The organism is Rhodococcus sp. 06-1460-1B (genome assembly GCF_002258475.1).
Classification (GTDB): Bacteria; Actinomycetota; Actinomycetes; order Mycobacteriales; family Mycobacteriaceae; genus Rhodococcoides; species Rhodococcoides fascians.
Map to the genome: position 1 here is coordinate 115,344 of NZ_NOYS01000043.1, position 230,686 is coordinate 346,029.

At 65.3% G+C, this 230,686-nt stretch carries 190 protein-coding genes and 1 riboswitch (2 of these 191 only partly in view); of the genes, 118 read left to right on the top strand and 72 right to left on the bottom strand.

From position 1 onward, the window contains the following. The 3 genes from CH268_RS25825 to CH268_RS25835 all read left to right on the top strand — a co-directional run. Positions 1-14,564, top strand: the 3' portion of a protein-coding gene (locus CH268_RS25825) for a non-ribosomal peptide synthase/polyketide synthase (RefSeq protein ID WP_255182507.1). The gene continues 6,304 nt to the left of window position 1, outside the view; only the last 14,564 of its 20,868 coding nucleotides appear in the window; its start codon lies off the left edge, out of view; it ends in the stop codon at positions 14,562-14,564. Positions 14,565-14,617: 53 nt separating this feature from the next. Beyond that, positions 14,618-36,373 (top strand): non-ribosomal peptide synthetase, encoded by a 21,756-nt coding sequence (locus CH268_RS25830; RefSeq protein WP_094666267.1) that lies wholly within the window; start codon positions 14,618-14,620, stop codon positions 36,371-36,373. A 111-nt stretch (positions 36,374-36,484) separates the two neighbouring features. Further along, on the top strand, positions 36,485-42,343 hold the full coding sequence (locus CH268_RS25835; protein WP_094666268.1) for an amino acid adenylation domain-containing protein: 5,859 nt from the start codon (positions 36,485-36,487) through the stop codon (positions 42,341-42,343). Between the two features lie 70 nt (positions 42,344-42,413). On the opposite strand, the gene CH268_RS25840 is transcribed toward CH268_RS25835, so the two are convergent. From CH268_RS25840 to CH268_RS25875, 8 genes are all read right to left on the bottom strand, one after another. Continuing rightward, positions 42,414-43,349 carry an esterase/lipase family protein gene (locus tag CH268_RS25840; protein ID WP_094666353.1) on the bottom strand — a complete coding sequence of 312 codons (936 nt, stop codon included), beginning with the start codon at positions 43,347-43,349 and terminating at the stop codon, positions 42,414-42,416. 148 nt (positions 43,350-43,497) lie between these two features. After that, positions 43,498-44,352: a glycosyltransferase gene (locus CH268_RS25845; RefSeq protein WP_176458062.1), complete on the bottom strand. Its 855-nt coding sequence runs from the start codon at positions 44,350-44,352 to the stop codon at positions 43,498-43,500. A gap of 81 nt (positions 44,353-44,433) precedes the next feature. Next, entirely contained in the window at positions 44,434-45,288 is an 855-nt protein-coding gene (locus CH268_RS25850; RefSeq protein WP_094666269.1) for an ABC transporter permease, read from the bottom strand. 10 nt (positions 45,289-45,298) lie between these two features. Next, entirely contained in the window at positions 45,299-46,156 is an 858-nt protein-coding gene (locus CH268_RS25855; protein WP_094666270.1) for an ABC transporter permease, read from the bottom strand. Further along, a complete protein-coding gene (locus CH268_RS25860; protein WP_094666271.1) occupies positions 46,153-47,124 on the bottom strand; it encodes an ATP-binding cassette domain-containing protein in 972 nt (323 codons plus the stop codon). The genes CH268_RS25855 and CH268_RS25860 overlap by 4 nt, the downstream gene beginning before the upstream one ends. 128 nt (positions 47,125-47,252) lie before the next feature. Continuing rightward, entirely contained in the window at positions 47,253-48,206 is a 954-nt protein-coding gene (locus tag CH268_RS25865) for an AurF N-oxygenase family protein (protein ID WP_094666354.1), read from the bottom strand. Between the two features lie 32 nt (positions 48,207-48,238). Then, complete coding sequence (locus CH268_RS25870) at positions 48,239-49,153, bottom strand: prephenate dehydrogenase dimerization domain-containing protein (RefSeq protein ID WP_094666272.1); 915 nt, start codon at positions 49,151-49,153, stop codon at positions 48,239-48,241. A gap of 12 nt (positions 49,154-49,165) precedes the next feature. Continuing rightward, complete coding sequence (locus CH268_RS25875; RefSeq protein WP_094666273.1) at positions 49,166-49,660, bottom strand: hotdog fold domain-containing protein; 495 nt, start codon at positions 49,658-49,660, stop codon at positions 49,166-49,168. Between the two features lie 488 nt (positions 49,661-50,148). Here CH268_RS25875 and rpsJ point away from each other — a divergent pair, with 488 nt between their 5' ends. The 11 genes from rpsJ to rpsQ are packed head-to-tail and all read left to right on the top strand — an operon-like array spanning position 50,149 to position 55,449. Beyond that, positions 50,149-50,454 carry a 30S ribosomal protein S10 gene (gene rpsJ, locus CH268_RS25880; RefSeq protein ID WP_003938093.1) on the top strand — a complete coding sequence of 102 codons (306 nt, stop codon included), beginning with the start codon at positions 50,149-50,151 and terminating at the stop codon, positions 50,452-50,454. 14 nt (positions 50,455-50,468) lie between these two features. Continuing rightward, positions 50,469-51,134 (top strand): 50S ribosomal protein L3, encoded by a 666-nt coding sequence (gene rplC / locus CH268_RS25885; RefSeq protein ID WP_027496309.1) that lies wholly within the window; start codon positions 50,469-50,471, stop codon positions 51,132-51,134. Continuing rightward, positions 51,131-51,808 (top strand): 50S ribosomal protein L4, encoded by a 678-nt coding sequence (gene rplD, locus CH268_RS25890; RefSeq protein WP_008718317.1) that lies wholly within the window; start codon positions 51,131-51,133, stop codon positions 51,806-51,808. Before rplC ends, rplD begins: the two co-directional genes overlap by 4 nt. Continuing rightward, on the top strand, positions 51,805-52,110 hold the full coding sequence (rplW, locus tag CH268_RS25895) for a 50S ribosomal protein L23 (RefSeq protein WP_027496310.1): 306 nt from the start codon (positions 51,805-51,807) through the stop codon (positions 52,108-52,110). The genes rplD and rplW overlap by 4 nt, the downstream gene beginning before the upstream one ends. 39 nt (positions 52,111-52,149) lie before the next feature. Continuing rightward, on the top strand, positions 52,150-52,986 hold the full coding sequence (gene rplB / locus CH268_RS25900) for a 50S ribosomal protein L2 (protein WP_008718311.1): 837 nt from the start codon (positions 52,150-52,152) through the stop codon (positions 52,984-52,986). 13 nt (positions 52,987-52,999) lie between these two features. Beyond that, positions 53,000-53,281: a 30S ribosomal protein S19 gene (gene rpsS, locus CH268_RS25905; protein WP_008718309.1), complete on the top strand. Its 282-nt coding sequence runs from the start codon at positions 53,000-53,002 to the stop codon at positions 53,279-53,281. Next, on the top strand, positions 53,278-53,700 hold the full coding sequence (gene rplV / locus CH268_RS25910; protein WP_027496311.1) for a 50S ribosomal protein L22: 423 nt from the start codon (positions 53,278-53,280) through the stop codon (positions 53,698-53,700). The genes rpsS and rplV overlap by 4 nt, the downstream gene beginning before the upstream one ends. After that, positions 53,700-54,509: a 30S ribosomal protein S3 gene (gene rpsC, locus CH268_RS25915; protein ID WP_027496312.1), complete on the top strand. Its 810-nt coding sequence runs from the start codon at positions 53,700-53,702 to the stop codon at positions 54,507-54,509. Before rplV ends, rpsC begins: the two co-directional genes overlap by 1 nt. Positions 54,510-54,512: 3 nt before the next feature. After that, complete coding sequence (gene rplP / locus CH268_RS25920; RefSeq protein WP_027496313.1) at positions 54,513-54,929, top strand: 50S ribosomal protein L16; 417 nt, start codon at positions 54,513-54,515, stop codon at positions 54,927-54,929. Further along, positions 54,929-55,174: a 50S ribosomal protein L29 gene (gene rpmC, locus CH268_RS25925; RefSeq protein WP_027496314.1), complete on the top strand. Its 246-nt coding sequence runs from the start codon at positions 54,929-54,931 to the stop codon at positions 55,172-55,174. The genes rplP and rpmC overlap by 1 nt, the downstream gene beginning before the upstream one ends. Next, positions 55,171-55,449: a 30S ribosomal protein S17 gene (gene rpsQ, locus CH268_RS25930; protein ID WP_027496315.1), complete on the top strand. Its 279-nt coding sequence runs from the start codon at positions 55,171-55,173 to the stop codon at positions 55,447-55,449. Before rpmC ends, rpsQ begins: the two co-directional genes overlap by 4 nt. A 67-nt stretch (positions 55,450-55,516) precedes the next feature. Here the strand turns inward: rpsQ and CH268_RS25935 are convergent, their stop codons facing one another. Genes CH268_RS25935 through CH268_RS25950 form a run of 4 tightly spaced genes read right to left on the bottom strand, consistent with a single transcriptional unit; the run spans position 55,517 to position 61,699 of the window. Then, positions 55,517-56,842 carry an AIM24 family protein gene (locus CH268_RS25935; protein WP_094666274.1) on the bottom strand — a complete coding sequence of 442 codons (1,326 nt, stop codon included), beginning with the start codon at positions 56,840-56,842 and terminating at the stop codon, positions 55,517-55,519. Between the two features lie 32 nt (positions 56,843-56,874). Next, entirely contained in the window at positions 56,875-59,994 is a 3,120-nt protein-coding gene (locus CH268_RS25940; protein WP_094666355.1) for a helicase HerA domain-containing protein, read from the bottom strand. A gap of 17 nt (positions 59,995-60,011) precedes the next feature. Next, entirely contained in the window at positions 60,012-60,665 is a 654-nt protein-coding gene (locus tag CH268_RS25945) for a hypothetical protein (RefSeq protein WP_094666275.1), read from the bottom strand. After that, on the bottom strand, positions 60,662-61,699 hold the full coding sequence (locus tag CH268_RS25950) for an endonuclease domain-containing protein (RefSeq protein WP_094666276.1): 1,038 nt from the start codon (positions 61,697-61,699) through the stop codon (positions 60,662-60,664). The genes CH268_RS25945 and CH268_RS25950 overlap by 4 nt, the downstream gene beginning before the upstream one ends. Before the next feature lie 235 nt (positions 61,700-61,934). On the opposite strand from CH268_RS25950, the gene rplN reads away from it, so the two are divergent. From rplN to CH268_RS25970, 4 genes are read left to right on the top strand one after another with little or no spacing between them, the layout of a single operon-like run. After that, positions 61,935-62,303: a 50S ribosomal protein L14 gene (gene rplN / locus CH268_RS25955; protein ID WP_027496320.1), complete on the top strand. Its 369-nt coding sequence runs from the start codon at positions 61,935-61,937 to the stop codon at positions 62,301-62,303. Next, positions 62,304-62,621, top strand: coding sequence for a 50S ribosomal protein L24 (gene rplX, locus CH268_RS25960; protein WP_008718278.1), 318 nt, complete (start codon positions 62,304-62,306; stop codon positions 62,619-62,621). It abuts the gene before it with no gap. A 1-nt stretch (position 62,622) separates the two neighbouring features. Then, the gene (gene rplE / locus CH268_RS25965; RefSeq protein WP_008718275.1) at positions 62,623-63,195 is read left to right on the top strand and encodes a 50S ribosomal protein L5; all 573 of its coding nucleotides are present in this window, start codon (positions 62,623-62,625) and stop codon (positions 63,193-63,195) included. Positions 63,196-63,199: 4 nt separating this feature from the next. Further along, positions 63,200-63,385 carry a type Z 30S ribosomal protein S14 gene (locus CH268_RS25970; RefSeq protein WP_008718273.1) on the top strand — a complete coding sequence of 62 codons (186 nt, stop codon included), beginning with the start codon at positions 63,200-63,202 and terminating at the stop codon, positions 63,383-63,385. 91 nt (positions 63,386-63,476) lie between these two features. Here the strand turns inward: CH268_RS25970 and CH268_RS25975 are convergent, their stop codons facing one another. Together CH268_RS25975 and CH268_RS25980 are read right to left on the bottom strand one after the other, a co-directional pair. After that, positions 63,477-64,175, bottom strand: coding sequence for a DUF6885 family protein (locus CH268_RS25975; RefSeq protein ID WP_094666277.1), 699 nt, complete (start codon positions 64,173-64,175; stop codon positions 63,477-63,479). A 1-nt stretch (position 64,176) separates the two neighbouring features. Then, the gene (locus tag CH268_RS25980; RefSeq protein WP_094666278.1) at positions 64,177-65,544 is read right to left on the bottom strand and encodes a glutamine synthetase family protein; all 1,368 of its coding nucleotides are present in this window, start codon (positions 65,542-65,544) and stop codon (positions 64,177-64,179) included. Between the two features lie 397 nt (positions 65,545-65,941). Here CH268_RS25980 and rpsH point away from each other — a divergent pair, with 397 nt between their 5' ends. The 9 genes from rpsH to map all read left to right on the top strand — a co-directional run bounded on the left by rpsH (position 65,942) and on the right by map (position 71,630). Beyond that, positions 65,942-66,340 carry a 30S ribosomal protein S8 gene (rpsH, locus tag CH268_RS25985; RefSeq protein WP_008718266.1) on the top strand — a complete coding sequence of 133 codons (399 nt, stop codon included), beginning with the start codon at positions 65,942-65,944 and terminating at the stop codon, positions 66,338-66,340. A gap of 13 nt (positions 66,341-66,353) precedes the next feature. Next, on the top strand, positions 66,354-66,893 hold the full coding sequence (gene rplF, locus CH268_RS25990) for a 50S ribosomal protein L6 (protein WP_027496323.1): 540 nt from the start codon (positions 66,354-66,356) through the stop codon (positions 66,891-66,893). A gap of 1 nt (position 66,894) precedes the next feature. Continuing rightward, a complete protein-coding gene (gene rplR / locus CH268_RS25995) occupies positions 66,895-67,311 on the top strand; it encodes a 50S ribosomal protein L18 (RefSeq protein ID WP_032365631.1) in 417 nt (138 codons plus the stop codon). Between the two features lie 34 nt (positions 67,312-67,345). Continuing rightward, on the top strand, positions 67,346-68,020 hold the full coding sequence (gene rpsE / locus CH268_RS26000) for a 30S ribosomal protein S5 (protein ID WP_032365630.1): 675 nt from the start codon (positions 67,346-67,348) through the stop codon (positions 68,018-68,020). Further along, positions 68,020-68,199: a 50S ribosomal protein L30 gene (rpmD, locus tag CH268_RS26005; protein ID WP_008718256.1), complete on the top strand. Its 180-nt coding sequence runs from the start codon at positions 68,020-68,022 to the stop codon at positions 68,197-68,199. The genes rpsE and rpmD overlap by 1 nt, the downstream gene beginning before the upstream one ends. A gap of 2 nt (positions 68,200-68,201) precedes the next feature. After that, the gene (rplO, locus tag CH268_RS26010) at positions 68,202-68,645 is read left to right on the top strand and encodes a 50S ribosomal protein L15 (protein WP_027496326.1); all 444 of its coding nucleotides are present in this window, start codon (positions 68,202-68,204) and stop codon (positions 68,643-68,645) included. Positions 68,646-68,959: 314 nt separating this feature from the next. Further along, positions 68,960-70,282 (top strand): preprotein translocase subunit SecY, encoded by a 1,323-nt coding sequence (gene secY, locus CH268_RS26015; protein WP_027496327.1) that lies wholly within the window; start codon positions 68,960-68,962, stop codon positions 70,280-70,282. Continuing rightward, positions 70,279-70,833: an adenylate kinase gene (locus CH268_RS26020; protein WP_027496328.1), complete on the top strand. Its 555-nt coding sequence runs from the start codon at positions 70,279-70,281 to the stop codon at positions 70,831-70,833. Before secY ends, CH268_RS26020 begins: the two co-directional genes overlap by 4 nt. After that, positions 70,833-71,630, top strand: coding sequence for a type I methionyl aminopeptidase (map, locus tag CH268_RS26025; RefSeq protein ID WP_027496329.1), 798 nt, complete (start codon positions 70,833-70,835; stop codon positions 71,628-71,630). Before CH268_RS26020 ends, map begins: the two co-directional genes overlap by 1 nt. 17 nt (positions 71,631-71,647) lie before the next feature. On the opposite strand, the gene CH268_RS26030 is transcribed toward map, so the two are convergent. Continuing rightward, entirely contained in the window at positions 71,648-72,535 is an 888-nt protein-coding gene (locus CH268_RS26030) for a glycosyltransferase (protein WP_176458063.1), read from the bottom strand. A 298-nt stretch (positions 72,536-72,833) separates the two neighbouring features. Here CH268_RS26030 and infA point away from each other — a divergent pair, with 298 nt between their 5' ends. The 9 genes from infA (at position 72,834) to CH268_RS26075 (ending at position 78,154) form a co-directional block, all read left to right on the top strand. Continuing rightward, the gene (gene infA, locus CH268_RS26035) at positions 72,834-73,055 is read left to right on the top strand and encodes a translation initiation factor IF-1 (protein ID WP_005140011.1); all 222 of its coding nucleotides are present in this window, start codon (positions 72,834-72,836) and stop codon (positions 73,053-73,055) included. Positions 73,056-73,143: 88 nt separating this feature from the next. Beyond that, on the top strand, positions 73,144-73,257 hold the full coding sequence (gene rpmJ / locus CH268_RS26040; RefSeq protein ID WP_025347279.1) for a 50S ribosomal protein L36: 114 nt from the start codon (positions 73,144-73,146) through the stop codon (positions 73,255-73,257). Between the two features lie 204 nt (positions 73,258-73,461). Further along, a complete protein-coding gene (gene rpsM / locus CH268_RS26045; protein WP_027496330.1) occupies positions 73,462-73,836 on the top strand; it encodes a 30S ribosomal protein S13 in 375 nt (124 codons plus the stop codon). After that, complete coding sequence (gene rpsK, locus CH268_RS26050; protein WP_027496331.1) at positions 73,836-74,249, top strand: 30S ribosomal protein S11; 414 nt, start codon at positions 73,836-73,838, stop codon at positions 74,247-74,249. The genes rpsM and rpsK overlap by 1 nt, the downstream gene beginning before the upstream one ends. Before the next feature lie 21 nt (positions 74,250-74,270). Next, a complete protein-coding gene (gene rpsD / locus CH268_RS26055; protein ID WP_008718223.1) occupies positions 74,271-74,876 on the top strand; it encodes a 30S ribosomal protein S4 in 606 nt (201 codons plus the stop codon). Between the two features lie 99 nt (positions 74,877-74,975). Then, positions 74,976-76,040 carry a DNA-directed RNA polymerase subunit alpha gene (locus CH268_RS26060; protein WP_027496332.1) on the top strand — a complete coding sequence of 355 codons (1,065 nt, stop codon included), beginning with the start codon at positions 74,976-74,978 and terminating at the stop codon, positions 76,038-76,040. 34 nt (positions 76,041-76,074) lie between these two features. Then, on the top strand, positions 76,075-76,662 hold the full coding sequence (gene rplQ, locus CH268_RS26065) for a 50S ribosomal protein L17 (RefSeq protein ID WP_027496333.1): 588 nt from the start codon (positions 76,075-76,077) through the stop codon (positions 76,660-76,662). 5 nt (positions 76,663-76,667) lie between these two features. Continuing rightward, the gene (gene truA / locus CH268_RS26070; protein WP_094666280.1) at positions 76,668-77,564 is read left to right on the top strand and encodes a tRNA pseudouridine(38-40) synthase TruA; all 897 of its coding nucleotides are present in this window, start codon (positions 76,668-76,670) and stop codon (positions 77,562-77,564) included. Continuing rightward, a complete protein-coding gene (locus CH268_RS26075; protein ID WP_255182509.1) occupies positions 77,561-78,154 on the top strand; it encodes an NADPH-dependent FMN reductase in 594 nt (197 codons plus the stop codon). Before truA ends, CH268_RS26075 begins: the two co-directional genes overlap by 4 nt. A gap of 5 nt (positions 78,155-78,159) precedes the next feature. On the opposite strand, the gene eccE is transcribed toward CH268_RS26075, so the two are convergent. After that, entirely contained in the window at positions 78,160-79,851 is a 1,692-nt protein-coding gene (eccE, locus tag CH268_RS26080) for a type VII secretion protein EccE (protein WP_176458064.1), read from the bottom strand. A gap of 131 nt (positions 79,852-79,982) precedes the next feature. Here eccE and eccB point away from each other — a divergent pair, with 131 nt between their 5' ends. After that, a complete protein-coding gene (eccB, locus tag CH268_RS26085; RefSeq protein ID WP_094666282.1) occupies positions 79,983-81,437 on the top strand; it encodes a type VII secretion protein EccB in 1,455 nt (484 codons plus the stop codon). A 22-nt stretch (positions 81,438-81,459) separates the two neighbouring features. On the opposite strand, the gene mycP is transcribed toward eccB, so the two are convergent. The 3 genes from mycP to CH268_RS26100 all read right to left on the bottom strand — a co-directional run bounded on the left by mycP (position 81,460) and on the right by CH268_RS26100 (position 85,512). Continuing rightward, positions 81,460-82,878, bottom strand: a complete 1,419-nt coding sequence (gene mycP, locus CH268_RS26090; protein WP_094666283.1) for a type VII secretion-associated serine protease mycosin — start codon at positions 82,876-82,878, stop codon at positions 81,460-81,462. Further along, entirely contained in the window at positions 82,839-84,395 is a 1,557-nt protein-coding gene (gene eccD, locus CH268_RS26095; RefSeq protein WP_094666284.1) for a type VII secretion integral membrane protein EccD, read from the bottom strand. Before eccD ends, mycP begins: the two co-directional genes overlap by 40 nt. A 127-nt stretch (positions 84,396-84,522) precedes the next feature. Then, positions 84,523-85,512: an LLM class flavin-dependent oxidoreductase gene (locus CH268_RS26100; protein ID WP_032388205.1), complete on the bottom strand. Its 990-nt coding sequence runs from the start codon at positions 85,510-85,512 to the stop codon at positions 84,523-84,525. Between the two features lie 210 nt (positions 85,513-85,722). On the opposite strand from CH268_RS26100, the gene eccCa reads away from it, so the two are divergent. The 8 genes from eccCa (at position 85,723) to glmM (ending at position 95,129) form a co-directional block, all read left to right on the top strand. Then, positions 85,723-89,709, top strand: a complete 3,987-nt coding sequence (gene eccCa / locus CH268_RS26105) for a type VII secretion protein EccCa (RefSeq protein ID WP_094666285.1) — start codon at positions 85,723-85,725, stop codon at positions 89,707-89,709. Then, positions 89,706-91,202 (top strand): type VII secretion-associated protein, encoded by a 1,497-nt coding sequence (locus CH268_RS26110; RefSeq protein ID WP_094666286.1) that lies wholly within the window; start codon positions 89,706-89,708, stop codon positions 91,200-91,202. The genes eccCa and CH268_RS26110 overlap by 4 nt, the downstream gene beginning before the upstream one ends. 186 nt (positions 91,203-91,388) lie before the next feature. After that, positions 91,389-91,727, top strand: coding sequence for a WXG100 family type VII secretion target (locus CH268_RS26115; RefSeq protein ID WP_032365623.1), 339 nt, complete (start codon positions 91,389-91,391; stop codon positions 91,725-91,727). A 64-nt stretch (positions 91,728-91,791) separates the two neighbouring features. After that, positions 91,792-92,073 (top strand): WXG100 family type VII secretion target, encoded by a 282-nt coding sequence (locus tag CH268_RS26120; protein ID WP_032365622.1) that lies wholly within the window; start codon positions 91,792-91,794, stop codon positions 92,071-92,073. A gap of 112 nt (positions 92,074-92,185) precedes the next feature. Continuing rightward, complete coding sequence (locus CH268_RS26125) at positions 92,186-92,527, top strand: TraR/DksA family transcriptional regulator (RefSeq protein ID WP_027496343.1); 342 nt, start codon at positions 92,186-92,188, stop codon at positions 92,525-92,527. A gap of 184 nt (positions 92,528-92,711) precedes the next feature. Further along, positions 92,712-93,155, top strand: a complete 444-nt coding sequence (rplM, locus tag CH268_RS26130; RefSeq protein ID WP_027496344.1) for a 50S ribosomal protein L13 — start codon at positions 92,712-92,714, stop codon at positions 93,153-93,155. After that, the gene (rpsI, locus tag CH268_RS26135; RefSeq protein ID WP_027496345.1) at positions 93,152-93,676 is read left to right on the top strand and encodes a 30S ribosomal protein S9; all 525 of its coding nucleotides are present in this window, start codon (positions 93,152-93,154) and stop codon (positions 93,674-93,676) included. Before rplM ends, rpsI begins: the two co-directional genes overlap by 4 nt. 106 nt (positions 93,677-93,782) lie before the next feature. Further along, on the top strand, positions 93,783-95,129 hold the full coding sequence (gene glmM / locus CH268_RS26140; RefSeq protein WP_094666287.1) for a phosphoglucosamine mutase: 1,347 nt from the start codon (positions 93,783-93,785) through the stop codon (positions 95,127-95,129). Positions 95,130-95,150: 21 nt separating this feature from the next. Here the strand turns inward: glmM and CH268_RS26145 are convergent, their stop codons facing one another. Continuing rightward, complete coding sequence (locus tag CH268_RS26145; RefSeq protein ID WP_027496347.1) at positions 95,151-96,191, bottom strand: LLM class F420-dependent oxidoreductase; 1,041 nt, start codon at positions 96,189-96,191, stop codon at positions 95,151-95,153. Positions 96,192-96,341: 150 nt separating this feature from the next. Between CH268_RS26145 and CH268_RS26150 the strand changes: the two genes are divergently transcribed. Together CH268_RS26150 and CH268_RS28045 are read left to right on the top strand one after the other, a co-directional pair. Continuing rightward, the gene (locus CH268_RS26150) at positions 96,342-96,647 is read left to right on the top strand and encodes a type VII secretion target (RefSeq protein WP_094666288.1); all 306 of its coding nucleotides are present in this window, start codon (positions 96,342-96,344) and stop codon (positions 96,645-96,647) included. After that, positions 96,644-98,542 (top strand): hypothetical protein, encoded by a 1,899-nt coding sequence (locus CH268_RS28045; RefSeq protein WP_094666289.1) that lies wholly within the window; start codon positions 96,644-96,646, stop codon positions 98,540-98,542. Before CH268_RS26150 ends, CH268_RS28045 begins: the two co-directional genes overlap by 4 nt. Before the next feature lie 283 nt (positions 98,543-98,825). Here CH268_RS28045 and CH268_RS26160 read toward each other — a convergent pair whose 3' ends face one another. After that, positions 98,826-99,686 (bottom strand): dienelactone hydrolase family protein, encoded by an 861-nt coding sequence (locus CH268_RS26160; RefSeq protein WP_032388212.1) that lies wholly within the window; start codon positions 99,684-99,686, stop codon positions 98,826-98,828. A gap of 99 nt (positions 99,687-99,785) precedes the next feature. On the opposite strand from CH268_RS26160, the gene glmS reads away from it, so the two are divergent. The 8 genes from glmS (at position 99,786) to tsaD (ending at position 108,267) form a co-directional block, all read left to right on the top strand. Beyond that, a complete protein-coding gene (gene glmS, locus CH268_RS26165; protein ID WP_094666290.1) occupies positions 99,786-101,648 on the top strand; it encodes a glutamine--fructose-6-phosphate transaminase (isomerizing) in 1,863 nt (620 codons plus the stop codon). Positions 101,649-101,699: 51 nt separating this feature from the next. Beyond that, positions 101,700-103,133 carry an NAD(P)H-hydrate dehydratase gene (locus CH268_RS26170; RefSeq protein ID WP_094666291.1) on the top strand — a complete coding sequence of 478 codons (1,434 nt, stop codon included), beginning with the start codon at positions 101,700-101,702 and terminating at the stop codon, positions 103,131-103,133. Positions 103,134-103,209: 76 nt separating this feature from the next. Further along, positions 103,210-104,412: an alanine racemase gene (gene alr, locus CH268_RS26175; RefSeq protein ID WP_094666292.1), complete on the top strand. Its 1,203-nt coding sequence runs from the start codon at positions 103,210-103,212 to the stop codon at positions 104,410-104,412. A gap of 3 nt (positions 104,413-104,415) precedes the next feature. Beyond that, positions 104,416-105,429 (top strand): alpha/beta fold hydrolase, encoded by a 1,014-nt coding sequence (locus CH268_RS26180; protein WP_027496355.1) that lies wholly within the window; start codon positions 104,416-104,418, stop codon positions 105,427-105,429. Continuing rightward, entirely contained in the window at positions 105,422-105,949 is a 528-nt protein-coding gene (gene tsaE / locus CH268_RS26185) for a tRNA (adenosine(37)-N6)-threonylcarbamoyltransferase complex ATPase subunit type 1 TsaE (protein ID WP_441346998.1), read from the top strand. Before CH268_RS26180 ends, tsaE begins: the two co-directional genes overlap by 8 nt. Positions 105,950-106,073: 124 nt before the next feature. Continuing rightward, positions 106,074-106,748, top strand: coding sequence for a tRNA (adenosine(37)-N6)-threonylcarbamoyltransferase complex dimerization subunit type 1 TsaB (gene tsaB, locus CH268_RS26190; protein ID WP_094666358.1), 675 nt, complete (start codon positions 106,074-106,076; stop codon positions 106,746-106,748). Beyond that, positions 106,745-107,233 (top strand): ribosomal protein S18-alanine N-acetyltransferase, encoded by a 489-nt coding sequence (gene rimI, locus CH268_RS26195; protein WP_094666293.1) that lies wholly within the window; start codon positions 106,745-106,747, stop codon positions 107,231-107,233. Before tsaB ends, rimI begins: the two co-directional genes overlap by 4 nt. After that, on the top strand, positions 107,230-108,267 hold the full coding sequence (tsaD, locus tag CH268_RS26200; protein WP_032388218.1) for a tRNA (adenosine(37)-N6)-threonylcarbamoyltransferase complex transferase subunit TsaD: 1,038 nt from the start codon (positions 107,230-107,232) through the stop codon (positions 108,265-108,267). The genes rimI and tsaD overlap by 4 nt, the downstream gene beginning before the upstream one ends. On the opposite strand, the gene CH268_RS26205 is transcribed toward tsaD, so the two are convergent. Continuing rightward, positions 108,252-109,928, bottom strand: coding sequence for an Hsp70 family protein (locus CH268_RS26205; RefSeq protein WP_094666294.1), 1,677 nt, complete (start codon positions 109,926-109,928; stop codon positions 108,252-108,254). The two genes, tsaD and CH268_RS26205, sit on opposite strands and share 16 nt — an antisense overlap. A 521-nt stretch (positions 109,929-110,449) precedes the next feature. Here CH268_RS26205 and groES point away from each other — a divergent pair. Together groES and groL are read left to right on the top strand one after the other, a co-directional pair. After that, positions 110,450-110,749, top strand: a complete 300-nt coding sequence (groES, locus tag CH268_RS26210; protein ID WP_008718149.1) for a co-chaperone GroES — start codon at positions 110,450-110,452, stop codon at positions 110,747-110,749. A gap of 98 nt (positions 110,750-110,847) precedes the next feature. Beyond that, complete coding sequence (groL, locus tag CH268_RS26215; RefSeq protein ID WP_094666295.1) at positions 110,848-112,461, top strand: chaperonin GroEL; 1,614 nt, start codon at positions 110,848-110,850, stop codon at positions 112,459-112,461. Between the two features lie 79 nt (positions 112,462-112,540). On the opposite strand, the gene CH268_RS26220 is transcribed toward groL, so the two are convergent. Continuing rightward, entirely contained in the window at positions 112,541-112,834 is a 294-nt protein-coding gene (locus tag CH268_RS26220) for a WhiB family transcriptional regulator (RefSeq protein ID WP_027496361.1), read from the bottom strand. A gap of 207 nt (positions 112,835-113,041) precedes the next feature. Further along, positions 113,042-113,275: a hypothetical protein gene (locus tag CH268_RS27640; RefSeq protein ID WP_141215193.1), complete on the bottom strand. Its 234-nt coding sequence runs from the start codon at positions 113,273-113,275 to the stop codon at positions 113,042-113,044. A 246-nt stretch (positions 113,276-113,521) separates the two neighbouring features. Between CH268_RS27640 and CH268_RS26230 the strand changes: the two genes are divergently transcribed. The 3 genes from CH268_RS26230 to CH268_RS26240 all read left to right on the top strand — a co-directional run bounded on the left by CH268_RS26230 (position 113,522) and on the right by CH268_RS26240 (position 116,087). Further along, the gene (locus tag CH268_RS26230; RefSeq protein WP_141215194.1) at positions 113,522-114,364 is read left to right on the top strand and encodes a hypothetical protein; all 843 of its coding nucleotides are present in this window, start codon (positions 113,522-113,524) and stop codon (positions 114,362-114,364) included. Between the two features lie 135 nt (positions 114,365-114,499). Then, positions 114,500-115,078: a sigma-70 family RNA polymerase sigma factor gene (locus tag CH268_RS26235; RefSeq protein ID WP_027496363.1), complete on the top strand. Its 579-nt coding sequence runs from the start codon at positions 114,500-114,502 to the stop codon at positions 115,076-115,078. Beyond that, positions 115,071-116,087 carry an anti-sigma-D factor RsdA gene (locus CH268_RS26240; RefSeq protein ID WP_094666298.1) on the top strand — a complete coding sequence of 339 codons (1,017 nt, stop codon included), beginning with the start codon at positions 115,071-115,073 and terminating at the stop codon, positions 116,085-116,087. Before CH268_RS26235 ends, CH268_RS26240 begins: the two co-directional genes overlap by 8 nt. An 89-nt stretch (positions 116,088-116,176) precedes the next feature. Here CH268_RS26240 and CH268_RS26245 read toward each other — a convergent pair whose 3' ends face one another. Further along, positions 116,177-116,581, bottom strand: coding sequence for a DUF5319 domain-containing protein (locus CH268_RS26245; protein WP_027496364.1), 405 nt, complete (start codon positions 116,579-116,581; stop codon positions 116,177-116,179). Positions 116,582-116,881: 300 nt separating this feature from the next. Between CH268_RS26245 and guaB the strand changes: the two genes are divergently transcribed. From guaB to guaA, 4 genes are all read left to right on the top strand, one after another. Continuing rightward, positions 116,882-118,405 carry an IMP dehydrogenase gene (gene guaB, locus CH268_RS26250; RefSeq protein WP_032365609.1) on the top strand — a complete coding sequence of 508 codons (1,524 nt, stop codon included), beginning with the start codon at positions 116,882-116,884 and terminating at the stop codon, positions 118,403-118,405. Positions 118,406-118,460: 55 nt separating this feature from the next. Continuing rightward, positions 118,461-119,600 (top strand): GuaB3 family IMP dehydrogenase-related protein, encoded by a 1,140-nt coding sequence (locus CH268_RS26255; RefSeq protein ID WP_027496367.1) that lies wholly within the window; start codon positions 118,461-118,463, stop codon positions 119,598-119,600. A 188-nt stretch (positions 119,601-119,788) separates the two neighbouring features. Next, the gene (locus CH268_RS26260) at positions 119,789-121,543 is read left to right on the top strand and encodes an FAD-dependent oxidoreductase (protein WP_094666299.1); all 1,755 of its coding nucleotides are present in this window, start codon (positions 119,789-119,791) and stop codon (positions 121,541-121,543) included. Positions 121,544-121,593: 50 nt separating this feature from the next. Continuing rightward, positions 121,594-123,183: a glutamine-hydrolyzing GMP synthase gene (guaA, locus tag CH268_RS26265; protein WP_032365606.1), complete on the top strand. Its 1,590-nt coding sequence runs from the start codon at positions 121,594-121,596 to the stop codon at positions 123,181-123,183. 5 nt (positions 123,184-123,188) lie between these two features. Here guaA and CH268_RS26270 read toward each other — a convergent pair whose 3' ends face one another. Together CH268_RS26270 and CH268_RS26275 are read right to left on the bottom strand one after the other, a co-directional pair. Then, on the bottom strand, positions 123,189-123,446 hold the full coding sequence (locus CH268_RS26270; RefSeq protein WP_027496370.1) for a hypothetical protein: 258 nt from the start codon (positions 123,444-123,446) through the stop codon (positions 123,189-123,191). Continuing rightward, positions 123,443-124,834, bottom strand: coding sequence for a PspC domain-containing protein (locus CH268_RS26275; protein ID WP_094666359.1), 1,392 nt, complete (start codon positions 124,832-124,834; stop codon positions 123,443-123,445). Before CH268_RS26275 ends, CH268_RS26270 begins: the two co-directional genes overlap by 4 nt. A 278-nt stretch (positions 124,835-125,112) precedes the next feature. Between CH268_RS26275 and CH268_RS26280 the strand changes: the two genes are divergently transcribed. Genes CH268_RS26280 through CH268_RS26290 form a run of 3 tightly spaced genes read left to right on the top strand, consistent with a single transcriptional unit; the run spans position 125,113 to position 128,065 of the window. After that, positions 125,113-126,360 carry a sensor histidine kinase gene (locus CH268_RS26280; protein ID WP_051365358.1) on the top strand — a complete coding sequence of 416 codons (1,248 nt, stop codon included), beginning with the start codon at positions 125,113-125,115 and terminating at the stop codon, positions 126,358-126,360. Then, entirely contained in the window at positions 126,357-127,004 is a 648-nt protein-coding gene (locus CH268_RS26285) for a response regulator (protein WP_027496373.1), read from the top strand. The genes CH268_RS26280 and CH268_RS26285 overlap by 4 nt, the downstream gene beginning before the upstream one ends. Positions 127,005-127,057: 53 nt before the next feature. Continuing rightward, positions 127,058-128,065, top strand: coding sequence for a MerR family transcriptional regulator (locus CH268_RS26290; RefSeq protein ID WP_094666300.1), 1,008 nt, complete (start codon positions 127,058-127,060; stop codon positions 128,063-128,065). A 23-nt stretch (positions 128,066-128,088) separates the two neighbouring features. Here the strand turns inward: CH268_RS26290 and CH268_RS26295 are convergent, their stop codons facing one another. After that, complete coding sequence (locus tag CH268_RS26295; protein ID WP_174557273.1) at positions 128,089-129,309, bottom strand: serine/threonine-protein kinase; 1,221 nt, start codon at positions 129,307-129,309, stop codon at positions 128,089-128,091. Positions 129,310-129,514: 205 nt separating this feature from the next. Between CH268_RS26295 and CH268_RS26305 the strand changes: the two genes are divergently transcribed. From CH268_RS26305 to CH268_RS26320, 4 genes are read left to right on the top strand one after another with little or no spacing between them, the layout of a single operon-like run. Continuing rightward, entirely contained in the window at positions 129,515-130,378 is an 864-nt protein-coding gene (locus tag CH268_RS26305; protein ID WP_094666302.1) for a hypothetical protein, read from the top strand. Beyond that, entirely contained in the window at positions 130,375-131,949 is a 1,575-nt protein-coding gene (locus tag CH268_RS26310; protein ID WP_027496378.1) for a DNA polymerase Y family protein, read from the top strand. The genes CH268_RS26305 and CH268_RS26310 overlap by 4 nt, the downstream gene beginning before the upstream one ends. Before the next feature lie 20 nt (positions 131,950-131,969). Continuing rightward, positions 131,970-132,728 carry an alpha/beta fold hydrolase gene (locus tag CH268_RS26315; protein WP_441346999.1) on the top strand — a complete coding sequence of 253 codons (759 nt, stop codon included), beginning with the start codon at positions 131,970-131,972 and terminating at the stop codon, positions 132,726-132,728. 9 nt (positions 132,729-132,737) lie between these two features. Next, positions 132,738-133,247 (top strand): hypothetical protein, encoded by a 510-nt coding sequence (locus CH268_RS26320; RefSeq protein WP_094666303.1) that lies wholly within the window; start codon positions 132,738-132,740, stop codon positions 133,245-133,247. A 12-nt stretch (positions 133,248-133,259) separates the two neighbouring features. On the opposite strand, the gene CH268_RS26325 is transcribed toward CH268_RS26320, so the two are convergent. The 3 genes from CH268_RS26325 to CH268_RS26335 form a co-directional block, all read right to left on the bottom strand. After that, positions 133,260-133,859, bottom strand: coding sequence for a methyltransferase family protein (locus CH268_RS26325; RefSeq protein ID WP_255182512.1), 600 nt, complete (start codon positions 133,857-133,859; stop codon positions 133,260-133,262). Between the two features lie 114 nt (positions 133,860-133,973). Next, positions 133,974-135,974, bottom strand: a complete 2,001-nt coding sequence (locus CH268_RS26330) for an SDR family oxidoreductase (protein WP_094666304.1) — start codon at positions 135,972-135,974, stop codon at positions 133,974-133,976. A 34-nt stretch (positions 135,975-136,008) separates the two neighbouring features. Further along, entirely contained in the window at positions 136,009-138,138 is a 2,130-nt protein-coding gene (locus tag CH268_RS26335) for an MMPL family transporter (RefSeq protein WP_094666305.1), read from the bottom strand. A gap of 127 nt (positions 138,139-138,265) precedes the next feature. On the opposite strand from CH268_RS26335, the gene CH268_RS26340 reads away from it, so the two are divergent. Then, a complete protein-coding gene (locus tag CH268_RS26340; protein WP_094666362.1) occupies positions 138,266-141,541 on the top strand; it encodes an error-prone DNA polymerase in 3,276 nt (1,091 codons plus the stop codon). Between the two features lie 56 nt (positions 141,542-141,597). Then, positions 141,598-142,098 (top strand): metallophosphoesterase family protein, encoded by a 501-nt coding sequence (locus CH268_RS26345; RefSeq protein ID WP_027496386.1) that lies wholly within the window; start codon positions 141,598-141,600, stop codon positions 142,096-142,098. 19 nt (positions 142,099-142,117) lie between these two features. Here the strand turns inward: CH268_RS26345 and CH268_RS26350 are convergent, their stop codons facing one another. Further along, on the bottom strand, positions 142,118-142,843 hold the full coding sequence (locus CH268_RS26350) for an SDR family NAD(P)-dependent oxidoreductase (protein ID WP_094666306.1): 726 nt from the start codon (positions 142,841-142,843) through the stop codon (positions 142,118-142,120). Between the two features lie 65 nt (positions 142,844-142,908). On the opposite strand from CH268_RS26350, the gene CH268_RS26355 reads away from it, so the two are divergent. Then, positions 142,909-143,748, top strand: coding sequence for a helix-turn-helix transcriptional regulator (locus CH268_RS26355; protein WP_032384021.1), 840 nt, complete (start codon positions 142,909-142,911; stop codon positions 143,746-143,748). A gap of 111 nt (positions 143,749-143,859) precedes the next feature. After that, positions 143,860-144,789, top strand: a complete 930-nt coding sequence (locus tag CH268_RS26360) for an SDR family oxidoreductase (RefSeq protein WP_094666307.1) — start codon at positions 143,860-143,862, stop codon at positions 144,787-144,789. Positions 144,790-144,824: 35 nt separating this feature from the next. Here CH268_RS26360 and CH268_RS26365 read toward each other — a convergent pair whose 3' ends face one another. Both CH268_RS26365 and CH268_RS26370 read right to left on the bottom strand, forming a co-directional pair. Then, entirely contained in the window at positions 144,825-145,778 is a 954-nt protein-coding gene (locus tag CH268_RS26365; RefSeq protein WP_094666363.1) for a HAMP domain-containing protein, read from the bottom strand. A 76-nt stretch (positions 145,779-145,854) separates the two neighbouring features. Next, complete coding sequence (locus CH268_RS26370) at positions 145,855-147,876, bottom strand: DUF222 domain-containing protein (RefSeq protein WP_141215195.1); 2,022 nt, start codon at positions 147,874-147,876, stop codon at positions 145,855-145,857. A 156-nt stretch (positions 147,877-148,032) separates the two neighbouring features. On the opposite strand from CH268_RS26370, the gene CH268_RS26375 reads away from it, so the two are divergent. Beyond that, the gene (locus CH268_RS26375; RefSeq protein WP_094666309.1) at positions 148,033-148,569 is read left to right on the top strand and encodes an SDR family oxidoreductase; all 537 of its coding nucleotides are present in this window, start codon (positions 148,033-148,035) and stop codon (positions 148,567-148,569) included. A gap of 26 nt (positions 148,570-148,595) precedes the next feature. Here the strand turns inward: CH268_RS26375 and CH268_RS26380 are convergent, their stop codons facing one another. The 4 genes from CH268_RS26380 to CH268_RS26395 all read right to left on the bottom strand — a co-directional run bounded on the left by CH268_RS26380 (position 148,596) and on the right by CH268_RS26395 (position 151,516). Beyond that, on the bottom strand, positions 148,596-149,150 hold the full coding sequence (locus tag CH268_RS26380; RefSeq protein WP_176457096.1) for a DUF6764 family protein: 555 nt from the start codon (positions 149,148-149,150) through the stop codon (positions 148,596-148,598). 489 nt (positions 149,151-149,639) lie between these two features. After that, on the bottom strand, positions 149,640-150,107 hold the full coding sequence (locus tag CH268_RS26385; protein ID WP_094666310.1) for a MerR family transcriptional regulator: 468 nt from the start codon (positions 150,105-150,107) through the stop codon (positions 149,640-149,642). A 28-nt stretch (positions 150,108-150,135) separates the two neighbouring features. Then, positions 150,136-151,008: an SDR family NAD(P)-dependent oxidoreductase gene (locus tag CH268_RS26390; protein ID WP_094666311.1), complete on the bottom strand. Its 873-nt coding sequence runs from the start codon at positions 151,006-151,008 to the stop codon at positions 150,136-150,138. Positions 151,009-151,051: 43 nt separating this feature from the next. Further along, complete coding sequence (locus CH268_RS26395; protein ID WP_179273747.1) at positions 151,052-151,516, bottom strand: tRNA (cytidine(34)-2'-O)-methyltransferase; 465 nt, start codon at positions 151,514-151,516, stop codon at positions 151,052-151,054. Positions 151,517-151,549: 33 nt separating this feature from the next. Between CH268_RS26395 and CH268_RS26400 the strand changes: the two genes are divergently transcribed. From CH268_RS26400 to CH268_RS26410, 3 genes are all read left to right on the top strand, one after another. Then, entirely contained in the window at positions 151,550-152,158 is a 609-nt protein-coding gene (locus tag CH268_RS26400) for a pentapeptide repeat-containing protein (RefSeq protein WP_032366683.1), read from the top strand. 56 nt (positions 152,159-152,214) lie between these two features. Beyond that, positions 152,215-153,072, top strand: a complete 858-nt coding sequence (locus CH268_RS26405) for a bifunctional methylenetetrahydrofolate dehydrogenase/methenyltetrahydrofolate cyclohydrolase (protein WP_032371024.1) — start codon at positions 152,215-152,217, stop codon at positions 153,070-153,072. Between the two features lie 82 nt (positions 153,073-153,154). Then, the gene (locus tag CH268_RS26410; RefSeq protein WP_045842095.1) at positions 153,155-153,400 is read left to right on the top strand and encodes a DUF3017 domain-containing protein; all 246 of its coding nucleotides are present in this window, start codon (positions 153,155-153,157) and stop codon (positions 153,398-153,400) included. 20 nt (positions 153,401-153,420) lie between these two features. Here CH268_RS26410 and metX read toward each other — a convergent pair whose 3' ends face one another. Both metX and CH268_RS26420 read right to left on the bottom strand, forming a co-directional pair. After that, positions 153,421-154,554: a homoserine O-acetyltransferase MetX gene (metX, locus tag CH268_RS26415; RefSeq protein ID WP_094666312.1), complete on the bottom strand. Its 1,134-nt coding sequence runs from the start codon at positions 154,552-154,554 to the stop codon at positions 153,421-153,423. 8 nt (positions 154,555-154,562) lie between these two features. Then, positions 154,563-155,912: a bifunctional o-acetylhomoserine/o-acetylserine sulfhydrylase gene (locus tag CH268_RS26420; protein WP_080730083.1), complete on the bottom strand. Its 1,350-nt coding sequence runs from the start codon at positions 155,910-155,912 to the stop codon at positions 154,563-154,565. 154 nt (positions 155,913-156,066) lie between these two features. Beyond that, positions 156,067-156,189: riboswitch (SAM riboswitch) on the bottom strand. Positions 156,190-156,560: 371 nt separating this feature from the next. On the opposite strand from CH268_RS26420, the gene CH268_RS26425 reads away from it, so the two are divergent. Then, positions 156,561-157,700, top strand: a complete 1,140-nt coding sequence (locus tag CH268_RS26425) for an MFS transporter (protein ID WP_032367243.1) — start codon at positions 156,561-156,563, stop codon at positions 157,698-157,700. 1 nt (position 157,701) lies between these two features. On the opposite strand, the gene CH268_RS26430 is transcribed toward CH268_RS26425, so the two are convergent. Then, on the bottom strand, positions 157,702-158,751 hold the full coding sequence (locus CH268_RS26430) for an ABC transporter substrate-binding protein (RefSeq protein ID WP_048319756.1): 1,050 nt from the start codon (positions 158,749-158,751) through the stop codon (positions 157,702-157,704). A gap of 135 nt (positions 158,752-158,886) precedes the next feature. Here CH268_RS26430 and CH268_RS26435 point away from each other — a divergent pair, with 135 nt between their 5' ends. From CH268_RS26435 to yhjD, 9 genes are all read left to right on the top strand, one after another. Further along, positions 158,887-159,561, top strand: coding sequence for a response regulator transcription factor (locus CH268_RS26435; protein ID WP_027496404.1), 675 nt, complete (start codon positions 158,887-158,889; stop codon positions 159,559-159,561). Further along, on the top strand, positions 159,558-160,532 hold the full coding sequence (locus CH268_RS26440) for a HAMP domain-containing sensor histidine kinase (RefSeq protein ID WP_032371021.1): 975 nt from the start codon (positions 159,558-159,560) through the stop codon (positions 160,530-160,532). Before CH268_RS26435 ends, CH268_RS26440 begins: the two co-directional genes overlap by 4 nt. Before the next feature lie 98 nt (positions 160,533-160,630). Then, positions 160,631-162,061 (top strand): DUF4153 domain-containing protein, encoded by a 1,431-nt coding sequence (locus CH268_RS26445; protein WP_094666313.1) that lies wholly within the window; start codon positions 160,631-160,633, stop codon positions 162,059-162,061. Positions 162,062-162,103: 42 nt separating this feature from the next. Beyond that, a complete protein-coding gene (locus tag CH268_RS26450; RefSeq protein WP_094666314.1) occupies positions 162,104-162,388 on the top strand; it encodes a DUF6412 domain-containing protein in 285 nt (94 codons plus the stop codon). A 61-nt stretch (positions 162,389-162,449) separates the two neighbouring features. Further along, on the top strand, positions 162,450-162,839 hold the full coding sequence (locus CH268_RS26455) for a DUF6412 domain-containing protein (RefSeq protein ID WP_052061440.1): 390 nt from the start codon (positions 162,450-162,452) through the stop codon (positions 162,837-162,839). 63 nt (positions 162,840-162,902) lie between these two features. Next, on the top strand, positions 162,903-163,805 hold the full coding sequence (yidC, locus tag CH268_RS26460; protein ID WP_094666315.1) for a membrane protein insertase YidC: 903 nt from the start codon (positions 162,903-162,905) through the stop codon (positions 163,803-163,805). Between the two features lie 52 nt (positions 163,806-163,857). Then, positions 163,858-164,664 carry an exodeoxyribonuclease III gene (locus CH268_RS26465; protein WP_027496409.1) on the top strand — a complete coding sequence of 269 codons (807 nt, stop codon included), beginning with the start codon at positions 163,858-163,860 and terminating at the stop codon, positions 164,662-164,664. A gap of 74 nt (positions 164,665-164,738) precedes the next feature. Further along, positions 164,739-165,779: a tryptophan--tRNA ligase gene (trpS, locus tag CH268_RS26470; protein WP_048319753.1), complete on the top strand. Its 1,041-nt coding sequence runs from the start codon at positions 164,739-164,741 to the stop codon at positions 165,777-165,779. Between the two features lie 86 nt (positions 165,780-165,865). Then, positions 165,866-166,885, top strand: a complete 1,020-nt coding sequence (gene yhjD, locus CH268_RS26475; RefSeq protein WP_176458066.1) for an inner membrane protein YhjD — start codon at positions 165,866-165,868, stop codon at positions 166,883-166,885. A 43-nt stretch (positions 166,886-166,928) separates the two neighbouring features. Here the strand turns inward: yhjD and CH268_RS26480 are convergent, their stop codons facing one another. After that, positions 166,929-168,245, bottom strand: a complete 1,317-nt coding sequence (locus CH268_RS26480; RefSeq protein ID WP_094666317.1) for a D-alanyl-D-alanine carboxypeptidase family protein — start codon at positions 168,243-168,245, stop codon at positions 166,929-166,931. Between the two features lie 260 nt (positions 168,246-168,505). Here CH268_RS26480 and CH268_RS26485 point away from each other — a divergent pair, with 260 nt between their 5' ends. The 4 genes from CH268_RS26485 (at position 168,506) to CH268_RS26500 (ending at position 172,638) form a co-directional block, all read left to right on the top strand. After that, positions 168,506-169,456 (top strand): substrate-binding domain-containing protein, encoded by a 951-nt coding sequence (locus tag CH268_RS26485; protein ID WP_255182515.1) that lies wholly within the window; start codon positions 168,506-168,508, stop codon positions 169,454-169,456. Between the two features lie 27 nt (positions 169,457-169,483). After that, positions 169,484-170,542 carry an ABC transporter permease gene (locus CH268_RS26490; protein ID WP_032366677.1) on the top strand — a complete coding sequence of 353 codons (1,059 nt, stop codon included), beginning with the start codon at positions 169,484-169,486 and terminating at the stop codon, positions 170,540-170,542. A gap of 2 nt (positions 170,543-170,544) precedes the next feature. Then, complete coding sequence (locus tag CH268_RS26495; protein ID WP_032366676.1) at positions 170,545-171,348, top strand: ATP-binding cassette domain-containing protein; 804 nt, start codon at positions 170,545-170,547, stop codon at positions 171,346-171,348. 84 nt (positions 171,349-171,432) lie between these two features. Further along, positions 171,433-172,638, top strand: coding sequence for an acyl-CoA dehydrogenase family protein (locus tag CH268_RS26500; protein ID WP_094666319.1), 1,206 nt, complete (start codon positions 171,433-171,435; stop codon positions 172,636-172,638). 61 nt (positions 172,639-172,699) lie between these two features. Here the strand turns inward: CH268_RS26500 and CH268_RS26505 are convergent, their stop codons facing one another. Genes CH268_RS26505 through sdhC form a run of 4 tightly spaced genes read right to left on the bottom strand, consistent with a single transcriptional unit; the run spans position 172,700 to position 176,045 of the window. Further along, positions 172,700-173,482 carry a succinate dehydrogenase iron-sulfur subunit gene (locus tag CH268_RS26505; protein ID WP_027496417.1) on the bottom strand — a complete coding sequence of 261 codons (783 nt, stop codon included), beginning with the start codon at positions 173,480-173,482 and terminating at the stop codon, positions 172,700-172,702. 1 nt (position 173,483) lies between these two features. Continuing rightward, complete coding sequence (gene sdhA, locus CH268_RS26510; RefSeq protein WP_027496418.1) at positions 173,484-175,235, bottom strand: succinate dehydrogenase flavoprotein subunit; 1,752 nt, start codon at positions 175,233-175,235, stop codon at positions 173,484-173,486. A gap of 16 nt (positions 175,236-175,251) precedes the next feature. Continuing rightward, a complete protein-coding gene (locus CH268_RS26515; protein ID WP_027496419.1) occupies positions 175,252-175,704 on the bottom strand; it encodes a succinate dehydrogenase hydrophobic membrane anchor subunit in 453 nt (150 codons plus the stop codon). Continuing rightward, positions 175,704-176,045, bottom strand: a complete 342-nt coding sequence (gene sdhC, locus CH268_RS26520) for a succinate dehydrogenase, cytochrome b556 subunit (RefSeq protein WP_027496420.1) — start codon at positions 176,043-176,045, stop codon at positions 175,704-175,706. Before sdhC ends, CH268_RS26515 begins: the two co-directional genes overlap by 1 nt. Before the next feature lie 334 nt (positions 176,046-176,379). On the opposite strand from sdhC, the gene CH268_RS26525 reads away from it, so the two are divergent. Together CH268_RS26525 and CH268_RS26530 are read left to right on the top strand one after the other, a co-directional pair. Continuing rightward, positions 176,380-176,793 carry a cytidine deaminase gene (locus tag CH268_RS26525; protein ID WP_027496421.1) on the top strand — a complete coding sequence of 138 codons (414 nt, stop codon included), beginning with the start codon at positions 176,380-176,382 and terminating at the stop codon, positions 176,791-176,793. Continuing rightward, positions 176,786-178,069, top strand: coding sequence for a thymidine phosphorylase (locus CH268_RS26530; protein WP_094666320.1), 1,284 nt, complete (start codon positions 176,786-176,788; stop codon positions 178,067-178,069). Before CH268_RS26525 ends, CH268_RS26530 begins: the two co-directional genes overlap by 8 nt. A gap of 9 nt (positions 178,070-178,078) precedes the next feature. Here the strand turns inward: CH268_RS26530 and CH268_RS26535 are convergent, their stop codons facing one another. Both CH268_RS26535 and CH268_RS26540 read right to left on the bottom strand, forming a co-directional pair. Further along, positions 178,079-179,446 (bottom strand): aspartate aminotransferase family protein, encoded by a 1,368-nt coding sequence (locus CH268_RS26535; protein WP_094666321.1) that lies wholly within the window; start codon positions 179,444-179,446, stop codon positions 178,079-178,081. Further along, positions 179,443-179,907 carry an Lrp/AsnC family transcriptional regulator gene (locus CH268_RS26540; RefSeq protein WP_027496424.1) on the bottom strand — a complete coding sequence of 155 codons (465 nt, stop codon included), beginning with the start codon at positions 179,905-179,907 and terminating at the stop codon, positions 179,443-179,445. Before CH268_RS26540 ends, CH268_RS26535 begins: the two co-directional genes overlap by 4 nt. 142 nt (positions 179,908-180,049) lie before the next feature. Between CH268_RS26540 and CH268_RS26545 the strand changes: the two genes are divergently transcribed. Then, positions 180,050-181,552, top strand: a complete 1,503-nt coding sequence (locus tag CH268_RS26545) for a gamma-aminobutyraldehyde dehydrogenase (RefSeq protein WP_094666322.1) — start codon at positions 180,050-180,052, stop codon at positions 181,550-181,552. After that, entirely contained in the window at positions 181,549-182,970 is a 1,422-nt protein-coding gene (locus tag CH268_RS26550) for an NAD(P)/FAD-dependent oxidoreductase (protein WP_094666323.1), read from the top strand. The genes CH268_RS26545 and CH268_RS26550 overlap by 4 nt, the downstream gene beginning before the upstream one ends. Positions 182,971-183,042: 72 nt before the next feature. Here the strand turns inward: CH268_RS26550 and CH268_RS26555 are convergent, their stop codons facing one another. Continuing rightward, a complete protein-coding gene (locus CH268_RS26555; RefSeq protein ID WP_032383961.1) occupies positions 183,043-183,897 on the bottom strand; it encodes a universal stress protein in 855 nt (284 codons plus the stop codon). 19 nt (positions 183,898-183,916) lie between these two features. Then, positions 183,917-185,419 (bottom strand): APC family permease, encoded by a 1,503-nt coding sequence (locus tag CH268_RS26560; protein WP_032371009.1) that lies wholly within the window; start codon positions 185,417-185,419, stop codon positions 183,917-183,919. Positions 185,420-185,663: 244 nt separating this feature from the next. Here CH268_RS26560 and CH268_RS26565 point away from each other — a divergent pair, with 244 nt between their 5' ends. Then, positions 185,664-186,788 (top strand): adenosine deaminase, encoded by a 1,125-nt coding sequence (locus CH268_RS26565; RefSeq protein ID WP_045841980.1) that lies wholly within the window; start codon positions 185,664-185,666, stop codon positions 186,786-186,788. A 30-nt stretch (positions 186,789-186,818) separates the two neighbouring features. Here the strand turns inward: CH268_RS26565 and CH268_RS26570 are convergent, their stop codons facing one another. The 5 genes from CH268_RS26570 to CH268_RS26590 are packed head-to-tail and all read right to left on the bottom strand — an operon-like array spanning position 186,819 to position 190,267. Continuing rightward, positions 186,819-188,099, bottom strand: a complete 1,281-nt coding sequence (locus CH268_RS26570) for a primosomal protein (RefSeq protein ID WP_094666324.1) — start codon at positions 188,097-188,099, stop codon at positions 186,819-186,821. Positions 188,100-188,114: 15 nt separating this feature from the next. Next, positions 188,115-188,429, bottom strand: a complete 315-nt coding sequence (locus tag CH268_RS26575) for a YbaB/EbfC family nucleoid-associated protein (RefSeq protein ID WP_094666325.1) — start codon at positions 188,427-188,429, stop codon at positions 188,115-188,117. Next, positions 188,426-188,764, bottom strand: a complete 339-nt coding sequence (locus tag CH268_RS26580) for a hypothetical protein (RefSeq protein ID WP_094666326.1) — start codon at positions 188,762-188,764, stop codon at positions 188,426-188,428. Before CH268_RS26580 ends, CH268_RS26575 begins: the two co-directional genes overlap by 4 nt. A gap of 42 nt (positions 188,765-188,806) precedes the next feature. Beyond that, entirely contained in the window at positions 188,807-189,928 is a 1,122-nt protein-coding gene (locus tag CH268_RS26585) for a C40 family peptidase (RefSeq protein WP_094666327.1), read from the bottom strand. Between the two features lie 6 nt (positions 189,929-189,934). Beyond that, positions 189,935-190,267, bottom strand: a complete 333-nt coding sequence (locus CH268_RS26590) for a type VII secretion target (RefSeq protein ID WP_080733168.1) — start codon at positions 190,265-190,267, stop codon at positions 189,935-189,937. A gap of 177 nt (positions 190,268-190,444) precedes the next feature. Between CH268_RS26590 and upp the strand changes: the two genes are divergently transcribed. Beyond that, a complete protein-coding gene (upp, locus tag CH268_RS26595; protein ID WP_027496434.1) occupies positions 190,445-191,068 on the top strand; it encodes a uracil phosphoribosyltransferase in 624 nt (207 codons plus the stop codon). A gap of 32 nt (positions 191,069-191,100) precedes the next feature. Further along, complete coding sequence (locus CH268_RS26600; protein ID WP_230593563.1) at positions 191,101-191,991, top strand: DUF2797 domain-containing protein; 891 nt, start codon at positions 191,101-191,103, stop codon at positions 191,989-191,991. Between the two features lies 1 nt (position 191,992). Here CH268_RS26600 and CH268_RS26605 read toward each other — a convergent pair whose 3' ends face one another. Continuing rightward, complete coding sequence (locus CH268_RS26605; protein WP_094666328.1) at positions 191,993-193,594, bottom strand: phospho-sugar mutase; 1,602 nt, start codon at positions 193,592-193,594, stop codon at positions 191,993-191,995. Beyond that, positions 193,591-194,418, bottom strand: a complete 828-nt coding sequence (locus CH268_RS26610) for a purine-nucleoside phosphorylase (RefSeq protein WP_048319886.1) — start codon at positions 194,416-194,418, stop codon at positions 193,591-193,593. The genes CH268_RS26605 and CH268_RS26610 overlap by 4 nt, the downstream gene beginning before the upstream one ends. Before the next feature lie 85 nt (positions 194,419-194,503). Here CH268_RS26610 and CH268_RS26615 point away from each other — a divergent pair, with 85 nt between their 5' ends. The 4 genes from CH268_RS26615 to CH268_RS26630 all read left to right on the top strand — a co-directional run bounded on the left by CH268_RS26615 (position 194,504) and on the right by CH268_RS26630 (position 198,127). Beyond that, a complete protein-coding gene (locus CH268_RS26615) occupies positions 194,504-195,208 on the top strand; it encodes an enoyl-CoA hydratase-related protein (protein WP_032366665.1) in 705 nt (234 codons plus the stop codon). A 105-nt stretch (positions 195,209-195,313) separates the two neighbouring features. After that, the gene (locus tag CH268_RS26620; RefSeq protein ID WP_094666365.1) at positions 195,314-196,489 is read left to right on the top strand and encodes a M20 family metallopeptidase; all 1,176 of its coding nucleotides are present in this window, start codon (positions 195,314-195,316) and stop codon (positions 196,487-196,489) included. Continuing rightward, complete coding sequence (locus CH268_RS26625; RefSeq protein WP_027496439.1) at positions 196,486-197,649, top strand: M20 family metallopeptidase; 1,164 nt, start codon at positions 196,486-196,488, stop codon at positions 197,647-197,649. The genes CH268_RS26620 and CH268_RS26625 overlap by 4 nt, the downstream gene beginning before the upstream one ends. A gap of 13 nt (positions 197,650-197,662) precedes the next feature. After that, positions 197,663-198,127 carry a TrmO family methyltransferase domain-containing protein gene (locus CH268_RS26630; protein WP_094650058.1) on the top strand — a complete coding sequence of 155 codons (465 nt, stop codon included), beginning with the start codon at positions 197,663-197,665 and terminating at the stop codon, positions 198,125-198,127. 13 nt (positions 198,128-198,140) lie between these two features. Here the strand turns inward: CH268_RS26630 and CH268_RS26635 are convergent, their stop codons facing one another. Continuing rightward, positions 198,141-198,605 carry a gamma-glutamylcyclotransferase gene (locus CH268_RS26635; protein WP_032387045.1) on the bottom strand — a complete coding sequence of 155 codons (465 nt, stop codon included), beginning with the start codon at positions 198,603-198,605 and terminating at the stop codon, positions 198,141-198,143. Positions 198,606-198,786: 181 nt separating this feature from the next. On the opposite strand from CH268_RS26635, the gene CH268_RS26640 reads away from it, so the two are divergent. From CH268_RS26640 to CH268_RS26650, 3 genes are all read left to right on the top strand, one after another. Then, entirely contained in the window at positions 198,787-200,190 is a 1,404-nt protein-coding gene (locus tag CH268_RS26640; protein WP_027496441.1) for an NAD(P)H-quinone dehydrogenase, read from the top strand. Positions 200,191-200,330: 140 nt separating this feature from the next. After that, entirely contained in the window at positions 200,331-201,563 is a 1,233-nt protein-coding gene (locus CH268_RS26645) for an aminotransferase-like domain-containing protein (RefSeq protein ID WP_094666329.1), read from the top strand. Between the two features lie 99 nt (positions 201,564-201,662). Beyond that, positions 201,663-203,393, top strand: coding sequence for a glycerol-3-phosphate dehydrogenase/oxidase (locus tag CH268_RS26650; RefSeq protein ID WP_094666330.1), 1,731 nt, complete (start codon positions 201,663-201,665; stop codon positions 203,391-203,393). A gap of 153 nt (positions 203,394-203,546) precedes the next feature. Here CH268_RS26650 and CH268_RS26655 read toward each other — a convergent pair whose 3' ends face one another. The 4 genes from CH268_RS26655 to CH268_RS26670 form a co-directional block, all read right to left on the bottom strand. After that, the gene (locus CH268_RS26655) at positions 203,547-204,803 is read right to left on the bottom strand and encodes an RNA polymerase sigma factor (protein ID WP_094666331.1); all 1,257 of its coding nucleotides are present in this window, start codon (positions 204,801-204,803) and stop codon (positions 203,547-203,549) included. Continuing rightward, a complete protein-coding gene (locus CH268_RS26660; protein WP_048319883.1) occupies positions 204,800-205,150 on the bottom strand; it encodes a YciI family protein in 351 nt (116 codons plus the stop codon). The genes CH268_RS26655 and CH268_RS26660 overlap by 4 nt, the downstream gene beginning before the upstream one ends. A gap of 95 nt (positions 205,151-205,245) precedes the next feature. Continuing rightward, positions 205,246-206,034 (bottom strand): DNA-formamidopyrimidine glycosylase family protein, encoded by a 789-nt coding sequence (locus CH268_RS26665; protein ID WP_094666332.1) that lies wholly within the window; start codon positions 206,032-206,034, stop codon positions 205,246-205,248. A gap of 51 nt (positions 206,035-206,085) precedes the next feature. Continuing rightward, positions 206,086-210,627, bottom strand: coding sequence for an ATP-dependent helicase (locus CH268_RS26670; RefSeq protein WP_094666333.1), 4,542 nt, complete (start codon positions 210,625-210,627; stop codon positions 206,086-206,088). A gap of 95 nt (positions 210,628-210,722) precedes the next feature. Between CH268_RS26670 and CH268_RS26675 the strand changes: the two genes are divergently transcribed. Beyond that, positions 210,723-210,974, top strand: coding sequence for a hypothetical protein (locus CH268_RS26675; protein WP_027496446.1), 252 nt, complete (start codon positions 210,723-210,725; stop codon positions 210,972-210,974). Positions 210,975-211,075: 101 nt separating this feature from the next. Beyond that, positions 211,076-211,603, top strand: coding sequence for a J-domain-containing protein (locus tag CH268_RS26680; RefSeq protein WP_094642961.1), 528 nt, complete (start codon positions 211,076-211,078; stop codon positions 211,601-211,603). On the opposite strand, the gene CH268_RS26685 is transcribed toward CH268_RS26680, so the two are convergent. Both CH268_RS26685 and CH268_RS26690 read right to left on the bottom strand, forming a co-directional pair. Continuing rightward, positions 211,587-213,152: an NAD-dependent epimerase/dehydratase family protein gene (locus tag CH268_RS26685; protein ID WP_094666334.1), complete on the bottom strand. Its 1,566-nt coding sequence runs from the start codon at positions 213,150-213,152 to the stop codon at positions 211,587-211,589. The genes CH268_RS26680 and CH268_RS26685 overlap by 17 nt on opposite strands. After that, positions 213,149-214,378: an aminotransferase class I/II-fold pyridoxal phosphate-dependent enzyme gene (locus CH268_RS26690; RefSeq protein ID WP_027496449.1), complete on the bottom strand. Its 1,230-nt coding sequence runs from the start codon at positions 214,376-214,378 to the stop codon at positions 213,149-213,151. Before CH268_RS26690 ends, CH268_RS26685 begins: the two co-directional genes overlap by 4 nt. Positions 214,379-214,755: 377 nt before the next feature. Here CH268_RS26690 and CH268_RS26695 point away from each other — a divergent pair, with 377 nt between their 5' ends. After that, positions 214,756-215,874, top strand: coding sequence for an acyl-CoA dehydrogenase family protein (locus CH268_RS26695; RefSeq protein ID WP_027496450.1), 1,119 nt, complete (start codon positions 214,756-214,758; stop codon positions 215,872-215,874). Between the two features lie 3 nt (positions 215,875-215,877). Here CH268_RS26695 and CH268_RS26700 read toward each other — a convergent pair whose 3' ends face one another. After that, positions 215,878-216,483: a hypothetical protein gene (locus CH268_RS26700; protein ID WP_032383951.1), complete on the bottom strand. Its 606-nt coding sequence runs from the start codon at positions 216,481-216,483 to the stop codon at positions 215,878-215,880. 54 nt (positions 216,484-216,537) lie between these two features. On the opposite strand from CH268_RS26700, the gene CH268_RS26705 reads away from it, so the two are divergent. The 3 genes from CH268_RS26705 to CH268_RS26715 all read left to right on the top strand — a co-directional run bounded on the left by CH268_RS26705 (position 216,538) and on the right by CH268_RS26715 (position 218,933). Next, positions 216,538-217,722 carry an NAD(P)H-binding protein gene (locus tag CH268_RS26705; protein ID WP_027496452.1) on the top strand — a complete coding sequence of 395 codons (1,185 nt, stop codon included), beginning with the start codon at positions 216,538-216,540 and terminating at the stop codon, positions 217,720-217,722. Then, on the top strand, positions 217,722-218,432 hold the full coding sequence (locus tag CH268_RS26710; RefSeq protein WP_032383950.1) for a CPBP family intramembrane glutamic endopeptidase: 711 nt from the start codon (positions 217,722-217,724) through the stop codon (positions 218,430-218,432). The genes CH268_RS26705 and CH268_RS26710 overlap by 1 nt, the downstream gene beginning before the upstream one ends. 63 nt (positions 218,433-218,495) lie before the next feature. Then, on the top strand, positions 218,496-218,933 hold the full coding sequence (locus CH268_RS26715; protein ID WP_027496454.1) for an Lrp/AsnC family transcriptional regulator: 438 nt from the start codon (positions 218,496-218,498) through the stop codon (positions 218,931-218,933). Here CH268_RS26715 and CH268_RS26720 read toward each other — a convergent pair. Together CH268_RS26720 and CH268_RS26725 are read right to left on the bottom strand one after the other, a co-directional pair. Then, positions 218,905-221,619, bottom strand: coding sequence for a molybdopterin-dependent oxidoreductase (locus CH268_RS26720; protein ID WP_094666335.1), 2,715 nt, complete (start codon positions 221,617-221,619; stop codon positions 218,905-218,907). The two genes, CH268_RS26715 and CH268_RS26720, sit on opposite strands and share 29 nt — an antisense overlap. Further along, on the bottom strand, positions 221,616-222,428 hold the full coding sequence (locus CH268_RS26725; protein WP_032401223.1) for an FAD binding domain-containing protein: 813 nt from the start codon (positions 222,426-222,428) through the stop codon (positions 221,616-221,618). The genes CH268_RS26720 and CH268_RS26725 overlap by 4 nt, the downstream gene beginning before the upstream one ends. A 179-nt stretch (positions 222,429-222,607) precedes the next feature. On the opposite strand from CH268_RS26725, the gene CH268_RS26730 reads away from it, so the two are divergent. Further along, the gene (locus CH268_RS26730; RefSeq protein WP_094666336.1) at positions 222,608-224,176 is read left to right on the top strand and encodes a PucR family transcriptional regulator; all 1,569 of its coding nucleotides are present in this window, start codon (positions 222,608-222,610) and stop codon (positions 224,174-224,176) included. Between the two features lie 7 nt (positions 224,177-224,183). Further along, positions 224,184-224,819 carry a DUF2461 domain-containing protein gene (locus CH268_RS26735; RefSeq protein ID WP_094666337.1) on the top strand — a complete coding sequence of 212 codons (636 nt, stop codon included), beginning with the start codon at positions 224,184-224,186 and terminating at the stop codon, positions 224,817-224,819. 10 nt (positions 224,820-224,829) lie between these two features. Here CH268_RS26735 and pucL read toward each other — a convergent pair whose 3' ends face one another. From pucL to uraD (CH268_RS26755), 4 genes are read right to left on the bottom strand one after another with little or no spacing between them, the layout of a single operon-like run. After that, positions 224,830-225,750, bottom strand: a complete 921-nt coding sequence (gene pucL / locus CH268_RS26740; RefSeq protein WP_027496459.1) for a factor-independent urate hydroxylase — start codon at positions 225,748-225,750, stop codon at positions 224,830-224,832. A 1-nt stretch (position 225,751) separates the two neighbouring features. Further along, the gene (gene uraH / locus CH268_RS26745; RefSeq protein WP_032372721.1) at positions 225,752-226,078 is read right to left on the bottom strand and encodes a hydroxyisourate hydrolase; all 327 of its coding nucleotides are present in this window, start codon (positions 226,076-226,078) and stop codon (positions 225,752-225,754) included. After that, positions 226,075-226,578, bottom strand: a complete 504-nt coding sequence (uraD, locus tag CH268_RS26750; protein WP_032387057.1) for a 2-oxo-4-hydroxy-4-carboxy-5-ureidoimidazoline decarboxylase — start codon at positions 226,576-226,578, stop codon at positions 226,075-226,077. The genes uraH and uraD (CH268_RS26750) overlap by 4 nt, the downstream gene beginning before the upstream one ends. Positions 226,579-226,588: 10 nt before the next feature. Continuing rightward, the gene (gene uraD, locus CH268_RS26755) at positions 226,589-228,493 is read right to left on the bottom strand and encodes a 2-oxo-4-hydroxy-4-carboxy-5-ureidoimidazoline decarboxylase (protein ID WP_094666338.1); all 1,905 of its coding nucleotides are present in this window, start codon (positions 228,491-228,493) and stop codon (positions 226,589-226,591) included. A 177-nt stretch (positions 228,494-228,670) separates the two neighbouring features. On the opposite strand from uraD (CH268_RS26755), the gene CH268_RS26760 reads away from it, so the two are divergent. After that, positions 228,671-229,204 (top strand): nucleotidyltransferase family protein, encoded by a 534-nt coding sequence (locus CH268_RS26760; RefSeq protein ID WP_094666339.1) that lies wholly within the window; start codon positions 228,671-228,673, stop codon positions 229,202-229,204. On the opposite strand, the gene CH268_RS26765 is transcribed toward CH268_RS26760, so the two are convergent. Continuing rightward, positions 229,205-229,708 (bottom strand): alpha/beta fold hydrolase, encoded by a 504-nt coding sequence (locus tag CH268_RS26765; protein ID WP_094650032.1) that lies wholly within the window; start codon positions 229,706-229,708, stop codon positions 229,205-229,207. Positions 229,709-229,933: 225 nt separating this feature from the next. Here CH268_RS26765 and CH268_RS26770 point away from each other — a divergent pair, with 225 nt between their 5' ends. Together CH268_RS26770 and CH268_RS26775 are read left to right on the top strand one after the other, a co-directional pair. Beyond that, positions 229,934-230,575: a class I SAM-dependent DNA methyltransferase gene (locus tag CH268_RS26770; protein ID WP_255182513.1), complete on the top strand. Its 642-nt coding sequence runs from the start codon at positions 229,934-229,936 to the stop codon at positions 230,573-230,575. 27 nt (positions 230,576-230,602) lie between these two features. After that, positions 230,603-230,686: the 5' end (the start) of a hypothetical protein gene (locus CH268_RS26775; RefSeq protein ID WP_094666340.1), read on the top strand. Its footprint extends 744 nt past the window's final position; 84 of the gene's 828 nt are visible here — the first part of the coding sequence; its start codon is at positions 230,603-230,605; the stop codon falls past the right edge of the window.

Genomic DNA, 230,686 nt, shown 5'->3' on the forward strand with positions numbered 1-230,686 from the left:
TCGGAGTGGCACTCGACGCCACCGTGCCGGTGCGCATGCTGTTCGAGGCGTCGACGGTCGCGCTGCTCGCGGTGCGCGTCGAACAGGCGGCGGGGGAGGGCGGCCGGACTGCACTGGTCGCGACCGTCCGTCCGGAGCGCATCCCGTTGTCGCTTGCGCAGCAACGCATGTGGTTCCTCAACAGGTTCGACGTCGACTCCGCCGCATACAACATTCCGTTCGCGCTGAAGCTGACCGGCGACCTGGATGTCGCGGCACTGCAGGTCGCCATCATGGATGTGATCGACCGGCACGAGTCGCTGCGCACCGTCTATCCCGACACCGCGCACGGACCGCAGCAGACCATTCTCGACGCCGCTCAGACGGTGCCGAACCTGATGCCGATTCCGACCTCGGCAGCCGACATTCAGCGACAGGTCTTCGCGCTCGCGTCGACGACGTTCGACGTGACCGTCAACGTTCCGATCCAGGCGCGACTGTTCGAGATCGGCCCACGCGAACACGTGATCGCCATGGTGGTGCACCACATCTCGGCCGACGGCTGGTCGATGGGACCGCTGGCCCGAGACATCATGATCGCCTACGCCTCGCGCACCGCGTGGGAGAACCCGGCCTGGATGCCGTTGGAAGTGCAGTACGCCGACTACAGCCTCTGGCAGCGTTCGGTTCTGGGCTCCGAAGACGATCCGCAGTCCCTGATCTCCGGTCAGGTGAACTATTGGGCCGACATCCTCGCCGGCCTACCCGACCAGCTCGATCTGCCGACCGACCGGCCGCGCCCCAGCCGCCAGTCCTACCAAGGCGCCTCCATCGGATTCGACGTGCCCGCTGATGTGCACCAGGGACTGTCCGCCCTGGCACACACCCACAACGCATCGCTGTTCATGGTCGTCCACGCCGCACTGGCCGTGCTTCTGGCCCGTCTGTCCGGGACCGAGGACATCGCCATCGGTACCCCGGTCGCCGGCCGCGGTGACGCAGCGCTCGACGACGTGGTCGGCATGTTCGTCAACACGCTCGTCCTTCGCACCGACATCGACTCCGGGCGCACGTTCTCCGAGCAGATCGGCCGCGCGCGCGAGGTAGCGCTCGGAGCCTTCGGGCACGCCGATCTACCGTTCGAGCGTCTGGTCGAGGTCCTCAACCCGTCTCGGTCGCAGGCTCGACACCCGCTGTTCCAGGTGATGCTCTCGTTCGAGAACCTCACCCGTACACACGTAGATCTGCCGGGGCTGTCGGTGGACAGCGTCGCCCTCGACGCCGAGGTCGCCAAGTTCGACCTGCAGCTCACCGTGACCGAGTCCATCGGACTGGACGGCCGCGGACAGGGCATGGCCGCCGAACTGACCTACGCGACAGACCTTTTCGATGCCGAGACCGTACGCGGTTTCGCCGACCGATTCGTGCGGATGCTCACGGCCGTGGTGTCCGATTCGTCGGTGGCCGTCGGCGACATCGATCTGCTCGACGACGGCGAGCACGATCGCGTGGTGGCCGAATGGAACGACACCGAACACGAGGTCCCCGCCGACATCACTCTGGTGGACCTGTTCGACCGACAGGTCGCCCTGACCCCGGACGCAACTGCGCTGGTCTTCGAAGATGAGCGGCTGACGTACGCCGAGTTCGATGCACGGGTCAACCGTCTTGCGCGCCATCTGGTCTCGCTGGGCGTCGGGCCCGACACGTTGGTCGGCCTCGCGATCGCCCGCAGCCTCGACCTGTTCGTCGGCATGTACGCGATCGTCAAGGCCGGGGCCGGATACGTGCCGATCGACCCGACCCAACCGGCGGATCGCAACGATTACATCGTGGCCACCGCGGCACCGATCCGGGTGTTGTCCACCGTGCGCGATCACGTCGAATTCCCCGACGTCGACACGATCGACATCGACACGCTCGATACTTCCAGCCTGTCGTCGGAACCGTTGCGCGACAACGACCGACGCGCCCCACTGCGTTCACGGAACCTCGCCTACGTCATCTTCACGTCGGGTTCGACGGGCCGTCCCAAGGGCGTCGGGGTGTCGCACGACGCGATCGTCAACCGACTGCTGTGGATGCAGGGCGAATACGCCCTGACTCCGCGCGACGTGGTGCTGCAGAAGACGCCGTCCACGTTCGACGTGTCGGTATGGGAGTTCTTCTGGGCGCTCCAGGTGGGTGCCTCGGTGGTGATCGCCGTTCCGGACGGTCACCGAGATCCCATTTACTTGCTCGATGTCATTGCACGCGAACGTGTTTCGGTAGTGCACTTCGTGCCGTCGATGATGTCGGTGTTCGTACCCGAAGTCGAGCGGCGTCGCAGCGCGGGAGCCTCGCTCCGGCTGATGTTCGCCTCCGGTGAGGCGCTACCGCCCACCACCGCTCGCGCACTGCGGCGTGCCGTCGCCTCGGTGGAACTGCACAACTTGTACGGACCGACCGAGGCGGCCGTGGACGTGACGTACCACGCGGTCACGGATTCGGACTCCGACGTCATGCCGATCGGTGCTCCGGTGTGGAACACCGCTGTCTACGTGCTGGATTCGCGACTGCATCCCACCCCGGTCGGTGTTGCAGGTGAGCTCTATCTCGCCGGCACCCAGCTCGCGCGCGGCTATGTGGGACGCCCCGACCTGACCGCGGACAGGTTCGTCGCTCACCCGTTCGCCGATGGCGGCGCGCGGCTGTACCGCACCGGCGACGTCGTGCGCTGGAATCGCGACGGCGAGCTCGAATACGTCGGACGTTCCGACTTCCAGGTCAAGTTGCGCGGCCTGCGCATCGAACTGGGTGAGATCGAAACGGCGCTGCTCGCGCAGCGGTCGGTCTCTCAAGCCGTAGTCGTGGTCCGCCGCGACCAACTCGTCGGATACGTGGTTCCTTCGGGAGTGTCGGTCGACACCGGAGCCGTTCTGTCGGCGCTACGCGGCCGTCTGGCGGAGTACATGGTGCCGTCGACGCTGATCGTGCTGCCCGAGTTCCCGCTCGGTGCCAGCGGAAAGCTCGACCGAAAGGCGTTGCCCGACCCCGCATTCGAGGTCACCGAGTACCGCGAACCGACCAACGACATCGAACGCACCGTCGCCGAGGTGTACGCCCAGGTGCTGGGCGTCGAGCGCGTGGGTCTCGACGACGACTTCTTCGAGCTGGGCGGAAACTCGCTCATCGCAACGCAACTCGTGTCCCGACTCGGCGTCGCGCTGGACACCCGGATCGCCGTTCGCGAACTGTTCGACGCGTCCTCGGTGGCCGACCTCGCAGCCAGACTGGGCACCCTGGTCGCCACCGGCAGCAGGCCGCCGCTGGTACCGCAGCAGCGTCCGCAGCACATTCCGCTGTCGTTGGCGCAACAGCGGATGTGGTTCCTCAACAAGTTCGACGTCGAATCGGCGGCCAACAACATCCCGATCGCCGTCCGGTTGTCCGGTCTGCTCGACCGCCGGGCCATGCAGATCGCGGTCGCGGACGTCGTCGCCAGGCACGAGTCTCTGCGGACGGTGTTCCCGGAGACCGACGGCACGGCTCATCAGGTGATCGTCGACGCGCAGACGGCCACACCGGAATTGACGCCGATCGAAATTTCCGCGCATCAGGTGGCCGATGCCATGCGCGAGCTGGCGACAACAGGATTCGACCTGTCGAAGGACCTCCCGTTCCGTACTCGGTTGTTCGAGGTGAGCCCCACCGAGCACCTGCTGGTGTTCGTGGTGCACCACATCGCCGCCGATGGTTTCTCGCTCGGCCCGCTCACTCGCGATGTCATGAATGCCTATGCGGCGCGGTCGATGAACCAGGAGCCGTACTGGACTCCGCTTCCGGTCGACTACGCCGACTACAGCCTGTGGCAGCGCGAGGTGCTGGGCTCCGAGGACGACCCCACGTCCGTGGTCTCGCAGCAGATCGACTACTGGACAACGACGTTGGCCGGTCTGCCCGATCAGCTCGATGTGCCCTCCGACCGTCCCCGGCCGGCAGTGGCGTCGAACAGCGGTGCGCTGGTGCGTTTCTCGATCGACGGAGAACTACATCGCGCTCTGATCGAGGCGTCCCGACGTGAGAACGCGTCGCTGTTCATGCTGGTGCACACCAGCCTCGCGGTACTGCTCTCGCGGCTGTCCGGCGAGACCGACATCGCGATCGGCACACCGGTCGCGGGCCGCGGTGAGGCGGCGCTCGACGACCTGATCGGCATGTTCGTCAACACCCTCGTGCTCCGAACGGAGATCGACACCGCGCGCAGGTTCGACCAGGTACTCGCCGATGCTCGCGAGACCGACCTGTCGGCGCTGGCACACGTGGACGTTCCGTTCGAGCGTCTGGTGGAGATCCTCAACCCGGTACGTTCCACGGCACGTCATCCCCTCGTGCAGGTGGTGCTCGCGTTCCAGAACCTGGGGCAGAAGGATCTCGAACTACCGGGACTGTCGGTCTCGGGCGTCGACTTCGAGACCCTGGTTGCACTGTTCGACCTGCAGTTCACGTTCGTCGAATCGTTCGGACCCAGTGGCGCGGCGCAGGGTATGACGTTCGATGTCACCTACGCCACCGACCTGTTCGACGAATCCTCTGTGGTCACCCTGGGTGAGCGTCTGATCAAGGTCCTCGAATCCGTCGCCGACAACCTCTCGACCGTCGTGGGTGACATCGAACTGCTCGACGACGTCGAGTACAAGCGCGTGCTCGACGACTGGAACGACACCGACCACGACGTCGACCGGTCGCAGACGCTGGCCTCCCTCGGGCGGTCGGTCGAATCCGACGGAACCGCACTGGTATTCGGTGACGAGTCGGTGTCCTACGGTGAGTTCGACGCACGGGTGGCTCGTCTTGCGCGGTACCTCGTCGATCGTGGTGTCGGGCCCGAGACCACCGTGGCGATCGCTGCCCGTCGTTCGGTGGAGCTGCTCGTCGGAATTCACGCGATCGTCGCGGCGGGCGGTGCCTACGTACCGATCGACCCGGATCAGCCTGCCGAGCGAATCGCGCACATTCTGCGCACCGCGGCACCGGTGTGCGTACTGAGTACGTCACGAGACTCGGTGGATGCCGACGGGCTCGACGTGATCGACATCGACGTTCTCGACCTGTCCGGCGTCTCCGATGCACCGATCACCGACGCGGACCGAATCGGTGCACTGGCCCCGACGAACACCGCATACGTCATCTTCACGTCCGGGTCGACCGGGCAGCCGAAAGGCGTGGCCGTCACACACGAGGCAATCGTCAACCGTCTGCTGTGGATGCAGTCGGAATACGAGCTCGCCGCCGACGATGTCGTGTTGCAGAAGACCCCCGTCACGTTCGACGTGTCGGTGTGGGAACTGTTCTGGCCGTTGCAGATCGGGGCGACGCTGGTCATCGCGAAGCCGGACGGGCACCGAGACCCGCAGTACCTGCTCGAGACCATCGAGGCGCAGTCGGTCACGACGGCACACTTCGTGCCGTCGTTGCTCGAGGTCTTCGTCTCCGTCGTCGCAGCCGAGTCGTCGTCCGCAGCCGCGTCGCTGCGGACTGTCTTCGCCTCCGGTGAGGCGCTGCCCGCCGAGGTCGGCGAACGCGTCCGACGCGTCCTGCCGGGCGTGGCGCTGCACAACCTCTACGGACCCACCGAAGCGGCTGTCGACGTCACCTATCACGAGGTGTCCGAAGCGGACGTCGACCTGGTTCCGATCGGTGTTCCGGTGTGGAACACCAGAACGTACGTCCTCGACTCCCGGCTGTCCCCGGTTGCTCCCGGGGTCGCAGGTGAACTCTATCTCGCCGGAGTCCAACTGGCCCGCGGCTACCTCGGTCGAGTGGATCTGACGGCAGATCGATTCCTGCCGGATCCGTTCGGCGAACCGGGTTCTCGTATGTACCGCACCGGCGATCTGGTGCGCTGGCGGGAGTCCTCGTCTCACAACGGGCGTCTGGAGTACTTGGGCCGCACCGACTTCCAGGTCAAGTTGCGTGGTTTGCGCATCGAACTCGGGGAGATCGAGACCGTGCTGCGCCGGCACCCGTCGGTGGAGTCGGCCGTGGTGCTGGTTCGGCAGACGGCCGTCGCCGGAGATCAACTGGTCGCCTATGTGGTCCCGGCCTCCGGTGCGACCGTCGACGTGGCCGACCTGACGGCGTTCGCCGCCCGCTCGCTCGCCGGGTACATGGTTCCGGCTGCGACCGTCGTGCTCGACGCACTTCCGCTGACCGCCAACGGCAAGCTCGACCGGCGCGCGCTCCCGGCACCGGATATCGAGCAGCGTGCCTTCCGCGCTCCGACGACCACGTCGGAAATCGTGGTGTCGCAGGTGTTCCGCGACGTGCTCGGCGTCGATGTCGTCGGAGCCGACGACGAGTTCTTCGCTCTCGGCGGTAACTCGCTCGTGGCGACCAGGGTGGCGTCGCGCATCGGTGCCGCGACGGACACCACGGTCAGTGTTCGGACCATCTTCGAGGCGTCGACGGTGGCGGCTCTCGCGGCGAAGCTGGACGAACTCTCGGGATCGGGACGAAAGATTCCTCTCGTGCGCACCGAGTTGCCGGACTTCGTTCCGCTGTCGCTCGCCCAGCGCCGGATGTGGTTCCTCAACCGTTTCGACGTCGATTCGGCAACGGAGAATCTGCCCGTCGCCATCGAACTGATCGGTGACCTCGACGTCGTCGCGCTGCGCTCTGCCGTGGCCGACGTGATCGAACGGCACGAATCGCTGCGCACCGTCTATCCCGAGGTGGACGGGGTGGCGTCTCAGGTGATCGTCCCCGCAGCGCAGGTGGCTCCGGAGCTGGCACCGACGAAGGTCACCGCCGCCGACGTCACCGCCGCCCTCGCCGAGTTCTTCGTGCAGGGCTTCGACGTCACGGCCGCACCCCCACTGCGCGCCATCCTGCTCGAGCTCGACTCGAACCGGCATGTGCTGGCGTTGGCCACACATCACATTGCCGCAGACGGTTTCTCGATCGGACCGATGACTCGCGACCTCATGGTTGCGTACGCGGCCCGGAGTGCAGGCAGCGAACCGGGTTGGGCGCCGCTCGCGGTTCGCTACGCCGACTACACCCTGTGGCAGCAGACCGTGCTCGGTTCCGAGAGCGATCCCGATTCACCGGTGTCCGGCCAGATTCGACACTGGACGCGAACGCTGTCGGGACTGCCGGACGAGAGCACGTTCCCCGGCGACCGAGTGCGTCCCGATCGGTCGTCCTACCGCGGCGGCAACATTCGGCTGACGCTCGATGCGCAGACGCATGCGCGCCTCGGCGCGGTAGCCCGCGCCAATCAGAGCTCACTGTTCATGGTGTTGCACTCTGCTCTCGCGGTGTTGCTCTCCCGGTTGTCGGGCGAAACCGACATCGCCATCGGTACTCCGGTCGCCGGTCGCGGTGAGGCGGCACTCGACGACGTCATCGGTATGTTCGTCAACACCCTCGTGCTGCGCACCGAGATCGATCCCGGCGCTGCCTTCACCGAACTGCTCGCCCGTACGCGCAACACCGATCTGTCGGCGTTCGCGCACGCGGAGGTGCCGTTCGAGCGACTCGTCGAGGTACTCGACCCACCGAGGTCGGCCGCGCGGCATCCGCTGATCCAGGTGATGCTCACCGTGCAGAACATGGAGCAGACCGAACTCGAGCTCCCGGGCCTGACCGTGCGCGGAGTCGATCTCGACGTCGAGACGGCGAAGTTCGACATCCAGTTCACGTTCACCGAGAACCAGGCGGACGGAACCTCGGCCATCGACGTGACGTTCGCCCGTGATCTCTACGACGAGGACACAGCGCGCGCCTTCGGTGAGCGCCTGATCCGCGTGCTGGAGTCGGTCGGTACCGATGCCGAGCAGCCCGTCGGGGACATCCCGGTGATGGATACGGCCGAGCGCGATCACGTTCTCGCCCTTGCCCAGGACGCACCGGCGGTCGCGGATTCTGCCGACTCCATCGTCTCCCTGTTCGCGGCCAGGGTCGCGGAGAACCCGGACGCTGCCGCCGTCGTCTTCGACGGTCGGTCGCGCACGTACGGAGACATCGACACCGAGTCCACGGCACTGGCGAGAGTTCTTGTCGCACAGGGTGTCGGCCGCGAATCCGCGGTCGCGGTCGTACTGCCTCGCACGGCCGATCTCGTGGTGGCGCTGCTCGCGGTGCTCAAGGCCGGAGGTGCATACGTACCGATCGATCCGTCGTACCCGGCCGATCGCATCGAGTTCGTGCTCGCCGACTCGCGTCCCGCCGCGGTACTGACCTGGACCGGTGTCGAGGTCGCGCTACCGCCGGAACTGCCCAGGGTCGACATGGACACCCCAGCGGACGAGTCCCGGTTCGCGACGGACGTTCTGCCGACGGTGACGGCCGCAGAAGCTGCGTACGTCATCTACACCTCGGGTTCGACCGGCACCCCCAAGGGCGTCGTCGTCCCGCACCGCAACGTCGTCCGCCTGCTGGCGAACACCCAGCGGCACTTCGATTTCGGTCCCGCCGACGTCTGGACTCTGTTCCACTCGTACGCGTTCGACTTCTCCGTGTGGGAACTGTGGGGCCCGCTCACCACGGGTGGCACCGTCGTCGTGGTCGACTACTTCACGTCGAGGTCGCCGGAAGCGCTGCGCGAGTTGTTGATTCGCGAACGCGTGACCGTGCTCAACCAGACCCCGTCTGCGTTCTACCAGTTCGACCAGGCCGACCGCACGGCATCGGGTGCTGCCGAGTACGCACTGCGCTACGTCGTCTTCGGCGGAGAAGCGTTGGAGCTGCGTCGATTGAGCGGTTGGTTCGATCGGCACGGCGATCGTTCCCCACAGTTGATCAACATGTACGGCATCACCGAAACCACCGTCCACGTCTCGCATCGGGCGCTCGATGCGCAGGCGGCCGCTGAGGCATCGGGGTCACTGGTGGGTCGGGCGATCTCCGGGTTGTCGGTCTACGTGTTGGACGCGCGACTCGGCCTCGTGCCGGCGGGTGTCCCGGGAGAGATGTACGTCTCGGGCGGTCAGGTGGCGCGGGGATACCTGGGTCGGCCGGACCTGACGGCGACACGATTCGTGGCAGATCCCTTCGCAGGCGACGGATCCGTGCTCTATCGCACCGGTGACGTCGCCCGGTGGTCGCCCACCGGTGAGCTCGAATTCGTCGGTCGCGCAGACGATCAGGTCAAGATCCGCGGCTTCCGCATCGAACTGGGCGAAGTCGAATCGTCGGTTCTGTCGGCTCCGGCCGTCGGACAGGCCGCGGTGATCGTGCGCGAGGACGCTCCCGGTGCCGCGCGCCTGGTCGCTTACCTGGTGCCCGCAACCGGTTCCACGATCGACGTCGACGCCGTCCGTGCGTCGGTGGCCGAGCAGCTCCCCGAGTACATGGTCCCGTCGGCGTTCGTGGTGCTCGACGCAATCCCGTTGACCACCAACGGAAAGCTGGACCGGCGAGCCTTGCCCGAACCGGCCGCACGGACTCGCGAGTTCCGGCAACCGACGACTCCGATCGAGTCGATGGTCGCCGAGGTGTTCGCCGACGTCCTCGGTCTCGACCGGGTCGGTCTCGACGACGACTTCTTCGAACTCGGCGGCAACTCGCTGGTGGCCACCCAGGTCGTGTCCCGGCTCGGTGCCTCCGCCGACACGACGGTCCCGGTCCGGGCACTGTTCGAGGCCCCGACGGTCGCGGCACTCGCGGCGAGGGTCGAGCAGGGCTCGGGCGCGCGGCCGGCGCTGGTGCCGGGACCTCGCCCCGATCGAGTTCCACTCTCGCTCGCGCAGCAGCGGATGTGGTTCCTCAACCGGTTCGACTCGGACTCGACGGCGTACAACATCCCGTTCGCTCTGCGGCTGAGCGGTGATCTGAACGTCGGCGCGTTGCAGAGCGCGGTCTCGGACGTCATCGAGCGGCACGAGACACTGCGATCGGTGTACCCGGATTCGCCCGAGGGACCGCATCAGGTGGTCGTGCCGATGTCCCAGGTGCCGACGACTCTCGACGTCATCGACACCGACGCGGAATCGGTGACCGCTCGGGTGCTGGAGCTGCTGGCGTCGACGTTCGACGTGACCGCAGAGGTTCCGTTGAAGACCTCGCTGTTCCGAGTCTCCGACACCGAGTTCGTGCTGGCGATGGTGGTCCATCACATCAGCGCCGACGGTCTGTCGATGATGCCGTTGTCGACCGACGTCATGACGGCCTATGCCGCCCGTACCCGGAAGTCCGATCCCGCATGGGCACCGCTGCCGGTGCAGTACGCCGACTACGCGCTCTGGCAACGCGACGTTCTCGGCTCCGAGGACGACGCCGAATCGATTGCAGCGCAACAGATTCGATACTGGTCTGCCGCGCTGTCGGAGTTGCCCGAGCAGATCGAGCTACCTCTCGATCGCCCGCGTCCGGCGAGCCAGACGTTCCGCGGCAATCGCATCGATTTCCGAATCGACGTCGACGCGCACGCGCGTCTCGCGGAACTGGCCCGCGCGCACAACGCGACCGTCTTCATGGCCGTGCATGCGGCCTTCGCAGTGCTGCTCTCGCGGATCTCGGGGTCCTCGGACATCGTCGTGGGTACACCCATCGCAGGTCGCGGCGAGGCCGAGATCGAGAATCTCGTCGGCATGTTCGTCAACACCCTGGTGTTGCGACTCGATGTTCCGGGCGAGGCGACCTTCGGTGATCTCCTCGACGCCGCACGTGAAACCGATCTGCAGGCGTTCGCCAACTCGGACATCCCGTTCGAGCGGCTCGTCGACGTGGTCAACCCCACGCGCTCGACGGCTCGGCACCCGCTGTTCCAGGTCGGCTTCTCGTTCCAGAACTTCGCTCGCCGCGAGTTCGAGCTCGACGGGTTGGAAATCTCGGCGCTCGACACCGAGACCGGCAACTCACAGTTCGATCTGCATCTGATCGTGTCCGATGCCCAGCAGGGCGACGGCGCGGCAGATGGCTTCGATGCCCTGCTGACCTACGCGACGGATCTGTTCGACGAGAGCACGGCCCGTTCACTCGTGGCCCGCTTCGAGGCCGTGCTGGCCGCCGTCGTGGCGTCGCCGTCGACACCCGTCGGCGATCTCGACGTGCTGCTGGACGGCGAGCGATCTGCGATCGTCGAGGACTGGAACGACACGGTTCACGATTTCGGTACCGTGGAACACACGACCCTGCCCGATCTGTTCGGTGCAGCCGCCGAACGCGACCGCGCTGCAGTCGCACTCGTCCACGACGACGGCGTGGTGACGTACGGAGAGTTCGCCGAGCGGGTCTCGCAGCTCGCGCGTCACCTGATCGGCATGGGTGTCGGGCCGGAAGTGCCTGTCGGCCTTGCCATTCGGCGCTCGGTCGATCTTCTCGTCGGCATGTACGCCATCTCGACGGCAGGCGGGGCGTACGTTCCGATCGATCCCGACCAGCCGGCCGAGCGCAACGCGTTGGTCCTCGAGACAGCCGCTCCCGCGTGCATTCTGATCTCCGGCGATGTGGGTGCCGAGATCACCGATGCTGCCCCGATCGTGGATCTGGCCCGGTTCGACGTCGATGCCTACTCGGGTGCTCCGGTTGACGCGTCCGAACGCACCGGGGTGCTCACTGCAGCCAACACCGCGTACGTCATCTTCACGTCCGGATCGACCGGTCGTCCGAAGGGCGTTGCGGTCTCGCACGGTGCCGTCGTCAACCAGCTGAACTGGCTGCGTGCGGAGTACGCACTCGACGAGACCGACGCAGCGCTGCTCAAGACCGCAGCGACGTTCGACCTGTCGGTGTGGGAGTTCTGGTCGCAGCTGACCTCCGGCGGACGGCTCGTCGTGGCCGACGCCGACGGTCATCGTGACCCCGACTACCTGCTGGAGCTGGTTCGCACGCAGTCGGTGACGACACTGCACCTGGTGCCGTCGATGCTGTCGATGCTCGGCACCGTCGCCGCGGGCGAGGTATCGCCGAGCCTGCGGCGGGTGCTGGCGATCGGTGAGGCACTGCCCGCTGCCGTTGCACAGGAGTTCCGCAAGCGGAACGGATCGACCGACCTGCACAACCTGTACGGGCCGACCGAGGCAGCGGTGTCGGTGACCGCGCACGCGGTGACGGACGCCGATACGACCGCGGTGCCGATCGGTGTTCCCGAGGCGAACACGACGGTGTTCGTGTTGGACTCGCGGTTGCATCCGGTGCCTGCGGGTGTCAGCGGCGAGCTCTACCTGGCCGGCGCGCAGCTGGCGCGCGGCTACTTCGGGCGCGCGGACCTGACGTCGGAGCGATTCGTCGCCAATCCGTTCGATGCGAACGGTTCTCGGATGTACCGCACCGGCGACCTGGTGCGCTGGCGGGTGCCCGTCGTCGACGGAACGCCGGCCCCGGCGCACCTCGAGTACATCGATCGGGCCGACTTCCAGGTGAAGATTCGCGGATTCCGCATCGAGCTCGGTGAGATCGAAGCGGCCCTGCGGTCGCAGCCGGCAGTGGCAGATTCGGCCGTCGTGGTGCACAGCGGCGAGTCCATGGGTGACCAGTTGGTGGCCTACGTGGTCGGCCGAGCCGGGGAGGTCGTCGATGTCGCGCACGTCGAATCCGAACTCTCGCATCTCGTTCCGTCGTACATGGTGCCTGCGGCATTCGTGGTGCTCGAAGCGCTACCGCTCAATGCCAACGGAAAGCTGGACCGAAAGGCGCTGCCCGCGCCGCACTTCGAGGCCACCGAGTTCCGCGCACCGGTCACCCCGATCGAGGAGATCGTCGCGACGACCGTTGCCGAACTGCTCGGGCTGGACCGCGCGGGGCTGGACGACGACTTCTTCGCCCTCGGCGGAAACTCGTTGATCGCAACCCAACTGGTCTCGCGCCTCGGCCAGGCTCTCGACGCGCAGATTCCCGTGCGATCTGTGTTCGCGGCGTCCACGGTGGCGGGCCTCGCTGCACACATCGCGCCGCTCGTCGGCGGCGGTGCCCGTCGGGAACTGACGGTGCGCGAGCGTCCCGATCGACTACCCCTGTCGATCGCCCAGGAACGGATGTGGACGATCAACCGCATCGACCCGGGCTCGTCCGCGTACAACATCCCCGTCGCGGTGCGGTTGACCGGTGCCCTCGACATCGCCTCGCTCCGCGGCGCGTTCGACGATGTGCTCGGTCGCCACGAGATTCTGCGGACGGCCTACCCCGATTCGGTCGACGGCCCGGTGCAGCAGATCGGTGGCGTCGCCGACGTCGGGGTGGAGCTCGAACCCGAACAGGTGGCACCGGACGCCGTGGTGTCCCGCCTGACGGACGTCCTCGGTGCGGGATTCGACGTGACGAAGACCGTCCCGGTCCGGGCTGCGCTGCTGCAGGTCGGCGACGACGAACACGTCCTCGCCGTGGTGGCTCACCACATCGCCGCCGACGGGTTCTCGATGGGGCCGTTGATCCGCGATGTCATGGTCGCCTACACCGCTCGGGTGGCGGGGGAGATGCCGTCGTGGGCACCGCTGCCGGTGCAGTACGCCGATTTCGCGCTGTGGCAGCGTGACGTACTCGGCCGCGAGGACGACCCGGACAGTCCGCTGGCGAAGCAGCTGGCCTACTGGACCGCCGAGCTGGCGGGAGCGCCGGAACAACTGGCACTGCCGCTCGATCGCCCACGGCCACCTCGACCGACCATGGAAGGCGCGTCGTACGGCTTCACGTTCGGTTCCGACGTGGCGTCGGCCATAGAGAAGATCGCCCGCGAGCATGCGGCGACGACGTTCATGGTGGTGCACAGCGCGTTCGCGGTTCTGCTGGGCCGGTTGAGCAACTCGTCGGACATCAGCATCGGCACCCCGACCGCAGGACGCGGCGAGGAGCAACTGGACGACCTGGTGGGCATGTTCGTCAACACGTTGGTGCTGCGCACGCAGATCGATCCGAACGGCACGTTCCTGGACCTGGTACGTCAGGCGAAGGACAAGGACCTCGCGGCGTTCGGCCACGCGGACGTTCCGTTCGAGCGGCTGGTCGATGCGCTCGGCCGCGCTCGGTCGAGCGCCTACACACCGCTGTTCCAGGCGATGTTGACGTTCCAGAACCATGCGACGGGCACGTTCGAGTTGCCGGGCCTGCAGGTGCAGGCGCTGCCGGCAGGCGACGATCAGGCGAAGTTCGACCTTCAGCTGACCGCTGTCGAGAACTTCGACGAGACCGGAGCGCTGCAGGACATCGAGGCGACGTTCACCTACGCGACGTCGATCTTCGACGAATCGACGATAGCGACGTTCGCCGAGCGGCTGTCGAAGATTCTGCGGACGGTCGTCTCCGATCCCGAGGTGGTGCTGCGATCCATCGACATCCTCACGGACGAGGAGAAGGCCGAGTTCGCGCCGCGCGCCAAGCCGAAGACGGTCGACGACCTACCGCAGTTGATTGCCGACGCAGCGGCGACCGCGCCCGATGCGGTGGCGCTCGAGCACGAATCGACGAGTGTCGATTTTGCGGCCCTGAACGCCAAATTGACGCAGATGTCGGCGACGATGGGTGCGGCGATGAAGCCTCAGGCTCTGGTGACGGTCACGCTGTCCGCACTGATTCCGGGCATCTTGCCCGCCCTCGGTGCAGAGGGGTTGTCGACCGCTCTGGCATCGTTGATCCAACGGGCGGAGTCGGTGATCGCGTCGTCGTGACGAAAGCCGAGCTCGCCGGTTGTGCACGTGGATCGATCAGGAGGAAAAGTTAGATGGCGGTTGGACGTCGACGCGAGGCAGCATTGACGGTCGAGGACCTTCCGCGCTTGGTTCGGAGCGTCGCTGCGGTCGAACCGGACCGCGTGGCGCTCGCGCACCTCGGCACGGAGTTGACCTACGCCCGGTTGGACGAGGAGATCACCACCCTCGACACGGCCATGGGTGGGGTTCTCGGCCCGGACGCGCTGGTCCCGGTCGTGCTGTCCAACACCGTTCCCGGCCTCATCGAGGCCACCGACGGTGGTCTCGACGCCGTGGTCTCGTCGGTGGTCTCCGATGCCGCGACGGTTCTCGGTGACGACGACTCGGCGTCGAGCCCGGCCGAACCCGAGGCAACCACCCTCTACACCCTGTTCGCCGATCAGGCCGAGCGGACACCGGACGCGCCCGCGCTCGTGTTCGGCGGCGAGAGTCGGTCCTATTCCGAGTTCGCAGAGTCGGTCGAACGCCTCGCCCGGGTTCTGATCGAGCGGGGAGTCGGCCCGGATTCGACGGTGGGGCTGTCGATCCGCCGCTCGTTCGATCTGCTGGTGGGTATGTACGCCATCTCGGCAGCCGGTGGTGCCTACGTTCCGTTGGACCCCGAGCACCCGATGGATCGACTCGCCTACGTCCTCGATACCGCGCGACCGGTTCTGGTGCTCACGACATCGGAGGACCTGCCGCAGTTGCCGGACGGCACGCAGACTCTGCTCGTCGATGCCGTCGACGTCTCCGGCGTGACTGCAGGGCGCATCACCGATGCGGACCGGCTCGGCACCCTCGGCGAAGACGACCTCGCGTACGTCATCTTCACGTCCGGTTCGACCGGGCGGCCGAAGGGCGTGGCGGTGGGCCACCGCGCGATCGTCGCCAATATTTCCTGGCGGCAGCGGGAATACACGATGACCCCGGCCGACGTCGTCTTGCAGAAGACGCCGTTCACGTTCGACGTGTCGGTCTGGGAGTTCTTCTGGCCGTTGCAGATCGGCGCGACACTGGTGATCGCCGAGCCCGACGGGCACCGCGACCCCGCCTATCTCGCCCGCGTCATCGCTGAACACGGCGTGACGGTGACCCACTTCGTACCGTCGATGCTGTCGGTCTACGTTGCCGAACCCACCGCAGCACAGGCCGATTCGCTTCGCATGGTGTTCGCCTCCGGTGAGGCGCTGCCGGCGCGAACCGTCAACGCGTTCCACGCGATCTCCGGTGCCGAGTTGCACAACCTGTACGGTCCCACCGAAGCAGCCGTCGACGTCACGTACTACCGAACCCAGCAGGTTGAGGACGGCTCGGTACCGATCGGCGCTGCCGTCGACGACACCGACCTCTACGTGCTCGACGAGGGTCTGCGGCGCTCACCCCGGGGAGTCGAGGGAGAGCTCTATCTCGCGGGCGTGCAGCTCGCTCGCGGATACCTCGGACGCACGGACCTGACGTCCGATCGATTCGTCGCCGACCCGTTCGGTGAGCCGGGGGACCGGATGTACCGCACCGGCGACCTGGTGCGCCGACGCGCCGACGGCCAGATCGAGTACATCGGCCGCACCGACTTCCAGGTCAAACTGCGTGGCCTCCGTATCGAACTCGGCGAGATCGAGCAGGCGCTGCTCGCCGAGCCGCAGGTGACCCAGGCTGCAGTACTCGTTCACGCCGACCACTCGCAGGCGCAGTTGGGCGAGCAGCTCGTCGGCTATGTCGTGAGCACCGAGCCCGATATCGATCACGACGGCCTGGCCGATGCGGTGCGCCGGCGCATGCCCGAGTACATGGTGCCGTCGGTGTTCGTCGTGCTGGACGAATTCCCGCTGAACGCCAGCGGCAAGCTGGACCGAAAGGCCCTGCCTGCACCCGATTTCGCCTCGCTCGTACGCGAGTATCGCGCCCCGGGCACCGACACCGAAACTGCTCTGGCGGCAATTTTCGAGACCGTTCTCGGTATCGACCGTATCGGCGTGGACGACGACTTCTTCGTTCTCGGCGGAAACTCGCTCAACGCCACCCGCGTGATCGCGCGAGTCAACGCGGAACTGGGCACAGCAGTGGATGTGCGGTCGTTCTTCGACGCACCGACCGTCGCCGAACTCGCCGCGGCCGTCGATGCCGCAGGCTCGACGCACGCGCGACCTCCGTTGGTGGCGCAGCAGCGGCCCGAACGTGTGCCGCTGTCGCTGGCCCAGCAACGGATGTGGTTCCTCAACCGATTCGAGCCGGACTCGGCTGTCAACAACATCCCGGTCGCCATCGCGTTGAGCGGCGAACTCGATTTCACCGCCCTGCAGGCGGCCTTGATCGACGTGTTGGACCGGCACGAGTCGCTGCGGACGGTCTACCCCGATCACGACGGCATCGGCTTCCAACAAGTACTCGAATCCGGTGCGGTGGCAGTGGAATTGGAGCGCGCGACGGCAACCGATGCCGACGTTCCCGCCGTGCTGCTCGAGTTCGCGCTCAGGCCCTTCGATCTGGCGGTACAACTGCCCTTCCGGGCGGTGCTTCTCGAGACGGCCGAGACCGAGCACGTGCTCGCGTTCGTGGTGCACCACATCGCGGCCGACGGATTCTCGATGGGCCCGCTGACCCGAGACGTGGTGGCCGCATACGTGGCGCGCACCAACGGGCAGCAACCACAGTGGACTCCGCTGGAGGTGCAGTACGCCGACTTCACGCTGTGGCAGAGGGCCGTCCTCGGCAGCGAGGACGATCCGGAATCTCTGATCTCGGCGCAGGAGAACTACTGGCGGCACCGACTCGGCGGCGCACCCGACCAGTTGGAGCTACCCACCGACCGTCCCCGCCCGGCGGTCGCCACGACCAACGGCGGCACGCACACGTTCGAGATCGACGCCGAACTGGTCCGCGCGCTGGAGAAGCTCGGAAGAGACCACAACGCAACGACATTCATGGTCGTGCACGCCGCGCTGGCCGTGTTGTTGGCCAAGCTCGCGGCCGCCGACGACATCAGTATCGGTACGCCGGTCGCCGGCCGTGGAGACGCGGCCCTCGACGACGTCGTCGGCATGTTCGTCAACACACTGGTGCTGCGCACCGAAGTCGATCCACGGACGTCGTTCGACGATCTGGTGCGCGAGATCCGGGAGGTGGACCTCGCTGCGTTCTCGCACGCCGACGTGCCCTTCGAGCGTCTGGTGGATGTATTGGCCCCGGCTCGCTCGCAGGCACGCCACCCGCTGTTCCAGGTGATGTTGACGTTCCAGAACCTGGATCGAACCGCGGTCGAGCTCCCCGGCCTGACCATCGCAGCGGTCGACTACGAGGCAGACCTGGCCAAGTTCGATCTGCAGGTGACGCTGTGGGATTCGGCACCGGCCGGCGCCGAGCCCGCGGGCCTGACCGTCGCCCTGACCTATGCCGCGGACCTGTTCGACAAATCGACGATGGCTCGATTCGGAGAGCGGTTCGTTCGGGTTCTTCGTGCGATCACCGCAGCGCCCGCTGCAGCCGTCGGAGAGATCGACCTGCTCGACTCGGTCGAGCGGGAGTCGGTGCTGACGTTCGGTTCGGGGCCTGCGCACGAGATCACCAGCGGAACAACGTTGGTGGGGCAGTTCGATGGTCGCGTCGAGCAGACCCCCGACGCGCAGGCCCTGGTGTTCGAGGACGTTCGACTGACGTACGCCGAGCTCGATGCGCGCGCGAACCGCCTGGCGCGGTACCTGTTGTCGGTGGGTGTCGGGACCGATTCGACGGTCGGCCTCGCAGTCGGCCGCAGTATCGAGTTGTTCGTCGGTATGTACGCGATCGTCAAGGCCGGTGCTGCGTACGTACCCATCGATCCGGCTCAGCCGTCGGAGCGCAACGAGTACATCGTGAGCACGGCCTCGCCGGTACGGGTGCTCTCGAGCACCCGAGATCACGTCGAGTTCCCCGGCGTGGAGACGGTCGACATCGACACCGTGGACGTGTCGGAATTCTCGTCGGCGCCGGTGACCGACGCGCAGCGGACGGCACCGCTGCGGGCAGAGAACCTCGCATACGTCATCTTCACCTCGGGGTCGACGGGTCGGCCGAAGGGCGTCGGCGTATCGCACGCGGCGATCGTCAACCGGTTGTCGTGGATGCAGCACGAGTACCCCCTCGGTCCGCAGGACGTGGTGTTGCAGAAGACACCGGCTACGTTCGACGTGTCGGTGTGGGAGTTCTTCTGGGCCTTCCAGGTCGGCGCATCGGTGGTCGTCGCGGTTCCCGAGGGTCATCGGGATCCGTCGTACCTGCTCGATGTCATTGCACGCGAACATGTCTCGGTAGTGCACTTCGTGCCGTCGATGATGTCGGTGTTCACGCCGGAGGCGCTGCGTAGGCCCGACGCGGGAGCGTCGCTGCGTACGGTGTTCGCCTCGGGGGAGGCGCTTGCGCCTGCTACTGCACATTCGCTGCGCCGCGCGCTCCCACAGGTGTCGGTGCACAACCTGTACGGCCCGACCGAAGCTGCTGTCGACGTGACCTATCACGCGGTCTCCGACGCGGACACAGTCGTGGTGCCGATCGGTTCATCGGTGTGGAACACCGATGTGCGCGTTCTGGATTCGTCGTTGCGGCCGGTTCCGGTCGGGGTGTCGGGAGAGCTCTATCTCTCGGGTGTCCAGCTCGCCAGGGGATACGTGAGCCGACCCGATCTGACCGCGGATCGCTTCGTTGCCGATCCGTTCGCGGTCGACGGTGCGCGGATGTACCGAACCGGCGACGTGGTGCGGTGGCTGCCCGCCGGTGAGTTGGAGTACGTGGGGCGGTCCGACTTCCAGGTGAAGTTGCGTGGTCTCCGTATCGAACTCGGCGAAATCGAATCGGCTCTGTTGGATCTTCCCGAGATCGCTCAGGCCGTGGTGCTCGTGCGACGGGAACAACTGGTTGCCTACGTGGTCCCCACCGAAGACCCGGTCGACGTGGACCGGGTACGCACCGCGCTACGTGGACGTCTGGCCGAGTACATGGTGCCGACCATCGTCGTGGAATTGGCCGAATTCCCGCTCGGCGGAAGTGGCAAGCTCGATCGAAAAGCGCTGCCCGATCCCGAATTCGAGGCAACGCCCTACCGAGCACCGTCCGATCCGGTCGAAGAGATCGTCGCGAACGTGTTCGGCGCGGTCCTCGGACTCGACCGAGTCGGTGTGGACGACGACTTCTTCGCGCTCGGCGGCAATTCGCTCGTCGCCACTCAGGTCGCCGCACGACTCGGTGCCGAGCTGGGCACGACGGTGCCCGTCCGAACGATGTTCGAGGCAGGCACGGTGGCAGCCTTGGCTGCTGCGTTGGAAAGCCACGTCGGCCACGGAGTCTCCGCGCCTCTGGTGCCGCAGGAACGCCCCGAACGAATTCCGCTCTCTCTCGCCCAGCAGCGGATGTGGTTCCTCAACCGATTCGAGCCCGAATCGGCGGTCAACAACATCCCCGTGGCGATCCGGCTCACCGGAGCACTCGACACTGCGGCCCTGAACGCAGCGGTCGTCGACGTTCTCGACCGGCACGAGGCACTCCGCACCGTCTACCCGAGTGTGGACGGATCGGGGCATCAGGTGATCCTGCCTGCCCAATCGGTGGCACCGGACTTGACGCCCACCACACCGTCCGCCGACGGCGCGGTGGCCGACCTGATCGCTTTCGCCTCCGAAGGATTCGACGTCACCCAGTCGATTCCCCTGCGCGCGAAACTGTTCCAGGTCACCGACGACGAGTACGTGCTGGTCGTGGTGGTTCATCACATCAGCGCAGACGGGTGGTCCATGGGACCGCTGACCCGCGACGTGATGACGGCTTACCTCGCTCGTGTGGCCGGCGACGCTCCGCAGTGGACGCCGCTGGCGGTTCAGTACGCCGACTTCGCGCTGTGGCAGCGCGCCGTGCTCGGCGACGACGCGGATCCGAGCAGCCTGATGGCAGCACAGGCGGACTACTGGCGTTCGGCCCTGGCGGACCTGCCCAGTGAGCTGACCCTGCCGTACGACCGGCCGCGTCCCGCGGTGCAGTCGTACTCGGGCGGGCGGTTCCAGTTCGACATCGATGCGGATCTGCGTGCCTCGCTCGACGATCTGGCCCGGTCGACCGGAACCACCCTGTTCATGGTGCTCCACGGTGCACTCGCGTTGTTCCTGGCTCGCATGTCCACCTCGGACGACGTTGCGGTGGGTACCGCCGTCGCAGGGCGCGGCGAGGCCGTCCTGGACGACGTGATCGGCATGTTCGTCAACACCCTGGTGCTCCGCACCTCGGTCGATCGAAGCAAGGGATTCACCGACCTCCTCGGCCACGTCCGGGACGTCGACCTCGATGCGTTCGCACACGCGGACATCCCCTTCGAGCGGCTCGTCGATCTGCTCGAACCCGAGCGCACGACGGCCAGGCACCCGCTGTTCCAGGTGGCGATCGCGTTCGAGAACCTGCCGCCGAGCGAATTCCACCTTCCCGATCTGACGGTCTCGGCGGTCGACGTCGAGGTCGACACCGCCAAGTTCGACCTGTCGCTGACGCTGCACGAGAAGGCCGACGGCACCGGTCTGTCCGCCGGTTTCCTCTACGCGCGAGACCTGTTCGACGAGAACACGATCGAGGTGTTCTCGCGACGTTTCCGCTGGCTGCTCGAAGCGATCGTGGCGACACCGAACACCCCGGTGGGCGATCTGTCCATCCTCTACGACGACGAATACGACCGGCTCACCCACGTCCACGGTGACGACGTGTTGGCCGGCGGCACTCTGGCCGAGATCTTCGCTGCCGGAGCCGCACTCGACCCGTCGGCGACCGCGATTCGCTACGAGGGCCGCTCGATCTCGTACGCCGAACTCGATGCGACGTCCTCGCAGCTCGCCCGGGTGCTCATCGAGCGCGGGGCCGGCCCCGAATCCGTTGTGGCTCTGGGATTCCAGCGCTCCTACTTCATGGTGCTCGCGGTCTGGGCAGTGGCGAAATCGGGGGCCGCGCACCTCCCCGTCGACCCGACGTATCCGCAGGATCGCGTCGCCCACATGGTCTCGGACTCCGAGGCCCTACTGGGCCTGACCACCCGGGCACACTCGGATCGGCTCGCCGGTGGACAGCAGGACCTGACCTGGCTGAGCGTCGACGACGACGAGTTCGTGGCCGAGGTCCGCACCCGCTCTGCCGAGCCGGTCACCGACGCCGACCGCCTGCGACCCGTCACGTTCCAGAACCCCGCCTACGTCATCTACACCTCGGGCTCGACGGGCAAGCCGAAGGGCGTCGTCGTCACGCACGCCGGACTCGGCGGCGTCCTCGACGCAGCAACCGATCTCTACCACCTGAAACCGGCCTCGAGGTTCCTCCACGTCTGCTCGCCCAATTTCGATCCGTCGGTTCTGGAGTGGATGGCGGCGTTCTCCGTCGGCGCGACGTTGGTAGTCGTACCGGCATCGATTCTCGGCGGCACCGAACTGGCCGAATTGTTGAAGGCGGAGAGGGTCACTCACACCATCATCACGCCCGCGGTGCTCGGCACGATGGATCCCCACGGGATCGATTCGCTCGAGGTGCTCTCGGTGGGCGGCGACGTGACCACTCCCGAACTGCTCGCCCGGTGGGCGGGGGACCGGAAGTACTTCAACGGGTACGGACCGACCGAGACCACGATCATCTCCAGCTTCGCCGAGTTGACGCCCGGCGAGCCGATCACCATCGGTCGACCGATTCACGGCATGTCCGTGCTCATCCTCGATTCCAGGCTCGAACCGGTTCCGACCGGTGTCGCGGGTGACCTGTATCTGTCGGGCGGTGCGCTCGCTCGCGGCTATCTCGGTAGGCCGAGTCTGTCCTCCGAGCGCTTCGTGGCCAATCCGTACGGCATCGACGGCGCACGGATGTACCGCACCGGCGACGTCGTGCGATGGACGGACGACCTGCAGCTGCAGTTCGTCGGCCGCACCGACTTCCAGGTCAAGGTGCGCGGGTTCCGTATCGAGCTCGGCGAGATCGACTCCGCGCTCACCGCTGTTCCCGAGGTCGACTTCGCCGTCACACTCGGACACGAACTGCCCTCGGGTGTCACCACCCTCGTGTCCTACGTGCTGCCGACGCGTGGTTCGGTCGTCGACGTCGACGAGCTGACCGCCTTCGTCGGAAAATCATTGCCCGCCTACATGATCCCGTCGTCGATCATCGTTCTCGACACCGTTCCACTGACCCCGGTGGGCAAGTTGGATCGCGCCGCGCTTCCCGCACCCGTGTTCGAGGCCCGGGAATTCCGCGCACCCACCACCGCGGTCGAAGAGATCGTCGCCGGAGTGTTCGCCGACGTCCTGCACCTCGAGCGAGTGGGACTGGACGACGACTTCTTCGCCCTGGGCGGTAACTCGTTGATCGCCACCCAGGTGGTCTCGCGGCTCGGCGCGGCCCTGGACACGGTGGTCCCGGTGCGGGCGCTGTTCGAGAGCTCGACCGTGGCCGCACTGGTGGCGCACGTGGAGAGCGCTGTCGGTTCGGGGGGACGAGCTGCACTCGTGGCGGGTCCACGTCCCGAGCACCCGCCGCTCTCGCCTGCGCAGCAGCGGTACTGGTTCCTCAACCAGTTCGACACGACGTCGTCGGTGGACAACATTCCGTTCGCCGTGCGGTTGTCGGGTGAGCTCGACGTCGCTGCGCTGCAGTCGGCGGTGCGCGATGTCGTCGAGCGCCACGAGTCTCTTCGTACCCGGTACCCGGACTCGGCACAGGGCCCGTTCCAGCAGGTGTTGTCGGCGTCCGAGGTACCGATGGACCTCGCCGTCCGAGACGTGGCCGGTGCGAACGTCGTCACCGCCGTGACCGAATTCTTCACGCGTGGCTTCGACGTCACCGTCGAGGTACCGGTCGACGCGCGCGTGTTCCGCGTCGACGAGAACGAGCACGTCCTGGCCTTCGTCGTCCACCACGTGTCGGCCGACGGCGCGTCGATGGGCCCGCTGGCCGTCGACGTCATGACTGCATACACCGCGAGATCTGCAGGGACGGCTCCGGACTGGGAGCCACTCGAGGTGCAGTACGTCGACTTCGCGCTGTGGCAGCGAACCGTACTCGGCACCGAATCGGATCCCGATTCGGTTGCAGCGCAGCAGGTGTCGTTCTGGAAGGATACGCTCGCCGAGCTGCCGGATCAGCTGGTGCTGCCCACCGATCGCCCGCGCCCGCCGGCGCAGAGTTTTCGTGGCGATGCCGTGCGGTTCACCGTCGACGCCGGCACGCACGCTGCTCTCGCCGAACTCGGACGTACCGAGCAGGCAACGTTGTTCATGGTGGTGCACTCGGCATTCGCCGTGTTGCTCGCACGCCTGTCCGGTTCCGAGGACATCGCGGTCGGAACGCCCATCGCCGGCCGCGGTGAGCGGGCTCTGGACTCGATGATCGGTATGTTCGTCAATACCCTGGTCTTCCGGTCGTCGGTCGAATCGTCGATGACCTTCCGCCAGTTGCTCGCTCAGGCCCGAGAGCGGGACCTGGCCGCGTTCGCGCACTCCGACGTTCCGTTCGAGCGTCTTGTGGAGGTGCTGAACCCGGTGCGGTCGACGGCTCGCAACCCGTTGTTCCAGGTAGGCCTGTCCTTCCAGAACCTTGCCGAGTCGACGTTCGAGCTGCCGGGTCTGACGGTGAGTGCCGTCGAGGCGGATGCGGTGACCGCGAAAACCGATCTGCAACTGTCGATCTCGGATCGCTACGCCCCGGACGGCTCGCCCGCGGAACTGTCGGCCGAATTCAGTTATGCCACCGATCTTTTCGATCGCGCGACGGTCGAAGGTTTTGCCGACCGGTTCGTTCGCCTCCTCGCTGCCGTGGCCGCGGACCCGTCGGCCGTCGTCGGCGATCTCGAGCTGCTCTCGCCCGAGGAACGCACCCGGATCGTCCGCACGTGGAACGACACCGATCACGATGTCGATGCGTCGCAGACGCTGGTATCGCTGTTCGATCGACAGGTGCAGGCGCAGCCCGACGCGGTCGCGGTGGTCCATGCCGGGCAGTCACTGTCGTACGGCGAGTTCGATCGTCGAATCAACCGGTTGGCCCGCGTCCTCATCGGTGCCGGTGTCGGCCCGCAGGTGACGGTTGCTCTGGCGATCAGGCGCTCGCTGGATCTGCTCGTCGCGATGTATGCCGTCGCCAAGGCGGGCGGGGCGTACGTACCCATCGATCCGGATCAGCCGGCGGACCGCAATGCCTACATCCTGGAGGTAGCTGCTCCCGCTCTGGTCCTGAGTACTGCGCGGGACGGTGTCGATGTCGACTCGGTTCCGGTGCTGTTGGTCGACACCGATCCGCGAGTGCTCGACGCAGAGGTCTCGGACGCGCCCGTCACCGACAGTGAGCGCACCTCGCCGCTGCGGCCTGCGAACACCGCGTACGTCATCTTCACGTCCGGATCCACCGGCCGCCCCAAGGGTGTCGCGGTGAGTCATGCCGCCATCGTCAATCAGCTGCTGTGGCAGAGCGCCCATTACGGACTGGGCAGCACCGACCGAGTACTGCTCAAGACCGCGGCCACCTTCGACCTGTCCGTGTGGGAGTTCTGGGTCGCCACCGTCTCCGGTGGTGCGATCGTCGTGGCCGACGCCGAGGGCCACCGCGATCCCGCCTACCTCGTCGATCTGATGAACCGGGAATCGGTGACGACACTGCACACCGTGCCGTCCGTGCTCGACGCGCTGGTCACGGCGTCGGCGGGCACCCTGCCCGAACCCCTGACGCGGATCCTGGCGATCGGCGAAGCACTGCCGGTCGCCACGGCCGAGCGCGCGCTGCGCAGTTCGGCTGCGCGACTGGACAACTTGTACGGACCGACCGAGGCCGCGGTTTCGGTGACTTCGCATCGGGTGACGACCGTCGACGGCACCACGGTTCCGATCGGTGGCCCGGAGTGGAACACCCGTGTCTACGTGCTGGATTCGCGTCTGGCTCCCGTTCCGGTCGGCGTCGCAGGTGAGCTCTACCTCGCGGGTGCGCAGCTGGCCGACGGGTACTTCGCGCGGCCGGATCTGAGCGCCGAGCGATTCGTCGCGGACCCGTTCACCCCCGGCGGCCGCCTGTACCGCACCGGTGACCTCGTATCCTGGCGCGCCGACGGCGAATTGGAGTACGTCGGGCGCACCGACTTCCAGGTGAAGATTCGCGGTTTCCGTATCGAGCTCGGCGACATCGATGCCGCTCTCGGATCGCTCGACGAGATTCGCGACGTCGCCGTGATCGCTCTCGCGGACACGGGATCAGGCGCGCGGCTCGTGGCCTACCTCGTGCCCGCCGATGGGGTGACGCTGGATCAGGACGGCATCCGTCGTGCACTCGCCGAACGTCTGCCGTCGTACATGATCCCGGCGGCCTTCGTCGTGCTCGAGGCTCTTCCTCGAGGCGTCAACGGAAAGCTGGATCGACAGGCGCTCCCCGAACCGCAGTTCGAGACAGCCGAATTCCGCGCGCCGACCAATCCGGTGGAAGAGGCCGTCGCGGCAGTCTTCGCCGAGGTGCTCGCTGTCGAGCGCGTGGGTCTGGACGACGACTTCTTCGCGCTCGGCGGTAACTCGCTCATCGCCACCCAGGTGGTCTCCCGGCTGGGGGCGGCGCTCGATACTCAGGTGCCGGTCCGCTCGATCTTCGAGTCTCCGACGGTGCAGTCGCTCGCACGTGCGATCGAGTCCGAGGTGGGTACCGGTGCGCGCCGGGCACTGACGGCTCGAACACGACCGGACTCGGTGCCGCTGTCGATGGCCCAGCAGCGCATGTGGTTCCTGAGCCAATTCGATCCGACCTCCGCCGTGAACAACATCCCGGTCGCAATTCGGTTGTCCGGCAGCATCGATGTCGATGCACTCACCAACGCCGTGCACGACGTGCTGGCGAGGCACGAAATTCTGCGCACCGTGTACCCGGAGGTCGACGGACGAGGCCATCAGGTGGTACTCGGTACCGCGGAGGCCGGCGTGACGGTTGTCGTCGACGACGTCGACGAGAGTTCGATCGAGCAGGCCCTGCGCGACTTCGTGTCCGCGGGATTCGACGTGACCCGAGCTGTTCCGGTCCGAATCCGGATCCTGCGGGTCAGCGAGACCGAGCACGTACTGGCCTTCGTCGCCCACCACATCGCCGCGGACGGGTTCTCGATGGGACCCCTGACGCGCGACGTCATGGTGGCCTACACCGCCCGTGCCGCGGGGGAGAACCCGCAGTGGGCACCACTCCCGGTGCAGTACGCGGACTACGCGTTGTGGCAACGCGAGGTACTCGGTTCCGAGGACGACCCCGATTCGCCGTTGGCGAAGCAGCTCGCCTACTGGACGACGGCTCTGGCCGGTGCCCCGGCACAGCTCGATCTCGCGACCGACCGGCCGCGTCCGGCGGTGGCGTCGTATCGCGGTGCGGCATACAACTTCTCGATCGACGAGGCTCTGCAGTCGAACATCGCTCGCGCGGCCCGCGCCGACAACGCCACGAACTTCATGGTGGTCCACACCGCGCTGGCGGTGCTCCTCGGCGCGATGGCGGGTACCGACGACGTGACGATCGGGACCCCGGTCGCCGGCCGCGGTGACGCCGATCTGGACGAGCTCGTCGGCATGTTCGTCAACACGCTCGCCCTGCGTACCGCGGTGCACCCCGCGGCAACGTTGCGCGAGCAACTCGCCGCAGTTCGCGAGGTCGACCTGGGAGCCTTCGGGCACGCCGACGTGCCGTTCGAGCGGCTCGTCGACGAGCTGGCCCCGGACCGCTCACAGGCTCGCCACCCGATCTTCCAGGTCATGCTGACGTTCCAGAACCTGAACCGCCAGACGTTGGCCCTGCCGGGGTTGAGTGTCGAGGGCATCGATCTGGGTAGCGCGTTCGCGAAATTCGACCTGCAGGTGACGCTCTGGGAGAACACGGACGACCGCGGTGCTCCCGCCGGAATCGACGTGCAGTTCGACTACGCCACAGATCTATTCGAAGAATCCAGCATGGCCTCCCTCGGGCGACGGCTCGTCCGGGTACTGCACGCGCTGACCGACACACCGGACGGGGTCGTCGGCGACATCGACATCCTCGAGGATGGCGAACGTACCCGCGTCCTCGAGGATTGGAACGCCACCGCGCACGAGGTGGATCCCGGCGCAACTCTGGTGTCGCTGTTCGAGACCCGAGTTGTCGAGTCCCCGGACAACACCGCCACGAGCTTCCTCGACGATCGGGTGACGTACCGCGAATTCTCCGAACGGGTCAACGCGCTCGCGCGTCTGCTCATCGCCGAGGGAGTCGGCCCGGAAACCGTGGTGGCGACGGCCATGCGCCGCTCCATCGACATGCTGACGGGTATCTACGCAGTGCTCGCCGCCGGTGGTGCCTACGTTCCGGTCGACCCGGATCTACCGGCCGAACGAATCGGCTACATCCTGGACACGGCGGCACCGGTGGTGCTGCTCACGACCGAGCGCGACGGTACAGATCTCGTGACCGACGCCGCCAGAATCCTGGTCGACACCGTCGACACGACAGGTCTGTCCACGGCACCGGTGACCGATGCCGAGCGAACCGCACCGCTGCGACCGGCGGACACCGCGTACGTCATCTTCACCTCCGGCTCCACCGGTCGCCCCAAAGGCGTTGCGGTCAGCCACGAGGCCATCGTCAACCGTCTGCTGTGGATGCAGGCCGAATACCGTCTGACCGAGCAGGACAAGGTGTTGCAGAAGACGCCGGTCACGTTCGACGTGTCGGTGTGGGAGCTGTTCTGGCCGTTGCAGATCGGTGCCGAACTCGTCATCGCGGTGCCCGACGGCCATCGAGATCCGGCATATCTGGTGAGCACCGTTGCCGAACGCGGCGTCACGGTCGCGCACTTCGTGCCGTCGTTGCTGGCCGTGTTCGCCGCCGCGGACGGCGTGTCGAACTGCACCGGCCTGCGTGCGGTGTTCGCCTCCGGTGAGGCATTGCCTGCATCGGTTGCCTCGGCCCTGCGCACTGCACTGCCCGCCACCGAGCTGCACAACCTCTACGGCCCGACCGAGGCCGCTGTCGACGTCACGTATCACCATGTTCTGCCGTCGGACACCGTGTCGGTTCCCATCGGCGCACCGGTGTGGAACACGAGGGTGACCGTGCTCGATGCGCGACTGCACCCCGTGCCCGTCGGGGTGCCCGGGGAGCTGTATCTCGCCGGGCGTCAACTGGCCCGCGGATACCTCGGCCGCCCGGACCTGACTGCCGACCGATTCGTCGCCGATCCGCACAGCGCAGCCGGCTCGCGGATGTATCGCACCGGAGACCTGGTGCGCTGGAGGCGCGACGGTGAACTCGAGTACCTCGGCCGCACCGACTTCCAGGTCAAACTCCGAGGCCTGCGGATCGAGCTCGGCGAAATCGAAGCCGCGTTGACTGCAGATCCGTCGGTCGACCAAGCCGTCGTTCTCGTGCGCCGGACGCCGTCGGCAGGTGAACTACTGGTCGGCTACGTCGTTCCTGTCGCCGGGGAGACGATCGACACCACAGCGGTCACCGCCTCGGTTGCGACCCTGGTTCCGGAATACATGGTTCCGGCCGGGCTCATCGTGCTCGATGCCCTGCCACTCGGGCCGAACGGCAAGCTGGACCGCAGAGCACTACCCGAACCGGAATTCGGCAGCGATGCCGAATTCCGCACCGCGACAACCGACACCGAACGCATCATTGCCGAGGTCTTCGCAGACGTCCTCGGCCTCGACGCCGTCGGGGTCGACGATTCGTTCTTCGCGCTCGGCGGCGACAGCATCGTCTCGATTCAGCTCGTCTCTCGCGCCAAGGCCAGGGGAATTCAGTTCGGGCCGCGAGATGTGTTCGAGCGCAAGACCGTTGCCGGTCTCGCCGAGGTCGCCGTGATCGTCGGTGAGGGCAGCGACGCGGTCGTGCTCGAGGAACTCGACGGCGGCGGTGTCGGTTGGATGCCGCTGCCCCCGTTCGGTGTAGCGATGATCGAGCGCGGCGGCGGGTGGTCACGCTTCCATCAGGCCGTCACACTGGAGCTGCCGATCGGTATCGACCGCGCGGGGATTCTCGCCACGGTGACTGCAGTGGTCGACCGACACGACGTGCTGCGGTCCACCCTGGTGCACGACGACCGCGGCTGGGGCCTCGAGGTTGCGGGCACCGGAGCCGTCGATGTGGATACACTGCTCACCCGGGCCGATACCGATTCGGCTGCAACAGTATTCGACGATGCGGTGGGAACGCTCGACCCCACGGCCGGTCGCATGCTCGCCCTCGTCTGGGTCGACCGAGGACCCGAGGTGCCGGGCACGCTGACCGTGGCGGCGCACCACCTCGTGATCGACGGAGTGTCGTGGCGAATCCTGGTCCCCGACTTCGTCGCCGCCTGGGCTCAGGTGTCCGGGGGAGTGACCCCGAGCCTCCCCGAGGTCGGGACCTCGATGCGGCGTTGGACCCATGCACTGGTCGACGCGGCAGCGAGCGAGGCGCGGCTGGCCGAATTGCCGCTGTGGCGTTCGATCGCCGACACCGAGGACCCCGTGCTGGGCAACCGCCCCTTCGATCCCGCGGTCGATGTCGTGGCGACGCTCGAACGGGTGAACATCGAACTGACACCCGACGTCACGCGCACCTTGCTGACCACCGTTCCGGAGATCTTCCGCGGCGGAGTGGGCGACGGGTTGCTGGCCGGGCTCGCCTTGGCCGTCACGAGACTGCGGTCCGAGCGCGGCATCACTGCACCGGCAACACTCGTGCAGCTCGAAGGCCACGGCCGCGAGGAAGCGGTGGTTCCCGGAGCTGATCTGGGACGTACCGTCGGCTGGCTGACCAGCCTGTTCCCCGTTCGCCTCGACCTGACCGGAATCGACGTCGATGCTGCGTTCGCGGGAGGGTCGCAGCTCGGAGATGCAGTCAAGGCAGTCAAGGAGCAGATGCTGGCGCTGCCCGATCGAGGCATGGGCTGGGGACTGCTCCGCTACCTGAACTCGGAGACCGCTGCGGAACTGGCCGAACTCGGCACCGGACAGATCAGCTTCAACTACCTGGGCCGGGTCGACGCCGGCGAGGTCCCGGACGAGATGAAGTCGCTCGGCTGGTTGCCCGCCGCCGACGGTGAGCTCTCCGCGCCCGGTGACGCCGACATGGCCGCGAACAAGACCGTCGACATCAACGCCATCGTGCTCGATACCGACGAGGGCGGGGTCCTGAGCGCCAGCTTCGCGTTCCCGACCGGAGCCGTGTCCGCGGACACGGTCGAGCGTCTCGCCGGGCTGTGGTCCGAGGCGTTGTCGGCGCTGGCCACGTACGCCGAGGTACCCGGCTCGGGTGGCCTGACCCCGTCGGACGTGCCTCTGGTGGCGCTGTCGCAGGCCGACATCGCGTCGTTCGAGGCGCGTTACCCACAGCTGACCGACATCTGGTCGCTGTCACCGTTGCAGCAAGGACTGCTGTTCCATGCGTTGTTCGCCGATGCGTCGATCGACGTCTACACCATGCAGGTCGTACTCGACCTGGCCGGCGAGGTGGACGCCGAACGGTTGCATCACGCTGCCCAGACGCTGTTGGATCGGTACGACAATCTGCGTACCTCGTTCACCGCGACCGCAGACGGCGAGACGGTGCAGATCGTCCATCAGGACGTCGTGTTGCCCTGGACCACGATGGACCTGTCGCACCTCGACGAGCCGGAACGTGGCGCAGCAGTCGCCGATGCCCTGGCGGCCGAGCAACGACGACATTTCGACGTCTCCACTGCACCGCTGCTGCGTTTCGTCCTCGTGCGAATCACCCCGACCACCTACAAGCTCGCGATGACCAACCATCACGTGCTCCTCGACGGGTGGTCTCTGCCGCTGGTGATGAAGGAACTGTTGTACTTGTACGCCGCTCGGGGTTCCACCTCGTCGATGCCGAGGGTTCGCTCGTATCGCTCCTACCTGGCCTGGCTGAACCGACAGGACCCGGCCGTGTCTCTCGGTGCGTGGACCACCGCGCTGGCCGGAGTCGAGGAGCCGACGTTCGTCGCACCGCCGAGTGTCGGACGAGAGATCTCCGCACGCTCGGCAGAGACGGAGCGATTCGTCGATCCCGAGACCACCGCGTCGCTCGTTACGCTCGGTGGCAGGCTCGGCGTCACCGTCAACACGCTGGTGCAAGCGGCCTACGGCCTGCTGATCGCACACATCACCGGCCGCACCGATGTCGTGTTCGGTGCCACGGTCTCCGGCCGTCCCGCTGCTCTTCCAGGCGTCGAGTCGATGATCGGCCTGTTCATCAACACCATCCCGGTGCGCGTTCGATTCGATCCGGCCGACACTGTCGAGAACTACCTGGTCCGGATTCAGGGAGAACAAGCAGACCTGCTCGACCACCATCACATGGGACTCGTCGACATCCAACGGGCGATCGGAATGGGGAATCTGTTCGACACCCTCACCATCTTCGAGTCCTACCCGGTGGACGAAGCCGAGCTGACGCAGCAGGCGGCAGCGATCGACGGAATGACCGTCGAGTCGGTGAGCTCGAACGACAACACTCACTACCCACTGACGTTGTTGGTCGTGGCCGAGGATCGAATCTCGTTCACGCTCAAGTACATCAGCGATCTGTTCGACGCTGCGTACGTGGAATCGATCCTGTCCCGTCTCGTCGGTGTTCTCGAAACCTTCGTCTCCGACACCACGACGGCGGTCGGCGATATCGATCTGCTCGGCTCGGAAGAACGAACCCGTGTGATCGACACCTGGAACGACACCGCACACGAGGTCGACGCCGGCATCATGCTGACCGCGCCGTTCCGGGCTCGGGTTGCGGCGAACCCGGACGCCACGGCCGTGCTGTACGAGGGCACCGCAGTGACCTACGCCGAGTTCTCGGAGCGGGTCAACCGTCTTGCCCGACACCTGATTTCGCTCGGCGTCGGCCCGCAGTCGCTCGTCGCTCTCGGCATGAGGCGAGGCATCGACCTGATGGTCGGCATGTACGCCGTCCTCGAAGCCGGCGGCGCATACGTACCCATCGATCCGGACCACCCGGCCGAGCGCATCGAGTACATCCTCGACACCGCGGTGCCGGTCGCCGTTCTCTCGACCAGCCACGATCGGACGGGACTGCCGGAACGGTTCCCGATTCTCGAACTGGACACCCTCGATCTAGCGTCCTACCCGGCAGACGCCGTGGCCGACGCCGACCGACTGGCACCGGTACGTCCGGAGAACACCGCCTACGTCATCTTCACGTCCGGGTCGACCGGGCGACCCAAGGGCGTCGCGGTGCCGCACCGCGCGATCGTCAACGAGATGGCGTGGATGATCGACCAGTATTCGCTCGACGAGAACGACGTCTACCTGCAGAAGACGGCGACGACGTTCGACGTGTCACTGTGGGGCTTCTTCCTCCCACTCCAGGTCGGTGCGAGCGTCGTTCTCGCGACCCCCGACGGCCACCGCGACCCGGCGTACGTCGCGGAGCGCATCGCCCGGCACGGCGTCACCGTCACGGACTTCGTGCCGTCGATGCTCACGGTGTTCGCCGCGTACGCCACCGGGGAGCAGTGCCGGTCCTTGCGACACGTCTACGTGGTGGGTGAGGCACTGCCCCCGGAGACGGTGACGGACTTTCGCGCGATCACCTCTGCCAGGATCCACAACCTGTACGGCCCCACCGAAGCCGCAGTGAGTGTGACGTACTGGGAGACGTCTGCCGACGAGGGCGCGACCGTCCCGATCGGGGCGCCGGAATGGAACACCCAGGCCTACGTTCTCGACGGCAGGCTGCATCCGGTTGCCGCAGGGACCGCGGGTGAGCTGTATCTCGCGGGGACGCAGCTCGCCGACGGATACCTCGGGCGCGTCGACCTGACGATGGACCGCTTCGTCGCGAACCCGTTCTCGGCTGCCGGCGAGCGCATGTATCGCACCGGAGACCTCGTCCGATGGCGATCGGGGCCGGGCGCTGCAGGCGTCCTGGAGTACATCGGGCGCACCGATTTCCAGGTCAAGTTCCGTGGCCAGCGGATCGAGCTCGGTGAGATCGAGACCGCACTGTTGGCCCATCCCGACGTCAACCAGGCCACGGCCGTGGTGGCGACCACCGGTGCCGGCGACCAGCTCGTCGGATACGTGGTGCCTGCGCCGGGTAGAACGCTGGACCCGGCCGAGGTTCGCACCTTCGTCGGCGGCGCGCTGCCGAAGTACATGGTGCCGGCGACGGTGATGGTGCTCGCGGAATTCCCGCTGAACACCAGCGGCAAGCTGGATCGAAAAGCACTGCCGGAGCCGGTGTTCGAGGTTCGCGAGTTCCGAGCTCCCGCAACGCCGGTCGAGGAGATCGTGGCGGAGATCTACGCGGAGCTGCTCGGCGTGCAGCGGGTCGGATCGGACGACGACTTCTTCGATCTCGGTGGTAACTCGCTGATCGCCACGCGAGTGGCGGCACGGGTGTCGGCTGCGCTCGGGAAGAAGGTCGGTGTCCGAGACCTGTTCGAGGCCTCGACGGTCTCGGCACTCGCAGCGCGCGCCGAATCACGCATCGACGACGCGAACGATATTCCGCTGCGTCGCCGACCGGCCGGACAGACCGTTCCGTTGTCGCTCGCGCAACAGCGCATGTGGGTACTGAACCGACTCGACCCCGAGTCCGGGGCCTACAACATGCCGCTCGCGCTCCGTCTGCGAGGCGAGCTGGATGTCGCGGCACTGCAGGCAGCCGTGTCCAGCACCGTGGAACGCCACGAGGCATTGCGCACGCGCTACCCGGAAGATGCGAACGGTTCGCCGTACCAGGAGTTCGTCGACGCCGGATCGGTCGTACCCGATCTGACTCCGATCGACGCGACCGACGACTCCGACACCGCCGAACGGATTCGCGCACTCGTCTACGAGGGCTTCGACGTCACCGTCGCACCCCCGGTCCGGGGAGCACTGTTCCGCTTCGGCCCGGACGAGTACATCTTCGTCATCGTGATGCACCACATCAGCGGAGACGGCGCATCGATGGCACCACTGGCCCGTGACGTCATGACTGCGTACCTCGCTGCCGCGTCGGGAACCGACTACACGCCCGAACCGCTGACGGTGCAGTACGCGGACTTTGCGGTATGGCAGCGGCAGGTGCTGGGCTCGGACAGCGACCCCACGTCGATTCTGTCGCAGCAGTTGGCCTTCTGGGCGGACGAGCTCAGCGGGATCACCCCGGTCGTGTCGTTGCCGTGGGATCGGCCGCGAGCGGCTACCGCCAACCTGCGCGGAGCCAGTGTGAGTGTCGAGCTGGACGAGTCGGTTCACACCGGGCTCGCCGCGATCGCGCGCGAGAACAACGCGACTCTGTTCATGGTGTTGCACGCGGTCCTCGGGGTGCTGTTGTCGCGGATGAGCGGCTCCCGCAGCTTTGCCGTCGGCACGCCCATCGCCGGGCGCGGGCACGAGGCGCTCGACGGACTGGTGGGCATGTTCGTCAACACGTTGGCGCTGCGCACGGACGTGGACCCGGATGCGACGTTCGCAGAGCTGCTGACCGCTCTACGCGAGACCGACCTGCGGGCCTTCGCGAATTCGGACGTCCCGTTCGAGCGGGTCGTCGACACGATCGCACCGGACCGGAACGCCGGGTACACCCCGCTGTTCCAGACGGTTCTGTCGGTGGAGCCCCACGGCGAGGCGCGCTTCGAGCTGCCGAACCTGGTGGTCGAACCCGTCAGTGGCTTCGAACCGACGGCGAAATTCGACCTGCAGGTGACGGTGGAAACCCAGAACGCCGACGGCAACAGCGGTACCGGAACCCTGAACGTCGAATGGGTGTACGCCGCCGACCTGTTCGACGAGTCCACTGTGGCCTCACTTGCGGAACGATTCGCGCGCATCGCCGGTGCGGTGGCGGCGACACCTACGGTCGTCGTCGGGGACATCGAAGTGCTCGACGCCGCCGAGCGGACGGCACTGACCGAGACCCCGCAGACCGCGGACGCCATCGCGGCACCGGCACGGTCGGACCTGACATTGCCTCAGGTACTCACCTCGACGGTGGACGCAGATCCCGACGCGCCCGCGTTGTCGTCGGACGGAGTCGAGACCACCTACCGTCAGCTCGACGAGCAGTCCTCGAGGATGGCTCGGGTACTGATCGAGCGCGGCGTCCGAACCGGAGTCGTCGTCGGAGTCACCGTCACCGACGCTGTTGCGGCAGTCGTGACGCAGTGGGCGGTGGCCAAGGCAGGCGGAGCCGTCGCTCCGATCGCCCCGTCGAACTCCTCCGACGTCATCGACCGGGCAGGCGCATCCGTCCTTGTCCTCGACGGTGACGACGTGCCGAGCTGGGCCGCGTCCGTCACGACCATCCACCTCGGGCATCCGGACGTCGTCGACGCCATTGCCGCGAGTTCCGGCCGGCCGGTGACGTATTCGGACAGAACGGACGTGCTGGGACCCGACAGTCCAGCGCTGGTCGTGGGCGACGACAGCACCGTGATCGATCACGGAACACTCGCGGCACTGGCGGCGAGCGCAGTGACGGACTGGTCGGTGGCCTACGATTCACGGCTTGCCGTTCCCACCCGGTTCGACACCGGTGCAGCAGTTCTGGCCGGTATGGTCGCCGTGACGGCAGGTGCAGCCCTGGTGACCGATCGGGCGGAGTCCGCCGAGGACGCCGCCGACATCGTGTCCGCAGAATGGGTCACCCATGCGTTCCTCTCCGCAGCAGATGCCGCCGCGGTCGATCGCCTGCAACCCGAGGACATCGAAGACCTCGTTGCGATCGTGTCGGTCGACGGCGACGGTATCGAGATGAGCGGTGTCGACATTCCGGTGCATCGTCTGCCCGGATCGATGGGAACCGCCGACCGATAGGGTGAAGCGAACTGCAACGCTCGCCGCGTCGTGGACGATGAACGGTCGGATCGGCCTACACGTCGTCCACGACCACGCGCGGGGCAACACTGGTGAGGAGTCATAGTTCAGATGAGTTCGGATGGATCGACCGGCACACCGTCCGAGTCGGGCGGCCGAGTGGGTGGGCGGTCGAGCCGCCCCAGGCCTACCCGTGTACGACCCACCCGACAGCGTCCGGCTCGCACGGTTGCGCTGCCGACTCTGCTGGCCGCGGCGGTGGAAAAGAACCCGGATGGTACCGCGGTGGAATTCGGCACCCGGTCGGTCACCTATCGGGAAATCGACTCCCGGTCGTCCAGGCTCGCGCGGCTGCTCATCGAACGCGGGGTCGGCCCCGAGGATTTCGTGGCTCTGGCACTGACCCGTTCGATCGAATCGGTCACGGCCGTGTGGGCCGTGGCGAAAACCGGTGCTGCGTTCGTGCCCATCGACCCGAATTACCCGGCTGCCCGCATCACGCACATGGTGAACGACTCCGGCGTTCGCATGGGTCTCACTGCAACACAATTCGAGGAATCGATGCCGACGTCGGTGTCGTGGATCAGCCTCGACTCGTCCGACACCGAAGACGCGCTCGAGGGGTTGTCCAACGAACCCGTCGTGGCAGACGACCGACGGTCACCGATTCGCCCGTCCACACTCGCGTACGTCATCTATACCTCCGGCTCGACCGGTCTGCCGAAAGGCGTGGCCGTCTCCCACTCCGGACTGGCTCCGCTCAGCTCCACTCAGGTCGAGACTTTCGGGCTGGACTCCGATTCGCGCACACTGCATTTCGCATCACCCAGCTTCGACGCGTCGGTGCTGGAGCTACTGATGGCCGTGGGCGCAGGCTCGACGATGGTCATCGTCCCGCCCGGCGTCTACGGTGGTTCCGATCTGGGCGACATGCTCCGTAGCCACCGCGTCAGCCATGCGTTCATCACCCCGGCAGCGCTGGCGTCACTCGATCCGGCAGAGGTTCCCGACATGCGAGTGCTCGCGATCGGCGGCGAAGCCTTCACCTCGGAGCTGATGTCGAAGTGGGCACCGGGCAGACGTTTTCACAATGTCTACGGCCCCACCGAAGCATCGATGGTGTGCAACATCTCGCCGCCGCTGAACGCCGGCGAAGCCGTGCTGCTCGGGCCGTCCACGAAGGACATGGGCTACCACGTTCTCGACGACCGGTTGCGGCAGGTACCCGCCGGGGTGCCGGGGGAGCTGTATCTGACCGGTGCCGGCCTCGCGCGGGGATATCATCGACGATTCTCGCTGACCGCGGCGCGATTCGTTGCCAATCCTTATGCAGCCGAGGGTAACTCGGATCAGACTCGACTGTACCGCACCGGCGACCTGGTGCGCTGGCGGGAAGTGGCGTCCGGACGCACTCTCGAATACTTGGGCCGCAACGACTTTCAGGTCCAGATCCGAGGCTTCAGGATCGAACTCGGAGAAATCGATGCCGTTCTCACGGCGCAGGACGGAGTCGATTTCGCAGTGACCCTCGGCCACCGCAGCCCCACCGGCGCAACCGTTCTCGCAGCCTACGTACTGCCGTCGGCAGGGGTGGACGTCGACCTGGACCGTGTGCTCGACGAGGCCGGCCGCAGTCTGCCTGCACACATGGTGCCCTCGGTGATCACGCGGATCGATTCGATCCCGCTGACTCCCACCGGCAAGCTGGACCGAGACGCACTGCCGGAACCGGTGTTCGAGGCCGCGGAGTTCCGGGCCCCCTCGACCCCCACCGAACACGTCGTGGCCGATATCTTCGTCGAGCTGCTCGGGACCGAACGGGTCGGCCTGGACGACGACTTCTTCGCGCTCGGCGGCAACTCCCTGATCGCCACACAGCTCGCCGCTCGATTGGGTTCGGCTCTGGGCGTCCATGTTCCGGCGCGCTCGGTGTTCGAGTCCTCCACCGTGGAGGCCCTGGCGCAGGCCGCCGATTCGGCCGATGGTCCGGTTCGCGCCGCGCTCGACACGTCGAGGCAGCGGCCCGAGCGTATTCCGCTGTCGTCCGCACAGCAGCGAATGTGGTTCCTCAACCGCCTCGACACCGATTCCGCTCTGAACAACGTGCCGGTCGCTCTGCTGCTGCGTGGAGAACTGGATGTCGACGCGCTGCAGGCCGCCGTAGGAGACGTCGTCGGGCGACACGAAACGTTGCGCACCGTGTACCCGGAGATCGACGGTGTCGGCTACCAACACGTGCAGGACGAGGCCGAGGCGCACGTCGGGATGGACGTGGTCCGCATCGCTCGCGACGACGCGCTTGCTGCGGTCACACAGTTCTTCACCCGGGGATTCGACGTCACCGTCGAGATCCCGTTTCGTGTCCGGCTGTTCCACATCACGGACCCCGCCGGTGCAGCACCGGAGTATGTGCTGGCCTTCGTTGCCCACCACATCTCGGCGGACGGGCTCTCGATGGCTCCGCTGTCCCGAGACGTCATGACGGCGTACCTCGCGCGGCGCGGCGGATCGGCACCGCAGTGGCCACCGGTGCCGGTCCAGTACGTCGATTACACACTCTGGCAACTCGACATGCTCGGCTCCGAATCGGATCCGAAGTCGTTGGCCCGCAAGCAGATCGACTATTGGCTCCGCACGCTCGACGGCCTCCCCGAGCAGTTGGATCTACCCTCCGACCGGCCGCGCCCGCGGGTCGCATCGGGACAGGGGGCGGTGACGGCGTTCGAGATCGACGCTGACCTGCACGCCCGCGTGCTCGAGTGTGCACGCGAGCACGACGCCACCGCGTTCATGGTGGTGCACGCAGCGCTGGCGGTGCTGCTGGCCACGTTGTCCGGGACGGCTGACATCGCCGTTGGAGCACCCGTGGGTGGGCGCGGCGACGCACGGTTGGACGACCTGGTGGGCATGTTCGTAAACACGGTGGTCCTGCGAACACAGATTGCCCAGGATGCCCCGTTCGGCTCTGTACTCGATGCCGTACGTACCTCCGACCTGGAGGCTTTCGACAATGTGGACGTGCCCTTCGAGCGTCTTGTCGAGGTACTCGATCCGGTGCGTTCACAAGGACGGCACCCGCTGGTCCAGGTGGCGTTGTTCTTCCAGAACTTCTCCCAGGGGTCGTTCGAGCTCCCCGATCTCGGCGTCGAGGCATTCGGTTCAGGGGCGGCGTCGGCGAAGTTCGATCTTCAGGTGACGCTCACCGAACTCGGGGACGGCGCAGGTCTGGCCGGCGAGCTGATGTACGCGACGGATCTGTTCGACGAGTCGACGGCGGCGTCGTTCGGGCGACGGTTGGTGGCTGTACTCGAGGCGGTGACCGCTCGTCCGGATGTCGTGGTCGGTGATATCGACGTTCTCGATTCGGCCGAGCGTGAACGAATCATGGTGCGCGGCAACGGCGACGAAGTGGCCATCGAATCCGCCGAGGTGTTGTTGGACGGCTTCGATCGCGTGGTGGCCGACACGCCCGACGCGGTTGCGGTGGTGTTCGGTGAACGGTCGCTGACGTATCGGGAGTTCTCGGCTCGGGTGGACGCGACCGCGCAGCTGTTGCAGGAGCACGGTGCCGGGCCAGGGGTTCTGGTGGGGCTCGCGATGCGGCGGTCCGTCGAGTTGGTCGTCGGCATGTATGCGGTGCTGCGGTCGGGCGCGGCGTACGTTCCGGTGGACCCGGATCAGCCGACCGAACGTAACGACTACATTCTCGACACGGCCTCTCCGGCGGTCGTGTTGTCCACTGCACGAGACGAATTCGTCACTGCCACCACAGTTCCGGTGGTCGACATCACCGACCCGCCGGAGCCGTCAGAGTCGGTGGTGTTTCCGCGTGCCTCCGGGGACGACCTGGCGTACGTGTTGTTCACTTCCGGGTCGACCGGTCGTCCGAAGGGCGTGGCGATCGAACACCGGGCCATCGTCAACCAGATGGCCTGGATGGCGCAGGAATACGGACTCGATGCGTCGGATGTGTACCTGCAGAAGACGGCGACGACGTTCGATGTCTCGCTGTGGGGTTTCTTCCTGCCGCTGCGAACCGGCGGTCGGTTGATCGTTGCTGCCCCGGGCGCGCAGCGTGACGTCGAGGCGGTCGCCGCCGATATCGCGCGGCATGGAGTGACCGTGACGGACTTCGTGCCGTCGATGCTGACGGTGTTCGTCGAAGCAGTGTCGGCGCAGTCGATCGCGTCGCTGCGACATGTTTTCGTCATCGGTGAGGCGCTGCCCGCGGGTACCGTCGATGCCTGGCGGGCCGTGTCGGATGCGCGGGTGCACAACCTTTACGGGCCTACCGAGGCGGCGGTCAGCGTCACTTATCGCGATGTCTCCGAGGACGGGGCGGGGTCCGGATCGGTGTCCATCGGTGTGCCCGAGTGGAACACCTCGGTGCACGTGCTGGATTCGCGTCTGCATCCGGTACCGGCGGGCGTTCCGGGGGAGTTGTACTTGGCGGGTGTGCAGTTGGCGCGGGGTTACGTTGCGCGGCCGGACCTGTCGGCGGAGCGGTTCGTGGCGAACCCGTTCGACGGCGTGGGGACGCGGATGTACCGGACCGGTGATCTGGTGCGGTGGTCGATGGATGCCGATCGGCTCGAGTACATCGGTCGCACCGATTTTCAGGTCAAGTTCCGTGGGCAGCGAATCGAGTTGGGAGAGATCGAGACTGCGCTGACGGCGCGGTCGTCGGTGAGTCAGGCTGTCGTCGTGGTGTCGCACTCGGCGGTCGGTGAGTCGTTGGTGGCGTACCTGGTTCCTACACCCGGTACCGACATCGATGTCGAGCTCGTTCGGGCGGAGGCAATTTCTGCGCTGCCGTCCTACATGGTTCCGTCGGCCTTCGTGGTGCTCGACGCTCTACCGCTCAACGCTGCGGGAAAGCTGGATCGTCGTGCGCTGCCGAGTCCGGAGTTCGAGACCCGCGAGTTCAGGGCGCCGCAGACACCGGTGGAGGAAGCTGTTGCCGGTGTGTTCGCGGACGTTCTGGGAGTCGAACGCGTGGGACTCGACGACGACTTCTTCTCGCTCGGCGGCAACTCTCTGCTGGCCGTCAAGTTGGTCTCCGCGCTGAAGGGGGCCCTCGGTGGTCGGCCTGTTCCTCTGAACTGGTTGTTCGTGGACGCGTCCGTTGCCTCCCTTGCGGCACGGATCACTGCTGCCACGGCATCGGGAGTCGACGGAGCGGAAGCAAGCGGGCTCGAGGTCCTGATACCTCTACGGGTAGGTGGTTCTTCGGCCCCGCTGTTCTGTATCCACCCCATCGTGGGCCTCTCCTGGGCCTTCGGTGCCCTGGCGTCACACATCGGCGACGACCGTCCGATCTACGGATTGCAGTCGCCCGCGCTGTCCGGTGCAGAACCTGTGCCGCAGTCGATAGAACAGTGGGCTGCGGTATTCGTGGACAAGATTCGCGCCGTGCAACCGTCGGGCCCGTATCACTTGCTGGGGTGGTCCATGGGCGGACTGATCGCGCATGCGATGGCCGTGCAACTGCAACGTGAGGGCCACGAGGTCTCGACGTTGGCCATGATGGACTCGTTCGTTGCGGGTGGGTCGGACCACCTCGTCGACAGGCCGGTATCGGCGGACGAGATTCTCGGCGGGCTGGGTGTCGGTGCGGACAATTACCTCGAGATCGGTGAACTCACGGTCGACTCCGTGGCCGAACTGTTGAAGTCGATGCCGGCACCTTTCGACTCGATTTCCCGCGAACGGGTCGCCGGGATACTCGACGGGATCGCACAATCGGCAGAGCTCATCGAAACCTATGTGCCACAGACCTTCACAGGACGGGCGCTGCTGTTCGCATCGGTCACCGACGATCCCACGGGCAACGTGGCGGCGGCGACATGGCGCGGTGCGCTGAGCGAGGGCATGACGGTCGTCCCGGTCCATTCGACCCACTGGCAGATGGCGTCGTCGCCGGCATCGACCGAGATCGGGCCCGTGCTGGACGCGGAATTGCACCGGTAGTCCGTTCGGCAACGACGAAGGCCTCACGACACCGTGTCGTGAGGCCTTCGTCGTTGCGTGTGGAGAATGTTCAGCAGGGTGCGGGCGTGGTGGTTGCGTAATCGGGATCGAGTGCGGTCTTCACCATGTACAGGGGAGCGGGATCGGCGACGAGACCGACGTGGGACGTCGTCGCCGTGGGGCACACGTCCTGAACCCAGACGTTGTGCACCATCGCAGGGTCGCCGGACTTGAGGAAGGTGTTCGCGGGCGGTGTCGAGACGGTGTCGTTGCGCGTGGCGATGACGGTGTACTCGACCCCTGGTTCGACGTCTCCGCCTTCGTTCAAGCTCGTCAGCGTCGTCGAACCGACGAGTTGCTGGGCACCCGCCATGTTGTATGTCAGGGGGGTGAGTGCGTCGCCGGGCAGGCCGAGAGAGGTGAGCAGTTCGGAGAGCTGCTGCAAACCACCGAAGGTCGTGCCGTGGTTGGTGGCACCCAGTGTGACCAGTGTGTGCACCTTGTTGCGGGCGGGGTCCTGCGCATCGGTGCCGCCATCGAACTTCATGTACTGCCGAGTGGCGGTGCCACCCTGCGAATGGCCGACCATGTCGACTTGCTCGGCACCGGTCGCCGCGAGTACTTCGTCGACGAAACGGCCGATCTGACGGCCCGACTCCGCGATGTCGCCGGAGCCCCAGATGGTCGTGCCCGGGTCGAGCAGCAGCGATACTCCGCCGTAGTTGGGTGCGAAGACGCAGTAACCCTCGCTCTTCAGCTGCGGTGCCAGGATCTTCCACGTGGACGCATCCATCTTGGTTCCGTGGACGAGCACGACCGGACGGGGATGGGCCGCGCTGGGAACACAGCCGAAGTCGTTGGCACCCTCGAGCGTAGGCGTGGCGGAAACCGAGGTGCCGGTGGGCGAGGGCGCAGCGACCGCTGTGCCCGTCCCGGTGAAGGACAGGGCACCGGCCACCGCGACAGCAATCGCCGTGGGCAATACTCTCGTGAAATTCTTCGGCATGGCCTCTATCTCGTCCGGGGCGTGGGAATCCGCCGCTGTCACCTGCATCTGCGTCACCGACCGTAACAGCCGGACACACAGGCGTAACAGGCGTCCAGGTCAAGGGTGCCGGTCGGGCAGGCCGGTCGGCGAGCCCGTGTGGTGGACATCACCAACCGATGGCTCCGTATCTGATTCCTGCGCGAAGCTCGCCGACCCGGATGACGAACGCACGCAGCCAATGGCCGCGTGACATCCCGGTCAGCGACGTCGGCAGCAGGGGATTGCGCAGCAGCAGCGCCATCCACCAGGACGCGACTCGGCGCACTTTCAGTGCCGGGCACCCTTGGGGCCGGTAGATTCCGCGAAGCTTGGCGAAGCCGAACCCGAGGCGGAAAGACTGGCGCAGGAGAGGGCGTAGCTCGTCACGCAGTCGATACGCCACTACTGCCTCGGTACTGAACCCCAAGGTGTAACCCGCCAGTTGCGCCCGCCAACTGAACTCGACATCCTGGCTTGCTCGGTAGCGGTTGTCCATGCCGCCGAGATCGCTGTAGACCGATGCCCAGCAGGCCATACTCGCGCCGATCGCGAACGGCAGGAAGTCGGTGCGGCCCTGGTTCTCCGGCGCTGTCGTGGGCGTCCACGACAGCGCCCGGACGCTGTTCAGCGTGTCGGTTTCGACCGCAGTACCGACAACATCGAACGACGACGCCTCCTGTACGAGCGTGGTGAGCCACGACGAGTGCACGACATCGTCCGAGTCGCAGAACGCCAACAGATCGCCGGACGCCTCTCGGGCACCGCAGTTGCGTGCGTAACCCGCTCCGGTCTCGCGGGAAGCATCGACCGACCTGAGCCGCAGCCGCTCTCGCAAAGGATGAGTGAGTACGTATTCGCCGAGGTCCCCGCCTCGCGTGTTGTCCGCAACGAGCACCTCGAACGGAAACCCGACATCCTGATCGGCCAGAGCCTGCAACTGTGCGTCCAAGTGCGGATCGAGGCCACCGACAGGAATGATCACCGATACCGACGGATGCTCAGGTCGTGCCCGGTCGACCACAACGAATCCCCCAACGTAGAAATGTCGGCCCGGGCGACGCGATCAGCCCGACGCAGATGCCTTCTTGTACCCCCGAATCGCAGGGTAGAGGAAGATCACGACCATTCCCAGAGACCACGCGAGAGTTTGGAGAATCGGAGTCATGACGGGCCCTCCGAGTGCCAGCGCGCGCATCGCGGAGACCGCAACCGACATCGGCTGCGCTGCAACCACCGGCTGCAGCCAGAGCGGATACGCGAGGACGGGGACGAACCCCGCATTGAAGAACATCAACAACGTGCAGAAGATCGACACCACTTCGACCAGTGGTGCGTCGCCGGCCACCGTGGCGAGGAACGTGACCATGACTGCGAACCCGATACCGAACACGACAGGAATCAGCAGCAACAAGATGCCGGCCTGAATTCCCTGGGTGAACCTGAACCCCAGCGCTACACCGGCACAGATGATGACCACGGTGGTCACGAGCACCCGAACTGCTTCGGCGATCATCCTGCCCAGTAGGCCGGCCGCACGGTGAGTGGGCGTTGTCCAGAACCGAGCCAACAGACCCGACTTTCGTTCGCCCTTGAGGCCGACAGCGCTGACGATGGAACCGAACATGGCTCCGACCAGAGCGATCATCGGCACCTGGCCGTAGATCGCCGGCGATCCGGTGGCCGCGGAGATCGAGTTCCCGAGCACGACACGGAACATGACCAGCATCAACGCGGGGTACAGCAACGCCTGAATCATCGTCGACGGATCGCGCATCCACCGCATCAAAAGTCGTTTGGCCTGGATCAGGCTGTGTGTCCCGAGCGCACGAATCGACCCTTCTCGCAGGGCCATGTTGGGTTCGGGAAAGGACAGGTTGGATACGCGTGCAGCGTTCACCGACGCTTCTGTCATCGTCATCTCGGACTCGTCATTCTGGTCTCGAGCTCGCCCAGATGGCGAGCGGGACGAAGAACAGGAGCAGGCCGGCCACCCAGGCGAGGGATGGCCACAACACCTGGAAGCTGACTCCGCCCTCGGCCATGTCGCGCATAGCGAACGAGAACTGCGAAATCGGTTGATTGCGAACGAACGGTCGGATGAGTTCCGGGAAGCCGCTTTCGGGAACGAATCCGCACGAGGCCATGCCGAGGATGAGCTGGGGCAGGGTCAACACCTGGCTGGTCGCTTCGGGGCTCTTCGACAGCGTTCCGATTGCGTCGGCACCGATCGACAACGTGGTGCTGATCAGCATGGCGAGCGCGCAGAACAACAGGGCCTGACCGAATCCTGCAGAGAAGCGAAAGCCGATGACGTAGCCGAAACCGAGTGCGGATACGAGCGATACCAGTGAACGGACGACACCGCTCGAGATTCGCGACACCAGCGGGACGCCGCGTACGACGGGCATCGTCTTCAACCGAGAGTTGAGTCCACTCATCGCCTCCGTCGATGCCCTCTGCGCGGCGGAGATGGCGGTGAACGCCATTGCCTGCAGCACGATGATCGGCATCAGAAACTGTGCGTAGTCGATGCCCTGCAGGCCCATCACGAACTTGAGCGGAAGGTAGAAGCCGATAGTGAAGATCAGCGGAGCGATCACCGCGATCAGCAGCTCACCCTGGGTGAGCATCGTCCACAGTGCACGCCCGGTCAGTGCCTGCCACTGCACGAAGCCGGACGGCCGCGTTCGTGACCGGCGTTTGGGCTGCTGCGTCGTCGACCCGGTGTTTGTCCGAGGAGCGGTGACCGCACGCGTATTCGAGACGCCTCGCGTCGTGGCCGTCACGGCGTGGGGCTCGCTTGCGAATGGCCGGTGAGGGTGAGGAAGACGTCGTCGAGCGAGGGGCGGCGCAACGCGATGTCGGCCAGCGCGATGCCACGGGCGTCGATACGGCGGAGGATCTCGGACAAGGTTGCGGCACCGTCGGGGGCAGGCACGGACAGGCGGTCGGATGCGGCAGTGATCTCGGCGTGCACCGCCGGAGGCACCATCTCACCCAGCGCCTCGGCCGCTGCTCGTAGCTGACCTGGATCGAGAGGCACCACTTCGCAGTAGCTACCGCCGGTCATGGCCTTGAGCTGATCGGACGTACCTTCGGCGATGACCGTGCCCTTGTCGATGACGATGATGTTGTCGCTCAGTACGTCTGCCTCTTCGAGATATTGCGTTGTCAGCAACACGGTGATGCCCTGGGCCTTCAGTGCCTCGACCAACGACCACACACCCTGTCGGCTCCGAGGGTCGAGTCCGGTGGTCGGCTCGTCCAGGAACACGACTTCGGGACGCACGACCAGGCCACATGCGATGTCGATACGACGGCGCATGCCGCCGGAGTAGCCGCGGACCGGACGCTTGCCGGTATCGGACAGGTCGAATTCGTCGAGCAGGGCCTTGGCGCGAGCCTTGGCAGCCTTCTTGTCCAGACCCATGAGGCGGCCGAACAATTCGATGTTCTCGCGCCCCGAAAGAGTGTCGTCGAGGGCGGCGTACTGACCCGTCATCATGATCGACCGCCGCACCGCGGGAGCGTCGGCAGCAACATCGTGGCCGGCGACGAAGGCTCGGCCGCTGTCGGGCGCGATCAGCGTCGACAGCACTTTCACAGTCGTGGTCTTGCCCGCACCGTTGGGGCCGAGGATGCCGAGTACGGTTCCCCGCTCGGCCGAGAAGCTGATGCCGCGCAGCGCATGCACATCGCCGAAGGACTTGTGTACGTCCTCCACGTGTACGGCTGCGTGCTGAGCTGACGACATCGGATCTCCGAGCTGTGGGGTGAATGGGGCCGGGGCAGTGCCGGGGCCCGTGGAGGGGAGGGCCACTACTTGATAGGGGAACTGCCGGGAAATGTTACCTGTGGATTGCAGTCGCAGATGTTCTGCCGTCAGCCCCAATCGATATCGATACTGTCCTCGACGTCCAGCTTTCGGCACAGAGATCGCAGTCCGCTGTAGTCCTGAACCAGCGCTCGACGGCTCCTGTCGGCCTCGACGTCGGCGATCATGGCCTCGGCTCCGCGGACACCTTCGAGTTCGAGAATGCGCGCCCACGTCGAGAAGTCGCTGCTCGAGAACGCATCCATGCCGTCGACGAGGCCGTCGAGAAACTTCTGTCGATCGTTGGATCCGAGCCTGTCGAAGACGATCGCCGCCATGTCGTCGGCAATCGATGCGTGGCAGTACTCGTCGCGATTGTGGAGCTTGACCGTCGCCCGATTGATCGGCTGAATGACGTCGTCGTCCTCGATCAGATCGAGGTAGGACGTGATGGAGATCTCTGCGACCGTCATGAAGGCGAGCGAGCTGATCGCCGCAGACCACGGGTCGTCGCTGGTCGCCTGAGCGCTCCGCTGGCGACGGACGGTGGAACTGAACGGCAGGGATCGTTCGGACAACGCCCAACCGCGACCGCGACGGGTCGCCGCGCTGGCGTTGAGGTGCATCAGCGTGTGGTACTGCTCGTCCACCATGGCCTGAGTCACCGCGACCGCAAGGGTGTCGCCCATCCCGGTCTCGAACACATCCTGGGCGAGCAGCGAAAATCCCGGGTGAACGACGTGCTGCTCGACATCCATCACGTTCTTGTTGAACGCGATCCAGCCCCAGGCCCGTAGCCGATCCTGCTGTTCCGGTTCGGCACCGAGGAACGTGTCGTGTTCTCCGAACGGGATCAAGGCGTCGGGGAAATCTCGCTTGGTCGTGTCGAACAAATCGTCCAACTGGGGTTCGGGCTTCTTGACGGTGGCACGCTGCGACCAGTTCTTCGCCAACCGCGCTACGACCGCGCTCTCGACGACATCGTGGGGGTCGTGCTCCGGCAAGGTCGGCTGTTCCAACATCGTGTGCCCCGCCTCCGCGTCCGGACCGGCGATCACGAATTGTCGCCGGAACCTCGAACGATACCGAACAACTCGGCACAGACGGATCGATAGCGATCGGCGGAGCTGCCGAGGGCGCTGCCTGCTCGGTTCATCAGTTCGGCGAACTCGGACTCCGAGCCGGATTCGACGGTCTCGCCGAGCAGTTGCGTCGCGCGGCGCAGCGCCGCCCTCGCGTCGGCGGCGTGTGGGTTACCTGCCTGAACGTCCCAGTACACCTCGGGCTCCCCACCGGTGATGCGTGCGAGGACGGCGAGCATCGTCGTGTGTGGGGGAGGAGCGACGGCGTCGATGTCGGCGAACGGCAGATCGAGCTCGGCCAGGGCGAGCCCGAACGCGAGAACACTGGCGTGGGTGAGCGCTTGGGTCGCCGCAGCGAGTCGGTCGTGACGCTCGGCGTCGAGGAGAACGGTCCGGCCACCCCAGTGCTGCAGTCTGTCGACGAACGCGTCGGCCGAGGTGCCGGGTCGGTGCACGACGACGGCAACGGGGCGTCCGTTCATGCCCAGGGACGGTGCGAACATCGGGTTGATGCCAAGCGTCGGGCCGAGGTGTCCGCCGCGGCCGGCGTACTGCGAGTAGCCGGACTTGACCGACAACGTCTCCACCAGCAGTGCGTCGGGGCGTACCGCGCTCAGATCGGCCGACAGTGCCACGGACTCGGGCACAGCGAGCACGATCGTCGACGCAGTCGACAATGCAGCTGTGACGCGGTGGTCGGGTGCGGTGATGTCGCCGACGAGCGTCGCGGTCGCGGCGTCGACCGATGTCGAAGCGGCTCGAGCGTCGACGACGGTCACCTGCACGCCGTCGCCGCGCAGGAGATCGACCAGTAGCCGGCCGACGGCACCGGAGCCCCCGACCACCACTACCGAGTTCTGCTGCTCCGACCGCGTCACCGTGTCCATCGGTCGAGTATGTCAACGAGAGGCTGCAGATACCCAGATCGTGATGTCGGCGTGCACCACCTCGACGCCCGCAGTGTCACGGATGGCAACCGGCACGACGATCTCGCATCCGTCGGTGATGGTCGCGAAATCGGGAATGGTCTCCAGTTCTGCCACCGCGCGCAGTGACGTGGTCGCCTTCGTCAGGTACTGGACGGTCATCGACTTGGGGATCCAGCGGTGCGACGTCGGAACGGTGGCCTCGGCGAGCATCCCCATCGCAACCTCGGCGAGGTTGCACGCGGCGATCGCGTGGAACGTGCCGAGGTGGTTGCGGATCCCCAGCCATTTCGGGGCCGTGACCTCGCAGCGCCCCGGTTCCAGCGCAACCACCCGCGGCAGCACGGACGCGAAGTAGGGCACCCGAAGACACATGCCGACGGAGAACACGGTGGATCCGATAGTGTTGTTCGGCAGCTTCGACCAGGCTCGATACGTGGCCCCGGTGGTGGTTGCGACTGTGTTCATGGGCTTACCTTACTGCTGAGTAAGGTCGTGCGGAGCATATGGATCGACCCCGAGTTGATCTGTCGCGCATACTGCGGCATACTGGTCGGGTTGCCTGGACACGGGACGCGCTTGCGTGCGGCCTGAACCAGGTGAGTCGATCGAGAGATCGGCTGAGCAGAACATGAGACCAGCGCTCCACGTGAGCGCGTCCGGACCACCAGCTCGATCGGTGTGGGTTTCCTCCCTCGGATGGTTGAAGCGAAAGTTTCAGCGCAGAAGAATGAGCGGAATCGCGACACGCCCGACCGCGTGGACCGGAGAACCATGACAGATGAAGAGCGGCAACGGATACAGGTCACGCCTGGTCGTCAACGTTTTTCACTGTCGTGTGTGCACGAAGGCAGTTCGAGTCGGAGGGATTCCCCCGGCTCGGGGACTGTGCAGACGAGGTGGAGCAGGCCGAACGGCCCGTTCTACGACCAAGCGGCAAGAAAAGGACACTAAGCGTGGCGGGACAAAAGATCCGCATCAGGCTCAAGGCCTACGACCATGAGGCGATCGACGCGTCAGCGCGCAAGATCGTCGAAACGGTCACCCGTACGGGTGCCCGCGTCGTCGGACCGGTGCCGTTGCCGACAGAAAAGAACGTGTACTGCGTCATCCGTTCGCCGCACAAGTACAAGGACTCGCGCGAACACTTCGAGATGCGTACTCACAAGCGGCTCATTGACATCCTCGACCCGACACCGAAGACGGTGGACGCGCTCATGCGCATCGACCTCCCGGCCAGTGTCGACGTCAACATCCAGTGAGCGCGGAGACAACGATGACTGATAACAAGAACCGGCCTGCGACAGGAATTCTGGGCACCAAGCTCGGAATGACCCAGGTCTTCGACGAGAACAACCGCGTCGTTCCGGTGACCGTGATCAAGGCAGGCCCCAACGTGGTCACCCAGATCCGCACCCAGGAACGTGACGGCTACAGCGCCGTCCAGGTCGCATTCGGTGCGATCGACCCGCGCAAGGTGAACAAGCCCACCACCGGCCAGTTCGAGAAGGCAGGTGTCACGCCGCGTCGCCACATCGTGGAGATTCGCGTTGCCGACGCCTCGCAGTTCGAGGTCGGCCAGGAGCTCACGGCTGCAGTGTTCGAGGACGGCGCATACGTCGACGTCACCGGCACCAGCAAGGGCAAGGGCTTCGCCGGAACCATGAAGCGTCACGGCTTCAAGGGACAGGGCGCGAGCCACGGTGCACAGGCTGTGCACCGTCGTCCCGGATCCATCGGTGGCTGTGCAACGCCGGGTCGCGTGTTCAAGGGAATGCGCATGTCCGGACGTATGGGTGGCGACCGCGTCACGACGCAGAACCTCTCGGTCCACAAGGTGGACAGCGAGAACGGTCTGCTGCTGATCAAGGGAGCGATCCCGGGCCGTCGCGGCAACGTCGTGATCGTCAAGTCTGCATTGAAGGGTGGTGCACGGGCATGACCAGCCTCGAGAAGAACACCGAGACCAAGCTGACGCTCGATGTCAAGGAAGCCGGCGGCAAGACCAACGGCACCGTCGATCTCCCCGCGGAGATCTTCGACGCACCGGCGAACATCGCGCTGCTGCACCAGGTCGTCATCGCACAGCTGGCAGCTGCTCGTCAGGGAACCCACTCCACGAAGACTCGTGGCGAGGTTCGCGGCGGCGGCAAGAAGCCGTACCGGCAGAAGGGCACCGGCCGCGCCCGTCAGGGCTCGACCCGCGCTCCTCAGTTCGTCGGCGGTGGCACGGTCCACGGACCGCAGCCGCGCGACTACAGCCAGCGGACCCCCAAGAAGATGAAGGCCGCCGCACTGCGCGGAGCCCTCTCCGATCGGGCCCGCAGCGAGCGCCTGCACGTCATCACCGAATTGGTTGCCGGACAGGTTCCGTCCACCAAGGGTGCGAAGACGTTCCTCGCCGAGATCTCGGACCGCAAGAAGGTCCTGCTCGTCGTCGGCCGCGAGGACATTGCAGCCTGGAAGAGCGTTCAGAACCTGGACGGCGTGCACCCCATCGCACCCGACCAGCTCAACACGTACGACGTGCTCAACGCCGATGATGTCGTTTTCAGCGTGGAAGCGCTGAACACCTTCATCGCTGGGCCTGCAAAGAACGAGGAGGCAAGCAAGTGACCACGATCGCCGATCCCCGCGACATCTTGCTGGCACCGGTCATCTCCGAGAAGTCCTACGGACTGATCGAAGAAGGCACGTACACGTTCCTGGTGCACCCGGACTCGAACAAGACGCAGATCAAGATTGCCGTCGAGAAGATCTTCGACGTCACCGTGACCAGCGTCAACACGATGAACCGTCAGGGCAAGCGTAAGCGGACCCGGTTCGGTTACGGCAAGCGCAAGGACACCAAGCGCGCGCTCGTAACGCTCTCCGCCGACAGCAAGCCCATCGAGATCTTCGGAGGTCCGGTCGCGTAAGCGACTGGGACTCTTCGGATATAGAGGACGAGAAGACTCATGGCAATCCGTAAATACAAGCCGACAACCCCGGGCCGTCGTGGCTCCAGCGTGTCCGACTTCGCTGAGATCACGCGTTCGACCCCCGAGAAGTCGCTGATCCGCCCGCTGCACGGTCGCGGTGGACGTAACGCACACGGTCGTATCACCACCCGGCACAAGGGTGGCGGTCACAAGCGTGCGTACCGTCTCATCGATTTCCGTCGCAACGACAAGGACGGCGTGCCGGCCAAGGTCGCTCACATCGAGTACGACCCCAACCGCACCGCGAACATCGCACTGCTGCACTTCGCAGACGGCGAGAAGCGCTACATCGTCGCACCCAAGGGCATCGCCCAGGGCTCGCCGATCGAGCAGGGTGCCAATGCCGACATCAAGCCCGGCAACAACCTGCCCCTGCGCAACATCCCGACGGGTACGACCATTCACGCGGTCGAGCTCCGTCCGGGTGGTGGCGCGAAGATGGCCCGCTCCGCCGGAGCGAGCATCCAGCTCCTCGGTAAGGAAGGCCCCTACGCCACGCTGCGTATGCCGTCCGGTGAAATCCGTCGCGTCGACGTGCGCTGCCGCGCAACCGTCGGCGAGGTCGGCAACGCCGAGCAGTCGAACATCAACTGGGGCAAGGCCGGTCGCATGCGCTGGAAGGGCAAGCGCCCGACCGTTCGTGGTGTCGTGATGAACCCGGTCGACCACCCGCACGGTGGCGGCGAGGGCAAGACCTCCGGTGGACGCCACCCGGTCAGCCCTTGGGGACAGCCTGAAGGCCGTACCCGCAAGAACAAGGCGAGCGACAAGCTCATCGTCCGTCGTCGTCGTACCGGCAAGAACAAGCGCTAGGAGGGAGTTCAGAATGCCACGCAGCCTGAAGAAAGGCCCGTTCGTAGACGATCACCTCCTCGCGAAGGTTGACGTCCAGAACGACAAGGGAACCAAGCAGGTCATCAAGACCTGGTCCCGTCGATCGACAATCCTCCCCGACTTCATCGGTCACACTTTCGCCGTCCACGACGGTCGCAAGCACGTACCGGTGTTCGTGTCCGACTCGATGGTCGGCCACAAGCTCGGAGAGTTCGCACCGACCCGCACGTTCAAGGGTCACATCAAGGACGACCGGAAGGCGAAGAGGCGATGACCAACTTCACCCCCACCGCCAATCCGACTGCCAAGGCCGTAGCGAAGCACGTTCGCGTCACGCCGATGAAGGCACGTCGCGTCGTGGATCTGGTTCGTGGGCGCTCCGTCGAGGACGCGCTCAACATCCTCAAGTTCGCGCCGCAGGCAGCGAGCGAGCCGGTCGCCAAGGTGATCGCGTCCGCAGCCGCCAACGCCGAGAACAACCTGGATCTCGATCCCAGCACGCTGATCGTCGCCACTGCATTCGTCGACGAGGGCACCACCCTCAAGCGATTCCAGCCGCGTGCTCAGGGCCGGGCATTCCGGATCCGCAAGCGCACCAGCCACATCACGGTGATCGTCGAAAGCCTGCCCAAGACCGGCGGAACGTCTCGTAACCGTCGTAAGGGCCAGGCGTCCAAGGAAGGGGCTCAGTAGTGGGTCAGAAAATCAACCCGCACGGCTTCCGCTTGGGTATCACCACTGACTGGAAGTCGCGTTGGTACGCAGACAAGCAGTACTCGGAGTACGTCAAGGAAGACGTCGAGATCCGCAAGCTCCTCGCCACCGGCATGGAGCGCGCGGGTATCGCCAAGGTCGAGATCGAGCGCACTCGTGACCGTGTTCGCGTGGACATCCACACGGCACGTCCGGGCATCGTCATCGGTCGCCGTGGCGCCGAGGCCGACCGCATCCGCGGAGCTCTCGAGAAGCTGACCGGCAAGCAGGTTCAGCTCAACATCCTCGAGGTCAAGAACGCCGAGTCCGAGGCTCAGCTCGTGGCCCAGGGTGTTGCCGAGCAGCTCAGCAACCGCGTCGCATTCCGTCGCGCAATGCGTAAGGCCATCCAGTCGGCCATGCGTCAGCCGAACGTCAAGGGCATTCGTGTTCAGTGCTCCGGCCGTCTCGGTGGCGCTGAAATGTCTCGCTCGGAGTTCTACCGCGAGGGACGCGTTCCCCTGCACACGCTCCGTGCCGACATCGACTACGGGCTGTACGAGGCCAAGACCACCTTCGGCCGCATCGGCGTCAAGGTCTGGATCTACAAGGGCGACATCGTCGGCGGACGGCGTGAACTCGCTGCCGCTGCGGCTCCGGCCGCCGGTGCAGACCGTCCCCGTCGTGAGCGTCCCACTCGTCCGCGTCGCAGCGGTGCCTCGGGCACCACGGCGACCAGCACCGAGGCCGGCCGCGCGGCATCCGCAACCGAGGCTCCGGCCTCGACCGAGCCCACTCAGGAGGGCTGACGCATGTTGATCCCCCGCCGGGTCAAGCACCGCAAGCAGCACCACCCGAAGCGTTCGGGTGCCGCCAAGGGCGGAACTCAGGTGACATTCGGTGACTACGGCATTCAGGCTCTCGAGCCCGCCTACATCACCAACCGTCAGATCGAGTCCGCTCGTATCGCGATCACTCGCCACATCAAGCGTGGCGGCAAGGTCTGGATCAACATCTTCCCGGACCGCCCGCTCACCAAGAAGCCTGCCGAGACCCGCATGGGTTCCGGTAAGGGTTCGCCCGAGTGGTGGATCGCGAACGTCAAGCCGGGTCGCGTGCTCTTCGAGCTGTCGTACCCCGACGAGACCATTGCGCGTGAGGCACTGACTCGCGCCATCCACAAGCTGCCCATCAAGGCACGCATCATCACCAGGGAGGAGCAGTTCTGATGGCTACCGGAACCCCAGCCGCAGAGCTCCGCGAGCTCACCGGTGAAGAGCTGGTCACCAAGCTGCGTGAGTCGAAGGAAGAGCTGTTCAACCTTCGTTTCCAGATGGCTACCGGCCAGTTGGACAACAACCGTCGACTGCGCACCGTCCGTCACGAGATCGCGCGCATCTACACCGTCCTGCGCGAGCGTGAGCTCGGCTTGGCATCTGGTCCTTCCGAGGACACTGCAGGTGACGCGGCATGAGCGAGGAAAAGACTGTGACTGAAGAGCGCAACAACCGCAAGACTCGGATCGGCTACGTCGTATCCGACAAGATGGAGAAGACGATCGTCGTCGAGCTCGAGGACAGGGTCAAGCACCCCCTCTACAGCAAGATCATTCGTCGCACCACCAAGGTCAAGGCACATGACGAGAAGGGCGACGCCGGCGTAGGCGATCGCGTTCAGCTCATGGAGACCCGTCCGCTGTCCGCCACGAAGCACTGGCGACTGGTCGAGGTTCTCGAAAAGGCCAAGTAGTACCTGCACAAAAATGCCCGCTCCCTTCCCGGGGGCGGGCATTTGTGCTTTCCGAAGCATGCGCGGCTTACCTGCCCAGCAAGCCGCCCAGTGCTCCGCCGACGCCTGCTTGCTCACCGCCACCGGTACCGCCGACCAGTCCACCCGGCGGCTGTTCCGACGGCTGCACCACCACGAACCCCTGGCCGGCGAATTCCAGCGTGAACCTCTCTCCGGTCGAGCGGCCGATCAACGTTCCGAGCCCGAACGAGTCGTTCTTCTTCACCCTCGTCTGCAGAGACGACGACCACGCAACTGCTGCCTGCGGGTCGGCGAACGTCGGCTGGTCGACGTTCAGGACGACCGGCACTCCGTCGGTGGTGATGGCGATACGGCCCCGACCGGTGAACACACAGTTGAAGAACCCCGCGTTTCCACCCGAAGCGGCACCCTGGACACGCTTGATGTCGTAACTCAGCGAGGAGTCGAACGCGAGAACGTTGGCCCCGTTGATGGTGAGCCCGTCCGTACCGTCGAGATCGATCAGATGGACGTCCTGTGCGGCGTTGGCGAGGAACAGGTCGCCCTGGCCCGTGACCTTCATCAGAGGGACGCCTTCGCCGGACAGGGCTTGTTTGAGGGCTCGACCTATACCCCCGGAGCCCTTGGCCTCGAACTGCAGTGTGCCCTGGTACGCGACCATCGAGCCGGCCCGAGCCATGATCTCGCCGTTCATGCCGACCCGGCACATCTTGCTGCCCTGTTTCTGAATCCCCGATCCGGGAACTTCGGCGTGGGCGGGCGCGAACAGTTCACTTCTCATGGCCAGGACTCCTTGTGGGACAGGTGAATTCACGATCGCTTCGCTTCGGTGCGAGGGCGGTGCCGTCGGTGCCTCGGGTGTGGGCGGATCGTCGTCCTCGACGCTGATACCGAACGCGGTGGCCAGGCCCGCCAACCCATCGGCGTACCCCTGGCCCACCGCCCGAATTTTCCATTGCTGGTTGCGGCGATAGAACTCCAGGATGACGAGAGCACTCTCGTCGCCGAGTGCGTCGGCGGTGAATCCGACGATCGCACCGCCCGACGTGTCGGAGACGGTCACCGATGTCGGGCCGGCGGCAGCGAACGTTGCCGGACCGGTACCGTCCAGCGATGCCGCGATGGCAACGGTCTCGATATCGGCTGGAATCGCGGAGGGATCGAACAGGACGAGATGGCCGGACGGTCCGCGCTGGTACTCGAGGCCTGCGCCCTCGGGTTGGTTGTAGAACACCAGATCCGCGTCCGAACGCACCCGTCCGTCCGGCCCCAACAGCAGCGCAGACACGTCGACCGACGTCGAGGCGGTAAGTGTCACCGTCAGCCGGCCGGTCGGAGCGGGGCAGTTCTCCCCGCGAGCGAGGTTTTTCATCGGATCCAGTGTGCCAGTGTCGACGCGTGCTGTCAGGAACGCGCGAGTTCGATGACTTCTTCCTCGGTCGGCGGGCTCTTCGGGTGGTAGGACAGGCACAGGGGAGTGGCGGTTCGCCGGAACTCTGCGCCCTCGACGGCAGCGTAGAACTGCCCCGCGAGCAAACGGCCGACATCGGGTACCGAGCCGCCTTTGACGCGGGCCATCTCCTTGGCCGCCTCGACCTGGGACGGGCTGTTGAGCAGTCCGTAGAACTGCGTCGACGCGTTTCCGGCGATGCGGTTGTGCAACCCCTTCGGTGCCTGCGTGGCAAACACGAGACCGAGACCGTACTTACGCGCCTGCGACGCCAGCGCAAGTGTGCTGTGTGTCGCTGCGGTCGTGCGATCGGAGGGGGCGAAGTTCTGCGCCTCGTCCATCACGAACAGTCCGCCGAGCGGCCGGTCACCCGCCGGGTTCTTCTTGATCCAGGAGAACAGGCCCATCTGCAGCTGATTGACGAAGCTCTGCTTCTGCTCGTCGGTGGTCAGGCCCGCCAGATTGATCACCGATACTCGGGCCTTCTTTCCGTCGGCCGGAGTCAGCAGCACTGCCGGGTCGACCGGGGTGCCCGCCCCTGCGAACATGGGGTCGTTGGCCACGGCAGCCTTCAGATTTTCGGCCAGTCCCTGCGCGATCCGTACGGCATCGCGCAGGTCGCTGGTGTCCTCGGGCAATTCTTCGAGCAGGTCGATGAAGTCCGCCAGCGTGCCGCCCTGTGGGCGTCGACCGAAGAGATCGAGCGCCGACTTCAGCACTGCGCGGCCGTGTTTCGCCTTCTGGGAAGTACCCAGGACGCCGGCGGCGGGCTCGAGCGACGCCAATGCGGATTCGACGGAGGAATCGAACTCGTCGGCATCACCGAGAACGCTGACGAAATCGGGCAGTGGCTGAAAGCTCAGCGGTCGGCCCGCCGACTTGCGGGGCGTCCACACCACGACGTCGGTGTCGCGTAGATACGCCGCCGCCTTGGCCTCGTCGCCCGGCGGCCACGTCCGTTCGTCCTCGGGCCACGCGGTGCCGAGGCGAGCCAGGTCGTTGTTGACGTCCAACACGATCGCCGAAACACCTTGCAGCGCACATTCTTCCACCAGTCGGCGAATCAGTACCGTCTTCCCTGATCCGGAACCCGCGAAGATCGCTGTGTGCTTACGGAGCGCCTCGAGTTGGATTGCGACGTCCGCACCGGTGCTCACTTCCGACCCGGCGACGATCGACGGCCGGCGGCTCGCAATCGGTTCGGCCGCGACGGTGTTCTCGGGTTCGATCAATGCGGTGTCGTCGTCGACGACGCTGACTGCAGGCAATACGGAGGAGAACAGTTCGACCTCGTGTGCGGGCTTGCGCGCGAGCAACCACGACGTGAGAGCGGGGGAGTTCTCGGCCAGCAGGACCGACAGAGCCGCCAAGGCCCTGCGGTCCTCGTCGCCGAACGGCACGACGATGCCGCCTGCACGTCGCAGAGCGGCGATGGTCTGCTCGGTCTTCGCGCCATTGGGCCACGGGTCGTTTCTGATGAGGATCAGTCGCCGTTTCGGCATGTCTGCCCTGAGGCCGGCCGTGGTCACTGCACGCTCCACACGGGCCAACGCGGCCCTGGCGTTGCCGGAGGTGACCGCGCGGAAGCACCAGTGCTCCTCGTCGTCCGTATCGGTGTCGACGGTATGTCGCAGCCTGGCATGCAGGGCAGGCTTGCCGCTCGGAGGTGGGTCCTGGGCAAGGCTGTCGTCCGAGGACTGATGCTCGTGGATCCACGCGGTCAGGCCCGCAGACAGGAGTGCGGGGACGATCGAGTCCTCACTGTCGGGCTTCAGCGGAATGGAGACGTCGACCTGTTTGCGCAGTTCTGCGTAGCGATCGTCGAGTATGTCGAGTTCGTCGACCCGTGCTTTGGGGAGGTCCTGCGCATCCGCGGGCCCGGACTTGTCCGTGAAACTCTCCAACTCCGACGCGACGCCGGTGTCGAGGCAGTGCCTGATGTGACGGTCGACCGCGATCAGCAGCTGCCGCGGAGTGAAGTCCGGGGCCTGCTCGAATGCGTCGGGTGCCACCGGCCACGTCGGATGCGGCGGGGTGAAGCCTGCCTCGAGAAAGCACGCCGCCAGACGTCGTCCCAGTAACAGGCGTCCGATGTCGGACGACGGAATCGGCTTGAGAGGCTGCGTCACTCGGAAGCGGTCGCGCATCGGTGCCACGCCGCGGGCAGCGATCAACTCCCACGCGCTCGACAGAGCCGAGAGAACCGACGCGGTGCGAGGAAGCGTTTCGCGCAGCGACATCAGACCGTGCGCCAGTTGCTCGACGACCTTGTCTTCCTGTGCGTCGGCGAACTCCTGATCCGATCCCGTTCGGGATTGGGCGACCAACGTGTCGATCTGGTCTATCGCAAGAATTGTCGGACCGGTGATGGCCAGCAGCCGTGAGATGTTCTCGGCAATGCCTTGGTGACCGAGCTCGGCCCGGCGGATACCCCAGGGCGAGAATTCTTCGGCATCGACGTCGTCGATCGACTGCAGGTATGCGTCACCGAGATCCTGGACGGCCGAATCGGGGGCGATGGACAGCACCAAGGCGCGCAGCGTGTGCTGCGAGGTACGCCGATGTCGGGGGTGGACCTTGTATACGGCGGTGACGAAGTCGTTCAGCGTCTCGGCGTCGATCATGTTCTCGCCCATGATCTTTGCGCGTTGTTCGTCGGGAATGTCGCCGATCGTGCACAAGCGACGCAGCAGAAGTGCGAGTTGGCTGTCGGATCCTTGGCCGGAGGGCCGCATCAGGTCGTCGAGCATCCCCATGAGAGTCGACCGCCAGAAGCCCGCGGCGTCGAGCAGCCTGATCAGGAAGAAGTACCCGCCCTTCTGCTGCACCTCTTCGCGCACCTGCCCCAGCAGATGCGTCTTGCCGGATCCGGCCGGCCCGCGTACGACGACTCCGAGCGGACTGGCGTCATCCGACGTCTCTGCGTCGTCGTAGGCGTTCATCACCTCGAGGAACACCCGCTCGTGCATGCCGGGAACGTGCACGTTGGACTGCGAACGCCACACGTCGTCGGGGGTCGGGGCCCAGCTCAGCCGTACCGATTCCAGAGCCCGGATCTGCTCGTTGTCCGTCATCGTGGAGTTCACGCCCATCATGATTCGATCGAGAGAAGGTGGTTCTGCTGATTACCGACGACGACGGCCGCAGCGCGTTCCTCGTCGGTCAGCGTCTTCTGGTTTTCCTCGGGTATCAGCGAGACGTCCGCGGCGCGGCGCAGCCGTGCGAGTGCATCGTCGAGATCGGCACGAGGTATGTCTCGCAACTCGTTTCGCAAGCGAGACAGCCGAACGGTGCTACCGGGTTCACGTGCGAGCGACGCGTACGCGGTGCGAATCGAGGCCTCGATGTCGACGGTCTTGTCGGCATTCTCGGAGCTGTCGAGGGGGGCGGTCTCGTCCCCGCGGGGCGAGAACACATCGGCCGGACGGCTGTCGGTGCGATCCAGCCAGCGACGTAGCCCTGCCAACACGGTGAACATGGCCTTGCCTGCGCCTGTCGACCGAGCCGGTGGTTCACCGCCGATGAGCTCACCGCAGGTGCGCCACCCTTTGTCGGTCAGCTCCAGAGTCATCGGGCGCACCGAAGAATCGACCTCGATCAATCCCGAGTTCTTCAGTTTGTCGCGGGAAGCCTTCGGTAGTTCGGGGCCGAGTGCCTTGAGGGCGCTGTTCTTCACCGGACTCGCTTCGGCCATCAGAACGAGCAGTACTGCTGCTTCGGTGCCGTTCAGGTCTTCGGTACTCATCGAGGATCCCCCTTCGATCGTCTTCTCGATACTGCCTCGCGGATGGTAGCCACAGCGCGGTGCGGGTCGTCCATCACCTGAGCGTTGGTGAACCGCAACACCATGTACCCGTGTGTCTGCAGCTGGTTGTCGCGCACGCGGTCCTCGGCGAAGCGCTGGGCGGCACGGTGCTCGTCGCCGTCGATTTCCACGATGACTCTCTCGGTGCGCCACAGTACGTCGACTGTGAACGGACGGCTGAGTTCGCCGAGCCGAATCGAGCGATTGTGCTCTCGACCGGTGGCCCATTCGTGCTGGTCCAGCGCTCTGTACAGGCGCTTCTCCGGATCGCTCGCCGGGTGTGGGTGCCCGGCGATCGGCGGATAGCTCAACGGCCGGAAGCGATCGAGGACAGTGCTGACGCCGGCAGGCACTTCGGGTGCGCGCACCGATACGGACGGGAATCTGTCCATCCTCGACGAGCCACCGCCGGTGAGCCACACGCCCGCCCGTGCGTGAGCACACAGCCATTCCGCTGCGGTCGACACGAAGTCGGCGTCCACGGCGTCGGGTACGACCAGCACGAGAGCGACAACGTCGCGGCCGTGAGCTGCCGCGAGAGCTCGCGCCGAACCTGCCGCGCGGGTCTCGACGGTGAACACCGGCCGGCGTATCGGCCGTCCCGAGGAGGCCGACTCGGCCAGAGCCGCTATGTAGGGACCGAAGTGTGCCGAGTCGGCAGCCAGGCGAGCGGCGGACGTGCGAGCGGCACGCCGCTCCAACGTGGAGGTCCCTGCGTTGTGCTCGAACTCGGGGAGCCACAGCGCGGTCGAGTCGACCGCTGCGGTCTCCAGCGACGTGACCACCATCTCGACCAGGTCTGCCGAACGATGAGATGCCGACTCGTCGACAGTGAAGAAGACGATCGCAGGTGCGTCGGCGGGGAGCGGGTTCGCGGATTCGGCGAGCTCGCGTTCGGATGCCCCGCGCAGTCGAGTCACTCGATCTGCGGGAAGACTCGACCACCAGCCTGCGGTCTCACCGTTCCCGGTCACAGCTGCTCCCCGCCCACCCCTGTTGCCCCATCTCCGAACCGTACCGACAAGGTCCGACACGTAGGGGGCGAGCACGTCTCAGTGACGGCGATTTGGCTCTGGCATCGGCGTTCCCCTACACTTGACCGGTTGCCTGTGGCAGCGGTGTGTCTTCGTGCGCCCGCTCTCGGCAGCCGACCGCGCGTGTCGGGACGGAAATCCGGCACGTACGTACATCCAGGTCAAGGAGAAGTTAGTGATTCAGCAGGAGTCGCGAGTACGCGTCGCTGATAACACGGGCGCGAAGGAAATCCTTTGCATCCGCGTTCTCGGTGGTTCGTCACGTCGCTACGCCGGAATCGGCGACATCATCGTAGCTACGGTGAAAGACGCCATTCCCGGTGGAAACATCAAGAAGGGTGAGGTCGTCAAGGCCGTCATCGTCCGCACCGTCAAGGAGCGTCGCCGTCCGGATGGCTCGTACATCCGTTTCGACGAGAACGCTGCGGTGCTGATCAAGCCGGACCACGACCCCCGTGGAACCCGCATCTTCGGCCCGGTCGGCCGCGAGCTGCGTGAGAAGAAGTTCATGAAGATCGTCTCGCTCGCCCCGGAGGTGCTGTAAATGAAGGTGCACAAGGGCGACACCGTTCTCGTGATCGCAGGCAAGGACAAGGGTGCCAAGGGCAAGGTCATTCAGGCCTACCCCGCTGACTCCAAGGTTCTGGTCGAAGGCGTGAACCGCATCAAGAAGCACACCGCGGTCTCTGCCAACCAGCGCGGCGCATCCTCGGGTGGCATCGTCACTCAGGAAGCCCCGATCCACGTTTCGAACGTCGCAGTTGTCGACTCGGACGGAAACCCCACTCGCGTGGGCTACCGGACCGACGAAGAATCCGGCAAGCGCGTTCGTGTTTCCCGCAAGAACGGGAAGGACATCTGAGATGACTACCACCGAGAACATCGCGGGCGAACAGCCCCGCCTCAAGGCGCGCTACCGCGCTGAGATCAAAGACGCCCTGAACACCGAGTTTGCATACGAGAACGTCATGCAGATCCCCGGCATCGTCAAGGTCGTCGTCAACATGGGTGTCGGCGACGCCGCCCGTGACGCCAAGCTGATCAACGGCGCAGTTGCAGACCTCGCTGCCATCACCGGCCAGAAGCCGGAGATCCGCAAGGCTCGCAAGTCCATCGCACAGTTCAAGCTGCGCGAAGGAATGCCCATCGGCGCACGCGTCACCCTCCGTGGCGACCGCATGTGGGAGTTCCTCGACCGTCTGGTTTCCATTGCCCTTCCCCGAATCAGGGACTTCCGCGGCCTCTCGGGCACGCAGTTCGACGGCAACGGAAACTACACGTTCGGCCTCAACGAGCAGTCGATGTTCCACGAGATCGACGTGGACAAGATCGACCGTCCGCGCGGCATGGACATCACCGTAGTAACCACCGCAACCAACAACGAAGAAGGCCGCGCGCTGCTCAAGCACCTCGGCTTCCCGTTCAAGGAGAACTGAGTCCATGGCGAAGAAGGCATTGGTCAACAAGGCCAACAAGAAGCCGAAGTTCGCGGTGCGTGCATACACTCGCTGCAACCGCTGCGGCCGTCCCCATTCCGTGTTCCGCAAGTTCGGCCTCTGCCGTATCTGCGTGCGCGAGATGGCACACGCCGGAGAGCTTCCCGGAGTTCGCAAGAGCTCCTGGTGATCTGAGGCCTCCGGGCTTCACCACACCACGCTGATGGGCGTGGGTTCCGAAAGGAACCCACGCCCATTTTGCGTTGCTCAGGTCCTGACTTTCACACCGACCACACGTCGTGTCGTAGACCCAGAGAGCGGACCAGATCCAGCGCCGCATGATGATCCTGGCTGTCGACGAGCAGCAGCAGGCCACGCTCGGACATCGCCGACGCGAGGGCATCGGTGGAGACGGTTCTACATCCAGGCGGCATGTCCGGGTCTCCGAGTTCCCGGTAGGTGTCGGCAATCGCCACTACGTCCTCGACTGGATCGAATCCCCAGACGGTCACGAAATGTCCTAAGTTCCAGTCGAATTCGGTCAACTCTGCAGTATGTACATTCGCCAACGATCCGAAGCGGAAAGGCCCGTCGGCAAGATGGTCGAGCAGCAGACGCAATCTCTCGACGGAGGGCCCCACGATGGGAACCACGGCGACGCGGTGGTCGGTCGCGGTCTCGATGCCCTCCGTGAGACCTGCTGCCGTGGTCCCGGCTGCGTCGATCGATGCGGCTCTCGGCAGTAGATCCCACCCGTCGGTGATTCGGGGGGTTCCGGGAGGACGGGCCGAGTCGATTGCACCCGGCCAGATCGCGGACCTCGACGCGACCGCGAGGGCCGTCACGCCCGGTGCGTCGTCGCCCATGACGGCCGTCAGCGCAACCGATGCCGAGAACGGTCCGCAGAGTTGATCCGGTTGTGGCAGAGCATGATCGAGGGCCGAGACGACTGTGGTTGCCCCGACAAACCGTCGCAACACGTCAGTAGATCCAGCGCAGCGATTCGAGCAGTTCGTCCTCGGTATGGCTCTCCGCCCACGTGGCATCGGCGTCCCGGCAGGCGACGAACGCGCCCAGAAGTTCCATGCCCAACACGTCTCGGACCAGTGCGGACGACAGGAGGTCTTCGCGCTGTTGCGCGTGGGTCGTCGCGAGTGGGGAGATCCCCGCGGCATCCCGACGAGCATCGTCCCAACCTCCTACGTCCTCCTGGACCGGAGACGGCAACTGCGCCGAATCCGCCACTCCCGCCAGACCGGCCGCGATCGTGACGGCCAGCGCTAGATACGGATTGGCGGACGCGTCGCACGCCTTCAATTCGACGTTGGTGTGTTCCGGGCCGAGAAGGGGCGTGGCCGGTACGAGTCGCACTGCAGCCTCGCGGTTCTCGACGCCCCAGAATCCGAAGGCACCTGCCCAGTACCCCGGTCGACGACGCAGCAGTGACCCCGAACTCGGTGCCGTGATGGCAGTGAGTCCCGGGAGTTCTCGAACGAGGCCCGCGATGTACGCCTGCCCGGTGTCGGACAGTCCGTACTCTCCGTCGCCGGTCAGAGCGTTGTGACCGTCGCGAACCAGTGATGTGTGTAGGTGCCATCCGTTACCCGCACTGCTCGACGAGGGCAGGGGAGCGAAGCCTGCCCTCAGGCCCTGGGCTTTGGCCGCTGAGTGGATCGTCTGCCGCGCGAGTACCTGCGCGTCGGCCGCAGCAAAGGGATCGAGTGGACTCAATGCGATCTCCAGCTGGGAGCCGCCGTACTCGGCATGAATCTGCCCGATGTCGAGGCCATTCGCAGACAGCGCCTCGAGCAGCAGTACTACGAATTGATCGACATCGCGGAGTGCGTTCGCCGAGTAGGCAGGTCCGCGATGAGCGGACAGTCCGTCCGACTCGCGAGTCAGGGCGAACTCGATCTCGAATCCGGCCCGTACCTCGAAACCGGCATCGGACGCCTTCTGCACCTGCCGCTCGAGAACTGAGCGCTGATCGTAGGGCCACGGTGTGCCGTCCGCCGAGACCTGTCGTCCGTGCGCCCAGGCCAGCCCCGGCTGTCCGGACAGGGCGACCACGCTCGACGCGCTCTCGATCACCGGAATCAACCGCACATCGCCGGACGGCGTCGACAGTCCTTCGTGGGCGAATGTGATCCCGTCATGCGAATCGAATACCGCGAACACCGCGGTGACTCCCACTCCACGCCGTGCGACTGCAGTCAATTCTGCGGTGGGCACGGTGCGGGATCGGACGATGCCGTTGTTGTCGACCCAGCCGATGGTCACGCCGACGATGTTGCGGTCGCGCAGAGTGTGGGTGAGGTGGTCGATGTCGACTGCCTTCGAGTCCGTCATGGTCCGACGTTAGCGAAGAAGTACTCGTCGGGGTGTCCGACTGGACCCGAGCTGTCGCGCAATGGTAAGGCGATTTGGTCTTCGGGTGCGCGATGCCTACACTAGAGCGGTTGCCCGGGCTTCGTCGTGCCTGCACGCGAGTCCTTGCAATACAGAACGCAACCTCGAGTTCTCCGTACGTCAGCATTGAACATGCGGAAGCTCGTAACACCTGGCAGTGCAGCGATGCATTGCTTGGAGCGCAACCCCTGACCGGCAACAGTCGGTCAGGACATGTTCACTTCGCTGTAGGCCCACGATGTGACGAGCCAGGCCCGATGGGTTCTCCGGAACCCCAAGGCACCAGCCCGCGCGTGCTGCATGGGAACCGCTGCGAGAAAGGTGCACAGGTCACACCATGACGATGACCGATCCAATTGCAGACTTCTTGACCCGTCTGCGCAACGCCAACTCGGCGTACCACGACGAGGTGAAGCTTCCCCACTCGAAGCTCAAGGCGAACATCGCCGAGATCCTCAAGCGCGAGGGCTACATCTCCGATTACCGCACGGAAGACGCCGAGGTGGGCAAAACCCTCATCGTCGATCTGAAGTACGGCCCGAGCCGTGAGCGCAGCCTCGCCGGCGTGCGACGCGTCTCCAAGCCCGGTCTCCGGGTGTACGCAAAATCCACCAATCTGCCCAAGGTTCTCGGCGGCCTGGGCGTGGCGATTATCTCCACGTCCACCGGTCTGCTCACGGAGCGTCAGGCTGCCAAGCAGGGTGTGGGCGGAGAAGTCCTCGCCTACGTCTGGTAGGGGAGGCCACACCATGTCACGTATTGGAAAATTGCCGGTCGCAGTCCCCGCTGGCGTCGATATCACCATCGACGGCCAGGACGTTGCGGTCAAGGGCCCCAAGGGTGCCCTGAGCCTGACAGTCGCCGAGCCCATCAAGATCGCCCGCGCCGACGACGGCACCATCGCCGTCACTCGGCCCGACGACGAGCGTAAGAGCCGCTCGCTGCATGGTCTCTCGCGCACTCTCGTCGCGAACCTCATCACCGGTGTCACCAACGGTTACACCACCAAGATGGAGATTCACGGCGTCGGTTACCGCGTCGTACTCAAGGGCAAGGACCTCGAGTTCGCACTCGGTTACAGCCATCCCGTGCTGATCGAAGCACCCGAGGGCATCACGTTCACGGTCGAGTCGCCCACGCGATTCACCGTTGTCGGCATCGACAAGCAGAAGGTCGGTCAGATCTCTGCCAACATTCGTCGTCTGCGGCGTCCGGACCCGTACAAGGGCAAGGGCATCCGCTACGAGGGTGAAGTGATCCGCCGCAAGGTCGGAAAGACGGGTAAGTGATATGAGCCAGCAAACAGCAGACAAGGCGAACGTCGTCAAGCGCACACCGCGCGGCACCGACGTCTCGACGAAGCGTCGCCTGTCGAAGGCACGTCGTCACTTCCGCCTTCGCAAGAAGATCTCCGGAACGCCCGAGCGTCCGCGCTTGGTCGTCAACCGGTCCTCGCGTCACATCCACGTGCAGTTGATCGACGACCTGGCGGGCCACACGCTGGCCAGCGCGTCGAGCATCGAAGCCGATGTGCGCGCACTCGAGGGCGACAAGAAGGCCGTCAGCGCGAAGGTCGGCGAGCTCATCGCCAGCCGTGCGAAGGCAGCCGGCGTCGAGGCAGTCGTGTTCGACCGCGGCGGCAACAACTACAGCGGCCGCATCGCGGCACTCGCAGACGCTGCCCGCGAAGGCGGGTTGACGTTCTGATGATGACAATGACTGACAACGGAAGGACAGCCTGATGCCGGGACGTCAACGGCGTGACGGCGGAAGCGGCCCCGCCGGACAGAACAGTGGCCCCAACGCAGGTGGCGACAACAACCAGCGCGGCGACAACCGCGGTGGTGGCGGTCGCGATCGTCGTGACAACGGCCGTGGCGGCAACGCTGCGGACAAGTCGAACTTCATCGAGAAGGTCGTCACGATCAACCGCGTCTCCAAGGTGGTCAAGGGTGGTCGACGCTTCAGCTTCACCGCCCTCGTCATCGTCGGTGACGGCAACGGACTGGTCGGCGTCGGCTACGGCAAGGCCAAGGAAGTTCCCGCGGCCATCCAGAAGGGTGTCGAGGAGGCTCGCAAGAGCTTCTTCCGCGTCCCGATGATCGCAGGCACCATCACCCACCCCATCCAGGGCGAAGCCGCTGCCGGCGTCGTCATGTTGCGTCCGGCCAGCGCCGGTACCGGCGTCATCGCCGGTGGTGCTGTTCGCGCAGTGCTGGAGTGCGCCGGTGTCCACGACGTGCTGTCGAAGTCGCTCGGTAGCGACAACGCCATCAACGTCGTGCACGCGACCGTCGCAGCCCTCAAGGGTCTGCAGCGTCCCGAGGAAGTTGCGGCTCGCCGCGGCCTGACCCTCGAAGAGGTTGCACCCGCCGGAATGCTGCGCGCACGCGCACAGGCAGGAGCGGTGAAGTAATGGCTCAGCTGAAGGTCACTCAGATCAAGAGCACCATCGGCCAGAAGGCGAACCAGCGTGACAGCCTGCGTACTCTCGGGCTCAAGGGCATCCGCCAGACGGTCGTCCGCGAGGACAACCCGCAGAACCGCGGACTGGTCAACACGGTGCGCCACCTCGTAACTGTTGAGGAGGTCTAACCATGACCATCAAACTGCACCACCTGCGCCCCGCAGCCGGATCCAAGTCGACGAAGATTCGCGTCGGCCGTGGTGAAGGTGGCAAGCGCGGCAAGACCGCAGGTCGCGGTACCAAGGGAACCGGCGCACGCAAGAACGTGCCGGCACGCTTCGAGGGTGGCCAGATGCCCCTCCACATGCGGCTCCCAAAGCTCAAGGGCTTCACCAACCGCAACCGTGTCGTGTTCCAGGTCGTGAACCTGCGCGACATCGAGCGCCTGTTCCCCGAGGGTGGTCAGATCGGTATCCCCGAGCTGATCGCCAAGGGAGCTGTTCGCAAGAACGAGCTCGTCAAGGTTCTCGGAGACGGAAACCTCACCGTGAAGGTCGATATCTCGGCCAACAAGTTCACGGGCTCCGCCAAGGAAAAGATCGCCGCTGCCGGCGGTTCTGCAACCGAGGTATGAGCATTGCTTCGATGTGCTGAGTAGCAGCGCGTCGAGCAGCAGTTCGTGACGATGGCCGCAGCCACAGCTCTCGTAGCTGAGCTGCGGCCATCGTTGCCTACACGGAATCTCGTGTGTGTCGACCGATCGGCTAGGGTCCAACACTGACCGTCGGTCCGGTCGATGCGCACTGTTAGAGTTCTAGAGTTCAGAGAAGTTCGTATCGATGCGGTCGATGTATGTCGTCCGCAGTCCATGCTCGTGAGGCTCACGGGAGCATCAGTTGCTCCCGACGAAGCACTCGCGGCGTCAACGCAGTCGTGCCAGGAGGATCTTTGCTTTCCGCCTTCGTGTCGGCCCTCAGGACTCCTGACCTGAGACGGAAGATCCTCTTCACGCTCGGTCTGGTGGCCCTGTATCGCTTCGGTGCAACACTGCCGTCGCCGGGTGTCGACTACGCCAATGTCCGAGCATGCATCGACCAGGTCTCCGGTGGAGATTCGGCGGGCATCTACTCGTTGATCAACTTGTTCTCCGGTGGAGCGCTCCTCCAGCTCTCGGTGTTCGCGATCGGCATCATGCCGTACATCACCGCCAGCATCATCGTGCAGCTGCTCACCGTCGTCATCCCCAAGTTCGAGGAACTCCGCAAGGAGGGACAGTCGGGCCAGGCCAAGATGACGCAGTACACGCGTTACCTGTCGATCGCATTGGCCATCCTGCAGGCGACCGGCCTGGTGGCCCTCGCTTCGCGCGGCCAGTTGCTCCAGGGATGTCAGCAGGACATCATCGCCGACCAGTCCATCTTCGGGCTCGTCATCATCGTGCTGGTCATGACTGCAGGCGCAGCCGTCGTGATGTGGTTCGGCGAGGTCATCACCGAGCGCGGTGTCGGCAACGGAATGTCGCTGCTGATCTTCGCCGGAATTGCCTCGCGCATCCCGTCCGAGGGCAACTCGATTCTGGAGAGCCGCGGCGGGTTGGTCTTCGGGTTCGTCTGCTTCGCAGCGTTCCTCATCATCACCGGTGTGGTCTTCGTCGAGCAGGGTCAGCGCCGAATCCCGGTCCAGTACGCCAAGCGCATGGTCGGCCGGAAGATGTACGGCGGCTCGTCCACGTATCTGCCGCTCAAGGTCAACCAGGCCGGCGTCATCCCGGTGATCTTCGCGTCCTCGCTCCTCTACCTACCCAATCTCATCGCCCAGCTCACGTCCGCCAGCACCGCAACCGATCCGAGCTGGTGGCAGCGGATCATCAACGAGTATCTGGTGAACCCGGCGAACCCGGTGTACATCGCTATCTTCTTCGGGCTGATCGTCTTCTTCACGTACTTCTACGTGGCGATCACGTTCAACCCCGAAGAGCGGGCCGACGAGATGAAGAAGTTCGGTGGATTCATCCCGGGCATCCGACCGGGTAAGCCGACAGCCGATTACCTCAACTACGTTCTCAGTCGCATCACGCTGCCCGGTGCGGTGTACCTGGGCACCATTGCGGTGCTTCCCAACCTGTTCCTCGACATCGGCAGTTCGGGCGGAGCTCAAAACCTTCCGTTCGGTGGTACCGCCGTGTTGATCATGGTCAGCGTGGGCCTCGACACCGTGAAGCAGATCGAAAGCCAGCTGATGCAGCGTAACTACGAAGGGTTCCTCAAGTGAGACTTGTTCTGCTCGGTCCCCCCGGTGCCGGCAAAGGCACTCAGGCCGTCCTCCTCTCCGAGAAGCTGGGCGTGCCACACATTTCGACAGGCGATCTCTTTCGCGCCAATATCGGCGAGAAGACCCCGCTCGGATTGGAAGCGAAGAAGTACCTCGACGCGGGCGACCTCGTGCCGAGCGAACTCACCGTGGACATGGTGCGCAGTCGACTCGCCGAGCCCGACGCCGTCAACGGATTCCTGCTCGACGGTTTCCCGCGTTCGGTCGGCCAGGCCGAAGCTCTGGTCGACATCCTCTCCGACCTGAACGCGCATCTCGATGCAGTGCTGTCCTTCGTCGTCGACGAGGACGTCGTCGTGGACCGCATGCTGGCGCGCGGGCGTGAGGACGACAAAGAGGACGTCATCCGTAATCGTCTCAAGGTGTACCGCGACGAGACGGCACCGCTGTTGGACTACTACTCCGACAAGCTGGTCACCGTCGATGCGATCGGTGAGGTGGACGAAGTCAACGCCCGCGCGCTGAAGTCCATCGAGGACCACGGCAAGTAATGGCGTTCGGCCGTAAACGAAAAGTCGTCCCGTTCAAGAGCGCTGGTGAGCTCGACGCGATGGCGGCAGCCGGTGCCGTGGTAGGTGCCGCTCTCGTCGCCGTACGGGATGCAGCCAAGCCCGGAGTCTCGACGCTCGAACTCGACCGAGTTGCCGAGGCGGTCATCCGTGATGCCGGCGCGGTGCCCTCTTTCCTGGGGTACCACGGTTTCACCGGCAGCATCTGCTCCTCGGTGAACGACCGCGTGGTGCACGGCATTCCGTCGGCGGACGAGTTGTTGGTCGCCGGGGATCTCGTGTCCATCGACTGCGGTGCCGTTCTGGACGGCTGGCACGGAGATTCGGCGTGGACGTTCGGCGTCGGCGACATCATCGAGGCCGATGCGTTGCTGAGCGACGCGACGAGGCTCTCCATGGAGGCCGGGATCGCAGCGATGATCCCCGGCAATCGTCTGACCGACATCTCCCACGCCATCGAGTCCGGTACGCACGCGGCCGAGGATGCTCACGGTCGTAAATACGGAATCGTCGACGGGTACGGAGGCCACGGAATCGGCCGCGAAATGCACATGGACCCGTTCCTGGCGAACGAGGGCGCGCCGGGCAAAGGCCCGGAGCTCGTGGTGGGCTCCACGCTGGCCATCGAACCGATGTTGACGCTCGGTACCTACGAGACCGACATTCTCGACGACGGGTGGACCGTGGTGACCACCGATGGTTCTCGTGCGGCGCACTGGGAACACACGGTCGCGGTGACCGAGGACGGCCCGCGAATCCTGACGGTTCGGCCTCGCTAGAACTACCAGGTCAACGCTTACCAGGTGAGTGACGAGTACCGGCGGCCCCCTCGGATGAGTCCGAGGTGGGCTGCCGTCAGACGTAGCCATAGGCGAGTGGGCATCCGAGTCACTGCGGTCGGCAGCAATGGGTTTCGTACCGCGAGCGCGAGGAGCGCTACGGAAATTGTGCGGATTCGGAACGGCGGGCATCCGGCAGCCCGATACATTCCGCGGACGTGGGCCGACCCGTATCCCAGCGCCCCCGCCTGTTTCCAATTGTCCCGGTAGCCGGTACGCAGACGGTATTCGACCAGCGGCTCGGCTATGAAGTGCAGGCGGGCACCCGATTGCTGTGCGCGCCAGGAGAATTCCATGTCCTCGCTGGCATGAACGAATTCGAGCATCCCTCCGAGATCTCGGTAGGTCGACGCGCGGCACGCCATACTCGCCCCGATGACGAACGGGCGAAAGGGCGACTTGCCCTGATTCGAAGGTGGGGCGAACGGAACTGCGGCGCGCGTCGCTTCGGAGTTCAGCGCCTCGGTGCTCAGGCCGGTTCCCACGAGGTCGTAGCTGTCCAGTTCGGCGGTGATGCGCCGCAGCCATGTCGGGTGTACGACGTCGTCGGCATCACAGAAGGCCAGCAGCGGGCCCTCGGCTGCTTCCGCTCCACGATTGCGCGCATGCGACGCGCCTGGGGTGCCGGACGAATCGACGTACTTCAGATTCAAGTGGGCCCGTAGTGCGTGGTCCTCCACGAACTCGCACACTCCGTCGGTCGAGCCGTTGTCGCTGACGACGACCTCGAACGGGCCGTCGTAGTCCTGGTGGGCGAGGGCGCGTAGTTGCTCGTCGAGCACATCTCTGGCGTTGTGTACGGGAATGATCACGGAGACGGCCGGGCCGGACGGGTTGGAACTCAAGAGGGCACCTTGCGGGCTCGGTGGCTGAACGATGGCGGGCGGACGAAAGGTTAGCTCAGTTAATCTAACGTCGCCATCCGACGCGTTTCGTGCCCGCTTCGCGCGCATTTGGCCAGATGTGTCTTTGCCGGTAACATAGATCGACGGTGCGCCCTGCGTACCGGATGTTCGCATGCCTCGAGGGCTGTGCGGCCCTCCGGCGATACTCCGACTCGGTTCCGAGGAGTCGGTCAGTGGGCATCACGGTAACGGAAACAGATGCAATCAACCAGGTGTGAGAGCCAGGATCGCGGAGGATATGGCCAAGAAAGACGGTGCTATCGAGGTAGAGGGCCGAGTTGTCGAACCGCTGCCCAATGCGATGTTTCGCATTGAGCTCGAAAACGGCCACAAGGTACTCGCCCACATCAGCGGAAAGATGCGTCAGCACTACATCCGCATCCTTCCCGAGGATCGCGTCGTGGTAGAGCTTTCGCCCTACGACCTCACGCGTGGACGCATCGTTTACCGCTACAAGTAAGAGCTTCCTCGGCCATGTCCGGTCGGGGAGAACCATGCTCGGTCCGCTGCTCGCAGCGCGTCCGAGCTACACACAGGAGATCAACGACGTGAAGGTTCAGCCGAGCGTCAAGAAGATCTGCGAGAAGTGCAAGGTGATTCGTCGTAACGGACGCGTCATGGTGATCTGCGACAACCTGCGTCACAAGCAGCGTCAGGGATAACCACCGAGCATCACGCACGTCGGCTTGGCAACAGCTAGAAGATGACCTCCCAGCACCAACCGCAACACACGCGTTGTGGCAGACCCCCGGCACGGAGGCCGGGGCCCCACTGAGTTTGTTGAAAGACGCTTCCCACCCCAGCGGTGAGAAGGACACAGGGGACGGACTGGGAGCAGACCTCCGGACAAGAAAAGGAAATGCCACATGGCACGTCTCGCAGGTGTGGATCTGCCGCGCGAAAAGCGCATGGAGATCGCACTGACTTACATCTACGGCGTCGGCCGTACCCGCTCCAAGGAAATTCTCGCAGCAACGGGCGTCAGCCCCGACCTGCGCAGCAAGGATCTCGGCGACGACGATCTGCGCAAGCTCAGCGATTACATCAACGAGTCCCTCAAGGTCGAGGGCGATCTGCGCCGCGAGGTGCAGGCCGACATCCGACGCAAGATCGAAATCGGCTGCTACCAGGGTCTTCGCCACCGTCGTGGTCTGCCCGTCCGTGGACAGCGCACCAAGACCAATGCGCGTACCCGTAAGGGACCCAAGCGCACCATTGCCGGCAAGAAGAAGGCGAAGTAATGCCCCCCAAAGCACGCGGTACCGGTCCGAAGAAGGCGCAGAAGACGCGTCGCAGGGACAAGAAGAACGTCCCGCACGGATCTGCGCACATCAAGAGCACGTTCAACAACACGATCGTGTCGATCACCGACCCCGCCGGAAACGTCATCTCGTGGGCGTCCTCGGGACACGTGGGCTTCAAGGGCTCGCGCAAGTCGACTCCGTTCGCCGCACAGCTCGCAGCCGAGAACGCTGCGCGCAAGGCTCAGGAGCACGGCGTCAAGAAGGTCGACGTGTTCGTCAAGGGCCCCGGCTCCGGCCGTGAGACCGCGATCCGCTCACTTCAGGCCGCAGGCCTCGAGGTCGGCACCATCTCCGATGTCACCCCTCAGCCGCACAACGGCTGCCGTCCGCCCAAGCGGCGTCGGGTCTAGCGGGAAGGAAAGGTTTAGAAAATGGCACGTTATACCGGTCCTATCACCCGCAAGTCGCGTCGTCTGCGCGTCGACCTCGTCGGAGGCGACCAGGCGTTCGAGCGTCGTCCCTACCCGCCCGGCCAGCACGGCCGCGCGCGGATCAAGGAGAGCGAGTACCTGCTCCAGCTGCAGGAGAAGCAGAAGGCTCGCTTCACCTACGGCGTCATGGAGAAGCAGTTCCGTCTGTACTACAAGGAAGCCAACAGGGCCGCCGGCAAGACCGGTGAGAACCTGCTGACCATCCTCGAGACTCGCCTCGACAACGTCGTCTACCGTGCGGGTCTCGCACGTACGCGTCGTCAGGCACGCCAGCTGGTCACCCATGGCCACTTCCTCGTGAACAACAAGCGAGTGGACATCCCCAGCTACCGCGTCTCGCAGTACGACATCATCGATGTCCGCGAGAAGTCCGCGCAGACCCTGCCGATCCAGATCGCTCGTGAGAGCTACGGCGATCGTCCGGTGGCTCCGTGGCTGCAGGTCGTCCCCAACCGTCTTCGCATCCTGGTTCACCGGGTGCCGGAGCGCGCACAGATCGATGTGCCGCTCCAGGAGCAGCTCATCGTCGAGTACTACTCGAAGTAAGGCGCAGCACGCATGTGAGTCTCCCCGCGAGGCTCACATGCGTCTTCGCCTCCACACGTGGGCGTCAAATAGCGGACGCCCGTACAGGAGGAACACAGAATGCTCATTTCACAGCGCCCGACGCTGACCGAAGAGGTCATCGCCGACAACCGCTCGAAATTCGTCATCGAGCCGCTCGAGCCCGGCTTCGGTTACACACTCGGCAACTCGCTCCGCCGCACCCTGCTGTCGTCGATCCCCGGCGCTGCTGTCACCAGCATCCGTATCGACGGCGTCCTCCACGAATTCACCACCGTTCCCGGAGTCAAGGAAGATGTCACCGACATCATCCTGAACCTCAAGGGACTCGTTGTGAGCTCCGAAGAAGACGAGCCGGTCACCATGTACGTCCGCAAGCAGGGCCCCGGCGCTGTCACCGCAGGCGACATCGTGCCTCCGGCCGGCGTCACGGTGAACAATCCGGATCTGCACATCGCGACCCTGAACGACAAGGGCAAGTTGGAGATCGAGCTCGTCGTCGAGCGCGGTCGCGGCTACGTCCCCGCCGTTCAGAACAAGGCATCGGGTGCCGAGATCGGCCGTATTCCGGTCGACTCGATCTACTCGCCCGTGCTCAAGGTCACCTACAAGGTGGAGGCCACCCGCGTCGAACAGCGCACCGACTTCGATCGGCTCGTTCTCGACGTGGAGACCAAGAATTCCATCACCGCGCGGGACGCGCTCGCTTCGGCGGGCAAGACCCTGGTTGAGCTCTTCGGCCTCGCCCGTGAGCTGAACGTCGAAGCAGAAGGCATCGAGATCGGACCCTCGCCCGCCGAGGCCGATCACATCGCATCCTTCGGACTCCCCATCGAGGATCTGGACCTGACGGTTCGTTCCTACAACTGCCTCAAGCGCGAAGGTGTTCACACCGTCGGTGAGTTGGTTGGTCGTACCGAGTCCGATCTGCTCGACATCCGTAACTTCGGGCAGAAGTCCATCGACGAGGTGAAGGTCAAGCTGCACTCGCTCGGCCTTTCCCTCAAGGACAGCCCCGCGTCGTTCGATCCGAGCACCGTGCCTGGCTACGACGCCACCACCGGCACGTGGAGTGACACCGACGCAGGCTCCTTCGGCGATACCGAAGGCGCCGAGCAGGACTACGCCGAGACAGAACAGCTGTAATCAGCTCGCTGGAGCTCTTACTAGGAGATTCATCATGCCCAAGCCCACCAAGGGCCGCCGTCTCGGCGGGTCGGCGTCACACCAGAAGGCCATCCTGGCCAACCTGGCGACGTCACTCTTCGAGCACGGCCGCATCACCACCACCGAGTCGAAGGCCAAGCGCCTTCGTCCCCACGCCGAGAAGCTCGTCACCCATGCCAAGAAGGGTGATCTGGCCCATCGTCGTGAGGTTCTCAAGACGATCAACAACAAAGATGTCGTGCACAAGCTCTTCGCCGAGATCGGGCCTTTCTTCGCCGATCGCGACGGTGGCTACACGCGCATCATCAAGACCGTCCCCCGTAAGGGTGACAACTCGCCGATGGCCATCATCGAGCTCGTCAACGAGCAGACGGTGTCCAACGAAGCCGACCGCGCACGCCGCGTGAAGGCATCGAAGGCTGCTCCCGCCGCAACCGAGGCTCCGGCCGAGGACACGGCAGACGACAACGTCGTCGAGGCTGTCGAAGCCGACGCGACCGACGCCGAGGTGGCCAACGCCGACGCAGTCATCGAAGGCATCGAGGACAACGACGCTCACGCGTCGGACGCCCCCGAGGCCGAGGATGCGAAGAAGGACTAGTCCTTGTGAGCTCCGAGCACGACCGAAGCGGGCCCGCCATTTCCTCAGGAGATGGCGGGCCCGCTTTGTCGGTCCCCACCAGATATCGGCTCGACATCTCGTACGACGGCACGCACTTCTCCGGCTGGGCTCGGCAACCCGGTATCCGAACCGTGTGTGGCGTGCTCGAGGAGGCTTTCTCCACTGTGCTCCGTCAACCGGTCGAGCTGACCGTGGCCGGTCGAACCGACGCCGGAGTGCACGCGACCGGTCAGGTTGCACATTTCGACGCCGTGGGTGTGCCGGACGAGCACGACCGGTTGATTCGAAGAATGGCGCGCTTTCTTCCCTCCGACGTCCGGGTTCGTGCGGTCACGAAGGTCTCGCCTGACTTCGACGCTCGGTTCTCGGCATATCGCCGTCACTACGAGTACCGATTCGGCACAGCGCTCTACGGCGTAGATCCTCTGGATGTCGCCGGTGTCGTGTCCTGGCCTCGGCCGATCGATCTGGACGCGGTACGCGAGGCGTCGCAGGCACTGATCGGACTGCACGATTTCGCAGCGTTCTGCAAGAGGCGAGACGGTGCCACGACGGTGCGAGAACTGCAGCGCTTCGACTGGGAACGCGAGGGGGATCGATTGACCGCGTACGTCAGCGCCGATGCGTTCTGCTGGTCGATGGTGCGCAGTCTGGTCGGGGCGATGCAGGCCGTCGGTGAAGGACGACGAACCCCCGACTGGGCACGTTCCCTGCTCGGTCGTCGAGAACGCGCGAGCGAGGTGGCAGTGGCCCCGGCCCACGGACTTGCCCTGGTGCGGGTCGACTATCCACCAGCCGACATGTTGGCCGCGCGCAATGCTGCCACCCGGGAGACTCGACCGGCAATCGTCGGCGACGAATGTTGTGGAGGAGAAGGATGAGCGACGATCGCGCCGGGTCCGGTGCCGACACGATGCAGCCGATACGTCTCGCGGTGGTCACCGGCAGCGTTCGGGAGGGGCGGGTGGGCCCCACCGTCGCAGCCTGGGTGCGCAGCGTGGCGTCGGCGCGCGACTCCCTCACGGTTGTGGATGTCGATCTCGCGGACTTCGATCTCCCGAACAGCTTGACGTCGAGCGAGGACTCCGAACGTTTCACCCGCATCGTGGGCGAGGCCCACGCGTTCGTCCTCGTCACTCCCGAATACAACCACGCTGTGCCCGGCTCGCTGAAGACCGCGCTCGACACGGTGAAGTACGAATGGCGGTCCAAGCCAGTGGGATTCGTATCCTATGGCGGTCTGGCGGGTGGTGTGCGAGCGACCGAGCAACTGCGCCTCATCGCCGCAGAGCTACACATGGTGTCGGTGCGGGATTCGGTATCACTCCATCGCGTGCGTCGGCGTTTCGACGAGGCCGGTGGCGTCGACGATCCCGCTGCTGTCGACTCCTTGGGGCGATTGCTCGACCAACTCGAGTGGTGGGCCGGCGCAGTGTCGAGCGCGCGGGCGCGCGTCCGGTACCCCGGCTGACACTGTCAGACTCGGACGGCGGGTCGAAGACTTCTCGGTCGACCGATGAACGCCGTTTCCTGCGGAATGGTGACCAGCGTCAGTTCGATGTCGATCGGACCCGAACGCACCCGAATACGGTCACCCGACGCACGCGGCTGAACGATCGACAGTGTCGCGGCGAATCTCTGTCGGGTCGGCCCGGGTGCCGCCGGATCATGCGGCGGTTCGTGTTCGGTCAGCGAGATCACAGTGACGCCGGGGACAGATTGGTGATCGAGCGAGATGGAGCCGTCTGCGAAGTCGACCACGACGACGTCGTACGAGGGCCGCACCCGTGTGTGGTCGCTGTCGACCAGAAACCGCTCGGGCTCCCCGATGGCGTCGCGGAGGGCTCCCCAGGCGTGCGGTCTGTCCGTTCTGACGACAACTCGCGCTCCGGTCGCCACGGCTCGGAACAGAAGCTGTTGGGCGAGGTAGAGCTCGCCCACGATGCTGACCCGCGGCAGGTTCGCCCCGAAGATCCGCACTGCCACACCGTTTCCGTTCGTATCCGATCCCAGTAGTTGGCCGCAACCACTCACCGGGAACGCCCAGGCCTGCAGTGCGGAGGTCGAGAGGGTTCCGACCGGCATCACTGCCGAGTGTGTTGCCACAGCCAGTGGCAATTGAGCGAGAATGCCGTCTCGTTGACGTCCGGCCATCGAGGTCAGTGAAGCAACATCGGGCCTCGAGATTGCCTCTCGCGCAGCGAATCTGCACGACGCACGAACGCGGACGCGGCTCGGCTCGTCGGTGGGGCGCAGGTGAACGGACATGGTCGTACCCAGCGACGGTGTCGCCCACAAGGCCGAAAGATCCTCGACAGTGATTGTGCTGCAATCGATTCCGTAACCCGTACTCGCCACGCCGGGCAATGGAGCGTAGGACCACACCTGAGTCAGGTCGTCGGTGTCGACGCCCCGGCTCAGGTGCAATGCCGCGGCTCGGAGTTCTGTGGCCGTCGACAGCCGTGTGGACAGTCCATGAGATTCCAAGGCGCGTGCAGTGCGGAGGGCTGCAACGACCGCGGTTCGGGCCGCCCCGGTCCGGCCCGTGCCCCTCGCTGCCATCGCTCGGGCGTTGGCTCGTACGTCCAGAGTGACGGACACCCACACCGTCCGTTGCGCGACGGCGGGCAACGGGCCGATGAGGCCCTCGTACACGTCGGTGGCCACCGAACCGTCGGCGGTTCGAAACCCGAGCGCGACGATGTCGATTGCGGCAACCTCGACGTCGTGCTGCCGAAAGCACGACGTCAACGCCTCGATGGGCAGCGTGTGTCGTGTGTCGGCTCGCGTTCGCGCCAGCACCGTCGTGTCGTGTTCCGGTGCAATGATCTCCACGGTGCACGTGACGGTATCGCGCTGCCAGTGCACACCGACGGGCCGGCCGTCGGGGTCGACATGTTCTGTTGTCACCCCGACGGCAGGGACTCGGCCGGATCCGAAGCGTAGAGCGACGACCAGCCAGCCGGCGATCGACGTTCGCCGAAAGGCGACGAACGGTACGAGCGACACCGTCGCTGCGGCGGTGAGCGTCCACTCGACGGGCACGTCGGCCGCGAGTAGTGCGAGAGTTGTTGTTAAAGTAGCTATTTCGGCCGCGAGCAACCCTCGAACAGTTGGCACGGCGAACGACACGACCGACGTGCGCCGTCGTCTCCTCGAACGCGTCATGACATACCCTCCCCCCGAAGGTTGCAGCCCGATCGATCGTCGCCGACGCGGTCGCCGATGGGTGCGGAGGAACTGTACTGTGTCGCGTGACCCGATGGGGGATCGGGTCGGCACAATCCTGGGGAGGAATCGTGGCATCTACTCCGACGACGAAATGGCAGGTCGGCGGATACCGCTTTCTCGTCCGACGAATGGAACATGCCCTCATCAGGCGCGACGCGCGGATGCTGCACGACCCGATGAAGTCGCAGTCGCGCGCGCTCATGGTGGGTGTCGTCGTCGCATGCGTGGGTCTGGCGGGCTGCGCTGCACTGGCGCTGTTTCGGCCTCAGGACAAGATCGGCGACGCGTCGATCGTGGTCGGTAAGGAGTCGGCCGCCATGTTCGTCGGCGTCGACGGCGTGTTCCATCCGGTGCTGAACCTTGCTTCGGCGCGGTTGATCGTGGGAAGGCCCGACAACCCTGTGACGGTGAAGGAGTCGGAACTGGCGTCGCGACCTCGCGGTGCGCTGGTCGGAATTCCCGGTGCCCCGTCGGCGCTGCCGCACGACCCGGACGGCGAGGCCGAGTCGTGGACCGTGTGCGACACCGTCGATCCGATCGCCGGCGTCACGTCCACGACAGTGATCGTGGGGGAGCCCCGCTACGGCGAGAACGCGGCTGCGCTCGGCCCATCCGAGGCATTCCTGTGGACTTCGGGCGGTGCGGCGTATCTCGTCCACGACGGCACCAAGTCGCCGGTCGATCTGGCGGACAGAGCTGTCGTTCGCGCGCTGGGCCTCGAGGATGCGACGCCGACGCCGGTCAGTGCCGGTCTGCTCAACGCGGTACCGCAGTCGCCTGCGGTGACGGCTCCGTTCATAGCGCGAGCGGGTGAGATCCCCGCCTACCCGTTCGACAACCGGCCTATCGGCTCCGTGGTCAAGGTTGCCGGCCGCGACGTTCGGTACTACGTCGTGCTCGAGGACGGCATCCAAGCCATCAGCGAAACCGCAGCCCTACTCGTCAAGTTCGCCGACTCGCAGGGCAGCCCCGACATCGCGGCCGTCAATCCCGACATCCTGGCCGACGCTCCCAAGACGATGTCCGGGCTCGACGTATCGACCTTTCCACCGACGACTCCCGACATCGTCGACTCGGGTCAGAGGCCCGTCGGGTGTCTGACATGGTCACCACTCGATGTCGCCGACGGTGGTCCGACTGCGCAGCTGGTCGAATCCGCAGGACGGTCGTTGCCACTCGATACTACCGCTTCACCGGTGGAACTGGCTCAGGCGGACGGCGGCGGTGATTCGGTCGACCAGGTCCATCTGTCGCCGGGTAGCGGCGGATTCGTTCGAAGCACCGGTATCTCGACGGCAAGTACCCGTCAGGACAGCGTCTTCTTCGTCGCCGACACGGGAGTTCGCTACGGAGTCGAGGGTGCGGATGCAGCGTCGGCATTGGGCTTCGGACTCCCGGCGCCTGCACCGTGGCAGATTCTGCAGTTGCTGGGCAGCGGGCCGACTCTGGGGCGTGGTCAGGCGCTGACCATGCACGACGGGGTCGCGGCGGACCCGCAGGCAGCCGCGCTTCCGTCCAAGTAGTCCCGGCGAGTGGGCGGGCCGATCACAGCCGTCGGCGCAGGGGAATGGAGACTGCCGTTCCGAGACCCAGAATCACCGCGACCACCACCGACCCGGTCACCGCCGCATCGCGTGGCCGATGATCGGCTGCGGGCGGTGGGAGCGGCGCACCGATCGCGACCGCATCTGCGGGGACGGTTCGCTGCGTCGGTGTTACGACGTCGGTCACCGCAGCGAGTGGATCGACGACGCCGTGGCCGACCGACGGATTCCATCCGTCGGCCGGCGCATGAGCTGTTCGCTCGATGCGGTCGATCACTTGGAGAGCGGACAGATCGGGCCTGTACGCCCGCACCAGTGCCGCTGTCGCAGCGACGAGCGGTGCGGCGAAACTGGTTCCGGTCATCGGTACTACGCCGTCGGTGCCCCGAATGCCGTTGGCCAGGCCGTTGCCCGCCGGCGACAGCGACGTCATGTTGGAGCCCGGAGCAGCCACGTCCACCCATGGTCCGGCCAGGCTGAACGACGACGGCGAACCGTCCAACTCGACCGAACCGACGGTCAACACGTCGTCGAACCAGGCAGGTGTCGCTATGGTCGCAAACCCTTCCCACGGGTCCGCCTCGGGCCGGACCGGGTCGGGCATGGGGTTCTGTGTCCTGCACGCGTCGCTTCCGAAGTTGCCCGCCGCGGCCACGACGACGACGTTTCTCTCGCGAACGGCGTACTGCACTGCTGCACCGAGTGGGCCGTCGGCGACGCCTGCGCCGGCCGGTACGCACGCCACTTCGGAGATGTTGATGACCGATGCGCCTGCGTCGGCCGCCGTCCGGATTGCCATGGCCATCGTCCGTACGTTTCCGTACCCGGCAGCGTTCTCGGGTTCGGTCGACTTCTCCTGGTCGGTCCTGTTGTCCACGACTTGAAACACGTTGCTGGACTGACGGATCGACAGGATGCGGGCGTCCGGAGCGCCGCCGGCGAAACCGCTGCCCGAGGCCGTCTGCGCGGCGATGAGACCGGCCACCATCGTGCCGTGCGCGTCACAGTCGAGCAATCCGTCGCCGGTGCCGACGTAGTCGCCCCCCGGAATCAGACCCGGCAGACGTGGGTGAGGCGTGACGCCCGTATCGATGACGGCAATCAGTTGACCGGCTCCGCGAGTGATCGGCCATACGGACGCGAAGTCGAGTGCTTGCTGCGCCGTCGGAATTTCCTGGGCGTCGATCGTTTCGGAGGGGACGGCGCACGCGTTCTTCTGCTCGGTCGGTTCCAAAGGGGCGGGAGGGCTGGGCGGTGGCAGTTGCACCGGATCGATGAGCGGGCGTTCGGCGTGTGCGAAGGACGGTCCGATCAGTGCTTCGTAGGTGAGGGTCAGGACGGTGAGCGCGGCAACGACGCAGGCTCGACGCCGGCGCGCGGTCACAGTCCGCGGACGACGCTGTACAGACCGCACACCCATACTGCGATCGGAATGACGAGGGCGATCGCGGCGTATTCCACCAGTTCGGCCGATCGCCGCATCACCGGCGAATAGTTGCGGGTCGGAACCAGGGCTCCGAACACGGATGCGACGACGGCGGCGGCCAACGCCGCGCCGAACAACTCGAGTGCACGGTCCGGAAATGTGATCACTGCCCCGACCGAGAGCGAGAACAGGACGACCGCACCACCACCGACGAGTGGGACGGCATGTGTCACAACGGCATACGTGCGTCCGCGCAGAAGTAGCACCAGCGCGCACAGTGCGGCGAGGGCGATGCCGGGCCACCCGGAACCGGTCGCGGTGTCGCTCGCCGCCGCAGCGAGTACTCCCATCACCACCACGATCGTGAACGCCGTGAGCAATCCCGTCAGGTAGCTCCGTGCGCGCGTGGCTGCCACCTGCAGATCTGCGAACGACATCGAATCGAGCTCTGCCTCCTGGGCGGTGTCCAGTGGGGCACCGGCGGTGGGGACCGGAGGCAACGGAAGCCGCGCCTGCATCATCGACAGTCGGGCCGACACGGCGATTCCGGTCAGACCTACGAGTGCTGCGACGGTACCGATGGCCGCCGGCGTCATCACGGTGAACAACGCGCAGGCCGCCGCGGCGAACGCCGACACTGCCAGCACGATCGACCCGGTGAACACGGCGAGCCCGGCACCGCCGATTCGCAGAGACAACAGCGCGATCGAGCCTGCCATGGCCGAACCCAACATCACGTGAGCTGCCCCGAACTGGCCGGGTACGAACAGCGTTCCACCGGTGAACATCAGCGCCGAGGCGCATCCCCCGAAAAGCACCGCGACGGCCACCTGCTCGTACAGCCGGCCGAGAATCATCCCCGCAACGGCGAACAGGACCGCGGCCGTGACCACGGCGACTGCCTCGACCGGGCTGCTCGTGTTCTCGGCACCGGCTCGCACCGGGTCACTCAGAACGATTCCGCAGGCGAGCAGGACCGTCGAGCCCGTGATGATCGAACCGACCGTGCGTGCAGTACGCGCGGTCCACTGAGCGACGTCGTCGTTGCCGGACCGGGCCACGGCGTCCATGAGATCGTCGAACAACGGAGTCGGTGCCGGACGGTCGGCGACACCCAACACGAGCAGGTCGCCGTCACGTACGCCCAGTTCCGACAGTGTGGACGTCGACGGTAGCGGCGGACGTCCGATACGGGACAGCGTCCAGGCCCCCGACAACCCGTCGGATCCGGAGTCCGCGGTCCGGCTCCCGACCGGACCCGGTCCTTCCGCAGGTTCCGCTCGTGACGCGATCATGTCGACGATCCCCGGAATCAACAGCGACACCGGAACGTCGACGGGCAGTGCCATATCCACTTGGGTCGACCTCGCCGACACCGTCACCCGGCACACGTCCTGGGCGAAGACGGCACGCAGCCCCTGGGCACGTCGGGCCGGGTCCGATGCGATGGTCGGTTCGGCTGCGTCGGACGGTGTGTTCGTCGTTGCGGGACGGCTGTCGGCGCGTGTCATGGATATCCCCCCGGATGCGTGCAGTGCACTGTCGATGCCCGCCCCCCGGGCATCGTGCGTCCACACCCTACGACATCACGCCGACACTCGACCGCTCGTCGCCTCCGACGAGACCTGCTCTCAGCAGTCAGGCAGGAACCAGCTCGCTCACCTGGGCCAGCAGCTCGAACGACCTGAGCCAGGATCGACGATCGGAGACGCCCGAGGCGACGATCAACTCGTCTGCTCCCGTGCGTTCGGCGAATCGGTCGAGGTACTCCCTGACCATGTCGGGTGTCCCGACGGCCGAGTACTTCGTCATCTTCGAGATCTGTTGCCCCGCGGGTGCTTCCAGCACCATGTCGGCTTCCTCGTCGGTGAAGGTGCGACCCCGTCCGAGCAGCAGGCTCACGCGGCTTCTCTTGGTTCGGAGGAACTGGGCCTGAGCCTCGGCGACGGTGTCCGCAGCGATCACGTTGACGCCCACGATGAGGTGAGGTTCGGACAGCTGCGCCGACGGACGGAAGTCGCGGCGATAGATCTCCACGGCCTGTTCGAGTGCGTCGGGTGCGAAATGCGACGCGAATGCATACGGCAGGCCGAGGGCTGCCGCGAGCTGTGCGCCGAAGAGAGACGATCCGAGGATGTACAGCGGCACCTCGGTGCCGGCACCCGGCGTGGCACTGACCCCGGGGACGAGGGACTGGTGAGACAGGTACCCCTGCAGCTCCTGGACGTCCTGGGGGAATCGGTCCGAGGACGCGGGGTCGCGGCGCATGGCGCGCATGGTCACCTGGTCGCTGCCGGGGGCGCGGCCCAGTCCGAGATCGATCCTGTCCGGGAACAACGTGGCCAACGTGCCGAATTGCTCGGCGATGGTGAGCGGCGCGTGGTTTGGAAGCATGATCCCGCCGGAGCCGAGTCGAATTCGCTTCGTGTGTGCGGCCACGTGCCCGATCAACACCGACGTCGCCGACGATGCGATCGTCTTCATGTTGTGATGTTCGGCGTACCAGATGCGCTGGTAACCCCAGTTCTCGGCATGCTGGGCGAGCGTCACGCTGGCGTCGAAACTGTCTCGGATTGTTTCGCCCTCGCCCACGTGTGCGAGATCGAGGATGGACAGGGGTACGGACACGGAAGCCGACCTTTCGTTCGTCGAACATGTGCGGCCTCGGAGCCGCATTCTTCGTTCAACCGAATGCGGTGCCGTTCTATTTCTGTATCCCGATGCTTCGACGCAACTGTGGACCCTCCGGTTGTGCATGCGTTAGCCTGTCGTCCACGCGGCCTCGGGGGGAGGTCGCCGCGAATGCAGTTGTGGGGGCGCGGCCGTGGGGGCTGATCGATGAGTACCGTGCGCTTCGTTCGCAGCGCGCGCCGGGAAGTACCTCGGTCACCGGGCGGCGAGGTCGTACTTCAACCGCCGCCTCCCGTGCCGCGCGCGGTACCCGGCAATCTCCTGATGAAGCTGATGCCGCTGGTGATGGTCGCCGCCATGGTCGGAATGGTTGCGCTCATGTTCACTTCCGGTGCGGCAGCGAACCCGATGATGTTGATGTTCCCAGCCATGATGCTGATGTCGATGGTGGGCATGTTGGCCGGCGGGGGCAAGTCCGGGGGAGCACGTACCGCCGAGGCGAACGAGGACCGTAAGGACTATCTGCGGTATCTCGACCAGCTTCGACGAGACGTCGCCGACACCGAGCGAGATCAGCGCAGGGCACTCGAGTGGAGCCATCCGGATCCGGGCACTCTGTGGTCGACGGCCGGAACGCAGCGTATGTGGGAACGTCGGCCTCAGGACGCCGACTTCGCGCACGTGCGGGTCGGGCTCGGCGATCAGCGTTTGGCGACCCGACTCGTGCCTCCCGAGACCGGACCTGTGGAAGAGCTGGAACCGGTGTCCGCGGTGTCGCTGCGCCGATTCGTGCGAGCACACTCGGTGGTGTCCGAGTTGCCGATTGCCGTGTCGCTGAGGGGATTCGCCGCTCTGTCGATAGCCGGGGATCGCGATGCCGCTCGTGCGATGGTGCGCTCGATGGTCGCCTATCTCTGTACCTTTCACGGACCGGACCACCTCGCGGTTGCCGTCGTCTGCGGCCCCGACACCGTGGAGCAGTGGGAATGGACCAAGTGGCTGCCGCACACACAACACGACGTGTTGCGAGACGGTGCCGGTTCTGCGCGAATGATCTTCGGCAGTGTCCTCGAGCTCGAGAGCGCGCTGGGGGACGTCCTGTCGATGCGGAATCGCTTCGCACGTGGGTCGGTGAACAGTGGGGTCACGCAGTTGGTGATCGTGGTGGACGGCGGACTGGTTGCCAACCGTTCGACCGACCTCACCGACACCGGCCTCGATTCCGTCACCATCGTCGACCTGTCCGGGTTGTGTACGCGACTGGCGGCAAGTCGCGGGCTCCAGCTGGTGGTCGAGAACGGCTCGATCGGTGCGGTCAGCGGCACGGCAGTCGAGGTCTTCGCTGTGGCGGACGCGATGAGTACCACCGAGGCACACGCCGTTGCTCGACGCCTTTCTCCGTATCGCGCGCCGTCGTCGCCCTCCGCTGTCGATACCGTCACCGACGACGGGGCCGCAGTGTCAGGATGGAACAGCCTCGTCGGAATCGCCGACGTCGGTGCGCTCGATACGGATCGAGCGTGGACAGTGCGTCGCGGTCGAGACCGGTTGCGGGTACCCATCGGCGTCGCACCCGACGGCAGCGCGGTCGAGATCGATTTGAAGGAGTCTGCCGAGAACGGCATGGGTCCACACGGATTGTGCATCGGCGCAACGGGTTCGGGTAAGTCGGAGTTTCTGCGTACGCTCGTTCTCGGATTGGTGTCCACCCACGCCCCGCAGCAGTTGAACCTGGTACTGGTCGACTTCAAGGGCGGGGCGACCTTCGCGGGGCTCGAGGCCGCGCCGCACGTGGCGGCCGTGATCACCAACCTGTCCGAGGACCTGGCTCTGGTCGACCGGATGCGTGATGCCCTCGCCGGCGAGATGAACCGTCGGCAGGAGTTGCTGCGCTCGGCCGGAAACTTCGCCAATGTGTCCGACTACGAGAAGGCGCGCGCAGCGGGAGCTGCTCTGGTGCCGTTGCCCGCTCTGTTCGTGGTGGTCGACGAGTTCTCGGAATTGCTCAGTCAGCAACCGGAATTCGCGGAATTGTTCGTGGCGATCGGGCGGCTCGGACGTTCGTTGCACATGCATCTGTTGTTGGCCAGTCAGCGTCTGGAAGAAGGGAAGCTGCGCGGACTCGACAGTCATCTGTCCTATCGAATCGGTCTGAAAACGTTCTCGGCCAACGAGTCACGTTCCGTTCTCGGTGTTCCCGACGCGTACCACCTGCCTGCTCAGCCCGGTGCCGGCTATCTCAAGTGCGATTCGGCCGAGATCGTCCGCTTCGCTGCGGCCTACGTGTCCGGACCGTACGTTCCGCCACGTTCGAGTGCGGGGGCACCCGCCGCGCAGGGCGTCGACATCCGTCCGAGGCCGTTCACCGCATATCCGGTCGTGGTCGATCCCGTCGAGAACGACGTCCGTGTCGAGCCGGCGGTCGAACCGGATCCGGTCGAGAACGACGACACCGGCGCGACCGTTCTCGACGTCGTCGTCGGCCGAATCGCAGGCCGCGGTATGCCGGCCCACGAGGTATGGCTACCGCCGTTGGACAAGGCACCGACACTGACCCGCTTACTGCCTCGGTCGGTACTGAGCGGCGGCGTCGATTCGCTGAGCACACTTCGTGCTCCGATCGGCATCATCGACAGGCCGTTCGATCAGCGGCGGGATCTGCTGACCGTCGACCTGTCCGGTGCAGCCGGGCACGTGGCGATCGTGGGGGCTCCGCAGTCGGGGAAGTCGACGGCCCTTCGGTCGCTGATCATGGCTCTGGCGATGACGCACACACCCGCTCAGGTTCAGTTCTACTGCTTGGACTTCGGGGGTGGAACGCTGGCCGGGTTGGCCGAACTACCGCACGTCGGATCGGTGGCCAACAGATTGGACGTCGACCGAGTGCGCCGGACCGTGGCCGAGGTCGCGGCTGTCGTTCGTCAGCGGGAGAAGACTTTTCGAGATCGCGGCATCGATTCCATGGTCGAGTTCCGGCGGCTGCGGGCGATGCAACCGGTCGATGCGAACGACCGGTTCGGCGACGTCTTCCTGGTGATCGACGGATGGCAATCCATCAGATCGGACTTCGAGAGTCTCGAACAACAGATCGCGACGCTGACGACCCAGGGACTGGCATTCGGTCTGCACCTCGTTCTGACGGCCTCTCGCTGGGCAGAAGTGAGGCCCGCAACGAAGGATCTGATCGGGACCCGGCTCGAGCTGCGACTCGGAGATCCGTCGGACTCGGACATCGGCCGAACGAAAGCCGCCAGTGTGCCGCAGGGCCGACCGGGCCGGGGTATGACCAAGGACGGTCTCCACCTGCAGATCGCACTGCCTCGGGTCGACGACCGTCGATCGGTGGCCGACCTGTCCCGAGCTGTGGCAGAGTCCGTCACCGCGATCGCCGCAGCGTCCACGGGGCCGCCTGCCCCGCCGGTCCGCATGTTGCCGGAGATGCTCGAACGGTCGGAGGTGCTCGATCGACTCGGTGGCACCTGGCCTCGCGACCGCGGCACCGTTGCAGAACTGAGAGTTCCGATCGGCATCGACGAGGCCGAGCTGGCTCCGGTGACGGTCGACTTCGCCGAGAACCCACACTTCGTCGTCTTCGGCGACAGCGAATGCGGGAAGACGTCCCTGCTGCGGGGGATCTGTCGATCTCTGGTCGATGCGAACCCACCCGATCGGGTGAAACTGATCGTGGCGGACTACCGTCGAACTCTCTTGGGCACAGTCGATTCCGAGCATCTGGCCGGCTATGCGGCCGCGCAGGCGACGTTGACGGCGATGATCGTCGATCTCGCAGGCAGAATGAGCAGGCGCATGCCGGGATCGGACGTGACCCAGCAGCAGCTCCGAGAGCGGTCGTGGTGGGACGGGCCCGAGGTGTTCGTCGTCGTCGACGATTACGACCTGGTGGCCACCGCGTCCGGGAACCCGTTGTCGCCCTTGGTCGAGCATCTGCCACACGCCCGGGACATCGGACTGCACCTCATCGTGGCGCGTCGCTCGGGCGGGGCGGGGCGGGCACTGTTCGACCCGGTGATCGGGCGGCTACGCGACCTGGTGACTCCGGGATTGGTCATGAGCGGGAGCCGAGATGAGGGGAGCTTGATCGGCACCGTGCGTCCGAGCCCGATGCCGCCCGGACGTGGAGTGTTCGTCGATCGGTCCGGCCCCGCGCTCGTGCAGCTCGGACACTCGAGTTGACGAGGCCGCAGTGGCGTTACGCGGCTGTGCATTTGAGTCATTCGGAGATTTCTGTCGTCGCGTCCGGTGCGACGCTGCAGGGTCCACGCGAACACGTCGGATCCGCATACGCGGTATCGGAGGGTGGTCGACTCGTCTTCGGGCGGGCGGGCGCGGACACCGAGGTCCCTCCGCTGCTGTGTCTCGACGATCGATCGATCCTCGTGGGCGACGCAGTGTGGGATCGCGACGACGTCGTGCACGGGATCGTGTGGTCGGCGCTGCGGGGAGCCGGGATACACGACCGACTCGATCTGCTCGAGATCGCGCATCCCTCGACGTGGTGCGACGAGCGTCGAGAGCTCCTCCGAGCCGTGTTCGCCGCGTCGGCGAGCGAGGTCGTCGTCGTGGAGACGGCGATCGCCGCGGTCGCGTCGGCGGGAGAACGCGCACCGGCTGCTGCGGTGGTGATCGAAGTGGGCACCCTCGACACGACGGTCGTTCTGGTGGACGAAGCAGGAACTCACGGCGGCGACATCGGTGCAGTACTTGCTGTCGGAGAACGAGACGACAGCTGGCGACGACGAGCCGACGACTACCTTCGATCGTCGGTGTCGCAATGTCCCGAGGACATCTTCATCGTGACGGAGTCGGGTTCGAGCTCGAGCCCCGCTGCGGAAGATCCGGCACGATGGCTGACCGGACTCGACGTCGCCAGGTCTCTGTATCGACGTGCGGGAGCGGAGGTGGAGACCGCCCCGCCAGGGCGAGCCGCGGCAGGGCGCTCGGCGGCATGGCTCGACGAAGTGACCGTCGCGGTGCCACCTCCGCGAAGAAGTGGATGGCCGGTTCGAGTGTTCGGTGCGGTGGCCGCATCGATCATCGTTGCCGGTGGTGTCGTTGCACTGACGTTCGTCCTTCGGTCTCCGGAAGAGGTGGCCGTCGCGACCTCGCCGCCGTTCGCGGTGCCTGCCACCCCGGCGGTGTCGACGACCGAATCCACCTCCTCGACCGAAGCCGCCCCCACGACCGAAACGACCTCGGCGACAGCAGTATCGGCGTCGAGCGAGTCACCGTCGGTGATCCCGTCGGCGACGTTCGTCTCGGGCCGGGCGTCGCTGCGACTACCGGCGACCTGGACCAGGATGGAGGACCCGTCCCGGATGGTGTTGATTCCGCCGACAGCACCCGAGCGTCGCATCGTCGTCACAGTGCAGGAACTGGTGCCCGGCTCGACGCTCGAACAGGTTGCGTCCGAGCTCGGTGCGGCAGTCGACGCGCGTGGACCCGACTCCCCGATCGGATCGCTGGAGCCTGCCCGGGATTTCGGAGGTCGGGTGGGGATCTCGTACGTCGAGCGGCCGGCCGATGCGTCCACAGTGTTGTGGCGTGTGCTCGTCGAATCGGATGTGCAGGTGAGCATCGGCTGTCAGTTCGAGGGACCGGACTCGTCCGCGATCGACACCGAATGTGATCTGGCCACCCAGACGCTGGAGATCGTGCCGATGCGTTGAGGCCGCCGCGCAGATTTTCGCCGTATGCCGGAACCGAACCGAGGGGTGGCTGCGTCCAAGGAGATGTAGGGGAGTGAGCGGGCCGCACGCGGTCCCTCGTCGAGCGTCATGTGCGCCGCGGGCGTACGTGGATACGAAAATCGAAGCAGAGGAGTCGAAGTGGGATATCCAGGGGGACCGGAATCTATGGGTTCGTCGAACGGCGTCACCGTCACACCGCAGGAGCTCGTTGCCGCCGGGGCGACAATCGAGGGCCTGAGCGTGTCGATCGATGCGTCCAACTCGGCCGTGCGTTCCATCGTCGAGCAGACCGCCGAGGCATGGGTGGGCAAGGCCGGCAAATCGTTTCAGGATGTCATGTCGCAGTGGGACACCAGTGCCCAGAAGATGCGCAGCGCGCTCGAGCAGATCTCGGCGGACATCAAGACCAACGGCCACGGCTACTCCGATGCGGACGACGACAACGTGGCGGCTGTGAATCAGGTGGCGGGATCGCTCGGTTCGGGACTGACCACGTTCAACTGACGGCACGACCGGCCACCGAACGGCCGACCACACGACCGAGCTCTATTTAGGAGACTGATTCGACATGAAGTACGACTTCGCTCAGATCGCGGCGTTGACCGAGGCGATGAACAAGCAGGCGAACGTGACCAAAGACCTTCTCGCCGACGTGGACGGCACTGCGAAGAGACTCTACGAATCGTGGGAGGGCGACGCGATGACGTCCTACTACGAACTCCAGCGTCAGTGGAACTCCGCATCCGACGAGCTCAATCTCATTCTGTCGAGCCTCGTCGCGGCCGCCCGCACCGGCGGCGAGGCCATGCACGGGGTGGAGATGGCGAACAAGGCGCGCATGGCGCGCTGACCGTAGACCACGAGCGTCGTATGCCCCGATCGGCACTTGTCGGTCGGGGCATACGACTGTCGAGGGGGCGCGACACCTGGCGTGGGTTGCGGTGGCGGTGTGTACTGGACGGATGACGGATTTCGGGACGGCGATCGATGCCGAGCGTTCTCGCGCCGAACACCGCCTGCACTCCCTTCGCGACGAGCTCGCGTCGGTCATCGAAGGCAGCCGGTGGACCACCGACGACGACGAACACGACCCGGAGGGTTCCACCATCGCCTTCGAGCGTGCCAAGATCGCAGCCCTGATCTCCGACACCGAGTCCGAGATGCGCGAGCTCGACGCCGCGTCCACGCGGTGGGATCTCGGGACGTACGGCACGTGCGAGCGGTGCGGAGAGTCGATACCGGCGATCAGGCTCGAGGCATTGCCTGCGGCCCGCCGCTGTGTGCGGTGCGTTCGCCTGTCCTGAGCCGGTCTTCCGCGTCGGAGGCGTTTTGACCTGGGTGCCGGCTCCCGGTATCGTTCCCCGTTGGCGTGTATGGGCTCGCCGCATTTCTTCGATGCACAGAGCTCTTGTCCTCGGGTCTCAACTGGCCGCCGAGGGCATCCACACGTCTTGGCCAGCAGCGACATCATGAAGACAGGAATTTTCTGTGTCTACTTACGCCCCGAAGGCCGGGGATACCACCCGGACGTGGCATGTGATCGACGCCACGGACGTCGTGCTCGGACGCCTCGCCGTCCAGGCCGCGACACTGCTCCGCGGTAAGCACAAGCCCACCTACGCACCCAACGTCGACGGTGGCGACTTCGTCGTCATCATCAACGCCGAGAAAGTTGCCATCAGTGGCAACAAGCTCGATGGCAAGTTCCACCACCACCACTCCGGCCATCCGGGCGGTCTGAAGTCGCGCTCGACGCGTCAGGTGCTCGAGAACAACCCCGACCGTCTCGTGGAGAAGGCCGTTGTCGGCATGATCCCGAAGAACAAGCTCGGAAATGCCATCGCGAGCAAGCTGAAGGTCTACGCGGGACCGAACCACCCGCATGCCGCTCAGCAGCCCGTTCCGTTCGAGATCAAGCAGGTGTCCCAGTGACGGCGCCGGAGGGAAATGACGTGACGTCGCAGGAGAACATCGAAGAGATCGCCGCCGACGAGTTCGTGGCAGTGGAAGATCCCGAGGTGGCCACGGAAATCGAAGCTGCTGCAGCTCCGGCCCCCATCGTGTTCGATCGCCCGATCCAGACCGTCGGCCGCCGCAAGGAAGCCGTCGCTCGTGTTCGGTTGTCCTCGGGCACCGGTGGATTCAAGCTCAACGGCCGCACCCTCGAGGATTACTTCCCGAACAAGGTGCACCAGCAGCTGATCAAGGCTCCTCTGGTGCTGGTCGACCGCGCGGAGTCCTTCGACATCGTGGCACTGCTGCACGGTGGCGGACCGTCGGGACAGGCAGGCGCGCTGCGTCTGGCCATCTCGCGTGCGCTGATCGAGCTCACCCCGGACGATCGCCCGGCTCTCAAGGCCGCCGGCTACCTCACGCGTGACGCGCGTGCGGTCGAGCGCAAGAAGTACGGCCTGAAGAAGGCCCGTAAGGCGTCGCAGTACTCCAAGCGCTGACGCGTCTTACCCGTTCCATCCTCGAGGGCAGGCTCCAGCAAGATCGGATGCCTGCCCTCGAGGCATTTTCCGACGATGTTCTCTCTGTTCGAAGGGGTCTTCATTCATGGCGCGATTGTTCGGCACCGACGGAGTGAGGGGACTCGCAGGCGGGGTCCTGACGGCAGAGCTCGCCATGACCATCGCCCGGGCTGCCGCCGCCGTGCTGGCACCGGATGTCGACGGTGGTCGACGGACAGCGGTCGTCGGCCGTGACCCCAGAATCAGCGGTTCGATGCTCGGTGCCGCAGTGTCGGCCGGGCTCACTGCCTCGGGTGTCGACGTGATCGACGTGGGCGTGCTGCCGACCCCCGCGGTCGCCTACCTCACCGGCGAATACGGCGCGGCGCTGGGCGTGATGATCTCCGCCTCGCACAATGCGATGCCCGACAACGGAATCAAGATTTTCGCCGCAGGCGGGCACAAGCTCGACGACGACATGGAAGATCGCATCGAGGCGTTGCTCGGGGTGGACGGCCGCACCGAGAAGTCGGTCGATGTGACCGGCGCTGCCATCGGTCGCATCGACGTCGCTCCCGACGCTGCCGAGCTCTATGCCGAGCACCTCGTCGCACCGCTCTCGCACCGACTCGACGGTGTCACGGTCGTGGTGGACTGCTCGCACGGTGCAGCCTCGACGGTCGGACCGGAGATCTACCGCCGGGCCGGTGCGACGGTCGTGGCGATCAACGCCGAGCCCGACGGGCTGAACATCAACGACGGGTGTGGTTCGACGCACCTGGAAGGGCTGCAGAAGGCTGTCGTCGAGCACGGGGCCGACCTCGGGATCGCGCACGACGGCGACGCCGACCGCTGCCTCGCGGTCGATGCCTCCGGTGCGGTGGTGGACGGGGACGCGATCATGGCTGTGCTGGCCATCGCGATGAGTGAGAACGGCACGCTGACCGACAACACGTTGGTGGCCACCGTCATGAGCAACCTGGGGCTCCACATCGCGATGCGCGAAGCGGGAATCACGTTGCGTACCACCGCAGTCGGTGATCGATACGTCCTCGAGGAGTTGCGCCGCGGAGGGTACGCACTCGGTGGTGAGCAGAGCGGACACGTCGTACTCCCTGCGATCGGGACGACCGGCGACGGGATCGCGACCGCGCTGCGTGTGATGGAGCGGATGGCCCGGACCGGACGCACCCTGGCGGATCTGGCGTCGCCGATGCGCACGCTGCCCCAGGTGTTGATCAACGTACGTGTCTCGGACAAAGCTGCGGTCGCGTCGGCACCGTCGGTGTCGGACGCCGTGGCCGTCGCCGAGCTCGAGCTCGGCCAATCGGGGCGAGTTCTGTTGCGTCCCAGCGGGACCGAACAGCTCGTGCGAGTGATGGTGGAAGCGTCGGAACTCGACGTCGCGACCCGGCTCGCCGAGGAGTTGGCGGGCCGGGTCGCGGCGGTCTGATCGTCAGGCGGTGTCCGATCGTCAGGCGGTGAGTTCTCGCAAGGCGGTGAGCTGCGCGACGCGTCCTGCGGTGTCCTCGGCCAACGGTGCGACGTTGAGTGTCGTCACGCCGGCTTCGGCGAAGGCTGCCACGCGCTCCTTGACGTAGCTCTCCGGTCCGATGAGATTCACCGAACGTGCGAGCTCGTCCGGAACCGCCGCTGCTGCTTCCTCTTTCTTGCCGGCGAGGTACAGATCCTGAATCTTCTCGGCCTCGGCTTCGTAGCCGTAGCGCTGAGCAAGGGAGTTGTAGAAGTTCTTTCCCTTGGCTCCCATGCCGCCGATGTAGAGCGCCAGGTGCGGCTTGACCCAGGGGAGGTACTTGTCGGCGTCCTCGCCGATGGCCAGTGTGGGACTGGCGAACACCTCGAGTTCGCCGAGTGACGGATCGCGTTTGGCCTTGCCTGCGGCCAGCGATTCGCCCCACACGTCGGCTGCCTTCTCCGGGAAGTAGAAGATGGGCTGCCAGCCCTCTGCGATCTCCGCGGTGAGCTCGACGTTCTTCGGTCCGAGAGCGGCGATTACGACCGGAATGCGTTCGCGCACAGGGTGATTGATCAGCTTCAGTGGCTTGCCCAAGCCGGTTCCCTTGTCCGCCGGCAACGGGATCTGGTAGTGCTTGCCCTGATACTGCACTTTTTCTCGACGCCACACCTGGCGGCAGATCTCGATGACCTCACGGGTTCTGGCGATGGGTGCGTCGTACTTGACGCCGTGGAAGCCCTCGACGACCTGTGGCCCGGATGCGCCGAGTCCGAGAACGAAGCGCCCGTCGGAAACGTAGTCGAGGCCGGCGGCCGTCATGGCCGTCAGCGACGGTGTTCTCGTGTAGATCTGGAAGATGCCCGACGCGATCTTGATCGTGCTCGTCTTGGCCGCAAGGAACCCGAGTTGACTGACGGCGTCGAAAGAATAGGCCTCGGGCACGAAGATGATGTCGAGGCCGGCCTTCTCGAGTTCGGCTACCTCGGCAACGGTCTCGGTGAAACCACCGCTGTAGTTCAGCATCGTTCCGATGTGCATGGGACTCCTCGTTCTCGAGTAGCTGGTGGAGCTGCTCGGTTGTCTGTTACCGACGTTTCGTATCGGGACGTTACCGCTCGCCGGGGAACCGATGGGAGTCGGCGCACGTCATAGTGGGAAAGGGGCACTTCGAGCGGGAACGGGCGGGCGATGAGCGACGGATTCTGGGTGGACGCGGTCCGCGTGCGCGAGGTGGCGGACTCGATGACGGCGTCGGCGGAGGCCCTGGGTGCGGCAGCCGATTCGATCGCATCATCGGCATTCGGTACCGCCGCCGCGGGACGGAACTACGGAGACCTGGGCGCGGCCTATCTCGACGCCCATTCGGGGCTCGGACGAGCCGTCGGGATGTGGCGATCGTCGGTCGACGACATCGCGGATGCCCTCGTCGCTGCGATGAATGCGTACGAACTACAGGACGACGTCGACGCGCACGCGATCGACTCGTTGCGGTGACCGTGTCTTCCACTTCGCCCGCCGAGGCGGCATCGGTCGACGAGATTCTCGACGCCAATGCCGTCGGGCTGCTGTATTTCGAGCGTTTCCTGCCGTTGGCCGAGCGCGTGTCCGGCAGCGAAGTCCCGCGCTACGACGAGGTGTGTGCACGGTACGACGAGCAGCGCGGCCTGAATCTGGAGGCTCTGACGTCCGACGCAGATGCGGTCGGGGCTATGGCTGGGGCGCTGGGCGAACAATTGGACGAGCAGGCGCAGCTTCTGATCGTTCTCCGACTGCGGTGGCACGGTGACGCCGGTGAGACGGCGCAGCGATATGTGGCGACCGAGCAGGAGAGAGCAGGGGTGCTTCTCGACTCGGTCGAGGATGCGCTGCAGACGATGTACGCGGCTGTGGACGTACTGCGTGAGGCTGTGACCGACAAGGCCGAGCTCGTCGGAAGCCTCGATACCGACGCCGTGGAAGGACACGATCCCGACCGAATCGATGCGCTTCTGCTGGCCTCGGGCATCGAGTGCGTCCCGGTCGACCGGGCAACCGTGTTCGCCCGCCTGGCACCGGCGTTTCCGGAATGGGCCGAGCAATTCGCGCGAGCAGACGTATCGGACGAGTTCGCGGCCGAGGTCGCCGACCGGTCTCGAGAATGGATCGAGGGCGAGTTCGTGCCACATGTGCAACGCGCGTGTGCAGCGGTTTCGTCTGTCTGCACGGCCACGGACACGGCCGTTCGAGAGTGCTTGGCCCTGGTGGTGAAGGTCATCGAGGAAGTCGTCCACCCCGTGTTCGACGAGCTCGACGAGCGCAGCTGGGTGCCGCTGCTTGTTTCCGAGCACTCGAGCGAGCGGTCGTCGCCCGAGAACTCCCCAGCGGCGGTCACGGGCGGAGCCGGGGGAGAGGCAGCCGTCACCCGACCCGCATCGACAGCCCAACCTCCGTCCGAGGTGCCGGCCTCGGCTCCGCCGGCGCAACCGGCATCTGCTCCGGATGCACGTGCCACCGGTCCCAAAGCGTGGGGCGAAACCGAGAACGACAATGGTCGTGAAGACAGTCGGGTCGATGCAGTCGCCGGACTCGTCGACGGCATAGTGGACGACATCGTGGACCGGGTTGTCGAGGCGCTCGGTGACACGACCGGCGACGGGAGTGTCAGTGACGAGACCGATGCCGACCCCACCGCAGAATCCGGCCCCACCGCAGAACCCAACCCCGCCTCAGAACCCAACCCCACCGCAGAACCCAATCCGACTGCAACGCTCGATGATCCGCCCGCTTCGATCCCGTCGCCGGAATTCGGTGATGCATCGAAGGTCGTCGGCGAGCGCGGCCATCTCGAGGCCGAACTCGACGGCCATCGTGCCCGTATCGCGCTCGAACACGATGGGGCCGTATCGCTTCGACTCGAGACACCGGGCCTCGGGGTGCGCACGTTCGAGTTGCGCGTCGGTCCCTTCGGGTTGCCGGAGATCGTCGAAGTTCCCGGGACCGTCGATCCGAGCGGTGTCGGGGTGTCGAACCGGTCTTCGGCGACCGTGGAACCGCCGGAGCCCGCCGCGGGGGATCGGACCGCTCCCGATGCAGAACCCGAGATCGAACCGGCACCTCCTTCTGCCGAGTCCGGCGCTCCCGAGCCGAACACAGCGACCTCACCGCCGGTGGATGTCGCACCGGCCGACGAGCCGCAGGTAGGTAGTGCACCGACCGACCTTCCGCCTGCAACGACCGCGGATACACCGGAGGTATGCGTTCCTGAAACTTCGGACGAGGAGCACTCCGTCCGGCAGGGCCCGAACGAGACTCATGAGGTACCTGCAGCTCCCGTGGCCCCTCCAGTCACCGAACCTCAGCCCAGCTCGGCGGGATCCGGCGCGGGCTTGAGCGAGGCGGGTGCACTGTGAATTCGGACCCCGCGTGGCGTCGTGAACTGCACCGTATTCGCGACGCGCATCGGTCGGCGATGGCGGATGCCGCCGAACGGCTACGAAATCCAAGAGAACCGGCGAGAACCGATGTGGGGCAGGGGGTTTCGGACCCGTTGAGCGGAAGCGACACTCGGTCGGCAGCGGGCTCGGTTTTGCGCCCGGCTCACCTGGATCGGCGGCACGGCGCACCACACGTCGAACCGGACCCCGACGAGCAACCCCGATCGTGGCTGGTGTGACGACGCCGAACCCGGAAGGGTCAGCCGCGTCCCAGTAGAGCCTTGATCGAGGCGGTCGCCTTTGGCTTGGGCTGCTCGGTCAGCGGCGCGTGAGGATCGACAGCACGGGTGCCGGCGATGTCGCCGTTCGTTCCGGCCAATTCCTCGTAGTCGGAGTCGCCGGTCAGGTGGTAGAGCAGAAATGCGGTCAGTGCAGCGCGGGTGCGTTGCTGGGTCTTGCGGTCGGAGCTGTTGACTCCCAGTGCGCGGAGCATTCGCCGGCCTTCGACGAATCCGTCTGCCGTCGAACCGTCGATCCGTCGGAGGACGGATGGTCCGTGCCAGGCCTGGGCGAGAGCCAGTGAATTGTCGTTGAGCGAATCTGCGTTCGAGCTGTCGCCGACGACCAGTCCGGGCACGTCGAGGCCTGCGGCGGCGTCCTCGGACGACGGTGCCGTCGGTGCCGGAAACAGGGCGGCGACCGCTTTGACATCCGGTCGTCGGGAGGCAGCGAGTACGGCGGTCCCGGCGCCCATCGCGTGACCGACTGTGGCCAGATTCTCGGGATGCACGCTGATGTTGCCCGAACCCAGGCGAACGCCGGTCATGATGTCGAGCACAGTGCCCAGGTCGGTGGCGAGTCCGCGGTGCGAGGGCACGAGGCCACGCTCGGTGTCGGGTGCTGCCACGACGAACCCCCACGACGCCAGGTGCTTCAGAGTGTCGGTGTAACTGCCGGGGCGCAGCATCCAACCGTGCGCGAACGCCACACCGGGCAGGCCGAAGCCTTCGGCCGGGGTGTAGACGACGCCAGGTTGCCCGGCCAGGGCCAGGTTCCCTCTCAGTACCTTGTGCGGGCCACGCTTGGAGAGAGCAGATGCCAGCTTCTTCGGTTTCGCCACGAGAGATGACGCTACCGAATGTGCTCGGGTATGGGGACGCCGGACACGGCGACCTGAGCGAATGGGTCGTGCGCGTCGTGCCGAGTACCCTGATGCACCATGTGCGGAATCGTTGGATATGTCGGCCACCGCCCAGCTTTGGGTGTGGTGGTCGAGGCGCTTCGGCGTATGGAATATCGGGGCTACGACTCCGCAGGAATCGCGATACTGGACGGCGCGGGCTCTACCGCGGTGGAGCGCAAGGCCGGGCGGCTGGCAAACCTCGAGGCCGAATTGGACGACATCGGCACCGATACGTTCGTCGGGACCACCGGCATGGGACACACGCGGTGGGCGACGCACGGGCGTCCGACCGACCGCAACGCTCACCCACATCGCGACGCGTCCGGAACGGTGGCGGTGGTGCACAACGGCATCATCGAGAACTTCGGTCCGCTGCGTGCCGAACTCGAAACGGCGGGTGTGGAGTTCCTGTCCGACACCGATACCGAGGTCGCTGTCCACCTCGTCGCTCGGGCATACGCGGACGGGCCTACCGCGGGCGATTTCGTCGCCAGTGCGAAGGCGGTGCTGCGTCGCCTCGAAGGTGCGTTCACGCTGGTCTTCACTCATTCCGATCACGCGGACACGATCGTCGCGGCTCGTCGTTCCACGCCTCTGGTGCTCGGAGTCGGCGACGGCGAGATGTTCCTCGGGTCCGATGTCGCTGCATTCATCGAGCACACGCGCGACGCCGTCGAACTCGGGCAGGACCAGGTCGTCGTCATCACGGCCGATGGCTACGACATCAGCGATTTCGAGGGCAACGAGGCGCAGGGGCGTCCGTTCCGGATCGATTGGGACCTCGCGGCCGCCGAGAAGGGCGGCCACGACTACTTCATGCTCAAGGAAATCCAGGAGCAGCCCGCCGCCGTGGCCGACACGTTGCTCGGCCACTTCGACAATGGCCGGATCGTGCTCGACGAGCAGCGTCTCTCCGATCAGGAACTGCGTGACGTCGACAAGGTGTTCGTCGTCGCCTGTGGCAGCGCCTACCACTCGGGTCTGCTCGCCAAGTACGCCATCGAGCACTGGACCCGGCTGCCGGTGGAAGTGGAACTGGCCAGCGAATTCCGCTATCGCGACCCGGTACTGGATCGGTCGACCCTGGTCGTGGCCATCTCGCAGTCCGGCGAGACCGCCGACACCCTCGAAGCAGTGCGGCACGCCAAGGACCAGAAGGCGCGCGTTCTTGCGGTGTGCAACACCAACGGCTCGCAGATTCCCCGCGAGGCCGACGCAGTTCTGTACACGCGTGCAGGTCCGGAGATCGGCGTCGCGTCGACCAAGGCGTTTCTCGCCCAGGTGACCGCGAACTACCTCGTCGGCTTGGCTCTGGCGCAGGCGCGCGGCACCAAGTACCCGGACGAGGTGGCGCGCGAGTTCGCCGAACTCGAAGCGATGCCGGAGTTGGTGCAGCGGGTGCTCGAGACGGTCGAGCCGGTGCGTGCGCTCGCGCGCGAGCTGTCGACGTCGTCGACCATCCTGTTCCTCGGTCGACATGTCGGTTACCCCGTCGCACTCGAAGGCGCGCTCAAGCTCAAGGAGCTCGCCTACATGCACGCGGAGGGATTCGCCGCCGGTGAGCTCAAGCACGGTCCGATCGCGTTGATCGAGGACGGCGTTCCGGTCATCATCGTCATGCCGTCGCCCAAGGGCCGTGCGGTGCTGCACTCGAAGATGCTCAGCAACATCCGCGAGATCCAGGCCCGCGGCGCTCGGACGGTCGTCATCGCGGAGGAGGGCGACGAAGCGGTCCGGCCTTTCGCGGACAGCCTCATCGAGATCCCGGCGGCGTCGACACTGCTGCAGCCGTTGCTCTCGACGATTCCGCTGCAGGTCTTCGCAGCCGAGGTCGCTCAGGCGCGCGGCTACGACGTGGACAAGCCGCGAAATCTGGCCAAGTCCGTCACGGTCGAGTAGAAGGACCGGCGGGCTCGACACACTTGACGGCACGAGCGGGAGGACCTCGGCATGCGCGGCTACTACACACCCGAGCAGATCAGGAACGCCGAGGCTCCGCTGCTGCAATCGTTGCCCGACGGCACGTTGATGCGCCGCGCTGCGTACGGTTTGGCCTCGGTGGTGGCGCGCGAGCTCTTCTCGCGAACCGGCGGCGTCGCGGGGCGACGGGTACTGATACTGGTCGGATCGGGAGACAACGGCGGAGACGGCCTGTGGGCAGGTGCGTTCCTGCGCAGGCGCGGCGTCGCAGTGTCCGCGCTGCTGCTCGATCCGGACCGTGCGCACACCGAAGGTCTTGCGGCCCTGCGAGCCTCGGGGGGACGGGTCGTCACGGAGCCGGACGATCCGGACCTCGTCATCGACGCCATCGTCGGGATATCCGGGAAGGGTCCGCTGCGTCCCCACGCTGCCGGGATGGTCGATCGGATCACCGCGCCCGTTGTCTCCGTGGACATTCCCAGTGGCGTCGATGCAGAAACCGGTGAGGTGTCGGGACCGGCGGTGACCGCCGATGTCACCGTCACGTTCGGCGCTCGCAAACCGGTGCACGTGTTGGCCGTACCTCGTTGTGGCCGAATCGACGTGGTCGACATCGGGCTGACCCTGCCGACGCCCGAGATCGAGTCCTTCGAGCCGGCCGACGTTGGCCGAATCTGGCCGATTCCCACCGCGTCGGACGACAAGTACTCGCAGGGAGTCGTCGGCGTGTTGGCCGGCAGCGCCACGTATCCCGGGGCCGCGTTGCTGTGTGTCGGCGCAGCCGTCGCCGCCACGTCCGGGATGGTTCGGTACGTGGGAAGTGCCGGCGCAGAAGTGGTCTCGCATCACCCGGAGGTCGTCGTCGCACCGGATCTGGATGCAGCGGGGAGGGTGCAGTCGTGGGTCGTCGGCCCCGGCTTCGGCACGGACGACTCCTCGGCGGACATCGTGCGTCGAGTTCTCGAATCGAATCTGCCGGTGGTCGTCGACGCCGATGCATTGACGATCCTCGCGGACAACGAGCAGTGGGTCGTCGATCGCACTGCACCGACGCTGTTGACCCCGCACGCCGGGGAGTTCGCCCGCCTGACCGGATCGGAACCCGGTCCCGACCGCGTCGCGGCCGTACGAGGCCTCGCCGCTCGGTGGGGCGTCACCGTGCTGCTCAAGGGCCGCGCGACGGTCGTCGCCGACTCGGACGGCACCGCGTTCGTCAGTGACGCGGGCGGATCCGCCGCGTCCACCGCCGGATCCGGGGACGTGCTGTCCGGCGTCCTCGGTGCCCTGCTCGCAACCGGAATGGCACCGTCGACCGCGGCCGCGTGCGGGGCCAAGGTGCACGCACTGGCCGCAGCCCATGCCGCGCACGGAGCCGATGGCGAATTCGCCGCCCCGATCTCGGCGACACCGTTGTCGAACAGCCTGCGAGAAGCCATCCGGACGGTCCGCTCGGTCGCTGTCTGAGCTGCACTGGGCTCGCCGGCCGACCTAACGGTGTGTCATGAGTTGTGCCACCTGATCCGTGGTGTGTGCGGCAGGGATGGCACTATCGAATGTTGTGACTATCGGTAACGGCGACGTGGAGACCGATCCGCGGACGGATTCGGGTGCTCTGGCAACCGTCGATCTCGATGCCGTGGCCCACAATGTCCGGGTTCTGCAGGAAGTCGCAGGCGACGCCGCCGTGATGGCCGTCCTGAAATCCGACGCCTACAACCATGGGGCAGGCCCCGTGGCACACGCTGCCGTCGCGGCCGGCGTGCACGAATTCGGGGTCACGACCATCGGCGAGGCCCTCGAACTGCGCGCAGCCGGAATCACCGTGCCGGTGCTGGCGTGGCTGCACCGGGCCGATTCGGACTTCGGTGCTGCGATCGCCGAGAACATCGGAGTCGGGGTCTCCACGGCCGGCCAGCTGAACTCGGTGATCGCCGCAGCCAGGCGGACCGGTCTCACTGCCGACCTCTCGCTCAAGATCGATACCGGCCTCAATCGCAACGGCGTTGCGCGGGCGGACCTCGACGTCGTCCTGGATGCCACCGCGTCGGCCGTCGCCGAGGGGTCCGTGCGATTGACGGGGATGTTCTCGCATCTTGCCTGTGCCGACGAACCGAATCACCCGGCCAACGACGCCCAGGCAGAGCGGCTCCGCGACGCTGTTGCGCGCGCCGGCCGGCGCGGTATCTCGCCGACCGTCGTGCATCTGTCCAACTCGGCGGCAACGCTGACCAGGCCGGACCTCGGTTTCGACATGGTGCGCCCGGGTATTGCGCTGTACGGCCTGTCGCCGGTGCCCGATATGGGAGATTTCGGCTTGCGTCCGGTCATGACATTGTCCGCGCAGGTGGCCCACATCAAGAAGGTGAACCGAGGTGAATCGGTGTCGTACGGATACACCTGGACAGCTCCGACCGACACCGTGGTCGCACTGGTGGCGCTAGGTTATGCCGACGGGGTCGTGCGCCGACTCAGCGGTCGTTTCGAGGTGACCATCGACGGTCGTCGTTACCCGTCGGTGGGGCGCGTGTGCATGGACCAATTCGTCGTCGATCTCGGCGGCGACAGCTCGGGTGTCGCCATCGGCGACGAGGCGATACTGTTCGGGCCGGGGGACAGCGGAGAGCCGCACGCTCAGGATTGGGCGGATGCGCTCGACACCATTGGCTACGAGGTCGTCACCGGCGTTCGTGGACGTGTTCGACGTCGTTTCGTCGGCACGGGCTCAGGGGAGGCGACGAAGTAGGCCATGCTGGGATTGCTGGAGAGTCTTGCGATAGTGGTGCGGGAGACGGCGTTTCGATCCAACAAGGATCCGCTGGCAACCGAGAATCTCGACCTGATGGACGCCGATCGAGGCAGTATCGTCACGGCGGACGACGGTGTTCCGCTGGCGGTCCGCGAGGTGGGGCCGGCGGATGCACAACTGACCGTCGTGTTCGTGCATGGATACTGCCTGCGCATGTCGTCGTGGCATTTCCAACGACGTGCGCTCGAACAGCAGTGGGGTTCGAGCGTGCGCATGGTGTTCTACGACCAGCGCGGTCATGGCCGCTCCGGGGTGCCCAGTGCAAGCAGTTGCACCATCGGTCAGCTCGGCCTCGACCTCGACGCGGTCATCCGTTCGGTCGTGCCCAAGGGACGCATCGTCCTGGTCGGGCACTCGATGGGCGGCATGTCGATTCTTTCCATGGCGCGCCAGCGGTCGTCCGTCGTCCGGCAGCGAGTGATCGGTGCCGTGCTGATCTCCACTACGGCTGCCGGCCTCGCACAGACGGGAGTCGGCCGCAGCCTGCAGAATCCGGCGGTCGATGCTTTTCGACTGGCTGTACGCACGTCACCCGGCCTGGTGCAATTCGGGCGAGGAGCGGTGCGCGCCATCATTTCACCGGTGCTGCGCGCGGCCTCGTACGGAACGCGGGTGTCTCCTCGGCTGGTGGCATTCTCGCAGTCGATGATCGACGACACCTCCGTTGTCACCATCGTGAATTTTCTCGAGACCCTCGAACTGCACGACGAGTCGGCGGCTCTGGCGGAATTCGAGAACATTCCGGTGTCGGTGGTGTGCGGCGACGAGGATTGGATCATTCCCTTCGCGAGTTCGGAAGCACTTACCGACGCCCTGCCGAAATCGGAGATGGTGCGGGTGCGTCAAGGTGGGCACCTGGTGCAGTTGGAGTTCCCCGAACAGGTCAACGGTGCGATCCTTCGCCTGGTGGCGCGAGCATCGGAGCCCAAGAAGAAGCGGTGGGGCGTTGTCTGATTCCGAGAGTCCACCGAACTCGCGGCTCGACCTGCCCGTCGAGGCCGAACTGGCGACGGCGACGGACACTGCCGAGTTCGGTGCTCGGCTCGCGGACATTCTGGTCGCCGGCGATCTCGTCGTACTCGACGGTCCGCTCGGTGCGGGGAAGACCGCGATGACCAAGGGGATCGCGGCGGGTCTCGGAGTGCACGGTCGCGTCACCTCACCGACGTTCGTCATCGCCCGCGAGCATCGACCAGGCGTGCGCCCCAACGGTTTACCGCCTGTCGCCCTCGTGCACGTCGACGCCTACCGTCTGGGTATGACGGGACAGTCCGCGCTCGACGAGCTGGACGCGTTGGACCTCGATACCGATCTCGAGCACGCCGTCGTCGTCGTCGAGTGGGGCGAGGGCGTGGTGGAGACCCTGACGGATCAGCATGTCTCCGTGCGCTTGTCACGCGATCCGGAATCGGACGTCCGAAGGGTGAGTGCTCGACGGGTGAATGGCGATGCGCTCGGCCGCCTACCCGAGTGAGCACCGAAACCCGGCGCGCCCGTAACGGCACTCGACGAAGCGTGCGATGCGGGTATCCCGGGTTCGTGGTGCCGCGGCTACGGGAGTGCTGGGTGCGGCCACCGGGCGGGTAGCCTTGATCCTCGTGCTCGTACTTGCCGTGGACACCTCGACCCCTGCCGTCACCGCAGGTGTGGTGCGGTTGTCCGACTCCGCTGCCGACGGGGCCGATGTCACCACCGTCGCCACCCGCATCAAGGTCGACGCGCGATCGCACGCCGAGGTTCTGACTCCTCACATCCTCGAGTGCCTGGCCGAGGCCGGAATCGTGGCTGCCGATCTCGCGGCCGTCGTCGTGGGGGTGGGCCCCGGTCCGTACACCGGCCTGCGGGTGGGGATGGCGACCGCGGCTGCATTCGGTGATGCGCTCGGACTGCCGGTCCACGGTGTCTGCAGTCTCGACGCGATCGCGGCAGACGTCGACGAATCCGGATCGCTGTTGGTGGTCACGGACGCACGTCGTCGCGAAATCTATTGGGCACGTTACGAAGCCGGGGTTCGGGTAGCAGGCCCCGACGTGATCGCTCCGGCCGAACTGGAGCACGGAGGTGTCGACGCCGTTGCCGGTTCCGCGCCGCATGCCGCACTGTTCGGGTTGCCGGTGCGTGACGTGCAGGCCCCGTCCCCGGCAGGTCTGGTCCGGGTGGCTGCCACCGACATCGGCAGCGGGACTGTACCGGGACCGCTCGTTCCGCTCTATCTGCGGCGCCCGGACGCGAAGACACTCGCCGAACGGGCTGCGGAGAAGGCCGCGCCATGACGGTGACGATCGAACCGATGACGGTGCACGACTGCGCACGATGCGCGTATCTCGAGACGGTTCTCTTCGAGGGTGACGACCCGTGGTCGGCAGACGCATTCGTGGCGGAACTGGCTGCGCCGCACAATCATTACGTCACGGCGAGGGAGGCCGGCGAGATCGTCGGTTACGCGGGAATCTCTCTGCTGGGGCAACCGAGCCGCGGCGCATTCGTCGTCGGTGAGGCCGAGGTGCACACCATCGGTGTCGATCCCGTGCACCATCGCCGGGGGATCGGCGGACGACTGTTGAGCGAATTGTTGCGCGTCGCCGACGATCACGGTGGGCCGGTGTTTCTCGAGGTGCGCACCGACAACGACCCGGCCATCGAGTTGTACCGACGTGAGGGCTTCGAGATCGTGGGTACCAGGGCGAAGTACTACCAGCCCAGCGGAGCCGATGCGTTCACCATGCGTCGGCCGGAGAAGACGGAGGCTGCCCGATGATCGTCATGGGTATCGAAAGCTCTTGCGACGAAACAGGAGTCGGCATCGTTCGCTGGCGCGACTCGGGTGTGTGCGAGTTGCTGGCCGACGAGGTGGCATCCAGTGTCGACGAGCACGCCCGGTACGGCGGAGTGGTGCCCGAGGTGGCGTCGAGGGCCCACCTCGAGGCCATGGTTCCGACGATGCGCCGCGCTCTCGCCGCCGCCGACATCGATCGTCCCGACGCGGTCGCAGTGACCATCGGACCAGGACTTGCCGGTGCCTTGCTGGTCGGAGTTGCCGCTGCCAAGGCCTACGCAGCGGCATGGGATGTTCCTTTCTACGCCGTCAATCATCTGGGCGGCCACGTCGCGGTCGACACCCTCGAGCACGGTCCGATGCCGTCGTGCGTGGCACTTCTGGTCTCCGGTGGCCATACTCATCTGTTGCACGTCGACGATCTCTCCAGGCCCATCGCGGAACTGGGTACCACTGTCGACGACGCGGCCGGTGAGGCGTTCGACAAGGTGGCCCGCCTGCTCGGTCTGGGCTACCCGGGCGGTCCGGCGCTCGACGATGCGGCGCGCGAAGGCGATCCGACTGCAATTGCTTTTCCCCGCGGAATGACCGGCCCACGGGACGCTCGCTACGACTTCTCGTTCTCGGGGGTCAAGACGGCCGTCGCCCGCTTCGTCGAGGCCCGTCAGCGGGCCGGAGATCCGATTCCGGTCGCCGACATCGCGGCGTCGTTCCAGGAGTCCGTTGCGGATGTGTTGACGATGAAGGCGGTTCGCGCCGCGACCGACGTGAACGTCGATACCGTCGTTCTCGGTGGAGGTGCAACGGCCAACTCGCGGATTCGCTCGTTGATCGAATCACGGTGCGCGCAACAGGGTTTGACGCTGCGAATTCCGAAGCCGCGGCTGTGTACCGACAACGGTGTCATGATTGCCGCCCTCGGTGCCCACCTGGTTGCCGGGGGCGCGGCACCGTCGGCTCTGACAGCGGTGACGGACCCCGGCCTGTCGGTCGCGACCAGTCAGGTACCCGGCTGAGCGGGCTCGGCGGTCCGTGGCGCAGCCGTATCAGGTGACGTTCGGGGCTCGACGATCTGACCGGACACCGGAGGCGGTGGTGACCATACCGTCGGCGGAGCGGTCAATTCCGGAGTGGGATCCGAGCCACGGACGACAGTCGTGGGAACGGTGATCGATCCGGTCGGTATCTCCGAGCTTTCCGGAACCGACCCTGCCGAGGGCTGAGGTGTCGGTTCTGGGCTGAGTTCGATCGGGCCGGACGGCGTCGTGGGACCCGGAGTCTCACCCGGGGCCGGGGTCGGCTCGACGGGCGAGCTGGTGGTCGGCGCGGGCGTCGTCGTGGGCTCGGGCGAGACCGGCGTCGACGGCTCGGCGGTGACGCTGGTGCCCGCGTCGGGCGACGACGACTCCGGTGCCGGATCCATGGGCCAGTCGATACGCGGGAGGTCGGGAGCGGGTCGCAGCGTCGGCGTGCTGGTCGGTGCGGTGGACGCGGTGAGTCCGGACGTCGGACGCGTGGAATCGACCGTGGTCGCCGCGGGGCCGACCGGGTCTGCCGAGTCATGGGTGGAGGTGGGCGTATCGCCGGGCGAGTAACCCTCCGCTGCGGGTTGTCCTGCGTCCCCGGCTGCGACGGGTTCGGTGGCGCTACCGGCAGGAGACACGCTGGGGTCGTCTGCCGGGGTCATTGTCTGCAGCCCGTAGGCGAGGACCAGCCCGCCTGCGACGACGGCCGCCGCGATCGCACCCGAGTAGCGACCCATCCGGCCCGCAGTCCGGCGTGCGGCCGAGACCAGGGGGTAATCGTTGTCGGTCACCGATGCGGCGACGACGGCCGCGCCCACGGCGAGCACGGCATCCGGCTCGGGGAGGCGAACGATGCGTGCATGGAACGTGTCGGCCAGAGACTTGGCCAGCAGCGGGATGTGGGCACCGCCGCCGATCAGCACGATGGCCTCGGGTTCGTGTGTGCTTTCGTCGAACACGCTGCGCACGAACTGCGCTGCCTCGTCGAAGAGGGGCGATGCAGCGGTCTCGAATGCAGCGCGGCTCACGGTGAGCGGTACACCGCTGTAGCGCTCGATGCGTGCTTCGTTCTCGTGTGAGAGCAGTTCTTTGATCGCCCGGTACCGCGCCGATCCGATTCCGCGGTCGTCGCGAATGTCGTCTCGCAGATTGTCGAGCGTCATGTTCTGAACGAGGTCCTTGACCAGTGCGTCGAGAACGACGCCGCCGATGGCCTCGGATCGGCCGTAGGACAGAACGACACCGTCGGTCCGGCGGGCCACGGTCACCGACAGTCCACTGGCTCCCAGGTCCACCAGGGCGATGGTGTCGTACCCGTCGACCAGACCGGTGGTGGCCAGATGTGCCGACGCGGCGGCGGCTTCCGGAACGAGCCGAACGTCTCGCGTGGTGTGTGCGAGTGCAGCGCGGATGCGCGCCGCATGTTCTTCGGTTCGGAAGGTGACTGCGATGGAATCGGGCTGTCGGTCGCCGGGAACGAGGGACGCCATCAGCTCGACCGCGGACGTCACGAGATCACCGACATCGATCTTCGCCTGGCGATCCGCCGAAACGGTGCGGTACTCGACTGCATGGCTGCCGTCGGATTCGACGGTGACCAGGGCTGCGCACACGCCCTCGGATCCGGTCGATACACCGACTCCTACCCGCATGGTGTACCTCCGCCCCGTTGTCCGTGTGTCAGAACCGTTCGGTTCCGCCGATGTCGTGCAGTGCCTCTTGTCTGTCGAGTCGTGGCACGGCTGTCGATCGTTATCGTTCGGACAGCTCCGTTATCGTAACGTTACCGATCCCGTTGCGCGACCGTAATAATCTGCTCGGTCGGTTACTTCGTAGGCTCGGGTGCGGCCTCACCTGCGCCTTCGGCAGTGTCGTGGCGTCGAGAAAAAAGTGTGGAAATCCCCGTGTCGCGTGCCGAGGCGACCGGTGCGGGTCGGGTGGAAGTGCGATCCGGCCGAGTCGGTCGCCCGAACGCAAGCCTGGCGAACCCAGCCCTTGAGTGCTGGCACTCTCGTGTATAGAGTGCTAGTTGGCACCGAGCGAAGTCCCGGCACCCGCGACGACGGGACCGAGTTTCGTGCCGAGTTTGTCAGGACCGCACGAGAAGTACTTACACACAGCTGTCCGGGGATCCGACCCCGGACGCGTACCCCATAACTTTGGAGGGCTCAACGTGGCGAGCGTGAAAATCAAGCCGCTCGAGGACAAGATCCTCGTCCAGGCCAACGAGGCCGAGACGACGACCGCCTCCGGTCTGGTCATCCCCGACACAGCCAAGGAGAAGCCCCAGGAGGGCACCGTCGTCGCCGTTGGCGAAGGCCGTGTCACCGAGAAGGGCAACCGAATCCCGGTCGACGTCAAAGAAGGTGACACCGTCATCTACAGCAAGTACGGCGGCACCGAGATCAAGTACGCCGGCGAGGAGTACCTGATTCTGTCGGCACGCGACGTGCTGGCAGTCATCGCCAAGTAGGCCACAACGCATCCCGCCCCGGAATCCGATTTCAGTGTCGGTCCCGGGGCGGAGTGCGTTCGATCGAGTTTCTTTACTCGAAGGAGTAACACCGAAACATGGCAAAGCAAATCCAATTCAACGAGGAAGCACGCCGCTCTCTCGAGCGCGGCGTCGACAAGCTCGCCGACGCAGTCAAGGTCACTCTCGGACCGCGTGGTCGCCACGTCGTCCTCTCCAAGGCCTTCGGTGGCCCCACGGTCACCAACGACGGTGTGTCGATCGCTCGTGAAATCGACCTGGAAGATCCGTTCGAGAATCTCGGCGCCCAGTTGGTCAAGAGCGTCGCCACCAAGACGAACGACGTCGCAGGCGACGGCACCACCACGGCGACCGTTCTCGCACAAGCTCTCGTCCGCGGCGGACTGAAGAACATCGCCGCCGGAGCCAACCCCATCGCGCTGGGCACCGGTATCTCCAAGGCAGCGGACAAGGTTGCCGAGGCACTGCTCGCCGCCGCCACCCCGGTCGAGGGCAAGCAGGCCATCGCTCAGGTTGCGACCGTGTCCTCGCGGGACCCCGAGATCGGCGAACTCGTCGGTGAGGCGCTCACTCGCGTCGGTGCAGACGGCGTCGTCACCGTCGAGGAGTCCTCGACGCTGCTCACCGAGCTGTCGGTCACCGAGGGCGTCCAGTTCGACAAGGGCTACCTCTCGCCGTACTTCGTCACCGACGTCGACACGCAGGAAGCTGTGCTCGAGGACGCCTACGTCCTGCTCTACCGCGAGAAGATCACCTCGCTTCCCGACTTCCTCCCGCTGTTGGAGAAGGTTGCCGAGAGCGGCAAGCCGTTGCTGATCATCGCCGAGGACACCGAGGGTGAGGTTCTGTCGACTCTGGTCGTGAACTCCATCCGCAAGACGATCAAGGCCGTTGCCGTCAAGGCTCCGTTCTTCGGCGACCGTCGCAAGGCGTTCCTCGACGACCTCGCAGTCGTCACCGCAGGCCAGGTCATCACTGCAGATGTCGGCCTGAGCCTGAAGGAAGCCGGCCTCGAGCTGCTCGGCCGGGCGCGTCGCGTCGTCGTCACCAAGGACGAGACGACCATCGTCGACGGTTCCGGCTCGCAGGACGACATCGATGCCCGCGTCGGCCAGCTTCGTCGCGAGATCGAGAACACCGACTCCGAGTGGGATCGTGAAAAGCTCGAAGAGCGGCTCGCGAAGCTCTCCGGCGGCATTGCCGTCATCAAGGTCGGTGCCGCAACCGAGACCGAGCTCAAGGAACGCAAGTTCCGCGTCGACGATGCAGTTGCAGCGGCCAAGGCTGCAGTGGAAGAAGGCATCGTTCCCGGCGGTGGCTCCGCTCTGACTCAGGCCGCGTTGTCGCTGGCCGACGATCTCGGCCTTACCGGTGACGAAGCCACCGGCGTCGCAGTGGTGCGCACTGCACTGAACGCACCGCTGTTCTGGATTGCCACCAACGCCGGCATCGACGGTTCCGTCGTCGTCAGCAAGGTGGCCGAGTTGCCGAAGGGCCACGGTTTCAACGCCGCGACCCTGACGTACGGCGACCTGCTGGCCGACGGTGTGGTGGATCCGGTGAAGGTGACCCGATCTGCCGTGGTCAACGCCGCATCCGTCGCGCGCATGATCCTGACGACGGAAAGCTCCATCGTCGAGAAGCCCGAAGAAGAATCCGAGGCCGCAACCGGCCACGGACACGCTCACTGATTTTCGGGTAGTACGACGAAGCCCCCAACCCGAACGGGTTGGGGGCTTCGTCGTGTGTGCAGCTGTGAATGTCGTGTGCTCAGACCGCGATGCGGCGGCGGTTGTGCCGGGCGTGCAATTCGCGCTCCGTCTCGGACATCCCTCCCCAGATGCCGTACGGCTCGCTGACGTTGAGTGCGTGGGTGCGGCACTGAGCGAGTACCGGACAGCTGCGGCACATCTCTTTGGCGCGCATCTCTCGCTGTGCTCGCGCCCGACCCCGCTCGCCGTCGGGGTGGAAGAACATGGACGAGTCGACGCCACGGCACAGGCCGTGCATCTGCCAATCCCAAATATCGGCGTTCGGCCCAGGGAGGTGGTTCGGCTGCGGCATGGAAACTCCTAGGGTGGTGTGGCTTCGACGGATTCGTGATCCGAACAGCGACAACGTTATGTGGGTCGACGAAATCGAGTCAATAGAGCTCGATCGTGGGCAAATGCATAGCGGGAGGGCGAAGAATTAACACGCTCGATATTTACTTCGAACCGCTCGCATGTGTGCGCTTCCGGTTGAGAAATCGGCCGAGTCGGGAGACGATGCTCATGGCACGACGCGGCGCAGGATCGACGGTGACGTGTCGGCGCGAGCCGGTGCCGCTCCGAATTCCACCGCGCGTTTCTCGAAGACCCGCAGCTCGAAGGTGTTGTCGCAGAGCGTCGAGCGGTGGCGGGCCGGGTTCGGCCTCGATGCACGAGCGGCCGAGCGGATCGAGCGAGGAGTCAGTCGTTGTTGCCGAACGATTCCGATCGGCGGTGTCGAATGTGCCCGACGCATTCTTGTCCGGCTCCGTTAAACGACCCGCCGTTTAACCCATTCGCCACACAGCGTTCAGATAACTGTTTCCGAAACAACACCTATTCACATTGTTAATTCTGTGAAAACTGCAGCGGCGTCCTGAAAGGTCGTCGTGAATGCGACAGCCCGTCCGGCGCGACATTCGCATTCGTGCGTTGCGTGTCCGTCGTTCTCGGTCGGCCCACTCGCGTGTCTGCAGTCCGTCCGTGGCCATACCCTGACGTCGTGCACAGTGTTTCGAAGTCCTCGCCCGTCACCGGAGAGTCCGACTGCATCGGACTCGAGCTGAAAAAGGCGGCGTTCGGAGTAGACCCCGGTCGAACCGACCTACCGGCGGCCACCGATGCGCGGCAGAGTTGGTACCGCGGTGTCGCGTTGGCCGGCCAGGGTCGGTACAACGCTGCCCGGGTCGAGCTTCGGCGGTTCCGGCCGACGTCGCCGGCGCTCGAGTCCCTGTACGAGTCGACCAGGGCGTCATGGCTACGCCAGATCGGTCGGCACCGGCTCGCCCGTGGGTTCGACGGGAGGGCGGTGTTCCTGATCGGGCTCACCGGCGAGGCGCGCACGACGGACGCGGTGGAGGCGCGCAGTGATGCCCTGGTCGGATTGGCGGCGGATGCACTGGGGACCGGCCGATTCGGGTTCGCGGATGCGTTCCTGGCGCGCAACGCAGAGCTGCTCTCGGTGCCCGGCGTGTCGGATCTGTGGCGTCCGGCGCTGCGCGCGCAGTGGGTGGCAGCCGAGCTGGCGATGATGCGTGGAGACGGCACTGGAGCGCTCCGACACGCCGAGTTCGCTCGTGCACTTGCCGCCGACACCGATTCGATACGGCACCGCATCAAAACCGATCTGGTGATGGCGGCGGCCCTGAGCTGCGCCGGTGCGACCGAGCGTGCATGCGCAGGGGCCGTCGACGTGGCCTGTGCTGCGGCGATGCACGGTTTACTGCCCTTGCGTTGGGCCGCGACGATGCTGTGCGAAGGAACCGGGGGAGCGGATTCGGACATGGTGTCGGCACGCGAGCTGGGAGCCGCGCTCCAACGACTGGGCGGATCCGCGGTCGGTTGACCTGGACCGCAGCCGCGCACGGACCGAGCGGTTCGATTGCAGGCCGTCGGTGTCGCTATCCTTGGTTCGTTCCACCACCACGTGGAAGCGCTCCCAGGCGGGTGCGTACCTGTAACGCGGGGAAATTTGTCGACGATGAACAGTGCGGGTGAGGAGTTGGACTCTTTCGTCGTTGCCGCAGCGCAAGGCGATCGACTGGCTCTGTCCCGGGTCTTGGAATTCATCCGACCACTCGTCGTCCGGTATTGCCGGGCTCGAGTCGGTTCGGCTGAGCGTGGTCAGCTTTCGGCCGACGACGTGGCGCAGGAGGTCTGTTTGGCAGTCATGACCGCCTTGCCGCGTTACCAGGATCAAGGTCGTCCGTTCATGGCATTCGTGTACGGCATCGCGGCGCACAAGGTCGCAGATGCTCATCGCAGTGCCTCGCGTAACAAATCGGACCCGGCCGCCGAAGTACCAGATGTCGTGTCGACAGAACATGGTCCGGAGCAGCGAGCTCTGGAATCCGAGTCGAGTCGTCAGATGACTGCACTACTGGACACCTTGCCCGCCAAGCACCGCGAGATTCTGGTGCTCCGACTCATCGTCGGATTGTCGGCCGAGGAGACGGCAGCTGCGGTCGGCAGCACTGCAGGCGCTATCCGCGTGGCTCAGCACCGAGCTATCGCAAAACTGAAGAACGAAGTTGTGAGAGCAGGTGAAATGTATGGCTAGGGACAATGGTCACGGTGGCCCCGGTGAGACCCCGCGTCGCGGAATCTCGCGTATCGGAGAGCACGTGACACCCACTGGACCGAAGCAGAACGATCCCTATGCCGACATCGGCGCAGACGGTGGTCCCGTGGACCTCGTCGCCGTTCGTCGTGACGATGCCTTCATCGACGCGATCAGTGGTGACGGACCGATCGCAACCGATGATGCGGACGATTACCAACTCGCGCTCCTGCTCGCCAATTGGCGAGCGGACGTGATCACACCGTCCATGCCGGCCGGTCCTTCTCTCGACACCGTTGTTGCGGCCGTCGAGCGCGAGAAGGTGGCAGCCGACATGGCTCGATCCAGCGCGGCGAACCGCGGGGGCCGGATGCGTCTGTTGCGTCCGCTCGCCGGTGCCGCCGCCGCGATCGCAGTCGTGTTGGGCGGTCTGGTGGTCATCTCGTACAACTCGACGCCCGAGGATCCGCTGTGGAGCGTCAAGTCGGTCGTGTTCTCCGAGCAGGCCGATTCGACTGTCGCGCAGATAGATACGACATCGAAGCTGCAGGAGGCGGAGAACCTTCTGTCGTCCGGCGATGCCGACGCTGCCCGCGCTCTTCTCGACGGCGCATCGAACCGCAGTTCCGCGGTCATCGACGATGCTCAGCGAGCCGAACTCGACCAGTGGCTGGCCCGTTTGCTGCAGGAGTTGCAGGCCATGACGGTGCCGCCCGTGGTACCTCCGATGGGTGTGGCCCCGGCAGCCCCGTTGTCGGTGCCCAGCCAAGCAACTCTGGTTCCGACGGCTCCGGTGGAGACGGTTGCACCGGAATCCACCGCGGTTCCGAGCACGCCGAATCCGGAAACGACGACACCGGTCAGCCCGCCCGTCACCACGAGTCCGAGTCCGACGACCACCGACGTCACACCGACGGTGCTCGACAACCCGAATCAGCCGACGGCCACTGCCAGTGGCAGTTCGCCCGAGAACGGCGACCGCATGTCGGTTCCGTCCGGCGGAAGCTGAGCGACAGGCCCTGTTCGACGACGCAGACCGTGAACAACGAAGAAGCCCGACACGATGATCGTGTCGGGCTTCTTCGTTTGTCTGGGGTCTCAGCTCTCGAAACCGTCTCCGTGCAGAGCGTCGTTCATGGATGCGTCGGCGAAACCACGGCAGTAATCCCACGTGACGTACGCGTCGGGCACCGGGTCGTAGGCCGGCTCGTGCGGGCGCACGGTGCCGTCGACGAGCAGCTGCAGCAGATTCGCACGCAGCATGTCCCAGTCGTGGTAGTGGTCCTGCTGGCAGTCTTCGCAGCACACGACGAGTCCACGGATACCGCGGTGGCCGAGGAGTGCCTCGTAGACAGCGAGGTCCGCCAAGTCTTCTTCTACGGCCAGCCGTTCTTGGGGATCGAGAGGCTGGCCGGGCTCGATTGCATCGAGGGCGGCCGACGGGTCGGCGGGGTCTCCGGCGAACGGATCCGGGGGTAGACCGGGAGGCAGTTGATCGCGCACGCCTCCACGGTACGCAGAACTGGTGGGTCTGCGCCAGCCGTTCGAGCGCGACATGCCGGACGATCCGTACCGCCGGACCCCGTCGGGTCTTCGATTCGGTGCCTCCGAGCGTCCGCAGCGGGAGGCGTGCGCACTGATTGTGCCGCAGGCCGATACCATGGTTCCCGGCGCTGAACAGATGAGTGCAAGTGCCGAAACTCCATCCGTTCTCCAACACCGCACCGCGGTGCGCCTGCGAGCTCTCACCGGCCGCATGCCGCGCCCACGATGCAACCAGGCTCTAGGGAGGGCCAGATTCGTATGAGTAGTCCCGGAGCCCACGTCCGCACAGGCGGCGACGATCCCAACAAGGTCGCGATGCTCGGCCTCACGTTCGACGACGTCCTGCTGCTGCCGGCCGCTTCGGATCTGATCCCCAGCGCCGTGGACACGTCCAGTCAGATCACCCGCGAGATCAGGCTGCGAGTCCCGCTGGTCAGTTCTGCGATGGATACCGTCACCGAGGCGCGGATGGCCATTGCGATGGCACGTGCAGGCGGCATGGGTGTGCTGCACCGCAATCTCTCGCTGCACGATCAGGCGTCTCAGGTCGAGACCGTCAAGCGCTCGGAGGCCGGGATGGTCACCGACCCGGTCACCTGCAAGCCCACCGACTCGCTGGCCGAGGTCGACGCGATGTGTGCGCGCTTCCGTATCTCGGGGCTCCCGGTCACCGACGAGACCGGTGCGCTGGTCGGCATCATCACCAACCGCGACATGCGGTTCGAGGTGGATCAGAACCGTCGCGTCGCCGACGTCATGACGAAGGCACCGTTGATCACCGCGCAGGAGGGGGTCACCGCCGAAGCGGCCCTCGGCCTGCTGCGTCGCCACAAGATCGAGAAGCTACCGATCGTCGACGGCAAAGGCGCACTCACCGGCCTGATCACGGTGAAGGACTTCGTCAAGACCGAGCAGCACCCCGACGCCACCAAGGACCGTGACGGTCGTCTGCTGGTCGGAGCAGCAGTGGGCGTCGGGCAGGATGCCTGGGCCAGGTCGATGGCACTGACCGATGCCGGCGTCGACGTCATCATCGTCGACACCGCGCACGGCCACAATTCTCAGGTGCTCGAGATGGTCAGCAAGCTCAAGGCAGAGGTGGGCGAGCGCGTTCAGGTCGTCGGCGGAAACGTCGCCACCCGCGCGGGCGCACTAGCCCTCGTCGAGGCCGGTGCCGATGCGGTGAAGGTGGGCGTCGGACCCGGATCGATCTGCACCACCCGCGTGGTCGCCGGCGTCGGCGCTCCGCAGATCACCGCCATCCTCGAAGCCGTGGCCGCGTGCAAGCCGCACGGCGTACCGGTCATCGCCGACGGCGGTATGCAGTTCTCCGGTGACATCGCCAAGGCACTCGCTGCAGGCGCGTCGACCGCAATGCTCGGATCGTTGTTGGCCGGCACCGCCGAGTCTCCGGGTGAGCTGATCCTGGTCGGCGGCAAGCAGTTCAAGAGCTACCGCGGCATGGGCTCACTCGGTGCGATGCAGGGACGCGGGGGAGCGAAGTCGTTCTCGAAGGACCGCTACTTCCAGGACGACGTGCTGGCCGAGGACAAGCTGGTTCCCGAGGGGATCGAGGGACGCGTCCCGTACCGGGGTCCGTTGAACCAGGTCATCCACCAGCTCACCGGTGGGTTGCGCGCTGCCATGGGGTACACCGGGTCGACGTCCATCGAGCACCTGCAGCAGGCTCAGTTCGTGCAGATCACCGCGGCCGGTCTCAAGGAGAGCCACCCGCACGACATCACGATGACCGCTGAGGCTCCGAACTACACCACCCGATAGTCGCGTCGGCCCCTGGTGGCCGAACGATTCGCTCTCGAAGTAGAAAGGTGCGCGCGTGCGCGACCTCGTTGAAATCGGCATGGGCAGAGAAGCCCGCCGCACCTACCAGCTGGACGACGTCGATATCGTGCCGTCTCGGCGCACCCGGTCGTCCAAGGAGGTGTCGACTGCCTGGCAGCTCGATGCCTACCGGTTCGACATCCCGGTGCTCGCCCATCCGACCGATGCGTTGGTCTCGCCTGCGTTCGCCATCGAGCTCGGTAAGCAAGGCGGGCTCGGGGTGATCAACGGCGAAGGGCTGTGGGCGCGGCACGCCGACGTGCAGGCCAAGCTCGACCAGTTGATCCACATCGCCGAGACCGATCTCGATCCCGACGCGCCGATCGCATTCCTGCAGGAACTGCACGCTGCGCCGTTGCAGCCCGATCTGTTGGCCGCCGCAGTGGGCCAGGTGCGTGATGCAGGCGTCACCGTCGCTGTACGAGTGAGCCCGCAGAACGCCCGTGCTCTGACGCCTGCGCTGATCGCATCGGGTCTGGATCTGCTGGTCATCCAGGGCACGATCATCTCCGCCGAGCACGTTGCGCACGGCGACGACGAGCCGCTCAACCTCAAGACGTTCATCGCAGAGCTCGACGTCCCCGTCATCGCCGGCGGCGTCAGCGATCACCGGACCGCGTTGCACCTGATGCGCACGGGTGCGGCCGGCGTCATCGTGGGCTACGGCTCCGTCGAAGGCGGCACCACCACCGGTGAAGTTCTCGGCATCGGTGTTCCGATGGCCACTGCGATCGCCGACGCGGCGGCCGCACGTCGGGACTACCTGGACGAGACCGGTGGACGCTACGTGCACGTCATCGCCGACGGTGACATCACCACGTCCGGCGCACTGGCGAAAGCCATCGCCTGCGGCGCGGATGCTGCGGTGCTCGGTGCGCCGTTGGCCGTGGCCGCCGAGGCTCCCGGTGGCGGCTGGTACTGGCCGTCCGCCGCGGCACATCCGTCGATGCCGCGTGGCGCGTTGCTGCCGATGTCCGCGGGGGAGCGTCCGAGCCTCGATCAGGTGCTGCACGGACCGTCGCGTGAGTCGTACGGCTCGATCAACCTCGTCGGCGGATTGCGTCGCTCGATGGCGAAGTCGGGCTACTCCGATCTGAAGGAATTTCAGAAGGTCGGCCTGAACGTTCGGGCCTGACAGAACCCCCATACGACAGGGCGCGCACTCGATCTCCGGGTGCGCGCCTTGTGTCGTTCGTCGGGCATGTCCCGGTAAGCCGACCCTCGGTTGGTGATACCTTCCGTAACAGCTAGAATCGCTTGTGGCGGTAGTCACACAGCGATGTGCATACTGTTCGACAGGTAACGGACGTAGCGGAGGTCACCATGGGTTCAGCTGGACGCGCAACGGATTACGACGTTCTCATCGTCGGTTCGGGCTTCGGTGGAAGCGTCACCGCGCTTCGGCTGGTGGAGAAGGGATACCGCGTCGGAATCCTCGAGGCCGGGCAGCGATTCGAGGACAAGGACTTCGCCAAGAACAGCTGGGATCTCAAGCGCTTCCTGTGGGCACCCAAGCTGGGTCTCTACGGCATCCAGCGGGTGCATCTGCTGCGCGACTGCCTGATCCTCGCCGGTGCAGGGGTCGGCGGCGGATCGCTGAACTACGCGAACACGCTGTACAAGCCGCAGGCACCGTTCTTCGAGGACAAGCAGTGGGCGCACATCACCGACTGGAGCAGTGAGCTCTCCCCGTTCTACGACCAGGCCACCCGCATGTTGGGTGTCGTGCGCAACCCGCACATGACCCCCGCCGACGAGGTGATGAAGTCGGTGGCCGAGGATATGGGCGTTGCCGACACGTTCATTCAGACACCGGTGGGCGTGTTCTTCGGTGACGAACCAGGTAAGACCGTCCCGGACCCGTACTTCGGTGGTGCCGGCCCCGAGCGCACCGGATGTATCGAATGCGGCGAGTGCATGACCGGGTGCCGCCACGGAGCCAAGAACACCCTGCTGAAGAACTACCTCGGCCTGGCCGAGCGCGCAGGAGCCGAGATCGTGCCGATGACGACCGTCACCGGTCTCGTTCCCCGATCCGACGGCACCTGGGACGTCGACACCGAGCGCACCGGAGCGCGTCTGCGCAAGGGTCGCAAGACGTACAGCGCTGCTAATGTCGTGCTGGCAGCCGGCACGTGGGGCACGCAGAACCTCCTGCACAAGATGAAGGACACGGGCACGTTGCCGCGGTTGTCGGACACTCTCGGTGAGCTGACCCGCACAAACTCGGAGTCGATCGTCGGAGCCGCGAAGTTGGCGGTCGATCCGAACATGGATCTCACCCGCGGCGTCGCCATCACGTCCTCGTTCCATCCCAGCCCCAACACCCACATCGAACCGTGCCGCTACGGCAAGGGCTCCAACGCGATGGGCATGCTGCAGACCCTGATGACCGACGGCGGAGGAAAGATTCCGCGTTGGCTCAAGTTCGTCTTCGCGCTGATCGCGCATCCGATCCAGTTCGTCCGCGTCGTCAACGTCCGGCACTGGAGCGAGCGGACCATCATCGCGTTGGTGATGCAGAACCTCGACAACTCGATCACCACGTTCACCAAGCGGGGCCCCTTCGGCCGCAAGATCTCGAGCCGTCAGGGGCACGGTCAGCCCAACCCGACGTGGATTCCCGAGGGCAACGACGCCACTCGGCGCATCGCGAAAAAGATCGGCGGCGTCGCAGGTGGGACGTGGGGCGAGCTGTTCAACATCCCGCTCACCGCACACTTCCTCGGTGGGTGCGCTATCGCCGAGGACGCCCAGCACGGCGTCATCGACCCGTACCACCGCGTCCACGGCTACCCGACTCTCAGCGTGGTCGACGGTGCGGCAGTCTCGGCCAACCTCGGAGTCAACCCGTCGCTGACCATCAGCGCGCAGGCCGAGCGGTCGGCGGCTCTGTGGCCGAACAAGGGCGAGTCGGACCTGCGTCCGGCGCAGGGCCAGCCCTACCAGCGCCTCGATCCGATCGCTCCGAACTCGCCCGTCGTGCCCGTCGACGCACCCGGCGGCCTGCGGCTGCCGATCGTGCAGATCAGGTCCGGTTCGGCGGCCATGCCCGTCGAACATTCGGGTGTCGCGTGAGCGATTCGGGTGCTGCGAGTACACCGAAGCCGTCCCACTAGACTGACCAGGTGACCGACTCCTCTGCACACGATCCCGCACACGCACGGCCGGTTCTGGTCGTCGATTTCGGAGCCCAGTACGCACAGCTGATCGCCCGCCGGGTGCGCGAGGCCAGCGTGTACTCCGAGGTCATCTCGCACACCGCGACCGCCGAGGAGATCGCCGCCAAGGATCCCGTTGCTCTGGTGCTGTCCGGTGGGCCGTCCAGCGTCTACGCCGAGGGTGCACCCGAACTCGACTCCGCCCTGCTCGAACTGGGCGTCCCGGTCTTCGGTATCTGCTACGGCTTCCAGGCCATGGCGCAGGCGCTCGGCGGAACCGTCGAGCACACCGGAACACGTGAGTACGGGCGTACTCAGCTCAGCGTCGACGGCGGCCGCCTGCACGACGGTCTGCCGTCCACCCAGCCGGTCTGGATGAGTCACGGTGACGCGGTCACCGCTGCTCCCGACGGCTTCACCGTCACCGCGACCAGTGCCGGGGCTCCGGTTGCTGCGTTCGAGAACGAAGAGAAGCGGATGGCGGGTGTGCAGTACCACCCCGAGGTACTCCACTCACCACACGGACAGCAGGTCCTGAGCCGATTCCTCCACGAGACCGCCGGAATCAAGCCGGACTGGACCGCCGCGAACATCGCCGACGCGCTGGTCGACGCCGTCCAGGAACAGGTCGGTCCGACGGGCAAGGCGATCTGCGGCCTGTCCGGTGGTGTCGATTCTGCGGTGGCCGCGGCTCTGGTGCAGCGTGCGATCGGTGATCGGCTCACCTGTGTCTTCGTCGACCACGGCTTGCTACGCGCAGGCGAACGCGAGCAGGTGCAGCAGGACTTCGTAGCCGCGACCGGTGCCAAGCTCGTCACCGTCGACGCGGTGGACACCTTCCTCGGCGCGCTCGAAGGGGTGTCGGACCCGGAGGAGAAACGCAAGATCATCGGCCGCGAGTTCATTCGCAGCTTCGAGGGTGCCGTCGCCGAGGTGCTGGGCGAGAACGCCGAGCACGGTGATTCCGTCGAGTTCCTGGTGCAGGGCACCCTGTACCCGGACGTCGTGGAGTCCGGTGGCGGTTCGGGTACCGCGAACATCAAGAGCCATCACAACGTCGGCGGTCTGCCCGACGACCTGCAGTTCGCGTTGGTGGAGCCGTTGCGTGCGCTGTTCAAGGACGAGGTGCGCGCCGTCGGACGCGAGCTGGGCCTGCCCGAGGACATCGTCGGCAGACAACCGTTCCCGGGACCCGGACTGGCCATTCGCATCGTCGGAGAGATCACCGCGGACCGACTGGCCACGTTGCGTCACGCGGATTCGATTGTCCGAGAAGAGCTTACGGTCGCAGGCCTGGATCAGCAGATCTGGCAGTGCCCGGTGGTGCTGTTGGCCGACGTGCGCAGCGTCGGCGTGCAGGGAGACGGTCGTACCTACGGTCACCCCATCGTGTTGCGTCCGGTGTCGAGCGAGGATGCGATGACCGCGGACTGGACCCGGTTGCCGTACGACGTGCTGGAAACGATTTCGACTCGGGTGACCAACGAGGTTCCGGAGGTCAACCGAGTCGTACTCGACGTCACGAGCAAGCCGCCGGGCACCATCGAGTGGGAGTAGCGGGTTCAGTGCTTTCTGCTGGGACCCAGCAGTAAGGCCGCACCCACCACGACCGCAGCGATGACGAACACCCAGCGGAACTGAACCTCGGCCAGGGCGGTGACGGCGTCCTGGCCGATCAGCGCGGCGATCGCCACGATCAGCGCGGCGAGTCCGGCGAGGAACAACGGAGCCGACGGGCCCTGCCTGCTCGAACTCTGTGCCGCGGTGTCCGAAGAACTGTCTCCGTGGCCGTATTCGGTGTGAATCCCGTTGTCGCTCATTGCTGCACCACTTTCAGTTCTCCGAATGTCGCATCGCCCTCGATCGTCAAGACCGGCGCGTCGGGTCGTGCGTCCTTTCCGGCGCGGACGCCGGGATCACTGCACTCGGCCGAACCGAATTCGGCGTTGCATTTCGTCTCGATGCTCATCGTGCTCGGTACGGTCACCACGGCACTGCCGAACGTCACATCGATCGCCACAGTCTTGCTCTCGGTGAGCGTCAGGCCGGTGAGGTCGAGGTCCAGTTCACCGAAGCCGACGTCGTAGGCGGGGGCAAGTGCGGCGGCGGTGAGCGGGGCAACCCGTTGCGCGCCCGACACACTGTCGTCCAGATTCACCGGCCCGACCACCGATGCGAGAACGACGAACCCGGCCAGCGGCGCGCCGACGACCAACAGGCCGTAGCCCTTTCGGAGAAATGCACCCAGGATCAGACCCACTGCGATGATCGACAACGCGACGGCACCGACGCGGCCCGGAGTGATCCAGTCGGAACCTGTCAGTGCTCCGAGTCCGGTGGTGACGGCAGCGCCGAGCAATGCTAGGCCGAGAAAGCTTGCCGTCCAACGCGATCGACGCTTACGTTCGATCGGTGCCGGTGGGAAGGTGCCGGCCGGTTCGGGGAGGTCCCACGCAAACGGTGCCACTCCCAATGGGTCCCACGACGGAGGTGTCACGGCCTGAGGTGCCGGCGGAACGGCAGTGGCAGAAATACTTTCGGCACGTGTGCTCTTGGTGAGGTCGACGGTCGGTGCAGTACCGGATTCCGATACCGGCTGTGTTGTCTGCGGTGTCGGCTCGTAGCTCTTGGGCAGCGTCGTGTACGGGGTGTACTGCTCGTACTGGAACTGCGGCGGCCGGTATTGCGCGGCAGACCACTGCTCCGCGGAGGTGGTGGACGAGCCGAACGGGGTCGGTGCGTACTGCTGCCGGGTGAATTCCGCTGTTCGCAGGTACGGCGGCGGCTCGGGGCAGCGCTGGTGAAGCAACCACAGTCCGCCGAGCATCGCCGCGAGAGAGATCACGCCGGATCCGCCGAGTCCCACACCGGCCGGACCGAGTGTCGACAGTGCGATCACCAACGCGACCGCCACGACGACGGTCTTCGTCGTCGAATCGGAGCTGTGCCCGCGGCCCACCATGGATTCGACCCCCGAGGCGGAGTCGCCGGCGCGGCTGAGGACCAGCCACGCCGCCAGGTACAGCACGATTCCGGTGCCGCCGAAGAGGGTGGACACGACGAATGCGACCCGGATCAGTACGGGGTCGACGTCGTATCGGTAGCCGATACCGGCTGCTACACCCGCCACGTGTCCGCGTTGCGGCAAGCGGTGCGGACGGGTGCGCCACATCTGCTGTAGCTGATCCGAGACGGTCACGTTGTTCATGATGACCATCGTGTCGGCTCGAACCTCGGAACACATCAGGGATTCCCCTGATCTCGTACCCCGGACTTGCACCCGGGTCTGTTGCAAGGGCGAAAGATCAGGGCGAACCCTGATGCGGTACCGCCCTCGGCCGTGCCAGGATCGTGGGCGTGCACCCTGTCGACAATCCAGCCGTTGACGCCGCCGTCGGCGCGTCCGCCGCGCCCGGTGCTGCGCCGTCGACCCGTCCCCTCCCGCCGCACCCTGTCGTTGCGTCGGGTTCGGCTTCTCGTGCAGCGTTGGAACGGTCGGCCCCCGCACCGTATCGACGCCGCGGCGGCGGTCGTATCGTCGGCGGCGTCGCGGGCGGACTCGCCGATCATCTGGGTGTCGACGTGTTCAAGATACGGGTGGCGTTCGCGTTGCTCGCGGCGTCCGCCGGTGCAGGGATCGTTGCGTACGGCCTGATCTGGATGTTCACCCCGGTCGGTGACGACACGGCACGTCCGAGCGCTACCGAGCGGCAACGAGCATTGGGACTGGCCGCCATCGGCCTCGGACTCGCCGTCGGGCTGGCCTGGTTGCTCAGTGGTACTGCGGCATCGGTTGTCGTGCCGGTCGTCGTGGTCGTCGTCGGTGCTGCCCTGGTGTGGCGAGAATTCGATGCCGAGGGGCCGCGGACGGCGCTGGGGTTGCCCAAGCAACCGACTGTGCTCAGCTGGGCTCGTGTCGTCGGCGGCGCGACGTTGATCGTCCTGGGCCTGGCCGTGGTGGTGTTGGCCCGCGTCGATCTCGCGTCGCTTCGGTCGTCCCTGTTGGCCGTGGTGGTCACCCTCGTCGGTGTCGGTCTGTTGACGGTGCCGATCTGGTTGCGGACCTGGCGTGCGCTCGGGGCGGAGCGATCGGCGCGTATCCGAAACGACGAACGTGAAGAGATTGCGTCGCATCTGCACGATTCGGTGCTGCAGACGTTGGCGCTCATTCAGAAGCAGGCGGATCGGCCGCAGGAGGTCATGCGGTTGGCGCGTGGGCAGGAGCGAGAACTGCGCAAGTGGTTGTTCGACGGCGGCGACACAGACAACTCGAGCTTGGCCGATGCGCTCAAGACCATCTCCGGCGAGGTCGAGGATCAACACGGCGTGACGGTCCGTCCCATCACGGTCGGGGACGTGCATCTGTTGCCGGACGACGTCGAATCGGGGCTGTCGCGAGAGAGCTTCACTGCGCTGCTGGGGGCCACTCGTGAAGCTCTGGTCAACGCGGCCAAACATTCCGGTGAGACCAACATCGATCTGTTCGCCGAAACCGAACCCGAGCAGGTCAGTGTGTTCGTCCGCGATCGCGGTACGGGCTTCGACGAGTCCGCGGTGCCCGAGGACCGACAGGGACTGGCCAAGTCCATCCGTGGACGAATCGAACGCCGCGGCGGTTCCGTACAGGTGCGGTCCACAGTCGGTAGGGGAACCGAAGTACGAATCTTCATGCCTCGCAACGGCGGGGCAGTGACCACCGAATCCGAATCCAACCATCAGGAGCAGCCGACGTGACCGACCCTTTCCGCGTTTTTCTGGTCGACGACCACGCGGTGTTTCGCTCGGGAGTACGCGCCGAACTGGGCCGTGAGGCGGATATCGACGTCGTCGGGGAAGCAGGCGGAGTCGCCGAGGCGGTGTCGGGGATCGATTCCACCAAGCCCGACGTGGTGCTCCTGGACGTGCACATGCCCGACGGTGGTGGAGTGGCCGTGCTCAACCGAATCGCCGAGGGCCCAGTGTGCTTGGCGCTCAGCGTGTCCGACGCAGCGGAGGACGTCATCGCCGTCATCCGGGCCGGCGCGAGGGGGTATGTCACCAAGACCATCTCCGGCTCGGAACTGGCCGATTCCGTCCGACGCGTAGCCGGGGGAGACGCGGTGTTCAGCCCGCGTCTTGCCGGCTTCGTCCTCGACTCGTTCACCGGCCGCAGCGCAGCGCCCGAGCCGCCGTTGGATCCGGAATTGGATTCGTTGACGCCCCGTGAACTCGAAGTGCTGAGGTTGCTGGCGCGCGGCTACACGTATCGCGAGATCGCCGAGGATCTGTTCATCTCGGTCAAAACCGTCGAAACGCACGCGTCCAATGTTCTTCGGAAGACCCAACAATCGAACAGGAATGCACTGACGCGGTGGGCGCACAAGCGTCGAATCGATTAGGCCGTCTGCGTTGGGCTTGACCTTCGACCGATGCGAAGCTTCAGGATTTCGGCATGACTGATTCGGACGAAGAATTCCTGACCATCGGTGTGTTCGCGCGCGAGAGCGGGCTGACCCCCAGCGCCCTGCGGTTCTACGACGATTGCGGCTTGCTGGCCCCGGCGTCCATCGATGCACAATCGGGTTATCGCTACTACACCCGCGCACAATCGCAGCGGGCGAACATCATTCGCCAGCTGCGCGAGATCGGGCTGCCACTCGACAAGGTTGCCGCTGCCCTCGACGGCGATGGAACTGCCGCCATCGAGATCGTGGATCGACACGTCGAAGCTCTGGCCGCACAGGCACGGGCGGCAGCCGAGGCAGCAGTGTCGATTCGCCGGTTGTTCGACGAAAAATACTGCACGGCAACGGTATCTTCCGAGGACTTGGCCTCGGCGATGGCGCAGGTCTCGTCGGCGGCCGGGACGAGCGAAGAATTTCCGGTACTGCAGGGCGTACTGATCGAGGTGGACGGAAGCAGTGTCACCCTCACCGCGACGGATCGGTATCGATTGTCCACGCGCAGTTTCATCGCGCAGTGCTCGCCCGGATTACCGTGGTCGCGAATCGTGGCCGTCGGATCCCTCAAGGCCGTCCCCGCCTCGGGCACCCTCGTGCTGACGCGAACCGACGAGTCGATGGTGGTCGACTCCGACGGTTCTCGGGTGGCGGTGAACACGGTCGACGGTGAATTCCCCGACTGGCGCACGATGATGGACGGTCTGGCTCCGACTGTGACGAGGGTTGTGCTGCAACGGGATTTCGTTCCCGTCGACGGCAGTACCCTGCGTATCGAGGCCGGGCCCGACGGTTTCTCGGTCGATGGTGTTCCGGTTCCTGCACGGGTGACCGGTTCACAGAGCGTTGTGTTCTTCGATGCGGCCGTTCTGCAGGCCGCCGTTGCATCGGCCGTCGGACCGGATCTGATGCTCGATATCGCTGCACCGGATCAACCGATGCTGGTGCGTTCCGCGGTCGACGGCGCTCTGACGACGTTGGTGATGCCGGTTCTCGGCTGAACGGACGGAGTGTGCGGGAGTTGTTACAGCAACAGGACGACGGCCAGGATCAGAAGAATCACGACCACGACGAGTCCGCCGAGGACGGCCGTTGCCGGGATGGACGTCCGGTCGCCGATGACGTCCTCGATGCGCATGAGTGCGTCCTGGACCGGGTTCTTTCTCTTCTTCGGCAGGTCGAACGGCGGCGGTGAGTACGAGGAGGGAGTCGGATCCGTTCGGCTTTCTCCCGGTTGCACGGCGGGCAGACCGGCGATGGTGCGTCCGAATTCTCGGGACGGTCGACGAGATTCCGAGACGGGAGTCGACCGTCTCGCCCAGGCGGGGACGACGCCGTCCGCTGAGGTCAGAGGTACTCCGCGCAACTGAGAGATAGTGCCGCGCTTGCTTATTGCGGCAAGAATGATCTCGTCACGGGCCTGCGCCATGGTGGGGCGTCGAGCTGGATCGGGCTCGAGCATGTGCAGTAGTGGGCCGGTGAGGTCTCCGCTGCGAGTGGGAGAGATGATCTGCCCCTTGGCAACTCGGTGCAGGAGCGCAATCGAATCGTGATCGATGCCGAAGGGCGGCGCACCTTCCATTGCGGTGTACAACGTGGCACCGAGGGAGAACACATCGCTGGCCGCAGTGGGGTCCTGGCCGCGGGCGACCTCGGGGGCGAAGTATGCGGGGGTGCCGGTGATGACGCTGTCGTCGGCTTCCTCCACGTCACCCTTGGCTCGAGAGATGCCGAAATCGCTGATCTTGACGATGCCCAGATCCTTGCCGCGGTCGGCGATCAGAATGTTGCCCGGCTTGATGTCGCGATGCACGATTCCGGCGTCGTGTGCTTCGGTCAGGGCGTCGGCGATCTGCGCACCGATCTGAGCGACTTCGAACGGTGGTAGTGAGTCGGTGACGCCGAGCGCCTGCGCGAGGCTGCGTGAGGACAGGTATTCCATGATTAACCACGGCTCGCCGTCGACGAGAGCGACGTCGTGCATCGCAATGGCGTGTGGGCTCGACAGGCGGGCCGCGATCCGTCCTTCGCGCATGGCCCGGTTGCGCACGTCCACTGCCTGTTCCGGGGTCAATCGGGTGGTGGAGGTGACCTGTTTGACGGCCACCTGCCGGTGCAGAAGGGTGTCGGTGGCGAGCCAGACCGCGCCCATGCCGCCACCGCCGAGCTTGCCGGCGAGACGGTATCTGCCGGCGAGGAGGTAGTCGGGCCCGACTCCCCGTCGAACACGCTGCTGATCGGTCACGTCCACAGGTTAGTGGACGATGCCGCGGTGTGCCCGCAGCAGCAGTACTACCGCCTCTACCAGGAGCTACGGCATCGCCTTGACGAGTTGCCGTCCGAACGGCTTTACTGGGTGCAGATCGAAATTGTGTTCGAATACGTCACTTCCCGCGTCCGTCGAACACCGGTGTTTCGGCTCGATTTTTCATGCAGTGAAGGGGAGTGACATGTCTGTTTCCGAGGCTGCAGCACAGGCTTCCGTACCGCCGGATGCGCTCGACGGGTTGTCGCTTCCCGAGCGGGTGGCGCTGCTACGCAGTCGGATGGCTGCCGTACCGTCTCGCGGTGAAACGGCCTCGGTGCGCATCGAGAATTCTGCTCCCGTTCGTCCCCGCCCTACCGACCCCGATTCCGACCCCGAATCCGACGTCGTCGACAGCTCGGAGCAGGTGTCGGTACCGACCCGTAGGCGGCCTGTTCTTCCGGTGCCGTCGGCGCTGATGGAGGTTCTTCCGCACGGTGGTCTGGTGCGCGGAACGGTGGCCTCGGTGTCCGGTGCCGGTTCGTTGTTGATCGGGTTGGTAGCCGCGGTGACCGGTGCCGGCGGGCATGTCGCCGTCATAGGTCAGCCCCGCTTCGGACTTTTGGCTGCGGTGGAGATGGGCGCGCAGCTGAGCAAGCTGGCTCTGATTCCCGATCCCGGCCCCGACCCGGTGGAAGTGGCGGCGATCCTGCTCGACGGTGTCGATCTCGTCGTCCTCGGTCTCGGTGGCCTGTCGGTACCACCGACTCGGGCCAGGGTAGTAGTGGCGCGCGCCCGCAGCAAAGGGGCGACGTTGGTGGTGACCGACGGGCACTGGGACGGAGCCGAGCTACGACTCGACGCGTCGGTGCACGGTTACGACGGCCTCGGCACAGGCCGTGAGCTGGGGCGTGGCCGGCTGCGTGGGGTTCGATTGTCGGTGTGCGCGCGGGGCAAAGCGATGCGTCCTCGTACGGTTCGATTCGACTTGCGTGCGGAGAACGGCCGTATCGAATGGCATGCCGAACAGCAGGAGTCGAATCCGTTGTCGATCGCGGTCTCGACATGAGTACCGGCCAGTCCAACCGTGTTCTGGCGCTGTGGTGTCCCGACTGGCCTGCCGTCGCCGCAGCAGCTCAGGCCGATCTACCGGCGACGCATCCGGTGGTCGTCACGTCGGCCAACCGGGTCGTCGCCTGCTCGGCCACGGCACGGGCGTCGGGCATCAAGCGCGGCCTACGTCGCCGGGAGGCGCAGGCGCGGTGCCCCGACGTGCATGTGGCCGTTGCCGATACCGATCGTGATGCACGCCTGTTCGAGCCCGTGGTCTCGGCTGTCGCGGCCATCGCCCCCGGCGTCGAAGTGCTGCGGCCGGGCCTGTTGGTTCTTGCAGCGCGTGGTGTCGGACGGTACTTCGGTACCGAGCATCGCGCCGCGGAGCGGTTGATCGACGAAGCGTCGGCTGCCGGTGTCGAATGTCAGATCGGGATTGCCGACGAGTTGTCCACCGCAGTCGTCGCCGCACGGTACGCACAGGTGGTGCCGCGCGGTGGTGGTGCCGGGTTTCTTTCGCCGTTACCGATCGCCGAACTCTCGGCGGAGCCCAGTATGGCCGCGGCCGATCGTGGTGAACTGGTGGATCTGTTGCACCGCTTGGGTTTACGCAGAATCGGGGACTTCGCTGCCCTGTCTCCGTCGGATGTGGCATCGCGATTCGGTACCGATGCCGTGCTGGCGCATCGCAGTGCCCGCGGTGAGCCCGAAAGGCCGCCGTCTGCCCGTGCTCTGCCTCCCGACCTGGATGTGGAGTATCTGTGCGATCCGCCGATCGATCGGGTGGATGCAGCCGCGTTCGCCGGGCGCGCATTGGCCGAGCAGCTGCACACCAAGCTCGCCGCGGCTGCTGTTGCGTGCACTCGGTTGCTGGTGCACGCCAGTACCGGCAACGGTGAGAATCTGTCGCGAATCTGGCGGTGCGCCGAGCCGTTGACGCCGGAGGGCACGGCCGATCGCGTGCGGTGGCAACTCGACGGCTGGATCACCGGACGCAGCGAGAACAAGCCGACGTCGGCGATCACCGTCCTGCGCCTCGAGCCGATCGAAGTGGTGGCAGCGGGGGAGTTGCAGCTGGGTTTGTGGGGCAGTGTCGGTGACGAGGACGACAGGGCGCGTCGGGCGTTGGTACGCGTTCAGGGTCTGCTCGGCGGCGAATCGGTGCTCGGGGGTGTTCTCAGCGGTGGACGCGGGCCGGCCGAGCGGATCACGTTGCGTCCACTGGGGGACGAGCTGGTGCCGCTGTCCGATCCATCGGCCCCGTGGCCTGGCCGACTACCCGAGCCGGCACCGGCGGCGGTGATCGAGACACGCCCGGCAGTGACGCTGATGAATCGGGCGGGTTCGGGAATCGGCGTCACCGACCGCGGTGTGTTCGATGCGCCACCCAAGAGATTGCGGTGGGGGACCAAGGAATGGGAGTTGACGGGCCTGGCCGGGCCGTGGCCCGTCGACGAACGGTGGTGGGACAGCGGGCAAGGATCGACGGGGCCGACGGCGCGGGCACAGGTGGTGCTCGACGACGAGAGGGCGTTGCTGCTGGTGTTCGACGACGGTCTGTGGCGGGTGGAAGGAATCTACGAGTAGGAACCGCTACCGTCGGGGAAATGCAGATGATGTCCGAGACGGTCGACCTCGATGGCGTCGACATCGCGTATCGCTCGTTCGCGCCGCTGGAACACACGAGTGCGGCACCGGTGATGCTGGTGCACGGCATGGGCGGAGACAGCGGAACCTGGGATCGCTTCGCTCGGGCTCTGACCGCGCACGGTCGCCGGGTGATCACCGTCGACCTCCGAGGGCACGGCAAGAGTGCCCACACGCCCACGTACGAGTTCGACATGTTCGGCGGTGATCTCCTCGCCCTGATCGATCACCTCGGGCTCACCGAAGTCGATCTCGTCGGGCATTCACTCGGTGGATACGCGGTCTCGCTCGTGGCGCAGCGTCGCCCGTCTCTCGTCCGACGCCTGGTTCTCGAAGAACTTCCGATACCGATCAGGCCGGGGGACGCCCCGCCGACCCTGACCGGCCGGATGCCGTCGGTCACCGAACTCTGGCATGCGGCGACCAGCGTTGTTCTGCATCCCCGTGCGGTACTCGCGTTCGATCGATCGATGACCGCCACTGCTCTCGAGCAGTTTCGTCGGCCGAACCCGCGGTGGTGGGAGTCGTTGGCCGACATCACTGCTCCGACGTTGGTACTTCGTGGAGGTCCGGGCGGCATGGTCGATCCGGTTCGGCTCGACGCGATGGCAGCGAGCATTCCGAACTGTCGAGTGGAGGCATTCAGGACCGGACACAGCATCCACCGCGATGGCTACTCAGCCTTCGAAGCGGTAGTTCGTCCATTTCTGACGCAGTAATCTGCTCTCATGTCGCTGACTGTGCTGGATCGGAAGCTACTGGGATGGTCGGCGTTGTTCGTCGTCTCCCAGGCCAATATCGCCCGGTTGCTCGGGCCCGCGGCACCGAAAGTGCTTGCCGTGCAGACGGCCTGGTCCGAACAGCGGTACCGGCAGATTCTGGCGAGCATGGACGAGACGGAGATCGCCTGCTTTCGCAGTCATTATCTGCCCGACTTCGTCCACCCGGCCATCTATGCCATCGCACTGCGTGCGGGTGCGAGGAGCTTGGCGGCGAAGACTCCGCTGAGCCCTGCAGTAACGACGGCATTGGCTCTCGCTCCCGTGGCCTCCGCTGCCGGTGACTACATCGAAAACATCGTCGGGCTGATACTGGTGGACAACCGAGAACAGATCTCCGACACCGTCGTACGGGCCACCACCGTGGTCAGCACCGTCAAATGGATACTGGCCATCGGCTCATTGACATACCTGAGTCAGGGATTTCTGCGAGTGTGGGCAAGAGCTCTGTTGCGCTGAGGAAAAACCAGGCTAGAAGACGAAGGGCACCAATCGTTTCGAGCGTGCCATGTATTCGGCGTACGCGTCTCCCAATCCCTCGAGCATGGCCTTCTCCTCCGATGGGATTCTGCGTACGTATCCTCCGGCCAGAAATGCCACCATGGCGGGAGAAAGCCAGTTCCCGTACGCAATACAGAAACCGAGCGCACAGATCAGTGCGCCGGTATACGACGGGTGGCGAATGAACCGATACGGGCCCGTCCGAACCACGAGTTGCTCAGGGTGTGTGTGGACCACGAAGGTGAAGGACTCTCCGAGTGTGCGAGCTGCCGAGACCCGAAGTGTCTGCCCGAGGGTTGCGGTGGCCAACCCTGTCAGGAACACCGCCCGTCGGTGGCGGGTGCATACAGTGGCAGGCGAGATCACGCTCAGGAGAAGGCCTCCGCCATACGAGAGCACAAGGCCGCGGCCGACGGCGCGACCGGAACCATTGTCTCGATTCGAAGAGCCGGCCCGCGGCTTCCGCATTCCCATCTTGTATTCCGACCACACGAAGCCGGTGAATGCTGCCACCAGAACAGCAGCGGCCGCACGATCGGTCACGAACAACGGCAGCTTCTCGGCGATCACGCGTGACAGCTTCGCAGACGCGGACCCGTAACGGAACATCACCCAGACCGCCCACTCCACGATCGAACGCGATCGCTGGACCCTGTGGACTGCCGTGGCCCCCTGACGTGCACGTCACCAACTGGTGCCGGGTACCAACCTGCCGATGCGGCGGACGACCTTGCCTATACGCGCGCTGGGGGTCGACGGGTCGTACGGCCGAACCCGATAGGGCACTTTCCCGTCTTCGCCGGGTGCCGGCGTTTCGCCCTTGGCGGCGGCCGACTCGGCGAATTTTCGGTAGTGCTGATGCATCGTGCGATCTTTGCCCTTGGGGCTGAAGATGGCCCCGAACTGTCCGAGTGTTCCCAGTGGGGTGTCGATTCGCTTCGGCTTGTCGCTCAGCGCGCGGATGACGATCGCGGCTGCCTTCTCCGGTGAGAAGACAGTGCCGACGTTCTTGTCGCCCGTCGGGGTGATCATCGGGGTGTCCACCAGCGGCATGTGAATGGTCGTGTAGGTGATTCCGTCCGAGAGCGTCTCTGCTGCAGCAACATCGGTGAAACCGTCGAGTGCTGCCTTGCTCGCCACGTACGCCGAGAATCGAGGAGGGTGCCCCAGCACTGCAGCGCTGGAAATGTTGACCACATGTCCGAAGCTGCGTTCGCGCATGTGCGGCAGTAGCGCCAACACCACACGAATCGCTCCGAAGTAGTTGACGGCCATGGTGCGTTCGTAGTCGTGCAATCGGTCGGTGGAACGGTAGAGCGCGCGGCGAATGGATCGGCCCGCGCTGTTGACGAGCATGTCCACGTGCCCGTGGTCGTGCAGTATCGCTTTCACTGTTCGTTCGACCGATTCGCTGTCGGTGACATCGCACGAATACCCATGAGCGACATGGCCGTCGGCGCGAATCTGCTGGACGACCTCGTCCAACTGATCTTGGCCGCGCGCGAGCACGATGACCACCGCTCCTTTTCGTGCAGCGGCCTCGGCGCTGGCCCTGCCGATACCGGAGGACCCGCCGGTGATGACGATGTGACGTCCGAACAGCGGACCGCGTGGGTCGTCTCGGCGGTTGCGCTTGGGGTCGAGATTCTCGATCCAGTATTGCCACAGGCGGTCGGCGTACGTCCGCAGCGGCGGCGGTGCGATGGAGCTGCCCTGCAATGCTTTCTGTGTCGTTGCGGACTCGAAGACGGTCGGCAGAGTCAGATGATCGAGCATCACCGGCGGCACGCCCAGATCGCGAAGCGCAGCGTTGCGTTGTTTCCGAACCGCTGCGGATGTGGGTGACACCACGGGGGCAACCAGCTTCCCTGGGATGTCGACGATTCTGGCGCGTGATCCGGCAGCCGAAGAGAATGCGGAGTACACCTCGGCCATCGACTGAGGCTCCGGATTCACCAGGTGAAAAACGCTGCCGGACGGGGTGTCTCGGTGAACCAGTTCCACAATGGCGTCCGCGACGTAGTCGACCGGAACCAGGTTGGTGTGTCCGATCTTGGGTACCGTGATCGGCAGGACCGCAGGCAGTTTCGCCAGCTCGGCGAACAGTGGAAAGAAGTAGTACGGGCCATCGATCTTGTCTGTCGCGCCGGTCTCGGAGTGCCCGACCACGGCAGCGGGGCGGTACACCCGCCAGTCCGCGGAGCTGCCGCGAACCAGTTTCTCGGACTCGAACTTGGTGCGGTGATACGCCGTCGGAAAGTTCTGCCCCTTGTCGAAATCGTTCTCGGAGAACGTCCCTCGGTAGTCACCTGCCACTGCGATCGACGAGATTTGGTGCAGACGAGCGCCGGTCCTGTTCGCCAGTTCGATCACCGACGCTGTTCCGGCGACATTGGTCGGGGTTTGCTCGTCTCCCGCCGTGAGGTCGTAGACGGCACCGAGATGCAGAATGTGATCGACGTCGGCCGGAACGTCTTTCAGGCCGAGCCCGGGTTCGACGAGATCGCCGATCAGTGGGCGGATTCTGTCGCCGCCGTCCAGATCGTCGGCCAGCTTCTCGAGTCGAGCGACCGATTGCGGTCGAACGAGTACATGGACGAGGGCGTCCGCATCACGTCCGAGAAGTCGGGGCAGCAAGTTCTTACCCAGAAACCCGGTACCGCCGGTCACGATGTAGCTCGCCATGCGAGGCGACCTTACTCCTCGGTAAGTTTGACGGCTAGTGCCCCATACCGGCCTTCTCGTGCACCTTCTTCATCCACGCCGGGGCCCACCAGTTGGCTTCGCCCATGAGCTTGACCAAGGAGGGCACCAGCAGCATGCGGATGATGGTGGCGTCGATGATCAGCGCCAGAATCACGCCGAAGCCGAGGAACTTCATGATCGACAGGCCCGAGATCGTGAATGCCCCAGTGACGACGATCAGGATCAGGGCCGCGGCAGTGACGATGCGTCCGGTGCGTTGGGCTCCGAAAATGACGGCCTCCTCGGTGGAAGCACCTGCCGAGCGCGCTTCGACCATCCGAGACATCAAGAACACTTCGTAGTCGGTCGACAGGCCGAAGATGACTGCGAGGATGAGTACGACGAAGGTCGACTCGAGCGGGCCGGGTGTCACTCCCAGCAGGCTTGCGCCGTGACCTTCCTGGAACACCCAGGTCAGTGCCCCGAAGGTCGCTGCCAGGCTCAGCCCGGCCATGAGAACTGCTTTGATCGGCAGCACTATCGAGCCGAAGGCCAGGAACAGCAGGACCAACGTCGAGATCACCATGATCGCGATCATCACCGGCAGCCATTTCGCTATCGCGGCATTACCGTCGTCGACGTTCGCGCGTCCGCCGCCGACGAGGATTTCGGTGCCGTCCGGTGGAGTGATCGCGCGGAGGGCAGTCACCGCATTCGATTGGGACCGAGCCTCGGTCGTTCCGTCGCTGGGTTCGCTGTAGGACGCCTGGAATGCCACCAGATCGTCCTTGGATCCGAGGAATTCGGCTCGGGCCACGCCGGGGGTGGCGTTCATCGCTGCGGTCAGTTCCGCAACGGGCGGGCCCTGAGGCTTGACGCCGTCGAGACCCCGCAGCACCACGGTGGCACCGTCGCCGGTGGACTCGAAGTCGGAGGCGAGGGTTTCGAAGGCTGCCCGTGCCGGGTCGTTCTTCGGTAGTGCGGTGTAGTCGACCTCCCCCAAGGAGACTTTCAGAATCGGCGTGGCGACGATCAACAAGCCGGCGACGATGACGGCGGCGACGATGCCTGGATTCTTCATCACTCGGGTGACGACGCCACCCCAGAACTTGTGTGCGCGTGCGTCACTGCGGTCCGAGGCGGTACGCGACCAGGTCCAGGAGTTGATGCGAGTGCCGAGAAGGGCGAGCAGGGCGGGCACCGCGGTCAGGGACAGCAGGGCGGCGCTGGCCACCGCGGCCATGGCACCGAAACCGAGGGATCGAATCACCGCCTGCGGGAAGACCAGCATGCCCGCGAACGCACAGATCAGGAGCAGTCCGGAGAAGACGACGGTGCGCCCCGCAGTGGACACGGTACGTACGGTCGCCTCCATCGACGACGACCCGGTGCGGAGTTCCTCGCGGAATCGACTGACGATGAACAGTCCGTAGTCAATGGCCAAGCCGAGGCCGAGCAATGACGCGACGTTGATCGAGAACGAGCTCACCTCGGTGAATTCGGTGAGCACCCGCAGGATTGCCAGCGAGCTGAGCACACTGAGAATCCCGACGAATACCGGTACCGCTGCGGCGATCACGCCACCGAAGATGAAGACGAGAAGTAGAAGTGTGATGGGGACGGCGATGATCTCCGAGCGCACGAGGTCTCGCTCGAGGGTTTGGCTGAGCGAGACTCCCACGACCGATGCGCCGGCGAATTGCGACTCGATGCCGGGGACGACGAGTTGTGGAGGTAGCTCACCGAACGTGTTGAACGTAACTCCCGATTTCGCACCCAGGGATATCGTCACCAGTGCCTTGGTTCGGTCCTTCGAGACCAGGAATTCTTTGGTCACCGGGTCCGCGGTCCAGTAGGAGTTCACGTTTCCGAGGGTGTAGCGGCTGCGGAATTCGTCGAGTGTCGACTGCACCTGTGGTCCGATGTCGTCGATCGTGCGTCCGTCGGGTGCGGTGTAGATCGCGACGATGTCGGGGGTCGGTTGGCCGATGCCCTGGACCAGCCGCGCGACCTGTGACGATTCGCTGCCTGCGTCGGCGTATCCGCCCTCGCTCAGTTTCGAGAAGACGCCCAGTCCCAGCACGCCGCCGACGGCTACGACCGCGACGACGACGGCGAGCACCCATCGCTTGTGCGATACGACGAACGATGCCCAACGCGTCACAACTGTGCTCCGGCTCTGTGGAAGGGGTGAGTAGCGATTCGACTGTAGTTGATCGTGTCGGACCCTCGTGTTCTTATTAGAACAAGTGTTCGACGATGTGTGTGACGGTGTGAAGGAGGTGGTCTCGATGGGATGGAACGACGGGCCGCCCACCTGGTCGGAAATGGAGCGAGTCCTCTCCGGGCGCCCCAAGCCGGTCGTCGAAGGCGATGGGGGCGACAGCCCGGCGTGGTCGCGCAAACGCGACGCCTACCAGGGTCGCCGGCCCGATTCGGTCGGGCCGTCCACACCGTACGCAGAACTGCATGCGCATTCTGCGTTCAGCTTTCTCGACGGAGCATCGCAGCCGGAGGAAATGGTCGAGGAAGCGGTGCGTCTGGGACTCGAATCCATTGCGATCACCGACCACGACGGCTTCTACGGCGTCGTACGTTTCGCCGAGGCAGCACGAGCCCTCGGCATCGGAACGGTGTTCGGTGCCGAGCTGTCGCTCGACACCCACCGGTCCAGGGCCGGAGCGACCGATCCCGACGGTACGCATCTTCTGGTGCTCGCTCGTGGACAGGAAGGGTATCGGCGGCTGTCGCGTCGGATCGCGGCCGCGCATCTGGCCGGCGGAGTCAAGGGGGAGCCGCGGTACGACGTGGACGAACTCACCGAATCGGCGGGAGGGCACTGGCAGATCCTGACCGGTTGTCGCAAAGGGCATGTTCGCCAAGCACTCTCGCGGGGTGGGCCGGAGGCGGCCGATCTCGCGCTGCGTGATCTGGTCGATCGGTTCGGGGCCGAGCGCATCACCGTCGAGCTCACCAGGCACGGCACTGCCGACGACGATGAGCGCAACGACGCTCTCGCGGCGCTGGCTCGCCGGTACGGTCTGCCGATGATCGCCACCACGGCGGCGCACTACGCCAGTCCACGTAGTCGAAGGTTGGCCATGGCGATGGCTGCGGTACGTGCCCGGAGCAGTCTGGACGAGGCGGCAGGGTGGCTGGCACCGACGGGTGGTGCACATCTGCGGTCGGGGGCGGAGATGGCGGAGCTGTTCGAGCACTATCCCGGTGCAGTGCGCGGTGCCGTCGAGCTGGGTCGGGAATGCACGTTCGATCTGAAACTGATCGCGCCTCGTCTCCCACCGTTCGAGGTGCCCGACGGTTACACCGAGATCAGTTACCTGCGGCGGCTCACGTTCGAGGGTGCTGCCCGGCGGTACGGCCCGCAGTCGGCGAACCCGGCTGCATATTCGCAGTTGGAGTACGAGCTCGACATCATCGAGCGGCTCGAATTTCCGGGTTACTTCCTGGTGGTGCACGACATCGTTCATTTCTGCAAGACCCACGACATTCTGTGCCAGGGGCGAGGTTCGGCGGCGAACTCGGCAGTCTGCTACGCCATCGGAATCACGAATGTCGATCCGGTCGCCAACAAGTTGCTCTTCGAGCGGTTTCTCGCACCCGAACGCGACGGCCCTCCGGACATCGACATCGACATCGAGTCGGATCGGCGAGAAGAGGCCATTCAGCACGTGTACGCCAAGTACGGCCGTACCCATGCCGCTCAGGTCGCCAACGTCATCACCTATCGCGGGAAGTCCTCGGTACGAGACATGGCTCGCGCTCTCGGGTTCTCCCAGGGGCAACAGGACGCGTGGAGCAAGCAGATCACCCGGTGGTCCGGAATCGGCGATCAGGACGGCGACGGGATCCCCGATTCCGTTCTCGACCTCGCCCGTCAGATCGAGGGCTTTCCGCGTCACCTCGGCATCCATTCGGGAGGAATGGTGATCTGCGACCGACCGATCGCCGACGTGTGCCCGGTGGAATGGGCGACGATGGAGAATCGCAGTGTGCTGCAATGGGACAAAGACGATTGTGCCGCAGTGGGTTTGGTCAAGTTCGACATGCTCGGGCTCGGGATGCTCTCGGCTCTGCATTACATGATCGACCTGGTCGCCGAACACAAGGGCATCGAGATCGACCTCGCCTCGATCGACCTGTCCGAACATGCGGTGTACGAGATGCTGCAACGGGCCGATTCGGTCGGTGTGTTCCAGGTCGAGTCGCGGGCCCAGATGGCCACTCTTCCGCGGCTCAAGCCGCGTAATTTCTACGATCTCGTCGTCGAGGTCGCCTTGATTCGTCCCGGTCCCATCCAAGGTGGCTCGGTGCACCCGTACGTCAAGCGGCGCAACGGACTCGAACCGGTCACCTTCGATCATCCGTCGCTGAAGAAAGCTCTCGATCGAACTCTCGGGGTACCGCTGTTCCAGGAACAGCTGATGCAGATGGCCATCGACGTCGCGGGCTTCAGCGCCGCCGATGCCGATCAGCTGCGTCGAGCCATGGGATCGAAACGGTCTCCGGAGAAGATGGAATTGCTTCGTGGACGGTTCTACGACGGAATGCGTGATCTGCACGGCATCACCGGTGCAGCCGCGGATCGAATCTACGAAAAGCTCTCGGCGTTCGCCAACTTCGGCTTTCCCGAAAGCCATTCGCAGAGCTTTGCCTCGTTGGTCTTCTACTCGTCGTGGTTCAAGCTGCACCATCCGGCGGCGTTCTGTGCCGGTCTCCTTCGTGCTCAGCCGATGGGCTTCTACTCACCTCAGTCTCTGGTGGCCGATGCCCGACGGCACGGCGTGGTCGTGCACGGTGCCGACGTCAACGCCAGTCTCGGTCATGCAAATCTCGAGGCAGACGGTCTCGAGATCCGCATGGGTTTGGCGGACGTGAAGTTCATCGGGACGACACTTGCCCAGAAGATCGTCGACGCGCGAGACGCACACGGGCCGTACACCTCGTTTCTGGATCTGACGGGACGCGTCGAACTGTCGGTGGCGCAAGCGGAAGCACTGGCCACGGCCGGCGCGCTGGGGTGTTTCGGCATCACTCGTCGAGAGGCGTTGTGGGCTGCCGGAGCGGCCGCGGGGGAGCGGCCCGGTCTGCTCCCCGGCGTCGGCGCATCGACGAAAGCGCCTGCGCTGCCGGGTATGACGGACCTCGATCTGGCGTCGGCCGATGTCTGGGCAACGGGAGTGTCACCCAATTCCTACCCCACTCAGTTCTTCCGGGATCGGCTGGATTCCCTCGGCGTGGTGCCCGCCAATCGGCTGCTGCAGATCCCCGATGGCGACCGGGTTCTCGTCGGCGGTGCAGTGACGCATCGTCAACGTCCTGCAACCGCGGGAGGCGTCACGTTCATCAACCTCGAAGACGAAACCGGCATGGTCAACGTCGTGTGCTCGGTGGGGTTGTGGGCGAAGTACCGCAAACTCGCAATCACCGCTCCGGCGTTGCTCATTCGAGGCAAAGTGCAGAATGCCGAGGGGGCGGTGACCGTGGTGGCAGACCATCTGCAATTGATGGATCTGCGAGTTGCGTCCCGATCCAGAGACTTTCGCTGATTAACTTCCGGCCTGCCCGCGCGTCATCGAGCAGGACGCCGGTGCAGAATCGAAACGTGAAGCTACTGATCATCGCGGACACTCACCTGCCCACCCGAGCGAAAGTGCTGCCCGATCAGGTGTGGGCCGCCGTCGACGACGCCGATGTGGTGATCCATGCCGGCGATTGGGTGAATCTCGCGACGTTCGAGGCACTCTCGCAGCGATCTCGTTCGCTGGTCGCCTGCTGGGGAAACAACGACGGCGACGAGCTGCGTGCGGTCATGCCCGAACGTGCCGACGTGGTACTCGGCGGCGTGCGCTTCACCGTCGTCCACGAGACCGGAGCCGCGACAGGACGCGAGCGCCGGATGGCGACCGAATACCCCGATACCGACGTCCTCGTGTTCGGACACAGTCACATTCCGTGGGATACGACGGCCGACAACGGTCTACGGCTGCTCAACCCCGGATCGCCGACGGATCGGCGCCGGCAGCCGTTCTGTACCTACCTCACCGCCGTTGCCGATGGCGGCGAGCTGACAGACGTCGAGCTGCATCGACTTCCGCCTCGCTGATCGGCATGCCGAGTGTCCGTCACATTCCGCCTGCGACTCTGACGACCGTTCCGGTGGCGTAGCGCGAATCCTCGGACAACAGCCACGACACCGCGCCGGCGATCTCGTCGGGTACTCCAGGGCGGCCGAGGGGGATGCTCGACGCCATTTTCCGTGGTCGCTCACGGTCTTTGTGAAACTCGGTCTCGATGACCCCCGGCGCGACGGCGTTGACACGAATGTTCTGCGCGGCAAGCTCTTTGGACAGACCGACCGTCAAGGTGTCGACGGCTGCCTTGGCCGCGGCGTAGTGCACGTACTTACCGGGACTTCCGATGGTGGCTGCCGCGGAGGAGATGTTGACGATGGCACCGCCGTGGTCGGCCATCGCGTGTATGGCGTACTTGCAGCAGGTCAGGACGCCGACCAGGTTGACGTCCAAGTCTGCCCTGATCGTCTCGATGTCGTTGTTCGCCAGGGTCCCTACTGCGCGCGCCGATCCGGCGTTGTTCACCAATCCGGTGACAGTGCCGATCTCGGCAGCAGCAGCGAACAGATCGATCACCGACCGCTCGTCGGTGGTGTCGGCACGTATCGCGACGACCGTTCGGTCGGCGCTCGACAGTTCGTTCACCACTGCGTCGGCGGTCGCAGAATCCGAGCGGTAGGCGATCACGACGTCGTGCCCATCGGCCACGAGACGCCGAGATACTGCGGCTCCGATTCCGCGGCTGCCGCCGGTCACGATCGTCAAAGGGGCATTCATCGTTCGACAATAGCGAGTACCGAAGGAGCACAATGGCGGGCAACGCACGACAGAGGAGGGTTCTGTTGATCGACAGACCGGAATTGGCCGCTTTTCTCAAGCAGCGCCGAGAGGCGCTACAGCCCGAGGATGTCGGACTTCCGCGTGGACAACGGCGTCGAACGCGGGGTCTGCGCCGGGAAGAAGTAGCCGGCCTGTGCCACATGTCGACCGATTACTACGCGCGCCTCGAGCGCGGAACAGGCCCCGCTCCATCGGAGCAGATGATCGCGTCGATAGCGCAGGGTCTGCACCTGTCGTTGGACGAGCGCGACCACGTCTTCCGCTTGGCCGGCCAGAGTCCACCGGTACGCGGTGCGGCAAGCGAGCACGTCAGCCCTGGCCTGTTGCGCATCATGGATCGCCTGCACGACACGCCGGCCGAGATCATCTCCGAGATCGGAGAGACCCTTCGACAGACGCCTCTGGCAGCAGCCTTGACCGGAGACGCAACGCACCGGACCGGGCCGGATAGGAGTCTCGGATATCGCTGGTTCACCGATCCTGCTGTCCAGCAGTCGTATCCGCTCGAAGATCGCGCCTTGCTGTCGAGGGCATACGCCTCGGGTTTACGGGAAGTCGCGACCCTGCGCGGCCCGGACTCGCAGGCGGCTCGACTGGCCGCTCGACTCCAAGCGTCCAGCGAGGAATTCCGAGTGTTGTGGGAGCGGCGCGAAGTGGGTGTTCGTCCCCCCGAGTTCAAGACCTTCATCCATCCGGCGGTCGGCCAGATCGAGCTGCATTGTCAGACGCTGCTCGACCCCGAGCAATCGCATCGACTGCTGGTGTACACAGCCGTGCCGGGCAGCGAGAGCTATGCAAGATTGGAACTGCTCTCGGTTGTCGGTACTGACGTACTGACCTGACGAGGTCTGCTCATCAGTGGATCGGCAAGTCCTGGATCAGAGCGGCGTGTGGCACGACCATGGATGTCAGCGCATCCAAATCGCTCGATCACTACAGCCGAGGAGCTCACAATGGCCCGCATCGCAGATACATCGATCAGGAATCTCACTGGAAAGCGTGTCGTCGTCACCGGAGCGAGTGACGGTCTCGGCGCGGTGATTGCGACTTCTCTCGCTCGTTCGGGAGCCGAGGTCGTCATGCCCGTGCGCTCAGCCGCCAAGGGAGAGCGGGTAGTCGAATCGATTCGGTCATCCGTGCCGAACGCGAAGGTCAGCACTCGGCTCCTCGATCTGTCGTCACTGACCTCCGTTGGCGCATCGGTCGACGAGTTCTTGTCGGAAGGCCGACCGATCGACGTTCTCGTCAACAACGCCGGTGTCATGCAACCGCCGCAGCGGCAGGTCACCCAGGACGGGTTCGAGCTGCAATTCGGTACGAACCACCTCGGTCACTTCGCCTTCACCCTCGGCCTGCTCCCACTGCTCCGAGAAGGCGCAGGACGGGTCACTCACCAGACCAGCATCGCGGCACGCGTGGGGGCCATCAACTGGGACGACTTGAATTGGGAGCAGTCCTACGACGTCATGAAGGCCTACAGCCAATCCAAGATCGCTGTGGGGCTGTTCGCCCGTGAGCTCGAGGCGCGCAGTAGGGCCGGCGGGTGGGGAATCACCAGCAACATGGCGCATCCCGGAATCTCCCCGACGAATCTGCTTGCGGCTCAACCGGGCCTGGGACGACCCAAGGATTCGGCCGGCCGCGGGCTGATCAGCGTTCTGGCTCGCGTCGGGATTGCGGGGAGCGTGGACAGCGCCGCGCAGCCGGCTGTGGTGGCAGCAGCGGGAACACTGTCGCGAGGCGACCAGTTCGTAGGACCCAGACGCCTGATCGGTGGTCCCCCGGCCGAGGTCTCCATATGGAAGCCGTTGCGCAGCATGGACGATGCGCGACGTCTGTGGGACGCATCCGAGGTTCTCACCGGTGTACGACTCGGATCCTGAGTCGCGGGCCCTGCTCGGTGCCCACTGCTGGGTTCTCAATGCTGGGTCGGTGCGGGCTCTCTGGCATGGTCGACCAAGTCGTGCACCAGTCCGATGATGACGTCCATCTGTTCGATGACCTCCACGCGCAGTCGGTCCTGCTGCTCATCGGGCATGACCGGGGCATTCGGGCCGTCGAGGGACATCAACAGATCGATGTTGGTGCGCAGCGCGGTCAACGGTTCCATCAGTTCGGCACCGGCGTCGACTATCAACTGTCCCTGTCGTGCCCGCGAAAGCGAGAGCGCAGCCAGCATCTCGTTGAAACTGTTGGCGAGAGACGCCAGTTCGTCGTCTCCGTTGACGTCGATGGGCTCGAAGGCACCCGTCCTGGCCACTCGTTCCGTTCCGGCGCGCAACCGTCTGACCGGACGAAGTCCGGTGCGAGCGACGGCTGCGCCGGCCACACCAGCGAGGGCCACGAGAAACGCCCCGACGAGGATCAGGGCAAGCGTGAGTTTTCCGAGCAGTGGAGACGTACCGCTCAGGGCTTCGGCCACCATGATCGTCTCACCGGAATCGGTGCGCTCGGCGGAGATGTAGTAGCCGCGAACCTCCCGCAGTGACCGATCGGCGCGGCCCTCGGTGACAGCCTTCTCCGGATCGTCGAGCCCACCATCGGAGTTGGTGAAAGGGTAGGTGCCGTTGGACGAGGACACCAAGGTGCCATCGGTGGTCATCAACGCAACTTTGACCGCGGTTCCTTCCGTGTCCTCGATCCCGAACCCGAACAGATCGGCCGGCACTCCCGACGCTGCGCTGGCGATCAGCGCATCGCTGTTTCGGCCGACACGGTCGATGATCTGCGAACGAAGCGACTGCTCTGCGACGAGGTAGATCGCCAGAGCGCTGACCGCAACGGCGAGCGCGGCCAGGCTCATCGTCAACACTCGAATCCGTCCGTGCAACGACAGCGCCCTCGGGCGGGTGTGCGCACGTGAATACGTCATGGATCGAGTATGCCGGTCGGCAGCGACCAGAATTCGCGAGGCTGCCATGAGGAGGCACCGCAGAGCGCACCGATACTCAGAAGGGCGGCTCCTCGTCTTCTTCGTTGGTCGGTTCTGGCTCGGGGGTCGGGTTGTCGGGTGGGTCGGGGTAGGCGATGATGCCTGATCTTCTGGGTTGGGTGGGGATGTGTGGCCGGAGGTCGTTGCCGATGATGGGTACTGTGGTTCCGTTGGCTGGCAGGGTGATTCGGGTGGTCTTCGAGGTGGAGGTCCATAGGATGGCGCCGCCGGGGAGCATGACGGCGGTCCAGTAGCCTGCGGTTTTGACGCTGTGGTGGTATTCGCAGAGGCATTGGAGGTTGTTGACGGTGGTCCAGCCGCCGCCGAGTGGGTTGGCGTGGTCGAACGGGATCACGTGGTCGAGTTGGCAGCGTGCGGCGGGTCGGTGGCAGCCGGGGAAGCGGCAGTGGCGGTCGCGGAGTCGGACGGCGGCGATGGTGAGGGCGTCGGGTCTGTAGATCAGGGCTCGGTCGGTGAGTGGGTCGCGCCCGACGGATGTTCCGAGAGTGGGGTCGGCGGCGATGGCGGCTTCGAGTGCTGCGGCGAGGGACGCATTGCCGAGGTAGATGCCTGCCGGTGTGTGCATGATGCGGCGGTTCGACCGGATCATCGAGGGTAGGTCGAGGGCAGAGCTGTGCCGTGCGCCCCGGCCGATTGGGGTGTGAGTACAGAACAGTGCCGCTGCGGAGGCAAGGGCATTCCGACGTCGTTGCCGGGTGTCCTCATCAACGGTCGGCTCGGGTGGTGTCGGAACAGTCGTCGAATCGGTCTGTGCAGCAGCCGAACCCGGACCCGGCCCTGCATCGTCCACGCGTTCTGCACTGTCGGTTGCATTCTTGGTCGCGCCTTCGGTGTGAGTTGTCGGTGCTGCCGTGTCCGCTGGCGCTGACTTCTCCGTTGCGTTGTCCGTCGGCGCTGCTGCGCGCGTTGCGGTGCTGGTGCCTGTGTCTGTGCGTGTATCCGCATGCGCTGGAGGTTTATTCGATTCCGTCGCGTTCCATTCGGCTACGTTCGATGCTGCCGACTTCGGCTGTGCCGGCTCGGGTTCTGTCGTGTTCGGCTGGGCTGTGGTGTCTGTGGTGTCTGTCGATTCAGCCGATCGTCGTTCCCACTCCCCGGTCTCCGGGTTCTGCACCGCCAGTCCGAGTGCCTCTGCAAGGGTCACTGCTTCGGTGAGCAGGATCTGCCACTGACTGTTGCGCGCCAACTCTCGTGCCAGATCAGGGTCGATGGAACCGTGCCCGGCCAGGTACGCAGGGTTCGCGAGCAGTCCGATGAGGGTGGCGATGTCGACGGTGATCATCGTCAACGGCACCCGACGATCCGGCAATACGGTCTCGGTCTCGGTCTTCGGGCAGTCCGCGCGTTGGCACAGGCATGTCAGCCTGGGTTCACCGTGCATCCGCGCCATGAACGCATCACACAGTCGTTCCTGCTTACCGCGCGGATCCTTCACGCACACCGTGTCGGCCATCTCCTCCGGGAGCTGCCATGCGGCTGCGGCTTCGGGTGCAGTCAATTCTGCTCGTATGCGGGCCAATTCCCCGGCCGGGCTGTAGGTGACGTTACGAAACCTCTTGGCGAACTCGCGTAGTGCTGCTGCTTCCTCCGGTGCGACCCGCAGCAGAATGTCCCAGATCTCCTTCTCCAACGGCCCCGGTGACGACCGTCGGGCCGCCTCGACGATGTCGCCCTCGACGGACCTCACGATGTCGTCGGAGAGGTTGTCGAGGATCCGGCACACCGTACGTACGCGGGGGAGGTCGATGTCGCCGGCTTCGAATGTGGTTTTCACCAGAGGAAGCCGGGTGTGCAGTGCCACGCCGACGGACACGTACGCTTCGGCGACGGTGGCGGAGCAGCTCAACGCGAGTGCCATTTCGGTGCGTCCGTACCGGCTGTACTGCCGATGCTTCGCATCCTGGGCGATGCAGGTGAGGTGGAAGTCGTAGCAGGCAGCGATCTTTCGGGCCGCATGCCGATTCTCTTCCCGCGCGGCAGTGATCAACGCCTCCAACGACACCACTGGTGCAGCCATTTTTTTCACCCCCCGGTGACCCCCAGTTCAGAACATGCGTTCGAACTGGGGAAAGCGTATCTCCACCCACCGACAAGAATGGAAAGGTGCCTCGTGGGCACGTGCTGACACTGCCTGAATACGTCGGGCTGATGCTGTGGTGCGGCAATCGACGCCATGTTGCACGTTGTCGTTGCCGAGTTCGGCGCAATCGACGTTCTGGTTCTCAATGCCTCGGGTGGCCTGGAGTTCGGTGCAGAACCCGACTACGCGATGAGTATCAATCGCGACGCGCAGTTGGCGCTGGCTCGCGCAAGTATCGCCCGTATGGAGCCGGGCTCGCGGATCGTCTTCCTCACCAGCCACCAGGCGCATTTTCACGGCAAGAAACCGGTCCCCGTCGAATACGAACCCGTTGCTGCGAGCAAACGGGCGGGGGAGGATGCACTGCGTGGGATGATTCCTGAATTGGATTCTCGGGGAATCGAATTGGTCGTGGTGTCCGGGGACATGATCGAGGGGATGATCGTGGTCACCCTGCTCGAACGCCGTAATCCGGACTCAGTCGCTGCGCGAACCGCGCAGGGTGCGCTCCCGACCATTGCGGAGTTCGCGTCGGCTGTGACGGAGGCTGCAATCGGACCCATCGAGAAGTCCGGCCGGACTGTCTACGTAGGTGGAGCCGACTACCTCGACGGGTCCGTGTCGGGGTAGTCGGCTCCGCTCGATCGGATGAAGAATCAGCTACCGAGAACGCAGAACTGACCGCTCGTGAGGTTCAGTGCCAACGACAGCGGCCCGACGCAGTCGACGCCGCGTGCCTCGGATGTGGCACCGGATCCCCATCCTGCGACCGCGAGGGTCGTCTGGCCGGCATCTGCCCACGAGTGCGCGATTCCGCCGCCGAGTGCGAGCGCGTATGCCGTGCCCGCGTTCTTGCTCGCTCCGAGCGCGACACCGTAACCGTTGGCGTAGGTGTTGGTTGCGCCCGGCCCGTCGTTGACACTGACGGCAGTTCCGCTGTCGGCGGCACCGGCGGTGGCGCTTCCGGGTCCGCTCGAGGTGGCTCCGCAGCTCGCTGTGTCACTCACCTGGATGTCGTTGGCCGAGGGCGGCGACACGCACGTGACCGGTGCCGCCGACGCGGTGGCGGTGCCGGCGAAGGCGGCCGCCGTCAGGCCCGATCCGATGGCGAAAATAGCTGCGGTGCGGGCGATTCGACTACCGAACCGACTGAACGTTCGCGCGGAGGAGGAGTTGGAAGAAACCGTACGGGGCAGGGAAACAGAGAACAACAGAAAGCTCCTTCACGAGCGAAACGGGTCGGTGCGGCACACGGTACCCCGCTCCGGGGGTCCGTGACAGCAAGCAGACACAGATTGTGTAACGGTGCCGATGGCATCGGGAGATGAATCGTCGTAGAAGTCCGATTTCTCGGACCCCTGCGGTATCGGTCGAGCCGGTTCGTACCGCCTTTGTACTGTCCAGGTTCTACGTGCGAAGTCCGGCCAATTCCGTTCCGTCAGTGCATGATTGAGGCTTGCCTGTCGGCTCGGTGCCGGTCTCCGAAGCGGGTGGCGATGCTCCGAGTCGGCATGCCCGGGCGACCGCCGAACGAAAGGAAATTGTTATCGGACGGCTGGCGAGCCGTCGGAGGCGGCTCGCTAGTTGGGTCTCACAGCGCAGGTGCCGTTCCGGCCAGATCGATTTGTCGACGCTCACAATCGATTTGACGTGCGAGGACGCAGGCATGCCCACCGGGCCGAACGGTTGTTTCACCCGGATCACGGACCCGTGGCGCCGCCGTATGTTGCGATCTTGTACTCGGTTGCCACGAGAGACAGTTGCAGTTCTCGGATGCGCTTGTGAACAGCGTCGCGATGCGCGATGAGCATCTCGAGTCGTTCCGGGACAGTCTGGTCGCCGCTGTCGACCAGCGCGACGTATCTCCGGAGGTCGCGCATGGGCATACCCGAGAGCCGCATCCTTGTCAGGAACACCAATCGACGGACGGCCGCGGAATCGTATTGTCTGTGCTCGAGTCCGTCGCGATCGACGTCGATGAGGCCGCATCGCTCGTAGTACCGCAGCGTGTGTGTGGAGATGCCGAGTAGTTCGGCTACCTCGGCGATACCGAGCGGTTCGGGCAGTTCCGACGGCTCGATCAGGTCGTGCAGCAGCTCCACCGTCAGGGGCGCAGCCGAGCCCACGGCCGCCGACAGCGCCCTGTTCATCAATTCGTTCGTCGACATGAGAGGGAAGATAGTCCTACCTGGGCAGTCATACCGGACGGACGGATTCGGGCACACCGGGGAAATCCGCGCTTGCGGACAATTCGGCATGGGTGTTCAAGGAGTCGAGTTCCCGACGGTACGACTCGCGTAGCCGTCGAACCGCTTCTCGCCCCAGTGGGATGCGCAGGGGAGCGGATTCGGCGTCGACCAGTCGGCGGATGATGTGCGCGGCGCGGGCCGGATCGCCTTCTTGTCGTCCGTCGACGTCGAGCATGTCGACTCTGAGCGCGCCCAACAGGGCGGTGTAGGCATCGATGGGGTCTGCGATCTCGAGTACATCGGCATTGTTGAACCCGGTCCTGAACCGACTCGGTTCGACGATGAGAACTCGAATGCCGAACCGAGCGACCTCGCCGGCAAGGGCTTCAGACCAGCCTTCGAGCGCGAATTTACCTGCAGAATACGAGCCGGCACCCGGGAACGAGACGCGGCCGCCTTGGCTGCTGACCTGCACGATGGTTCCCGCGCTCCGCTCTCGCATGTGAGGCAGGACTGCGCGGGTCAGAGCAGCAGGCCCGACCACGTGTTGTTCGAGCATGTCGCGCAATCGCGAGTCGTCTATCTCCTCCGCCGCACCGATCTGCCCGACGCCTCCGTTGTTCACCAGTACGTCGACGCGTCCGAACCGGCCGATCGCGGCCTCGACGACGGTCGGCGCGAATTCGGTGTTTCTGACGTCGAAGGCGATGGTCAGTAGGGATTCCGGGTTCTCGGCAACCAGGTCGTCGAGACGTTCGGGTCGCCGCATCGCTGCGACGACGGTGTCGCCTGCCTCCAGGGCGGCGACGGTGAGCGCCCGACCCAGGCCGGAGGATGCTCCGGTGATGAGCCAATGCCGTTGTCCGAGCGGTTGTGTCATGAACGGAAAGCTATGGCTTCGAGCGCACTCGAACGCAAATCGCTCAGACGCTGCCCTGATAGTCGTGTTGGCGCCAGGCCTCGTACATCGTCACTGCTGCGGCGTTCGCCAGGTTGAGTGATCGGCGTCCGGGGATCATCGGGATTCGCAGCTGATCGGTCACATGGGGGTCGGTCAGGACGTCGTCGGGGAGTCCGGTGGGTTCCGGTCCGAACAGTAGGACGTCACCGGGTTGGTAGGCGACGTCGGCGTAGGAGCGTGTTGCGTGCGCGGTGAAGGCGAAGACCCGTTCCGGGGCCAGTGCGGACCACGCCGACGGCAGGTCCTGGTGCACGGTGACCGACGCGAGGTCGTGGTAGTCCAATCCCGCGCGTTTGAGCTTGGGTTCGGACATGTCGAACCCGAGGGGGCCAACGAGATGCAGTTCGCATCCGGTGCCGGCGACGAGGCGAATCGCATTGCCGGTGTTCTGCGGAATCCGGGGCTCGAAGAACATGAGTCGAAACACCCGGATCACTCTGCCACCACGAGCCCGGGGAGGATGGGGCAGGTGGACGACGAACAGACCATCGGCGAAGATTTCTCGGATTCTCGACTCGACGGGCGGGAGTGGTCGGGCAGGCAGTTCGTCCGGTGCACCTTCCGTGACGCAGACATGAGCAATGTGCGAACCGACTCGGTCGTCTTCACCGAATGCGACTTCACCGGTACCGACCTCACGGATTCGGTGCACACCAACTCGGCCTTTCGATCGTGCACGTTCACTCGAACCAACCTGCAGCACAGCGTCTTCCGTCACTCGACGTTGATGGGATCGGTGTTCGTGGACACTCGCATGCGTCCGGCCACCTACGACGAAGTCGATTTCACGTTGGCCTCGCTGGGTAATGCCGACCTGCGCGGCGTCGATCTGACCGGATGTCGGATGCGGGAAGCGAACCTGACCTCGACCGATCTTCGCAAAGCGGTGCTGCGGTCCGTCGATCTCGCGGGCGCACGAACCGTCGGTGCCAAAATGGAGGAGTCGGACCTGCGCGGAGCCGTCGTCGATGCGTCGCTGTGGGTCGGCGCAGGGGTGCGCGGGGCCAAGATCGAACTGATGCAAGCAGTGGCCTTCGCGGCTGCGCAGGGCTTGATCGTCGAGAGCTGACCGCGGTGATCGGCCCGGCGCGCCGCCGGACCGGCAGAACCTGAAACAATGGCCCGGTGACTGCAACGATCCTCGATGGCAAAGCGACTCGTGACGAGATTTTCGTCGACCTCACCGCCCGTGTGGCACGTCTGCGGGAGCAGGGCATCACTCCCGGCCTGGCGACGGTGCTCGTCGGAGATGATCCGGGTTCTGCCGCATACGTGCGGGGCAAGCACAACGACTGCGCGAAGGTGGGCATCACTTCCATCCGACGCGATCTTCCCGCGGATATCACTCAGTCCGATCTCGAAGCGGTCATCGACGAGCTCAACGCCAACCCCGACTGCACGGGGTACATCGTGCAGCTTCCGTTGCCCAAGCATCTGGACGAGAACGCCGCGCTCGAGCGCATCGATCCCGACAAAGATGCCGACGGTCTGCACCCGATCAACCTCGGCCGCTTGGTGCTGGGCAAGGACGCCGCATTGCCGTGCACCCCGCGGGGCATCGTCCACCTGCTGCGTCGCTACGACGTCGCACTCGACGGGGCGCGCGCTGTGGTCATCGGCCGCGGTGTGACGGTGGGCCGGCCGATCGGACTGCTGCTGACCCGCCGTTCGGAGAACGCGACGGTCACGTTGTGCCACACCGGAACTCGTGATCTTGCCGCAGAGGTCTCCCGCGCCGACATCGTCATCGCGGCCGCCGGGGTTCCCGGTTTGATCACCGCAGACATGGTCAAGCCCGGGGCGGCTGTGCTCGACGTCGGGGTCACCCGCACCGAGGACGGATTGCGCGGAGACGTCGCGGACGACGTCGCCGAGGTGGCCGGTTTCCTGTCGCCCAACCCCGGTGGAGTCGGGCCGTTGACGCGCGCGTTTCTGCTGTCCAATGTCGTGGAGCGAGCCGAACGCACTGCGGCCCAGAGTTGAGCGAGCCGAGGTGAACGACGTACAGGATGCGCGAGGCGATCACGTGCCGGGTCTCCGAGCGGCGCTCGCTCGGAATCTACCGATGGTCGTGGTGTCGATCATCGTGCTCGCCGCGCTGGTCCTGGTTCTCGCCGACCGCTGGCGGCGCGGGTCGTTCATCTTCGGGTGCGCAGCGGTGGTGGCAGCGTTGCTGCGACTGTGCCTACCCGAGTCACGCGTCGGCACCCTGAAGGTGCGCAGCAGGGGATTCGACGTGTTGGCGCTGGGAGGCGTCGGCGGTGCCATCGTCTTTCTGTCGCTGTCGATCGATCCCCTGGGGACGGACTGACGTAGACCGATCGACTCGGGTCAGCGCCGTCCGAGGCGGGCGAGCTCCATCGTCTCGGCCAGCAACTTCGCCACCGAATCGGCCTCGGTGAGAAATCCGTCGTGGCCGTCTCGCGACTGGATCACTTCGAGCCCCCGGCACTGTGGGAGTTCACGCGCAATTTCTTTCTGCAGTCGAAGCGGGTAGAGGCGATCGGAATCGACGCCCCCGACGATGGTCGGAACCGGCACGGACGCAAGGGCTTCGGCGACTCCGCCGCGTCCTCGGCCCACGTCGTGGCGGTTCATCGCTTCGCTCAGAAGAACGTACGTCGCCGCGTCGAATCGATTGACCAGTTTGGCGGCCTGATGCTCGAGGTAGCTCTGCGCGGAGTACCTGCCGCCGGCCCACGGATCCTCGTCGTTCTGCGGAGAGTTTCCGAACCGAATGTCGAGTTCGCTCTCGGTTCGGTACGTCAGATGCGCGATGCGACGAGCGATTCCGAGTCCGGCGGTCGGGGCGGTGCCGGTGTCGTGGTAATTGCCGCCGAGCCAACCCGGATCGGCCTTGATCGCGGCGATCTGGGTGGTTTGTGTCCCGATCTGGTCTGCTGTCGCGCGGGCACCGACGGCGAGCACCAGCGCGGCACCCACCCGATCCGGATGTCCCACAATCCATTCGAGGGTGCGCATGCCGCCCATCGACCCGCCCACGACGGCGGCGAACCGATCGATGCCCAGAACATCGGCAACCGCGACCTCTGCCGCCACCTGATCGCGAATCGAAATTTCCGGGAAGCGAGAACCGTACGGGGTGCCGTCGGGGGAGATGCTGCTCGGCCCGGTGGTGCCTCCGCATCCGCCGAGCACGTTGGTGGCCACGACACACCATTCGTCGGTGTCGATGGGGCTGCCCGGGCCGACCATCCCGTTCCACCAACCGGGCAGTACGTGGTCGGCATCCGGCGGTCCCGAAACGTGGGAATCACCGGTCAACGCATGTTCGACGAGCACGACGTTGCTGCGATCGGCCGCCATCTCGCCCCAACGCTGCACCGCCACGGTCACGTGCGGAATATGAGAACCGTTCTCGAGATCGAGACCACCGATGTCGACGGTTCCCAACCGCCCGTCCGGAGACGGAAGGACCGCCTCCGGACGAACGCCTGTGTTCAAACTGTGGCTCAAGACGCCGCCGCGCGGAAGCCGACCTCGAGATCGGCGATGATGTCGTCGATTCCTTCTATACCGACGGCCAGACGCACGAGGCCGGGAGTGACGCCGGAGGCCAACTGCTCTTCCGGGGTCAACTGCGAATGCGTGGTGGACGCGGGATGGATGACGAGAGAACGCACGTCTCCGATGTTAGCCACATGACTGTGCAGAGTGAGAGCGTTGACGAACTTCTTGCCCGCGTCCACTCCTCCTTTCAGCTCGAACGCGATGATCGCGCCCTGCCCCTTCGGGAGCAGCTGCTGCCCGCGCTCGTACCAGGGCGAGGACTCGAGTCCGGCGTAGTTGATCGAGACGACGTCGTCGCGACCGGCCAAGAAGGCGGCCACCTTCTGCGCGTTCGCCACGTGCCGCTCGATTCGAAGACTCAACGTCTCGAGGCCCTGGCTGATCAGGAACGCATTGAAGGGTGACACAGCAGCCCCGATGTCACGCAACAACTGCACCCGCGCCTTCAGGGCGAAGGCCGGAGCGCCGAGATCGGCGAAGACGACACCGTGGTAACTCGGATCCGGGGTGGTGAAGTTGGGGTGACGGCCCTGCGTCCAGTCGAACGTTCCGCCGTCGACGATGACGCCCGCGATCGCCGTGCCGTGACCGCCGAGGTACTTCGTCGCCGAGTGCACCACGATGTCGGCACCGTGCTTCAGCGGCTGCAGCAGGTACGGCGTCGCGACGGTGTTGTCGACGATCAGCGGAATGCCGTTCTCGTGGGCGATCGCCGAAATGCCGGGGATATCGAGAACGTCGTTCTTCGGGTTGGAGATCGTCTCACCGTAGAACGCTTTGGTCGACGGTGTGATGGCCGCGCGCCACTGCTCGAGATCGTCCGGATCGTCGACGAACGAGACGGTGATCCCCAGCTTCGGAAGCGTGTAATGGAACAGGTTGTACGTGCCGCCGTAGAGCCGCGGGCTCGAGACGATGTGATCGCCCGCCTCGGCGAGATTGAGAATGGCGAACGTTTCTGCTGCCTGGCCCGACGCGAGCAGAAGCGCTGCGACGCCCCCTTCGAGAGCGGCGATGCGCTGCTCGACGACATCCTGCGTGGGGTTGATGATGCGGGTGTAGATGTTGCCCGGTTCCGCCAGGCCGAACAGTGCGGCCGCGTGATCGGTGTTGTCGAACGTGTACGAGGTGGTCTGGTAGATGGGCAACGCACGAGCCCTGGTGGTGCCGTCCGGTGTCTGACCCGAATGGATCTGCTTGGTCTCGAAGCTCCAGTCGGCTGCGGGATCGGTGAACGGATCCTCGGTGGGTGCTCCGGTGGCGTCGACGACGTCGGGGGTCGAATCGGTCATGGCTGGTGATACTCCGTTTTCTCAGACGTGTTTTCTGTCGAATGAAGCTCGAGAACTCGAGCGTTACGGGGCGTATCGGTACAGCAACACATGAGAACCTCCTGACATGCCTCGGCCCGTGGGGACCGAAGATCAGTGGGTCCGCTTCGGAGCGGACCCGCGCTTGTCGATACGACACGGATGTGTTGCATCGGCCTGGTCGTTCACCCGGGGCACCCCACCGCGGTTGGAGGGTTGCCGGCCAGCAAGCCGGGGCTCGATGCTGGCACTCATGACCTGGCAGGAATCTTAGCGGGTACGGGTGTCTCGGGGGAACGAGGGCGCTCACGACCCTCGAGCAGATGCTCTGGTGAGGACAATCACCGCCCGACGACTCGAAAACGAGTCGCCTCGGGGAAGACAATGAACACGACGAACGTTGTGCCGTCCGGTCGGGCTGTACTGAATCGATCCACCAGGTCGTCGATTTACCAGGTCGTCGATCCACCAGCCCCTGGCCCGCTCTGTAATCCGATTGCTTACGAAGGTTGTTCTGCTGTGACTGTCACCGATTCCGCTCTCGCCAGAAACGTCAGCGCCGTGCGCGGCAAGGTGTCGAGTGGGTTGAGCGTCGGCCATCGACCGCACTCGACCCGCCGCAGGCTCGCCATGCTGGCCCTGTCCATCGGCGGCTTCGGCATCGGCACCACCGAATTCGCGTCGATGGGCCTGCTCCCGGACATCGCGACGACGATGGGAATATCGGAGCCGTCGGCCGGCCACATGATCTCCGCCTACGCGCTCGGCGTCGTCGTCGGTGCGCCGACAATCGCCGCTCTTGCGGCGCGTGTTCCTCGGCGCATGTTGTTGCTGGCGCTGATGGTGGCGTTCACTCTCGGCAATCTCGGGACGGTCTTCGCGCCGAGTTTCAACGAGTTGGTGGCCTCCCGGTTCGTGGCCGGTCTGCCGCACGGCGCGTATTTCGGCGTTGCCGCACTGGTGGCGGCGCACCTCGCTGAGCCGGGCAAACGAGCCAAGGCCGTCGCGATGGTGATGATGGGTCTATCGGTGGCGAACGTCGTCGGTGTACCGGTGGCGACCTGGATCGGCCAGGCCCTCGGGTGGCGAAGCGCATTCGCCCTCGTCGCCGTGATCGGGTTGCTCACCGTCAGTGCACTCGTCCTGTGGATGCCGCGACTCGACGCCATGCCGACCACCAGCCCGATCACCGAGCTCGGTGCCCTCCGCCGTGGCCAGGTGTGGATGACCCTGTTCGTCGGCATCGTCGGATTCGGCGGCATGTTCGCGGTGTACACCTACATCGCGTCGACCCTGACCGACGTCGCAGGCCTTGCCCGTGCACTGGTTCCGGTGGCCTTGATGATCTACGGCCTCGGCATGGTTGCCGGCAACTACGCGGGCGGTTGGTTGGCCGACAAGTACAAGCTCAAAGGCACCTTCATCGGGCTGGCCGCGACCGCGGTGTCCCTGGCCGTCTTCGTCGTCGCGGCTCACAACCCGGTGACCGCGCTGCTTCTCGTGTTCTTGATCGGCGCGTCCGGCTCGTCCGTCGTCCCCGGACTTCAGACCCGTCTGATGGACGTGGCGGAGGACGCGCAGACTCTCGCCGCGTCACTCAACCACGCGGCGTTCAACCTGGCCAATGCCATCGGAGCCGCGGTGGGCGGCGCGGTGATCGCCGCAGGTCTCGGCTACACGGCACCGGCCGCCGTCGGCTCGGGTCTCGCTGTTGCCGGCCTCGGCGTTCTGTCCGTCGCCATGTGGATGGAGAAGCGCTCCGCGGCATGAGTCAGGACGTGATGGTGGTGGCGGTGCCGCCGAGCGCCTCGGAGAGTGCCGGAGCCACCTTGTCGATCACGTACGGCAGGCTCAGCACACTCGTGAAGTAGATCGCCCCCGCCGTCACCCCATCGGTGAAGACGAGGTTGCCGTCCTTCACCGGCTGCAGAGCGTTGTACACCGGTTCCTTCTCCAACTGGCCGCGATCGCCCGGGTTCTCCGTTCCCCAGATCAGCACGTCTGCAGTGTCGAGGACCGACAGGTTCTCCAGCGGTATGCTCGCCTGCGCACTGCCGTCGGCCGGCACGAACGCGTCGATGTCGTCGGGGATCACAAGACCGAGCTTCGTCAGGAAGTCGGTGCTCAAACCGTCCTGGTACGCGATGGCCTTGCCCTCGTAGAACGCGTTCTGCAAGAAAATCGCCTTCTTGCCCGCGAACTCGGGGTGAGCCGCCGCGGCATCGGCGAACTTCTGATTCACACCGTCGATGAGTCCGTCCACTTCGGCTTTCTTGCCCAACGCCCGGCCGATCTTCTCCGCCTGTACGTCCCAGGGCTCGAAGTAGGCGGTCGACGCGTCGGACTGGGCGAGCGTGGGTGCGATGTTGCTCAGAGTCCGGTAGCTGTCCGCGGTGAGACCGGCGTTGGTGGCGATGATCAGATCGGGCTCGAGGGCGGCGATCTTCTCGGTTTCGAAACCGTCGCCGTTGTTGGTGAGCACCTCGGGCTGGGCATTTCCCAGCGCGGCCCGAGCCCAGGGCCAGGTCGCGTACGGCTGGTCGCCGTACCACTCCGTCACTCCGACGGGGATCACGCCGAGGGCCAACACCGTGTCCTGTTCGGTGTATCCCGCCACCACGACGCGCGTGGGTTCCTCGGGAACGACGGTCTCGCCGAACGCATGCTTTACCGAGACGGGAAAGACGCCCGAGCTGGCGGTCGTGGGGGAGTCGGGGCCGTCGGACGTGCCGTCGGAGTTCGAGCAGGCGCTCAGTAGTCCCGCCGTGGTCAGCGCGATCGCGCACACCGCCAAAGTTCTCCGAAGTGGTCGGGTACGCATCGAGTGGGCCTTTCGTCAGGTCGGGTATCGAAAGGAAGGGTAGCCCACCCTTAGTTCGACTTTCAGGTCAACCTTCACCGAACCTCCACATTTCCCGACGAAGTCCTCCATGTGCGACCTCTAGGGTCAATTCTCATGAGCCGCACAGTTCTCGTAGTCGACGACGAACCCACGATCTCCGACGCTGTTGCCGCTCGACTGCGAGGCGAAGGGTACGAGGTGGTCACTGCCGCCGACGGCCCCTCCGCGGTGGAGGTGTGCGGCCGGATCGACCCCGACGTGGTGGTGCTGGATCTGATGCTTCCCGGTTTCGACGGACTCGAAGTGTGCCGACGCATCCAGGCGTCCCGGCCGGTACCGGTGCTGATGTTGACGGCCAAGTCCGACGAGACCGACATGCTCGTCGGGCTGGGCGTCGGTGCGGACGACTACTTGGGCAAGCCGTTCAGCATGCGTGAACTGGTCGCGCGTGTGCACGCTCTCATCAGGCGCGCCGAGCGCGTCGTCACTCCCGAGCAGTACACCACTCGAATCGGCGACGTGCACATCGATCACCGGGAGCGACGCGTCTCCACCGACGCGGGCGACATCCACGTCACCAGAACCGAATTCGACATCCTGGCGTATCTGGCCGCTCGACCTCGCACGGCGGTGTCCAGGGAGACCCTGCTGTCGGAACTGTGGGGTTGGGACGATTCGGCCAGCAGTCGTACTGTCGACAGTCACGTGAAAGCCCTGCGGCGCAAGCTCGGTGGCGACCTGATTCGTACCGTCCACGGCGTCGGATACGCCGTGGAGGCACCGCGATGAGGCCGATGCTGCCGCGTCCACTCGATCCTTTGCGGTCGTTCAAACTCAAGGTCTCGCTCGTGGTGGGCATCGTGCTGGTGCTGGCGAGCGTCGTCTTCTGGATCGGGGCCGGCTGGCAGTTTCGCTACACACTTCTCGCGGCATTGATCGTGTCCTTGGCCGCAACACAATTCGTCGCGCACGGCATGACGTCGCCGCTGCGGGAGATGACCTCGGCGGCCAAAGCGATGGCGCGAGGAGACTATTCGACCCGGGTGCGTGCCACGTCCCGCGACGAGGTGGGCGAGCTCGCCACCGCGTTCAACACTATGGCGAGCGACTTGGAAGCCGCCGAGAAGTACCGCCGCGAGCTGATCGGAAACGTCTCCCACGAATTGAAAACTCCGATCGCTGCCTTGCGTGCAGTGCTCGAGAACATGGTCGACGGGGTGACCGAACCCGACCCGGCCACGTTGTCGGTGGCTCTCGGCCAGACCGAGAGACTGGGAAACCTGGTGACCGAACTGCTCGATCTGTCGAGGGTCGAGGGCGGAGTGCTGAGCATCGCCCCGACGGAATTCCCGGTGCGCCCCTTCCTCGAGGAGGCGACCGGCGTTCACCGAGAACGAGTATCGATCGTCGTCTCACCCGGTGCCGGGACGGTCGTCGCCGATCGCGCTCGAATGACGCAGGTGATCACCAATCTCGTCGACAACGCCGTACGGCATTCGCCGCAGTCGGGCACGGTGAGTATCCGGGCGCATCGAACCGGGGACCGGTTCGCGTTCGATGTTCGCGACGAGGGTCCCGGCATCGCACCGGCCGACCGTCACGCGGTGTTCGACCGGTTCACACGCGGCGGATCCACCGACGGCGGAACAGGTCTCGGACTCGGAATCGCGCGGTGGGCCACCGAACTGCACGGCGGGACCATCGACGTTCTCGACAGTGAATCGGGCTGCCACATCCGAGTGGCCATCCCCGGGCGCTGACGACCCACCTTCTCTCACACACCCACTCACCTCGACTGCTCGTCCCTGGACCGCAGCCGCGGTTCGGCATGCCTCGAACACAGAAATGGATGACAGCCATGACCACGATCGGAATACCCATGCACCCCAGAACGCGGCCTCGTCGATCGCTGTGGAGCCCTCGAACCTGGCCGGTGCTGCGACACTCTAAGGCACCCCGCGCGGCACTTGTCGGAGCGCTCGCTGCCGGCCTCGTCAGTGCAGTGGTATTGGGCTACAACAACTTCGGCGTACCCATCACTGCCGCAAGCATCATGGCTGTCGTCGTAGCGGTACGACGCGCGTCGTTGTCGCCGTGGGAGTGGGTGGGTGTGGCGGGGGTCCTCGCGTTGTCCAGCGTCGCGGCGCTACGAGAGGCGGAGTGGATCGTCGCTCTGTCCGTTGCCCTTGCTGTCGTCGTCGGGTCGGTGGTTCTCTCGCGGGCCTGGACTTGGACGGGCATCGCTCTCGGCGCCGTGCTGCCGCTGCTGCTGCCCTTGCGGGTCGTGCGGTGGACGCGACGAGGGGCGGGAACCATCGATCTCGACGGGCCCAAGCCGATCCGAATCGGCGTGGTCGCCGCCGTCACCGTCGCGCTCTGTGTGGTGTTCGCCGCGCTGTTCGGGGCGGCGGATCGACGTTTCGCGGATGCTCTGGGCTCGGTCACTCCGCAGTTCGATCTCGGATCGATTTTCGGGCGAGTGGTCGTATTCGTACTGACGGCCGCAGGTGCGCTCGCCGCCGCATACGTGGCCGTGCATCCGCCGCGCTTCGACCGCCTGGCGGCAACACCGCGTCGCACACTTCGGTTGTGGGAGTGGGCAATACCGCTCGGCGCTGTCGTCGGCCTGTTCGGCGTGTTCGTCGCCTTTCAGATTCCGAGCTTGTTCGGCGGCCAGGGACACGTTCTGAGCACCGAAGGTCTGACCAACGCCGAGTACGCACGGCAGGGCTTCTGGCAGTTGCTGACGGTGACGGTATTGACCTTGCTCGTCATCGCGGTCACCGTGACCAAGGCCGAACGAACGGACCTACGCGACCGACTCGCATTGCGGGTTCTGCTCGGCGCGCTGTGCGCACTGTCGGTGGTGATCGTGGCGTCGGCGTTGCATCGAATGTCGTTGTACGAGGAGCAGTACGGCTACACCACCCTGCGGCTGTTCGTCACCGCCGTCGAATGGTGGTTGGGTTCGGTGTTCGTATTGCTGCTCGTCACGGGCGTACGGATGTCGGGTCGCTGGCTTCCGCGAGCAGTCGGTGTGGGAGCAGTGCTGACCGTTCTCGCCCTCGCGGCCGTGAACCCGGACGCGTACATCGCGCGGCAGAACGTCGAACGGTTCGAGGAGACGGGGCGGATCGACGTGTTCTACCTCGGCGGGTTGTCGGCGGACGCAGATTCCGAACTCGATCGCCTGCCCGAACGTGTTCGTGAGTGTGTTCAGGCCCGGGGCCCGGTCTCCTGGGGAGACAGCTGGTACCGGTGCACAGACCCGACGGTATCTGTATCCTGAGCAACGACTCGACGATCGGTGACGTAAGGACGGAGGTGCACGATGGGCTACCAGAACCTCGTCGTCACGTCGGTGCTGTTCTTCACGCTGCTACTGACGACTCCGGCCGGACCGGCGGATCTCGCACTGATCATCGTCGCTGCTCTGGCGGCGGCAGTGTTCTACGCGCATCGTGCCGGGGCGCTGAGCCTTCTGTACCGTCCGTCGAACGACGGACCGAATGCGGAGGAGCGCCACCTTCGTGGCTCGTTCCGACGTCAACATCGCCCCGACGCACCCGGTCGCCCGCAGCCGCGAGCACCCGGTCTCCTGGTGGGAGCGCTGTAGTTCGACAGCTCTCCCACACCTCACGTGCCCCTGGTCCACGAGGTTCATCGGGAGAATCACTATGTTGTCCATCGACAACGCCACCCGCCGTGTCGGTTCGACGGCTGCATTCGACGTAATTTCCAGGCGTGCGGTGTCGCCGTGGCGAGCCGCAGTGGTCACCCTTGTCGGGGTGGCGGCAGTCCTGCTGGTCGTCTTCGCCGTCGTCGATGCCCAGCCCGCGGCCCAGATAGCGATGTTCGGTGCGTTGGTGGCTGCGGCACTGCTGGTGACGGGTGCATCGGCCGACGTCCTCGTCGTGGTGCCGCCCGCGTCCACAACCGCCGGATCCGACGGCGGCAGACTCCGCGGGGCCTACCGCAGACAAGAGCAACCCGACACGCCAGGCCGCCCTATGCCGAGAGCACCCGGATCGGTTCACGGACCGGATCGGTGGCTCCAGTTCCGCTGAGTCACTGCGAGATCCGGTCGAGACGTCATCCGACCGATTTCTCTCTCAGTGAGGCACTCCATCATGCTCGATTTCGTCTATTACCCCGTCTCCGCGGTGCTGTGGTTCTGGCACCGGGTATTCGGTTTCGTGCTCGGCCCCGACAACGGCGTCGCCTGGGCCTTGGCCGTCGTATTTTTGGTCTTCACGCTACGAACGCTGTTGATCAAGCCGTTCGTCGGTCAGATTCGTTCACAGCTCGCCATGAAGAAACTCCAACCCAGGCTCGAGGAGGTACGGAAGAAGTACTCCGGTGACCGGGCTCGACAGGCCACGGAAATCCGCACAGTGCAAAAGGAACACGGGGTGAACCCACTGATGGGTTGCCTCCCGCTGCTCGCGCAAGCACCGGTGTTCATCGGTCTGCTGCACGTGTTGCGCTCGTTCAACCGGACGGGAACCGGGTTCGGGCATCTCGGTATGTCGGCGCAGGAGAATGCGAGTACAGCCAACTACGTGTTCGGTGCGGGCGATGTGCAGTCGTTTCTCGACGCGCGGCTGTTCGGCGCACCGATCTCCGCTGCCGTCAGTAGCTCTCGAGATGTTCTCGAAGCGTTCGGTCCGTTCGGTGGGGTGCCGTCGGTGTGGAGCATCGCGGTCGTCGCGGTGCCGTTGATGATCGTTGCCGCGGTGGCTACCCACCTGAACTCCCGGGCATCGATCGCGCGTCAGGATGCGGCCGCCGCGGCGAACCCGCAGACCGCGATCATGAACAAGCTCGCGCTGTGGGTCTTCCCGGCCGGGGTGCTGATCGGTGGCCCGGTGCTGCCCGTTGCGGTGCTGCTCTATTGGGTGAGCAACAACATCTGGACCTACGCCCAGCAGCACATCGTCTACCGACGGATCGACCGGGAGCCGGTCGCGGTGCCGTCGACGACTTCGGCGGTGACGGCTCCGAAGCCAGGAGCCAAACCGAAGAGAAGGTGAGCCTGCGGAGGCCACCTGCCGGTTGTCGGTGGCCTCCGCTACGGTCGTCGGCGTGCCGATCACTATTTCCACTGTCAACGTCAACGGGATCCGCGCCGCTGTTCGCAAGGGCATGCTTCCGTGGCTCGAGGCCACCGATGCCGACGTCATCTGTCTTCAGGAGACGCGGGCCAACGACGGCGAGCTGACCACAGCACTGGCCCCGGCCCTCGATGCGGGATGGCATCTGGCGTCGGCGGAACCGTCGGCGAAGGGACGCAACGGTGTGGCCCTGTTGTCGAGGGCCGCGCCGGAGGCGATCAGAACCGGCATCGGAGTCGCTGAATTCGCCGACGCGGGTCGCTACATCGAAGGAGACTACGGTGACGTCACCGTGGCGAGCCTGTACCTGCCGTCGGGCGAGGTGGGGACCGACCGACAGGACGAGAAGGAACGCTTCATGGCGGCGTTCGCGAAGTATCTCGCCAAGACCGCCAAGGCAACGACGTCCGCCGAGCGCGACGTCGTGGTCTGCGGCGACTGGAACATCGCCCACACCGAAGCGGATCTGAAGTCGTGGAAGACCAACCGCAAGAAGTCGGGTTTCCTCCCCGAAGAACGTGAGTGGGTATCGCGATTGCTCGCCGAGAAGTCACCGTGGACCGACGTCGTGCGTGAGCTGCACCCCGGCGTCGAGGGGCCGTACAGCTGGTGGTCCTACCGCGGCAAGGCGTTCGACAACGACGCCGGGTGGCGCATCGACTACCAACTCGCCACAAGTGATCTGGCCGAGCGTGCGAAAGAAGCTGTCACCGAAAGAGCGGAGGCGTACGACCAGCGGTGGTCCGATCACGCGCCGGTGACGGTGCGCTACCGCTAGGAGCGGAGCCTGCGGAGCGGCTGGTGTGGCAAGGCAATCGGTACGGGTCGGGGGCGGCGTGAAAAGATTGCCGCATGTCTTCTCCTGACTCGATCGACACGTCGCAGGGTCCGCGTCGTCGGGTGCTTTCGGGCATCCAACCAACGGCGGATTCGTTCCATCTCGGTAACTACCTGGGTGCGGTGCGGAACTGGGTGGAGTTGCAGGAGGAGTTCGATGCGTTCTACTTCGTTCCCGATCTCCATGCGATCACGGTTCCGCAGGACCCGAAGGAATTGCGTCGGCGCACCCGGATAGCGGCCGCACAACTGTTGGCGGTGGGTATCGATCCCGAGAAGTCGACGTTGTTCGTGCAGAGCCAGGTTCCCGAGCATGCGCAGTTGGCGTGGGTTCTCAACTGCATCACCGGGTTCGGCGAAGCCGGCCGGATGACGCAGTTCAAGGACAAGTCCGCCAAGCAGGGTCGCGATCACACCAGCGTCGGGTTGTTCACCTATCCCATTCTGCAGGCCGCGGACATCCTGCTGTACCGGCCGAATCTCGTTCCGGTGGGCGAGGATCAGCGTCAGCATCTGGAGTTGACTCGCGATCTGGCGCAGAGGTTCAACTCGCGGTTCAAGAAGACCTTCGTGGTTCCCGATGCACACATCATCAAGGGCACGGCCAAGATCTTCGACCTGCAGGATCCGACGGCGAAGATGAGCAAGTCGTCGTCGAATCCGGCGGGCATCGTCAACATCCTGGACGATCCGAAGGTGTCCGCGAAGAAGATTCGTTCGGCAGTGACGGACAACGAACGCGATATCGTCTTCGATCCGGAGAACAAGGCAGGCGTCAGCAATCTTCTGGTCATTCAGTCCGCTCTGTCCGGGAAGAGCATCGATAATCTGGTCGCCGGTTACGCAGGCAAGGGCTACGGCGATCTCAAGTCCGACACTGCCGACGTGCTGACCGAGTTCGTGGTTCCGCTGCGCGAACGAATGGACGGATTCATGTCCGACGTAGCCGAACTGGATCGCCTCCTCGCTGTCGGTGCGGATCGAGCCAGGGAGGTCGCGAGCAGAACGCTGGCTCAGGTGTACGACAGGGTGGGGTTCCTTCCTCCCGGCGCATAGCCCTGTCAGTACACGATATTCGCGCTACACGACATTTCGAGGACACGGCCCGAACAGCCGCCGACGACAGCGAAAAGGTGAGTGCCATGCCCGATTTCAAGGCCATGCTCGACAATCGGCGTGCTCGGTGGCCGTGGCTGGATCACACTGTTGTTGCCGCGCAGCGGTATCAGGGGCAGAAGGGCGATTACTACGCCGCGGGAATGACGTATTTCAGTGTGCTGGCGTTGTTTCCGCTGCTGATGGTTGCATTCGCCGTTGCCGGGTTCGTACTGGTGAATCAGCCCGAATGGCTTGCCGAGATTCAGTCGCAGATCGCGGAGAATGTCCCGGGCAGCTTCGGTGAGACGATCAGCTCGCTGATCGATACCGCGATCGAGTCCCGTACCGGTGTCGGTGTCATCGGTCTGCTCGGCGCGCTGTACGCGGGGCTCGGTTGGGTGGCCAATCTGCGTGAAGCCCTGACCGCGATGTGGGAAAGCCAGCACGAGTCGGGCGGATTCCTTGCGACCAAGGCCAAGGACCTCGCGGCTCTGCTCGGCCTGGGAGCAGCACTGGTGCTATCTCTCGGGCTGTCCGCGTTGGCCGGGGGCGGCGTCATGCGTGGCATTCTCGAATGGTTGAACCTCGATTCCGTTCCCGGCGTCGGAGTGGCGCTGCGGGTCTTCTCGATACTGCTCGCGCTTGCCGGAACCTGGGCGCTGTTCACCTGGGTGATCTCACGTCTGCCCCGCGAACCGGTGTCGTGGCGCAGTGCGGCCAAAGGTGCGCTGTTGGCCGCAGTCGGTTTCGAGATCTTCAAGCAACTCGGCGCGATCTACCTCGCGTCCGTCACGAGCGGGCCCGCCGGAGTCGTGTTCGGTCCCATCATCGGTCTGTTGGTGTTCGTGTTCACGACGTCGCGGTTGGTGCTGTTCTCGACTGCGTTCGCAGCCACCACTCGGGAGAGCCTTGCTGACGCCCATGTGCCGGCGCCGGACCCCGCGGTGATCAACACCCGGGTCGAGGTGAGCGACGGCCCGGGTGTCAAGGGTGGTCTGGCCTTGGTGGGCGCGGGCGCTCTGGCCGCTCTGGGTATCGCTGGACTTCGCAATCGGCGACGCTGATCCGAGGCAACCTACTTGCGAATGTGAGAGGCGGCGGGGGAGTTCAGGGGCGGCGAGACAGTGTGCGTGCGCCCCACAGCAAACCGGCCACGACCAGTGCACCGATGACCCCGATTGCGATGCGCACGACCGTGTCGCCCTGCGCCTGCAGATCGGATTGTCGGGTACCCGATTCGGCACTCGACGCCGACGCAGGGGGTTGAGCAAGGGTCGGCACCGCGCTGGTGGCACGTGTACTCGTTACCGGCGACGTGGAATCCGGTTCGACCAGATCGCCGACGCTGCTGCTCGTATCCAGGGCGAACCCGTAGTCGAGCAGCCGAGCCGCCTGTTCCCACGGCCGGATCGGTAGTACGTCACCCTTCATGAGCGTCACGACCAGACGGCGACCGTTGCGTTCGGCACCCGCCACGAAGGTCTGCCGGGCATCGTCGGTGTAGCCGGTCTTGCCGCCGAGAGCGCCCGGATAGTTGTAGAGCAGCTGGTTGTCGTTGGACAGCGTGAAACCGGGGCGGTCTTGGTCGTCGGGGATCGTGGGATCCTTCGGATAGCCGGGAAACTGCACGTTCTCGGTCGAAATCAGTTGCGCGAAGGTCGAATTGCGCATGGCCTCCCGGTAGAACAGTGCCAGGTCGTAGGCCGAGCTCGCCATGCCGGGCCCGTCCAGGCCGGAGGGGGTCGCGGTCCGTGTGTCGAGCGCGCCCAACTCTGCTGCCTTGGCATTCATCTTCTCGACGGTCGCGGCGTCACCTCCCAGCTGAGCCGACAAGGCATGCGCGGCATCGTTTCCCGACGCCATGACCAGGCCCTGCAACAGTTGCAGATTGGTGTAGACACCGTTCTTCCCGATGCCGACGGCGCTGCCTTCTGCGTCGGCGTCCTCGGCCGTCGCGGTGATCTGTTTGCCGAGGTCCAGCTCGTCCAGAGCGACGAGGGCGAGCAGTATTTTGATCGTGCTCGCCGGTCGGTGCCGACCGTGTGGATCCTTGGCGGCTACCACCGATCCGGAATCGAGGTCTGCCACCACGAACCCGGTTGCCGAGATGTCCGCGGGCAGTGGGGGCGCGCCGTCCGGCACGATCGCGCCGCACTCGGCCAGTCGGGATCCGCCCACCGGGTCCGCCGGGATCGGAACCGGTTGTGGCGCAGTGCTACCCGGAGCCGGAACTTCCGAGGAATCGATCGCCGGGGGCGGCGAGGCCGCGAACGGGCACGCGTCGGTGTTCGGCGTCGTGAACGGTGGCGTCGTCGATACGACGGGTGGCTCGACTGCCGGCTGCGCCGATGCCGGGCCGCCGCCGACGCCGGCGAGAGCGAGAGCTGTCGCCCACACGGCTACGAACTTTCGAGTCCTTTTCATCGCGAATTACCATAGGCGCTGCAGAGGTCACCGAGGCCGCGACCCACCGGGGAGCGGGCCGGTTCGAAGGCCCTGCCAAACTACGTCCATCGTCTGTGATCGGCATTACGTTGTACAGACAGTGATCCGCCGAGCTGTACTACCGACAGCTCGGTCGCCCGAGAGGAACCCGGATGACATTTCGACAGGCGACCCGTACCGGCTCGCTCCGCTCGGTTCGACGCCGCGCCGGTGGGGCGGGTGTCGCACTCGGGTTGGTGATGGTGCTGACGCTGACGGCCTGTTCGAGCACCGGTGGGGCTCCACGATCTACCGACAACGGCAGCAATGCGGGAGTGGCGAACACGCCTGCGGCGACGGTAGCGATGATCACGCACGAGGTACCGGGCGACACGTTCTGGGATCTCATCCGAAAGGGAGCCGAGGCCGCAGCCGCCAAGGACAACATCGAGCTCCGCTACTCGGCCGATCCGGAGGCACCCAATCAAGCCAATCTCGTTCAGAGCGCGATCGACTCGAAGGTGGACGGCATCGCTCTGACACTGGCCAAGCCCGAGGCCATGGCTCCGGCTGTCGAGGCGGCAACCGCAGCGGGCATCCCGGTCGTCGCCTTCAATTCCGGCTACGACGCATGGAGCGCAATGGGGGTGCAGCAGTACTTCGGTCAGGACGAAACCATCGCGGGTAGGGCTGCCGGGGCGCGGCTCACCGAAGACGGTGCGCGAAAGACCTTGTGCATCATCCAGGAGCAGGGTGCAGTAGCGCTCGAAGCGCGCTGCGCAGGAGTTCGACAGGGCTTCACCGGGGGCAGCACCGAAATTCTGAACGTCAACAGCAAGGACATGCCGTCGGTCGAGGCGACGATCACCGCGAAGCTCCAGCAGGACCCGAGCATCGATCACGTGGTAGCGCTCGCAGCCCCGATCGCACTGACCTCGGTGCAATCGAAGACCAATGCCGGTAGCGACGCCACCGTCGTCACGTTCGACACCAACGCGGCCCTCGTCGACGCGATCGAGTCAGGCGACGTCGCCTGGGCCATCGATCAGCAGCCCTATCTGCAGGGTTATCTCGCCATCGACTCCCTGTGGCTGTACCTCAACAACGGCAACACCATCGGCGGCGGCACCCCGGTGCTCACCGGCCCGGCCTTCGTCGACTCGACCAACATCGAGGCCATCGCCGAGTACGCCCGCAACGGAACTCGCTGAGCGTCGTCCGGACGCGGAAGGAACATCATGCCAACACAGGCCGACCCGGCTTCGGGAACGCACGCCGTGATCCTGGACGAGCGGGTGAAGAAACAGAAACCGTTGCAGCGCTTGCTGATTCGCCCAGAGATGGGTGCCCTGTTCGGTGCGATCGCCATCTTCGTCTTCTTCTGCATCGTCGCGCCGCCGTTTCGGTCTCCCGAAGCGCTGGCGACCGTGCTGTACGCGTCGTCGACGATCGGAATCATGGCGATCGGTGTCGCGCTGCTGATGATCGGCGGCGAGTTCGACCTGTCCACCGGGGTCGCGGTCACGTTCTCCTCGATCATGGCGTCGATGCTCGCCTACAACCTGCACCTGAACGTATGGACCGGAGCTGTGCTGGCGCTGGGCCTCGCATCGGCGGTCGGCTTCGTCAACGGGTATCTGGTGACGAAGACGAGAATTCCGTCGTTCCTGATCACGCTGGCGTCGTTCCTGATGCTCACCGGCATCAATCTGGCCGTCACCAAACTCGTCACCGGACAGGTTGCGACCCCGTCGATCTCGGACATGCAGGGCTTCGACTCGGCGAAAGCCGTGTTCTCCTCGTCGTTCTCGCTGTTCGGGGTCTCCATCCGCATCACCGTCGTGTGGTGGGTCGTGTTCACACTCGTGGCCACGTGGGTGCTGATGAGAACTCGCATCGGTAACTGGATCTTCGCCGTCGGCGGCGATCAGGAATCGGCCAGGGCAGTCGGTGTTCCGGTCACCAAGGTCAAGATCGGCCTGTTCGTGTTCGTGGGGTTCTGCGCGTGGTTCGTCGGGATGCACCTGCTGTTCGCGTTCGACACCGTGCAGTCCGGCCAAGGCGTCGGCAACGAATTCCTCTACATCATCGCGGCAGTCATCGGAGGGTGTCTGCTCACGGGTGGGTACGGCACCGCCGTCGGAGCCTTCATCGGTGCGTTCATCTTCGGAATGACCAACCAGGGCATCGTGTACGCCGGGTGGAATCCCGACTGGTTCAAGTTCTTTCTCGGCGCGATGCTTCTCTTCGCCGTGATCGCCAACAACTCCTTCCGTAACTACGCGGCGAAAAGGTGAGCATGACTACCTCCTCGGACCAGCCCGTCCAGTCGCCGTCGGCGCCGCTCATCGAGCTGAAGAACGTCGGTAAGAACTACGGCAACATCGTGGCGCTGCACGGAATCGACCTACGCGTCGGTGCCGGTGAGGTCACCGGAGTTCTCGGTGACAACGGCGCAGGCAAGTCCACGTTGATCAAGATCATGGCGGGCCTGCACAAGCAGTCCGAGGGGGAGCTGTTCGTCGACGGCACACCGAGGATGTTCGACTCGCCGAGGGATGCTCTCGACCTGGGTATCGCGACGGTCTACCAGGATCTTGCCGTGGTCGCGCTGATGCCGGTGTGGCGCAACTTCTTTCTCGGCCAGGAGCTCACGAAGGGCAGATTCTTCAAGACTCTGGACACGAACGCCATGCGCGCGACGACCATCGAAGAGCTGCGCAAGATGGGCATCGATCTGCCCGACGTCGATGCCCCCATCGGGGCGCTGTCCGGCGGTCAGCGGCAATGCGTGGCAATTGCGCGCGCGATCTTCTTCGGAGCCCGTGTGCTGATTCTCGACGAGCCCACCGCGGCACTGGGAGTCAAACAATCCGGGATGGTGCTGCGCTACATCTCCGCCGCCAAAGAGCAGGGACTGGGCGTCGTGTTCATCACCCACAATCCTCACCACGCATACCTGGTGGGCGATCATTTCGTCCTGCTCGACCGCGGCCGCCAGAAATTGGATTGCACCTACGACGACATCTCGCTCGACGAGCTCACGACCGAAATGGCCGGGGGCCAGGAGCTCGCAACCCTCACCCACGAACTCGGCCGCTGAGACCCGCGATGGGTGAGACAGGGGCACGGCGGGTAGAAGAGCAGTAGTGGTGCCCGAGCGCGGCACCGGACGAAGGAGTCGACCATGAGCAAGCACGAGCCCCTCGGGCCACTGTCGCCGGACTTCCTCGAATCGGATTTCTACGGGTATCAGGGCTTGCTCGACGAGGCCGAAGTCGACGTGGTGCTGCGTACCCGCCGGTTCCTCCAGGAGCAGGTTGCGCCGCGAGCCAACGAGTTCTGGGAGAAGGCCGTCTCACCGGTACACCTGATGCCGGCCATCGCCGAACTCGAAATCGCGGGCCTGGGATACGCATTTGACGACCGCAAGGCCTCCCGCAAGCTGCTCACCGGCTGGCTCGAGATGGAATTCGCGCGGGTCGACCCATCGACGGGAACGATGTTCAGCGTGCACAGTTCGCTGGCCATGAGCAGTATCTCCATCCTCGGCTCCGAGGAACAGCGGCAGCGCTGGTTGCCCAGCATGCGGCGGATGGAGACGATCGGGGCGTTCGGACTCTCCGAACCGCACGGCGGATCGGACGTCGCCGGCGGGCTGGAGACCACGGCTCGCCTCGATGGAGACCATTGGATTCTCAACGGAAGCAAGCGATGGATCGGTAATGCGACGTTCGCGGACCTGACGATCGTCTTCGCCAAGGACGAGGCCGACGGCGAGGTCAAGGGCTTCGTGGTCGAGAAGGAATTCGAGGGGTTCCGGGCCGAGAAGATCGAAGGGAAGTACTCGCTTCGCGCCGTGGAGAACGCCGATGTCCATCTCGAGAACTGCCGCGTCCCGGTCGCCAACAAGCTGGCCGATGCCAACTCGTTCGCCGACACCGCCAAGGTGCTGCGGCTGACCCGGGGTGGGGTGGCGTTCCAAGCCGTCGGCGTCATGATGGGCGCGTACGAGCGAGCCGTCGCCTACGCGCGCGAACGGGAGCAGTTCGGGTCTCCGATCGCCTCGTTCCAGCTCATTGCCGATCTCATCGCGCGGATGACGGCGAACATCACCGCGTCTCTGGGGATGGCCGTTCGCGTCGCACAACTGCAGGGCAACGGAGTTCATCACGACGAGCATGCGGCGCTCGCGAAGACGTTCTGCACGACGCGTCTGCGCGAGGTGGTCGGATGGGCCCGAGAGATCATGGGCGGCAACGGAATTCTCATCGAGCACGAGGTCATCAGGTTCTTCTCCGATGCCGAGGCGTTGTACTCGTACGAGGGCACCGCTCAGATCAACAACCTCATCGTCGGCCGCGGCGTGACGGGCTACAGCGCGTTCGTGTGACGGACAGACGAAAGCGCCCCTTCGCGTGTGCGAAGGGGCGCTTTCGTCGTAGCCGTGGTGACTAGCGAGCGAACAGCAGTGCGCGCTTGACTTCCTGGATGGCCTTGGTCACCTGGATGCCACGAGGGCATGCGTCGGTGCAGTTGAACGTGGTGCGGCAGCGCCACACACCCTCGACGTCGTTGAGGATGTCCAGACGCTCGGTGGCACCCTCGTCACGGCTGTCGAAGATGAACCGGTGCGCGTTGACGATGGCCGCCGGACCGAAGTAGCTTCCGTCGCTCCAGAACACCGGGCACGAGGTGGTGCAGCACGCACACAGGATGCACTTGGTGGTGTCGTCGAAACGGGCGCGGTCCGCAGCCGACTGAATGCGCTCGCGGGTCGGCTCGTTGCCCGTCGTCATGAGGAACGGCTTCACGGCGCGGAACGCGTCGAAGAAGGGCTCCATGTTGACGATGAGATCCTTCTCCACCGGCAAGCCACGGATGGGCTCGATGGTGATGTTGAGGGTCTTCGACGAATCCTTCGGCAGCATGTCGCGCATCAGCACCTTGCAGGCGAGACGGTTGACGCCGTTGATGCGCATCGCGTCACTGCCACAGACGCCGTGGGCGCACGAGCGACGGAACGTCAGAGTTCCGTCGAGGTAGCCCTTGACGTAGTGCAGCAGGTTCAGCAGTCGGTCGGTGGGCAGCGTGGGGACCTGGAAGGTGTCCCAATACTGGCCGTCGCCGCTCTCGGGGTTGAAACGAGCGATCTTGAGCGTGACCATGACCGCGCCGTCGGGCACGGGAGGCAGATCGTTCTGTTCGGACTTCTTGTCCAGTGTGGGTGCGCTCATGTCAGTACTTCCGCTCCATCGGCTCGTAGCGGGTCTGGATTACCGGCTTGTAGTCCAGGCGGATCTCGGTGAGCAAACCTTCGCCCTCCTTGTAGGCCATGGTGTGCTTCATGTACTCGGCGTCGTTGCGATCGGGGAAGTCCTCGCGAGCGTGTCCGCCGCGCGATTCCTTGCGATTGAGCGCTCCGACGACGGTCACCTCGGCCATCTCGAGCAGGAAGCCGAGTTCGATGGCTTCGAGCAGGTCGCTGTTGTAGCGCTTGCCCTTGTCCGCGACGGTGATGTGGTTGTAGCGCTCCTTGAGGGCACGCACATCCTTCAGCGCCGTCTCGAGGCGTTCCTGCGTGCGGAAGACCGACGCGTTGTTGTCCATCGACTGCTGCATCTCGGAACGGATGTCGGCCACCCGCTCGTGACCGTGGTCGGACAGGATCAGCTCGAGCCAGTCCTGCACCATCTTCGCCGGCTCCTCGGGGAGCGGGGTGAAGTCCACCGAGTTGGCGTACTCGGCCGCGGCGATGCCCGCACGACGACCGAAGACGTTGATGTCGAGCAGCGAGTTGGTTCCCAGACGGTTTGCGCCGTGCACCGACACACAGGCGCACTCACCTGCCGCGTACAGGCCGGGGACGATGTCCTCGTTGTTGCGCAGCACCTCACCGCGAATCTTGGTGGGGATACCGCCCATGACGTAGTGACAGGTCGGGTAGACCGGCACCGGCTCCTTGACGGGGTCGACACCGAGGTAGGTGCGCGAGAACTCCATGATGTCGGGGAGTTTCTCGTCGAGAACTTCCTCGGGGATGTGGGTGACGTCGATGTAGACGTAGTCCTTGTTGGGACCACCGCCGCGTCCCTCGAGAACCTCGAGCACCATCGACCGCGCCACGATGTCGCGCGGAGCGAGGTCCTTGATGGTCGGGGCGTACCGCTCCATGAAGCGTTCACCCGACTCGTTGCGCAGAATGCCGCCTTCGCCGCGGACGGCCTCGGAGATGAGGATGCCCAGGCCTGCGAGGCCGGTCGGATGGAACTGGTGGAACTCCATGTCCTCCAAGGGAAGTCCCTTGCGGAACACGATGCTCATGCCGTCGCCGGTCAGAGTGTGCGCGTTGGAGGTCGTCTTGTAGATACGTCCCGAGCCGCCGGTCGCGAAGATGATCGACTTGGCGTGGAAGATGTGCAGTTCGCCGGTGGCGAGTTCGTAGGCGATGATGCCGGTGGCAACCGGCCCGTCGTCCGTCTCGGTCAGGCAGAGATCGAGCGCGTAGAACTCGTTGTAGAACTCGACGTCGTGCTTGACGCAGTTCTGGTAGAGCGTCTGCAGAATCATGTGACCGGTGCGGTCGGCTGCGTAGCACGCGCGACGAACGGGTGCCTTGCCGTGGTCACGGGTGTGGCCGCCGAAGCGTCGCTGATCGATCTTTCCTTCGGGTGTCCGGTTGAACGGAAGACCCATCTTCTCGAGGTCGAGGACGGCGTCGATGGCCTCCTTGGCCATGATCTCCACCGCGTCCTGGTCGGCGAGGTAGTCGCCGCCCTTGACGGTGTCGAACGTGTGCCACTCCCAGTTGTCTTCCTCCACGTTGGCCAGGGCGGCACACATGCCGCCCTGAGCTGCTCCGGTGTGGGAGCGGGTGGGGTAGAGCTTGGTCAATACGGCTGTCCGAGCACGGGGTCCGGCTTCGATCGCAGCACGCATTCCGGCACCGCCTGCGCCGACGATCAGTACGTCGTAACGATGTTCCTGCATGTAAGCGTCAGTGTCCTTAGCTCGCCGAGATGTTGGGATCGAAGGTGAAGATGACGTAGGTGCCGACGCCCATGATGAGGATCATCGACAGCACCAGCAAGGTCGTCAGCCAGAATCGCGTCGAGTCCTTGCGGGAGTAGTCGGCGATGATGGTGCGCAGGCCGTTGCCGCCGTGCAGCTGTGCCAGCCACAGCATCGTCAGATCCCAGAACTGCCAGAACGGGCTGGCCCAACGGCCGGCGACGAAGGCGAAGTTGATGCGGTGCACGCCGTCGTCGAGCATCAGCATGATGAACATGTGGCCCAGGACCAGCACGACGAGTGCCAGGCCGGAGAACCGCATGAACAGCCACGCGTAGAGCTCGAAGTTGCCCTTGCTCTGACGCCGCGGCGAACGCGGGTTGGCCAGGCTGGCCGGACGGTCGTAGTTCGTGCCGAGGACCTTCGCCTCGGGACCCTGCGTCGACATCAGTGACCACCCGCCGTGAACATGTTGTAGAAGATTCGTCCCGCGCCCGGGATCATGACGACGAGCCAGACGACTGCGATGACCCAGAGCATCAGCTTCTGGTACTGCGGTCCCTTGGCCCAGAAGTCGATCAGCATGACTCGGATGCCGTTCAACGCGTGGTACAGCACTGCCGCGACGAGGCCGAGTTCCATGAGTCCGACGAGCGGGGTCTTGTAGGTTTCGATGATGGCGTCGTACGTCTCGGGATTGACCCGAACCATCGCCGTGTCGAGAACGTGGACGAACAAGAAGAAGAACGTCAACACGCCTGTGATGCGGTGCAGAACCCAGGACCACATTCCCGGGTCCCCGCGGTACAGAGACCGCTTGCGCTCCTTGACCGGAGCGGCTTCCGTCGTGCTACTCATCGAGTGCAATGCCTCCAACGTCGTTGGTGGACGCGTCGAGCCCGGTGGCCGGGCTTAACCTGGCTCGATTTGTCGCGATTCGGCCCTAGTGCTGGTTGTACTAGCCGCTTGATAGAAACTGTAAACCCATTCGAAACACGGAACTAATTCGACTCGAGGTTCGTATGGTGCCGAAATCCCGTGTTAGGTTTGCCTTCCCAATTCATTCGGGCGGTTTCGGGTAGATCTCTGCATCAATTCAGACAGCGTGATTGGATGGGTGACCATGAACGAAATCGACTGGAATGCGTTGCGCGACAATGCCCATGGGGCCATGAGGCACGCATACGCCCCGTACTCCAATTTTCCGGTGGGCGCGGCAGCTCTGGTGGACGACAATCGCATTGTCACCGGGTGCAATGTGGAAAATGTCTCATACGGTTTGGGCCTGTGCGCCGAGTGCGGGTTGGTGTCGAACCTGCACTCGACCGGCGGGGGCAGGCTCGTTGCCTTTTCCTGTTGCGATTCCCGACGCGAGATCCTCATGCCGTGCGGGCGGTGCAGGCAGTTGCTGTACGAGTTCGGCGGCGCGGATCTGCTCGTCGATACCGCCACCGGGCCGCGTCGGCTGGCAGAGTTGCTCCCGGACGCTTTCGGCCCCGACAACCTCGACGAAGGACGCGTGAACAACCATGCCTGACGCCGTATCGATCATCAGCGCCAAACGCGACGGACGCGTTCTCGACGACGAGCAGATCGAGTGGGTGATCGCCGAGTTCACCCGCGGAAGCGTCGCGCCGGAACAGATGTCGGCGTTGGCGATGGCAATTCTGCTGCGCGGATTGTCGCGCCGGGAGTTGAGCACATGGACGAACGCCATGATCGCGTCGGGCACGCGAATGGACTTCTCCGCGTTGCCGCTCCCTACCGTGGACAAGCATTCGACCGGTGGCGTCGGAGACAAGATCACGCTGCCGCTCGCACCCTTGGTCGCTGCGTGCGGAGCGGCGGTGCCGCAACTGTCGGGCCGCGGGCTGGGACATACCGGGGGCACCTTGGACAAGCTCGAGTCCATCCCCGGATGGCGAGCTGATCTCAGCGGCGACGAGATGCACCGGATTCTTGCCGACCCGGCCGTGGGCGCGGTGGTCTGCGCGGCAGGCGCAGATCTGGCTCCGGCCGACAAGAAGCTCTACGCCCTGCGCGACGTCACCGGAACCGTCGAGTCGATTCCGTTGATCGCCAGTTCGATCATGAGCAAGAAGATCGCGGAGGGCACGGGCGCGTTGGTGCTCGACGTGAAGGTCGGGGCGGGCGCGTTCATGAAGAACGTCGACGATGCACGCGAACTGGCAACGGCGATGGTCGAACTCGGAACGGATGCGGGCGTACGGACCCTGGCGGTGCTGACGGCGATGGACACACCGCTCGGCCTCACCGCGGGCAACGCGCTCGAAGTGCAGGAGTCGGTGGAGGTTCTGGCCGGCGGCGGACCGTCGGACATCGTGGAGCTGACGATCACGCTGGCACGCACCATGCTCGCCGCGGCCGGGATCGAGGGCATCGATCCGGCAGACAAGCTTGCCGACGGGTCCGCCATGGACCGTTGGCGCACGATGATCGCCGCGCAGGGCGGCGACCCCGACGCCGCGCTGCCCGTCGCCCGTGAGAGCCAGGAATTCACTGCGACGCAGGACGGCGTCGTCACCGGCTTGGACGCGATGGGAGTCGGCCTCGCGGCGTGGCGGCTCGGCGCGGGCCGGGAGCGGCAGGGCGAGCCGGTACAGAGCGCAGCCGGGGTGCGTCTGCACGCCAAGCCGGGCGATCGGGTGCGGGCCGGGGATCGGCTCGCAACCCTGTACACCGACACCCCGGAGAAGTTCGACTACGCGCAGCAGGCCCTCGAGGGCAGTTGGGAGATCGGCACCACCGCCGCGCAGCCGACCCCCCTCGTCATCGACCGTATCGGGCAGTAGCACCGGCGATCAGATCAGGTTGCCCGCCTCGGTCAGCACGCTGCGCAGAATTTGTTCCATCTCGTCGAACTCCTTCTGCCCGCAGATCAGTGGCGGAGCCAGCTGTACCACCGGGTCGCCGCGATCGTCGGCCCGGCAGTACAGCCCGGCGTCGAACAGGGCGGTGGACAGGAACCCGCGGAGGATGCGTTCTGCTTCGGCGTCGCTGAACGTTTCCTTCGTGGCCTTGTCCTTCACCAACTCGATGCCGTAGAAGTACCCTTCGCCGCGCACATCGCCGACGATGGGCAGATCGTGCAGTTTTTCGAGCGTCGCGCGGAACGCGGGTGCGTTGTCCGCAACGTGGGCGTTGAGCCCCTCGCGTTCGAAGATGTCGAGATTGGCCATCGCGACGGCTGCGGAGACGGGGTGCCCGCCGAAGGTGTAGCCGTGGGCGAAGCTCGACGTGCCGTCGTCGAACGGCTCGAAGAGCTTGTCGGAGGCGATCATCGCGCCGATGGGGGAGTAGCCCGAGGTCATTCCCTTGGCGCAGGTGATGATGTCGGGCACGTAGCCGAAGTCGTTGCAGGCGAACATCGATCCGATGCGCCCGAACGCGCAAATGACCTCGTCCGAGACCAACAGGACGTCGTAGCGATCGCAGATCTCGCGGACCCGCTCGAAGTATCCGGGTGGAGGAGGGAAGCAGCCACCCGCATTCTGGACCGGTTCGAGGAACACCGCGGCCACCGAGTCGGGGCCCTCGAATTCGATGGCCTCGGCGATGCGGTCGGCCGCCCAGATTCCGAACGCCTTGGGATCGGTGTCCATGGGGGCCGCAGCCCGATAGATATTGGTGTTCGGCACCCGAAATGCGCCCGGGGTCAACGGTTCGAACGGTTCCTTGAGTGCCGGGATACCGGTGATGGCCAGAGCGCCCTGCGGGGTGCCGTGGTACGCGATGGCACGCGAGATCACCTTGTGCTTACCTGGTTTGCCGACCTTCTTGAAATACTGCTTGGCCAGCTTCCATGCGCTCTCGACTGCTTCGCCACCGCCGGTGGTGAAGAAAACTCGATTGAGGTCCCCAGGGGCGTATCCGGCGAGCCGTTCGGCGAGTTCGATGGCAGGCTCGGTGGCGTACGACCACAGTGGGAAGTACGCCAATTCCTTGGCCTGCTTGGCCGCGGCCTCGGCCAGTTCTTCGCGGCCGTGCCCCACCTGCACCACGAACAGGCCCGACAGTCCGTCGATGTAGCTCTTGCCGTTCGAGTCCCAGATGGTCGAACCCTCGCCGCGGGTGATGATCGGGGGAGTGACCCCGCCGCCGTGACGGGTGAAGTGGCCCCACAGATGCTTGGCCGCGGAGGCGTCGAGCTCGGATGTGGTTCGCGTCATCGTGTTCCCCAATTGTATTGCTGCTTCACGAGTTTCAGATAGACCAGGGTTTCGGTACTGGTGACCGCGTCGAGGCTGCGGATCTGCTTGTTGAGAATCCGTAATAGTTGTTCGTCGTCCTCGCACACCACTTCGACAACGATGTCGAACGAGCCTGCCGTGAGGACCACGTAGTCGATCGCGTCGATCGCCGAGAGTTGCTCGGCCAGTGCATGACTGTCTCCGGTGCACTTGATGCCGATCATGGCCTGCCGCTTGAATCCGACCTGTACCGGATCGGTGACGGCGACGATCTGCATGACGCCGGAGTCCGTCAAGCGTTGAACACGTTGCCGCACCGCCGCTTCCGACAACCCGACGGCTTTGCCGATCGCGGCGTAGGAGCGTCGCCCGTCCTCCTGAAGTTGTTCGATGATCGCCTTGGAGACGTCGTCGAGTGCGATGGGTGACTGATCCGGCATCAGTCGATCTTGTCACCGACACCGCCGCCGACACAAGCGATAGGCGATGAAATTCGCAATAAATATCTGTTTCGACGACAGAATCGGTTGTTGCAGGATCGGAAACCGGGCGAATCCGTGGATCGGTCGGTATCGTGCAGTCATGGCGAACATTCCTGGTTGTTGGATCGACGGACGCGCAGTGGACGGCAGCGGCGACCGCTGCGGCGTCGAGAACCCGGCGACCGGAACCGTGGTGTCCGAGTTCGGTCTCGCCACGGCAGCGGACGTCGAAGCGGCTCTCGTTCGAGCGCGCTCGGCGCTGCCGGAGTGGGCCACCGCAACTCCGGCCCAGCGCGGCGCGGTGCTTGCCGAGTTGGCGCGATCGGTGGCGGCCGACGCCGAATTCGCAACCGAAGAGGTGGCCCAGACCGGCAAGACCGTGCGTCTGGCAACGGAGTTCGACGTTCCGGGCAGTGTCGACAACATCGAGTTCTTCGCCGGAGCTGCCCGACATCTGGACGGCAAGGCAACGGCCGAGTACTCGGGCGAACACACCTCGGCCATCCGACGCGACCCGGTCGGCGTGGTCGGATCGATCACGCCGTGGAACTATCCGCTGCAGATGGCCGTCTGGAAGGCGATCCCGGCGTTGGCGGCCGGGTGTTCCATCGTGCTCAAGCCCAGTGAACTCACGCCTCTGACCACGCTGCGTCTGGCGCGTCTCGCCTCGGAGGCCGGCCTGCCCGACGGGGTGTTCAACGTGGTCACCGGAACCGGAGCGGAGGCCGGAGTCGCGTTGTCCTCGCATGCGGGCCTGGACCTGATGACTTTCACCGGTTCCACTCCCGTCGGGAGACAGGTGATGTCGCAGGCAGCCGTGCACGGCACCCGGGTGCAGCTCGAACTCGGCGGCAAGGCCCCCTTCGTGGTGTTCGACGATGCCGACCTCGAGGCTGCGATTCGCGGTGCCGTCGCCGGTTCGTTGATCAACGGCGGACAAGACTGCACGGCAGCCACCCGCGCCATCGTCGCGGACTCGCTGTACGACGATTTCGTCGCCGGAGTAGCCGAGGTGATGGAACGCGTCGTCATGGGAGATCCGACGGATCCGGCGACCGACATGGGATCGCTGATCTCGATCGCGCATCGGGATCGGGTTGCGGCCATGGTGGATCGGGCTCGCGATATCGGAGCGAGGATCGTCACCGGTGGTCGTGTCCCGGACGGTAGGGGTGCTTTCTACCCGCCGACGTTGATCGCCGATGTGGGTGAGCAGGACGAGATCTACCGCGACGAGGTGTTCGGACCGGTGCTCACGGTGTCGCGGCACTACGGCGACGACGATGCGATTCGGCGGGCCAACGACACCGCGTTCGGACTGGCGGCCTCGGCGTGGACCCGCGACGTGTACCGCGCGGGCCGAGCGTCGCGGGAGATCGCGGCCGGTTGTGTGTGGATCAACGACCACATCCCGATCATCAGCGAGATGCCGCACGGCGGTTTCGGAGCGTCGGGCTTCGGCAAGGACATGTCGAGCTACTCGCTCGACGAGTACCTCACCGTCAAACACGTGATGACCGACATCACCGGTGTGGCCCGAAAGTCCTGGCATCGCACCGTTTTCGCCAGCGCAGGACCCGAGGATCAGGAGCTACGACGATGAGCGCATCCTGGGCGACCGAACCCACCGATCGCGGCGTGGCGATGGTTCTCGGAGCAGCGCCGCAGCCCTTCTGGCTCGACCGACCGGAACGACCGACGCCCAGGCCGCGGCACTCCGGTTCGACGTCTGCGGATCTGGTGATCGTCGGCGGCGGGTTCACCGGATTGTGGGCGGCTCTGCAGGCGGCAGAGGAGAACCCCGACAGATCGATTGTCTTGCTCGAAGGCGACCGCATTGCCGAGGGCGCCACCGGACGCAACGGCGGCTTCTGCGCGGCCAGCCTGACGCACGGACTGGGCAACGGACTCGACCGGTATGCCGACGAACTACCCGAGTTGCTGCGAATGGGAACCGAGACGCTCGACGCGATTTGCGCGACTGCGAAGAAGTACGGAATCGACGCCGACATCGAACGCACCGGCGAGCTCGACATCGCCAATTTCGACTGGCAGGTCGACGACCTCCGTGAGCTCGGCGACGAGGGGAGACGACTGTCGCAACCGATGGAATACCTCGACGCCGCTGCAGTGAGAGCCAAAATCACCTCACCGATGGCGCGCGGTGCCCTGTTCGACCCCGACGTCGCGATGATCGATCCTGCCAAATTGGCCTGGGGCCTGGCCGACGCGGCGGAGTCGCTCGGCGTACGCATCCACGAGAACACTCGGGCCTTGTCGATCGACAAGTCCAGCAACGGTATTCGGGTGAAGACGGGCTACGGCACCATCGAGGCAGCCAAGGTTCTGCTGGCCACCTCGGCATCGAAATCGTTGCGGCGCAAGCTCCGTCACTGGATAGTCCCGGTGTGGGACTACGTGATCATGACCGAACCACTGACGCCGGCGCAGCTCGCCGCAATCGGCTGGTCCGGCCGCGAGGGATTGGCCGACTCCGGCAATCGATTCCACTACTTCCGGTTGACGGCCGACGATCGCATCCTGTTCGGTGGGTGGGACGCGCACTACTTCTACGGTAGCGACACCGACCCACGCCGAACCCAACATCCAGAAGAGTTTGCGTTGCTCGCCGAACATCTGCTGCAGATGTTCCCAGCCCTCGAGGGAATCCGTGCCACCCACGCGTGGGGCGGATCGATCGACACGTGCTCGCGGTTCAGTGCCTTCTGGGATCTGGGTATGAACGGGCGAGTGGCGTCGGTGGCCGGGTTCACCGGCCTCGGCGTAGGCGCGTCGCACTTCGGGGCCCGAACGGCACTGGATCTGCTCGACGGGCGCGACACCGAACGAACGCGCCTGAAGATGGTGCGTACCAAGCCGTTGCCGTTTCCACCCGAGCCCCTCAAGTCGATCGGGATCAACATCACTCGTGCGCAATTCGCTCGTGCAGACCGCAACGAGGGACGGCGGGGATTGTGGCTGAAGGGAATGGACGCGTTGGGTCTGGGCTTCGACAGTTAGAGCGGCTGCGCCGCACGTGAGTGGAAACTCGGGCTCTGCTACGCATTTCCACTCACATGCGGCGAAGCCGCTCTACTCGTGCGGAACGACGACCACCGGCACCGGGGCAGCACGCAGAATCTTGGCGGCACTCGAGCCCAGGAACACCCGCTTGGGGGTCGCCAGCCGACTCGAGCCGAGCAACAACACATCACCCGGTTTCCAGTCGAGGTTGCCCACGGCCTCGTCCAGTGTCGACCCGTCGGCCACCACGGATTCGAGGCCCTCGATGCCGGGGAGAGTGCGGGCCGCGAGTTCCAGATTCTCCTGTGCGGCAGCGACTTGCCGTCGACGCGTGTCCAGTGAAGTCTCGTCGCTCGGGGTTCCGGTCGATTCCAGAGAGACCAGCGAGACCAATCGGAGAGGCACGTGCGCAGCGCTGGCGAGAGTGAAAGCGAACGGCAACGGGTTCGGGGCGGATGACCGGGTGGGGACGGCGACGGTGAGATCGGTGATCGGTGCGCTGGAGAGCCGGTAACCCCGAGGGGCAAGTGCCAACGGAACTTCCGAGGCGTGCAGAAGCTGACCGGCGACCGAGCCGATCGAATGTCGGTTCAGCAGGCCGTCACTGGCACCGCCGACAACGATCATGTCGGCATCGGAGTTCACGGCGAAGTCGATCAGGGCGCGGGCGAACGACTCGTGGCTGAGCACGTGCGTGGTCACCTCGATACCCGACGGGACCTGGGCGGCCGCGTCGTCCACCCAGCCCCTCGCCTTGGCCTCGAGAATCTTTCGATACGGTCCGCTGCCTTCCATGACAGGTTCGTCGACGGCCATGACCAGCACGATGTCGATGGATGCGTCGAGGGCGCGGGCGAGGGCGGTGGCCAGGGCTACGCCGTCGTCGCCGCTGGGGGTGGCGAGGTAGCCGACGGTGATCTTCATGAGTTTCGGTCCTTCTCTTCTAGTAAGTGTCCGGAACCTTGACTTCGGTGGACGCGGTGAGTGTCTTGCCCTGGAAGAAATCCTTGTTGCCCACGAAGCAGAGCAGCATCAGTGGGATTCCGAGTACCAGCATGCCGACACCGAGGACGAACACTCCGCCGATCGGACCGTAGACGGTGTAACCGTAGTCGGGCTTGATCATGTCGACTGCGCTCTGCACGAACGCCCACGTCATGGACAGCCCGCCGAGGAGTGGAAAGATGCCGCGCATGAACAGGTTTCGGGCGGACGAGAACAGTGTCCGACGGAAGTACCATGTGCACGCGTATGCGGTGATGCCGTAGTAGAACGCGACCGCGAGCCCGAGCGATGCCACCGAATCCTGCAGCGCGTTGGCGCTGACGAAGGTGAGCACAAGGTAGAACATCAGGGCTGCGGCACCCATCACGAGCGTGCCGAAGCCGGGCGTCATGTACTTGGGGTGCACGCTGGCGAACCGCTTGGGGATTGCCTCGTACACAGCCATCGACAGTGTTCCGCGGGCCGTGGGCAGGATGGTCGTCTGTGTAGAGGACAGCGCCGAGATGGACACGGTCAACAGCAGCAGCGACGCGACGATCGAGCCGGCGACCGGATCGCCGAGAATGGTGAGCACATCGTCGACGTTGTCCGGGTTGTTCAGACCGATACCCGTGTCTCCGAACCCGGCGAACGATTGCACGGCGTATCCGACGAGCACGTAGGTCGCGACGAGAATCAGCGTGGTGATCACTGCGGCCCGTCCCGGCGTCTTCTCCGAGTCCTTCGTTTCCTCGCCGACGGCAAGGCAGGCATCCCATCCCCAGTAGATGAAGATGCACAGGATGATGGCCTGGGCCGCGTCGGACATCGTCACCCCGGTGGGCACCAACCAGCTCCATTGCGGCGTGATGGCCTGCGGACCGGCCGTACCCGTCCCCACCTTGACCAGTGCCGTCACCGACACTCCGATGAGTACGCCGAACTGGACGACCAGCAACACGTTCTGCATGCGTTCGCTGATGAGGATGCCGCGAAAACTGACGTAGGTCATCGCGACGATGAAGAACGAACCGAGGGCGACCTTGGCCGCGGTTGACTCCGCCAAGTCCGACAGGCCGAGGAACTCGAACAGGTAGATGGCTGCGATCTCGGCGACGTTGGCCAGCACGATGATCGCCGAGACGGCCAGCCCCCACCCGGCCATCCAACCGACCCAGGGCCCGAAGGCCTTGGTGCCCCAGGTGAACGACGTCCCGCAGTCCGGTGTGTCGCGCCCGAGCTCGCGGTAGGCGAAGGCGGTGAGCAGCATCGGAACGAAGGCGATGAGAAACATCGACGGTGCTTTGTCGCCGACGGCCAGAACGACGTAGCCGAGGGTGGCGGCGAGACTGTAGGCCGGGGCCACCGCCGACAGTCCGATGACGATGTTGCCGACCAACCCGAGCGCGCCGGTGTTGAGTCCCTTGCCCGGAATGGTGTTGGGCGGTTCCGCAATCGACATAGGTCTCTCCGAGGTTCGAGTCGACCGAGGCGTCGGAAGGGGACCCGACAGAATCGGTCGCGTGTGATGGATGAACACTACGATTTCCGTCGCCGATTCGCTGTGCATCGACGGAATAGTTTTCATTGGAGTAACAATGCAACGAAATAGGTCGCGGAAGTGGCGGACGTCGGGGGAATCCGCGGACTCGCCGAGTGGCGATGACAGGCGCGCGTCCGCGCACGACGCGCGCTACCGTCGACACATGAGCACCGCGGAGAACACTCAGTCCTCGATCGGTGGCAGTGCGCCACTCGATCTCGCGTCCATCAGGTCGGCTCCGAAGGCGTTGCTCCACGATCATCTCGACGGCGGACTCCGACCGCAGACCGTGCTCGAACTGGCCGACGAATGCGGATACGACGGGTTACCCGCGACCGACGGTGCCGCTCTGGGGGAGTGGTTCCGCGATGCAGCGGACAGTGGATCGCTCGAGCGCTACCTCGAGACCTTCGCGCACACCGTGGCCGTCATGCAAACCCCCGAGGGGTTGTTCAGGGTGGCGCGCGAATGCGCCGAGGATCTGGCCGACGACGGCGTCGTGTACGCCGAGGTGCGCTTCGCGCCGGAACAGCACCTCGAACGCGGGCTGACCCTCGACGAGGTCGTCACCCACACCCTCGCCGGTTTCGAGGCGGGCATCTCCGCAGCCAAGGTGCGGGGCAAGAACATCACCATAGGCACCCTGCTGACGGCCATGCGGCACGCCGCACGTTCACGAGAAATCGCGGAACTGACGGTGCGTTTCCGTGACCGCGGGGTGGTGGGCTTCGACATCGCCGGGGCCGAGGCGGGCTTCCCCCCCAGCCGCCATCTCGACGCCTTCGAATACATGCGAGCCAGCAACGCGCACTTCACCATTCACGCGGGCGAGGCCTTCGGTCTGCCGTCCATCCAGGAAGCGGTGGCGTTCTGCGGAACCGACCGGCTCGGACACGGAGTGCGCATCACCGACGACATCACGACGAACTCCGACGGCACGCCGTCACTCGGTCTGTTGGCCGCGTACGTCCGCGACACCAGGATGCCTCTGGAGTTGTGCCCCAGTTCCAACGTGCAGACCGGTGCCGTCGAATCGTTGGCGACGCACCCCTTCGACCTGCTCGCACGACTGCGGTTTCGCGTCACCGTGAACACCGACAACCGATTGATGAGCGACACCTCGATGAGTCGAGAAATGGTCAAACTGGTGGATACGTTCGGCTACGGGTGGAGTGACCTCGAGCGATTCACCATCAATGCGATGAAGTCCGCATTCCTGCCGTTCGACGAGCGATTGGCGTTGATCGACGACGTCATCAAGCCCGGCTACGCGGTGCTGATCGGCTGACGAGCGAGCGCGCGGCCGGGCGAGAACGCCCTACTTCTTGCGGAGACGGCTCTCGAACTCTCGCTCGAGGGCGCGCCAGGCCTCGGCCTCGACGTCGAACGGTGCGCTCGGGGCCAGCCGATCGGGACTGGGCTCGAGGGTGTACGAGACGTACCAGCCCAACGGTGTGGACGTGGCGAGGGCCTCGTCCACCGAGCTGTCGCCGGCGAAATCGGCTGCATCGGTGAACAATTCGACGGCAAGATCGAGCTGGTCGACGTCCACTGCGGTGGGCCCGTCGGCAAGGTCGTCGGCGAGTCCGGGCAGTACGTAGACGTTGTCGTCGGTGATCGTGATGTCCAGGGAGCCGTCGATCGCGGCGGTCTGAACATCGGAGTAGGTGCTGACCTGCGCCAGATCGTGATCGTGATCGTCGGCGAGATAGCGAGCCAGCGACCGCTCGGACCCGAACACGCTGATGGCGCCACCGCGGCCGAGGAAGACGGGCTTGTCTCCGAGGTAGCAACGCAGGGTGTACAGCGTGTCGTCGGACGTGATGATGCGAATGGGATCGATACCGACGGTGGTCCAGAACGTCTCCTCCGCCGCGGCAGCGGCGATGGGATCTCGGTCGACGTCGTCCTCGTCGCTCTCTGCGTCGTCGTCGGACTCGTCGTCCTCGGTGTCGTCGTCGATGTCGTCCGTTGCGTCGTCTGCATCGACGGCGTTCTCCGCAGCCGCGGTGATCTCCGCGTCGGCGACGGCAACGGCGGCGCTGTCGACGTCGGGGGAGGTCACGATGGAATCGACTGCGTCGAGGACTTCGTCCCAATGCTTCGCCACTGCTGCGCCGATGCGGTCCCACAGCTCGGCACCTTCACGGCCGAGAAAGTTCTCGACGCCACCGGCCACCGCTCCGACGAACGGATTGGTTCCGAAAAAGCTTGTGACGGGCCGTAGTTCGCAGACATCACCGATGGACGAGACGATGTCGAAGGTGGCCTGCAGTTCGGCGAGAACGTCGGCTTCGGGGTCTGCAGCCACCAGCTCGGGCACTGCGACGAGGTCGAACCGATGCAGCTCGTCGGGCTCGAGTTCGTAGGCCGCGAGAGCGGACACCACCGGCCACGACGGGTGGTCGACGAGGTCGTTGTCGTCGTCGGATCGGACGAATGCGGCGAGCTCGGCAACCGTGGCGAATCCGTAGAGATCTTCCTCGTGTCCGAGGAATGCCTCCCATTCGTCGTCGCCTTCTCGCCACTCCGGTGCCCACAGTGTCGAGAAGTCACCGGCGGTCAGACCGAGTTCGATCGGGATGATGTCTCCAGCCATGGCGCGAAGCCTATCTCAGGAGTCTGTGAACGAAGCCTGCAGACTTTGCAGGATGGTCTCGCGCTGGTCCAACGCTGCGGACGCCGCCTCGGCGGCTGTGAGAACGATGGTCGACGCGAGTTCGCGGGCAGTCACCGATCCGAGATCCTCCGCGAGATCGAGGCCGACCATGGCCCCGGTTCCGTCCGCGACGACGGTCACGAGCCCGTTGGGCGAGGCCACTCGAATCCTGATTTGCTCGACGCGCTCCTGTGTCTCACGCAATCCGTCGAGCCGGCATCGGGCGTTGTCGATCACGGTGTCGAGATCGGTGGGGTGAGAGTGGGTCATACCGGTCGCAACCAACTCGTGGGTGCCGGATCCTGGGCCAGATCGTCGTTCGCGTCGGCGGCCACTCGGGCGTCGGTCGGCAGACCCAGGCGATGGAGGATGTCGGCGGGAACCCCGTCCTCGGCCAACCGGATTCGGCGCTGTGCCCGAGCGGCTGTGGTCGCCCGCGTGCATCGATCCAGGATCGTCGACGCCAATGCTGTTCCCCCGAAACGTAGTTCACCTTCGTCGATAGCGATTGCGATCGGCACTCCATGCTCGGTGGCGCGAACGTATACCGAGCCGGATCGAGTTGCCGATACCGCGCTGACGACGGTGGTGTTCGCGTCCGTCATCGACTTCCTCTCATTCGGTCTGCCTCTCGTTCGGTCCGACCGTTATTGGGTCGGGCGGTAGAAGCCCTTGAATGCCATGTCGCTGTTGGTCGTTCTGATCGGTCCTACCTGCACCGGGTCTCCCGCCTCGACGAGCTGGCCGTTGCCGATGACCATCGCTACGTGGCCGTCCCACACCGCGAGATCGCCGGGCTGCACGTCACCGGCCGCCACCGATGTGCCGATGTCCTGTTCCTGCGCCAGCCGGGGGATGTCGACGCCCTGCTGTGCGTACGCCCATTGCGTCAACCCACTGCAGTCCAGTCCGGTGCCCGGCGTCGTACCGCCCCAGGCGTAGGGGACGCCCTGCTGCGTCAGCGCGCTGCGAACGGCACCTGCGGCTTCGGCGTTGGGGGCGGTGACGGTGCTCCCGTCGGGCAATCGCACCTCTACTCCTCGGTCGGCGTCCCCGGCGCCGGGCGAATCCATCGCCGAATTGCCCAAGAAGTGCTGTGCTCCAACGGCTCCGGGGGAGTCCGGCGTGCCGCCGGTGTGTGAGAGCGACTGCGCGAACGTCTTCGCCAGCTTCTCCCCGGTCTCGATCACCTGAGCCGTTGCAGGTGAGGTCATCAGGTTCGAGGGCGAGCCCGGCACCGCTGCCGGGCCGGAGTCGATGGGTGTGGGGACCGCGGGCGGGGAGGCCAGCTCGCCGGCTGTCGCAGCGTGCACGGCCAGTTCGGCGCGCACACGCGCGACCACCGCCAGAGCGCGCTCGAGGTGCTCGATCGCGGCCGAGATCAGCATCGTCTGCCCCATCGGGGTGGCGATGATCGGTCCTGCGGAAAGGGCGATGCCCACGAACGACTGCACTATTGCCTGTAGTTCGACGAAACCCTGCTCGGTATCCCGACATGCCCGATCGACGACGGCGGCGATATCGTCCGCGTGATCGGCAAGGGCCAGAGCACTCGCATGAGCGTTCTCGGCGTACCGAAGTGCTGCGTCCGCGGCGTCGCCGTTCCAGTTCGAAGCAAGTTCGGTGATCGCGATGCGGCCGATTCCCTGGGCGGCCTCGATCGCAGCCGACGACAGTCGCAACACGTCCGCGGGGCCTCCGGAGGGAACGGTACCGCCGCCGAAGGCACCGAGTAGCTCGACGATGGGGCGAGACAGTAGATCGATCATCGCCGCTTACCGAGCGTCCGGTGCGCGACCGGCAGAGTGGGCCGTGACGGCCGCCCCGGTTGCGTCGTCGGTGCGGGCGTACGACACCGCAGCATCGGCGGCCGCAGAACCGAGGCTCGCCACCGCTCCCGCCAGGCGAACGACCGCATCGGTATGCGCCAGATGGGTTCCGGTCACCGTGGCCAGAAATTCCTGCCCGATCAGGCCGAACACCGGCGCCAACACGGCGGGCCCGCAGGCAGCGGCGGCAGCACCGGCCGCCGCGATCTGCTCGGCCATGGTCGACGCAGCCGCACCGTAGGCGAGCACCCCCTCGGTCTCGACGACGAGTTCGTCCATGAGTCCCCCTGAAATCGCGTGCGTTCGCGCAGTCGCCGAATGCGACGCCCAACTGGTTCGACGCGACTGCGGGCACATCGGTTCCCACGACTTGCCGTTCACCGTGCGTCTCGGCGATCTCCTCCGCTGGGGCTCATCGTGTGGGGCCTCATGGTGCTGGGCCTTATCCTGTGAGACATGGATACACACGTGGTCGACCACCCACTGGCCGCCGCCCTGCTCACCACCATGCGGGACGAGCGGAGCGACAACGCCACGTTCCGCACTGCGCTCCGCCAGCTCACCCACATGCTGGTGTACGAGGCCACCAGGGACGCCGACATCGACACGTTCGAGGTACGTACTCCCGTCGCAGTCACCCAGGGAACCCGGTTGGCTCGTCCGCCGCTGCTCGTGCCCGTACTGCGTGCCGGTCTCGGCATGGTGGAGAAGGCGAGCGGTCTGATTCCACAGTCTCGCGTCGGGTTCGTCGGGATGGCCAGGGACGAGCAGACGCATCAGCCGGTGCCCTACATGGAGTCCCTGCCCGACGACCTGTCCCAGACTCCGGTCTATGTGCTCGACCCCATGCTGGCGACCGGCGGATCGATGGTGCACACGATCGAGCTGCTCGTCGGACGCGGCGCAACCGATGTCACTGCCATCTGCGTCGTGGCCGCCCCCGAAGGCGTCGCAGCGCTCGAAGCATCGGGACTCCCGGTGCGACTCGTTGCCGCGAGCATCGACGACGGACTCAACGACAATGCCTTCATCGTCCCGGGCCTCGGCGACGCGGGCGACCGTCAGTTCGGGCCCCGCTGATTCGCTCCGGTGCAACCCTGCTCGCGCTCGGGGTGTCCTGGCCCTCCGCCGGTCCTGACACCCCGCGGTTGCGCCTGCTCGACATCGAGGCCGAGCAGGTCGAGTTTCAGGAGCTGGTGGGTAACACACTGAGCTACCGCGCTCTCGGCGGTGCGGCAGACCGATACTGCACGGGCCGAACGGCATTCACTGCGGACGGGCCGCCGCGGTACGTTCCGTGCCCGGGCCGGGAGCCGGCCGTCGGATCAAGCCAGTGTGCACGGTGCGCGGACAAAGACGTGTTTCGTTTCGTTCATACCGTGCACCGCAGCGGATTCGTCTCCCGCGATCTGGAAAAGCATGTCATGGCACCGCATTGGCTCTACCTGGCGGCGTTTGCCAACGGCACCTTCAAGATCGGGACGGCCGCGCAGACTCGCAAATGGGGTCGGCTGGCCGAGCAGGGGGCTATCTGTGCGCAGTACGTCGCGCACGCGGACGACGGCAAGGCCGTGCGTGTCGCCGAGGACCTGGTGACCGAAAGGCTCGGACTACGGCAGGCCGTACGGTCGGCGACGAAAGCAGCATCGCTGTGCGTGCCACTCGATCTCGACCGGTTGGAGGCAGGCACTGCCGCGCGTGCGGAGCAGGTCCGTCAGCTGTTGACCGACGCCGCGATCGGCGGATGTCGGCCGATCGCGGAGCGGTGGACTCCGCCTGCGGGGCGGGAAACATTGAGCGAAAACGATACTCGGGTTGCCTACCCCGCCGATGTCGCAACCGGCTCTCATGGACTGCAGATCAGGACATGCGTCGGGCAGGCGGTGATCGCCTCGGTCGACGAGCAGACCTACGTCGCGGATCTGGCGGCATTGAAGGGTCGGCGCATCGAGCTCGGGGCCTTCACGTCCGATCTGCCTGCGGTGCAGTCGGCACTGTTCTGAGTTACAGCTCTTTTGCGAACGCGGAGAGCTGGGCCAGGAGTTCGTCCGCCGTCGCTCTCGCCCTTGCCAGATCCTGCCGGTCCGAGACGGGCTCGACGACCTCGAGGTACGCCTTCAGCTTGGGTTCGGTCCCGGACGGCCGCACGATGACCCGGAGCCCGGATCCCACGATTTCGACTGCGTCGGTGCGCAACTCGTCGTCCCGGTGGGCGTAGTCCATGACGGTCACCGTGCGTCCGGCCAGCTCGGTCGGTGGCGTACTGCGCAGTCGGCGCATCATGTCCCCGATGTCGGTGAGATCCTGCACTCGGCGCGACACCTGCGCGCCGCTGTGGACTCCGAATTCGACGGCGAGGTCGTCGAGTGCGTCGAGTAGCGTGCGTCCGTCCTGCTTCAGCGCTGCCGCGAGGTCCGCCAGTACGACGGCGGCAGAGATCCCGTCCTTGTCTCGCACCACATTCGGATCTACGCAGTGACCGATCGCTTCTTCGTAGGCGTACACGAGGCCGTCTCCGGCGCGCACGAGCCATTTGAAACCGGTCAGTGTGCGGGCATAGCGCGCGCCGCGGGCCGGTGCCAGTGCCGAGAGCAGCTGCGAGGACACGATGGTGTTGGCCACCAGTGAGCCGGGCGGTGCGTCACGCAGCAGGTAGTCGGCCAGTAGAGCGCCGGTTTCGTCCCCGGTCAGCATCCGCCAACCGTGAGCGTCTCGGACTCCGACTGCGCAGCGATCGGCATCGGGGTCGAGTGCCACGGCGAGGTCGGCGTCGGTCTCGGCCGCCAGCGCGAGAACCGCGTCCGCAGCACCCGGCTCTTCCGGGTTGGGGAAGGTCACCGTCGGGAAGGACGGATCGGGCTCGAACTGCTCCTCGACCACCCGGATGTCGCGGAACCCAGCGCCGCGCAGTGCCGCCACGGCGAGTTCTCCGCCGACGCCGTGCAGTGCAGTCAGGGCGATACGAACATCGCGTGATCTCGAACGGGGCAGTCTCACAACCGAATCGAGGTAGCGCGACGCGATGTCCGAGCCGCTGGGCTCGACGGCTGTGCGAGGCACGTCGACTGCATCTGCGCTGGCCTCGATGAGCGCCTCGATCTGGGCATCGCTCGGCGGAATCAACTGCGACCCGCCCCGCAGATACACCTTGTACCCGTTGTCGGCGGCCGGGTTGTGCGATGCGGTGATCTGCACCCCCAGCTCGGCATCGAGCGCCCGTACGGCGAAGGCGACAACGGGCGTGGGGAGTGGTCGAGGGAGAAGGACCACCGAAAATCCCTGCGCGGCCAACGTTTCCGCCGCTGCGAAGGCGAACTGTTCCGAACCGGTGCGCGCGTCACGGCCCACCACGACGGTGGATCCGCCGAGGCCCTGCCCGAGCAGCCACGCTGCGATACCGGCGGTTGCTCGCACGACCACGGCGACGTTCATGCCGTTCGGGCCGGCGCGCACCGGCCCTCGGAGGCCGGCGGTGCCGAAGGTCAACGGACCGCTGAATCGGTCCGCGAGTTCGGAATCGGAGAGGCCGTCGAGTTCGACGCGGCTCGCCGGATCGGGATCTCCCGCGATCCAGCGTTGCACACGCTCGGTGAGATCCTCGATCACAGTCGGGTGACCAACTCGTGCAGCAGAGCGCCCATCCGAGCTGCCGAATCCTTGCCCGCAGCGAGCACTTCGGAATGATCGAGGTGTTCTCCGGTCATGCCGGCAGCGAGGTTGGTGACCAACGAAATTCCCAGCACGCGAGCACCCTTTGCACGGGCGGCGATCGTCTCGTGCACCGTCGACATGCCCACCAGATCTGCACCGAACGTGCGCAGCATCTTGATTTCGGCAGGCGTCTCGTAGTGAGGGCCCGGCAGTCCCGCGTAGACGCCGTCCTCGAGAGACGGATCGATCTCGGCCGCGAGAGCGCGGAGTTCGGGTGAGTAGGCACCGACGAGATCGACGAATTCGGCGCCGACGAGCGGCGAACGGGCGGTCAGGTTGAGGTGATCGGAAATCAGAACGGGTTGGCCGACGCTCATGCCTTCACGGATGCCGCCGGCGGCGTTTGTGAGGACGACGGTCGTCGCGCCTGCCGCGATCGCGGTGCGCACCGGGTGCACGACGCGTCGGAGGTCGTGGCCCTCGTAGGCGTGGGTACGGCCCTGAAGTAACAGAGTGTGGGTTCCGCCTACGTCCACCGAGGTGATCGTGCCGGAGTGGCCTGACGCGGACGGCGGCGCGAAGCCGGGGAGATCGGCCATGCGCACGGTCGCGGTGGGGGAGCCGAAGACATCTGCGGCCGCCTGCCAGCCGGAGCCGAGGACGATGGCGACGGTATGGGTGTCGATGCCGGTCGCTGCAGCGAGAGCATCGGCGGCGGTGCGCGCCGCCGCATCGGGATCGGTCACGGGATCGGTTGCTCGTGCGTCGGAAGTTGCCACGATGAACAACAGTATGAGATCGCTGCGATGGATGTGGAACCGAGACGGTGCGACCGGGAAGTTACCGCCGAGTAGTATCCGCTGCATGCCTTATCTCGAACGCGACGGTGATGTCCACATCTTGTTCCTCGGTGCCCAGGAGGGCGCGGGCAATCCAGAGAACAGGTTCCACCCCGACTGGATAGATGCCGTCCATGCACTGCTCGACGAGGTCGAGGCATCGACCGGTCCGGCCGCGCTGGTCACCACCTCGGCAGGCAAGTTCTACAGCAACGGACTCGATACCGATTGGCTGTTCGCGAACCTGGACCGGATCACCTGGTACCTCGACCGCGTGCACACGCTCTACACGCGGCTGCTGGCGTTCCCGATGCCCACGGTCGCAGCGGTGCAGGGCCATGCGTTCGGTGCCGGCGCGATGTTCGCAACATCGCAGGATTTCCGCATCCAGCGCGCAGACCGAGGCTTCTACTGCCTGCCGGAGGTCAACCTCAACATGCCGTTCACCGTCGGCATGTCTGCCCTGATCAACTCCAGGCTGCCCAAGCAGACCGCCGTCGAGGCGATGCTGACCGGCCGTCGTTACGGCGGGGCCGATGCGGTGGCCGCAGGAATCGTCGAGGCCACCGCGTCCGAGGAATCCGTGGTCTCCGACGCCGTTGCCAAGGCGGCGGCGCTGACCAGCACCCGGGGAGCGAACCTGGCCGGCATCAAGAGTCGGATGCACGTGGACCTGCTCGCTGCGCTGACGACGCCGACGGACGACAGCAACTTCAGCTTCGGCAACTAGCCTCGTCCGGCACTGTTCGGGCTCGGAGTCGGCACAGCCGTTCCGACACGCCGCCGCGCTAGTGACACACTGTCTCTCGTGATCGACGAACCGAACAGTGCCGCCGTGGGCGAGGAGATCGGCCGCGCGCTCGCTCACGCAACCGACGAAGTGGTTGCGCTGTCGCATTCGATTCACGCAGAACCGGAACTGGCGTTCGAGGAATACCGCAGCGTTGCGAAGGTCCTCGACACGCTTCGCGCCCACCATTTCGAGATCGAATCCGGGGTCGCCGGCATCGACACCGCATTCACCGCGTCGGTGGGTAGCGGTGAGCTCGTGATCGGAATCTGCGCGGAGTACGACGCGTTGCCCGAGATCGGTCATGCCTGCGGCCACAACATCATCGCCGCGTCCGCGGTGGGTGCCGCCCTGGCGCTCGCGCCGGTGGCCGATGCGCTCGGCATCACGGTCCGAGTGCTCGGCACCCCTGCCGAGGAAACCGGCGGCGGCAAGGTCCTGATGCTCGAGCGCGGCGTCTTCGACGACATCGGTGCCGCACTGATGGTGCATCCGGGCCCGTTCGACATCGTGGGCGCGACGTCGCTGGCATTGGCCGACGTTGCCGTCAAATTCACCGGCCGCGCTGCCCATGCCTCGGCCGCCCCCGAGTGGGGAATCAACGCGGGCGATGCCGTCACCGTCGCACAGGTGGCGCTCGGCCTCATTCGGCAACACCTCTCGCCCGGACAGCAACTGCACGGCATCGTCAGCGACGGCGGCGTCGCGCCGAACATCGTGCCCGGACATGCCGAGCTGCTCTACTATCTTCGCGCGAACAGCACCGAGTCACTCGAGGCGCTGACGAAGAAGACGTTCGCCTGTTTCGCGGCGGGTGCCATTGCCACCGGATGCACACACGAAATCCGCACGGTGTCGCCGACGTACGCGGCCCTGACCCCGGATTCGTGGCTGGTGGCGGCATTTCGTCAGGAAATCGAATCATTGGGACGGTCGCCCTTGGCACCGGATTTGGAAGGATTTCGCCCGTTGGGCAGCACTGACATGGGAAACGTGACGAATGTTCTACCCGGAATCCACCCCGTCGTCGGCCTCGATGCCGGAGGGGCGGTGACGCATCAACCGGAGTTCGCCGCAGCGTGTGTCACCGAGTCCGCCGATCGTGCACTGCTCGACGGTGCTCTCGCCCTCGCCGGAACGGCCGCTCGCGCCGCAGCCGATCCACAGACCCGGGCGCGTCTGCTCGACGGTGTGAACGCTCGATCGGCGGTGCAGCGATGAGTTCACGTGAAGCCGCGATCGATCGGTGGATTCAGGCTCACACAGAAGATCTGTCCCTGTGGCGTCGGCACATTCACGCCCATCCGGAACTGGCCCGTCGTGAATTCGCTACGACGGCGTTCGTCATGGAGCAGCTCTCGGCGGCAGGCCTGTCACCCAAGCCGCTGCCCGGCGGCACGGGCTTGATCTGCGATATCGGTCCCGACGGCCCGCGCGTCGCGCTGCGCGCGGACATGGACGCGTTGCCGCTGCAGGAGATCACCGGTGCGCCGTACACGTCGACGGTTCCCGGCGTATCCCACGCGTGCGGGCACGATGCCCACACCACGGTGTTGCTGGCGACCGGACTAGCGCTGGCGTCGCTGCCGGACCTGCAGTACGGGGTTCGGCTGATCTTCCAGCCTGCCGAAGAGGTCATGCCGGGCGGTGCACTCGACGCCGTTGCCGCGGGTGCGCTCGACGGGGTGTCGAAGATTTTCGCGTTGCATTGCGATCCTCGGCTCGAGGTGGGGCAGGTGGGAGTGCGTGTCGGGGCCATCACCTCCGCCGCCGACACCGTCGAATTGCGTCTGGACTCGCCGGGCGGGCACACGTCGAGGCCGCATCTGACGACCGATCTGGTCTACGCGTTGGGCACCGTCATCACCGGGCTGCCCGGCATGTTGAGCAGACGAATCGATCCGCGAACCAGCACAGTGATGGTCTGGGGCGCGGTCGTGGCGGGGCAGGCCCCCAACGCCATTCCGCAGACCGGCATGCTCACCGGAACAGTACGGACCGGCGACCACGAAACGTGGGCGCTGCTCGAGCCGCTCGTTTCCGAGATCGTCACCGGTCTGCTGGCACCGACCGGGGTGCGCTTCGAGCTGCACTACCGTCGCGGCGTACCGCCCGTGGTGAACGACCCGGCGTCCACGGCCACCTTCGAGAAGGCCATCGGCCGAGTCGGCCCGACAGCATTGGCCGACACGGCGCAGTCCGGTGGCGGCGAGGACTTCTCGTGGTACCTGGAGAACGTGCCGGGAGCGATGGCCCGACTGGGCGTGTGGTCGGGGACCGGTCCGCAACTCGACATCCATCAGCCGACATTCGACCTCGACGAGCGAGCCTTGGCCGTGGGTGTGAAGGTGATGACCGGAATCGCATTGGACCCGAACTAGCGGAGGGGTAACCGTGGATTTCGCGGTCTCACCGATCGGGGTCGTTCGCTCCGATCGCGCAGAGGTGGTGGACGACAACTGGGGTGCAGTCGTGTCCGTGATCGAACTGGACGAGACCGTGCTGGACGCCGATGCGACTCTCGGGCTCGAGGAGTTCTCTCACCTCGAGGTCGTCTATCGGTTCCACCTGTGCGATCCGGACTCGACGACACTCGGCTCGCGCCACCCCCGCGGTGATACGACGCTCCCTCGGGTTGGCGTCTTGGCGCAACGCGTCAAGGACCGGCCGAATCACCTCGGAGTGTCGCGGTGCGAGATCGTCGAGGTCCAAGGTCTGCGCATCCGGGTCCGCGGTCTCGACGCGATCGACGGGTCACCGATATTCGACGTCAAGCCGTTCCTTCAGTCCATGGTTCCGACACGTGAAGACGTGACCGAGCCGGCCTGGGTGGCGTCGGTGATGAAGAACTACTTCTGATCTGTCCTTCTGGCTACGAGGCTGTACCGGGCCCTACGTTGCGGCTGTTCCTGGTGCGTAGGTCGCGAACGTATTCGGCTGGGGCACCGGCAATTTCGGCTGCCTCGGCCATGACCCCGAGGTAGCGTGCCGACGGTAGGCCACCCTCGTAGGCGTCGAGAACGTAGAGCCACGCGAGGACCGGCTCGCCTCCGGTCTCGATGCGCAGCCGGATCTTGCGGTGGATGCCGAGCTCCGAGCCCTCCCACCGATCCAGGCTTTCCTCGTCCTCGTCGGAGACGTCGTAGAGCACCACGAAGACCTGTGAGTCCGGGTCCTCGACGATCGTGGCGAGCGCGCCCTCCCAGCCGATGTCGCCACCGCCGAAGGTCAAGCGCCACCCGTGCAGCCACCCGGTTCCCGACAGCGGTGAGTGGGGGCAACGCTGCAACATCTGCTCCGGATGCATGTTCGATCCGTAGGCGGCATAAATTGGCACGTCGGCCAGCCTAAACCGTATCGCCGCCCGTTGACGCCCCGTGGTGGTGTTTCGGTGCGTCGTCGCAGGTACGCCGAGCGGCGGGTGGAGTGAAGCTAGCCTTACCGACGCGCGGAACCGGACACTGCAATACCGTTGACGTGACACAGTACAAAGATTTCAGCACGCGAGAAGAGGATCAATGACCCGGATTGTGATCATCGGTGGTGGTCCGGCAGGGTACGAAGCAGCATTGGTGGCGGCGCAGCACGGCGGACAGGTGACGCTCGTCGATTCCGACGGCATCGGTGGTGCCTGCGTTCTGTGGGACTGCGTGCCGTCGAAGACGTTCATCGCCTCGACCGGCATTCGCACCGAGATGCGTCGCGCGAGCGACCTCGGAATCTCACTCGACCCATCACAGGCAGCGGTCGCGCTGCCCCAGATTCATTCGCGAGTGAAGAGCCTCGCGCAGGCGCAGTCCACCGACATCGCGCACCGGGTCACCTCGGTGGGCGTCGAAATACTGGCCGGTCGCGCCGAGATGATCGACACGCACGTCGGATTGGCCTCGCACCAGATCAAGGCGGTGTTGGCCGACGGCGAGGAGCGAATTCTCGACGCCGATGTCGTCCTCGTCGCCACCGGAGCGCGCCCCCGCGTCGTCAAGGGTGCCGAGCCGGACGGCGAACGCATTCTCAACTGGCGGCAGTTGTACGACCTCGAAGCACTGCCAGAACACCTTGTCGTCGTGGGATCCGGTGTGACCGGTGCCGAGTTCGTCTCGGCCTACACCGAGATGGGCGTCAAGGTCACCGCGGTATCGAGCCGCGATCGCGTCCTCCCGCACGAGGACGAGGACGCTGCCCTGGTGCTCGAAGACGCGTTCAACGAACGTGGCGTCACCCTCGTCAAGCATGCCCGCGCAGACTCGGTCGTCCGCACCGACGACGGTATCGTCGTCACGCTGTCCGACGGGCGCACCGTCGAGGGCAGCCACGCGCTGATGACCGTCGGATCGGTCCCGAACACGTCGGGACTCGGTTTGGAGAAGGTCGGGATCGAGCTCGACAAGGGTGGATACCTGCGTGTCGACCGCGTGTCTCGTACCGCGGTCGCGGGCATCTACGCGGCGGGTGACTGCACGGGTCTGCTGCCGTTGGCGTCGGTGGCCGCGATGCAGGGACGCATCGCGATGTACCACGCCCTGGGCCAGGCCGTCAGTCCCATCAAGCTCAAGACCGTAGCGTCGGCGGTGTTCACGCGGCCCGAGATCGCATCGGTCGGCGTCGCACAGTCCGCGATCGATGCAGGCGACGTACCGGCACGCACGGTGATGTTGCCGTTGACGACCAACCCGCGAGCGAAGATGAGTGGTCTCAAGCGTGGTTTCGTCAAGATTTTCTGTCGCCCCGCCACCGGTGTGGTCATCGGTGGCGTGGTGGTTGCTCCGAGCGCATCGGAGTTGATTCTTCCGATCGCGATGGCCGTGCAGAACAATCTGTCGGTGAACGACCTGGCCAACACGTTCTCGGTCTATCCGTCGCTGTCGGGTTCGGTCATCGAGGCCGCGCGTCAGTTGATGGCGCACGACGACCTGGACTGATTTCACAATGTGAGAAGTGCGTTTCATATTCCGGACGCACATGACATAGTCGAGAGAGCGGACACACCCGTCCGCTCTCTCTTCGACTCTGCGGATCCGCGGGCCGTTCTTCCCGTCCCTGCTGCCCTGGAGTCTCTTTCGTGTCTTCGATTCATCCGCCTGCCGGCTTGGCCCGACGCACCGCAACACTCGACAGCTCGGCCATCCGCGACCTTCTGGCCCTGACCGCTCGCGACGAGATCATCAGCCTGGCCGGCGGTTTACCGGCCACAGATCTCATACCGGTCGACCGCATCGCTGCCGCAGCGGACGCAGTGCTGCGACACTCGGACGCAGTGCAGTACTGCGAGACCCCCGGCCACCGCACACTGCGCAACGTGATCGCCGCCAGAGAGAGCGCTGTGCGCGGGGGAGTGACGGTTCCGACTGACACCGTCGTTGTGACGCACGGATCGCAGCAGGCCCTGACACTGCTCGCGCAGGCGCTGATCGACCCGGGTGCCGTCGTGGTGGTCGACGAGCCGGCGTATACCGGAGCGCTGCAGGTGTTTTCGATTGCCGAGGCACAGATCGAATCCATCCCCATCACCGATGGCGGGATGGATGTCGACGAGCTCGAAGCGCGGCTGCTCGCCGGCCTGCGGCCCGCGGTGGTCCATACGGTCGCCAACTTTCACAACCCCCGCGGCGTGACGATGACCGAGGCTCGCCGTCGCCGACTCGCGGCCCTGGCCGACCGGTACGGATTCTGGATCATCGAGGACGATCCCTACGGCGAGATCTGGTTCGACACAATCGAATCCGGACCGCCTCCTTCGCCGATTGCGTGCCACAGCGATCGGGTCGTCAGGTTGTCGAGCGCGTCGAAGATCCTGGCGCCGACTCTGCGCGTGGGATGGTTCGTTGCCCCGCCCCGAGTGTGCGCGGCGGTGGAACTGCTCAAACAGGGTGCCGATCTGTGCGGTTCCTCGCTGACACAGCTGATGGCAGCGGACATGCTGGGCGACACCGAGTGGCTGGCGGACCACCTGACCGATCTTCGGCGCGAGTACGGTTGTCGCGCAGACGCATTGACGAGCGCTCTGTCCGGGGAATTCGGTTCGGCGCTGGACGTCTCGCGACCCACAGGTGGAATGTTCGCGTGGGCGACCTTTCGCGACGGGACCGATACCACCGAGCTGCTCGCTGCGGCGCTCGCGCACGGCGTCGCGTTCGTGCCGGGTAGCGCGTTCGTGCGCGCTGCAACGTCCACGTCGGCCGAGTGCTTCCGCCACTCGCTGAGGCTGAGCTTCGCCGGCTCCACACCGGAGGTGCTGAACGATGCGGTGCGGCGGCTGAGCGCGGCACATGCGTCGATGACACGGCGGAGCTGAACCGCGACCAGCCTGCGCTGGTTCTGCGCTCGGCCGACCTGGGGCGGTAGCCTGACATGGGAGACATCGCGAGGAATTTTCGAGGACAGGGAGCGCCCAGTGAGCAACCGATCGAACACGAAGTTCCTCGGACCCGCCCAACGGGTGGAGGCGTGGGACCAGCTCGGACGCGAACAATTCGACGTCGTGGTCGTCGGCGGTGGCGTCGTGGGTTCGGGTGCCGCGCTCGACGCGGCAACACGAGGCCTGAAGGTGGCGCTCGTGGAGGCGCGTGACTACGCGTCGGGCACGTCCTCTCGCTCGTCCAAGATGTTCCACGGTGGCCTTCGCTACCTCGAACAACTCGAGTTCGGACTCGTCCGTGAGGCGCTGCACGAACGTGAACTCTCGCTCTCCACACTCGCGCCGCATCTGGTCAAACCGCTGAAATTCCTGTTCCCCCTCACCCATCGGGGGTGGGAGCGCCCGTACATCGCGGCGGGCATCTTTCTGTACGACCGGATGGGCGGTGCCAAATCGGTTCCGCAACAGAAGCATCTGACCCGTTCGGGTGCCCTGCGGATGTCGCCCGGCCTCAAACGGAAATCGCTGATCGGCGGAATTCGGTACTACGACACCGTCGTCGACGACGCGCGGCACACGATGACCGTCGCCAGAACGGCAGCCCACTACGGCGCAGTGGTGCGTACGTCCACTCAGGTCGTGGGGTTCCTCCGTGAAGCCGACCGTGTTTCCGGTGTGCGAGTACGAGATTCGGAGACCGGGGCCACCACCGAGGTGCGTGCGCACGTGGTGATCAACGCCACGGGCGTGTGGACAGACGAAATTCAGTCGCTGTCGAACATGCGTGGTCGCTTCCGAGTACGGGCCTCGAAGGGTGTGCACATCGTGGTGCCGCGCGATCGGATCGTCAGCGAAGCCGCGATCATTCTGCGCACCGAGAAGTCCGTGCTGTTCATCATTCCGTGGGGCGCGCACTGGATCATCGGCACCACCGATACCGACTGGAACCTAGATCTCGCGCACCCCGCCGCGACCAAAGCCGATATCGACTACATTCTCGGAGAAGTCAACGGGGTGCTCGTCACGCCGCTCACGCACGACGACATCGACGGCGTCTACGCGGGATTGCGGCCGCTACTGGCGGGTGAGAGCGACGAGACGTCCAAGCTGTCCCGTGAGCACGCGGTGGCGCGGGTGGCACCGGGACTCATTGCCATCGCAGGTGGCAAGTACACGACCTACCGGGTGATGGCCGAGGACGCAGTGGATCTCGCGGCCGAGGACATCCCGGCGCGGGTGGCGTCGTCGATCACCGAGAAGGTGCCGCTCGTCGGCGCGGACGGTTACTTCGCGCTGGTCAATCAGGCCCCGCACCTGGGCGAAGTACACGGGCTGCATCCGCACCGAGTGACTCATCTGCTGGACCGGTACGGCTCGCTGATCGACGAGGTGCTGGCCATGGCGGACGGCAAACCCGAACTGCTGCAACCGTTGACCGACGCGCCCGCTTATCTGCAGGTCGAGGTGGTCTATGCCGCTGCGGCCGAGGGCGCCCTGCACCTCGAGGACGTGCTCTCGCGGCGCACCCGGATTTCCATCGAGTACTCGCATCGTGGGATGAACTGCGCGGGTCAGGTCGCCGCACTCATTGCCCCGATCCTGGGTTGGGACGAGGCCACGGTCGACCGTGAGGTCGACACGTACCGGGCTCGGGTCGAGGCCGAGATCGCGTCGCAGCGTCAGCCGGACGACGAATCTGCCGACGCTCTGCGGGTCGTCGCCCCCGAAGCGCGTCAGGAAATTCTCGAACCCGTCCGGACCCTCTGAGTCACGGAACCCGAACCAGCGTCCGCGGTGCGCGAGCAGCCGTCGCGCCGAAGACAGCCATGACCAGCAGGGTGAGTATCGCAAGTGTCAACATACGATCCATGGTGATCGGCGAAGCTGTGAGCAGGCTTGGTCTCACCTGACAGTGAGCCGTCAGATTTCGCCCGGGCGGTGCTGGTCGGGACCTACCGGCGATTCGAGCTGCGCGCGTAAAAACGCCCCTTCCGCCGGCGACGGGTCGAGAGACAGAGCGGTTGTTCGTGCACTTCTGGCCTCCTCCGCTCGGCCGAGTCGATCCAGCATCACAGCTCGACAGGCATGCCACAGATAATGCCCGCCCAGCGAGGCGATGGCATCGAGTGCTTCGAGTCCGGCGGCAGGACCTCGACTTTCCCCGACGGCCACCGCTCGGTTGAGTGCCACGATCGGTGTGTTCTCCACCCCGGACAGCACGTCGTACAGCTCGACGATCCGAGACCAGTCGGTGTCGGCGTAGGTTGCCGCGCCGGAGTGACATGCCGCGATGGCTGCTTGAACGGTGTACCGGTTCGGTCGGGTGTCGCTGCGACGTAGTGCACTGCCCACCCACTGCATGCCCTCCTCGATCGCCTCCCGATTCCAGCGAGATCGGTCCTGGTCTTCGAGCCTGACCAGGCCGCCCTCCTCGTCGATCCTCGTAGCCCGGCGCGAGTCCGTGAACAGCATCAGTGCCAGTAGTGCTCGAAGGGATGGCTCGTCCGGCATGAGCTCGATCATGAGACGGGCCAGGCGAATTGCCTCGTCACACAGCTGGGGCCGCACCAGCGTCTCGCCCCCGAGATGCCCGGCGGTGAACAGTAAATACACGGTGGTGGCCACCGCGTCGAGTCGTTGCGGTAATTCCGCCGAGTCCGGTACTCGGTACGCAATGTTGGCAGCGGCGATCTTCTTCTTCGCGCGTGTGAGCCGTTTGGCCATCGTGGCTTCCGGCACGAGCATCAGGCGGGCGACGTCGACCGTGGCGAGCCCGCAGAGGGTGCGCAGGCTCAACGCCACCTGTGCCTCGACGGAGAGCGCCGGGTGGCAGCAGGTGAACACCAGCCGCAGCATGTCGTCGCTGATCGAGTCTTCGTCTTCCGCACGCCAATCTTGGGTCAGCAGTGCAAGATTCGCTGCCTCTCGCTCCTTCACGCTGCGGCCGGCCTCGCGTCTGACGATGTCGAGAGCCTTGTTGCGCGCGACGGTCGTGAGCCACGCTCGTGGGTTGTCGGGGACGCCCGATCGAGGCCAGTGGTCGAGTGCGGCCACCACGGCCTCGGAGACCGCATCTTCGGCTACGGCAAGACTGCCGGTGATGCGGACGAGGGTCGCCAACACTCGGCGACCCTCGTCACGGATCGTGGCCGACAGCTGCTCGGCCGGTGTGCTCACTGAGCCATCGGGATGACCGGCCGGACTTCGATTGCTCCGTTCCACGCCGCGGGAATCTGCGCTGCCATCGCGATCGCCGCGTCGAGGTCCGGTGCCTCGAGGAGGAAGAACCCAGCGAGTACCTCTTTTGCTTCGGCGAACGGACCGTCCGTCGTCAGGACGTCACCGCCTTTGCCGCCCGACACACGCACCGTGGTGGCGGTCGACGTGGGGTACAGGACCGCGCCGCCGGTGATCGCCGGTCCGGCCGAGGCGCTGAATGCACCGTATTCGGCCATCTCGTCGGCCACGTCGGGCGAGGTCCAGTCGGCATCGTGGGTGTAGACGATGGCTGCGTATGCGGTCATGGTGAGCTCCTGACGATTCGTCGTGGTCTGCGCCGTTCGCCGACCTACATACGAAGGACGAACGGGGTTCGCCGAAAAGGACACCACGAACAGGACTAGCTCGCCACACCTCGAGGTTGGCAGTGCGGGCAGTAGTAGATCTGCCGTTCTTCGAGTGGGTTGTCGCCGATCAGTCCGAACTCGATGGTGGTACCGCACCGCCTGCACGGCTTGTTCTCACGGCCGTACACCCAGAAATGACGGCCCGCGCGACGATCCCCGGTGGTGACGCGCTGATTTCGATTCTTGTTGGCGGTGATGGTGCGGAAGGACAGGTCGATCATCTTCTTCAGGTCTCCGGAGTCCTCGACCGGCGTGCGGGGATCGACTCCGCGAAGGAAGCAGATCTCGTTGCGGTAGACATTGCCGAGTCCGGCTATGTTGCGCTGATCGAGCAGGGCCAGGCCGATCGGTCGGCCGGGGTCCGACTCCAGATTGGTCAGGGCGACACCTGGGTCCCAGTCGGGTCCGAGTAGATCCGGTCCGAGATAGCCGACAGCGTTGTCCTCGTTCTCGAGGATCTCCAGCACGCCCAGCTCGAATCCGATGGCCTGCGCCTTCTCGGTGTTCAGAATGATCCGAGCTTGGAAGGCCGGACGACGCCAGCGAGCCCCCAGTGCATAGACGTGCCAGGTGCCTTCCATCTTCAGGTGCGAGTGGATCGAGTAGCCGCCCACTCTGATCAGCAGGTGTTTGCCCCTCGACGCGACGGACTCGACCGTTTCGCCGGTGAAGTCGACTGTGGCGTAACGGGGTACACGAATGTCGCAGGCAGTGAGCTGCTGGCCCTCGAGCGCTGCCCGCAGAGTGTTGGCGGCGCGCCAGACGGTATCGCCCTCGGGCATCTACGTCCTCTCTCGTTCTTCGGTTCTCTTCTTCGTCAGTGGTGCGGTGCCTCAGCGCCGCAGGCGTAGTCCGCGGGGAGTCGCCGAGAAACCGGCCGCGGTCAACGTCTTGGAGAAGTCCGTGCCGTGGATGTCGTGACCGTTGATCCGTTCGACCAGTAACTTGTCCACCCCGCCGCGCTTGACCGTGGTCGCCAATGCCGTTGCTGCAGAAGCGATGTCCTCGGTGTTGTCGCCGAAGGTCAGCACCGACTTTCCGCCACGTTCGACGAACATCGTCAACTCCCCACGAACGAGTACGACCAGCGCTCCCGCCTTGCGACCCGGCCGGTGCTTCGTCGTGTCGTCGGTGTCTTCGCCGCCGGCCTTCGGCCAGGGCAGTGCACCGCCGTACGGGTTCGCCGGATCGCACGAGGCGAGCACCACGGCAGTGGCGTTCTTCTTCGGTTCGTCGTAGCTGCGCAACCGGTCGACGACGTCGGAGGTGGAGAACTGAGCGCCGCCGAGCGAATCGACGAAGTATCCGCGTCGGCAGCGACCGGAATCCTCGAACCCCGTCAGCACCTTGTACATCGTGGCGAACCCGCCGGGGACACCTTCGTTCATGACCGAACCACGCGTCACCACGCCGTAGCGTTCGAGGAGTACGTCTGCGGTCGCGTGAGCGCGGACGGTGAGGTCCGGTTCGAGTTCGGGCAACCGTGACCACCGACCGCCGGCCGTCGGTGGGCCGGTGCGGGTGGGCAGGGACGGCCGCTCGAACTGACGGTAGGAACGCAGGCGCGGGGTTCGACGCGGTGATCGATGACTCGGGGCGGAGCGGGTGGCCGTGGAGTTCAACAGCGCTCGCAGTGGCGCGAACGTGTCGTTGCTGAGCCGTCCGGCCCACACCAGCTCCCACAGCGCAGCCTGCAGAGCATTGTCGTCGGTGCTCCCGACGGTATCGGAGAGCTGGCGGAAGAAGTACGCGCCACCGCCCGCGACTGCGTCCTGGATGCGAATCTGTAACTCGGACAGGTCGGATTCGGCGGCGGGCACCAGAGTCAGCGGCGCGGTGTCGGCCATGTGCAGGCTCACCCAGCCGTCTTTGGACGAGATCGCACCGTGCCCCGCCCACAACACCTCGCCGGTCGAGGTCAACTCGTCGAGCATGGCGGGGCTGTAGTCGCTCACCCGGGAGGCGAGCACGAGAGTTTCCCACGCCGACGCCGGAACGGGCACGCCCGCAAGCTGTTCGATGACCGTTGCCACACCGTCGATCCCGCTCAACCGGCGACTGTCCACGTGCTGCCACGCCGGCAGGAAGCGGCCGAGCGTGGCGGTGGACACGGGTTCGACTTCCTGCCGTGCCGCCGCCAGAGATCGCCGCCGCAATCGCCGAAGAACCTCGGCGTCGCACCATTCGCTGCCCGTTGCACCGGGACGGAATTCGCCCTCGACGACGCGTTTGTCGACGGCCAGTCGGCGCAGGACGTCACGCACCACGGCGGTACCGACGCCGAACCGCGCTGCTGCGTCGTCGAGGGTGAACGGTCCGTGGGTTCGGGCGTACCGGCTGATCAGGTCGACGAGTGGGTCGTCGACGGGCTCGATGAACGCGGCGGGAGTGCCGATCGGTAGCGGAACACCGAGTGCATCGCGCAAGCGAGCCGCGTCCTCGATGGCCGTCCACCAGTTCTGGCCGGCGAACGAAACTTCCATTGCCCGCTTTGCATCGGCCAACTCGGCGAGCCACTGCGGATATTCGTCGCCGTTGGTGCGCTGTCCGACTTCCGTGGCGGTCAGCGGACCGAGCAGCCGCAGCAGATCCGCAACACCCTCGATGTCCTTGGCGTGTCTGTCCTCGGGCAGTCGCTGCAACTCGAGCTCGGTGGTGGTGATGACGCTGTCGTCCAACAACTCTCGCAGCTCGACGCGTCCGAGCAACTCGGCCAGCAGAGCTGAATCGAGAGACAGTGCGGCGGCCCGCCGTTCGGCGAGCGGGCTGTCGCCCTCGTACATGAAAGCGCCGACGTAGTTGAACAGCAACGAATTCGCGAACGGTGACGGTGACGGCGTCTCGACGTCGACGATCCTGATCTGGCGTCGCCCGATGCGGGCCAGGATGTCTTCGAGGGCGGGGAGGTCGTAGACGTCCTGCAGGCACTCGCGCACGGTTTCGAGCAGGATCGGGAACGTGGGGTATTTACGAGCGACGTCGAGCAGCTGTGCCGAACGCTGCCGTTGTTGCCACAGTGGTGCGCGCTTGCCAGGGTTGCGGCGGGGCAGAAGCAGTGCGCGAGCGGCACATTCGCGAAATCTCGACGCGAACAATGCCGATCCACCGACCTGCTCGGTGACGATGTCGGCGATCTCGTCACGCTCGAACACGAACAGTTCCGCGCCGGGCGGCTGGTCGTCGGTATCGGGTAGCCGGACGATGATGCCGTCGTCGGATGCGGTGGGGGCGGCGTCGATGCCGTATCGCTCGATCAGCCTCGCGCCGACCGCGAGGGCCCACGGCGCGTGTACCTGCTGACCGTAGGTGGAGTGCAGCACCAATCGCCAGTCGCCGAGTTCGTCGCGAAAGCGCTCGACGATCATCGTCTTGTCGGTGGGCAGTTGGCCGGTGGCCTCCAACTGTTCGTCGAGCAGAGCGATCAGGTTGTTGACCGCGTTGGCGTCGAGACCGTCGGTGCTCAGCCGCTCGGCCAGGTTGCTGCGGTCGGTGGTGCTCCGCAGAAACTCGCCCAGGGCCCGGCCCAATTCGGCCGGTCGACCGAGGCCGTCTCCGTGCCAGAACGGCAGCCTGCCCGGTTGGCCGTATGCGGGACTGACCAACACCCGGTCGTGGGTGATCTCTTCGATGCGCCAGCTGGTGGCACCGAGTGCGAACACGTCGCCCACTCGCGATTCGTAGACCATCTCCTCGTCGAGTTCGCCTACCCGAGACTGCTTTTCGCCCACCATGTAGACGGTGAACAGGCCGCGGTCGGGGATGGTTCCGCCGGACGTGACGGCCAGTCGCTGCGACCCGGGACGGCCGGTGAGAGTGTTGGCGTCGCGGTCCCACACGAGCCGTGGCCGTAGTTCGGCGAACTCGTCCGACGGGTAACGGCCCGAGAGCAGGTCGAGTGTCGACTCGTAGGCAGATCTGGGCAGAGTGGCGAAACTGCCGGTGCGACGGACTGATTCGAACCAATCCTCGGCGTCGATGGGTTCGAGTGCGCACGCTGCGACGGTTTGCTGGGCGAGGACATCGAGGGGATTGGCCGGGACGAAGAGGGCCTCGATCTTGCCCGACGTCATGCGTTCGACGGTGACCGCGCAATGGATGAGATCGGTGCGGTGCTTGGGGAACAGCACGCCCTTGGAGATCTCGCCCACCTGGTGGCCGGCGCGACCGACGCGCTGCAGGCCACTGGCCACCGACGGCGGTGCCTCGACCTGGACCACCAGATCGACTGCGCCCATGTCGATTCCGAGCTCCAGGCTGCTGGTGGCCACAACGCAGCGCAGACGACCGGTCTTCAGATCGTCTTCGATCAGCGCGCGCTGGTCCTTGCTGACACTGCCGTGGTGGGCCCGTGCCAGCAGAGGATCGGCACCGTGGTTGACGTCGGATGCGGTGCCGACCTGAGATGGTGGTTTGTGCTCGGTATCGACTCCGCCGCCGATACGTTCGGCGTACACCTCGTTGAGCCGCGCGGTGAGTCGTTCCGCGAGCCGGCGCGAGTTGGCGAAGACGATGCACGATTTGTGCTCGAGGATGAGATCGACCATCTTCTCCTCGACGTGCGGCCAGATCGATCCCTGAGCCGGGGGAGCGGCGGAGGTGTCCGCATTCGGGTCGGTGACGCCGAGTTCGGTCATGTCCTCCACGGGCACCTGCACCGTCAGGTCGAAGGTCTTCGGTGCGGGTGGGGCGACGATCTCGATGGGAGCGGCACCGGCGAGGAATCTGCCCACTTCCTCGTGGGGTCGCACCGTCGCGGACAGGCCGATGCGTTGCGCGGGCTTGTCCAGCATCGCGTCGAGCCGCTCGAGAGACACCGCGAGGTGCGCGCCACGTTTGGTGCCTGCGACGGCGTGTACCTCGTCGACGATCACCGTGTCGACCTCGGCCAGGATGTCCCGCGCCGCGGAGGTGAGCATGAGGAAGAGGGACTCGGGAGTGGTGATGAGGATGTCGGGCGGAGTCTTGATCATGGTCCGGCGATCGGCAGCGCTGGTGTCGCCCGAGCGGACTCCGACGGAAATCTCCGGCGGGTTCAGACCGAGACGCTTGGCCGTCTGAGTGATGCCGACCAACGGAGCTCGCAGGTTGCGCTCGACGTCCACTGCGAGAGCCTTGAGCGGCGATATGTAGAGCACCTTGGTCTTGCGGGTGCTGTCCGCACCCAGTTGGGCCAGCTCGTCGAGGGCCCACAGGAACGCCGACAGCGTTTTGCCCGAGCCGGTCGGCGCGACCACCAGGGTGTGAGATCCGCTGGAAATGGACGACCACGCACCGAGTTGCGCCGACGTGGGGGCCGGAAATGCGCCGTTGAACCACTCGCGAGTCGGCCGCGACAGCTTCTCCATGATGTCGGTGCCGATACTGTGCGTGGCCATCCCACCATCATGCCCCGAGGCACCGACAGGTAACCCCGGAGCGCGAAGCTCGTGCGCTGCGGTGTCGTTTCGCCCGATTCGGGTACCCGGTGGCCATGACCGACGACCAAGAGATCATGCAGAAGATTTCCGCGAAACTCGACGCACTGCTCGGCAGCAAGACGAACGGCCTGCAGAACGAGGTGCCGCCGGGTGCAAGCATCCAATCGGACGAGGACGACGCCGAGCACGGTCCACTCGGCCGGGATTACCACTTGGCGAGCAAGTACGCCCAGGCGCTGGCCATCAACGAGCCTCAAGTGATCGACCGTGACGAGTTCGACCGCTTGGTCGCCGAATACGGCTGAGCCGACGCATTCGAGTGAGCCCCGACCCCTGCAGGGGATCGGGGCTCACTCGTCTCGGGCGCACCTGGCGAACGCGCGCGGCCGGTTCTACAGTCGATAGAGTGACCGAACGCAAGAAGCCAGGAGTCACGTTCGAGTCCTGGGTCGACAAACAGATCCGCGAGGCGCAGGACGCCGGCGCATTCGAAGGACTCGACGGCACCGGTAAACCCATCCCGATGGGCGATTCCGACGACGAACTGTGGTGGGTTCGCGGCTATCTGAGGCGAGAGAACCTGCCGGTCGATGCGCTCTTGCCCACGGCGTTGGCGTTGCGCAAAGAGATCGAGCGGCTGCCCTCGACGTTGATCGGTCTCCGGCGCGAGGAGTCCGTACGAGACGTGTTGGACGAGCTCAACGCTCGCATCGTCGACTGGATTCGCTTTCCTACCCCGCCGATCGTGCCGCTCGGCCCCGTGGATGTCGAGACGTGGGTGTCCCGGTGGCGTACCAATCGAGCCGAGGTCGACCGCCTGGAAAGACAGCACGACGCGGAGTCGGCTGTGACGTCGGGCCGGCCCTCGGCGGCGGACCACGACGGTGCATCGTGGTTCGCGCGCGTTCGCAGCAGGCTCAGCTGGTGGCGCTGAGTCCGATCGTCCTGGCGCAGTAGGCCAGAGCGTCCGCCGCAGTGGACACGAACGGAAGCGCAGCTGTGCCGTCCACGCGAACTCGAGAAGGCAACAGCCCGTCGGGGCACTTCGGTTCCTCGAGTGTCGTCCACCCGGTTGCGCGCCGACGCACGCCGCCGACCAGGGTGTCGGTCGCGTGCCGGACTCCGCTGCGCAGCGCAATGGGGGCGGTGTCGAGGTGCGTGCGAGCGAAGCGCAGTGCGGCGTCGACAGCGTCCACGGTCTGGGTGGCCGATGATCGACCGCGCAGCCCGGTGCTCAGGCCGTGGCCGGGGAGATCCAGTACCACCACGTCGACGCCTGCCCGTGCGATCTCGGCGGCCACGGGTGTCAGGTAGCGGGCATGCAGACCGGTATCGGCAACCAGCACCACCGACTGGTCGGTGGCCGTCGCCGATCGGTGTACTTCGATGTGTACTCGCCCGCCGGCGATGTCGAGCTGCCGGTGCACGACATCGAGGCCGGCGACGTCTGCGCGGGCGAGCGCGACCGCGTCGGAGGCCGGCCGCAACGCTGCCTCGCAGGCGAGGTCGCGTTCGAGGGCGTCCTGACTCCTCAGCAGCGACTTGCCCTGCAGCAGAATCATCACGGCGGCAGCCTCGTGGGAGGTGAGGGTGGGTGCCCAGCCGGTGGCGGCACCGAGCGCGGTCGAATCGACGATGGGCTCTCCGGGCGTGACCCACTGCCCGGAGAACGGCGTGAGGCCCAGGGCGAAGGCAATGTTCGCGATACGCGTCGCCGCTTTCTGTGGAACGTCGAACATCAACTGGCCCTGCATCGCAGCGAGTTCGCGCACGCCGACCCAGTCCACCGGACCCAGGTTGTACGGACCGACGAGGTCGGTCTTGGCCGCGCGGTGAAAGGCGTCGGCCATATCGTCCTGGAACAAGAATTGGTACGAGGCCCGATCCGCTTCCGGGAACGCGCCGATCGGCCCGGTGAACTGGTCGATCCCGTCGTTGGCGAAGTCGGGTCCGACGATGTACGTGCACCGCAACATGGAGATGGCCATCTCACCGGGGTGCCTACGCAGCCACCACTCCGCATAGTGTTCTACCTCGGCCTTGTCGTAGAAGTAGTAGCGATTGGGATCGCCTGCGGGATAACTGTTCTCGGTGAGCGGCTCCGGAGCTATGTCGGCACCGTACGCGTTGATGCTGGACGCGATCACCACTCTCCCCACGCCTGCTCGATATGCCGAATCGATGACGTTGCGTGACCCGCGCAGGTTGATGTCGTGGGTCTCGGTCTTGTCTTTGAGCTCCTCGACCACGAACGCCAAGTGCAGCACGACGTCGCACTCGGCGAACGTCTCCTCGAGGTCGGGAGAGCGAATGTCCGAGCGGATCGCGGTGAACTTCGGGTGCGTGATTCGGGCTGGGCGACGGGCTATCCCGACGACCGCGTCCACCTCGGGATCCTCGAACAGCCTCGGGAGAATCGCGGCCGCGAAGTCACTGGTAGCTCCGGTGACCGCGATACGCACGCCGCGGTGGCGCTCACTCATGAGGGCAGCTCCGCTACGGCCTCGATGATCTGCTCCGTGGCGGTCGACAGGTGTTCTTCGGTGTGCGTTGCCATCACGCACAGGCGAAGTATGGCACCGGATTTCGGCACGGCGGGATGCAACGCGGCGCTGGTGAAGATGCCGCGGTCGTAGAGGTTCTTCCACAGACTCATGGCCACGAGGTCGTCGCCGATGTGGAGTGAGACGATGGGGGCGGCCGTATCGCCGTGGGGTGTGGACGAGCGGCCTGCCACGTCGAGGCCGGCCGATTGCAGTCCGCCGCGCAGGATCTCGGCGTTGTCGAGTACGCGCCGAGCCCGATCCTTGCCCTCGTCGCTTCGGATCAGGCGGACGGAAGCCAATGCGGCACCCACCGCAGCAGGCACACCGGAGGTCGTGAACAGGAAGGCGCGGGCCTTGACCCGGAGGGTGTCGATCAAGTCGCTCGAGCCGGTCACGAACCCGCCGGTGGAACTGGGGCTCTTCGACAGTGACGCCATCGTGACGTCGACGTCCTTGGTGATGCCGAACAGCTCTGCCGCTCCGGTGAGTTCGGGCCCGTAGACACCGAGGCTGTGGGCTTCGTCGACCATCAGCGCTGCGTGATAGCGGATACACAGCTCGGAGACGACGTCGAGCGGTGCCAGGTCGCCCTCCATGGAGTACAGACCGTCGACGATCACCAGCACGGCTCCGTCGTCGACGACGGGTTGCTGGAGTTTGGCTTCGAGATCGGCCATGTCGTTGTGCTTGAACTTGACCACCGACGCGCCCGAGAGAGTGCTGCCGTCGCGGATCGATGCGTGGGCCGCCGAATCGACGATCACCGTGTCACCGGGGCCGACGATCGCACTGATCGTTCCGAGGTTCGTCTGGTAGCCCGTGGTGAAGACGAGTGCGTCGTCCGTTCCGTGCCACTGGGCGATCTCGTGCTCGAGTTCGAGGTGGAGGTCCAGAGTGCCGTTGAGCAAACGACTTCCGGTGACTGCGCTGCCGAATGTGTCGAGCGCGTGCTGGGCACCCTCGACAACCTTGGGATGATCGGCAATGCCGAGGTAATTGTTGGATCCGAGCATGATCTTGTCCCGGCCCTCGACGCGAACGACCGGGGCAACGGCCGATTCCATCTTGCGGAAGTACGGGACCACATCGGCGTCTCGAACAGCGCGCAGCAAATCCACGCGCTCGTCTCCGCCGAGTCGTTTCATCAATCTGTTGACAACCATCGTGTACCAGAACTCCTCACAGAGTCGATTGTGGATTGTCGCGAATTCATGAGTTCATTCGGAGCGGGCGGCGCGGGCGATTGGTATTCGGCGGAAGAATATTCAGCGTTTCAAAAGATGCTCTTGCGACGGAAATCGGTTGGTAAATGCGCCCCGAAAAATAACTTCGGTTTCTTTCGATGGGCAAACTTTACGAGACCTTTAGTTTATCGCCGCAGGTGGCGGGGTATTGTCGGGGTCCAGCGCGAATTCACCTGCTTTACCGCTGTCCATGTTGATATTCGACTGATTTTTCCAGGTCGACTGATGGTACAAATTGGACGACGCCGCAATCAATCAGTGACACACAATCGATTAGTGACAAAAGGAGATGAACAGTGACTGGATTAATGGTGCGCGAAAGAGAAACGCTCGAGAAGTACATGCCGGGTTTGCTGCAGTATCTGGACACAACCCCACTGGACCGACTGGAGTCGCGCGATTCGGACGCGATCGACAAGTTTCGGGAATTCGGCGGTACCGGCTTGGTGGTCCCGGGCGAATTGGGTGGTCTCGGTGCTCCGGCCATCGACGCGGTTCGGGCGCAAAGGGCCATCGGGTCTCGCTCACCCTCTCTGGGCGCGGGAACCACGATGCACCATCTCTCACTCGCGTCCCTGACCGAATTCGCTCGTGGTGCCACCGACGACGACCGAGCATTGATCAAGGGATTGGTCGATCAGAAGGCGATCGTCGCTTCCGGGTTCTCCGAGGGCGTCACCGGCGGGAGTGTGTTCATTCCGACGATGACCGCCGTGAAGAAGGGCGACAACTACATCGTCAACGGAAGCAAGAAGCCGTGCAGTCTGGCACGTTCGATGGACTTGCTGACCTGCAGCGTCGAGATCGACTCCGGTGACCGCGCCGTCGCGCTGATTCCGGCCGGCCTTCCGGGTATGAGTGTGAAGCCGTTCTGGACCACTGACATTCTGGCCGGCGCGCAGAGCGAGGAAGTGTTGCTCGAAGACGTCGAAGTACCGGCAAGCCTCGTCCTACCCAACAAGGACGACGATCCCGATGGCGTGCACGAGATGACCGGCTACCTCTGGTTCGGGATGCTGATCTCCGCCAACTACATCGGCGCAGCGACCTCTCTGCTCGAGCGGATGATCGAGCAGGACAAGGGTGACTACGAAGGCTACGTTCGAGCGGCGGCCGAACTCGAGGTGTCCATGGCGGCAATCGAGAACGTGGCCCGTGCCTTCGACGAAGGTGAACGCGGACAGGACATCTCGGTGAAGTTGCTGTTCAACCGCATCGCGATTCGTGACGCACTGGTGCGCAGCAGTTCGGCTGCCATCGAATCGCTGGGCGGGATCGGCTTCATCAAGTCACCCGAAATCGCCTACGTCGCAGCAGCATTGCACGCGTTCGCATTTCATCCTCCATCACGGCGGTCCATTTCGGAGACCCTGGCCCGTTTCCACGCAGGTGAAGATTTCGCGTTCGTCAAATAGCGACTACCGCTGTTCGTCTTCCATCTCGTCGTTCAACTTGTCCTCGCCCCGGTTGCGGAAGAACTTGAATCCGGGGATGCCGATGACGGCGCGCCTGACGTCCTTCGTCACTCCGAGAAGCTCGTGGATCTCGGGGGAGACCGTATCGAGGGTCGCGAGGATGGGGAGTAGAGCTTCCATGTGGTCGAGGAGTCCGGGAAGCTGATCGACCATGGCGATCGCTGCGTCGACCTCGGCGTCGGACAGGTTGTCGACGAAGCGTCGCGCCATCGGCTCGGACTTCTTGGCGATGGGATCGAACATCTCGATGAGCTCCAACGCCGTATGCGAGGCGGCCGATGCCGACGCGACCACGGTGTCCGCGGCACCGGTCGTCCGTTGTACATGAGCAACCACGGCATCGGCCGAATCGATGACATGGTCGATTCGTGTCATCAATGTCTCTATACGGCTCAGCAGTGCTTCGATTCTGCCGGGCAGGGTAAGCGCGAAATCGGCCGTGGTGAACATCCAGCTCACACCGGCCCGCGCCACTGCGGCTCCTCGCCGAAGCACCGTTTCGGTACCGAGAGGGTCGGGGAGGACCACACCTGCCAACACGAGAGCCATAGGAGCGACAATGCCATACCGACGCAACGCCCCGACTGCCGTTAGCCTCGACGCATGAGAGTCCTCGTGACCGGTGCCAGCGGGTACATCGGGTCTCGGCTGGTGGCGGCCCTGTTGGCAGACGACACGGACGTCGTCGTCGGGTCTCGGACTCCGAAGAACCTGCGCACTTTCGACTTCTACGATTCCGTGACCGCGGTGTCGCTCGACGTCACGGACGAACAATCCTGTGCCGCGGCCTTCGCCGAGTCGGGCGACATCGATGTCGCCTACTACCTCGTCCATGCGATCGGCGAAGCCGACTACCGTGCCCAGGACCGGACGTCCGCCGAGCAGTTCGCCGCGGCCGCCGCACGAGCGGGAGTGCGTCGCATCGTGTACCTGGGCGGCTTCGTCCCCGACGACGCCCACCTGTCGGAGCACCTGGCCAGTCGCGCCGACGTCGGTGAGGCGCTGACGGTGGACGGTATCGATCTGGTGTGGTTGCGAGCGGCGATCGTCATGGGTGCCGGCTCCACGTCGTACGAGATGCTCCGCTATCTGGCGGACCGCCTGCCGGTGCTGCCGTTGCCGAGCTGGCTCGCCGAGCCCGTTCAACCGATAGCAGTCGACGACGTACTGCACTACCTGGTGGCGTCGGCCGATACCGACACCGTCCCAGCAGGTTCCTACGACATCGGCGGCCCGGACGTGGTCCCGTACCGCGACCTGGTGTTCGCCTACGTCGAAGCCGCCGGGCTGCAGCGCATCGGGATACCGGTACCGCTCGTTCCGACGTCACTCGCCGGCAAGGTGATCGGAAAGATCATTCCTGTGCCCGCCGGGCTCGCCGAGGATCTGGTCGGTTCACTGCACAACACGATGACCACGTCTGAGAGCCGGATTCGGGATCTCGTCCCCGATCCGCCCCGTGGTCTGACCACCATCGCAGACGCCATGGCCCGTAGCGTGCGAGGAACCGTGGGCGAGCCGCCCGGGGTCTGTGCACTGAAGGACCCGCTGCGACTGGCGAACACCGACGCAGCATGGAGCGGCGGAGATGCGCTCGGCGTCCGGCGGCACGGCGTGGCCGCGTCCTCGGACCGCACCTGGGGTCTGGTCGAGGCTCTGGGCGGCCGTCGACTGCTGGCATCGAAGCCCGTGGCAGCAGCAGTGCGTACCAACCTCGATGTGGCTGCGAGTGTGAACCGACGCGCGAAGTCGGTCGTGCGCCGACTGACCGATACCGAGGAGGCATGATGGCAACGTGGTCGACGACCGCGCTGAACGTGATGAAGTCCGCTCTGGTCGATCCTGTCGAGCGCGACCACCGGGAGTCCGACGCGGCGTTCAGGAAACGGCGCATCATCGTGCTGATCACACTGGTGATCGGGGCGACGGTGCTGTATTTCTCGCTCAAGGTGGAACCGGGTGACCCGTCGTTCTACGCATTGACGCTCGTGTTGGCCGCAGTGTGGATCATTGGTGGATGTCTGTCGGGGCCGCTGCACCTCGGACGGATCAAGGTGGGCGGGTCCATCCGGCGGCCGATCGTGACCCCCATCCTCATCGGTCTCGCCGTCGGTGGCGTGTTCATGCTCGGCGGCCTCGTCGTCCGTCAGATTCCGCCGCTCGCCGATTTCACCGAGAACGTGCTCGCACACGCCCGAGTGGGGTCGCTGGTACTGATCGTGTTCATCGCGTTGCTCAACGGTGTCGCCGAGGAGATCTTCTTCCGAGGAGCCTTGTACTCCGCCATCGGGGTCAAACATCCGGTGATCATCTCGACGGTCGTCTACACCATCGCCACCCTCGCGTCCGGCAACCCGATGCTCGGCTTCGCCGCCGTGCTGCTCGGTTACGTGATGGGGCTGCAACGTCGGGCATCGGGCGGAATTCTGGCGCCGATCCTGACGCATGTCAGCTGGTCGGCGGTCATGGTTCTGGCCCTGCCCCCGCTGTTCGTGTGAGCAGAGGGTCATGTCTCGTGCGGGCAGAGGGGCATCGGCGGGGATCTGAGCTAGATTGCGCACGTGAGTGAAAACCTCGATCGCGTCGACCGCCTGATCGTCGACGAATTGATCTCGGACGGCCGCGCGACGTTGGCAACGTTGGCCGAGAAGGCGTCTCTGTCCGTGTCGGCTGTTCAGTCGCGAGTTCGACGCCTGGAGTCGCGACGGGTCATTCGCGGTTACACGGCGCAGGTCGATCCCGAAGCTCTGGGGCGTCCGTTGTCGGCGTTCGTCGCGATCACTCCGATCGATCCGGCTCGGCCGGACGACGCCCCTGCGCGATTGAAGCATCTGACCGCCATCGAGTCGTGTCACTCGGTTGCCGGCGAGGAGAGCTACGTCCTGATGGTGCGCGTCGAGTCGCCGCGTGCGCTCGAACATCTACTTCAGGAAATTCGCGCCACGGCGCACGTGCAGACGCGCAGCACGATCATTCTGCAGACGTTCTACGATCGTTGACCGCTCGCCAGACGCGGTCCGAGGACATGGGCAAGTGGTGCAAGCGCACTCCCACCGCGTCACGGATCGCGTTGGCCAGTGCGGGGGCGACGGGGTTGTACGGTGACTCGCTCATCGACTTCGCGCCGAACGGGCCCAATCGGTCGTAGGTGTCCGCGAACAGCACCTGGGTTCGTGGAATGTCCGCGAACTGGGGGACGTGGTAGCTACGAATGGAGTCGGTGGTGATTCGCCCCGCACCGTCGGTGCGCATCTCCTCGTACAGTGCGCTGCCGATGGCCTGCGCGACACCGCCTTCGACCTGACCCCGGCACTGCTGCGGGTTCATCACGGTGCCTGCGTCGGCGCTCTGCACCGACTGAAGGATCTCGACCGCACCGGTGGCTTCGTCGACCGCCACCCGAAATGCCTGCACGTTGAACGCCAGTGATCGCGGGAGTCCGCCGCTGTTGCCGTTCGCCGTCAACGTGCCGCCCGCCGATGCCAGTACGTCGTCCAACGGGACGAAGCGATCTCCGCACCTCACCCCCTCGGGCCCCAACGTGCAGTCCGAAGGGCGGCGCCCGGACGCGGTGGCGGCGACCTCGACGATGCGGGCCGACAACTCGCGCACAGCGGCGTAGAGCGCCTTGCCTGCCACCACGGTTCCCGCCGAGCCGAACGCACCGGTGTCGTAGGTGACCGACTCGGTATCGGACTGCACGACGCGGATACGGTCGACCGACGTGCACAGCTCGCTGGCCGCGATCTGGGTGTGGACGGTGGTGGTCCCGTTTCCGAACTCCGCTGTTCCGACGCGTATCTCGTAGCCACCTTCGGGCAGCAGCGACGCGGTGGCCTCGGCGCGGTGGCCGCGGGGCGGAATGGTGGCGATCATGGCCACCGCCATTCCTTCACCGATCTTCCAGCCGGGCGGCGCAGGCTCGCCGTTGCCTTGCCTGATGGCCCTCTCGGCGAGGTCGATGCACTGATCGAGACCGTAGCTGCCGAATTGCAGGTCGTCGCCTTCGAGGTGCGCGGCGACGATCTCGTCGCCGGGAACGATGACGTTGCGGCGGCGGAACTCGAACGGGTCTCTATCGAGCTCTCGGGCGAGATCGTCGAGGGCCGATTCGATCGCGAACATGACCTGTCCCAGTCCGTAGCCGCGGAAGGCACCCGATGGAATGTTGTTGGTGTACACGGTCTTCGCGTCGACCTTTTTGTTGGCGCACCGGTAGATCGCCACCGATTCGCCGCACCCGTGAAACATCACTCCGGCACTGTGATTGCCGTACGCCCCGGCATCGGTCAGCACGTCGATCGACAGGGCGGTCAACACGCCGTCGGCGCTCGCGGCGGCGGAGACGTCGACGCGAAACGGGTGTCGGCACGGTGCGACCGTAAACTCGTCCGTGCGGGTGAACTCGAACTGCACCGGCCGACCGGTCCGCAGAACGGCCAGCGCGACGACGTCCTCGGTCAGTAGTTCCTGTTTGCCGCCGAAGCCGCCACCCACCCGTGCGGTGAACACGCGGACACGATCCCGGGGGAGGCCGAAGATTTCGCATATTTCGTCGCGCACCAGGTAGGGAACCTGGGTGCTGGTGCGCAGATGAAGCCGGCCGTCGGCGTCCAGCCAACCGATGGTGCCGTGAGTTTCCAAGTGCACGTGCTGAATTCGCTGAGTCGTCCATCGCCCGGTGACCACCGCTGCTGCATCACGTACTGCAGCGTCGACGTCACCGGTGCTGCCGTGCAGTTCGGCCACCAGGTTTCGGGACGGGTCGGCGATCCGAGCCGATGTGTCCTTGTCGCCGTGGATCTTCGGTGCGTCCGGGGCGAGTGCCGACTCGGGGTCGAACACGGCGGGTAGCACCTCGTACTCGACGATCAGGGCGCGGCAGCCCTCCTGCGCGGCGGCGATCGACTCTGCGACCACGATCGCCACGCGTTGGCCGATGAACCGGACGACGGTGTCGAGTACCCGGGTGTCGTCGGGGTCGTCGACGCGGCTGTCGTGTCTGGCCGTGGAAAATGCCACCGCCGGGCTGTCTTTCGAGGTGAGCACCAGCTGCACGCCCGGAACCTGCTCCGCGGCCGTGGTATCGATGGAGACGATCCGCGCGTGGGCATGCGGACTGCCGAGAACGCTGGCGTGCAGCAGCCCGGGCGGGGAGTGATCGAGCGTGTACGGCTCGGTTCCGGTGACTACCCGTGTGCTCGCGGGGGCTTCGAGCGAACGCCCGCATGCCGGACCGTCTGCCACCTTCTCGGTGTTGACCACCCCGCACACGGCATCGGAAATGGCGCGATACCCGGTGCAGCGACACAGGTTTCCCTTCAATTTTGCCGGCAGCTCGTCCCTGTCTTCCGTGGTCAGGGTCGACGCGGTCACGACCATCCCGGCCGTACAGAACCCGCATTGGAATCCGGCGGCCTCGACGAACCGGCGCTGCATCGGGTGCAGATCCTGCGGGGTGCCGAGCCCGGCCACGGTGGTGACGGACCTGTCGGCCGCGCGGTAGGCGGGAAATATGCACGAGTGCACCGGTTCTCCGTCGACGAGGACCGTGCATGCGCCGCAGTCACCGGCGTCGCAGCCCTTCTTGACCTCGAAACGGTCGTGTTCGCGGAGCAATGTGCGCAGACATTGACCCGGTCGCGCGGCGACCTCGGTCGGTACGCCGTTGATGTCGACGATCATGACAGCTCCTCGCGAATGGACTGCGCCGCAGCGCAACTGATGTGTCGACGCCAATCCGGCGCACCATGGGGGTCGTCGTACCAGTGCTGCGGACCGATAGTGTCGGCAAGGGCGTCGTCGAGCTCGTGCGCCGTCGGTACGGCCGAAAACCGAAGTACGAACGGACGAACGGTCGACGCGGTAACGGTCAACACGAATGTGCCGTCGGGGTCGACGCGTCCTATCACCACCGCCGCCGATCGGCCGAGAGGTGAGAGCGACAGCGTGCGCATCGCCGTTCTCGACTCGAGGGCGTGCCGCGGAACGTCGATGCTGCGCAGCACATCCCCGGGTCGGAGCACCGTGGTCTGGGGGCCGACGACCAGCTGGTCGATAGGCAGACGGTAGTCGTGCTCGGGGCCGTGTGCCGACCACACCTCTGCGACGCCGTCCAGGGCGGCAGTCAACGAGATCATGGCTCCGGCAGGCAGGGCGAGCGCTACGTTTCCGCCGACTGTGGCCGTCTTCCAGATCTTGAACGAGGCCAGCAGGGCGGCTGCACACCGAGGGAACAAGGTGGTTGCGGGGAAGGCGGACTCGAATCGAGCCAGAGTCTCGATCGTGCACGTCGCTGCGATCCCGAGTCCGTTCTCGTCGACGATCAACGGCTCCCATCCCAGGGCCGTGATGTCGATCAGGGTGGTCAGGTGGTCCTGTTTCTCCGAGAACAGCCACGTGCCGCCCGCAACTACCGCGGCGTCCGCGCTGCCCGGCGGCAGATCCGCACGCGAGCGGGGAAGCAGAACACGATCGACAGTGCCGAGATCCATGGCTTCGTTCACCTCATTCTCGCCGGCCCGGATTCACCGCCCGGTGCGCCTTCTCGAACTGTAGTGACTTTCTGTTACCGATCTCGGTGCTCACGCGATACGCCCGAAACTCGGCGGAAACAACCCGCGCTTATCTTTGCCTCCGGCACGGCCGAACACACGAGGCGGGAGGTTCAGCGATGTACGTCGGAGACCTACTCGATGCCTCGCACCTGGGCATCCGATTGCTCACCTCCGATCGCGACGCCCTCGGACGTACCCTGCGGTGGACGTTCACCACCGACCTACCCGACCCGTCCCGATACATCGCGGGCGGCGAGTTGGTCATCACCGGACTCGTATGGCGGCGCACGCCCGACGACAGCGAAGTGTTCGTTCGATCGGTGGCCGAATCCGCTGCGACGGCATTGGCCGCGGGGGAGGGGTTGCTCGGACACATTCCGCTCGATTTCGTCGACGCATGCGAGCGACACGGTCTGCCGCTCCTCGCTGTTCCCGACACCGTGTCGTTCGGTGAGGTCACCGAATTTCTCGTCGGCCGGGTCACCGGTGATCGAATTGCCTCGCTGAACAATTCGCTCGTGCGCCAACGCCAGTTGCTCACCGCGGTCGCCGACGGCAGAGCCCTCGACGAACTGGCACTGCACATCTCCAGAGAAACGGGAATGGCGTGTCTGATCTACACCGCCACCGGGCGTCGGTTGGTCACCGAGGCATCTGCTTTGTCCGACGCAGATGTCGACACCTTGACGCACGCGGCACTCTCGTCCGAAACACTTCCTACGACAACCGTTCTCGCTGATGGCTCGACCTACAGTGTCTTCGGCGTCGGGCCATCGCTCGTACAGCGCACCACGCGATGGTTCCTGGCTGTGGCCGGAGACATGGATTCGTTCTCTCCCGACGTCTCCGAGGCGTTCGGGCAACTCGCAGCCATCGCCGCGCTCGACCGTGCCCGGCGTGAAGAAGGACGGCTGGTACGGCGTGAGATCGCAGACCAAGCGGTGGCGTTGATCGAACACGACAGCACCGGATTCGAGGCACTGACGAGGCTGCGCCAGGCAGGAGTCGACCCCGACAGGCCACTCGTCGTCGTCAGAGTTGCCCACAGCGGTCGCGTCGACCTGCGAGAGATGCTCCGATCCGTCGTCGGTGACACCCTGACCTCGTTCGGCGGTGGGTGTGTCGGATGCAGCGCGCACGGCGACATCGTCGCTGTCGTCAATACCGACGACACACTGTTCGCGCAGACCATCCGCATTCGGCTGTCCCGGTTGCGCTCCGGGATCGGACCCAGCCGAATACATGTGGGCGTGAGCGCCGTGGCCACCGGGCTGACCATCGACGGCGCACTGAGGTCGGCTCGTCACGCTCTCGAACTCAGCAGGCAGGGATCCGCGGCGGTGACGGTCACCGCAGGCACCAAGCCGACCTCGGCAGTATCGATGATGTCGGCGCTTCCCGACGACGTACGAAAATCGTTCGTCGAGCATGTCCTCGCGCCGCTGCTCGAGCACGACCGACGCACCGACGCCGACCTGACCGACACGCTGCGGGAGTTTCTGGCCAACGGGGGGTCCTGGCATCGAACCGCAGAGTCGATGCACGTCCATCTCAACACCGTCCGATATCGCATCAAACGCGTGGAGGAACTGCTCGGGCGAGATCTCGGCTCCACTGCGGACAGACTGGATGTCTACCTCGCCCTGCAATCCATGCCTCGGGCGTCGGCCCACGGCGCTGCATAATGGGGAAATGACTGCAGGCTTCACCGGAATCCCCTTCACCGCCCTGGACTTCTACGAAGACCTCGAAGCCGACAACAGCAAACTCTGGTGGAACGAACACAAGGACGTCTACGACAGTGCCGTCAAGGCACCGATGACCGCGTTGCTGGCGTACCTGGAACCCGAATTCGGTAGCGCCAAACTGTTTCGGCCGTACCGGGACGTTCGATTCTCGAAAGACAAGACCCCGTACAAGAGTCACCAGGGCGGGTTCGTCGCACGGCGCGACAGCCTCGGCTACTACGTCCAGATCGATCCCGCCGGATTGTTCGTCGCAGGCGGCTTCTACAACAGCTCCCCGGACTCGATCGCGCGTTTCCGCAAGACCGTCGACGACGACGTACGCGGAGCCGAACTCGAGGCGCTACTGGCCACGCTGACGAAATCCGGGTTCGAGATCGGTGGTGACGTGCTCAAGACCAAGCCGCGGGGTTACGAGATCGACCATCCGCGCATCGATCTGCTGCGGCACAAGACGTTGACTGCCGGCAAACATTTCGGCTCACCCGCGTGGCTCGAAAGCCCCAAGGCAGCAACGAAAGTACGCGACGCCTGGCGTGCTCTGAGCCCACTGGTGGAATGGTCCGCGGCACTGCACACGTGAGCGCAATGTGTTACCCGACGACGGAGTATGTGCGCCAAGCACTTCCGGCGTCAGGAGCGTCCTCTCGTTCGACCGTTGCCTGAATCAGACCGTAGGGCCGATCGTCGGCGTTGAACACCTCCAGGTTGTTCTCGATGCCGAACTTGCCCAAGTCGTAGACGAAGTGATGCTTGTTGGGGGCCGACATCGAGATCTCGGCAATGAACGGATACTTCTCCAGTACCGCCTCGCCCATGGCGTACAGGGTCTGCTGAAGAGCCAGTGACTGCAGGTTGGCGAATCGCTCGATCATCGCGGCCTTGACGCCCGCGTACACCGCATCCCACTCGACATCGGTTGTGGTGTAGCGCCACTGCGCTGTCAACGACGTCGCCATCACTCGGTCGGTCGTGGGCTCGAGAATCGTCAGATCGTCCTCGAGGAAGCCGTGGAACTCCGAACCCGTCGACTTGAGAATCACCATCTCCTTGAAACCGCTGACGACCCAGGTTCGCTGCGCCTCGCCCTTACCCTCGACCGTGACGGCCGAGGTGCGAATTTCCTCGCCCTTGCGGGTCCACGTGTGGTCGTGCTCGACGCCGTCGACGACCGCACGCGCCCAGGCGTACTCCTCGAGTTCGATACGGGCACCGTCGACGGGCTCGACGTCGTCGACATAGTGACGGGCGAGGTCGAGCCCATAGCTCTCCAGGTGAAGCAGACCCTTGGTCTTGGCATACGCGTACGCGGTCTGCTTCTGGGTGTCGGTGGGCAGAACGGCGGACTGATCGCCGGCCAGGTGTGCGGCAGAGAAATCGCCACGCAGCGCACTCGATACGTTGATGTCGTGAATCTCGTGCCGCGGAGAGTCTCGATAGATCCGCACCACCCGGTTCTCGGCTTTGCCGTACTGATTGGCTCCCAGAACGATCTTTCCGGTCAGGTCGGTCATGTCAGCTCCCGCGATAGGTCGAATATGCGAAGGGGGACAACAACAACGGCACGTGATAGTGGGCGTCGGGGTCGATGACGGTGAAGGAGACGGACACCTCGGGGTAGAAGCTCGGGGTCGAGGTCGCCTCGAAATACGATTCCGTGTCGAACGAGAGCCGGTACACGCCCGGTTCGACAGGTCCGGGAATCACCTCACCGATGCGGCCGTCTCCGTCGGTGGTGGCCGTCGATATCTCGCCCTGTTCGGAATGGAACAGCCGCACGCGCATGCCGACCGCCGGTGTACCGGCCGTGGCGTCGAGCACGTGCGTGGACAGCCCGGTCACTGCTTCGGTCCCAGCACGCGGCCGAGGCGAATTCGGTTGATCTTGGCCAGTTCCACGCGGAGCACCCGTCTTTCGGTTTCGGCATCGTTGTCGAGCCTCTCCTCGAGGATAGCGAGCAACTCCTCGGCCGACCTGCCGGTCGCGCACACCAGATACACGTGCCCGAACTTGTCTTCGTACGCGCGGTTTCCCGCCGCCAGCTTCTCGCGTACTTCGGTGCCCGCAGTGGTTACTGCGGCCTGCTCACGCTTCGACGACGGGTTGTCCGCAGTGCCCCCGATCCGGGGATGGCCGTCGAGTGCATGATCTATCTCGGCCTCCGGCAGCTCGGCAAGTACCCGATCTGCTCTGTCCAACAAAGAGTCTCGGCTGGCGAACGGTCTACCCTGGGCGACTCGACGGGCCCAGATCGAGGACGCGCAGCACTCGAACAGTGCATGCATCGCCTGTCGATCGGAGAGCTTGTTGAACCCGTCGAGTCCTATCCATTCGTGCAGCACATCTCGCTCGCTATCTGAAGTCGTTGATCCGGCCGAACCGCGCGGCCGCGATGGGGTTGGCGTCCGCAACCAGATCGTCGAACCGATAGTTCGCGATCTTGGCGATTTCGATCATCGCGAAGGATCGCTCCGCCGACGGCGCATTCTCCACCCGCGACCATCCGTTGGCCAGAACCCGATCGTAGCGTTCGGTCTCTCGGGCGCAGATCACCAACGGGAATCCGAAGTGTCGCCGATACTCGGCGGCGAGCTGAACGATGTTCTCGTGTTCGTCCTCCTCGAGGTTGGACAACCCGACGTGATCGGCAGCGTTGAGGGTGCCCGTCGCATCCTCGCTGCCGAGGTCGGGGTAGCTGTTGATCAGCTCGATCTGTTCCTCGGTGGTTCCGGCCAACAAGGCTTCCTGGAATGCCTCACGCAGACCGTGGGCGTCGGCGAACGGGCGCTGCTGATACGCACGCTCGACTACCCACGGGGTGCCCTGCACCAGACCGCCGAACGTGGCGGCGAACTCCTCGGCCGACATCTCGTTGACCCGGTCGAGGGTGATACCTGCACCCGGACCGCCGGCCACGGCCTGACCACGATTTCCGATGTGGAAGAACAGGACGTTGAGGACGATGGCAGAGACGGCGCCCAGGACGATTCCGCTGCCGAACAGCATCTCGAGCCAATCCGGTACGCCCTGCGAAACGGTGGGTTGGATGGTGACGAGCATCGCCAGTCCGAGACTGGTGGCGACGATGATCAACTTGCGATGGTCGGTGAAGTCCACCTTCGACAGAGTCTGGATTCCGACGACGGCGACCGTCGCGAACAGGGCCAGTGCGGCACCGCCCAGTACCGGTGGCGGGATGGAGGCGACGACGGCCGCCGTCTTCGGCAGCAGACCGAGCAGAATCATGATGCCGCCCGCGCTGGCGACCACCCACCGACTACGCACACCGGTCAGTCGGACCAGGCCGACGTTCTCCGAGAATGCCGTGTACGGGAACGAGTTGAACGTGCCGCCGATGACGGTGGCGACTCCATCGGCCCGCAGCGTGGCAGCGATGTCGTCCTTCTTGATGCGCTTGCCGACGATCTCACCCGTCGCATAGACACTGCCGGTGGTTTCGACCGCGATGATGAGCATGACGACGATCATCGAAATGATGGCGACGACACTGAATTTGGGCACACCGAACAGGAAGGGCTGGGTGAATCCGACCCACGATGCTTCCGCGGTGCCGTCGAAGTTCATGTCCCCCAACACGAATGCGACGGCACTGCCGATGACCAGACCGAGCAAGACGGCGATGGTGGCCATGAAGCCCTTGAAGAACCGTTGGATCAGCACGATGATCAGCAGCGTGCCGATCGCGTACGCCATCCATCGACCGTTGGTCGGGTCCTGTTCGTGTGTCGCAGGATTGGTCACCGCATCGTTGACCGCTACCGGCAGCAACGCGACACCGATGATCGTGATGACGGTTCCGGTCACCACCGGTGGGAAGAAGCGCAGCAGCCTACTGAAGTACGGTGCCATGAAGAACGTGACCAGACCGGCGACGATGACGGCACCGTAGACGTACAGCAACCCCTCGGTGCCGCCGCCGTTGGCCAGTGCGATCGCGATCACCGGCGACACACCGGCAAACGTGACGCCCTGCAGAAGTGGGAGCCTGACACCGATCTTCCAGAACCCGACCGACTGAATGATCGACGCGATACCGCAGGTGAACAGGTCCGCGTTGATGAGATGGATCAGCTGTTCGTTGGTCAGCCCGATTGCACTGCCGATGATGATCGGTACGAGAACGGCACCGGCGTAGAACGCGACCACGTGTTGAAACCCGTACGCGGCCAATTTGGGAACAGGAAGCACTTCGTCGACGGGATGGACGCGCTTGCGTGTGATGGGCTTGACGGACATCGGTGGGCACCTCGCGGACGCAACAGGGTGGATTCCTGCGACGCTGCAGGAGAAGTGCACCAAGAATCGGTCATTGCGACCGCTGCCGCCAGTCGAGCGAGCACAAAGTTTCCGCCGCGCTCGAGGCGCGTGTTGTGCGATCATCCAAGACTCGGCAGAACGACTGAAGGAGTGACGATGTCCGACGCTGTCGTGGGAGTGGTCCTGGCTGCAGGTGCCGGAACGCGATACGGATCGCCCAAAGTGCTCGCTCACGACGGGTTGTGGCTTCGCACGGCTGTGCAGGCACTGACCGATGGTGGTTGTGACCAGGTGATCGTTGTACTGGGCGCGGCCGACGTCACTGTGCCCGATGGTGCCACCGCAGTACACGCTCCTCACTGGGAGCAGGGAATGAGCGCATCTTTCACCGCCGGCTTGGCGGCCGCATCGGACGCGGCGTACGTGGTGGTTCACGTGGTCGACACACCCGACGTCGGACCGGAGGTCGTCCACGCCGTTCTCGACGCCGCACCGCGTACGGGTCTGGCCAGGGCAGTGTTCGACGGCCGCCCAGGTCATCCGGTCGTTCTGGCGCGTCGACACCTCGAGGCAGCTGCGGCATCGGCGTCGGGAGACTCCGGGGCGCGGGACTTCCTGCGGGGAAGGGACGACGTGATCGCCGTCGAATGTTCGCAGTGGGCAACGGGAATCGACCACGACTACCGATAGCTACCGAATGTCGGCAACGATCGTCTCGGTCACGCCGACGAACTGGTGACCACCGGTCGGCAATTCGATCACTGTCGCCGACGGCAGAGCCTTCGAGTTCATTGCCAGATGCGACACAGGGACGACCTCGTCGTCTCGGCAGTGCAGCAACGTCAGGTCGGTCCGCGGTTCGCCGGTGAGCGCGTACTGCGCCACGTCCCAGCCCTGCGGACTCCAGTCCGGCATGGCCAGCAGCGTGGCTCGCTCCGGATGGGCGCGCATCGCTTCGGCCAGGACCCGAACCACGATCGTGGCTCCGAAAGAATGCGCGACAACGCGGTCCGCAGGTCCTGCGTCGTCGAGCAGCTTCCGAACCGGCACAGCCCAGGCCTCGTAACCCATATCGCTGTCGGACAGTTCCGGCATGACGAGGTCCAGGCGCAGCGCCTCAGCCAACCCCTGCGCCAGCTCGGTGTCGTCGACGTAGCCGCCGGCACCATGAACGAACAGAAGTCGGCCGACCATGCTGGGATCCTCTCCTCGACAACGCTGTCGTAGAAGGAGACCATCGAACGGGTTCCCTCGTGCGCGTTTTACGTACCTGGAGGGGCGCAAAACGCGCACGAGGGTAGACCGGCATTCCTGGAGACGGTGGTCGCGGGTGTACTTTCGCGACGCCACCGGCCACTTCTTCGAGATGCTGACGCGCTCGTACCTGGCCGAACCGGGCGAGTCTGTACCGTGACGTTTGTGGCCGAACAGCAGCACGTTTCGATGACGAGGGCGGCATACGACACCGTCGCAGAAAGCTACGCGGACCTGGTTCGCGACGAGCTGGACGGCAAGCATCTGGAACAGGCGCTGCTGGCCACATTCGCCGAGCGTGTCGACGCTGGGGTCGTAGTCGACGTCGGATGCGGATCGGGGCGCATCGCGGGCCATCTACGACGCCTGGGTCTGGCCATGACCGGAATCGATCTGTCGCCCAGCATGATCGACGTTGCGCGTCGTGAATTTCCGGACGTGCGTTTCGTCGTCGGCGCGATGCAGTCGCTCGACATGGGCGACTGCACCGTCTCGGGAATCGTCGGCTGGTATTCGATCATCCACACCCCGCCGGCCCAGCTGCCGCAGGTGTTCGCCGAACTGCATCGGGTGCTGCGTCCGGATGGACTGCTGCTGTTGGCATTTCAATCCGGGGACGAGCGGGTGCGACTGGAACAGGTGTACGGACACTCGGTCTCGTACGACGCCTATCGACTGGACCCCGACGCCATTGCACAGATGGTGGTCGACGCCGACTTCGAGGTGGACGTCCGCGTGCATCGAGCTCCGATGGGATACGAATCGACGCCGCAAGCATTTCTGATGGCGCGCAAGCGAACATCGTGACATCTCGAGACCGGTAGGATCTGCCCGATGTGCGCACCCCGTCCACGCGTTCTGTTCGTGACCGACTTGGCGTATCTGTCGAGGGGCCGACGTTACTGCGACGAAGACATC

Excerpts from the sequence above, each read along its gene's own strand:
- CH268_RS26275 (WP_094666359.1), bottom strand. The coding sequence starts at position 124,834 with ATGAACAACGTGACCGTCTCGGATCAGCTACAGCAGATGTGGCGCACC.
- CH268_RS26660 (WP_048319883.1), bottom strand. The coding sequence starts at position 205,150 with ATGACCGCATACGCAGCCATCGTCTACACCCACGATGCCGACTGGACC.
- CH268_RS26565 (WP_045841980.1), top strand. The coding sequence starts at position 185,664 with ATGAGCACCGCGGAGAACACTCAGTCCTCGATCGGTGGCAGTGCGCCA.
- CH268_RS26555 (WP_032383961.1), bottom strand. The coding sequence starts at position 183,897 with ATGAAGATCACCGTCGGCTACCTCGCCACCCCCAGCGGCGACGACGGC.
- rplC (WP_027496309.1), top strand. The coding sequence starts at position 50,469 with ATGACTGATAACAAGAACCGGCCTGCGACAGGAATTCTGGGCACCAAG.
- rpsK (WP_027496331.1), top strand. The coding sequence starts at position 73,836 with ATGCCCCCCAAAGCACGCGGTACCGGTCCGAAGAAGGCGCAGAAGACG.
- rpsD (WP_008718223.1), top strand. The coding sequence starts at position 74,271 with ATGGCACGTTATACCGGTCCTATCACCCGCAAGTCGCGTCGTCTGCGC.
- rplE (WP_008718275.1), top strand. The coding sequence starts at position 62,623 with ATGACTACCACCGAGAACATCGCGGGCGAACAGCCCCGCCTCAAGGCG.
- CH268_RS26490 (WP_032366677.1), top strand. The coding sequence starts at position 169,484 with ATGCCAACACAGGCCGACCCGGCTTCGGGAACGCACGCCGTGATCCTG.
- sdhA (WP_027496418.1), bottom strand. The coding sequence starts at position 175,235 with ATGCAGGAACATCGTTACGACGTACTGATCGTCGGCGCAGGCGGTGCC.
- CH268_RS26270 (WP_027496370.1), bottom strand. The coding sequence starts at position 123,446 with ATGAGCGACAACGGGATTCACACCGAATACGGCCACGGAGACAGTTCT.
- CH268_RS26400 (WP_032366683.1), top strand. The coding sequence starts at position 151,550 with ATGGGGCAGGTGGACGACGAACAGACCATCGGCGAAGATTTCTCGGAT.
- CH268_RS26240 (WP_094666298.1), top strand. The coding sequence starts at position 115,071 with ATGGCTAGGGACAATGGTCACGGTGGCCCCGGTGAGACCCCGCGTCGC.
- CH268_RS26710 (WP_032383950.1), top strand. The coding sequence starts at position 217,722 with ATGGCAACGTGGTCGACGACCGCGCTGAACGTGATGAAGTCCGCTCTG.
- trpS (WP_048319753.1), top strand. The coding sequence starts at position 164,739 with ATGTCTTCTCCTGACTCGATCGACACGTCGCAGGGTCCGCGTCGTCGG.
- CH268_RS26730 (WP_094666336.1), top strand. The coding sequence starts at position 222,608 with ATGTACGTCGGAGACCTACTCGATGCCTCGCACCTGGGCATCCGATTG.
- CH268_RS26615 (WP_032366665.1), top strand. The coding sequence starts at position 194,504 with ATGCCTTATCTCGAACGCGACGGTGATGTCCACATCTTGTTCCTCGGT.
- alr (WP_094666292.1), top strand. The coding sequence starts at position 103,210 with ATGGCACTATCGAATGTTGTGACTATCGGTAACGGCGACGTGGAGACC.
- CH268_RS26365 (WP_094666363.1), bottom strand. The coding sequence starts at position 145,778 with ATGACGTATTCACGTGCGCACACCCGCCCGAGGGCGCTGTCGTTGCAC.
- mycP (WP_094666283.1), bottom strand. The coding sequence starts at position 82,878 with ATGGGTGTGCGGTCTGTACAGCGTCGTCCGCGGACTGTGACCGCGCGC.
- CH268_RS26540 (WP_027496424.1), bottom strand. The coding sequence starts at position 179,907 with ATGCCGGATCAGTCACCCATCGCACTCGACGACGTCTCCAAGGCGATC.
- CH268_RS26430 (WP_048319756.1), bottom strand. The coding sequence starts at position 158,751 with ATGCGTACCCGACCACTTCGGAGAACTTTGGCGGTGTGCGCGATCGCG.
- CH268_RS26685 (WP_094666334.1), bottom strand. The coding sequence starts at position 213,152 with ATGAGTGAGCGCCACCGCGGCGTGCGTATCGCGGTCACCGGAGCTACC.
- CH268_RS26435 (WP_027496404.1), top strand. The coding sequence starts at position 158,887 with ATGAGCCGCACAGTTCTCGTAGTCGACGACGAACCCACGATCTCCGAC.
- rpsQ (WP_027496315.1), top strand. The coding sequence starts at position 55,171 with ATGAGCGAGGAAAAGACTGTGACTGAAGAGCGCAACAACCGCAAGACT.
- CH268_RS26440 (WP_032371021.1), top strand. The coding sequence starts at position 159,558 with ATGAGGCCGATGCTGCCGCGTCCACTCGATCCTTTGCGGTCGTTCAAA.
- CH268_RS26390 (WP_094666311.1), bottom strand. The coding sequence starts at position 151,008 with ATGACACAACCGCTCGGACAACGGCATTGGCTCATCACCGGAGCATCC.
- CH268_RS26305 (WP_094666302.1), top strand. The coding sequence starts at position 129,515 with ATGTCTGTTTCCGAGGCTGCAGCACAGGCTTCCGTACCGCCGGATGCG.
- yhjD (WP_176458066.1), top strand. The coding sequence starts at position 165,866 with ATGCCCGATTTCAAGGCCATGCTCGACAATCGGCGTGCTCGGTGGCCG.
- CH268_RS26170 (WP_094666291.1), top strand. The coding sequence starts at position 101,700 with ATGCGCGGCTACTACACACCCGAGCAGATCAGGAACGCCGAGGCTCCG.
- CH268_RS26690 (WP_027496449.1), bottom strand. The coding sequence starts at position 214,378 with ATGGTTGTCAACAGATTGATGAAACGACTCGGCGGAGACGAGCGCGTG.
- groL (WP_094666295.1), top strand. The coding sequence starts at position 110,848 with ATGGCAAAGCAAATCCAATTCAACGAGGAAGCACGCCGCTCTCTCGAG.
- CH268_RS26480 (WP_094666317.1), bottom strand. The coding sequence starts at position 168,245 with ATGAAAAGGACTCGAAAGTTCGTAGCCGTGTGGGCGACAGCTCTCGCT.
- CH268_RS26760 (WP_094666339.1), top strand. The coding sequence starts at position 228,671 with ATGTCCGACGCTGTCGTGGGAGTGGTCCTGGCTGCAGGTGCCGGAACG.
- CH268_RS26640 (WP_027496441.1), top strand. The coding sequence starts at position 198,787 with ATGACCCGGATTGTGATCATCGGTGGTGGTCCGGCAGGGTACGAAGCA.
- CH268_RS26340 (WP_094666362.1), top strand. The coding sequence starts at position 138,266 with ATGGGATGGAACGACGGGCCGCCCACCTGGTCGGAAATGGAGCGAGTC.
- CH268_RS26330 (WP_094666304.1), bottom strand. The coding sequence starts at position 135,974 with ATGGCGAGCTACATCGTGACCGGCGGTACCGGGTTTCTGGGTAAGAAC.
- CH268_RS26585 (WP_094666327.1), bottom strand. The coding sequence starts at position 189,928 with ATGATCGATCTACTGTCTCGCCCCATCGTCGAGCTACTCGGTGCCTTC.
- CH268_RS26525 (WP_027496421.1), top strand. The coding sequence starts at position 176,380 with ATGAACGAAATCGACTGGAATGCGTTGCGCGACAATGCCCATGGGGCC.
- rplV (WP_027496311.1), top strand. The coding sequence starts at position 53,278 with ATGACCAACTTCACCCCCACCGCCAATCCGACTGCCAAGGCCGTAGCG.
- CH268_RS25865 (WP_094666354.1), bottom strand. The coding sequence starts at position 48,206 with ATGTTGGAACAGCCGACCTTGCCGGAGCACGACCCCCACGATGTCGTC.
- CH268_RS26320 (WP_094666303.1), top strand. The coding sequence starts at position 132,738 with ATGTCGCTGACTGTGCTGGATCGGAAGCTACTGGGATGGTCGGCGTTG.
- CH268_RS26735 (WP_094666337.1), top strand. The coding sequence starts at position 224,184 with ATGACTGCAGGCTTCACCGGAATCCCCTTCACCGCCCTGGACTTCTAC.
- CH268_RS26545 (WP_094666322.1), top strand. The coding sequence starts at position 180,050 with ATGGCGAACATTCCTGGTTGTTGGATCGACGGACGCGCAGTGGACGGC.
- CH268_RS26145 (WP_027496347.1), bottom strand. The coding sequence starts at position 96,191 with ATGCACATCGGAACGATGCTGAACTACAGCGGTGGTTTCACCGAGACC.
- upp (WP_027496434.1), top strand. The coding sequence starts at position 190,445 with ATGGATACACACGTGGTCGACCACCCACTGGCCGCCGCCCTGCTCACC.
- CH268_RS26220 (WP_027496361.1), bottom strand. The coding sequence starts at position 112,834 with ATGCCGCAGCCGAACCACCTCCCTGGGCCGAACGCCGATATTTGGGAT.
- CH268_RS26720 (WP_094666335.1), bottom strand. The coding sequence starts at position 221,619 with ATGATCGTCGACATCAACGGCGTACCGACCGAGGTCGCCGCGCGACCG.
- guaB (WP_032365609.1), top strand. The coding sequence starts at position 116,882 with ATGAGTAGTCCCGGAGCCCACGTCCGCACAGGCGGCGACGATCCCAAC.
- CH268_RS25940 (WP_094666355.1), bottom strand. The coding sequence starts at position 59,994 with ATGACGGACAACGAGCAGATCCGGGCTCTGGAATCGGTACGGCTGAGC.
- eccD (WP_094666284.1), bottom strand. The coding sequence starts at position 84,395 with ATGACACGCGCCGACAGCCGTCCCGCAACGACGAACACACCGTCCGAC.
- pucL (WP_027496459.1), bottom strand. The coding sequence starts at position 225,750 with ATGACCGACCTGACCGGAAAGATCGTTCTGGGAGCCAATCAGTACGGC.
- CH268_RS25970 (WP_008718273.1), top strand. The coding sequence starts at position 63,200 with ATGGCGAAGAAGGCATTGGTCAACAAGGCCAACAAGAAGCCGAAGTTC.
- CH268_RS26450 (WP_094666314.1), top strand. The coding sequence starts at position 162,104 with ATGGGCTACCAGAACCTCGTCGTCACGTCGGTGCTGTTCTTCACGCTG.
- sdhC (WP_027496420.1), bottom strand. The coding sequence starts at position 176,045 with ATGTGGTCCTGGGTTCTGCACCGCATCACAGGCGTGTTGACGTTCTTC.
- CH268_RS26075 (WP_255182509.1), top strand. The coding sequence starts at position 77,561 with ATGAGCGACGATCGCGCCGGGTCCGGTGCCGACACGATGCAGCCGATA.
- CH268_RS26370 (WP_141215195.1), bottom strand. The coding sequence starts at position 147,876 with ATGGCTGCACCAGTGGTGTCGTTGGAGGCGTTGATCACTGCCGCGCGG.
- CH268_RS26700 (WP_032383951.1), bottom strand. The coding sequence starts at position 216,483 with ATGGCTCTCGTGTTGGCAGGTGTGGTCCTCCCCGACCCTCTCGGTACC.
- CH268_RS26410 (WP_045842095.1), top strand. The coding sequence starts at position 153,155 with ATGGTCGTGGTGTCGATCATCGTGCTCGCCGCGCTGGTCCTGGTTCTC.
- CH268_RS26235 (WP_027496363.1), top strand. The coding sequence starts at position 114,500 with ATGAACAGTGCGGGTGAGGAGTTGGACTCTTTCGTCGTTGCCGCAGCG.
- CH268_RS26420 (WP_080730083.1), bottom strand. The coding sequence starts at position 155,912 with ATGACCGATTCGACCCCCGACGTCGTCGACGCCACCGGAGCACCCACC.
- CH268_RS26665 (WP_094666332.1), bottom strand. The coding sequence starts at position 206,034 with ATGCCCGAGGGCGATACCGTCTGGCGCGCCGCCAACACTCTGCGGGCA.
- CH268_RS26505 (WP_027496417.1), bottom strand. The coding sequence starts at position 173,482 with ATGAGCGCACCCACACTGGACAAGAAGTCCGAACAGAACGATCTGCCT.
- CH268_RS26205 (WP_094666294.1), bottom strand. The coding sequence starts at position 109,928 with ATGCGGGTAGGAGTCGGTGTATCGACCGGATCCGAGGGCGTGTGCGCA.
- CH268_RS25835 (WP_094666268.1), top strand. The coding sequence starts at position 36,485 with ATGAGTTCGGATGGATCGACCGGCACACCGTCCGAGTCGGGCGGCCGA.
- glmS (WP_094666290.1), top strand. The coding sequence starts at position 99,786 with ATGTGCGGAATCGTTGGATATGTCGGCCACCGCCCAGCTTTGGGTGTG.
- rpmC (WP_027496314.1), top strand. The coding sequence starts at position 54,929 with ATGGCTACCGGAACCCCAGCCGCAGAGCTCCGCGAGCTCACCGGTGAA.
- rpsS (WP_008718309.1), top strand. The coding sequence starts at position 53,000 with ATGCCACGCAGCCTGAAGAAAGGCCCGTTCGTAGACGATCACCTCCTC.
- CH268_RS26120 (WP_032365622.1), top strand. The coding sequence starts at position 91,792 with ATGAAGTACGACTTCGCTCAGATCGCGGCGTTGACCGAGGCGATGAAC.
- map (WP_027496329.1), top strand. The coding sequence starts at position 70,833 with ATGGCGTTCGGCCGTAAACGAAAAGTCGTCCCGTTCAAGAGCGCTGGT.
- CH268_RS26675 (WP_027496446.1), top strand. The coding sequence starts at position 210,723 with ATGACCGACGACCAAGAGATCATGCAGAAGATTTCCGCGAAACTCGAC.
- CH268_RS25840 (WP_094666353.1), bottom strand. The coding sequence starts at position 43,349 with ATGCCGAAGAATTTCACGAGAGTATTGCCCACGGCGATTGCTGTCGCG.
- CH268_RS26310 (WP_027496378.1), top strand. The coding sequence starts at position 130,375 with ATGAGTACCGGCCAGTCCAACCGTGTTCTGGCGCTGTGGTGTCCCGAC.
- rpsH (WP_008718266.1), top strand. The coding sequence starts at position 65,942 with ATGACGATGACCGATCCAATTGCAGACTTCTTGACCCGTCTGCGCAAC.
- rpsM (WP_027496330.1), top strand. The coding sequence starts at position 73,462 with ATGGCACGTCTCGCAGGTGTGGATCTGCCGCGCGAAAAGCGCATGGAG.
- rimI (WP_094666293.1), top strand. The coding sequence starts at position 106,745 with ATGACGGTGACGATCGAACCGATGACGGTGCACGACTGCGCACGATGC.
- glmM (WP_094666287.1), top strand. The coding sequence starts at position 93,783 with ATGGCGCGATTGTTCGGCACCGACGGAGTGAGGGGACTCGCAGGCGGG.
- CH268_RS25875 (WP_094666273.1), bottom strand. The coding sequence starts at position 49,660 with ATGAACACAGTCGCAACCACCACCGGGGCCACGTATCGAGCCTGGTCG.
- CH268_RS25860 (WP_094666271.1), bottom strand. The coding sequence starts at position 47,124 with ATGTCGTCAGCTCAGCACGCAGCCGTACACGTGGAGGACGTACACAAG.
- CH268_RS25945 (WP_094666275.1), bottom strand. The coding sequence starts at position 60,665 with ATGAGTACCGAAGACCTGAACGGCACCGAAGCAGCAGTACTGCTCGTT.
- CH268_RS26455 (WP_052061440.1), top strand. The coding sequence starts at position 162,450 with ATGTTGTCCATCGACAACGCCACCCGCCGTGTCGGTTCGACGGCTGCA.
- CH268_RS26560 (WP_032371009.1), bottom strand. The coding sequence starts at position 185,419 with ATGTCGATTGCGGAACCGCCCAACACCATTCCGGGCAAGGGACTCAAC.
- CH268_RS26500 (WP_094666319.1), top strand. The coding sequence starts at position 171,433 with ATGAGCAAGCACGAGCCCCTCGGGCCACTGTCGCCGGACTTCCTCGAA.
- CH268_RS26060 (WP_027496332.1), top strand. The coding sequence starts at position 74,976 with ATGCTCATTTCACAGCGCCCGACGCTGACCGAAGAGGTCATCGCCGAC.
- CH268_RS26290 (WP_094666300.1), top strand. The coding sequence starts at position 127,058 with ATGACTGATTCGGACGAAGAATTCCTGACCATCGGTGTGTTCGCGCGC.
- tsaD (WP_032388218.1), top strand. The coding sequence starts at position 107,230 with ATGATCGTCATGGGTATCGAAAGCTCTTGCGACGAAACAGGAGTCGGC.
- eccCa (WP_094666285.1), top strand. The coding sequence starts at position 85,723 with ATGAGTACCGTGCGCTTCGTTCGCAGCGCGCGCCGGGAAGTACCTCGG.
- CH268_RS26315 (WP_441346999.1), top strand. The coding sequence starts at position 131,970 with ATGCAGATGATGTCCGAGACGGTCGACCTCGATGGCGTCGACATCGCG.
- CH268_RS26180 (WP_027496355.1), top strand. The coding sequence starts at position 104,416 with ATGCTGGGATTGCTGGAGAGTCTTGCGATAGTGGTGCGGGAGACGGCG.
- CH268_RS25935 (WP_094666274.1), bottom strand. The coding sequence starts at position 56,842 with ATGAAAAACCTCGCTCGCGGGGAGAACTGCCCCGCTCCGACCGGCCGG.
- CH268_RS26385 (WP_094666310.1), bottom strand. The coding sequence starts at position 150,107 with ATGTCGACGAACGAATTGATGAACAGGGCGCTGTCGGCGGCCGTGGGC.
- CH268_RS26725 (WP_032401223.1), bottom strand. The coding sequence starts at position 222,428 with ATGGATCTCGGCACTGTCGATCGTGTTCTGCTTCCCCGCTCGCGTGCG.
- CH268_RS26570 (WP_094666324.1), bottom strand. The coding sequence starts at position 188,099 with ATGGCTGGAGACATCATCCCGATCGAACTCGGTCTGACCGCCGGTGAC.
- CH268_RS26530 (WP_094666320.1), top strand. The coding sequence starts at position 176,786 with ATGCCTGACGCCGTATCGATCATCAGCGCCAAACGCGACGGACGCGTT.
- CH268_RS26590 (WP_080733168.1), bottom strand. The coding sequence starts at position 190,267 with ATGGACGAACTCGTCGTCGAGACCGAGGGGGTGCTCGCCTACGGTGCG.
- CH268_RS26115 (WP_032365623.1), top strand. The coding sequence starts at position 91,389 with ATGGGTTCGTCGAACGGCGTCACCGTCACACCGCAGGAGCTCGTTGCC.
- rplD (WP_008718317.1), top strand. The coding sequence starts at position 51,131 with ATGACCAGCCTCGAGAAGAACACCGAGACCAAGCTGACGCTCGATGTC.
- rplP (WP_027496313.1), top strand. The coding sequence starts at position 54,513 with ATGTTGATCCCCCGCCGGGTCAAGCACCGCAAGCAGCACCACCCGAAG.
- CH268_RS26765 (WP_094650032.1), bottom strand. The coding sequence starts at position 229,708 with ATGGTCGGCCGACTTCTGTTCGTTCATGGTGCCGGCGGCTACGTCGAC.
- CH268_RS26580 (WP_094666326.1), bottom strand. The coding sequence starts at position 188,764 with ATGACGGACGCGAACACCACCGTCGTCAGCGCGGTATCGGCAACTCGA.
- CH268_RS26550 (WP_094666323.1), top strand. The coding sequence starts at position 181,549 with ATGAGCGCATCCTGGGCGACCGAACCCACCGATCGCGGCGTGGCGATG.
- CH268_RS26495 (WP_032366676.1), top strand. The coding sequence starts at position 170,545 with ATGACTACCTCCTCGGACCAGCCCGTCCAGTCGCCGTCGGCGCCGCTC.
- CH268_RS25850 (WP_094666269.1), bottom strand. The coding sequence starts at position 45,288 with ATGACGATGACAGAAGCGTCGGTGAACGCTGCACGCGTATCCAACCTG.
- CH268_RS26360 (WP_094666307.1), top strand. The coding sequence starts at position 143,860 with ATGGCCCGCATCGCAGATACATCGATCAGGAATCTCACTGGAAAGCGT.
- CH268_RS26515 (WP_027496419.1), bottom strand. The coding sequence starts at position 175,704 with ATGTCGACGCAGGGTCCCGAGGCGAAGGTCCTCGGCACGAACTACGAC.
- CH268_RS26485 (WP_255182515.1), top strand. The coding sequence starts at position 168,506 with ATGGTGCTGACGCTGACGGCCTGTTCGAGCACCGGTGGGGCTCCACGA.
- infA (WP_005140011.1), top strand. The coding sequence starts at position 72,834 with ATGGCCAAGAAAGACGGTGCTATCGAGGTAGAGGGCCGAGTTGTCGAA.
- CH268_RS25980 (WP_094666278.1), bottom strand. The coding sequence starts at position 65,544 with ATGACGGACTCGAAGGCAGTCGACATCGACCACCTCACCCACACTCTG.
- rpsE (WP_032365630.1), top strand. The coding sequence starts at position 67,346 with ATGCCGGGACGTCAACGGCGTGACGGCGGAAGCGGCCCCGCCGGACAG.
- CH268_RS26670 (WP_094666333.1), bottom strand. The coding sequence starts at position 210,627 with ATGGCCACGCACAGTATCGGCACCGACATCATGGAGAAGCTGTCGCGG.
- CH268_RS26260 (WP_094666299.1), top strand. The coding sequence starts at position 119,789 with ATGGGTTCAGCTGGACGCGCAACGGATTACGACGTTCTCATCGTCGGT.
- CH268_RS26350 (WP_094666306.1), bottom strand. The coding sequence starts at position 142,843 with ATGAATGCCCCTTTGACGATCGTGACCGGCGGCAGCCGCGGAATCGGA.
- rpmD (WP_008718256.1), top strand. The coding sequence starts at position 68,020 with ATGGCTCAGCTGAAGGTCACTCAGATCAAGAGCACCATCGGCCAGAAG.
- rplX (WP_008718278.1), top strand. The coding sequence starts at position 62,304 with ATGAAGGTGCACAAGGGCGACACCGTTCTCGTGATCGCAGGCAAGGAC.
- rplR (WP_032365631.1), top strand. The coding sequence starts at position 66,895 with ATGAGCCAGCAAACAGCAGACAAGGCGAACGTCGTCAAGCGCACACCG.
- CH268_RS26150 (WP_094666288.1), top strand. The coding sequence starts at position 96,342 with ATGAGCGACGGATTCTGGGTGGACGCGGTCCGCGTGCGCGAGGTGGCG.
- rplQ (WP_027496333.1), top strand. The coding sequence starts at position 76,075 with ATGCCCAAGCCCACCAAGGGCCGCCGTCTCGGCGGGTCGGCGTCACAC.
- CH268_RS26625 (WP_027496439.1), top strand. The coding sequence starts at position 196,486 with ATGAGTTCACGTGAAGCCGCGATCGATCGGTGGATTCAGGCTCACACA.
- CH268_RS26125 (WP_027496343.1), top strand. The coding sequence starts at position 92,186 with ATGACGGATTTCGGGACGGCGATCGATGCCGAGCGTTCTCGCGCCGAA.
- CH268_RS27640 (WP_141215193.1), bottom strand. The coding sequence starts at position 113,275 with ATGCGTCGGGCACATTCGACACCGCCGATCGGAATCGTTCGGCAACAA.
- CH268_RS26375 (WP_094666309.1), top strand. The coding sequence starts at position 148,033 with ATGTTGCACGTTGTCGTTGCCGAGTTCGGCGCAATCGACGTTCTGGTT.
- CH268_RS25830 (WP_094666267.1), top strand. The coding sequence starts at position 14,618 with ATGGCGGTTGGACGTCGACGCGAGGCAGCATTGACGGTCGAGGACCTT.
- rplF (WP_027496323.1), top strand. The coding sequence starts at position 66,354 with ATGTCACGTATTGGAAAATTGCCGGTCGCAGTCCCCGCTGGCGTCGAT.
- CH268_RS25870 (WP_094666272.1), bottom strand. The coding sequence starts at position 49,153 with ATGGACACGGTGACGCGGTCGGAGCAGCAGAACTCGGTAGTGGTGGTC.
- CH268_RS26535 (WP_094666321.1), bottom strand. The coding sequence starts at position 179,446 with ATGACGCGAACCACATCCGAGCTCGACGCCTCCGCGGCCAAGCATCTG.
- CH268_RS26705 (WP_027496452.1), top strand. The coding sequence starts at position 216,538 with ATGAGAGTCCTCGTGACCGGTGCCAGCGGGTACATCGGGTCTCGGCTG.
- eccE (WP_176458064.1), bottom strand. The coding sequence starts at position 79,851 with ATGACGCGTTCGAGGAGACGACGGCGCACGTCGGTCGTGTCGTTCGCC.
- uraD (WP_094666338.1), bottom strand. The coding sequence starts at position 228,493 with ATGTCCGTCAAGCCCATCACACGCAAGCGCGTCCATCCCGTCGACGAA.
- yidC (WP_094666315.1), top strand. The coding sequence starts at position 162,903 with ATGCTCGATTTCGTCTATTACCCCGTCTCCGCGGTGCTGTGGTTCTGG.
- rplB (WP_008718311.1), top strand. The coding sequence starts at position 52,150 with ATGGCAATCCGTAAATACAAGCCGACAACCCCGGGCCGTCGTGGCTCC.
- CH268_RS26445 (WP_094666313.1), top strand. The coding sequence starts at position 160,631 with ATGACCACGATCGGAATACCCATGCACCCCAGAACGCGGCCTCGTCGA.
- rplO (WP_027496326.1), top strand. The coding sequence starts at position 68,202 with ATGACCATCAAACTGCACCACCTGCGCCCCGCAGCCGGATCCAAGTCG.
- CH268_RS26425 (WP_032367243.1), top strand. The coding sequence starts at position 156,561 with ATGCTGGCCCTGTCCATCGGCGGCTTCGGCATCGGCACCACCGAATTC.
- CH268_RS26575 (WP_094666325.1), bottom strand. The coding sequence starts at position 188,429 with ATGACCCACTCTCACCCCACCGATCTCGACACCGTGATCGACAACGCC.